Here is a 225,886-nt window from a genome sequence, read left to right on the forward strand (position 1 = left end):
CGGCGCTTGTGCTCGGCGTGTTCGACGTAGCCGGCAAGTACTACGTGCCCGACGTGGGCGCGTTCGTCATCTACGGGTTGATGGTCGTGCTGCTCGTCTTCTTCCCGAGCGGTTTGCTGGGGAGGCGCGCATGAGTGTGCAGCAGCAGTTGAGACGGTCAGCCCGGCCTGCTGAGGGCTCCGCCGCACATGGGTTGCCAGAAGCACGGTGGTCACCGTTCGAGATCGCGTTCTGGTGCGTGCCGATTGCGGTGTTCTTTCTTCTTCCCGATTACCTTGTCTTTGGCAGCCAGGTGCTGATCGTCGGGCTGTTTGCGTTGTCGCTCGATCTGGTGCTCGGCTATGCGGGCATCGTGTCGCTCGGGCATGCGGGCTTCTTCGGACTCGGTGCCTATACCGCCGGGCTGCTCGCGGCGCATGGCTGGGGTGAACCGCTCAGCGGCCTGGCTGCTGGCGCTGTCGTCGCGGCGCTGGCCGGCTTCTGTGTGAGTTTTCTCGTCGTGCGCGGCCAGGATCTGACGCGACTGATGGTCACGCTCGGCATCGGCCTGATGCTGTATGAAGCGGCCAACAAGATGGCGTTTCTCACGGGCGGTGTGGATGGCCTTTCCGGTGTGACGATGCGTAACCTGCTCGGCACGTTCGAATTCGATCTCGAAGGGCGCACGGCTTACGTGTATAGCCTGGTCGTGCTGTTTCTGGTGTTTGTAGGGTTGCGTCGCCTGGTGCGCTCCCCGTTCGGGTTGTCGCTGCGCGGCATTCAGCAGGGGCCGAAGCGCATGCCGGCCATCGGCGCGAATGTTCGTATGCGGCTGGTTGCGGCGTTTACCGTGAGTGCGGCGATTGCCGGTGTCGCAGGCGCCTTGCTCGCGCAGACCACGCAATTTGTCGGACTGGATTCGCTGGGCTTCTCGCGTTCGGCAGAGCTGCTGATCATGCTCGTGCTGGGCGGTGCCGGCCGGTTGTACGGCGCGCTGATCGGCGCGGCAGTGTTCATGATTGCGCAGGACGTGTTGGCCGGCATCAACCCCGTGTATTGGCAGTTCTGGATCGGCCTGCTGCTGATGGTGATCGTGTTGTTTGCGCGCGGCGGCATTCTCGGCGGTCTGAAGGCAGCCGTATCTGCGATCAAGGCACGCGGTGCCCGCAAGGGAGGTACATCATGACGGCGCCCACGATGCATCCTCCGCCCACATTGAGCACGCGCGGCCTGTCCAGGCGCTGGGGCGGCTTTCACGCCAATTCCGATATCTCGCTGTCTTTTGCGCCGGGCGCGCGCCACGCGTTGATCGGCCCGAACGGCGCGGGCAAGACGACCTTCATCAATCTGCTTACCGGCACGCTCGCACCCACGGCGGGCCGGGTGCTGCTGGACGATGAAGACATCACCCGGCTGCCCGCGCACCAGCGCGTCAAGCGCGGCATCACGCGCACCTTTCAGATCAACACGTTGTTTCCGGGGCTGACGGTGCTGGAATCGGTGATGCTCGCCATCTTCGAGCGCACGGGCGCGTCGTGGCATTGGCACCGTACCGTCGCGTCTTACAAGGATGCCCGGGACGAAGCGATGGCATTGCTCTGCCGCCTGCAACTCGGCGCAGACGCGCTGTCGCCCACGCATGCGTTGCCTTACGGCAAGCAGCGCCTGGTGGAGATTGCCCTGGCGTTGGCCACGCAGCCGCGCATCCTGCTCCTCGACGAGCCTGCCGCCGGCATCCCGAGCGGACAAAGTACCGAACTGTTCGAGGTCATCGCCAGCCTGCCACGCGACATCACGATCCTCTTCATCGAGCACGACATGAACCTCGTGTTCCGCTTCGCCGAGCGCATCAGCGTGTTGGTGGCCGGCCGCGTGCTCACCGAAGGCACACCGCAGGAGATTGCCGCCGACCCGCGTGTACGCGAGGTCTACCTTGGGGAGGCCGAGCATGCGTGAACTGTTGTCGCTCGAACATGTGACGGCAGGCTACGGCAACGCCGTCGTGCTGGACGATGTGTCGTTCGCGCTCGCTGCAGGCGGCAGCCTCGCGCTGCTGGGTCGCAACGGTGTCGGCAAGACCACGCTGCTCGCCACGCTGATGGGCTTTACGCGCCTGCACGGCGGGCGTATTCGCTGGCAGGGCGAGGACATCGCCAAGGTGCCGCCGCACCGGCGTGCCCGCGCGGGGCTCGGCTGGGTGCCGCAGGAGCGATGGATGTTTCCATCGCTGACGGTGGAAGAGCATCTGACCGCTGTGGCGCGACCCGGCGCCTGGGATGTGGCGCGCATCTACAAGACGTTTCCGCGTTTGCAGGAGCGGCGCCGCAATCTCGGCAATCAGCTCTCGGGCGGGGAGCAGCAGATGGTCGCCATCGCCCGCGCGCTGATGACGAATCCCGCGCTGCTGCTGTTGGATGAACCGATGGAAGGCCTCGCGCCGATCATCGTGCAGGAGCTTGGCCGCGCCATCCGCGCGCTCGTTGAGGAGGGCGGCATGGCGGTGATTCTGGTGGAGCAGCATGCGCGTCTGGCGCTGCAACTCACGCAGCGCGCGCTGGTGCTCGATCGAGGCCGGATCGTGCACGCATCAGCCAGCGCCGATCTGCTGGCCGATGCGCCGTTGCTGCAACGGCTCGTGGCGGTTGCGTAGGGCTTATTTGCCCGGGTCCTTCACGTCGGCAAACTTGTCGAACTCGACGTTGTACAGCTCGTTGCCGACTTTCTCCACTTTGCGGATGTAGACCGTCTGCACCACATCGCGCGTGGCCGGGTCGATGGTGATCGGCCCGCGCGGGCTGTCGATCTTCATGCCCTTGAAGGCGGCCATGGCCTTCTCGCCGTCGATCTTGCCTCCGAGCTTGTTGATCACGTTGTAGATCGCGCCGATGCCGTCATACGCGGCCACCGCCATGAAGTTCGGGCGGCCTGCACCTGGGTTGGCGTCGGCAAAGGCTTTCAGGAAGGTCTTGTTCTGTGCGGAGTCGTGCGCGGCCGAGTAGTGGAACGACGTGATGACACCCAGCGTTGAGTCGCCCATGGCTGGCAGCACGTGGTCGTCGGTCAGATCGCCTGTCGCGATGACCTTGATCCCGGCCTGCGCCAGCCCGCGCTCCCGGAAGCCCTTCATGAACGCCACACCTTGCTCGCCGGCCGGCAGGAAGACGAACACTGCTTGCGGCTTGGTGTCTTTCACACGCTGGATGAACGGTGCGAATTCAGGGTTGCGCAGCGGCACGCGTACGGCTTCCACGACTTGGCCGCCGCCGGCAGTGAACGTCTGCTTGAACGCGTTCTCCGCATCGACGCCAGGCGCGTAATCGGCTACCACGGTAGCCACCTGCTTGATGCCGTTCTTCAGGGCCCACGAGGCGATCGGCGTGGAGATCTGCGGCAACGTCATCGACACACGCGTCACATAGTCCGACTTGGTCGTAATGGACGACGATGCCGCATTGAAGATCACCATCGGCTTCTTCGCCTGCTGCGCGATGGGCGCCACGGCCAGCGCTTCCGGCGTGAGGCCGAAGCCCGCGAGGAAATCCACCTTGTCGCGCACCACGAGTTCTTGTGCGAGCCGCTTGGCAACGTCCGGCACGGGGCCGGTTGTGTCCTTTACGATGATCTGCACTTGCCGCCCGCCGGCGGTCGTGCCGTGCAGCTTCTGATACGCCTTGATGCCGTCTTCCATCTGCTTGCCATAGTCGGCAAAGGGGCCCGAGAAAGGCGCGATCAGCCCGATCTTGATGGGCTCGTCCGCAAAGGCGGGCAGGCCGATCATCAGCGTACCGGCAACGGCAGTCAGCAGCAGCACACGACGTTTCATGAAGGTCTCCAAAGGTTGATCGGCAGGCGTGAACCGAAAGACACTGCAACGGCGTCGCCTGCGCGTGCCAGCGATCCTAAAGGCTCCTTGTTCGCAATGCAATCGAGTGTTCGGATTGTGAACATTTGCCGCGGCGCGGCTATTTCGTGTTCTTGCGTTTGGCAGGTCGATGGCCGGGTTCGCGCCATTCGTCCGCCTCGTCGTTGAACAGCGATGACACCAGCGCCCGGAACCACTGGCTGCGCGTGTCGTTATGGAACTTGCGATGCCAATGCTGCTTGAGATCGAAGCTCGGCAGTTCCAGCGGGGGCTCCATCACGCTGATGTTGGCGTGCGATTGCATGAACGACAGCCCGACGGCGTGCGGCACCGTCGCAATCAGATCCGTGCGCGCGAGGATGAACGGAATGCTCATGAAATGCGGCGTGAGCAGAGCCGGCGTCCGTCGGATGCGTTTGCGCTCCAGAAAGCGTTCGTACAGTTCCTGGCTGCGGCCTTCTGCGCGCACCACGGCGTGGCCGTACTCCAGAAACTGCGCCATCGATAGCTTTGTGTTGCCGCCGCGCGTGACGGGATGATCGGCCCGCACGATGCACGTGAAGTAGTGCGTAAACAACCGCTGCTGGAAGAAGTTGTTCTTTTTCAGGTCGGGGAAGTAACCGACGGCCAGATCGAGCGAACCGGTCTCCAGCGCGCGTTCGAGCTGGGCCGGCGGCAGCGACACGGACTGCACCGACGCCCGAGGCGCCTGCCGCGCCATCGCCTCGACAATGCGCGGCAGGAAGACCATCTCCCCTACGTCCGACAACGAGATCGAGAACCTGTGCGTGGTGGTGGCCGGATCGAACGCGCCGGTTTCCAGGATGCCTTCCTGCACGCGGGCCAGCACGTCGCGCGCCGCAGGAATGAGCGCCAGCGCCCGTGGCGTCGGCTCCATGCCGCGCGAGGTGCGCACGAACAGCGGATCATCGAATGCAGCGCGCAGCTTGCCCAGCGCCGTGCTCACGCCCGGCTGGCTCATGCCGAGCTGTTGCGCGGCCATGCTCACGCTGCGCGCGTCGTACAGCGCCAGCAGGATCGGCAACAAGTTCAGATCGAAGTCGGGCAGGGTGGACATGGCAATCGCACTATCTGAATTAACGATAAAGTTTATCGCCAATATTGCATTGTGCGATATCAAGGTGCGCGCCAACAATGGTTGCCAGAACGATTCCAAATCCATCCGGAGACAACCATCATGCGCACCCAGGTCGCCATCATTGGCGCAGGTCCGGCAGGCCTTTTGCTCGGACAGCTTCTGCACCGCAACGGCATCGACGCCGTCATCCTCGAAACCAAGAGCCGCGCGTACGTTGAAGAGCGCATCCGCGCCGGCGTGCTGGAGCAAGGCACGGTCGACGTGCTCAACGAAGCGGGCGTGGGCGAGCGCATGCGGCGCGAGGGGCTCGTGCACCACGGTATCGACTTGCTGTTTGGCGGCAAGCGCCACCGTATCGACCTGACGGCGATGTCGGGCGGCCGCTCGATCACCGTGTATGGGCAGCACGAGGTGGTGAAGGATCTGATTGCCGCACGCGTGGAGCAAGGTGCGCCGCTGCTGTTCGATGTGAGCGATGTGTCGGTGCACGATATCGAGTCGGCCACGCCGTCGGTGCAGTTTGTCCACGACGGCGTGCCGCAGACATTGCAATGCGATTACATCGCCGGATGCGATGGCTTTCACGGCATCTGCCGGCAGGCGATTCCTGCACAGCGGCAAGCGGTGTTCGAACGCGTCTATCCCTTTGCGTGGCTTGGCATCCTGGCAGAAGCGGAGCCCGCGGCGGAAGAGTTGATCTACGCAAACCACGATCGCGGCTTTGCGCTGTTCAGCATGCGCTCACCCAAGATCACGCGGCTTTATCTGCAATGCAAGCCGGACGAGGACCTGGCTGAATGGTCGGATGCGCGCATCTGGGACGAGCTGCACACGCGCCTGGAAAACAACGACGGCTGGCGGTTGAAGGAGGGCCCGATCCTGCAGAAGAGCGTCACGCCGATGCGCAGCTTTGTCTGCGAGACCATGCAGTATGGGCGCCTGTTCCTGGCGGGCGATGCTGCGCACATCGTGCCGCCGACCGGCGCGAAAGGCATGAACCTCGCCGTCGCCGATGTGCGCGTCCTGGCCCAGGCGCTCACGGCACGCTACAAGCAGAACGACACCGCCCAGCTCGCAGGCTACGCCGAACGCTGCCTGCAACGCGTCTGGCGCGCCGAGCATTTCTCGTGGTGGATGACGTCGATGCTGCATCGCTTTGACGACCACACGCCGTTCATGCAGAAGCTGCAGCGCGCCGAACTGGACTACGTGACCAGCTCGGCTGCCGGCGCGCGCGTGCTGGCCGAAAACTACGTCGGCCTGCCGTTTGCCGATGCGCCTGCCGGTGCGTCGTTGAGCGTGATCAGTAGTTCCAAGGCGGCGTAGTCGTCGGCTTGGACAGCGCAATGCGCGAGACCAGCGGGCGGAAGCCTTGCGCGCGCGAAGCCGTGTAGACCTTCTGCGCGTTGGTGGTCTTCAGCGCGTAGTCGATCGTGAAGACGGGCACGTTGCCGGCGCAGTATTTCTGCAACTGCTCGATCGTCCATTGCGTGTCGACGGCGCTTGCAGCCTTGTCCCCACCGGAGGCGCTGCTCCATGCGGCGCCGGCGCTGCCGCCGAACCACGTGTCTTCCTGCGAGATGCCATCGATCGTCGCCAGCAACGTTGATCCACCGCCATCATCGATCAGCGAAGGCGCGTTTTGCTGGATCACCGCAAACTGCGGGTTGATGGCGCGCCCCGCCGCACGAATCTTGGCGATGAAGTCCACCATGGCCTGGGCCGGGTCGACGCCTGCCGCCTGGGCCGCGTCCGCTACCGAAGGCTCGGCATACGCCTCGACCCAATCCAGATAGACGCCATCGAACCCTTCGCGCGCCAGTTGTGCCACGGCGCCGTTCGGACCGAGCCAGAGCGCTTGCCAGCGCGGGTCCCAGAACGCGACGGGGTAGTCGCCCGCCCAGCCATCGGGGTCGGCCTTGATGATGAAGTCGGGCGTGCCGGGGCCGTCGGCTGTGGGCGCCTTCCAGCTCGATGTCCAGTAGGTGCGGAAGTCTTCAGCCTCGCCAATGTCGATGTAGGCGAGCACCTTGCGGGCGGAGCCGTCGGGCTTGGTGCGCAGGCGCGCCACCATGTCGACCGTGTTGAAGTTTTCGAGCCCCTTGATGGTGTTGTTGGCCTCGATCACCAGCATGTCGTACGGCTGCGCGTCGAGTGCGTCGATTTGCGCGCTCGTCGTCATGCCCTGCAACTGATACATCCACGTCTGCACGCCGGCCAACGGGGAAGTGCCGTTGATGCCGCAAGCGGGGGAGGCACTGGCGGCCGCCGCAGCGGGGGTTTTTGAGGCTGCGTTCTGCGCATTGGAAGCCGTGCTGGCTTGCGGGCTCAGTGACGAACCGCCGTCGCCGCCACCGCAGGCAGACAGCATCAGCCCGGCACACGCCAGGGCAATCGGAGAGATCAGGCGCATTGTCATTCTTCAGGGGGTTGAGAGTCGGTGCCTTGCTGTGGACGTCGGGCACCCATTTGAATGCCGTGGCAAGCACCAATTCAAGCTAGCACAATCGGATTGCGCCGCACCCTGCCGTGGAGGGGTGACGATGTGAAACTTCTTCAGACCAGCCTTCGCGGTGATGCCGAAGGCGTTGCCACGGCTGGCGGGCGTGTGCTTGTTGCGCTCTGCCCGCAGTCAAACGTTGCCGTCGCTTTCATCGCCATGCAAAACGCACGGGTGTATAGTCAGACAGCACTCGACGTTCAAGAAGGGGGCATTTCAGATGGACACTTCGCCGGCGGGCCAATACAAAGGCTTCGACATTTATCCGTTGGCTTTCCAACATGAACGCACGGCACGCTGGCCCGAGGCCAGGGAAGACCGCAGCTACAACGCGGCCGTGATGATCTGTCGGGCGGGGGAGTCGCCCGAACCCGGACAGACCCAGGTCTTCCGCCTATCGGGGGACCGGCAATTCAGCAATGTGGGCGCTGCGCGCATTGCCGCGCTGCGCTTCGCTGAGAGCATCATCGATGGCGACGTTCCTGAACTGTCGCTTCCTGCTGACGGCGCCTGAAACCGCGGAACCCGCCCGTGGTAGAATAGCGGGCGAATCCGGCTCGCCGCCGGGCCAGTCATGGCCGGCAGCAGCTGAGTCCAGCACCGGGGAATACCCCGCGCCGAGTCGGGCGGCGCGCATCTGCGACCGCCACCCATCCTCGCTCTCGCTTGCACGAAGCGGCGCACGCCATAGGCGGGCGCGATTTGTGTTTCGTGCAACTCGGTACCCCCCAAGCCCGCTGTCCGGGCAGATGATCGCAGCGTACCGCTGCATGCCGTTCCAGGCGTGTGGCGTGGTTCGGGTGGGTCATCACATCATTGCAACCATCGGCGCAGCCGCGTGCTGCATACAAAGGAACGAGTTTGGCCAAGGAAGAACTGATTGAATTTGAAGGGGTGGTGTCTGAAGCACTGCCCGACAATCGTTTTCGCGTGCAGTTGGAAAACGGCGTGGAAATCTGGGCTTACGCATCGGGCAAGATGCAGAAGCACCGCATCCGCATTCTCGCGGGCGACCGCGTGAAGCTGGAAATGTCGCCGTACGACCTCACCAAGGGTCGCATCAACTACCGGCACAAGTAAAAACGGCTGTGTCGCCAAGACGTCCGCCCAGCGGGCGTTTCAAAGAAACCGCGTGTCCTGCAGACCCGCGGTTTTTTTATTATTGTTGCGTAAGCAGCGTTAAATTTCGTTGATCTCCCGGCAACATCCGGTATCATCCCGCTTGGCTGTCGACGGGGGGAACACAGTTGGCAGCCAACTGAAGTGCAGGGCTTGTCATATTTTCAAGCCGCGAGCAGCCTCTGGGCGTGCCCGCGCCAGCTGTACCAGTCCATCAATAAGCGCACGGCCGTTGATCGATCCATCGACTCAGCAGGACCTCTAATCGCGCATCCATTCGCCGACCGGGGCGTCATCTGACGCTCGCACCCGTTCGGTGTTCAGTGTGTCAAAGGAGTCACACCACATCGGGATACCGCACAGGTAGGACGGCGCTTGTCCATCGAAGTACTGGGCGTAAGGTTTTGCGTCCGAGGGAATAGAAAATCACAATGTTGGAAACCAAGAAAGCAGCACAGAGGGCGGCGCGCATGAGCCTGCGCGCTTTGGTAGGTCTGACGGCGGCGGTTACGCTGACAGGCCTGGGAACACAAACCGCCTCGGCGCAGGCCACGCGCCCGAAGGCACCGATTTATGGCGTAACGCTGGATGACGTCAGCAGCATCAACGCGATCGTGGCCTCGCTCACCCACCTGCCGTACAAGCCGACCGTGCGCGTGGTCTTTGACCCGGGTACGTCGGCGGCCGACTACTACGCACCGCTGGTCAAGCTTCATCAAGTCGCCTACGTGATGGGCGAAGTGATGGACTCGTACTATTTCCCGGTCGACCCCACGACCTACAGCGCACGCACCAACGAGTTGGTGAGCACGCTGAAGAATGTGGTCGACGTATGGGAAATCGCCAATGAAATCAACGGCGAATGGCTGCGTGCCAACCCGAGCGGTCCGACTACGACGGCAACGTCGCAGGAGCAGCAGATCGGTCAGATGGTCGGCAACGCCTATGACATCGTGAAGGGCGCGGGTGGTCTTGTGTCGGTGACGATGTACTACAACGACGACGGCAAGGGCACGAACTGCTACGAGCTGCCGATGGACTCGTGGCGTACGTGGGCGACGAACTTCCTGCCGTCCCGTGTGCGTCAGGGCACGGATTACGCGTTGTTCAGCTACTACCCGTACCAGGACTGCCCGGGTTTGAATCCGACGTGGGCAAACGATTTCAAGTTACTTGAAAGCATCTTCCCGGTGGCAAAGGTGGGCTTCGGCGAGATCGGCACGTCCAGCACGTCGGCCCCGCTGTCCGTGCAGCAGAACCTGATCAAGTCGTACTACCCGATGGGGACCACCACGATGGCCGCGGACCCGCGCTTCATCGGTGGCTACTTCTGGTGGAACTACGCTGAACAGATGCTTCCGTACAGCACCAGCTCGTACTGGAGCCTGCTGAACAACACCATCAAGCCGCTGGCAGCACCGCAATAAGAAGAGGCTGCAGCCTCTCGTTGCAAAAGGGTGGGATTCCGCGCCGGACGGACGGGACACGATCCGGCAACAAAAAACCCGCGCAGCGTGAGCTGGCGCGGGTTTTTTCTATGGCGACGTGCGCGTTGGGCTCAGCCGCGTGCCGCCAGATACGCGCGGAATTCGTCAGCGACTTCCTTGTGCTTGAGCGCCAATTCCACCGTGGCCTTCAGGTAGCCCAGCTTGCTGCCGCAGTCGTAACGCACGCCCTTGTAGCGATACGCCAGCACCTGCTCGGCCGACAGCAGCGACTGAATGGCGTCCGTCAGCTGCAGCTCGCCGCCCGCGCCCGGCTTGAGGTTGCGGATGTGATCAAAAATGCGCGGCGTGAGGATGTAGCGGCCGACCACGCCGAGGTTGGACGGTGCATTTTCGGGCGCCGGCTTCTCGATGATGCCCGACATCTTGATCACGCTGCCGTCTTCTTCCCACGGGCGGCCATCGACCACGCCATACGAGCGGCTCTGCTCCGGGTCGATCTCTTCCACCCCGATCACTGAGCAGTTGTAGTGGTCATACAGGTCGACCATCTGCTTCATGACGGGCGGCTCGCCGTCCAGCAGGTCGTCGGCCAGGATGACGGCAAACGGCGCATCGCCGACGAGCTTTTCGGCGCATTGCACCGCATGGCCCAGGCCCAGCGCTTCCGGCTGGCGCACGTAGAAGCAATCCACATGCGACGGCTTGATCGAGCGCACGACTTCGAGCAGCGCGGTCTTCTGCTTCGCTTCGAGTTCGGCTTCCAGCTCGTAGGCCTTGTCGAAGTGATCTTCAATGGCGCGCTTGCTGCGGCCCGTCACGAAGATCATCTCGGTGATGCCGGCAGCCATGGCTTCTTCCACGGCGTACTGGATCAGCGGCTTGTCCACGACCGGCAGCATTTCCTTCGGGCTCGCCTTGGTGGCCGGCAGAAAGCGGGTTCCGAGCCCCGCGACGGGGAAAACGGCTTTGGTGACGCGTTGCATCGTGGTTTCCTTGGTATCGGATGATCGATTGTTCAGGGCGCTCAGGCCGCCTGCACCGGCAGCCGTGCAATCTGGGCTTCCAGCTTGGTCAGCGTGGCTTTGAAATCGGCTACACGCTTTTGTTCCTGTTCCACCACGGCGGCCGGTGCGCGGGCGACGAACGATTCGTTGCCGAGCTTGGCTTCGCACTTGGTGATCTCGCCGCGCAGGCGGTCGATTTCCTTCGACAGGCGCGCATGCTCGGCAGCCACGTCGATCTCGATCTTCAGCAGCAGCTTGTTCTCGCCGACGATCGCGACGGGTGCGCCGGCGCCGTCCTGTTCCATGGCAGCAGCGTCCGTGTAGACCTTCACCTCAGACAGCTTGCCCAGCGCTTGCACGTACGGCGCCGCCACCTGCAGGAATTCGGCGTCGCCATTGACGTACAGCGGCACACGTTGGGCGGGGGAGATGTTCATCTCGCCGCGCAGATTGCGGCAGGCATCGACCAGCGCCTTCAACTGGTGGACCCACTGCTCGGCCTGCTCGTCGATCTTTGCCAGCACCGCGCGCGGGTATTCCTGCAGCGCGAGGCTTTCGGTGCCGTCGCCCTTGGCGCGGCCGGCCATCGGCGCAACCTTCTGCCAAAGTTCTTCGGTAATGAACGGAATGATGGGATGCGCCAGGCGCAGCACCGTTTCGAGCACGCGCAACAGCGTGCGGCGCGTGGCGCGTTGCTGCGCCGGCGTGCCGGTCTGGATCTGCACCTTGGCCAGTTCCAGGTACCAGTCGCAGTATTCGTCCCAGACGAACTTGTAGATGGCGTTGGCGATGTTGTCGAAGCGGTAGTCGGCAAAGCCTTTTTCCACTTCGGTTTCCACGCGCTGCAGCAGCGAGACGATCCAGCGGTCGGCCTGCGAGAAGTCCAGATGGCCTTCGGGGCCGCAGTCACCGACGCATTCCTGCATGCCGCAGTCCTGGCCTTCGGTGTTCATCAGCACGAAGCGCGTGGCGTTCCAGAGCTTGTTGCAGAAGTTGCGATAGCCTTCGCAGCGGCTGGGGTCAAAGTTGATGCTGCGGCCCAGCGTGGCGAGCGAGGCGAACGTGAAGCGCAGCGCGTCGGCACCGAATGCCGGAATGCCGTCGGGGAACTCCTTGCGCGTGCGCTTCTCGACCTTCGGCGCGTCCTTCGGGCGGCGCAGGCCGGTCGTGCGCTTGGCCAGCAGCGGCTCCAGCGCGATACCGTCGATCAGGTCGACGGGGTCCAGCGTGTTGCCTTCGGACTTGCTCATCTTCTTGCCTTCCGAATCGCGCACCAGGCCGTGCACGTAGACGGTGTGGAAGGGCACCTCGCCGGTGAAGTGCAGGGTCATCATGACCATGCGCGCCACCCAGAAGAAGATGATGTCGTAGCCCGTGACCAGCACGGTCGAGGGCAGGAAGTGCTTCAGTTCCGGCGTATCGGCAGGCCAGCCCAGCGACGAGAACGGCACCAGCGCGGACGAGAACCACGTATCCAGCACGTCGTCGTCACGCGTGAGCGTGCCGGTGTAGCCTTTGGCCGCTGCCTGGGCCTTGGCTTCCTCTTCGGTGCGGCCAACATACACATTGCCGGCGTCGTCGTACCACGCCGGAATCTGGTGGCCCCACCACAGTTGGCGCGAGATGCACCAGTCCTGGATGTTGTTCAGCCACTGGTTGTACGTGTTGACCCACTGCTCCGGCACCAGCTTGATCTTGCCGCTCTGCACCGCGTCCAACGCCACTTCAGCGATGGAGCGGCCCGGGAAGCGCGTGCCTTCCGGCGCTGGCTTGCTCATGGCGACGAACCATTGGTCGGTCAGCATCGGCTCGATGACCACGCCGGTGCGGTCGCCGCGCGGCACCATCAGCGTGTGCTTCTTCACCTCGGCCAGCAGGCCCTGCGCTTCGAGATCCTCGACGATCTTCTTGCGCGCGTCGAAGCGATCCAGGCCAGCATAGGCGGCCGGGGCATCGGCAACGATCTTCGCGTCGAGCGTCAGGATCGACAACTGCGGCAGCTTGTGACGCTGGCCGACCGCGTAGTCGTTGAAGTCGTGGCCCGGGGTCACCTTGACCACGCCGGTGCCGAATTCGCGGTCGACGTATTCGTCGGCAATCACGGGAATCTTGCGATCGGTGAGCGGCAGGTGGACAAACTTGCCGATGAGGTGGGCGTAGCGCTCGTCCTCAGGGTGCACCATCACGGCCGTGTCGCCGAGCATCGTTTCCGGACGGGTGGTGGCCACCGTCAGGTGCGTCCGGCCATGCACGGCGTCCGGTTCGGCCAGCGGATAGCGGATGTGCCACAGAGAGCCTTCTTCTTCCTCGCTCACCACTTCCAGGTCGGACACGGCGGTGCCCAGCACCGGGTCCCAGTTGACGAGGCGCTTGCCGCGGTAGATCAGGCCCTGCTCATACAGGCGCACGAACACGTCGCTGACAGCGCGCGACATCTTCGGGTCCATCGTGAAGTATTCGCGCTCCCAGTCGATCGAAGCGCCCATGCGGCGCACCTGGCGGGTGATGGTCGAGCCCGATTGCTCCTTCCATTCCCACACCTTTTCGACGAACTTCTCGCGGCCCATGTCGTGGCGCGATACGCCCTGGGCATCCAGCTGGCGCTCGACGACGATCTGCGTGGCAATGCCCGCGTGGTCGGTGCCCGGTACCCACAGCGTGTTGGCGCCCGACATGCGCGCGTGGCGCGTCAGGCCATCCATGATGGTCTGGTTGAACGCGTGCCCCATGTGCAGCGTGCCCGTCACGTTCGGCGGCGGAAGCTGGATACAGAAGTCGGGCTTGCCGGCTTCGAGCGTCGCGCGGGAGACGCCCATCGCTTCCCACGCCGCGCTCCACTTCTGCTCGATGGTGGCGGGTTCGAAGCTCTTGGCGAGGGACTGGTTTTGATCGGTCATGCTGACAGGGCGCAGTGGGCGCAAAAAGACGTTTGGCCCAGGAAAATGGCGGGCGAAAGCTTGGAATTATACGGCGTGTCGATGTCCGGCACGGGCGAAGCGGCGAATGCGGCCGGTATAATTTGAGGATTCTGCCGAGGCTCCTCCCGCATGTCCGACCTGCTCGCCAATCTGAACCCCGAACAACGCGCTGCCATCACGCTTCCCGATGAATCGGCGCTGATCCTGGCGGGGGCGGGCAGCGGCAAGACGCGCGTGTTGACCACCCGCATCGCCTGGCTGATCCAGAGTGCGCGGGTGTCGCCGTCGGGTGTGCTGGCCGTCACGTTTACGAACAAGGCGGCCAAGGAAATGACGGCCCGGCTGCAGGCCATGCTGCCGATCAACACGCGCGCCATGTGGATCGGCACGTTCCACGGGTTGTGCAACCGGCTGCTGCGCGCGCATTTCCGCGATGCCGGTCTGCCGCAGACATTCCAGATTCTCGATACGCAAGACCAGCTGTCCGCCGTCAAGCGCCTGCTCAAGTCGCTGAACATCGACGACGAAAAATTCCCGCCCAAGAACGTCCAGTACTTCATCAACGGAGCCAAGGAGCAGGGACTGCGCGCGGGCGACCTGGAAATCGCCAACGAATACGACCGCCGCATGGCCGATCTCTACGCCGCCTACGACGCGCAATGCCAGCGCGAAGGCGTGGTCGATTTTGCCGAGCTGCTGCTGCGCTGCTACGAACTGCTGCGCTACAACGACGCCATCCGTGCGCACTATCAACGGCGCTTCAAGCACATCCTGGTGGACGAATTCCAGGATACGAACAAGCTGCAATACGCCTGGCTGAAGATCCTGGCCGGGCTGGGCGAGCCGGGTGTCACGCCCAACGCCATCTTTGCCGTGGGCGACGATGACCAGAGCATCTACGCGTTCCGTGGCGCGAACGTCGGCAACATGGTCGACTTCGAGCGCGAATTCCGCGTCGAGCACCGGATCAAGCTGGAGCAGAACTACCGCTCGCACGGCCACATCCTGGATACCGCCAACCACCTGATCTCGCACAACACGCGTCGTCTGGGCAAGAACCTGCGCACCGACGCCGGCCATGGCGAGCCGGTGCGCGTCTACCAGGCCGCGACGGATGGGCAAGAGGCGGGCTGGATTGTCGATGAGATCCGCGACCGGATTGCCACCGGCATGTCACGCTCGGAAATCGCCATCCTGTATCGCAGCAACGCGCAGTCCCGCGTGATCGAGCACGCCCTGTTCTCGGCCGGCATCCCGTACAAAGTGTACGGCGGCCTGCGCTTCTTCGAGCGTGCGGAAATCAAGCACGCGCTTGCGTATCTCCAACTGCTCGAGAATCCCGACAATGACGCGGCGTTTGGTCGTGTGGTGAATTTCCCCGCGCGCGGCGTCGGGGCGCGCTCGCTGGAGCAGTTGCAGGATGCGGCGCGGCTTTATGGCATTTCGCTCGCGGCCGCGGTGCCGTATCTGACGGGGGCCGCGGGCACCAAGTTGTCGGCGTTTGTGCGTCTGATCGAGCAGATGCGTGCCGACACGCGCCAGATGACGCTGCCCGAAATCGTCCAGCACGTCATTCACGCCAGCGGTTTGATCACGCATTACCAGGGCGAGAAGGAAGGCCAGGACCGCATCGAAAACTTGCAGGAACTGGTGACTGCCGCCCAGGCCTTCGTCGCTGAAGAAGGCTACGGCGTGGATGCGATTGCGACCGCGCTGCCCGTGCGCCACGACGCCATGCTTCGCATCGAAGGCGGCGAGATCGATACCGCTTCTGAACTCGTGACCGATGAAACGCCTGCAGAGATGACGCCGCTCGTCGCGTTTCTCACGCATGCTTCCCTGGAAGCGGGCGACAACCAGGCCCAGGCCGGCCAGGATGCCGTGCAGATGATGACCGTGCATGCGGCGAAGGGGCTGGAATTCCACGTCGTCTTCATCACCGGGCTGGAAGAGGGGTTGTTCCCGCACGAAAACAGCCAGATGGAGAAGGACGGCCTGGAGGAAGAGCGCCGCCTGATGTACGTGGCCATTACCCGGGCCCGCGAGCGCTTGTATCTGTCGTTCGCGCAAAGCCGTGTGCTGCACGGTCAGATCCGCTACCACATCCGCTCACGCTTCTTTGACGAACTGCCTGAAGAGACGTTGAAGTGGCTGACGCCGCAGCACGCCGGCTACCAGGCTACGCGCCGTGTGCAAGGCGATTCGGCCTGGGGCAAGGATTGGTTCAAGCGCCCCGAGCGCGGCGATGACGACGCCTACACCGGCCGCCCCACCGGCGGCATGGACACCGGCAAGAACTACGCCGACGCCAAGCGCGCAGAGGCCACGGGCTTCCGCGTGGGCCAATCGGTGTTCCACAACAAGTTCGGGGAAGGCGTCATCACGACGCTGGAAGGCGAGGGCGCGGAGGCGCGTGCCCAGATCAAATTCAACCGCCACGGGGTGAAGACGCTGGCGCTGGGTATCGCCAAGCTCGACCCGATCAACTGAGCGCTGATCGGGTCGTTGGGCTCGATCAGGCGGTCGTGTCAGTCGTCTGGCCGGCCGCTTGCGTCACGTTGAAGCAGCCGCGGTAGGTGGCGTAGAACGAGCAGTACAGCACGGCCATCACCAGAATCCGATACGGCGTGGCGATGATGGGGGCGATGTTGTTCGCACCGCTCGACGCGAACAACGCATCGATGAACAGCGGCACCGCGATCAGCAGGATTGCCACCAAGACGCCGTATGCGATGAATGCGGCGCGGTTGCGCCAGACGGCCATCCAGCTGAAGAACAGCGCCTTGCCCACGGGAATGCCGTGCCACGCCACCAGCAACGGCGCAAACCAGAACAGCACCGCCACCGGGATGTACAGCACCGACCCCATCACCATGGCGAGGTAGAACTCGCGGATGGCGTCCGTGGTGAGCGGCTTGTCAGTGACCACCGTCATCAGCGTGTCGACATCCACCATGGTCATCAGCACGCCGCTGACCACCAGCACCAGCACGCCGTAGATGCCGCCAAGCTTGAGCAGGGCGCGCATCGCATCCTTGCCGTACGCACGAAAGCCTGCGATGAGCGACGCGGGCCCGACGCGCTTGCCCGCCACCGTATCGCGGCAGGCCGACATGAAGCCGACGAAGATGGCTGGATTGACGAGCAGGATGACGAACACACCAATCGGTGGCACCAGCAGCATCAGCAGGTTGACCGCAAACAGGTAGATGAACAGCAGCAGCAAGAATCCGATCGGGTTCTTGCGAAACAGCCACGCACCCTGGCGTAGCCAGACGTAGCCTTGCTTGGCCGGTACTTCAATCAGTTGCATGGTTGGGGAAGATCCAGAGTCAGGCCACTCGCGCCAACCCGTTCGCGCAGCACGCGCTCGAAGTGGGTGGGGTCATGCGGCTTGAGCAGTTCGGCATCGCGCGGGAGATAGAAATCCCACAGGCGCGAGACCCAGAAGCGGTATGCCGCGGCACGCAGCATGTCTTGCCAGTGCCGCGCTTCCGTGTCGGTAAGCGGGCGCACAGCGTGATACGCGCCCAGCATCGCACGTGCCCGCTCGGCGTCCAACACGCCGGTGGCCAGGTCGATGCACCAGTCGTTGACGGTGACGGCCACGTCGAAGAGCCACTTGTCGACACCGGCAAAGTAAAAGTCGAAGAAGCCGCCGAGGCGCTCCGGCTGGCCGTTGGCGGCCGGCTCGAACAGCACGTTGTCGCGGAAGAGGTCGCAGTGGCACGGGCCTTCTGGCAGCGCAGCGTAGTCGGCGCTGGCGAAGAAGCGTTGCTGATGTGCGAGTTCGCTTTCGAGCAGCGCGCGCGTATCGCCGTGCACGAACGGTACGACATCAGGCACGACCTCGTTCCACCACGGGAGGCTGCGCAGATTTGGCTGATGGCGCGGATAGTCGCGTCCGGCCAGATGCATGCGCGCGAGCATGTCGCCGACGATGGCGCATTCCGACACCGTCGGCGCCAGGTTCGACCGGCCCGCCAGACGCGTCACGATGGTCGCGGGCTTGCCGTTGAGCGTGCGCAGGATCTCGCCGTCGCGGCCGGCAATCGGCGCCGGCACGCTGATGTCGTGCTGCGCCAGATGCTGCATCAGATAGAGGTAGAACGGCAGTTGCTCGAGCGTCAGCCGTTCGAACAGGGTGACGACGTATTCGTGCGTCTGCCCGTCTTTTTCCGTGGTCAGGAAGAAATTGGAGTTTTCGATCCCGGAGGGGATGCCGCGAAATGCGCGCACGGCGCCCACATCGTATTGATCCAGCCAGAGAGCGATCTCGGCGTCGGAAACCGGGGTGAAAACAGCCATGCTTCAGGAACGGGAAACGGGTGGAGGGAAATGCAGCCGGCCCACCGTGGAGCCGGCTTGCAGGCGCCGCGCTTGCGGCACGGGCTTAGAACTTCAGGACGTTGACCGAGGGCACCCGGTCGATATCGCCGCGCTCGCGGATACGCGGCGAGCTGTCTTCAGGCTTGCTGAGGTTGTAGGACGTGCCCATGCCGGACTTGACATGGATATCCGGCGCCTGGCCCTTCTGGAACCGGTATTCCTCGACCTGCGTACCGTCGTTGTCGCGGTAGTCGAAGCTCGGCTTGACGCGCTCGTTGTGGATCGCGCCGCGGGTCGGCTTGGAAATCGGCTGATTGTTGATCGCCTTGACGTCAGGCAGGTCCAGGCCGGCGCTGTCGGAAGTCACCTCGGCGTGCACGGGCAGGGCGAGGCAGAAAACGGCCCCTGCCAGCAGCCCAGCGTGGCGCATGAGGCGCGCGGCGCTGGCAAAGCCGGAGTGGGCAGGGGCGGACGGGTGAAGCAGCGAATCCATCATGGACTCCGGCGGGTGATCTGGGACCCTACATTCTAGCAGTCCGGCCTCCCGCCATCGTCCGTTCATGTGGCGCCGAATGTCACACCCGAGGTTACAGATAGAACATCTCTTCCTTGGGCGGAATCGGCGAGGTGCCTTCGCGCTTTTCGTAGAACTCGTAGACGGCGTCCAGCGCGTCTTTGGGTTCGTCGACGATGCGCATGATGTCGAGGTCGTGCTCTGCAATCAGGCCCATCGGCAGCAGGGTAAAGCGGAACCAGTCGAGCAGACCCTTCCAGAAATGGCTGCCGAACATGATCACCGGCACACTGCGCGATTTGCCCGTCTGGACGAGCGTCAGCACTTCAGCCAGCTCATCGAGCGTGCCGAAACCGCCCGGCATGACGATGAACGCGTCCGAATTCTTCACGAACGTGACCTTGCGCGTGAAGAAATGGCGGAAGCGCATCGAAATGTCCTGATATCGATTGCCTTGCTGTTCGTGCGGCAGTTCGATGTTCAGGCCGACGCTGGCCGACTTGCCGGCGTGCGCGCCTTTGTTGGCCGCTTCCATGATGCCGGGGCCACCACCCGAGATGACGGCGAAGCCCGCATCCGAGAACAGTCGGGCGATTTCGATGGTGCGTTCGTAGTACGGCGAATCCTCGCGCAGACGCGCGCTGCCGTAGATCGAGACGGCCGGACGGATCTCCGAGAGGTACTCCGTCGCCTCGATGAACTCTGCCATAATCGTGAACATCTGCCAGGAGGCGCGCGCTTTCTTTGCGGTAGCGCGTTCTTCGTCGGCGAGTGCCCGCAGGCTGGGGATCATCTTCCGATCGGTGCGGCCATGTGACACGTCTGCTTTGGGCTCATGTTCAACGCCCACTGTCACGTTGACGTCCATGTCGGCCATGGTGGCCTGGCGCGAGGGGCTCACTCCGGTCAGTTCAGCCGCCGACACCTCGGCCGAGGAAGCGCCAGCAGCCTGCTTTGCCACGCCGCCTTCAGCGGAAGCGCCATTATCGGAAACGCCTTTTGGCGTTCCAGTCACATTAGAGTCCATGGGAATGTCGGAAAGTCAAGAAACGCTGTTGCTCGTCGATGGCTCGAGTTATCTGTACCGTGCCTATCACGCACTGCCCGACTTGCGAAACGGAGAAGGGTTTCCTACGGGGGCCATCTACGGCATCGTGAACATGCTGCGCAAACTGCGCAACGACTACCCGGCCAAGTATAGCGCTTGCATTTTCGACGCCAAAGGCAAGACCTTTCGCGACGACCTCTATCCGGCCTACAAGGAGCACCGCGCGCCCATGCCCGACGACCTGCGCGCGCAGATCGAACCGATCCACGAAGCCGTGCGGGCATTGGGCTGGCCCATTCTGGTGATCGAAGGTGTCGAGGCCGACGATGTGATCGGCACCCTGGCTGAACGGGCAGCTCGCGAAGGTGTTCGGACCATCGTCTCAACGGGTGATAAGGACCTCGCCCAACTGGTGAATGACCACGTCACGCTGGTCAACACCATGACCAACGAAACGCTCGACCCGGCCGGCGTGCAAGCCAAGTTCGGCGTGCCGCCCGAGCGCATCGTCGACTATCTCTCGCTGATTGGCGACACCGTGGACAACGTGCCCGGCGTGCCGAAGGTGGGGCCGAAAACCGCGGTGAAATGGTTGACGGAGTTCGGCTCGCTCGACAACGTCATCGCGCGCGCGGGCGAGATCAAAGGCGTGGTGGGCGACAACCTGCGCAACACGCTCGAGTGGCTGCCCAAGGGCCGCGAACTGCTGACGGTGAAGCTCGACTGCGACCTCAGCAAGGAGGTGCCGACATTCGACGCGCTGATCGACGGCGGCGAAGATAAATCCAAGCTCGTCGATTTTTTCTCGCGCTACGGTTTCAAGACGTGGCTGCGCGAGGCTTCTGGCGATGCGCTGCCCGATACGCGCAGCGTGGGCGCGGCGCGCAAGGCCGCCACGCCCGTGAAGAATTACGCCGGCGAGGCTGCACAACTGCAAGCCCAGGCCAACCTGTTCGACGTTGAAGCGCCGCCCGACGAAATCCAGTATGAGACGGTGACGACCGAGGCGCAGCTCGAATCGTGGATGCAGCGCCTGGACGAAGTGGACCTCGTCTGCATCGACACCGAGACAACGTCCATCGACCCAATGCTCGCGCAATTGGTGGGTATTTCGCTGTCCGTCAAGCCGGGCGAGGCTTGCTACATTCCGGTGGCGCATCGCGGCCCGGATGTGGCGGGGCTCGATGCAGCGGCGCAACTTTCGCGCGATACGGTGCTTGCGCGCATGAAGCTGTGGCTCGAAGACGAATCGCGCAAGAAAGTCGGACAGCATCTGAAGTACGACGCGCATGTGTTTGCCAATCACGGCATCGCGCTGCGCGGCATCGAGCACGACACGATGCTCGAATCGTATGTGCTGGAATCCCACCGCAATCACGGCATGGATGCGCTGGCCGAGCGCGTGCTGCACTTGAAGACGATCACCTACGAAGCCGTGTGCGGCAAGGGCGCATCGCAGATCGGCTTTGACGAGGTGCCGCTCGATCGCGCGACCGAATATGCGGCGGAGGACGCCGATATCACGCTGCGTCTGCATCGCACGCTGTTCCCCAAGGTGTCCGAAGACGACAAGCTGCGCTACGTCTACGAGCAGATCGAAATGCCGACGTCCATCGTGCTGCAGAAGATGGAACGCAACGGCGTGCTGATCGACGCCGAGCGCCTGGCCAAGCAGAGCAACGAACTGGGCCTGCGCCTGATCGATCTGGAAGCCGAGGCGCACAAGCTTGCGGGGCAGCCGTTCAATCTCGGCTCACCCAAGCAGATTGGCGACATCTTCTTCAACCAGATGAGGTTGCCGATCATCAAGAAGACCGCGAGCGGCGCGCCGTCGACCGACGAAGAAGTGCTGCAGAAGCTGGCCGAAGACTACCCGCTGCCGAAGCTGCTGCTCGATTACCGGGGCCTGGCCAAGCTCAAGTCGACCTACACCGACAAGCTGCCGAAGATGGTCAACCCGCGCACTGGCCGCGTCCACACCACCTACGGTCAGGCGACGGCGGTGACGGGGCGTCTAGCCTCGACCGATCCGAACCTGCAGAACATTCCGGTGCGCACGGAAGAAGGGCGGCGCATCCGCGAAGCGTTCATCGCGCCGGAGGGCAGCGTCATCGTATCGGCCGACTACTCGCAGATTGAGCTGCGCATCATGGCGCATCTGTCGCAGGACGAAGGCCTGATGCGCGCATTCCGTGAGGGCCAGGACGTGCACCGCGCCACGGCCGCCGAAGTGTTCAACGTGACGCCGCTGGAAGTCACGCCCGACCAGCGCCGTGTGGCCAAGGTGATCAACTTCGGCCTGATCTACGGCATGAGCGCGTTCGGGCTGGCGAGCAACCTGGGCATTGGGCGCGATGCGGCCAAGCTATATATCGACCGCTACTTCGCCCGCTACCCCGGCGCCGCGAGCTACATGGACGAAACCCGGCAGAGCGCGCGCGAGCGCGGCTACGTGGAGACGGTCTTCGGCCGCCGCCTGTGGCTGCCCGACATCAACGGCGGCAACGGCCCGCGCCGCCAGGCTGCCGAACGCGCTGCCATTAACGCGCCGATGCAAGGCACGGCAGCTGACCTTATCAAGCTGTCGATGCTGGCCGTGCAAGGCTGGCTCGAAGCGGAAGCGATGCGCTCGCGCCTGGTCATGCAGGTGCACGATGAATTGGTGCTGGAAGTCCCGCAGGACGAGCTTGCTGTGGTGCGCGAGCGCCTGCCCGAATTGATGTGCAGCGTCGCAACGTTGCGCGTGCCGCTGGTTGCAGAAGTTGGCGTGGGCGCAAACTGGGAAGAAGCGCACTGACGCAATCGCTTGCTCCGTAAGCGCCACGCCGTAAACCAAGGCGTGGCGCAGGCTTGCCTGCCGAGGCAGGCTGCGGATCGCGCTGGCATGCGGTTGCCATGATTCGCCATATCCATGCGTCCGGGGTTGCGGCGGGTTTTGCGTTGCAGCAGACTGCACCTGACAGATCGAGTGATCGAAAAGATTCAATGGCTCCAGGAGAAGCACATGGCAGGGCAGACGGATGGCGCAGGCGGAACGAACGGGCCGCGCATTGTGGTGGTCGGCGGAGGTGCCGGCGGGTTGGAACTTGCCACGCGGCTCGGTGACAAGCTCGGCAAGCGCGGCGCGGCCCGGATCGTTCTTGTCGACCGCAACCCCACACACATCTGGAAACCGCTGCTGCATGAAGTTGCTGCCGGCAGCATGGATCCGAACACGCATCAGCTCGAATACGCTGCGCAGGCGCGGTGGCATGGCTTCGAATTCCAGCAGGGTGAACTGAAGGGCCTTGATCGCGTTGCCAAATCCATCATCGTGTCGGGATGCGTTGACGCCGACGGCACCGAGGTGCTGCCTGAGCGTGCCATTTCTTATGACACGCTCGTGTTGTCCATTGGCAGCGTCACGCATTTCTTTGGCGTGCCGGGCACAGCCGAGCACGCCATTGCGCTCGACACCGCATGGCAGGCAGAGCGCTTTCGCCGCAAGCTCATCGCGGCATGCATGCGCGCACAGAATGGCGTGGCCGATGCGCGCCCGCAGGTCGACATCGCCATCGTCGGTGCCGGTGCCACGGGCGTGGAACTGTCGGCGGAACTGCGCAACACCGCCCACGTGCTCGCGGCTTACGGCCTGCACAAGCTGGACCCGCGCCACGACATCCGCATCCACCTGATCGAAGGTGGTCCGCGCATTTTGCCGGTGCTCAAGGAGCGCATTTCGGCGGCCACCACGGAGCTGCTGCACAAGCTCGACGTGGACGTCATCACCAGCGAACGGGTGACGGAAGTCACCGCCAGCGCAGTCAACACGGCCAGCGGCAAGTCCATTCCGGCAGATCTGACCGTGTGGGCTGCAGGGATCCGCGCGCCGTCGGTGCTGGGCGAGCTGGGGCTGCCGGTGAACAAGCTGGGGCAGGTGATCGTTTCGCGCACGCTGCAGGTGGAGGGTGACGATTCGATCTACGCCTTTGGCGATTGCGCGAGCTGCCCCTGGCCCGAGGCGTCTTCCAGCGTGCCGCCGCGTGCCCAGGCCGCGCATCAGCAAGCCACGTATCTGTTCGATGCGCTGCGCAAGCGCATGGACGGCAAGCCGGTCCAGCCTTTCGCGTTCAAGGACCTCGGCTCGCTGGTGTCGCTCGGCCATTTCAGTGCGGTGGGCAGTCTGATGGGCGGGCTGATCGGCGGGTCGATGTTCATCGAGGGCCTGATGGCGCGGTTGATGTATACGTCGCTGTATCGCATGCACGTGCTGGCGCTCCATGGCTGGGTGCGCATGTCGGTCGATACGGTCATGCACTGGCTGCGCAGCAAAACGAATCCGCGCGTCAAGCTGCACTAGGCCGGTCCTGGTACTTGGGCCGGATGCCTGGCTCGGCAGCAATCCATCTGCTTCGGTAGACTAGCCGCTTCACCGTAACCGCCCGCGGGGCGCGAGGAGAGTGCGATGCAGCTTGATGCAGAAGTGGAGAGTCTGGTACCCGGCCGCAGCTTCGATCGTCGCGGCTTCATGAAGACGGCGCTGGGCTCCGCCTTTGCGGCGGCGGTGCTGCCGGTGTCGGCGCAGACGGTCCATACCGATTTCAATGGGCTGACGGCGGGCGAAGTGACCGTGCCCGTCGGTGATTTCAAGATGCCGGCCTACCGCGCCCAACCCGAAGGCAAGACGCAGCTGCCGGTGGTCATCGTCGTCAGCGAGATTTTCGGCGTGCACGAATACATCGCCGATATCTGCCGGCGCTTTGCCAAGCTCGGTTATCTGGCGATCGCGCCTGAGCTGTTTGTGCGACAGGGCGATCCCCAGTCAATCGGCACCATCGCTGAGCTGCAGGAAAAGATCATTTCGAAGGTGCCTGATGCGCAGGTCACGGGCGATCTGGACGCAACGGTGGCGTGGGCCAAGCAGAACGGCGGCGATGCGGCGCGCATCGGTATCACCGGGTTCTGTTGGGGCGGTCGCCAGACGTGGTTGTTTGCCGAGCACAGCCCGGATATCAGAGCCGCTGTCGTGTGGTACGGCCATGTAAAAGGCAATCCGACCGCGCTGCAGCCTGCTTTCCCGATCGATAAAGTGGACGATCTCAAGGCGCCGGTGCTGGGCATGTACGGTGCAAAGGACACTGGCATTACGCAGGATGCCGTCAATGCGATGAAGCAAACCTTGGAAAAATCCAAGAACCCCAAGGCGCACGCGTCGCGCATCATCGTCTACCCGAATTCCGGCCACGCATTTCATGCCGATTACCGCCCCAGCTATGTCAAGGCCGATGCGGAAGACGGCTGGAAGAAGTGCCTCGCCTGGTTCAAGGACCACGGCGTGGTGTAGCAGCGCGACGCGCTCAACGCGAAAGGCTCTGGGGAGTCGCCCCGGGGCCTTTTTCTTTTGTCTGCACTGGCAAAGGTTGATAAAGCGGCATACAATTCGCCCTTCTTGCAACTCTGTTGCGTTTATCGGCTTCCGCTGCGTTACGTCCGCATGACCTTCGATACCACCCTGTTAGGCATTCTCCTGGCCACCGCGCTGTCTGGCATCGGCAGCATGGCAGGCGCTGCCGTGCTGTCGCTGACGGTGTTGTCGCGCATGGTCGATCGGATGGTGAGTTTTTCGGTGGGCGTGCTGCTGGCCACGTCGCTGCTACATTCGTTGCCCGAGGCATTCGAAGCGCATCGCGGCATCGAACCCAATACGCATGCGCTGTTTGCCACGCTGCTGGCCGGGCTGCTGGGATTTTTCCTGCTGGAAAAAATTTCCCTGATTCGCCACTCACATCACCACGAGGGCGATGGACACGGCCATCACCACGGCCACGACCGGCAGGAAGCCGGGCGCAGCGGCCTGATGATCCTGGTGGGCGATGGACTGCATAACTTCTCGGACGGCATCGTGATTGCCGCGGCGTTCCTGGCGGACACCAAGGTCGGCATCGTCACCGCGCTGGCGATTGCTGCACACGAGATTCCGCAGGAAATCGGCGATTTCATGGTGCTGCTCAACGCCGGGTTCTCCAAGACGCGCGCCTTCGTCTACAACCTGATCTGCAGCGTCTGCGCGCTCGTGGGTGCGGTGCTGGGTTACTACCTGCTGGACCGTCTGACGTCGTGGATTCCGTACGTGCTCGTGGTGGCGTCGAGCAGCTTCATCTACATCGCCGTGTGCGATCTGATGCCGCAGATGAAACGCCGGCCGCGCTGGCAGGAATCGGCGGTTCAGGTCGCGTTGATTGCGGCAGGCATCGCAATGATCTTTTTGCTGACCGAAGGTTTGCACGGCCACGCGCACTGAGGCGCTGCATCGCTTTAAAAAAAGCCCGGTCGATGCCGGGCTTTTTGCTGCGCGCTGGATTCGCTGATTACGGGTTCGGCCCGGTCGCCACCGGGCGCGACGGATCGCTGCACCATTCGCTCCATGAGCCGGCGTAGAGCGCGGCGCCCGTGAGGCCAGCGATCTCCATGGCCAATGCGTTGTGGCAGGCAGTCACGCCCGAGCCGCATTGCAGCATCGCGTCTTGCGGCTGAGCCCCGGCCAGCACGGCCGTAAAGTCGGCGCGCAGTTGGTCTGCCGGCTTGAACGTGCCGTCGGCCTGTAGGTTGTCGCGGAAGAAGCGGTTGCGGGCGCCAGGGATGTGGCCGCCAACCGGATCGAGCGTTTCGTTTTCACCGCGATAGCGGTCGGGGGCGCGGGCGTCGACGACGGGCTTATCGGCGTGGCCGAGGTATTTCTGCACGATATCTGCCGTCACCATTTGCACGAGCGAGGGCTTGCGCGTGATGTTGCCGGGCGTGGCGTTGAGCTGCGGTTCTTCCGGCACGATCTGGTCGACGGGAAAGTGCGCGGCTTCCCAAGCCTGCAGCCCGCCATCGAGCACGGCCACATCGGCATGACCGACCCAACGCAGCAGCCACCACAGGCGCGCCGCGTACATGCTGCCCTGGCGGTCATACGCGACGACTTGCGTGTCGTCATTCACCCCCAGCGCCTGCAGGCGCGCGACGAGTGCCTCTGCATCGGGCAGCGGGTGCCTGCCATTGGTGCCGGTTTTGGGGCCCGACAGTTCGTTGTCGAGGTGCATGTAGAACGCGCCCGGCACGTGGCTGGCGTGATACGCATCGCGTCCCGCGGCGGGGTTGGCGAGGTCAAAGCTGCAATCGATGACGACGAGCGCCTCGGGCGCGCTTTGCTGCAGCGCGGCCAGTTGCGGCGCGGTGATGAGGGTGGCGTAGTGAGCGCGTTCGCTCATGGCGGCAATCTCCAGGGTCGATCAAACTTCCGGGTGGATCTCGGCTTCCGGGCCGGACACGGCGGTCTGCGGCGTCGGATGCTCGTTGCCCGACTGGCGGGCGCGCATGACGGTGGTCACGATGCCGCTGCCGATGATGAGCGCCATGCCCGCCCACGACAGCGCATTCAGGTGATCATTCCACAGCAACATACCCCAGCCGCTCGCAAAGACGATGCCGGTGTACTGCAGGTTCGCAGTCAGCAGCGTGTTGCCGCGCTTATAGGCGCGCGTCATGGCGGTCTGGCCCAGCGTCGCGAGAAGCCCGACCGCCACCAGCAGGCCGGCGCTATGCCACGTATGCGACTGGGCGCCGCCAATCAGCATCCACACGCCGCCGGCAATCGCGCTCACCAGTGAAAAGTAGAACACGATGCGTGCTTCGTTCTCGCCCAGGTCGCCCAGTTGGCGGACCTCCACATAGGCGAGCGCGGTGAACACGCCGGAGACCAGCCCGACCATGCCGCCGGCCAGTTGCGATGGCCCGCTGCCCACGCTCGGTTGCAGCAGGCACAGCACGCCGACGAACGACATCAGGATCGCGGCCACCATCTTTTTGTCGGCGCCCGCGGCCTTGCCGGCCATTGCGGCACCCGCGCCGATGATCAACGCGATCCACACCGGCGACATGTAGTTCAGCGTCATGGCGGTGGCCAACGGCAGCAGGCTGATCGACGTGAACCACAGCAGCAGCGACGTCACCCCGAACACGCTGCGCTTGATGTGCGCCGTGAGGTAGGGCGTGCGGATGCCCGCGCCCGTCTTGGCGAGGATGGCGCCCATCACGGTCATGCCGATCACGCTGCGGTAGAAGACGATCTCGCCCGTGCTGTAGTGCGCCGAGGCCAGTTTCACGCACACGCCCATCGCCGAGAAGGCGAACGCAGCGAGGATCATCCACAGCGATTGGCGGGAGGAGCTTTCAGCCGTCTGGGTGGCAGTCTGGGCAGCGGTTGCAGTGTCGGCGGGCATGGCGAGGGGGCGGGCGAAAAAAAACGGTGCGGCCCGTTGGGCTGCACCGTTCCTATTGTGACGCGGAAGGGGGCGGATGCCTACCTTCCGTTGTTGCTTAGTAGTGCATCACGCGTCGATACCACTCGTGGAAGTGCTGCATGCCGTCCTCCATGGGGGACTGGTACGGGCCGACCTCGCTTGTGCCGCGCTTGAGCAGCGCCAGGCGACCGGCGTCCATGCGCTCGGCGATCTCGTCGTCCTCGATGCACGTTTCCATATAGGCGGCGCGCTCGGCTTCAACGAATTCACGCTCGAACAGCACGATCTCTTCCGGGTAGTAGAACTCGACCACGTTGCGCGTCTTGGTCGGACTCAGCGGGTGCAGCGTCGAGACCACCAGCACGTTCGGATACCACTCGACCATCACGTTGGGGTAGTACGTGAGCCACACCGCGCCGTACTTCGGCATCTCGCCGTTGTTGAAGCGGAGCACGGCGTCGTGCCACTTCTGGTAGGCCGGTGTGCCGGGCTTGCGCAAATTGGCGTGGATGCCGACGGTCTGCACGCTGTGCCACTCGCCAAACTCCCATTCCAGGTCGTCACACGAGACGAACTGGCCGAGGCCCGGGTGGAACGGCACGACGTGGTAGTCCTCGAGGTACACCTCGATGAAGGTCTTCCAGTTGTAGTTGCAGTCATGCACCTCGACGTGATCCAGCATGTAGCCGGAAAAATCGAGGTCGCGCGCCACGCCCAGGCGGGCGAGGTCTTCGCGCACATCGCGCTTGCCTTCGAACAGCAGGCCGTTCCAGTTCTGCAGCGGCGAGCGCGACAGATGCACGCACGGCTGCCTTTCGAAGTGTGGCGCGCCCAGCAGGTCGCCCTTCAGGTCGTACGTCCAGCGATGCAGCGGGCAAACGATGTTCTGGGCATTGCCGCGCCCATTGAGCATGATGGCCTGCCGATGCCGGCACACGTTGGAAAGCAATTCGACGCCGTTCGGATTGCGCACCAGCACGCGGCCCTCGGCCTCGGCGGCAAGCGTGTGATAGTCGCCGACTTCCGGAACCATCAGCTCATGGCCGACGTAACCGGGGCCATGTTTGAACAGACGTTCGATTTCAGTTTGATACAGCGCCTCGTCGAAGTAAGCAGAGACGGGCAGCTGGGTTTCAGACGGCACCAGATTCAGTGCGGCGCTGAGATTGGACATTATCCCCACTCCCAATAACGGTGAAAGCAGTGAACAACCCAACCATCGACAAGATCGATTTGGGAAAGGACGCCATCGGCAGGTGGCCTAGGGTCTGTTGAGGTAGGAAACGAGCGTTTGCTGGCCCCCGCTTGGGCCAACGACCATACGTTCAATGGGCCAACAGACCCAAACCATCGTGCGGAGCGGCGTACGCCGGCCCGGCCTTTGGAGGAAAGGGGGGGATTGTACCCCAGGGAAATTGATAAGTCCCTGATTTTCGAACCCTTTCCGCCGCCAGCTATTCGGCCGTCAGATGGATGATGCTTCGCGTTGCGACCACGAATCGTCATCTCGCACCCTGTCTGATGTGCGCAGAACGCACGCGGAATTGCCGTAAAATGCCGGATTGTCCTTTTCTGATTCGCAACCGGCATGCCCCGTGCCTCAAACGACGCGTCCAGCAGCGCGTCCGCCACGCCCTCCGCTACGCCGGCTTCCTATGAAGCGGCCATGGCCGAACTCGAAACCCTTGTCGCCAGCATGGAATCCGGTGAATTGCCGCTGGAGGCCTCGCTTGCGGCGTATCGACGCGGGGCTGAGCTGGTCAAGTACTGCCAGCAGGTGCTGGAACGCGTCGAGCAGCAAGTGCGCGTGCTGGACGGCGATGCCCTGAAGCCGTTGGGCGACGACTCCGGCGCGAACGAGCAGGGCGACGCATGAGCGATTTCGCCCAATGGATGGCGTCCGTGGTCGCGCGGACGGAAAGCGCGCTCGAGCACACGTTGCCAGCCGAAACCGTCGCGCCGCAACGTCTGCATGCCGCCATGCGCTATGCCACGCTCGGGGCGGGAAAGCGCGTGCGTCCGCTGCTGGCCCATGCTGCCGGTGCGCTGGGCGATGCATCGCCCGCGGCGCTTGATGGTGTGAGCTGCGCGGTGGAAATGATCCACGCCTATTCGCTCGTCCACGACGACATGCCCTGCATGGACGACGACGACCTGCGCCGCGGCCGCCCCACCGTGCATCGCGCCTATGATGAAGCGACGGCTCTGCTGGTCGGCGACGCCTTGCAGACGCAGGCGTTCATCGTGCTGGCCGAGCTGGGTGCAGTCAGCCCGTCGACGCGGGCCGTGCTGGTCGGTGAATTGGCGCGTGCTTCCGGTTCGCTGGGGATGGCGGGCGGTCAGGCCATCGATCTGCAAAGCGTTGGCATCGCGCTGTCGCAGGACGAGCTGGAGGCGATGCACCGCATGAAGACCGGAGCGTTGCTGCGGGCGAGCCTGCGGATGGGCGCGCTGTGTGCTGGCGTGAATGCCGCTGCCTTGGAGTATGTCGATGCATATGCGGGTGCTGTCGGCCTCGCGTTCCAGGTGGTCGACGACATCCTCGACGTGACGGCCGATACTGCAACGCTGGGCAAGACCGCCGGCAAGGACGAGGCCAACGACAAGCCGACTTACGTGTCCATCCTCGGGTTGGACAAGGCCCGGGCGCTGGCCGATGAGCTGCATGCCGCAGCGGGTGCGGCGGTCGCAGAACTGGCCCGCGAACTGGGCAAGGCCCGTACCGTCCGATTGGCCGAGATGGCCGACCTGATCGTGCGGCGTGGCCACTGAACAACATTGCATCGACGTTAGAAGTCTTTGCCAAAACGCCTGAGCGGCGGTCCCACATGACGTACGAACTTCTGAACACCATCGACGATCCGGCCGACCTGCGCCGACTGGATCGCCGCCAACTCGGGCCGCTTGCCAACGAGTTGCGCGCCTTCGTGCTCGATTCCGTCTCGCAAACGGGCGGCCACCTGTCGTCGAACCTTGGCACGGTCGAACTGACGATTGCACTGCATTACGTCTTCAACACGCCGGAAGACCGCATCGTGTGGGACGTCGGCCACCAGAGCTATCCGCACAAGATCCTGACCGGGCGCCGCGACCAGATGGGCTCGCTGCGTCAGCTGGACGGCATTTCGGGTTTCCCGCGCCGCAGCGAAAGCCCGTATGACACGTTCGGCACTGCGCACTCGTCCACGTCGATTTCGGCCGCGCTGGGCATGGCCCTGGGCGCCAAGACCAACGGTGAAGACCGCGTCGCCATTGCCGTGATCGGCGACGGTGCGATGAGCGCCGGCATGGCTTTCGAGGCGATGAACAACGCGGGCGTCTATAAAGACCTGCCGCTGGTGGTGGTGCTGAACGACAACGACATGTCGATCTCGCCGCCGGTGGGAGCGCTGAACCGCTATCTGGCGCGGCTGATGAGCGGCCAGTTCTACGCGGCCACCAAGAAGGGCGTGGAAAAGCTGCTGTCGGTGGCGCCACCGGTGCTCGAGTTCGCCAAGCGCTTCGAGGAACACACCAAGGGCATGTTCGTGCCGGCCACGATGTTCGAGGAGTTCGGCTTCAACTACATCGGCCCGATCGATGGGCACGATCTGGAATCGCTGGTGCCGACGCTGCAGAACATCCGCCAGCGTGCGCGCGAAGGCGGCGGCCCCCAGTTCCTCCACGTCGTCACCAAGAAGGGCCAGGGCTACAAGCTGGCCGAGGCTGATCCGATCCTCTATCACGGCCCGGGCAAGTTCAATCCGCAGGAGGGCATCAAGCCTTCGGGGCGCCCCGCCAAGGTTACGTATACGCAGGTGTTCGGCCAGTGGCTGTGCGATATGGCGGCCGCCGACAAGCGCCTAGTGGGTATCACGCCCGCCATGCGCGAAGGCTCGGGGATGGTGGAGTTCGAGCAGCGCTTTCCCGATCGCTATTACGACGTGGGCATCGCCGAGCAGCACGCCGTCACCTTTGCCGGCGGCCTGGCATGCGAGGGGCTGAAACCGGTCGTCGCCATCTATTCGACGTTCCTGCAGCGCGGCTATGACCAGCTGATTCACGACGTGGCGCTGCAGAATCTGCCGGTGGTCTTCGCGCTGGACCGCGCAGGCCTGGTCGGTGCGGACGGTGCCACGCACGCAGGTGCGTACGACATCGCCTACCTGCGCTGCATCCCCAACATGATGGTGATGACGCCGGCCGACGAGAACGAATGCCGCCAACTCCTGAGCACGGCCTTCGCGCAGGATTGCCCCACCGCCGTGCGCTATCCCCGTGGTGCCGGCACGGGCGTGGCGGTGCAGCCGACGCTGGAGCCGCTGCCGTTGGGCAAGGCCGAAGTGCGCCGCGCTTCCACAGCGCCGGCCGGCCAACGTGTGGCGATTCTGGCATTTGGCTCGATGGTGGCCCCGGCGTCGGCAGCGGCCGAGCGTTTGGACGCGACCGTCGTCAACATGCGCTTCGTCAAGCCGCTCGACGTGGCCTGTGTGCTGGAAATGGCTCGCACGCACGATTATGTGGTCACGGTGGAAGAAGGCTGCGTGATGGGCGGGGCAGGTAGCGCCTGCCTGGAAGCGCTGGCCGCCGCCGGTGTCGCCACGCCGGTGCTGCAGCTGGGCTTGCCTGACCGCTTTATCGATCACGGCGATCATGCGGCGCTGCTGGCGCAATGTGGTCTGGACGCCAACGGCATCCTGGCCTCCATCCGCGAGCGTTTTGCCGTACAGCCGCGCGCTGCAACCCCGCGCGTCGCCTGAAGCATGAAGCACTTCTGGCGCTACCCCATAGGCAGAATCAATCACCCGTATTGCGGCTGCGGGTTTGAGTAGTTGACTGCAAAGGTAGGAAATTTCTTTTACACTCCGCCAGTCCTATTTCTGAATTTGTGTGCGCAGTCGCGGGATGGGCCGATTCGATCACTTGAGGGGTGGTCAGCATCAGCCAGGTTCCGCGGTTTCACACTCGTTGCGTGCCGGCCGACTGCGATGGCCGGACGACCGTAAAGGAAACCGATCATGAACGATATGAACCCGGCTTTCGCGATGCCGGACGTGCAGTCCAGCCACGATACCCGCCAGATTCCCATTCAGCGTGTTGGCGTGCGTGGCGTGCGTTACCCGATGTCGCTGCAGACGCCTTCGGGCGTGCAGAACACCGTCGGCACCTACAACCTCGACGTGCATCTGCCGGCCGACCAGAAGGGCACGCACATGTCGCGCTTCGTCGCGCTGCTTGAAGAAGAGCGCGAGCCGCTGAATCTGGCGCAGTTCCAGCTGCTGCTGGAAAAGATGCTGGAGAAGCTCGAAGCCGACGCCGGCCGTATCGAAGTCCACTTCCCGTATTTCGTCAGCAAGACGGCCCCGGTGTCGGGCGTGCAGTCGCTGATGGACTATGAAGTGACGATGATTGGCGAAGTGCGCGACGGCCACACCAAGGTCCGCGTCAAGGCGCTGGTGCCGGTGACGAGCCTCTGCCCGTGCTCGAAGAAGATCTCGCAGTACGGCGCGCACAACCAGCGCTCGCACATCACGATCGACGCCGAGCTGGCCGCCGATACGCCGGTCGAAGCGCTGATCCGCATGGCCGAAGAAGAGGCGTCGTGCGAACTGTGGGGCCTGCTCAAGCGTCCGGACGAGAAGTTCGTGACCGAGCGCGCGTACGAAAACCCGAAGTTCGTGGAAGACCTGGTGCGCGATATCGCCATGCGCCTGAACCAGGACGACCGCATCGTCGCCTACACGCTGGAAGCGGAAAACTTCGAGTCGATTCACAACCACAGCGCCTATGCGCTGATCGAGCGCGACAAGCGCACCGACAAGTAATCGACGCGCCGCCCCAAGAAAAAGCCGCTCAACCGAGCGGCTTTTTTCATGCCTGGTGGATGCGGATGTCTTCGAGGTCCCAGCGCGGCGTGACGCCGTAGCCGTAGCCGTCCTGCACCTGGGTGGGATCAGCCTGCAGCCGCATCGCGCCGGCAAAGGCGATCATCGCGCCGTTGTCGGTGCAGAACTGCAGGTCGGGGTAATAAACGCGCAGGCCGCGCTTTTTGCCCTCGGCGTTCAAGCCCTCGCGCAATTGGCGATTGGCGCCCACGCCGCCGGCCACGACGATGCGCTTGAGGCCATGCTCGCGTGCGGCGCGCAGCGTCTTCTTGACGAGCACTTCGACGATGGCGTCGACAAACGCCCGGGCAAGATCCGCGCGCGGCTGGTGGCAGGTCTCGCTGTCGGTCAGGTTGAGCTTGCGCACCTGGGTGAGCACCGCCGTCTTCAGCCCGGCGAACGAAAAATCGAAATTGCCCGAATGCAGCATCGGTCGGGGCAGGTCGAACACGCCCGGGTTGCCAAACTCGGCCAGCCGCGAAACGGCAGGGCCGCCCGGGTAGCCGAGGCCGAGCAGCTTGGCGGTCTTGTCGAAAGCTTCGCCGGCGGCATCGTCCAGTGTCTCGCCGAGCAGCGTGTATTGCCCGACGGCATCGACGCGCATCAACTGCGTATGCCCGCCCGAGACGAGCAGCGCCAGAAACGGAAACTCCGGCCGGTCCGCCTCCAGCAGCGGCGAGAGCAGGTGCCCCTCCAGGTGATGCACGCCTACGAGCGGTTTGCCGAGCGCAAACGCCAACGCATTGGCCACCGAAGCGCCGACGAGCAACGCGCCGGCCAGCCCCGGGCCTTTCGTGTAAGCGATCGCGTCGATGTTCGCGCGCGTCGCGCCCGCTTTGCCCAGCACCTCTTCCAGCAGCGGAATCACGCGCCGGATGTGATCGCGCGAGGCCAGCTCGGGCACCACACCGCCGTACTCGCGGTGCATGGCGATCTGCGAATACAGCGCATGCGCGCGCAGGCCGGCATGGGTGTCGTACAGGGCGACGCCGGTTTCGTCACAGGAGGATTCGATGCCGAGGACCAGCATGGCAAGCGGGGTGTGAGGAATGCAATGGGAAGGCCGCCGAAGATAGCACAAGTTAAAATGCGCGGTTTCTTCAAGAATAGGGCGGCGCAGCGATCATGATGCGATGCGATGTAGCGGTGATCGGCGCAGGCGCGGCCGGGATGATGTGCGCGGCCGTGGCCGGGCAGCGCGGCGCACGCGTAGTGCTGATCGACCACGCGACGAAGCTGGCCGAGAAGATTCGCATCTCCGGCGGCGGCCGCTGCAACTTCACCAACGTCAACGCGGGCCCTGCCAATTACCTGTCGAACAACCCGCATTTCAGCCGTTCGGCGCTGGCGCGGTACACGGCGCAGGACTTCATCGGCCTTGTCTCCAGCTACCGCATCCCGTATCACGAGAAACACAAGGGCCAGCTTTTCTGCGACGACAGCGCGGAAGACATCATCCGCATGCTGGAAACGGAATGCGAGCGCGGCAATGTGATCTGGCGCACCGGCTGCTCGATCGCTGAAGTCGGCAAGGATGGCGAGGCCTATCGACTATCGACCAGTGCGGGCGAGATCGTCGCCAGCAAGGTGGTGATCGCCACGGGCGGGCTGTCCATCCCCAAGATCGGTGCGACGGATTTCGGGTATCGCATTGCGCGGCAGTTCGGCTTGAAGATCGTCGAGACGCACCCGGCACTGGTGCCGCTCACCTTCAATGCCGAGCATTGGGCGCCGTTTTCGGCGTTGTCGGGCGTGTCGATGGAAGTGGACGTGACCGTTGCGCAGCCGCAGGGCAAGGGTGGTCGCAAGGGGAGCGCGACGACGTTCCGCGAAGACTTGCTGCTGACCCATCGCGGGCTGTCGGGTCCGGCGGTGCTGCAGATCTCGAGCTTCTGGAATGCCGGCCAGCCGCTTCTCATCGATCTGCTGCCGGACACCGACGCCGGGCAGTGGCTGTGCGACGAGAAATCCGGCTCACGCAAGCAGCTGGGTACGGTGCTGGCACAGCGCTTGCCGGAACGCGTCGCGCAGGCGTGGTGCGCCACGCACGGTGCCAACCCGCAGGCCCCGATTGCCGAGTTGCCCGACAAGGTGCTTCGCAACCTTGGCGCGGCGCTGAACCGATGGGAGCTGACGCCGTCGGGCAGCGAAGGGTACCGGAAAGCCGAAGTGACGCGCGGTGGGGTCGATACGCGCGCGCTGTCCTCCGCCACGATGGAGGCCCAATCGGCGCCCGGCCTGTACTTCATCGGCGAGGTGGTCGACGTGACGGGCTGGCTTGGCGGCTACAACTTCCAGTGGGCGTGGGCTTCGGCCGTCGCGGCGGGAGAGGCCGCTTCCGCTCGCTGACCCCCCACGGATCGGTCCTGGAACTGTTCGGGTTCTGTGCTACGATCAGTGATCCATTTTTCCAAGTTTGCAACCCGCTGGACCACCGTCCAAGCGGGTTTTGCCGTTTATCGGAGTTCGGAATGTCGCAGTTGTCCCTCAAGGCCCAGATCACGGAAGACATGAAGGCGGCCATGCGCGCCAAGGAAATGGATCGTCTCGGCACGATCCGCCTGTTGCAGGCCGCCATCAAGCAGCGTGAGGTGGACGAGCGCATCGAGCTGGATGACGCTGCCGTGCTGGCCGTGATCGACAAGATGCTCAAGCAGCGCAAGGATTCGATCACCGCGTTCGAGCAAGCCGGACGTGACGACCTTGTTGCCAAGGAAGCGGCAGAAGTGGCGGTGCTGCAGCTCTATATGCCCGCGCAGCTGTCGGAAGCCGAAGTCGACGCCGCGGTGCGTGACGCCGTGGCCAAGGTCGGTGCCTCGGGCCCGCAGGACATGGGCAAGGTGATGGGCGTCCTCAAGCCGGCCCTGGCCGGCCGTGCCGACATGACGCAAGTCTCGGCACGCGTGAAGGCCGCCCTGACCGGCGCCTGAATCCGCTCTACACTCGCCGCATCGAAGGGGCACACCCCGCGTGATCCCGCAGCCGTTCATTGACGACCTGCTCAACCGCGTCGATATCGTCGACGTGGTGGGCCGTTATGTGCAGTTGAAGAAGGGCGGCGCCAACTTCATGGGGCTGTGCCCGTTCCATAACGAGAAGTCGCCGTCGTTCTCGGTATCGCCCACGAAGCAGTTCTATCACTGCTTCGGGTGCGGCGCGCATGGCTCGGCGATCGGCTTCCTGATGGAGTTTTCCGGGCAATCCTACGTCGAGGCCATCAAGGACCTCGCACAGTCCGTCGGCATGGTGGTGCCCGAGGAGCGCGGTGGCTTGCCGCCCGCTGCGCGTGCCGAACAGCAAGCCAAGACCGTCGCGCTCGGCGACGTCATGGCCCGCGCCTGCGATCACTACCGCAAGCAGCTGCGCAGCGCCCCCAACGCCATCCAATACCTCAAGGGCCGCGGCCTGACCGGCGAGATTGCCGCGCACTTCGGTCTCGGCTACGCGCCGGACGACTGGCAATCGCTCGAAGCCGTGTTCGGTCCGTATCGCGAAGACGCCACTGCCGCCCCGCTCATCGAGGCCGGCCTTGTCATCGAAAGCGAGAAGACGGGCGCCGATGGCTCGCACCGCCGCTACGACCGCTTTCGCGATCGCATCATGTTCCCGATCCGCAATACCAAGGGCGTGGTGATCGGTTTTGGCGGCCGCGTGCTGGGGCAGGGCGAGCCGAAATATCTCAACTCCCCCGAAACGCCGCTGTTCAGCAAGGGCACCGAACTGTACGGCCTGTTCGAGGCGCGCAACGCCATCCGCGAGTTCGACTACGTGCTCGTCGTCGAAGGCTATATGGACGTCGTCGCGCTGGCGCAGCTGGGGTTTGCCAATGCGGTGGCCACGCTGGGCACGGCCTGTACGCCCGTCCACGTGCAGAAGCTGCTGCGGCAGGTCGACACCGTCATCTTTTCGTTTGACGGCGATAGCGCCGGGCGCCGTGCCGCCCGTCGAGCGCTCGAGGCCTGCCTGCCGCACGCTACCGACAACAAGACGATCAAGTTCCTCTTCCTGCCCTCCGAGCACGATCCCGACAGTTTTGTGCGCGAAGAGGGCACCGAGGCCTTCGCCCGTGAAGTGCACAACGCGATGCCGCTGTCGCGCTTCCTGCTGCAGGCTGTGACTGAAGACCTCGACCTGCGCCAACCGGAGGGCCGGGCGCGCGCCCAATATGAGGCCAAGCCGCTGCTGAATGCCATGCCGGCCGGGGGCCTGCGTCTGCAGATCGTGCGCGGTCTGGCCGAAATGACCGGCACCACACCCGCCGATATCGAAGCGCTGTGCGGTTTGCGCAGCGACCCAGCCCAAGCGGGCCGCATGACGCAGAAGCGGCCCCGCGTGGCGCGCACGGCACCTACGGCGCTTGAACAGAAGGTGCTGCGCCTCCTGATGCGCTATCCAGCGCTGGCCGCTCGGCTCGACGCCGATGCCCGTGCCCAGTTGACAGCGCCGCAATTGCCCCAAGGTGAGGTATTGGCCGCGCTGCTGGCCGAATGCGATGCTGCGGGGCCGGAAGTGCACTTCGGCGCCTTTGTTGAGCGCTTGGACCAGACGCCCTACGCCGAAGCCTTCGCCGGATTGCGTACGGCTGTGCTCCAGGACGACATCGAATTGGAGCCGGCCATGTCCGAATTCGACACCGCCGTACAAAAGATGCTCGCCGAGCCGCTGAAGCGCGAGCTGGAGATGTTGCAGCGCAAGATGGAAGCCGGTCATGCCGGCGACGACGACAAGGAGCGCATGCGCTGGCTGGTAGGCGAAATCAGCCGCCGTCGGCAGCTCGTGTAGCGCATGAGCCGCAGAGCCAAGCTCCAAGCGGGGCGGGCAATTGCGGGTAGCCCCTTGATTTTTCAGGCGAAAACCCGATTTTCGTTTAGACCGGCTGGGTCTGGCGTGCTAGAATAGCCGGTTTGGATTGCAAGTCCTTTTTCCCATTTTTGGGGGAGTGAGCGTGCCCATGGTGAAGGTGAAGACCTCCGCGAAGGCCGGTTCCAAGGCCAGTCCTGCTTCTGATTCTGCCAAGCGATCCTCATCGGCGCGCGGCTCGGGAGGAGGAAAGCCACCAGCGGGAACGGCGAAAGTCGCGAATGGTCGGACCCATGTAGGGCAGGCGGGATCGACAGGAGTGAAGGCCACTGCGCCGGCAAAGACGGGGAAAACCCAGCCGCGCCAGACCGCCGATATCACCGTCGCCGCCAAGACTGTCAAACCGACAGCGCGCACAAAGGGCGCGATCCAATCTTCAACCTCAGGCAAGGTCTCGACGTCGATGAGCACGAGCGCCAGACCTGGCGGCACAGCCGCTTCCGTCGCACTCAAGGGCAAGACAACCACCGTGGCGAAATCGAAAGTTACCGAAGTCGAGAGCAAGCAGACCACTGCCAGCGCAAGCGCAACCAAGACGGGTACCGCTCGTACCAGCACCGCAGCCAAGCCAGCCAAGGCAACCGCGGAAGACACCAAGCGCACCGCCCAGGCAGGGGCCACCCCCACAACTCCTCCCGCGCCCCGCGCCGAGGTCGCAGCCGAGCCCAAGAAGCGCGGCCGCAAGCCCAAGGCAGAGACGCAGGCAGACGATGACAGCAGCACGGACGTGACTGAAGAATTTGACACCCCCGCCGCTCCGGCACCGAAAACCGAAAAGCTGAAGGCCCGTGACCGCAAGGCCAAGGAAAAAGCCCTGCTCAAGGAATTCGCTGCTTCGCAGCAAGGCGGTTCGGAAGAAGAGCTTGAGGCCCGCCGCCAGAAGCTCAAGGCGCTGATCAAGCTGGGCAAATCGCGCGGCTACCTGACCTACGCTGAAATCAACGACCACCTCCCCGACGACATGGTCGACGTGGAGTCGATGGAAACGTTGGTTGCCACGCTCAACGACATCGGCGTTGCCGTGTACGAGCAGGCTCCGGACGCCGAAACGCTGCTCCTGAACGACAACGCGCCTTCCGTGACCACGGAAGAAGAGGCTGAAGAAGAAGCCGAAGCCGCGCTGTCGACGGTTGACTCCGAATTCGGCCGCACGACCGACCCGGTCCGCATGTACATGCGCGAAATGGGCACGGTCGAGCTGCTCACGCGCGAAGGCGAAATCGAAATCGCCAAGCGCATCGAAGCCGGCCTGAAAGACATGGTCATGGCCATCTCGGCCTGCCCGGTCACCATTTCAGAAATCCTCGCCATGGGCGAGCGCGTGGCCAACGATGAGTCCAAGATCGACGAATTCATCGACGGCCTGATCGACCCGAACGCTGAAGCCGAGGCCGCTGCCGCCGCCGAGGAAGAAGAGGAGTTCGAGGAAGAAGACGCCGAAGAAGAAGGTGACGAAGAGGAAGACGAGGACGATGAAGGTGCCGGCGCTGCCGCAGCTTCGGCCCGTCAACTCGAAGAACTCAAGCAGGCTGCACTGGTCAAGTTTGGCGTGATCGGCGAGCAGTTCGACAAGATGCGCCGTGCGTTCGAGAAGGAGGGCTACAAGTCCAAGCCTTACGTGAAGGCACAGGAAGCCATCCAGGCCGAACTGATGACGATCCGCTTTACGGCACGCAACGTCGAGCGTCTGTGCGACACGCTGCGCGGCCAGGTGGACGAAGTGCGCAAGCTTGAGCGTGCCATCCTGAACATCGTGGTCGACAAGTGCGGCATGCCGCGCGGCGATTTCGTTGCGCGCTTCCCGGGCAACGAGACGAACCTGAAGTGGATTGAAACCGTGGTGGCTGACGGCAAGCCGTACAGCACCATCGTCGAGCGTAACGTGCCGGCCGTGCACGAACTGCAGCAAAAGCTGATCGACCTGCAGGCGCGCGTGGTGCTGCCGCTGACCGAGCTGAAGGACGTCAATCGCAAGATGTCGGAAGGCGAGCGCCGTGCCCGTGAGGCCAAGCGTGAGATGACCGAGGCCAACCTGCGTCTGGTGATCTCGATCGCCAAGAAGTACACGAACCGCGGTCTGCAGTTCCTCGACCTGATCCAGGAAGGCAACATCGGCCTGATGAAGGCGGTGGACAAGTTCGAATACCGCCGTGGCTACAAGTTCTCGACGTACGCCACGTGGTGGATCCGTCAGGCCATTACGCGTTCGATCGCCGACCAGGCGCGCACCATCCGTATTCCGGTGCACATGATCGAGACGATCAACAAGATGAACCGCATCTCGCGTCAGATCCTGCAGGAAACCGGCAACGAACCGGATCCGGCAACGCTGGCCGAGAAGATGGAGATGCCGGAAGACAAGATCCGCAAGATCATGAAGATCGCGAAGGAGCCGATCTCCATGGAAACGCCGATCGGTGACGACGACGATTCCCATCTGGGCGATTTCATCGAGGATACGAACACGCTGGCCCCGGCCGAAGCAGCGCTGCATGGCTCCATGCGCGGTGTGGTGAAGGATGTGCTCGATTCGCTGACGCCGCGCGAAGCCAAGGTGCTGCGCATGCGTTTTGGTATCGAAATGAGCACCGACCACACGCTGGAAGAAGTCGGTAAGCAGTTCGACGTGACCCGCGAGCGTATCCGTCAGATCGAGGCGAAGGCACTGCGCAAGCTGCGCCATCCGAGCCGCTCCGACAAGCTGAAGAGCTTCCTCGAGGGCAGCTGATTCTAGCGAAGCAGGCGATTTTCCGAGTGGGCTTGCGCCCACTTTCGGGTAAAATCCCGCACCAGGCCCGGCCTAAGCGCCGGGTCTCTTTTTTTCCTGTTGGACAGGGCCGGACGCCGTGCTGGTTGCAGGCAGCGGACTCATAATCCGCCTCCGAAAGGACACCGTGGGTTCGAATCCCACCCGGCCCACCATCCTTCCCTCCCACTTTCTCGTCCCCCTTCATCCGCGTTTGCACGCCATGTTATGTGGCGGCTTTGTCTTGTCTTGCGTGCCTTATTGTTGCGGGACCGTATTTTGCTACCGGCTTTTCTTTCGGCGAAATATATTCATTTCGACATAATTGAATAACCCGCATTGCACCAACATTCCCCCCGATCGGAGGGGAGGGGTTTAAAACGCTTCAAACGAAACGGTTTCATTCCCTCGTTTGAAAAGTCGCCAAACCGCGCCGTGCCTGCTTGCGCGGGAGATTGCGGGCGTTGTTTTGAATGAAATCTCTATTTACTTCATACTCTGACCGGACCATAGTTTCGGCCATAACGATAAGTAAATAGCCAGTAGCGTACCCTTCGGAGACACAGGATGTTACGCATTCAAAACGGGCCCTTCCAGCATTCCGCTTTTGCGCGTGCCCACGCGCGTCATCGCCATCGTCATCACTGCAGCAGCGGTGGCGAGGTGCGTCCACGCTAGCAGCATTACCTCGATTGTTCTTGGGATCGGCACCGCGCCGATCTGCGTGATACCGGCCGACCGCCGGTAACGCGACCAAAGCACGCCCGTCGTTTTTGACGTATGCAAGTCGATCTGCCGACGGGGCAGATCGTGCGCTGCCGGCTGTCGTTTGCCGGCAGACGGGGTATTGACCGGCTGTTGCACACATTCGCCGGCCCAAAACACAACAAGTTCCAAAACGTGAGGAGACAACCATGGGTAGTCGACGTCATCTTTTTGTTGTCATGGCAACCAGTTGCATAGTGGCCATGCCGTTTATTGGCGGGTGCGGCGGGGCGGATGATCCCGGCTCGTCGGATGTTGCGCAGTGCTCGGGCAGTTCGTGTCCGCCGAGCGGAGCGGTCACCACACCGAGCACGCCGACCAGTCTGTGCCCAGCAGCGCTCGACTACACGACGACGTACACGGGCGGCTCGGGCAGCGGCGAGTACATCAAGGTCAAGTTCGACACGAGCAAGAACACGTACCAGATGCAGTTTCTGGAATCGTCGGTGCCGACCTCGGCGGGCCAGGTCAATACGACGCGCAAGGGGTTGACCATCAACGGCACGTTCGTCCATCCGACCAACTTGCCAACGCCTGAGCAGAACCGCTGCGCTTTCGTGCTGCAGTCGGGCAAGACGGCCGACAACAGCTACGCGATCACTGTCAATCCGCAAGACCCGCCGATGCTGTTCGTCGGGCAGGGCATTGTGGGGGGCGGCATTCCGGGGGCGACCATCCAGTTTGACGGCATTCAGCCGATTCCCGGCGTCGTGATTGGCGCGGTGCCGTCGCGCACGTTCGATTTCTATCCGTTCCTGGGCTTCTCCGAGACGGTGACAGATTTCTCGCAGGTAGCGGGGCGCTACAACCAGGTCGGTGTGCATGTCACGCCAACGGGTTCGGGCAGCCAGACCTCGGCGCCGCAAGGCTGGCAACCTGATGCCGTCAACTGGACGCAAACGTTGAATGCCGATGGCACGTGTACGGCGGAAGGGATCGACTATTCCTGCCACACGACGGGTACCCCGTGGACGCTGCGTCAGAACACAGACGGCTCGCAGGACAACGTGTTTGTCAGCAACCCGACCAGCAGCAGCGTGCCGTATCCGTATGTGGGCCAGGTCTCGCCGCTGGTGCTGCTGGCACCAAGTCAGGCCAAGGGCATTCTGATTGCCGGCAAGCTCAACGGGCAGGTGGTGCCGGTGGTGATCCGCGTCGGCTACTCGCATAGCGATCCGGCGAACCTTCTGGCTTCGGTGGCGGATGACCAGATCGGCATCTCGATCCTCTCGCCCGCAACCGCAATCCCGGCCAACGCACTCAAGGGTGGCTATGTCGGGGCGACCAGTGGCTCGGCATGTGGCGTAGTCACCAACAACGGCCCGAGCGGTGCGCCTGCCAGCGGCAATGGCTTGAACGCGACGATCGATCACCCGGAACTGTCAGGCTCCTATAGCGGTGGCTTCTTCCACGCCAACGCCGGCAACTGCAGCGACGGCACGGCTGTATCGACGCTGGCCGCCAACTACACCTCCACGCTGTTCCAGAACGGCACCGCCGCCTTCATCAACCCGCTCACGTCACGTGTGACGGCGCAGTTCGGGCTCGACTACACGCAAAGCTCGCCGGGCAAGTTGATCGTGACCGCGCAGAACGACTTCAACGCGCAGGGCGCCAGCGGCAACGTTGCGCTGTTCAAGGCCGGCGACACCGGGGTGGCCGTCAAGGTGGGCAACGTGTACGCAATGCTCATGAACAACAACAAGTACAACCCGTTCTTCACGGTCGGCGCATTCGTCCAGTGAGGCGCGCAGCAACGAAACCACATGCGGCGGCGTGCGTGACCTGTGCACGCTGCGCCGCCGCGACGGAACAACAACACGGAGGAAACGCAAATGCAATGGCGTAAATGGTTGGTCGTGCTCGCTTGCGCACCGATGGTGACAGCGTGCGGAGGCGGCGGTGATGATTCGCCCGCTCCGGTGATCCAGCGCCTGTGTCCGCAGGCCATCGACTACAACACCGTCTTCACTGGCGGATCGGGTTCGGGCGAACTCGTGAAGGTGCAGCTCGACACGACGAAGATGACGTACCAGATCACGTATCTGGCCTCGCCGATTCCGGTCAAGACGGGCACCGTGGCGCCCACCCGCGATACGGCGCCCAACAACGTGCAGACCGGCACGCTCACGCAAGAGACGGCGCTGCCGACCGAGAAACTGAACCAGTGCGCGTTCCGCCTGAATAATGCGAGCCTCGATCCGAGCCGTCCGGCGCGGTTCTTCCTGGGGCAGGGCGTGCTGGGCGGCACGATTCCGGGCGCGACGATCCAGTTCGACGGCATCGTTGGCGTGGGCAAGATTGCGCAAACCACGTTCCCGTATTACCCGTTCATCAGCTTCTCGAACACCGAGACCGATCTGACCAAGATTGCGGGCAACTACAACCAGCTCGGCTACCACCAGGTGCCGTCGCAGAGCTTCTCGCAGCAGGCGGTCGATGCGCGTTTCACCATCAACGTGGATGGCACCTACACCGAGTGCGACAACCTCGGCGTGAAGAACGGCGGGGCGTGCCTGACGTCTAGCGCGACGGTCAACCAGAAGCTGACGCTGCGTGGCGACGCCCCGGCCTTCACCACGCTGAACTATCAGCCGCAGGTGCCGGCAACGGTGTCGTCGCTCGACCCGGCCAAGGCGGGCAAGGGCGTGATGATCGTGGGCAAGCTGTATGGCCAACTCGTGCCGATCTTCATTCGCGTCGGTGCGGCCAATTCCGATCTGACGGCCGGCCCGCCGGTGGCAGATGACGAGTCCGGCATTTCGATCATGGCGCCAGTCGGCAACATCGCGCTGGGCTCGCAGGACGGCGAATACACAGGTGTGGACAGCACGTTCAACTACCGTGCCACGGCGCTGGTGGGCGCGCAGGCCACGATGCTCGATCCGTTCAACGCATCGCAGGCTGCGCTGGCGCGACCGCTGAACCTGGACTTCACGCAGAGCGTCCCGGGCGTGATCCGCACCACGCAGACCAGCGCACCGGCCGGCTCGGCCCCGACGGGCAAGCTGATCTTTACCGGCAAGACCTTCGGCTTCCTGGACATGAGCGATACGAAGAACCCGTACTTCACCGTGGGCGCCTTCGTGCAGTGACGTTTCCGGAATAACACGCCACGGGGCGCGGCACAGACCACCGCGCTCCGCTCAGAACAACAGGAGGAAGCATCATGAAGAAACTGACTGTCGCATTGATGGCGGCCTGCGCATCCGCAGGTGCCATGGCGCAGCAGGCCGGTGACAACGTGGCGACGGTGGGCTGGTTCCACATCATGCCGCAGGACTCGAGCAACAACCTGACCACGAGCGTGATCAACGCGCCGATCAATGATCCGCTGCGCTTGCCCGGCAGTTTCACGTCGCCCAACAGCGGGCTGCGTGTGGGCAACGCCAACACGCTGGGCCTGACGCTGACGCACTTCTTTACCGACAACATTGCGCTGACCACGATTGCCGGCGTGCCGCCCGAATTCAAACTGACCGGGCATGGCGTGATCCGCGCGCCCGGGCCCGCAGGGGCGCTCGGCCACGTCGACCTGGACGACCCGTCCAACCAGCCGGCCGTGCGCAAGGCGCGCCAATGGAGCCCTGGGGTCATCCTGCAGTGGTACTTCGGGCACGCGCAGTCGACGTTCCGTCCGTTCGTGGGCGTGGGTGTGGTCTACAGCTTCTTCACCAACATCGAGCTGAATCCGTACTTTGCGGCGGCGGTGAATCGCGAGCTGGGCAGCGTGCTGGCAGCGGGGGCGGGCAAGCCGGGGCCGACGTATGTCGAAGGGAAGTCGTCGTCCTCGTGGGCGCCGATCTTCAACCTCGGTGCGAGCTACGCGATCAACAAGCAATGGGCCTTGACGGCAACGGTGTCGTACCTGCCGCTCAAGACCGAAGCGGCGACCGTCATCAAGGCGTCGGACGGCACCACGCTGGCCACGACGAAGACCACGCTCAAGGCCAATCCGATCATCACATTCGTTGGGGTGTCGTACAAGTTTTAGCCGGGTGTCGGCTGTCTGCGCCTGGCTAATCGGCGCGGCGTGAATCGAGCGGGAACCGGTTTGCGCCGCATTCTTAAGGCGGTTTCTACCGTCAGTTCTAGTGAGGCAATAAATGAGCACACGTAAAGTCGTATCTCTTGCACTCGCACTTGCCACCGTAGCAGCCACACCCGCACTTGCCGTCACCGTCTCGCGTGTCGATGGTCAACCGATGAACCCGAATGGCGAGCCATTCTCGGTCACCGGCCAGACCACGCTGTCCAAAGGCTCCATCAGCGCCAATTGCACAGCGACCTTCACCGGCACGATCACGCCTTCGGGCATCGTCAACATCACGTCCACATCGTTTACCGGCGGCGGGACGTGCGGCCTCATCTCCGGCGCGACCCCGTGGACAGGCCAGGCCGACAGCACCACCCAGCTGTCGATCAACAATGCGGCGGTCAACGTGTTCCTGCTGGGCAGCTGCGGCCCCAGCAAGGTCGTGACGGCCTGGAACGATCCGAACTCGTCGCTCACGTTCACCAACGCACTGCTCACGCCGGACTGTACGGTGAGCGGCACGGTGGTGTCGACGCCGAAGTTCCACGTGCAATAAGCACGTACCCGGTTGACGGGCGGTTGCGCAGCCGCCGTCGATTGGTCTGAAGCATGGGCCCGGCATGTCGGGCCTTGTTTCTTTTGGGGCGCGTATTTCTCTCTGGGCAATACCCCTGTCGCCAATGGCGGCAATGCAATGTGCTGCGGCGATGGCATGATCCGGCTTTTGCCGCTGCACCGGGGCAGCGGCCTTTTACGGGAGCCAAGACATGCGTTTGCTTACTTCAGTCGCCGTGGCCGCAGCGATGGTGGCGTCCATCGGATCCGCCTATGCCCAGACGCCAGCATCTGCCGCCGCCGCGCCAACCCAACAACGCACGCAAGTGCCAGGCTATTACCGCATGGCGCTGGGCGACGACGTTGTGACCGCGCTCTACGACGGCTACACCGATCTGCCCGCCAAGACCCTGCTTGGCCTGAACGCGCAATCGGTGCAGAGCCTGCTGGCGCGGATGTTTGTATCGAACACGCCGGGCATGCAGACGGCGGTGAACGGCTTTCTGATCGACACGGGTGCCAAACGCATCCTCGTCGACACGGGTTCTGGCACGTGCTTTGGTCCGACGATGGGCGGCCTGGCCGGCAACGTTCGTGCATCGGGTTACCAGCCCGAGCAGATTGACGCCGTGCTGTTGACGCACCTGCATCCGGACCACGCATGCGGACTGCTGACGCCGCAAGGCCAGCCGGCCTTCCCGAATGCGCAGGTGTATGTGGCCGCGCCGGAAGCCGATTTCTGGCTGAGCGAAACGATCGCCGCTTCCAAGCCGAGCGACATGCAGCCGTTCTTCAAGATGGCGCGCGATTCCGTGGCGCCGTATGCAGCAGCGGGCAAGCTCAAGCAGTTCAAACCGGGCGATGAGGTGGTGCCGGGCGTGCGCTCGGTCGTCGCCAACGGGCATACGCCGGGGCACAGCGGCTATCTGTTCGCCTCGAAGGGACGCAGCCTGCTGGTCTGGGGCGATCTCGTGCATAGCCATGCCGTGCAGTTCCAGCACCCCGAGGTGGCGTTTGAATACGACGTCGACAAGAAGGCCGCCATCGCCTCGCGCCGCAAACTGTTTGCAGAAGCAGCGCGCGACAAGCTCTGGGTGGCCGGCGCACATCTGCCGTTCCCGGGCCTGGGCCACGTGCGCCGCGATGGCAACGCCTTCGCTTGGGTGCCCATCGAATACGGCCCGCTGCGCACGGACCGCGCTGATTGATTTTCGGCCCGACCGTTTAAGCGCCCGCCGGCCGCTTCATTTTGCAAGCGGTCGGCAGGTCCAAGTCTTTGGCTGCGGTTGTGCTCTCGGTCTTGTGGCCCCATTGGGTGCTGTCGTAGCCGACCTTGACGGTCTTTCCGTCCACTGGCGCGATGGTCGAGACCACCTGCGGGAGCAGCAACTGGTGGTCGACCTTGCGCATCGTGACGTCGCCGAGAAAGCTCGGCTTCTGCATGCCTTCCAGCGCCAGCGCAATCTTCAGCGGATCGGTCGAATTGGCTTTGCGGATGGCGTCCGTGACCAGCTCGACGGACAATACGGTGCGCGGCGCGAAGTGCTCGCCGGCGGGCGTCTGGCGCACGCGCGCATCCATCTGCATGAGTTGCGCGTTGCCGTTGCCCGGCGTCCATTCCGACACCCAAGTCACCTTGCCGATCTTGGCCTGCGAGACGGCGAGCACCGTACCCGGCGCGCCTGCGCCGCTGTGGTTCAGATAGCGCACGTCGTAGCTCATGTCGCCGGCAGCCTTGATGAGCAGGTTCAGGTCTTGCCCCCAGTTGCCCGTGAGGAGCGTGTCCGCGCCCGTCGCCTTGGCCTTCGAGACATAAGGCGCGAAATCCTTCACCTTGCCGATCGGGTGCAGCGTTTCTCCGGTGAACTGCACGTCGGGCCGCGCGGCCGAGATCATCTGCTTGCCCAACGCTGCCCACAGCCGGCCGTGCGCGTAGTCCTGGTTCAGCGAATAGACCTTCCGGATATCGGGCTGCGTCTTCACGAAGTTGGCCAGCGCGCGCATCTTCATTGCCGTGTTGGCCTCGGTGGCGAAATGCCAGAAGCTGCAATGCGCGCCCGTCAGGTCTGGGTCGATCGATGCGTAGTTGATGATCAGCACACGGTTGTTCGGATTGCGCTCGTTGTGCTTGGTGGCCGCATCCACCATGGCCGCCACCACAGAGGAGCCCGACCCGCCGGTGAAAACAATCTTCGCCCCCGCGTCGATGGCGCTCTGCAGCGCCGACAGACTGTCTTGCGCCGAGAGCTTGTTGTCGTAGGTCGACAGCTCGTAACGCGCACCGTTGAGCACGCCTTGCGGCTGCGCGTTGGCATCGTCGATACCGAGTTTCAGATTCGCTAGAAACTGCTCGCCCACATTCGAGAGCGGCCCGCTCAGCTGATCGATGAACGCCACCTTGATCGGCGCCGGGTCTGCGGCATGGGCCTGCGGTGCGAACAGCAACGCTGCCGCACAGGCCGATGCGGACAACGGACGGGCAAAGCGGATCGCTGCGGGCATGTCTCCTCCTTGTGTGTGTTCTCGGCTACCAGGTGTCGATGAAGCGGCGCGTGGCCGGGTCGCGTGTGTGCCTCGGCGGCGCGGGCGGCGCCGATTGCAACCCGCGCAGCAGCCAGCGGCGCGTATCGGCCGGGTCGATCACCGCGTCGATCTCCAGATAGCTGGCGATGTTGAGCGCGCGGCCTTCCTCGTAAGCCGCATCGACCATCTTGCGGAACAGGGCCTCGCGTTCTGCCGGGTCTTCCACGGCTTCCAGCTCTTTGCGGTAACCCAGGCGGATGGCACCTTCGATGCCCATGCCGCCAAACTCGCCGCTCGGCCACGAGGCGGTGAACAGCGGCGCGTGAAAACCGCCCGCTGCCATGGCCATCGCCCCAAGGCCGTAGCCTTTGCGCAGCACGACGGTGAAGAAAGGCACGCGCAAGTTGCCGGCCGTCACGAACATGCGGCTGACGTGGCGGACGGTGGCGGTCTTTTCCGCCTCGGGCCCGACCATGAAGCCCGGGGTGTCGCACAGCGAGACGATCGGTAGATCGAATGCGTTGCACAGCTGCATGAAGCGCGATGCCTTGTCTGCCGCTGCAGAGTCAATGGCGCCCCCCAGATGGCGTGGGTTGTTGGCAATGCAGCCGAAGGCGCGGCCCTCGATGCGGATCAGCGCGGTGATGATGCCCACGCCAAAGGCCTGACGCAGTTCCAGCACAGACCCTGTATCGGCCAATGCATCGATTACAGCGCGCATGTCATAGCTGCGCATGCGGTTTTCAGGAATTACGTGGCGCAAGTGGCGCACGTCGCCGGCTTCCCAATGGGCGAGCGGCCCCTGGAAATAGCTCAGGTAGCGGCGCGCGGCGTCCACGGCTTCGGCTTCGTCTTTGACGAGCACGTCGATCACGCCATTCGGCGCCTGCACGTTGACGGGGCCGACTTCCTCGGGCGCGTAGACGCCAAGCCCGCCGCCTTCGATCATGGCAGGGCCGCCCATGCCGATGGTTGCGTCGCGCGTGGCGATGATCACGTCGGCGCAGCCGAGCAGCGCAGCGTTGCCCGCAAAGCAGCGGCCCGAGACGATACCGACGGTCGGCACCAGCCCTGAAAGACGCGCGAAGTGGATGAAGGTCGGGCAGTCCAGGCCGCTGACGCCGCGCTTTTCAGTGTCGCCCGGCCGGCCGCCGCCGCCTTCGGCAAACAGCACAACGGGTAGCTTCCATTGCTGCGCCAGTTCCAGTGCACGGTCGGTCTTCTTGTGGTTGAAGGTGCCCTGGGTGCCCGCCAGCACGGTGTAGTCATACGCGAGCACCATGCAGCGCGCATCCTGATCGGGGAAGTGCGCGCCGTTGACGGTCCCGATGCCGGTGATGATGCCGTCGGCCGGCGTCGAGCGAATCAGGTCGTCGAGCGCGCGCCTTTGGCGTTGCGCTGCGATGGCCAGCGCGCCGTATTCGATGAACGAGTCGGGGTCGCACAGGTGCGCGATGTTCTCGCGTGCGGTGCGCTGGCCCGTCTTGCGGCGGCGGGCGACGGCCTCCGGACGGTTCGCGTCGAGGCCGAACGCATGGCGCTCGATAACGGCTTGCAGGTCGGGGCGAATGTGGTCGAGGTCGATCTCGGCATTGGCGGCTGCGGTGTCATGTTGTGCGTCGGCGGGCTGCAGCACGGCCAGCGGCTGGCCTTCGCGCACTGTTGCGCCCGACTGCGCGCAGACCTGCAGCACACGACCGGCTGCGGGCGCGGTGACGACGTGCTCCATTTTCATCGCTTCAATGACGGCCAGCATCTCGCCGCGCGCGACGGTGGCACCGGCTTGTGCATGCATCTGGATCAGCGCGCCATCCATCGGCGCGGTAAGCACTTCGGCCTCGTCAGGAAGCTCGTCGAGGAATGACGTAGCGGGCGTCAGGTCTGGGGTGGCGGCCGACGTGGCGTGCAGTGCAGGATGCGCTTCGCCGTTGCCGGCGGCCAGGTCGGCGAGCTTCGCATCGAGAAACTGCGTGTGCACGGCGTTGGCCTGCACGTCAGCATCGCGCAGCAGGTCTTGCAGCAACCGCTTGTTGGTGGCCAGCCCTTCGATGCGGAATTCGCACAGCGCGCGGTACGCCTGTGTCAGCGTCTGCGCATATGTGCCGTGCGGCGCGTGGACGATCAGTTTGGCCAGCAGCGAATCGAAGCGCGGGTTCGGGCGGTAGCCCGCATAGCCGCAGGTGTCGACGCGCACGCCGGGGCCGTTGGGCGGCTCGAAGGCGGTGAGCATGCCGGTGGACGGGTGCGGCTGACCGCTTGCATCGAGGGTCTCCGCATTGATGCGCACCTGCACGGCGTGCCCGCGCGGCGCGATCGGCTGAGCAAGCCCGACATCTGCGAGCGACGCACCCTGCGCCAGCGCCAGCTGGGTCACGACCAGGTCGATACCTGTCACCATTTCCGTGACCGTGTGTTCGACTTGCACGCGCGGGTTGGCCTCCATGAAGTAGAAGGTGGCGTGCGGCGTGCCCGCGCCTTCCACGAGGAATTCGAAGGTGCCGATGCCGCTGTAGCCTGCGGCCTTGGCGAGCGTGACGGCCGCATCGGCAATGCGCGCACGCAGCGCATCGTCCAATGCCGGGCTGGGCGCGATCTCGATCAGTTTCTGGTGACGGCGCTGCAGGCTGCATTCACGCTCGCCGAGGTGCGTAACGTGGCCGTGCGCGTCTGCGACGATCTGGATTTCGATATGGCGCGGCGCGGGTACCAGCGCTTCCACATAGACGTCGCTGCCACCACCTGCGGCGGTCGCTTCAGATACGCAACGCGCGTACGCATCGGCAATCGCCTGCGCATCGTGCACGGCGCGCATGCCGCGTCCGCCGCCGCCGGATACGGCCTTGATCATCATGCCGTGCGAGGGCGGCAGCGCGGCGAAGAAGGCGCGCGCCTCTTCCAGCGTGGTCGCACCTTGCGTGCCGCTGACGATGGGAATGCCGGCCTCGTGCGCAAGGGCCCGAGCGCGTGCCTTGTCGCCGAAGAGTTCGAGCACGCGCGCTGATGGTCCGATGAACTGCACGCCGGCCTCTGCGCACTGGCGCGCGAAGGCCGCGCTCTCGCTCAGGAAGCCGTAGCCCGGGTGAACAGCATCGGCACCGACTGCGCGTGCAGCGTCGAGGATGGCCGCACCGTCGAGATAGGCACGCGGGCCGGTTCCAGGCAAGGGCACGGCTTCATCGGCGCGTAGCGGATGCAGCGCGTCGCGATCGTCTTCGGAATAGAGGGCGACGGAGGGCAAGCCGATCGTGGCGGCTGCGCGGGCAATGCGAATGGCGATCTCGCCGCGATTGGCGATCAGCAGTTTGCGAAACGTCATGGAGCAGAGGTGGGTTAGAGCTGTTCAGCGAGCGGCGCGAGGTCCTGCTTGCGCACCTTGCCGGTGGCCGTGAGCGGCAGTGCATCGACAATGCGCACGATGGGCACCTTGTAGACGGCCATGTTTTCGCGGCACCAGCCGGTGAGCGTGGCACTGTCCAATGTGCCGACGGCCTCGGGGCGCAACATCACGAAGGCGACGGGCAGCTGGCCGCGTTGCGCGTCGGCGCGGCCGACCACGGCAGAACCGAGGATGGCGGGGTGCTTGCCGAGCATGGCCTCGATCTCCGCCGGGAATACGCTCATGCCATTGACCTTCAGCATCTCTTTGCGGCGGCCGAGATAGTGCACGTAGCCCTGTTCGTCGATGCAGCCGATGTCGCCGGTGTGGAACCAGCCGTTGCGCAGCGTCTGCGCGGTGGCGTCCGGCTTGTTCCAGTAGCCCTTCAGCAGCGTTGGCGTGCGCACGCAGAGTTCGCCTTCGGCGCCGATCGGCATGAGTTCGTGCGTGTCGAAATCGCAGATCTTGAAGTCGGTGCCGGGCACCGGCAGCCCCACGAAAATCGGCTGCGAGCGCAGATCGAAATCATCGTCCTGCATGCCGACCGTGAAGCTGTTGCAGGTCTGCGTTTCCGTCATGCCCCACGCGCTCTCGGCCATCATCGAGCCGGTCAGTTCGCGCCACGCGCGGCGGTATTCCGGGTTCAGTTTCTTCACGAATGACGACACGCCCGTGTGCCGCAGCGAACGCAGGTCGTGCGCATGCACACGCGGATGCGCCATCACCTCCGCCGCGCTGTCGACCAGCATCGAACCGTTGGTCACGCGGTAGCGCTGCACGCCAGCCATGAAGGCCTCGGCATCCCAGCGCGCGAGCAACACCAGCGGCACGCCAAGGAAGGCAGGGAAGATCAGCCCGGTGTTTTCGCCCGCGATCCAGAATTGCGGGTAAAAGCTGAGCAGGACGGTGTCGGCATCCGCGCGCAGCGACACGGCCGAGAACGCAGCCGCCATGTCGACCATGTCCCCTTGCGTGTGGATGCAGCCCTTCGGTAGCCCCGTCGTGCCGCCGGTGTAGTTGAGCGCGGCAACCGCATCGAGCGAGCCCGGCGGTAGGGGGATCGGCGTGGTCTGCGCCAGTGCCGGCAACAAGTCGATGGCGTCTTCGCAGGGCAGCACTGGCTCGGTCAGCATGGCCGGCAGCGGCAGCGTCGGCTCTGCGGGGAGCACATCTGCGTAACGTGTGACGAAGACGTGCTCGATCGATGTTTCGGCGCCCACGTCACGCACCAGCGGCATGAGGCGGTCCAGCGTGACGATGGCGCGCGGTGTCGCGTCGCTCAGCGCATGCATCAACTCGGCGCGCTGTGACAGCGGACTGATCGGAACGTACACGGCGCCCAGCTTGAGAATGCCGAAGAACACGGCATTGAACTGCGGGCAATTCGACAGGAAGACCGCCACCCGGTCGCCCGCGCCAATGCCGTGTTGCGCGAGCAGCGCGGCAAAGCGGTCCGACAGATCGTCAAGCTGGGCGAACGTTGTGTCGTGCCCGTAGAAGTGGATGGCCGGCTTGTCTGGCGTGGTGCGCGCCCAGTGCCGCAGATAGTCGGTGAGGGCAACGCGCCCGATCGGGTAATGCGGCTCACGCGGGGTATCGACCGGCCATGCGCGCGCCCAGAGCGCGCGAACGCGGCCGAGATACTCGGACTCGTCCATCGCCAAAGCTTGTCTCCGTTGGGTTGTGCAGTGCGTGCGCAGCGTGGCGCCGCACTATCTATACTGAAAAGTAATTTTTTATACCAACGGGTAAGAATATAGAAAGCGTTCTTTGATGCGTCAAGCATCGAAGCGAAGATGTCGCCAAGATGCGTGCATGCCACGGCGCATCTGCGGGCGACATGCGAAAATATGTGTCATGTCCACCGTCCGCAAATCTGCCGTTTCTGACGTGCAACCGTCTGCTGAAACCGAGGCCGCCGAGGCCCCCGGCGTCACACCGCCGGCCACGCGCCCGCACATCGCCGAGCGGCAGGAGGCCCGCCGCCGGCAGATTCTCGACACAGCCGCGCAGCTCTTCTTCACCAAAGGCTATGCCGGCATGACGATGAGCGACCTGTGCAACGCGCTCGGTGTGACCAAACCGGCGGTGTACTACTACTTCACCGACAAATACGAGATCTTCGACATCCTGTGCCGCGAGGCCGCGCAGATCTGCCTGTCGGCGATCCGGGAAACCGCCGATCCGGCCTTGCCCGTGCGAGAGCGCCTGCAGGCCTGTCTGCTCGAAATGGCGCGTCGGTGCATCGACTGCCACTACGCCGCGGCACTGACGTATCGCGATCGGCAATACCTGCGCCCGGAAACGGTGGAATGGCTGCACGGCATGTCGCGGGCGTATTACCGCGATCTCTATGCGCTGCTCGACGAGGGCAAGCGCGCCGGCGTGTTTGACTTTGGCGATGCGCGCGTCGCGGCGCACTCGATGGGCGGCGTGATGGGATTCATGTATACGTGGCACGACCCGTCGCGCATCGACGCCGGGGTGCTGGCGCACGAGCTGTCGAGCGCCATGATGAAGATCATTCTGCCGGCTGCCCCGGCTTCTGGCGCTACGCGCGCGTCTTGATCGTTGCGCCGGCTGGCGCCTTCGGCAGGGCGGGCAGGCGGAAGATCTCCGGCGTCATCAGGTCGATGCCGCAGTCGAGCGTTTCGACCCAATCGATGAACCGGTTGACCATGGCTTTGCCGCGAAACGCCTGGCCGTGCTGCGGCACGATCCATTCGATATCGAGCCCCCGCACCATCTGCGCCCACAGCCGGCATACCCGGTTGCCGCTCATGTAGCGACGGTGGAAGGGCGCCATCAGCGGCAGGTGCGCATCAAAATCGCCCACGGGCTTGGCTGCAACGTTGGCATGCACCATCGATGCACCCAGATCGCCCGAGAACAGGATCCGCGACACCGGATCGTAGAACTGGAAATTGCCTTCCGAATGCAGGAAATGCGCGGGCACGGCCAGCAGATGCGATTGCCCCAGCGGAATCGCCATGCCCGTATCCGGGATCGGCACGATGCGGCCTTCAGTCTTGCCGACGTTGCAGAAATGCGGCAGGAAGCGCTCCCACACGCGCGAGATCAGGATGTCGCAGCTGGAACTCGTGAGCCATCTTCCCGCCGAGGCGACGATGTCCGGGTCCGCATGCGAGGCCAGTACGTAGTCCAGCTGCTTGGGCGGAAAGTACCGGTTCATCGCCAGAAACAACGCGTTGTAGGTCATCTGGCCGCCCGGATCGATCAGCGCGCCGTGGCCGTGATCGACGATGAGGAACTGGTTGGTCTGCACGGGCAGGTCGTCGTGATCGTCGACCAGGTCGGAAAACATCAGGCAGACATGCTCGGGCGATTCATAGAGCGTGGTGACCATGGGAGAAGGCAGGGCGCAGGTTGGAATGCCTGGATGGTGGCGCAGCGCGTGCCCGGCCCACTTGATCCGTGTCAAGGCAGCTGTGGCGCTGCCGTCGGCTGGTGTGGGCGGATCATCCGTCCCGGGCCGGTTCTCACGTGATAAACTTTTGATTTTTAACGCTTTGCGCGAGCCGCACGCGGGTTTTCCGCCTGGGTTTGGCGCGCCGCCATGCCAACCGGCATGCCGCATCTCCCCCTATGAATACTGCAACGATGTCTGAAGCGTCAGAAGCACCGGCCAATGAATCGGTGACGTTCGACAGCTTCGGCCTGCATCCGGACGTCCTCCGCGCGCTGACCGAAAGCGGTTACACCAAGCCCACGCCCATCCAGGCCGCCGCCATTCCGGTGGTGACCGCCGGCCGCGACGTCATGGGCGCCGCACAAACCGGCACCGGCAAGACCGCCGGTTTCTCGCTGCCGATCATCCATAACCTGTTGCCCGATGCCAATACGAGCGCGTCGCCGGCGCGCCACCCGGTGCGGGCGCTGATCCTCACGCCCACGCGTGAACTGGCCGACCAGGTGTACGACAACGTTGCCAAGTACGCGAAGTACACGGCGTTGCGCAGCGCCGTCGTGTTCGGCGGCGTCGACATGAACCCGCAGACGGAGCAACTGCGCCGCGGCGTCGAAATCCTCGTGGCTACGCCGGGCCGCCTGCTCGACCACGTGCAGCAGCGCAGCGTGAACCTGTCGCAGGTGCGCATGCTGGTGCTGGACGAAGCCGACCGCATGCTCGACATGGGTTTCCTGCCCGACCTGCAGCGCATCATCAACCTGCTGCCGGCACACCGCCAGACCCTGTTGTTCTCGGCGACGTTCTCGCCGGAGATCAAGAAGCTGGCCGCCAGCTACCTGCGTCATCCGCAAACCATTGAAGTGGCCCGCAGCAACGCCACGGCAGAGAACGTCCGCCAGGTCATCTACACCGTGCCGGACAACCACAAGCAAGCCGCGCTCGTGCACCTGTTGAAGCAGCGTGCCGAGCAAGGCCTGCCGCGCCAGTGCATCGTGTTCTCCAACAGCAAGATCGGCTGCTCGCGGCTGGCGCGTGCGCTGGAGCGCGAAGGCATCAACGCCAACGCCATCCACGGCGACAAGACGCAGACCGAGCGCATGCAGACACTCGAAGCGTTCAAGCAAGGTACCGTCGATGTGCTGGTCGCCACCGACGTGGCAGCGCGCGGTCTCGACATTTCGCAGATGCCGTGCGTGATCAATTTCGACCTGCCGTTCAACGCAGAAGATTACGTGCACCGCATTGGCCGCACGGGCCGTGCCGGTGCTTCGGGTGATGCCCTGTCGCTGTTCGCCCCGGGCGATGAACGTCTGCTGGCCGATATCGAAAAGCTGATCAAACGCAATCTGCCGCGCGAGCAACTGGCCGATTTCGATCCGACCGGCGAACAGGCGCGTGACCGTGAGCGTCGCGAGCGTGACGAAAAGCGTGCTCGCAGCGAAGTTCGTCGCGCCCGTGAGCGCGATGAGCGTAACGGCGCCCGCGTGCTCGATCACACGATCGTGCGCCCGGCGTTCCGCCCATCGGACGATCCGTTCTTCAACCGCCCGTACGAATCGTCCGTGCCGGCAGAATCGGCGGAGGCCGCCAAGCCGGCACAGCCCGCCGGACACCCGCGCACCGCCAAGCGGCCTATTGCGGCCCTGCTCGGTGGCGTGCCGCGCAAGCGTTAAGTCAGTCGACGGAAAGCGGCAGCGCTCCTGCCGCCCGGGTCAATTGCATCAGGCCAGCTGCGCCAGGCGATTGGCCCATGCCGGGACGGCGTCCCGGTAGAACCCTTCCACATCCCTTGCACGAATTTCCAGCCCCAGGTGCTGCGCCGCCTCGGTGAGCGCGGCCAGCGGTTGGCTGCGGTTGATCGCGCGCGCGCCGGTCTGCTTGCTGAGCTTTTCGCCGTCTGCGTTCACGACCACCGGCACGTGCAGGTAGCGCAACGCCGGCAAGCCCAGCAGCTGTTGCAGATAGATCTGGCGGGGCGTCGAGTCGAGCAGGTCGGCACCGCGCACGACGTCCGTGATGCCTTGCGCGGCATCGTCCATCACCACCGCAATCTGGTACGCCCACATGCCGTCGGCGCGCTTGAGCACGAAATCGCCGACAGCCTCGGCCAGGTTCTGGCATTGCGTGCCTTGCCAGCGGTCGTCGAAGCAGACCGTGGCCGCGTCGGCGTCTGGCACACGCACGCGCCATGCGCGCGCGGGGCGGCCGTGCAGCCCGTTCCGGCACGTGCCGGGATAGATCAGCGTCTGGTGACGCACGTGCCCGTTCGCGTCGATGCTGGTGACGGAATCCGCAATTTCGCGGCGCGTGCAGCCGCACGGGTAGAGGCGGCCGACGGCCTGCAACTGCTCAAGCGCCTGTTCAAAGCGCGGAAGGTGTGTGCTCTGCCACTGCGGGGCTTCGTCGGGAGTGAGCCCGAGGGCTTCCAGCGTAGCAAGGATGTCGCGATCGGCGCCGGGCACATTGCGCTGGAAGTCGATGTCTTCGATGCGCACGAGCCACGTCCCGCCGTGGACGCGCGCATCCAGCCAGCTTGCCAATGCGGTGACCAGCGAGCCGATATGCAGCGGCCCCGTGGGCGAGGGCGCAAAACGGCCACGGTATTGGCCGCGCGACGAGTTGGCGGATTCCGGAAAATCGAGATTGGCTTGGGACAACGCAACGCTCCAGGCGCAGAGGTCGATTGCGCTATTGTGCGCGATTTGGCGGCCCCAGGCGCCTACTGCATCATCAAGGCCTGCCCCAGGCGCGGGTCTTCCAGCTTGTCGACCCACCATTGCAGTGCCTTGCCGCGCATGTTGTTGCGCCATGCCACCTGGAATGTGCCGGCGCGCTTGTCTTCGGTGGTTTCCTTGGCGATCAGCACGCCGGAATCGAGATACGGTTGCGCCAACGGCACCGGCAGCCAGCCGCAGCCCAGGCCGCGAATCTGCGCTTGCACCTTGTCCGCCATGGACGGCACCACGAGCGTGTCCTGTCCGGCCATCACGCCGATGGTGCGTGCAGGCAGGTTGCGCGACGTATCCCCCACGGCAACGATGCGATGCCGCGTAATGGCCGCGGCAGGCAAGGGCTCTTCCAGTTGCGCGAGCGGATGGTGTGCCGCCACCGCAAACACGAAAGGAATGTTGCCCACCGTGCGCGTCTGAATGCCCTGCACCTGCATCACTTGCGCTGGTCCGATCAGCAAATCCGCGCGGCCCGAGAGCAGCGCGTCCCACGTGCCGGCCAGCACCTCACGGCAGAAGCGCAGGCGCGTGGCCGTGTTCTCCGCGTAGAAATCCTGGATGACGGGCATCAGTGCGCGGAAGTGCACGAGATCGTCGACTACGATGGTCAACGTGGCTTCCCATCCGGTGGCGAGGCGTTTGACGCGGCGGGCGAGTTCATCCGCTGCCTGCAGCAGGTGGCGGCCTTCGTCGAGCAGTGCGCGGCCGGCGGGCGTGAGTTCAGCCCGGTGGCGGCGTCGGTCGAACAGCAGGACGTCGAGATCGTCTTCGAGCTTGCGCACCACATAGGTGAGCGCGGACGGCACTTTGCCGAGTTCATGTGCCGCGGCGGCAAAGCTGCCCTTGCGTTCGATCGCGTCCAGCACTTCCAAAGATTCCAGCGAGAGCGCCATATTCAGAATTTTTGATGTATTGAATCAAAGCTATACCGCGCAACTATAGCCAATCTGCGTACCATTCACACATCGACGCAGTAATTTGGATAGGAGATTCATCAAAATGATTGAAATCCGCCCCTCTCAAGATCGCGGGTACGCAGACCACGGCTGGCTGAAGTCGTATCACAGCTTCTCGTTCGCCGATTACATGGACCCGGAGCACGTTCAATTCGGGCCGTTGCGCGTCATCAACGAAGACCGCGTCGCCGCCGGCATGGGCTTTGGCACCCATGGCCACCGCGACATGGAAATCATCAGTTACGTGCTGGACGGTGAGTTGGCGCACAAGGACAGCATGGGCAACGGCAGCGTGCTGCGCCGGGGCGACGTGCAGCGCATGACGGCTGGGACAGGCGTGCGTCACTCCGAGTTCAACCACGCGCAGGACCAGACCACGCATTTTCTGCAGATCTGGGTGCTGCCGGCGCAGTTGAACCTGACGCCGGGCTACGAAGAACGCCATTTCGACGAGGCGGCCAAGCGCGGCAAGCTGGCCCTGATCGCCAGCGCCGACGGCCGTGACGGATCGGTGAAAGTGCACCAGGACATGGCGCTCTACGCCGGCAAGTTCGATGGCGCAGAAACTGCGTCCCTGCCGATCGCCGCAGGCCGCCGCGCTTATGTGCACGTCGTGCGCGGCAAGGTGAGCGTCAACGGCCGCACGCTGGTGGTCGGCGACGCCGCCAAGCTGACGCAAGAGGAAGCGGTAACGCTCTCCGGCGGCGAAGACAGCGAAGTGCTGGTGTTCGATCTGCCGTAATGTGGGTGGCGCACGCTCTGTGCGCCATTTTTCTTTTCCGTTGTTCCCCGCCGTACCCCTAACCCCAAGAGGATTCCCATGGCACGAGTTGCAGTCGTTTATCACAGCGGTTATGGCCACACCAAGAAGCAGGCCGAGGCCGTATTTGCAGGCATTCAAGGCGCCGGCGCCGAAGCACACCTGATCTCCGTCACGGACGTCAACGACGACACCTGGGCGCTGCTTGCCGGCGTCGACACGATCGTCTTTGGCGCGCCGACCTACATGGGCGGCGTGTCGGGCGACTTCAAGAAATTTGCCGATGCATCGTCCAAGGCGTGGTTTACCGGTGCGTGGAAGGACAAGATCGCTGCGGGGTTCACGAATTCCGCATCGATGAACGGTGACAAGTACGCGTCGATCCAGTATCTGTGGACGCTGTCGCAGCAGCACGGAATGATCTGGGTCGGCACGGGCATGATGCCGGCCAACAGCAAGGCGGCCACGCGCAACGACGTGAACTACCTGGCTGGCTTTGGCGGCGCGCTGGCGCAATCGCCGTCGGATGCGAGCCCGGAAGAAGGTCCGCTGCCCGGCGACCTGGAGACCGCCAAGCTGTTCGGCGAACGTATTGTTGCCATCACGAACCAGTTCGTGCGTGGTCGCCAGTAAAGCGGATCGCCGAAAGAAAAACGCCGGCATGTCCGGCGTTTTTTTTTGCTGGCGCGCTGCGAAGGGTCAGAAGCGCATGCCGGCTCCGCAGAAGACGCCGCGGTTCGATCCGCCCTCGCAACTCGCCGCGCAACCGCCCAATGCCGCAAGGCACAGCGCGGTGACGAGGAGGCCGGCGGCGAGGCGCTTCATGCGGCGGCGCGCGTTTGGTTGCCGGCGCAATGCGGGCAACGCTGGCCGGGGATGTAGTCCGGGGACTGCTGCTCTTCCGGCGTCACCACGGCGCGGCAGGCAAAGCATTGCTTCGGCCCTGCCGGCAGCAGTTCGGCATTGAGCGCTGTGCGGTGATCGAACACAAAGCAATCGCCGTCGTAATGGGCGCCGCCGACTTCCTCGAAATATTTGAGGATGCCGCCTTCGAGCTGATAGACGCGCTCGATACCGATCTCCTGCATGTGGATCGCCGCCTTTTCGCAGCGGATGCCGCCGGTGCAGAACGACACGACGGTCTTGCCGGCAAAGTCCTCCTTGTGCGCGGCAATGGCGGGCGGGAATTCAGTGAACTTCTTGAGGTTGTATTCGACGACGTTCTTGAACGTGCCCACGGCGACTTCATAGTCATTGCGCGTGTCGAGCATCACCACGGGGCGGCCTTCGTCGTCGTGGCCCTGGTCGAGCCAGCGCTTGAGGTCGGGCGGCGCGACCGACGGCGCGCGGCCTTCTTCCGGGCGGATCAGCGGGTGGCGCATGGTGATGATTTCTTTTTTCAGGCGCACCAGCAGGCGGCGGAACGGCTGGTGATCGGACAGGCTTTCCTTCGGTGCCAAGTCAGCAAAACGGGGGTCGGCGCGCAGCCAGCCGACGATGCCGTCAATGGCCTCACGCGAGCCGGCCAGGAAGATGTTGATGCCCTCGGGCGCCAGCAGCACGGTGCCCTTCAGCTCGCGCGCCTGGCACTCGGCCAGCAGGGCGGGGCGCAGGGTCTCGCGGTCATCGAGGGTGACGAATTTGTAAGCGGAAATATTGACGATCTGCATGTGCTGCCGCGCCGTTTTCCGGCGCCTTGGGTAACCCGTTGATTCGTAAGCCGAAATTATAGCCGCCCGCGCAGCCGTGCGGGGTTGCTGCAGGTCAATCGGGCATGCCCGGAATGCTTTGCGGAAGGTGTCACCCGTTACAATACGCGGATGAATTCGCCGCGCTTCGTCCACCTCCGTCTCCACTCCGAATATTCCGTCGTCGATGGCAACGTCCGTCTCGACGATGCCGTCAAGGCTGCCGCCAAAGATGGCATGGGCGCCTTGGCGCTGACCGATCTCGCCAACGCCTTCGGGCTGGTGCGTTTCTACAAGGAAGCGCGTGGCAAGGGCGTGAAGCCCATCGTCGGGGCCGACGTGTGGATCACTAATCACGACGAGCGCGACAAGCCGACGCGCCTGCTGTTGCTGGTGCGTGACAAGCAGGGTTACCTGAACCTGTGCCAGTTGCTGGCCCGGGCGTGGCTTTCCAATCAACATCGCGGCCGCGCGGAAATCGCCCCCGAATGGTTCGACGAGCCGGGTGTTGAAAACGCGCCGCTGGCCACCGGTCTGCTGGCGCTCTCGGGCGCGATGGCGGGCGATATCGGCATGGCGCTGGCCAACGGAAACGATGCGCTGGCGCGCAAGCTCGCGACGCATTGGTCGCGCGTGTTTCCGGGCGCTTTCTACATCGAGCTGCAGCGCGCCGGGCACGCCGGCACCGAAGCCTACATTCAGCAGGCCGTGAAGCTGGCCTCGGCCATGCAGTTGCCGGTGGTGGCCACGCATCCGGTGCAGTTCATGACGCCGGACGATTTCACGGCCCACGAAGCGCGCACGTGCATCGCCGAGGGCGAACTGCTCGCCAATCCGCGCCGCGCCCGTCGTTTCACGACCGAACAGTATTTCAAGACGCAGGACGAGATGTGCGCGCTGTTTGCCGACATCCCGTCTGCGCTGGCCAACGCGGTGCAGATCGCGCAGCGCTGCAACCTCAAGCTGGAACTGGGCAAGCCCAAGCTGCCGCTGTTCCCGACGCCCGATGGCATGTCGCTGGATGACTACCTCGTCCAGCTCGCCAAGGAAGGGCTGGAAAAGCGCATGGAAGTGCTGTTCCCCGACGAGGCCGTGCGCGAATCCAAACGCGCCGAGTACTACGCCCGCCTGGAATTCGAGACCGGCACCATCATCAAGATGGGCTTCCCCGGCTACTTCCTGATCGTTGCAGACTTCATCAACTGGGCCAAGAACAACGGCGTGCCGGTGGGGCCGGGCCGGGGCTCGGGCGCAGGTTCGCTGGTGGCGTATGCGCTGGGCATTACCGATCTGGACCCGCTCAAATACAACCTGCTGTTCGAGCGTTTCCTGAATCCGGAACGTGTGTCGATGCCCGACTTCGACATCGACTTCTGCCAGCACGGCCGTGACCGCGTCATCCAATACGTGAAGGAAAAGTACGGCAAGGACGCCGTCTCGCAGATCGCCACGTTCGGCACCATGGCCGCCAAGGCCGCGGTGCGCGACGTGGGCCGCGTGCTCGATCTCGGCTACAACTTTGTTGACGGCGTGGCCAAGCTGATCCCGTTCAAGCCGGGCAAGCTCGTCACGCTGGAAGAAGCGAAGAAGGAAGAGCCGCTGCTGGCTGAGCGCGAGGCCAACGAAGAAGAGGTCAAACAGCTGCTGGAACTTGCACAGCGCGTGGAAGGCATGACGCGTAACGTCGGCATGCATGCGGGCGGTGTGCTGATCGCCCCGGGCAAGTTGACCGATTTCTGCCCGCTCTACACCCAAGGCGGTGAAGACGCCGGCGTCGTCAGTCAGTACGACAAGGACGACGTGGAAGCCGTCGGCCTGGTCAAGTTCGACTTCTTGGGCCTGACCACGCTGACGATCCTCGACTGGGCCGAGCGCTACATCCGCATGCTCGATCCGTCCAAGGCGGATTGGAATTGCAGCCACATTCCGCTGACGGACAAGAAGGCGTTCGACATCCTGAAGACGGCCAACACGGTCGCTGTGTTCCAGCTGGAAAGCCGCGGCATGCAGGGCATGCTGAAGGACGCCAAGCCTGACCGCTTTGAGGACATCATCGCCCTCGTGGCGCTGTATCGCCCGGGCCCGATGGACCTGATCCCCAGCTTCTGCGCACGTAAGCACGGCCGCGAGAAGGTGGAGTACCCGGACCCGCGCGTCGAGCCGGTGCTCAAGGAGACCTACGGCATCATGGTCTACCAGGAGCAGGTGATGCAGATGGCGCAGATCGTGGGCGGTTACTCGCTCGGCGGCGCTGACTTGCTGCGCCGCGCGATGGGTAAGAAGAAGGCCGAAGAAATGGCCGAGCATCGCGCGTTGTTCCGTGCGGGCGCAGCCAAGGACGGGCTCTCCACCGAAAAGGCCGATGAAATCTTCGACCTGATGGAGAAGTTTGCAGGCTACGGCTTCAACAAGTCGCACGCGGCCGCATATGCCTTGCTGGCGTACTACACGGCGTGGCTCAAGGCGCATCACCCGGCCGAATTCATGGCAGCCAACATGTCGCTCGCCATGGACGACACCGACAAGGTCAAGATCCTCTACGACGATGCCCGTGGCAAGAACGGCCTGACCATCCTGCCGCCGGATATCAACGCCAGCCAGTATCGTTTTGCACCGACCGACGCCAAGACCATCCGCTACGGACTGGGCGGCGTGAAGGGCAGCGGCCAGGGCGCAATCGAAGACATCCTGCGTGCACGCGAAGACGGCCCGTTCAAGGACTTGTTCGACTTCTGCGAACGCGTCGACCGCCGCCAGGTCAATCGCCGCACGATCGAAGCGCTGGTGCGCGCCGGCGCCTTCGACAGCCTCAACGCCAACCGTGCGCAGCTCCTCGCTTCGATCGGCCTGGCCATGGAAGCCGCCGAGCAGAAGGCGGCGGCCGCCAACCAGGTGTCGCTGTTCGACCTGATGAGCGGTGACGATGCAGAGCAGCATCGCCCCGAACTCGTCGACGAACCGGCCTGGACGACCAAGCGCAAGCTGCAGGAAGAAAAGCAGGCGCTGGGTTTCTACCTTTCTGGGCACCTGTTTGATGAATACCGCGACGAGGTGCGCCGCTTTGCACGCACGACGCTGGCCGATCTGGCCCGCGAAGTGACCGACAAGGGCAACGGCGGCGGCTACGGCAACCGCGACGCACGTAACAAGACGGTGGCCGGCGTGATTGTCGGGCAGCGCACGCAGATGACGCAGCGCGGCAAGATGCTGATCGTCATGCTCGACGACGGCTCCGCCAGCGAAGCCACCGAAGTGACGGTCTTCAACGAAGTCTTCGAGGCCAATCGCGCGCTGTTCAAGGAAGACGAAGTGCTGATCGTGCAGGGCAGCGCCCGCCATGACATGTTCACTGGCGGTGTGCGTGTGACCGCCGAATCCGTCATGGACATGACCCAGGCGCGCGCCAAGTTTGCGCGGGCGATTCGGCTGTCGATGAACGGCGATTCGACAGCGGCCAAGCTGCGCGATCTGCTTTCGCCGCACGTGGCGGCAGATGGCAATGGCGTCTCGGTACGCATCAACTACGTTTGCGAGCAGGCCCGCTGCGAAGCCGTGCTTGGCGACGCGTGGCGCATTGTTCCGAGCGAAGCGGCAATCGCCGCGCTGCGTCAGGCGCTGGACGCCGAGAACGTGGCAACGGTGTACGAGTAGTTCGAAGATGGCGCGGGGGGCGCCATTGCCGGGCGGGTGCTCGGCACGACTGCAGTCTCAATACGATTATTACTAGAGCATCCATGAACGTCGGAATCTCGTGCAACGCGCTGGGCTACAGCGGCGGCAGCGAGCGCTACGCGATGGACCTGGTGCGCGGTCTGCATGAGCGCGCCATCCGTCCTGTGTTCTTCGCCAAGATGGTAGACAAGGCGCTTCCCGAATACCGCCAGGTCAAGGCCGTTGCATTGCCCACGCGCAAGCTGCCCGGCAAATTGAATGACCACGCGTTCGGCTGGCTTGTGCGCTATCTGGCCAAGCGCGAGCGCATCGATCTGATGATCGGCTGCAATCGCACGGGCGCTTCGGATATCGCGATTTGCGGCGGTACCCACGTCGGCTATCTGAAGAGCTTTTCAAAAGAGCCCGCCTTCTGGGATCGCCAGCAGATTGCCCTGGAGCGCCGGGACTATGTGCGCTCGCACGTTGTCGTCGCACACTCGCGGCTGATGGCGCAGGAAGTGCTCGACTACTACGACATTCCCGCTGACAAGGTAAAGACGGTGTACCCCCCCGTGAGTGAGACGAAGTTCTCGCCGGTGGATGAAGCGGAGCGTCAGCGCCTGCGCGATGAGCTTGGCTTCGCGAAGGACCGCGTCACGTTTGTGTTCCCGTCGTCGAGTCACAAGCGCAAGGGCTATCCGCTGCTGGAGGCGTTTTTCTCGAAAACGGATTTGCCTGTGCAGCTGGCGGTGATCGGGCGGCCGGTGTCGTCGTCCTCGCCCAACATCCGCTACCTGGGATACCGCAAGGACATCGAGAACGTCTACCGCGCGGCGGATTACACGATCCTCGCTTCGCACTACGAGCCGTTCGGGCTGATCGGAGTGGAGTCGGTGCTGTGCGGCACGCCCGCCGTGCTCGCAGCCAATATTGCCTGCACCGAGGTGATCTCGGAAGACGGGGCGCCTACCTTCGACCTGGATGATCCGGCCACGCTCGGGCGCACGATTGAGGCGGCTGTTGCGCGTGTGCACGCGGGGCAAGCGCGCCTGTCAAATCCGCGTGAGCACCTTCGCTATGACCCGGGCATCACGGCGCACATCGACGCGCTCCTGGCGCTTGCCCCTGGCGCGGGGACATTGCGATGAGCGGCTTGATGCAACGTGGCCGGACGCTGATAGCGAGCGCGCCGGCGGCGCTGGCCGTGTTCGGAATCTCCATCCTCCCGGCCTTCATGCTGTCGGTCCGTGGCGCAGCGTTCCTGTCGTTCTTGCTGCTGCTGGTGGCCGCGTTCTGGTCGATGCTCGCCGCGCCTGCAGAGGTGTTGAGCCAACTGCGGACGATGTGGCGCGAACATCGCTGGCTGATTCTCGCCATGGCCGCCATGCCGACCGCCATGCTGATCAGTGCTCAGTTGAACCCCGCGGCGCCGCGCAGCGTGCCATTTGCCTATGGCCGGCTCTGGCTGTTCGGGCTGGCGCTGTTTGCGCTGTTGCAATTGCGGCCTAAACAGCTGGAGAGCGTGCAGTGGGGATGTGTGGCGGGTTCCCTTGCCTCTGCAGTGTGGGCGTATTTCGAATTGCGGGCCGGACGCGTTGGCACCGTTGGCGCGTTTTCCAATGCCATTCCATTTGGCAACCTTTCGCTGCTGATGGGATTGTTCGCACTCATATCGATTGGTTGGGCGAAAGGTGACGGCTGGGCCCTGATCGGGCTGCGTCTGTTAGCGGGCGGCGCCGGGCTCTATGCGTCGTATCTGTCGCAGGCGCGTGGTGGGTGGATTGCAATCCCTGTGCTCTTGCTGATTGCCGTGGCGACGCTCCGGCATGTCGACTGGAGGAAGCGGGTGGCCACCTTGCTGGGATTCTTTGCGTTGCTGGCGGCTGTTTGCATTTCTTCAAGCGTCGTCCAAACCCGCTTCGATCAAGCGATCGGTGATGTGCGCGCCTATCAAGCTGGCCAGACCAACACTTCGGTCGGTATTCGCTTCCAGCTGTGGAAAGCCGCCACGCTAATGTTGACGCGTCACCCGCTGGCCGGGGTGGGAAGAGGCCAATTCGGGCCCGCTCTCAAGGCAATTCACGCTGAAGGCCTCATCACGGAGGAAGCGACTGCCTTCGAGCATGCCCACAACGAGTTTCTATACAATGGCGCCACGCTTGGCGTGCTGGGCATCGGCGCATTGCTGGCGCTGTACCTGGTGCCCGCCGCCTACTTTCTGCGCGCCGCGCTGTGTGACGACCGCATCTTGCGCACGACGGGCGCGATGGGCCTCACGTTGTGTGTCGGCTTTCTACTGTTCGGGCTGACCGAAGTGATGCTGATCATCGCGCAGACGGTCGTGTTCTACAGCGTGATGGTGGCCGTGTTCACCGCGCATATTCACCGGCGCCGGCAGCAGCTTGGTGCCGCTCCTGTTTTCTGAGATTGTTTTCGCATGCCTGCATCCAATCGAGCCACGCTCGCCGTCATCATCGTCGCCAAGAATGAAGCCGCTGATATCGGCGATTGCATCCGCTCGGTACGTGACTGGGCGGACGATGTCATCGTCTTCGACTCGGGCAGCACGGACGGCACGCAGGACATCTGCCGCCAGCTCGGTGCGCGCGTGTTCGAAACCGACTGGCCCGGCTACGGGGAGCAGTCCAACCGTGCCTTGCGCGAGGCGCGCACCGACTGGGTGCTTTCGCTGGACGCCGACGAGCGCATCAGCCCCGAATTACGGGCCGAGATGATCGCCGTACTGGAATCGGGCAGCCCGCACACTGTCTACTCCATGCCGCGCAGCTCCAGTTTTTGCGGCCGCTTCATGAAGCACTCGGGCTGGTGGCCTGACCGCATTCGTCGCTTTTTCAAGCGCGAACAAGTGACGTTCTTCGATGCGCCGGTGCACTCGCACCTGGTCTTCGAGGGTACGGTGGGCGACTTCCGCGCGCCCATCATTCATTACTCCATTCCTGACCTGAAGGCCGCGCTCGACAAGGCCAACGATTATTCGACCGCCGGTGCGGCCGCAGCTTATGCCAAGGGCAAGCGCGCGTCGTTGGGCAGCGCCATCGGTCACGGGCTGTGGGCGTTCATCCGTACGTACATCATCCAGCGGGGCTTCCTCGATGGTGCGGAGGGCTTCATGCTGGCCGTGTCGAACGCCGAGGGCACGTATTACCGCTACGTCAAGCTGATGATGCTGCATCGTCATGGCAAGCGCTGAGCCGCCGCGTCGCATCGCCCTCATCGTTACGACGTATAACCGCCCGGATGCGCTGATTCGCGTACTGGCTGGCTGTGGCGCACAGACGGATCGCGCATTCGACGTCATCGTCGCCGACGATGGTTCGCGCGATGACACACGCGTGGCGGTCGAAGCCGCTGCCAAGACCGCGCCGTATCCGCTGCGCCATGTCTGGCATCCCGACGACGGCTTTCGCGCTGGTGAGATCCGCAACCGCGGCGTGCTGGCGACGGACGCCGACTACCTCGTTTTTCTCGATGGCGATTGCGTGCCACGTCCGGATTTTGTGGCGCGACATCGCGCGCTCGCCGAGCGGGGGCGTTTGCTGTCCGGCAGCCGCATCCTGCTGAATGAGGCGATGACGCGTGAGGTCGTCGCCGAGCAGATCGACATCCACCTGAAGGACCGCGCGTATTGGTTTGCCGCCTGGCGTGCGGGCCGCATCAACAAGTTCCTGCCGCTATTGGTGCCGGGTCTGCCGGTGCCGCGCACTTTCAAGGACACCAGCCTGCGCGGCATCAAGAGCTGCAACCTCGGCGTGTGGCGCAGCGATTTCGAGCGCGTAAACGGCTTCGATCAGAGCTTCGTCGGGTGGGGTCATGAAGACGCCGATCTGGCGGTGCGCCTGTACAACGCCGGTGTGCGGCGCAAGCGCGGCTTCTGCGCGACCGAAGTCTTCCATCTATGGCATCGCGAGCAATCGCGCGAGCAGGAAAGCCCCAACTATCAACGCATGATGGCTCGGCGCAATACCGACATCATCCGCGCAGACGTTGGGCTTGCAGAGCTGCGAGAGCAGGGCGCCTGAGCGCGCGCCGTCTGCTCACCAAGTCTTCTTCTGCTTAACGATGCCGAGAAACGGCCGCACGAAAATCTGATAGAGGAACTTGCGCACGAAGATCTGGCGCAGATGATGGCCGAGCCCCAGGCGGTCGTCGGCTTCGCGGCTTTTGATGGCGCGATCGGCTTCCAGGTTCGAGCCGCTATCGAAGTTCTGCACGCCAATCACATAAGGCACGACGGCACGCATCTGCACGATGCCTTCGCGCTCGAACTTGTACCAGTAGTCTGCGGCCAGCCACACGGGATAGAGCTGCTCGACCATGCGCTTGGCCGCGGCGCGCGTGACGAAATAGCCGTGCGCGAGCCACTGGTAGTTGGCAAGTTTGACCGTGCGGTGGTTCGCTGTCAGCGGCCGGGCGCTGCGCTTGTAGTAACGGTCGATGTGCGTGAGCAGCGTGACGACGGGCTCGTCGGGTGACACGCTCTTTGCCAGGGCGTCGAGTACGGCAGGCACCTCCGGCCCCAGTTTGGCGTCGTCTTCCAGAATGAGCGCGTAGGGCAGGTCCTGCTCGATCATTGCGCGGTAGACGCCAAGGTGGCTCAGCGCGCAGCCGACTTCGCCGACGGTCAATTCGCGGCTTTGGCTTGTGGCGCGTGCGTGGTCATAGTGGCGCGCAAGTTCGTCGGCGGGAAGTGTCTTGCCGTACACACCGGGGAAGCGGCGATGCGGCAGGCCCAACGCATCGAGTTGTTGCTTCAGGGCCTCGCGGCGGCCGGCGTCGTGGTCGAGATTGATGAAAAACGTGGGAACGCGCGAACTCATTGCGGAAGCGTCAGGTGATCCGCCGGCCAGTCTGGACCGGGCATTGCGCAGCAGGATGGGCCGGGTGGTGGATTGCCGCTAAAATGCCGGGTCGCCCGTCTGTCGGATGACAGTCGCTGCAACGCACTTCATGGCGGCCATGCGATCGCCATGCGACGCAAGCTGCCCACCCTCATTTGAAAACGCCGTGAGTATACAAGCAAAGTCTGACCACCCAGCGCCCGCCAAGCCGATGCTCAAGCGGTTGTGGGGCTACCTTCGCCCCGAATTGACCGCCTTCATCCTGGCAATGGTCGCCATGGGTGTGGTGGCGGCCACGGAGGGGATCATCCCCAAGGTCGTGAAGGATTTGCTGGATCAGGGCTTCGGCGGTGAATACGCCGGCAAGCTGTGGCAGGTGCCGGCCATGCTGGTGGGGATAGCCGTGGTGCGCGGCATTGCGCAATTTGCGTCGACGTATCTGCTGAGCCTCGTCTCGAACAAGGTGCTGCTGAATCTGCGGATGAAGATGTTCGAACGGTTGCTGCAGGCGCCGGCTTCGTACTATCAGCGCAATACGGCAGCGTCGATCATCAACGCGGTCATCTTTGAAGTGAACCAGGTGCTGCAGGTGCTGACCGGTGTGTTCATCACGCTGGTGCGCGACTCGATGACGGTGCTGGCGCTGCTGGTCTTCCTCTTCTATACCAATTGGCGTTTGACGCTGGTAGTGGCGGTGATCCTGCCGATCATCGGGCTGCTGATGTCGCGCATCAACCGTCGCCTGCGCTCGCTCAACCGCGAGAGCCAGAACCTGACCAACCAGGCAGCCTATGTGGTGGAAGAGGCCGTGGGCGGCTACAAGGTCGTCAAGCTGCACGGCGGCGAGGCGTACGAATCGCTGCGCTTCAATGCCATGACGAATCGCCTGCGTGGTTACGCCATGCGCGTGGCCGTGGCGGGCGGCCTGAACCAGCCGGTGACGCAGTTCCTGGCTGCGCTGGCGCTGTCGGTCATCCTGGCCATTGCCATGTTGCAGGCGCAGGCCAACCAGACCACGGTCGGCGGTTTTACCGGCTTTGTGATGGCAATGCTGCTGCTGATCTCGCCGCTCAAGCACCTGACTGACGTGAACCAGCCGCTGCAGCGCGGTCTGACCGCCGCCGAATTCATCTTCGGCCTGATCGACACGCCGATCGAACCGCAAGAGGGCGGCAAGAAGATCGATCGCGCCCGCGGCGATGTCCGCTTCGACAACGTCACGTTCCGCTATGGCGAAGATGGCCGGGCAGCGCTCGACAACGTCAATCTGCACGTCAAGCCGGGCGAGGTCGTTGCGCTGGTCGGGCCATCGGGCAGCGGCAAGACCACGCTGGTGAACCTGCTGCCGCGCTTCTTCGATCCGACCTCGGGCACGATTTCGCTCGACGGCGATGCGCTGGCGGATCTGGCCCTGCACGACCTGCGTCGCCAGATCGCCTTCGTGAGCCAGGATGTGGTGCTGTTCAACGACACCATCGCAGCTAACGTGGCCTATGGCGCGCGGGACGCCTCCGAGATCGACATGGCGCGCGTGCGCCGCGCGCTCGAAGCGGCCTACCTGACCGATGTGGTCGACAACCTGCCCGAGGGCATCGATACCAATATCGGCGACAACGGCTCGAAGCTGTCCGGCGGACAGCGCCAGCGCTTGGCGATCGCCCGCGCAATCTACAAGGATGCGCCGATCCTGATCCTGGACGAAGCCACGTCCGCACTGGATTCGGAGTCCGAGCGCCAAGTACAGGCCGCGCTCGAACGCCTGATGGAAGGCCGTACGACGCTGGTGATCGCGCACCGCCTGTCGACCATCGAAAATGCCGACCGGATCGTCGTGTTGGAGCACGGCAAGATTGCCGAAGCCGGCACGCACCGCGAACTCATCGAGCGCGATGGGTTGTATGCTGGACTCCATCGCATCCAGTTCGCCACCCAGTAAGCCCTTCCTCGCGGGCGGCGTGCTCAGGATGCTCAAATCAAAGGAGACATCGTGACGACCACCACGCCGCCCATCAGCCGGTTCCCCGTCCCTGAACTGGCCGACATTCCCGAAGACATTCGCGCGCGCATCCTCGAGGTGCAGGAGAAGAGTGGCTTTGTGCCGAACGTCTTCCTGGCGCTGTCGCATCGGCCCGACGAGTGCCGCGCCTTCTTCACATACCACGACGCGCTGATGCTGCGCGAAGGCAGCAGCCTCACCAAGGGCGAGCGCGAGATGATCGTCGTCGCCACCTCCGCTGCCAACCAGTGCCTGTATTGCGTGGTCGCGCACGGCGCCATCCTGCGCATTTACGAGAAGAATCCGCTGGTGGCCGACCAGGTGGCCGTCAATTACCGAAAAGCCGACATCACGCCGCGCCAGCGCGCCATGCTCGACTTTGCGATGAAGGTCTGCACCGCATCGCACACCGTCAACGACGCCGACTATGAAGCGCTGCGCGCGCACGGTTTCGATGATGAGGACATCTGGGACATCACCGGCATCACCGCCTTTTTCGGTCTGTCGAACCGCATGGCGAATGTGATTTCGATGCGGCCGAATGACGAGTTTTTCCTGCTCGGCCGCGTGCCGCGCGAAAAGAAGTAGGGTGCAGGCGATGGCTACGCCGTCAGCTCGCGCAACGCTTCAAGCAACTTGACGGCGGGGCCAGGGAGGATCCCATGACGCCGCCGGAACGCAGTGAGCGTGCGGCGCGCCACCAAGCCCGGAATCGGCAGGGGTTCGATCACGCCGGCGCGACGCTCGGCGTCGATCATCGGTTCGGCCATCCAGCTCAGGAAACCCGAGCGCGCCACCAGGCTCTTGAGTGCCGTCACCGAGCGCGTTTCCACCACGATGTTCGGCAGACCCAGCCCGGCAGCCTCGAAGACCTGTCGCATATGCTCGTACGGGCCGGTGCCGCGCGGTGGAACGGCCCACGGCGCCTCCAGCGTATCGGCCAACATCAGGCCGCGTCGGTGGCGCAGCGGGTGCTCCGGTGATGCGACCACGAAACTCGCATCCTCCCACCGGCAATCCGCGATGGCGATGATGTCCTCGGTATCCGGCATCGCCATGGACAGCGCGAGGTCAATCTCGTGCTTGACGAGTCCCTCTGCCAGCCGGTCCCACACGCCCTCCAATATCTCCACGCGCAGGTTCGGCCAGCGCGCCACCACGTTGCCCACGGCCAGCGGAAGGACGTAGCTTGCGATGCTGCCGACTGCACCAACGCGAATGGTGCCCTTGGCGAGCCCGCGCATGGCGTCGATCTCTTCCCGTGCGTAGTCCGCCTCGCGCTGCAGCAATGAGGCATGCGGCAGCAACGCCTGCCCGATGGCGGTCAGCTGCATGCCCTTGGAGTGCCGCTCGAACAGCGGCGCACCGACTTCGTCTTCCAGCCGCTTGATGATGCGGCTCAGTGCAGGCTGGGTGACGTGCAAGACGTCCGCGGCACGCCCGAGGCTGCCGGCGGAAACGATGGTGGTGAAGGCGCGCAGTTGGCGCAGATCGAAGGCCATGCAAAAAGGTAATGACTTTGGCGGAATAATTCAATATCGCGTTAAGAACTACGGATTCCATACTGGCAGCCTGTTCCAAGGAGATGGCCCGTATGACCCGCACCTCGCTCGCGCTGACCACCGTGCGCGACGCCACCATCGAGCTGCTGCGCCGGCTCGGCATGACGCACGTATTCGGCAATCCCGGCTCGACCGAGCTGCCGATGTTTCGCGATTTCCCGGAGGATTTCCGCTACATCCTGGGCTTGCAGGAAGCCGTGGTGGTGGGCATGGCAGACGGCTTTGCGCAGGCAACCGGCAACGCGGCGCTGGTGAACCTGCACTCGGCGGCGGGCGTGGGCAACGCCATGGGCAACATCTTTACGGCCTTCAAGAACCGCACGCCGCTGCTGATTACGGCGGGGCAGCAGGCGCGGTCCATCCTGCCATTCGATCCGTTCCTCGCATCCATCCAGGCGACGGAGCTGCCCAAGCCGTACGTCAAATGGAGCATCGAGCCGGCGCGCGCCCAAGACGTGCCGCTGGCGCTGGCCCGCGCCTATCACGTCGCGATGCAGGAGCCGCGCGGACCGGTGCTGGTGTCGATTCCCGTGGATGACTGGGATCAGCCGACGGAGCCTGTCGCCGTGCATGAAGTGGCGTGCGAAGTGCGGCCCGATCCAGTCACGCTGGGGCGCATCGGCGACCTGCTCGATGCGGCACAGCGGCCGGCGTTCGTGGTGGGCGCAGCGGTCGATCGGGCTGGCGCGTGGGATGCCGTCGTGCAACTCGCCGAGGCCCACAACGCGCGTGTGTTCACCGCCCCGATGGCCGGGCGCGGCGCGTTTCCCGAAGACCACCGCCTGTTCGCCGGTTTCCTGCCCGCGATGCGCGAGAAGATCGTCAGCCTGCTGCAGGGACACGACGTGGTGTTCGCGCTCGGCGCACCGGCGTTTACGTATCACGTGGAAGGGCACGGGCCGCATGTCCCGATTGGCGCAAAGCTCGTGCAGTTGATCGATGACCCGGCGACGGCTGCGTGGACGCCACAGGGCATTTCCGCCGTTGGCAACATCCGCCTGGGCGTGCTCGATTTGCTCGACCGCCCCGCACCGCCAGCGCGACCGCTGCCGCCGCTACGCGCCAAAGCGCCGCGCGCCGAGCCAGGTTGGCCCATGTCGGCCGCCTTCGTGTTGCAGACGCTCGACGCCGTACGCGGCGCGACAGACATCATCGTCGAAGAAGCGCCGAGCGCGCGGCCGGTCATGCAGGCCTATCTGCCGATGCGGCGCCCCGGCGGGTTCTACACGATGGATAGCGGCGGCTTGGGCTACGGCATGCCCGCTGCAGTCGGTGTTGCCTTGGCGACGCCTGGTACGCGCGTGATCGGTTTGATTGGCGATGGGTCGAGCATGTATTCGATCCAGGCGCTGCGGAGCGCGTCGCTGCTTGGGCTTCCCATGACATTCGTCATTCTCAACAATCGCCGCTACGCGGCGCTGCAGGAATTTGCGCCGGTATTCGGCTTTGCCGCCACCGACGTGGTGCAGGGGACCGACCTAAACGGTATCGACTTCGTCGGTCTGGCGCGTGCCATGGGCTGCACTGGCGAACGCGTGAGCGACCCGCATGCGCTGGAAGCCGTGCTGCGCACCGCATTGCAATCCGCAGGACCAACCGTGATTGAAGTGGAGATTGCCTGATGACCAATACGAACATTGCCCCGCTGGACGCGGCGCAGAACATCTCGATGCTGATCAACGGCGCGCGCGTGCAAGCGGCCAATGGTGCGGTGTTCGAGCGGCGCAATCCGCTTGACGGTACCGTCGCCACGCGCGCGCCGGCGGCGACTGTGGACGATGCCCGTCGCGCGGTCGACGCCGCAGCTGCAGCCTTCCCCGCCTGGGCCGCAATGGGACCGACGGAGCGCCGCGCGCTGCTGATGCGCGCCGCACAAGCGCTTGAAGCCAAGGGCGAGGCATTTGCGGCGGCGATGGCTGCCGAAACGGGCGCCTCCGCACTGTGGGCCGGCTTCAACGTGCATCTGGCCGCGAGCGGCTTGCAGGAAGCGGCCGCCATGGTCACGCAGATTGCCGGCGAGATCATTCCGTCCGACGTGCCCGGCAGCCTCGCCATGGGCGTGCGTCAACCGGCCGGCGTCGTGCTGGGCATCGCGCCGTGGAATGCGCCGGTCATCCTCGCCGTGCGCGCCATTGCGTTGCCGCTGGCGTGCGGTAACACGGTCGTGCTCAAGGGCTCGGAAGTCTCGCCCGCCACGCACGGGCTCATCATTGAAGCCTTGCAAGAGGCGGGCTTGCCAAACGGCGTGGTCAATTTCGTGACGAACGCCCCGGCCGACGCAGGCGCGGTCGTGGAGGCGATGATCGCCCACCCGGCCGTGCGGCGCGTCAACTTTACGGGCTCCACGCGCGTGGGCCGCATCATCGCGCAGACGTGCGCGACGTATCTGAAGCCTGCTGTGCTGGAGCTTGGCGGCAAGGCACCCTTGCTGGTATTGGCGGATGCGGATATCGACGCCGCTGTCGATGGCGCGGCCTTCGGCGCGTTCGCCAATTCGGGCCAGATCTGCATGTCCACCGAGCGCATCGTCGTCGACGAATCCATCGCGGATGCATTCGTCGCCAAGCTGGCTGCCAAGGCGGCAGCGCTGCCGTTGGGCGATCCGCGCAAGGGCCCGGCGGTGCTCGGCTCGGTGGTCGACATGAGCACGGTCGAACGCTGCAATCACCTCGTCGACGACGCGCTCGCCAAGGGCGCGAAGCTGCTGTGCGGCGGCAAGGCCACCAGCACGCTGATGCCCGCCACGCTGCTCGACCACGTCACGCCCGACATGCTGATCTACGCGGAAGAATCATTCGGCCCGGTCAAGGGCATCGTGCGCGTGAGCGGTGACGATGCCGCCGTCGCCTGCGCGAATGACAACGCGTACGGCTTGTCGTCCGCCGTGTTCAGCCGCGACGTGGCCCGCGCCATGAACGTCGCGCGCCGCATCGAATCGGGCATCTGCCACATCAACGGGCCAACCGTGCATGACGAAGCGCAGATGCCGTTCGGCGGCGTCAAGGCGAGCGGCTTTGGGCGTTTCGGCGGCCGCGCTGGCGTGGCGGAATTCACGGAGCTGCGCTGGATGACGGTGCAGACCACGCCGCGCCATTACCCGTTCTGAGCCGCGATGCCGACGAAGATCGCAATCCTCGGTGCGGGCGCGATGGGCTCGCTGTTTGGCGGGCTGCTGGCTGAAGCCGACCAGCACGTCACGCTGCTCGACATCAACGACGCGCACTTGCACGCCATCGCTGCGCAGGGTTTGCGGTTGGAAACCGATCGTGGCGATCGCCAGGTGCGCAACCTGCAGGCGCTGCGCCCGGGCGATGCGACAGAGGTGCCCGATTTGCTGATCGTCTTTACGAAGGCGATGCACACGCGAGCCGCATTGGCTAGCGTGCGTCATCTCATCGGTGAGTCAACGCATGTCCTGACGCTGCAGAATGGGCTGGGCAATGTGGAGGCGCTGGCTTCGGTCGTGCCGGCAGAGCGGATCTTCGTTGGCGTGACGACGTGGCCAGCGGATCTTGCCGGCCCCGGCCACGTGCGCTCCCACGGTGCGGGCGTGATCCGGTTGATGACCGCAGACGGCGCGCCGCGTCCGATGCTGGCACGCTTGGTCGATACGCTCTGCGCCGCCGGTCTGAACTGCCAGGCCGATGCCAATGTGTGGGGCGCGGTGTGGGAGAAAGTGGCCTTTAACGCCGCGCTGAATCCGCTGTGCACCGTGCTGAATCAGCCCGTCGACGCGCTGGGTGCGGTGGAAGACGGCCCCGCCTTGGCCTTGACCATCGTGGGCGAAGTGCTGGCCGTGGCGCGCGCCAGCGGCATTACGGTCGACGCCGCCAAGGTGAACGACAACGTGCGGCACGCCATCGTCGCGCATCGCGGGCACAAGCCGTCGATGCTGCAGGATGTGCTGGCCGGTCGGCCGACCGAGATCGAATCCATCAACGGCGCAGTGGTGGCGGCAGCGCGCCGGCATGGCGTGCCGGTGCCGCACACCGAGACGTTGATGCAGCTTGTACGGTTGGTGCAGGCGCAGGCGCAGGCCCCACGCCAGCAGGGGCGTTAGCAGACCGAGCAGCCCAAGCTTTCATTCGATGGCGCGCAGACGCCACCTCAACGGAGACAAACCATGATCAGCTGTTCCAGATTGGTAAGCGCGACGCTGGTATTGCGTCGCGCTTTCGCATGTTCGGCGTCCCAGCGGAGGCCAGCATGAGGCAGAACCCCACCACGGTCGATATCGGCACCGTCCTCGATGACGGGCCGTTTTCTCTCGCGCAAAAGATGGCAGTCCTGCTGGCCGCCTTCGCCATCGTCATGGACGGCTTTGATGGCCAGTTGATCGGCTTCGCCATCCCCGTACTCATCAAGGAGTGGGGCATCACGCGTAACGCGTTTGCGCCGGCGGTGGCCGCGGGCCTGATTGGCATGGGGCTGGGCAGCGCGCTGGCGGGCCTGTTTGCCGATCGCTTCGGGCGACGCTGGGCGCTGATCGGCAGCGTGTTCCTGTTCGGCGTGGCGACGTGCTCGATCGGTTTTGCGCCTAACGTTGCGACGATTGCCGCGCTGCGGTTTATCGCAGGCCTTGGCATTGGTGGCGCGCTGCCCAGCTCCACCACGATGACGGCGGAATTCACGCCTGCGCGTCGTCGCACGCTGGCCGTGACGGCCACCATTGTTTGCGTGCCGCTGGGCGGGATGCTGGCGGGCCTGTTTGCGGGCCACGTGCTGCCGCTCTACGGCTGGCGGGGCCTGTTCTGGATCGGCGGCGCACTGCCGCTGGTGCTCGGGTTCGTGCTGGTGGCGGCGCTGCCCGAATCGCCGCGCTTCCTGGCGCGCCGCCAATCGCGCTGGCCGCAACTGGCGCAGCTGCTGTCGAAAATGGAGCGCGATGTGCCCGGCAATGCCGTATTTGCCGATGTGGCTGGCCAGAAGGTCATTCAACACGCGAGTTTCCGCTCGCTCTTCGCGCCTGGGCAGGCTCGCGACACGATGGCGCTCTGGGCAGCGTTCTTCATGTGCCTGCTGGCCGTGTACGCAGCGTTCAGCTGGCTGCCGACGATGCTGACTTCAGAAGGTTTGAGCGTCAGCGTGGCGGGCTCGGGGCTGACGGCGTACAACCTGGGCGGCGTGATCGGTGCGCTGGTCTGCGCGGTGACGATTGCGCGATGGGGTTCACGTTGGCCGATGGCGCTGTGTTGCGTGGGCGCCGCCGCGAGCGCCTTTGCGCTGCAGGGTGTCGACGCCAAGCTCAACACGAACCTGCTGATCGTCGGCCTGGGGCTGCATGGGCTGTTCGTCAACGCCGTGCAATCGACGATGTACGCGCTGTGCGCCTATGTCTATCCGACGGCGGTGCGCGCCACGGGTACGGCGTTGGCGGTGGCATTCGGGCGGCTCGGCGCCATCCTCAGTGCGTTTGCCGGCGCGCTGGTCATCACCGCTGGCGGCTCGGTGGCCTATCTGGCCATGCTCGGGATCGTGATGCTGGTGGTACTGGCAGCGCTGCTCGCCATGCGCGAGCAGATTCCGCGTCTCGCGGAGCGTGCGCAAGCCCCCATGGCTGCCGTGCCGGTTTCGCACGGCAGCCCGGTCAAGCCGTAGCTGACGGCCAGGGGGAGCAGCACTACATCAGGATGATGTCGTACTGCTCCTGGCTGGCCGCCGACGATTCCACCTGCAGCGAAATCGGCTTGCCGATGAAGTCGCCCAGCATCGCAAGGTGCTGGCTTTCTTCTTCCAGGAACAGGTCGATCACCGACTGCGACGCAAGGATGCGGAATTCGCGGGGATTGAACTGCCGCGACTCGCGCATGATCTCGCGCAGGATGTCGTAGCACACCGTGCGCGGCGTCTTCACCTGGCCCTTGCCCTGGCATACCGGGCACTGCTCGCACAGCACATGCGCGAGCGATTCGCGCGTGCGTTTGCGCGTCATCTCCACCAGCCCCAGCTGCGAGAAGCTGTTGACCGTGATGCGCGTGCGGTCGCGCGACAGCGCCTTGCGCAGTTCCGCCAGCACCGCATCGCGATGCTCGGCCGACTCCATGTCGATGAAGTCGATGATGATGATGCCGCCCAGGTTGCGCAGCCGAAGTTGCCGCGCGATGGTGTGCGCCGCTTCCAGGTTCGTCTTGAAAATCGTGTCGTCGAAGTTGCGCGCGCCCACGTAACCGCCGGTGTTGACGTCGATCGTCGTCATCGCCTCGGTCTGGTCGATCATCAGGTAGCCGCCCGATTTCAGGTCGACCCGGCGCGACAGCGCGCGCTCGACTTCCGCCTCGATGTTGTACAAGTCAAAAATGGGCCGCTCGCCGGTGTAGTGCGTCAGGCGCTCGACCACGGCCGGCGTGTATTCCTGCGCAAACTCGATGAGCTTCTGGTGGTTCTCGCGCGAATCGACCTGGATGCTGCGGGTTTCGTCTGTCACGAAATCGCGCAGCACGCGCTGGGCGAGGTTCAGGTCCTGATACAGGATCGACGGCGCGGGCAGGGTCGTCGCGTTGTGACGGATGGTCGCCCAGATCTTGCGCAGGTAAGCGACGTCGTTGGCGAGTTCTTCGTCGGTCGACTCCTCGGCGATCGTGCGCACGATGAAGCCGCCGCGCTCTTCGACGGGCACCATGGCTGTCACGCGCGCACGCAGCGCTTCGCGCTCGGCCTCGTTGCCGATTTTCTGCGAGATGCCGATGTGCGGGTCTTGCGGCAGATACACCAGCGTGCGGCCGGCAATGCTGACCTGCGTGGATAGGCGCGCCCCCTTGGTGCCGATCGGATCCTTGATGACCTGCACCATCAGCGCCTGGCCTTCGAACAGCGTCTTTTCGATGGCGACCTGCGGGGTGGGCGGCGCGTCCTTGGCGTCGCGCGGGTGCCAGATGTCGGCAACGTGCAAGAACGCTGCGCGCTCCAGCCCGATATCGATAAAGGCCGACTGCATGCCGGGCAGCACGCGCACCACCTTGCCAAGGTAAATGTTGCCGACCAGGCCGCGCGTCAGCGTACGCTCGATATGAAGCTCTTGAACGGCGGCTTGCTGGACGATGGCCACGCGCGTTTCTTGCGGCGTGATATTGACGAGGATGTCTTCGGACATGGAGAGGTACCAGGAGAGCGGGTTTCAGCACCCGCCTCAAGGCTTGATCGCATGCGCCCGAAGCGTGTCTTGAAACCGGCCCTCGCACGCTGTCCGGTGCGTGCTACAGCGGCCGGTCAGGGGCGAGTTACAGCGTGATGCCCGCCTGTGCGAGCAGTGCTGCGGTCTCGAACAAGGGTAGACCCATGATACCCGAATAGCTTCCCGAGATATGGGCCACAAAGGCGGCTGCGCGGCCCTGGATACCGTACGCGCCGGCCTTGCCGAAGGGCTCGCCGCTGCCGATGTAGCGGGCGATGTCGTTGTCTGTCAGCACGGCAAAGCGCACGTCGGAAATGGACAGCGCATGCATCGGCGTGCCGCTGGCGGTGACGACCGTTACGGCGGTCAGCACACGGTGCTCGCGGCCGGACATCGCGCGCAGCATGCGGTGGGCATCGGCGGCGTCAGACGGTTTCCCGAGGATCTCGCCGCCCAGGCATACCGTGGTGTCCGACGTGAGGATCGGCAGGGCGTGCAGGCTGCGTGCGAGGCGGCGGCGCACCGCAGCCTGTGCCTTCAGTGCGCAGACTCGCTGGACGTAGTCGTCGGGCGTCTCGCCGGGGAGCACGGCTTCCAGCGCTTCGGCATCTTCATCGTCGCCGGCCAGCAGCAGCGCGAAGCGCGCGCCGATCTGGCGCAGCAGTTCCTGCCGGCGCGGGCTCTGTGAGGCGAGATAGAGGTGCGGCGCGCCGGGTGCATCCATGGTCATACGCGATGGTACGGGTGGTTCTGCGTGATGCTCCACGCGCGATAGAGCTGCTCGGCCAGCAGCACGCGCACCATGCCATGCGGCAGCGTCAGGCTCGACAGGCGGATCAGCGTACGGGCTTTCGCCTTGAGCGCCGGGTCCAGCCCGTCCGCGCCGCCGATGACGAAGGCGATGTCACCGCCTTCCTGTTGCCATCCGGTAAGCGATTCAGCCAGCGCGACGGTGGTGAGGTCCTTGCCTCGCTCGTCCAGCGCGATCATGCGGCAGCCCTTGGGCAGCGCGGCTTCAATGCGCGCGGCTTCGAGCTGCATGACGGTGGCGGCGGTGCGGCTGCCCGAGCGCTGCTCGGGCTTGATCTCGCGTAGTTCGATGCGCAGTTCGGGCGGCATGCGCTTGGCATACTCGGAGAAACCGTCCTCGATCCAGGACGGCATCTTGTGCCCGACGGCGACGATCAGCAACTGCATGGCGAGACAGCCTGCCCGACGTTACGCCGCGCGCTTCTTTGCCGGCGCGCGCTTGGCTGCCGTCTTGGTAGCCGTTTTTGCGGCGGTTTTGGTGGCCGTCTTCGTGGCGGTCTTGCCCGTACCAGCCGCGCGCTTGGTGGCGGGCTTCTTGGCAGCCGTCTTGGCAGGCGCCTTCTTGGCCGGCGCTGCAGCCTTGGTCGGGCGCTCGCCTGCCAGCTTCGGCTTGGTGGTCCGGCGCTTGGCGGGCGTGGCCTCTTCGGTCTCGTCTTCCTCGTCGTCGTAACCTTCGCTGGCCTTGGGCAGGCCACGCTTGCCCGTGCCGCCGAGTTCGATGCGCACAGGCTTGTCACCCCAGATTTCTTCGAGGTTGTAGTACTGGCGCAGTTGCGGCTGCATGATGTGGACCACAGCGTCGCCGCAGTCGACCAGCACCCATTCGCCCACGTCTTCGCCTTCCACGGCGATGATGTGGCCGCCGGCTTCCTTCACGGCGTCACGCACCGATGCGGCGAGGGCCTTCGTCTGGCGATTGGACGTGCCGCTGGCGATGACCGTGCGGTCGAACAGCTCGGTCAGGTGCGTCGTATTGAAGACCTTGATGTCTTGCGCCTTGACGTCTTCGAGCGCGTCGACGATCACGCGTTGTAGTTTGCGAATATCCATACTGAGTGAGAAGAACGTTTAAAGGGCGAGAAAAAAGGTCAAAAAAGCGCGTGAATGCGGTCAATCACGCGGTCAAGCACTGACTGTGCCATTGGCACGGCGGTACAGCGAATGCGATTGGATCAGGTCGGCCACGCCGGCGGGCAGGTCGGCGTCGCAGCGCGCGCCGGTGGCCAGCTGCTGGCGCAGGCGCGTGGATGACAGGTCGACGGCCAGGGTCTGGTCGATCCACATGTGGCCGGCGGGTGCGCATTGTATCAATGCCGTGTCGCCGCGGCGCACATCGAGTTCGCGCTGCACCGGCACATGCAGTGCCTGGAGGTCGAAACCCGGGCGTGTAGCGACGCACAGGTGGACGTATTCGAACAGGTCCTGCCAGCCGTGCCAGGTGTCCAGGCCGACGAGCTGGTCGGCGCCCATCAGCCACGCCATGGAGGTATCCGGGCCGTAGACGCCGCGCAATTCGCGCACGGTGTCGATGGTGTAGCTGGGGCCGTGGCGGTCGACTTCCATGCTGCTCACGTGGACCCGCGCGCGGCCACCGCGTACCGCTTTGGCGGCCAGTTCGGTCATGGCGAAGCGCAGCGGTGCTGGCGTGATGTCGGCGGCCTTTTGCCACGACACGCCGGTGGGAATCCACAGCAGCTCATCCAGGTCGAGGCGCGCGATGCACAGCTCGGCCAGGGCGATGTGGCCGACATGCGGCGGATCGAACGTGCCGCCCAGCAAACCAAGCCGGTAGGGGCGATCGAGATCGGGGCGCACGAATGTGGGAAGCGTCATACCCAATCGCGCGCCGGCAGGAAATCGGTGTACAGGGCGGCTTCTGGCGAACCCGGTTCCGGCTGCCAGTCGTAGCGCCAATTGGCGACCGGCGGCATCGACATCAGGATCGATTCCGCGCGGCCGCCGCTTTGCAGGCCGAACAGCGTGCCGCGGTCGAATACCAGGTTGAACTCGACATAGCGGCCACGACGATAGGCCTGGAAGGCGCGTTCGCGCTCACCGTAGGGCGTGGCGTGGCGTCGCTCGGCGATGGGCAGCCAGGCCGGCAGGAAGGCGTCGCCCACCGAGCGCATCATCTCGAAGCTGCGCTCGAAGCCCAGCTCAGCAAAGTCGTCAAAGAAGATGCCGCCGACGCCGCGCGCTTCCTTGCGGTGCTTCAGATAGAAATAGTCGTCGCACCATTGCTTGAAGCGGGGGTACAGCTCATCGCCGTAAGGGGCCAGGGCGCCTTGGCAGGTGCGGTGGAAATGCGAGGCGTCTTCGGTGAAGCCGTAGTAGGGCGTGAGGTCCATGCCGCCACCGAACCACCAGACGGGCTCGGCGTCCGGGCGCACGGCGACGAAGCAGCGCACATTCATGTGCACCGTGGGCACGTACGGGTTGCGCGGATGGAAGACCAGCGACACGCCCATCGCCTCGAAACCGCGCCCGGCCAATTCGGGCCGGTTGGCGGTTGCCGACGGGGGCAGGGTGTCGCCCATCACGTGCGAGAAGCCGACGCCCCCGCGCTCGAGCAGCGTGCCGCCTTCCAGGATGCGGGTGCGACCGCTGCCGCGCAGGCGCTCGGTGGGCAGCTTCTCCCATGCGTCGGTGATGAACGTGCCGCCGTCCAGCGCGCTGGCGGCAGTGGTGATGCGGTCCTGCAGGTCCAGCAGGTAGGCGCGGACGGCTTGGGTATCCATGCGATCAGAAGGAGGCCGCTCGTAGGGGCGAGTCGGGCCGAGTCATACGGTTGTCACCATTGTAGCGGGCGGGCTGCGCGGGCAAGTTGGGGATCACCCGGGGTGACGGATGCCGCGCCTGCCCCATCGTGGGGCATGGGCGCGGCGGGCGGTCGCTCAATGGCGGATGGCGCGATGTCCGATATCGGTACGGTACTGGGCGCCGTCAAAGTGGATCTGCTCGATGGCGTTGTACGCCGCACGCTGCGCCGCCTTGACGGTGTCGGCCAGGCCGACCACGCATAGCACCCGGCCGCCGTTGGTGGTCAGCACGCCGTCCTTGAGCGTGGTGCCGGCGTGGAACGTGACGCTGTCTTCGGTTTCCTTCGGGATGCCTGTGATGACGTCGCCCTTGCGCGGCGTGTCCGGGTAATTGTGGGCGGCCATGACCACGCCCAGTGCGGTGCGGCGGTCCCAGTCCAGCTCCATGCCGTCGAGCTTGCCGTCGATGGCGCGGTCGAGCACGTCGTACAGGTCGGTCTTCATGCGCGCCATGATGGGCTGCGTTTCCGGGTCGCCCATGCGGCAGTTGAATTCGAGCGTCTTGGGATTGCCTTCTGCATCGATCATCAGGCCGGCATACAGGAAGCCGGTGTACGGGATGCCGTCCTTCTCCATGCCTCGGATGGTCGGCATGATGATCTCGCGCAGCGCGCGGGCGTGCAGTGTGGGCGTAACGACTGGCGCAGGCGAGTAGGCGCCCATGCCGCCCGTGTTGGGGCCGGCATCGCCGTCGAGCAGGCGCTTGTGGTCCTGGCTGGTGGCCAGCGCCACGACGTTCTTGCCGTCGCACACGACGATGAAGCTGGCTTCTTCGCCGGCCAGGAATTCTTCGATCACCACGCGCGCGCCGGCGTCGCCCAGACGGTTGTCGGCCAGCATCATGTCGATGGCGCTGTGCGCTTCTTCGACCGTCATCGCCACGACAACGCCCTTGCCGGCGGCCAGGCCATCGGCCTTGATGACGATCGGTGCGCCTTCCTGGTCAACGTACGCATGTGCCTGCGCAGCATCGCCAAAGGTCTGGTACTTGGCGGTCGGAATGCCGTGGCGGTGCATGAACGCCTTGGCGAAATCCTTCGACGATTCGAGCTGCGCGGCGGCCTTGGTCGGCCCGAAGATGCGCAGGCCCTTGGCGCGGAACAGGTCGACGATGCCGGCCGCCAGCGGCGCTTCCGGGCCCACCACCGTGAAGTGGATACCTTCGCGCTCGGCAAAGGCGGCCAGCACTTCCGGATCCGTGATCGGGAGGTTCTGCAGGCGCTTGTCGAGCGCCGTGCCGCCGTTGCCGGGGGCCACGTACACCACCTGTACCTTGGGCGAGCGTGCCAGCTTCCATGCCAGGGCGTGCTCTCGACCGCCCGAACCGACCACCATCACTTTCATGCTGTACCTACCTGAAATTGCAAATCCGATTCGAAATCTGGAAAACAAAAACGGCGATCGTGAGGTCGATCGCCGTTATGCGCGCGTCCGGGGCTTACTCCCCGATGACCGCGTTGGTGAAGACTTCCTGCACGTCGTCCAGATTTTCCAGAACGTCGAGCAGCTTCTGCATCTTGACCGCGTCTTCGCCGGTGAACACGACTTCGGTCTGCGGCTTCATGATGACTTCGGCCAGTTCGGCCTTGAAGCCGGCGGCTTCCAGCGCGGTCTTGACCTTGGCGAAATCGTGCGGCGGGCAGATGACTTCGAGCGAGCCGTCTTCGTGCGTGATGACGTCGTCTGCGCCGGCCTCGAGCGCGGCGTCCATCAGCTTGTCTTCGGGCGTGCCCGGGGCAAAGATGAACTGGCCGATGTGGTCGAACAGGAACGCGACGGAGCCCGACGTGCCCATGTTGCCGCCGTACTTGTCGAACCCGTGACGGACTTCGGCCACGGTGCGCGTGCGGTTGTCGGTCAGGCAGTCGACGATCACGGCTGCGCCGTTGATGCCGTAGCCTTCGTAGCGGATTTCTTCGTAGTTCGCGCCTTCCAGGCCGCCCACGCCGCGCTGGATGGCGCGGTTGATGTTGTCCTTGGGCATGTTCGCGTCGGTGGCCTTGTCCATGGCCAGTCGCAGGCGCGGGTTGGAGTCGGCATCGCCGCCGCCCAGACGGGCCGCCACGGTGATTTCCTTGATCAGGCGCGTCCAAATCTTGCCGCGCTTGGCGTCGGCAGCGGCTTTTTTATGCTTGATATTGGCCCATTTGGAATGACCGGCCATGAAACTCTCCGAGCGGAATGCAGTGGAATCTGGCGCTCAGATGGCGGTTTGACGCCACCTGCACGCTCTATAATCGGTCGCGGATTTTAGCATGCTGCACACGCCTGCCGCCCCGTCCATCCGGTCGATTTGGCGGTGTGTCGTCCCCCCAGATTGATCCTCGTCCAAACGCCATGACCGATCCCATCCTGATTGCCAAGAACGCCAAAGCCGAGTTGGTGCTGCTGCCCCAGCTCGCCAACCGGCATGGCCTGATCACCGGCGCCACCGGCACCGGCAAGACCGTCACCCTCCAAACCATCGCCCAGGGCCTGTCAAAGATTGGCGTACCGGTTTTCCTGGCCGACGTGAAAGGTGATCTGACCGGCATTTCGCAGCCCGGCCAGCCAAACGACAAGCTCAAGGCCCGCCTGCAGGAGCGCGGGCTGGAAGAGCCGCAATGGGCCGGTTGCCCCGTCACGTTGTGGGATGTGTACGGCGAGCGTGGCCACCCCGTGCGCGCCACCGTGTCCGACATGGGCCCGCTGATGCTTTCGCGCATGCTCGACCTGAACGACATCCAGACCGGCGTGCTGAACCTCGTCTTCAAGATTGCGGACGACGCGGGCCTCGCGCTGCTCGACATGAAAGACCTGCGCGCGATGCTCCAGCACGTTGGCGAGCATTCGTCGGACTACACGAACAAGTACGGGAATATCTCGTCGGCCAGCATCGGGGCCATTCAGCGCAACCTGATCGCGCTCGAAGAGCAGGGCGCCGACCAGTTCTTCGGCGAGCCGATGCTCGACATCAACGATCTGATGCAGACCGTGCGTGGCCAGGGCGTGATCAACGTCCTGGCGGCCGACAAGCTGCTCAACGCGCCCAAGCTGTACGCGACGTTCCTGCTGTGGATGCTCTCCGAGCTGTTCGAGCATCTGCCCGAGGTGGGCGACGTGGACAAGCCCAAACTCGCTTTCTTCTTTGATGAAGCGCACTTGCTGTTCAACGATGCGCCGCCGTCGCTGCTGCAGAAGGTGGAGCAGGTCGTGCGGCTGATCCGCTCCAAGGGCGTGGGCGTGTACTTTGTGACGCAAAACCCCGCCGACGTGCCGGACACGGTGCTCGGCCAGCTCGGCAACCGCGTGCAGCACGCGCTGCGGGCCTTCACCCCGCGTGACCAGAAGGCCGTGAAGGCTGCGGCCACCACGATGCGCGCGAACCCCGAGTTCAGCATCGAAGAGGCCATCGGCGAACTGGCCGTGGGCGAGGCGCTGATCTCCATGCTGGACGAGGGCGGCCGCCCGGAGATCACGCAGCGTGCGTTTGTCGTCCCGCCCGCGTCGCGCATCGGCCCGATCTCGGACGACGAGCGTCGCGCGCTGATGGCCAATTCGCTGGTGGCGGGCCGTTACGACACGGCGATCGACCGTGAATCGGCGTACGAAATCCTGAGCGGCCGCGTGGCGAACGGCGGGGCGGCATCGGCGCCGGCTCCGGGTTCCATCGGCACGGACTTCGGGGCATCGACAGGCTCAGCTCCTGCGCCTGCACCGGCGCCGGCGCAACAGGAGAGCGGCGGCGGGTGGCTCGGCGATGTCGGCTCGATCCTCACGAAGGGCACGGGCCGCAGCGGCCGTGGCGATTCGATTGTCGAAACGTTGGCCAAGTCGACGATGCGCACCATTGGCTCCACCGTCGGGCGCGAAATCGTGCGCGGCGTGCTGGGCAGTATTCTCGGCGGGTCGAAGAAGCGCTGAGCGCATCCGAGGCACCAAAGACAACAGCCGGCATTGCCGGCTGTTTTTGTTTGCGCTGAGACCGCGCGCGATCAGTTTTTCGTGCCGAACAAACGATCGCCCGCGTCGCCCAGGCCCGGGATGATGTAGGCGTTTTCATCCAGGTGCGAATCGAGCGATGCGACAAACAGCTTCACGCCCGGATGCGCCTGCTGGAACACCTCCACGCCTTCGGGCGCCGCCACGAGCGCCAGGAAGAGGATGTTTTCGTCGGGCACGCCGCGCTTCTTCATCACGTCGACCGCGTGGACGGCGGAGTAACCGGTGGCGACCATCGGATCGCACAGGATGAAGGTGCGGTCTTCCAGGTCGGGCAGCCGCACGAGGTATTCCACCGGACGGTGTTGGTCATCGCGGTACACGCCGATATGGCCGATACGCGCCGACGGAATCAGCTCCACCAGCCCGTCGCTCATGCCCACGCCCGCGCGCAGCACCGGCACCACGGCCAGCTTGCGGCCCGCGATGACGGGCGCTTCCATCGGGCCCATCGGCGTGTCGATGTGGCGGCTGGTCAGCGGCAGGTTGCGCGTGATCTCGTAGCCCATCAGCAGCGTGATCTCACGCAGCAGCTCGCGGAACGTGCGCGTGGACGTGTCCTTGTCGCGCATGTGCGTGAGCTTGTGCTGGATCAGCGGGTGATTGAGGATGAACAGGTTCGGAAAGCGCGGATCTTGTTTCATGGCGAAGACGAATGCGGTAGTGGGGCGCATTGTACGGTGCGCCCCGTATGAAGGATTGGACGGCTTATCGGCGGCCGCGCATCAGGATGACGTACACCACGGCGGAGATCGCGAGGCCCACGAACCACGCATACGTGTACAGCGCTTCGAACACGCCCGGGACGCTGGCGACAAACCCGGCCTGCTTGAAGAAGCCCGGCAGATTGGGCAGCACGCCGATGATGAGCGCGACGATGGCACGGCCGTTCCAGCCGTTGCCGTAACCGTACGGGCCATCTACGCGGAACAGTTCTCCCGTCTTGAGGACCGTGCGGCGCACCAGGAAGTAGTCGACCATCATGATGCCGGCCACCGGGCCCAGCAGCGCGCCGTATCCGACCAGCCACGTGAAGATGTAGCCCTTGGTGGTTTCCAGGATCTTCCACGGCATCATCGCCAGGCCGATGCCCGCCGTGATGTAGCCGCCGATGCGGAACGAGATGCGGTGCGGCGCCAGGTTCGAGAAGTCATACGCCGGCGACACCACGTTGGCGGCGATGTTCGTCATGAGCGTGGCGGTGATCAGCGCCAGCAGCGCGACGATGACCGACGGGCCGGTCATCTTGCCGGCCAGCGTGACCGGATCCCAGATGGCCTGGCCGTAGATGACCACCGTGGACGACGTGACCAGCACGGCCACCAGCGCCAGCAGCCCCATCGGCAGCGGCAGGCCGATCGCCTGCCCGACCAGCTGATCGCGCTGGCTGCGCGCGAAGCGGGTGAAGTCGGGAATGTTCAGCGCCAGCGTGGCCCAGTAGCCCACCATGGCGGTAAGCGACGGCCAGAAGAAGCCCCAGAACTCGCCGGCGCGCTTGCCGCCTGCAGAAAACGCCGACGGCGCCGACAGCATCGGGCCAAAACCGCCCGCATGGACATACGCCCACCAGACCAGGCCCAGCGCGGCCAGGATCAGCAGCGGGGTGGCCAGCGCCTGGAAGCGCTTGATCGATTCGAGCCCTTTGGTGATCAGCCAGATGTGCAGCGCCCAGAACAGCAGGAAGCAGAATCCCTGGCCGGGGTTGATGCCCAGGCCCGGAATGTTGCTGCCGACCAGCATGTTGTCGGTGACGACGTTGAGGATCGTATAGATCGCCTGGCTGCCGAGCCACGTCTGAATGCCGAACCAGCCGCACGCCACGATGGCTCGCAGAATGGCCGGCAGCTGCGCGCCGCGCACGCCGAACGACGCCCGCACCAGCACAGGAAAGGGAATGCCGTACTTGGTGCCAGCGTGGCCCACCAGCACCATCGGCACCAGCACGATCAGGTTGCCGAGGAACACCGTCAGCACCGCCTGCCACCAGTTCATGCCCTCGCTCATCAGCCCCGAAGCCAGCATGTAGGCCGGCACCGACACCACCATCGACACCCACAGCGCGGCGTAATTGGTCGCCGTCCAGGTGCGGGCCGCGGGCGGGGTGGGGTTGAGGTCTTCGTTCCAGAGGGTCGGGTCGGGTGCCCCGGCGGCATCCGCGGAGAAGGCGGAAGAGGTGGTTTGGCTCATGTCGATGTGGGATCCGTTGTCGTTGTAGATATTCGGAATGCAGGCGCGATTGTACGGCGCTCCCCGGCGTGCTCAAGCGAAAGCTGTGCCAAGTGCAGCGCACCCCGCGCCGGAACGTTTTGTTGAATTCCAATACAATCGACGACGCTCTCCAACACCGCCCGCGGTTCTTCCGCGTTCCGCTGTGAACACCGCGTCCTCTGCGTCCACCACTCCCGCAAGAACCACCGACACCGGCGGGCTGCTGCTTGCCTCCGCGGGCGCGGTGCTGTTTTCCGCCAAGGCCATCGTCGCCAAGCTGATGTACCGCTACCAGGTGGACGCCGTCATGGTCATCACCCTGCGCATGCTGCTGGCCGCGCCGCTGTTCATGGCGATGGGGTGGTGGCAGTCGCGCCGCGCGGAGCCCCTGACCGGAGCCGACCGCTGGCGTATCGTCGGCTTGGGGCTGATCGGCTATTACCTCTCCAGCTTTCTCGACTTCCTCGGCCTGCAGTACATCACGGCCGGGCTGGAGCGGCTGATCCTGTTTTTGACGCCGTCGTTCGTGCTGCTGATCACGTCGACGGTATTCAAGCGGCGCATTACCGGCTTGCAGTGGGTGTCGTTGGCGCTGGCCTATGCCGGGATCGTGCTGGTGTTCGCGCACGACCTGAACCTGGGCGGCAACAACGTCTGGCTGGGCGGCGGGTTGGTGCTTGCCAGCGCCGTCAGCTACGGTATCTATCTGCTGGCCAGCGGTGAGCTGGTCAAGCGCGTGGGTTCGATGCGGCTCGTCGCCTACGCGATGTGCGTGTCGACTGCGGCCTGTATCGTCCAGTTTCTGGTGCTGCGGCCGGTGTCGGCGCTGGTGTTGCCCTGGCAGGTGTATGGGCTGTCGGCCATCAACTCGGTGTTCTGTACGGTGGCGCCGGTCACGATGACGATGATGGCGGTGGCGCGTGTAGGTGCACCGGTGGCGTCGCAGGCGGGCATGATCGGGCCGGTGTCGACGCTGCTGTTGGGCTGGTGGCTGCTGGGCGAGCCGATCACGATTTGGCAGATTGCCGGCAGCGCGCTGGTGCTTGCCGGTATGGCGCTGCTGTCACGCCGTCGCGGCTGACGGGCGGCCGATCGAAATAATCCAAACAACAATCACAAGGAGTCAGACAGATGGACTTGGGCCTGAAAGGCAAGCGTGCGCTGGTGTGCGGCGCAAGCAAGGGCTTGGGCTTTGCGTGCGCCGACGCGCTGGCTGCCGAAGGCGTGGACGTGGTGATCGTCGCGCGCGGTGCCGAAGCGTTGTCGGCAGCCGCTGAGCGCATCCGCACGGCGCATGGCGTGCGCGTGGAAGCCGTGGCGACCGACATCACCACGCCGGAAGGCCGCGCCGAAGCGCTGCTCGCGTGCGAGCGCCTGGGCGGCTCGCCCGACATCCTCATCAACAACGCAGGCGGCCCGCCGCCGGGCAACTTCCGCGATTGGGACCGCGACGCATGGAATGCCGCGCTCAACGCCAACATGCTCACGCCCATCGACCTCATCAAAGCCACCGTCGACAAGATGATCGAGCGCCGCTGGGGCCGCATCGTCAACATCACCAGCGGTGCCGTCAAGGCGCCGATCGACGTGCTGGGCTTGTCCAACGGCGCGCGCTCCGGCCTGACCGGCTTCGTGGCCGGCCTGGCCCGTGAAGTCGCCAAGCACGGCGTGACCATCAACAATCTGCTACCCGGTCAGTTCGAGACCGATCGCCTGACCAAGACGCTGGAAGCGGGCGCCAAGGCTGCCGGCATCAGCGCAGAAGAGAATTTCGACCGCAAGCGCCAGGGCAATCCGATGCGACGCTTTGGCCAGCCGGCCGAATTTGGCGCCGTGTGTGCCTTCCTGTGCAGCCAGCACGCCGGCTACCTGAACGCGCAAAACATCCTGCTGGATGGCGGCAGCTTCCCTGGCACCTTTTAAGCCAATCGACATGACCACCCTTACGCCAATTACGCCCGAAAGCGCAGTTCGCAAACGCCGCGTCGCCCTGATCGCACACGACCACAAGAAAGACGACATGGTCGCTTTCGCACAAACGCACCAGGCCTTCCTGTCGCAATGCGACCTGCTGGCGACGGGCACCACCGGCGGCCGCCTGGAGAAGGAAGTCGGCCTGACCGTGCAGCGCATGCTGTCTGGCCCGTGGGGCGGCGACCTGCAGATTGGCGCGCAATTGGCCGAAGGCCGCGTCGACGCCGTCATCTTTTTGCGCGACCCGATGACGCCGCAACCGCATGAACCCGACATCAATGCGCTGGTCCGTGCGTGCGACGTCCACAACATCCCCTGTGCCACCAACCTGGCGACCGCCGACCTGGTGATGTCTGCCCTGCAGCTGGTGCAGCCCGACCCGAAGGAGATCCACGCATGACACAAGCGAAAGCCATCCGCATCTTCGAGACCGGCGGTCCGGAAGTGATGCAGTACGTCGATGTCGACGTGCCTGCACCCGGCCCCGGCGAGGCCACCATCAAGCAGCACGCCATCGGCCTGAACTACATCGACGTCTATTTCCGCACCGGGCTGTATCCGCAGCCGCTGCCGGGCGGCATCGGTATGGAAGCCTCAGGGGTGGTGGAAGCGGTGGGCGATGGCGTCACCCACGTCAAGCCGGGCGACCGCGTCGCCTATGCCGGCCGCCCGACCGGCGCCTACGCTGCGGTGCGCACGATGCCGGCCGACATTCTCGTGCGCTTGCCGGATGCGATCGACTTTGAAACCGGCGCGGCGATGATGTTGCAGGGCATGACCGCTCAGTACCTGCTTCGCGACAGCTATCGCGTGCAGCCCGGCGATACGGTGCTGTTTCATGCGGCCGCTGGCGGGGTCGGGTTGATTGCGTGCCAGTGGCTGAAGGCGCTCGGTGCCACGGTGATTGGCACCGTCGGCAGCGATGCCAAGGCCGAACTTGCTCGCGCGCACGGCTGCGATCACACCATCGTCTACACGCGTGAGAACTTTACCGAACGCGTGCGTGAAATCACGGGCGGCAGGGGCGTGCCGGTTGTCTACGACGGTATTGGCAAGGACACGTTCACGGGCTCGCTGGATTGCCTGGCGCCGCGCGGGATGATGGTCACGTACGGCAACGCATCGGGGCCGGTGCCGCCGGTTGACCTCAGCGTGCTGAGCGCAAAAGGGTCGCTCAAGATCACGCGACCGACGCTGATGACGTACACGGCGCGGCGCGAGCTGCTGGAACCGATGGCGGCAGAGTTGTTTGATGTGGTGAGCAGCGGCAAGGTGAAGATCGAGATTCACCAGCGCTACGAACTGCAGAACGCGGCGCAGGCGCACCGCGATCTGGAAGCGCGCAAGACGACCGGGTCGACGATCCTCCTGCCGTAAGTTGAGACGTTACCGCCCGGAGGGCTTCACCCGCCGGGCGGCGGCAAAGCGCGCATCCTCGCGCACGCGGTGGGGCAGGCCGCGCAGCAGCATGTGCAGCGCGAACGGCACCAGCACAATGTCGTCCACCCAGCCGATTACCGGGATGACATCCGGGATCAGGTCGACCGGCGATACCACATATCCCACCAGCAGCAGCGCAGCCGGCGCGAGCCACCACGGCTTGTCGGGATGGCGCAGCGCAAACCACAGCAGGCGCACGTCGTTGCGCACCACGCTCCACAGGCGGAAAAGTCGTCCGAACATCGTGGGCTCCTTGATGAAAAGCCGGCGTCACATGAGAGCGTTTGGCCAGCAAACCATCGTATCAGCTTGGGGAAACGGCCCGGTTTTCAAGGTGGGGCTGCATCGTCCATGAAAAAAGCCGACCCCCTTGCGAGGTGCCGGCTTTTTGCCGCGACGGACCTGTTCAAGGTCCGTAGCGCGCAGCAGGACCGTGGGCAGGTTAGCCCGGAATCTTGCCTTCCACGCCTTCCACGTAGAACTTGATGCCGTGCAGGAAGCCGTCGTCGGCGACCTTGTCGGCGGGCAGGACTTCCTTGCCGGTGTTGTCCTTGAGCGGACCCTTCCAGATCGGTGCCGAGCCGTCGATGATGCCCTTCTTGCGGGTTTCGATCAGCGTCTTCACGTCTTCCGGCACCACAGCGTTGTAGGCGCCCAGGTCGATGGCGCCTTCCTTCAGGCCCCACCACACGGTTTCCGGCTTCCACTTGTTTTCGAGCACGTCGCCGACGACCTTGGTGTAGTACACGCCCCACTTGTTCATCGAGGCGGCCAGGTGGGCCTTCTCGCCGAACTTGGTCATGTCGCTGTCCCAGCCGATGGCGTAGACGCCTTTTTCCTGGGCCGTTTGCACGACGGCGGCGGAGTCGGTGTTCTGCATCAGCACGTCGACGCCCTGGCCGATGAGCGTGGTGGCCGCTTCGCGCTCCTTGCCCGGGTCAAACCACTTGTTGACCCACACCACGCGGGTGGTGGCCTTGGGGTTGACGCTGCGCGCGCCCAGCGTGAACGAATCGATGTTGCGGATCACCTCGGGGATGGGCACCGAACCCACCACGCCCAGCTTGCCCGACTTGCTCATCTTGCCGGCCACCACGCCCGCGAGGTACGCGCCTTCATACGTGCGCACGTCGTACTGGCCGAGGTTGTCGGCGGTCTTGAAACCGGTGGCGTGCTCGAACTTCACGTCCGGGAATTCCTTGGCGACCTTGAGCATCGATTCCATGAAGCCGAAGCTCGTGCCAAAGATGACCTTGTTGCCTTGCGTGGCGAGATCGCGGAACACGCGCTCGGCGTCCGCAGCGCTTTCGGGGACGCTCTCGACGAAGCTGGTCTTGACCTTGTCGCCGAACTTGGCTTCGACCTCCTTGCGGCCGGCGTCGTGGGCGTACGTCCAGCCTGCGTCGCCCACCGGGCCGACGTAGACGAACGCAACCTTCAGCGGCTCATTGGCCGGCGCCGGTGCGGCAGCGGCGGGGGCCGACGACGCTGCGGGCGCGGCATTGCCGCCGGCGTTGTCGTTGGACTTGCCGCAACCCCAGAGGGTCAGGGCAGCGCCGGCGGCCAGGGCGGCCAGCGTGATCCTGCGAGTGACGTTCATCGATTTCTCCTGTTGTGTGGCTCGTTGACTGTGTTGAAGCAAATAAAAGCGGAATGCAGAAGCTGAGGCTGCATGCAGTTTAGGCAGCCCCGGGGCGGAACGGCTTGCCAAGCGATGCGGGCATGTTCAGGCGAATCCAGTCCGGATTGCGCGAGATGATGGCCAGCACGACGATGGTGGCCGCAAACGGCGCCATCGACAGAATCTGCGACGGCACCGACACGCCCATCCCTTGCAGGTGGAATTGCAGGATCGTCACCCCGCCGAACAGCAGCGCACCGAACAGGATGCGCAGCGGGCGCCAGGTGGCAAACGTGGTGAGCGCCAGGGCAATCCAGCCGCGGCCGGCGACCATGTTCTCGACCCACATCGGCGTGTAGACCAGCGACAGGTACGCGCCTGCCAGCCCGCAGCATGCGCCGCCAAACAACAGCGCGCCAAAGCGGACGGTGCGCACCGGATAGCCGAGCGCATGCGCCGACTCCGGCGATTCACCGATCGCGCGCAGCGTGAGACCAGCCCGCGTCTTGAACAGGAACCACGCAATCGCGCCGCACAGCAGCAGGCTGAAATAGACCATCCAGTGGTGCGCGAAGAGGGCGGGGCCGACAAACGGGATCGACTCCAGCCCGGGGATGCCGTGCGCCTGCGCCGGCAGCGACATGCCGACAAAGCGCTGGCCCATGAAGGCCGACAGGCCGGTGCCGAAAATCGACAGCGCGAGGCCCGTGGCGACCTGGTTGGTGACGAGCACCAGCGCGAGCCATGCAAACAGGGACGCCATCACCATGCCGGCAATCGCGCCGGCAGCAAAACCCAGCAGCGGAATCTGCGTCTGGTAGCCGACCATGAAACCGACCACGGCCGCCACCAGCATCATCCCTTCGGCGCCGAGGTTGAGCACGCCGGAGCGCTCGTTCATCAAGAGGCCCAGGGCGGCCAGCAGCAGCGGGGTGCCGGCGTTGATCGACGCGGCGATCAGGGGAGCGAGACTTTCCATATCAGTGGTGCGCGCGCCAGCGCAGGCGGTATTCGATGAGCGTGTCGCAGGCGAGCAGGAAGAACAGCAGCATCCCCTGGAACACTCCGGTAATGGCCGACGGCAGCCCCAGGCGCGATTGCGCAAGCTCGCCGCCGATATAGAAGAGCGACATCACGATCGCGCCCAGCACGGTGCCGACCGGATTCAGACGCCCGACGAACGCCACCACGATGGCGGCAAAGCCGTAGCCGGGGGAAATGGATGGCAGCAGTTGCCCGATCGGCCCGGTGACTTCGAAGGCGCCGGCAACGCCTGCCAGGCCGCCCGACACCAGCAGCGCCGTCCACAGCGCCGCCCGCGACGAGAAACCTGCATAGCGCGCGGCTTGCGGCGCCAGGCCACCGACTTGAAGGCGATAGCCCGCAAAGCTGCGGAAGACGAACAACGTCATCGCCGCCGTCATCACGAGCATGAACAGGAAGCCGACGTGCAGGCGCGTGCCGGCCACGAGCGTCGGCAGAACGAATGCGCTGTCGAACACGATCGACTGCGGGAAGTTCATGCCGTTCGGGTCTTTCAACGGCCCGTTGACCACGTACAGCAGCAGCAACTGCGCGATGTACGTGAGCATCAGCGAGACGAGGATTTCGTTGGCATGAAAGCGATCGCGCAGCAGCGCGGTGATCGCCGCCCACAGTGCGCCGCCGACGAGGCCGGCAACGATGGCTAGCACCAGCGCAAAGCCGCCGGGGATGGCGGGCGTCGGCGTATCGAAGTAGATGATGGTGGCCGCTGCAAAGATGCCGCCCACGATGAGCTGCCCCTCCGCGCCGATGTTCCACACGTTGGCGCGATAGCACACCGACAAGCCCAGCGCGCACAGCACCAGCGGCACGGTCTTGAGCAGCACTTCACCGATCGCCCGCTTGCTGACCAGCGGTTCGACCAGGAACACGCGCAGGCCCGCGACCGGGTCCTTGCCGAGCAGCGCGAACAGCAGCAAGCCGAACACCATCGTCAGCACCAGCGCGATGAGCGGCGAGGCATAGGCCATGGTGCGCGACGGAATGGCGCGCAGTTCCAGCGAAACCGGCAGCGCCAGGCGGCTGCCATGCATGACGTCAGCCATGGGCCACCTCCGAGCTGGCGGCGGCCGGCGCCGACGCTTTGTCCCACATGCCGCTCATCCACAGGCCGATCTGTTCGCGGTCGGTGGCGTGCGTGGGCGTGGAGGGGGAGAGGCGCCCGTTGGCGATCACGTGCAGGCGATCGCACAGCGCAAAGAGTTCGTCGAGTTCTTCCGACACGATAAGGATGGCGCAGCCCCCCGCCTTGAGCGCGAGGATTTCGTTGTGGATCTGGGCAGCGGCGCCCACGTCGACGCCCCAGGTGGGTTGCGCGACGATGAGCACGCGCGGCGCGCATTCGATTTCGCGGCCGACGATGAATTTCTGCAGGTTGCCGCCCGACAGGCTCTTGGCCAGCGCGTCGGGGCCGCCCGCCTTCACGCCAAACCGGCTGATGATGGCCGTAGCCAGCTTGGCGGCGGCTTTCTTGTCGATGAGCCCGCCGCGCACCTGGGGTGCACGCTGATGCGTCAGCAGCGTATTGGCGGCCAGCGACAGCGAGGGCACGGCGCCGCGCCCCAGGCGCTCTTCCGGCACGAACGACAGCCCGCGCTTGCGGCGCGCACGCGGGTCCAGCTTGGCGACCGGCTCGTTGCCGATGCTGATGGTCTGTGCCGATGCGCGGGTGTCTTCGCCGGACAGGGCTGCCAGCAGTTCCTGCTGCCCGTTGCCCGATACGCCTGCAATGCCGACGATCTCGCCGCTGCGCAACTGCAGGGCGATGTCCCGCAGCTCCGTCGCAAAGGCGTGGGCCTTGGGCAGCGACAGGCCGGCCACCTCCATGCGCACCTCGCCGGGTGTGGTCTGGGGGCGCAATTCGCGCGGAGGCTCGCCGCCGATCATCATGCGCGACAGCGACGCCGCCGTTTCCTGGCGCGGATCGCACACGCCCGTGACCTTGCCCATGCGCATCACCGTGGCGGTGTGGCAGAGGGCCTGGATCTCGTCGAGCTTGTGGCTGATGTAGAGGATGCTCGTGCCTTCTGCCGCCAACTGGCGCAGTGTCACGAACAGCTTTTCGACGGCCTGCGGCGTCAGCACCGAGGTTGGCTCGTCAAGGATCAGCAGACGCGGCTTGGTGAGCAGGGCGCGCACGATTTCCACGCGCTGGCGCTCGCCCACGGAAAGCGTATGCACATGGCGATGCGGCTCCAGCGGCAGGCCGTATTTCTCGCCCGTGCTGCGCACCTGGTCAGCCACGTCGCGCAAATCGGTGCCTGCGGGCAGGCCGAGCAGGATGTTCTCCGCCACCGTGAGCGTGTCGAACAGCGAGAAGTGCTGGAACACCATGGCGATGCCCAGGGCGCGCGCCTGGTGCGGATTGGCGATCTCGACGCGCTGTCCGTCGAGCAGCATCTCGCCGGCGTCAGGCTGCACCGCGCCGAAGATGATCTTCATCAGCGTCGACTTGCCGGCGCCGTTTTCGCCCAGCACGGCGTGGATCTCGCCCGGCGCGACAGTCAGGCTGACGCCGTCGTTGGCGACCACGCTCGGATAGCGCTTGGTCATGCCCGTCAGCGACAGGCGTGGTGGGAGTGGTGTCACAACAGTTGGCTCGTGGTTTCCGTGCCGCTCACCGTGCGGATACGCATCGGAGGCGGTCTCTTTTTGGGTGTTGACGACACTTCACAACAGGCAACGCCGACGCAGATTCGCGCCGACGCATCGCAGCAAACATCATGACAAGGTGATGCTTTCCATCAGCCGAGAATTATATCGTTCGGCACCGCGCCGAACGGCGATTTCGGCCCGCTTGCGCCTGCCTCGTACGAGGGGTGGCGGAGTGCAAATCCCGTGCCGGGCGCATTGAGGCCATTTGTCGCTTCCAGCTTGTCATGCCGACGTATGCAGGTGGCACGCGCAGCCCTCGGGTGGGGCGCGCAGGCCGTCTTGCACCTGCCCGGTGCGCGCACGTGGCGCGACGCTTTGCGCTACAGTTCTCGGTTTGCTTCGGCGCGGGCCTCCCGCCCGCCGCGTCCCGCTCTGCCTTCATGACTGCTCCCGCTCCCGCACGATCCCGCATGCCCGGCCCGATTCCCGGCTGGCTCCTGCTGCTTGGCGCGCTCACGGCCATCGGCCCGCTGTCGGTCGACATGTACCTGCCCAGCCTGCCGACCATCGCGCGCGACCTGAATACATCGTCGGCTGCGGCGGGGCTCACGCTGACGGTCTTCCTGATCAGCCTGGCGATCGGCCAACTGATCTACGGCCCGGCCAGCGATCGCTTCGGCCGCAAACCGCCGCTCTACATCGGCCTGGCGATGTACGTCGCGGCGTCCATCGGCTGCGCTTTCGCCACGGATGCCACGATGTTGGCCGTGCTGCGCGGCGTGCAGGGGTTTGGCGGCTGCGCGGGCATGGTCATCGCGCGTGCAGCCGTGCGCGATCGCATGGACCCGGCCGGCGCCGCACAAGCGTATTCGACGCTGATGCTGGTCATGGGCGTGGCGCCCATCTTGGCGCCGATGATTGGCGGCGCAGTGCTGCAGTTCACAACGTGGCGGGTCATCTTTGCCTTGCTGACGGCGTTTGGCGTGTTGTCGCTGGTGGCGGTGCATTACCTGATGCGCGAGTCGCTGGCGCCTGAGCAGGCGCGCAAGCTGGCAGTCGGCCATGTGCTGCGCGACTACTGGGAACTGCTGCGCGATCATCACTACGCCGCCTATATGGGGTGCGGGGCGGTGTTTCTGTCGGGCATGTTTGCGTACATCACCGTGTCGTCGTTCGTGCTGATCGACGGTTATGGGCTGACGCCGTCGCAGTACGCCTGGGTGTTCGGCAGCAACGCAGCGGGGATGATCGCCGCCTCGCGCGTGAATGTGCGGCTGGTGCGCAAGTACTCGCCGGCGCGCGTGCTGCGCCGGGCGCTGTGGGTGCCGGCCATCACCAGCGCGCTGGCAGCTGCCGCCGCGGCGGCTGGCTTTACGCCGCTGCCGCTCGTGCTGGTGGCGCTGTTCTGCTACGTCGCGTCGATCGGCTGCATCTCGCCCAACACCGGCGCGCTTGCAATGGCGGGGCAGGGCGCGCGTGCGGGTACGGGCTCGGCGCTCATGGGCGCCATGCAGTTTGGCCTCGGCATGGTGACCGGCACGGTGGTCGCCGCCATCGGCCAAACCGCGCTGCCGCTGCTGGGCATGATGGCTGTGTGCGCCATCGTCGCGCTCCTTCTGGGCCTGCGCATCACGCGCGAAGCGCCCGCCGCCTGACCCCCACTTCCGGCTTCGATCTACGCCTCTTGTTCTAGGGGCGTATTCATCCTTTCATATGACTTTGGCATAACATGCCCGTCACGCTGATCGTGTTCGGCACCTATGATGGGTGCAGCCGGACCGCGTTCAGCAGCGACTTGGCCCTGAATGACTAAGGGTTACTTCTTATACAGAATTTATCGACAATTTATTAACGTATCGCTTTCGTTTTCAAACACGCGCCGTTTTGCCGGGATCTTCCCGCCAACGGCGCAGACGAGACGGGGGTTAAGTTGCAGTGCACGATTCACCGGCTGGGCGAACTCGCGCTGTTGTGCGAAGTGCCGCCACCGGCCACCCTGAATTGCCAGCAGCGCATCTGGGCCATGGCGTCGCGCGCGTCCAACTGGGCGGGCGTGGTCGACGTGGTGCCCGGCATGAACAACCTCACGCTCGTGTTCGGCCCACTGGCCGATGCTCAGCGATTGATCACCCAACTGCGCGAAGCCTGGGAAGAAAGCCAGGCGCTGGTGGCCGACGGCAAACTCGTCGATATCGAAGTCGCCTATGGCGGTGACGAAGGCCCCGACCTGCGCGAAGTCGCCAAGCACACCGGCCTGAGCACGGCCGAAGTCGTGCGCCGTCACACTGCGCCGGAATACATCGTCTATTTCCTGGGCTTCCAGCCCGGCTTTGCCTACATGGGCGGGCTCGACAAGTCGCTCGCCACGCCGCGTCGCGCCGAGCCGCGCATGGCCGTGCCGGCCGGTTCGGTCGGCATCGGCGGCGAGCAGACCGGCATCTACCCGGCCGCATCCCCCGGTGGCTGGCAACTGCTGGGCCGCACAGACGCGGCGCTCTTCATGCCGCAGCGTAATCCCCCCACGCTGCTGGCGCCCGGAGACCGCATCCGCTTTGTTGCCTCGAAGGTGCGCGCATGAGTTCGAAACCCCAACCCATGATCGAGATCGTGCGGGCCGGCGTGCTGGCGTCTGTGCAGGACCTGGGCCGCACCGGCTATCGCCGCTTTGGCGTCTGCACGTCGGGCGCACTGGATCCGCTGTCGCTGTATGTGGGCAACCGGCTGGTCGGCAACCGCAGTGACGCCGCGGGCATCGAGTTCACGCTGGGCAACGCCACGCTGCGCTTCCACGCCAATGGCCTGATCGCGCTGACGGGCGCCGATTGCCGCGCCACGCTCGATGGCGCGCCGGTGCATGCGTGGCGCGCCATCCCTGTGCAACGCGGGCAGATGCTGACCTTGCGGGTGGCGCAGGGCGGCGTGCGCGCGTATCTCTGCGTGGCCGGCGGCATCGATGTGCCGGAGATGATGGGCTCGCGCAGCACCGATCTGAAAGCCGGCTTCGGCGGCTTCGAAGGGCGCCCGCTCAAGGACGGCGACAGGCTGCCCGTGCTGCCCGCCGATACGACGTACGCTCCCGACATCAGCGGCGACACCGTTGCCGTGAAGGCAGCCCGCTGGACGTTCGACCGCGCGCAGAAGGACACGCCCGTCATGCGCGTGCTGCCCGGTCCTGAATACGACGATTTCGTTGCCGGCGCGCAAGCCGCATTCTGGGAATCGGACTGGACGCTCACGCCCAACAGCAACCGGATGGGCTTTCGCCTCCAGGGCCCGGAACTCCAACGCAAGAAGCAGCGCAGCGGCGATCTGCTCTCGCACGGCGTGGTGCCGGGCGTCATCCAGGTGCCGCCGTCCGGGCAGCCCATTGTGCTGATGGCCGATGCGCAAACCACCGGCGGCTATCCGAAGATCGGCTCCGTCATCCTGGCCGACCAATGGCGCCTGGCGCAGATTCCGCTCGGCACGCGCGTGCGCTTCGAGCGTGTGACGCTGGAAGAAGCCGAAGCCGCCCGCGCCGACGTGGCACGGTATCTGCAGCAAATCGAAACCGCGCTGGACTGGCAGCGCCAGGGCATTCTGTCGAGCGCGCATCGCACCGCAAAGACGCGACTGAACGCCTGATGCACCGGAAGACAACATCATGACTGCAATTGATCTGAACGCCGATCTCGGCGAAGGCTGCGATACCGATGAGGCGCTCCTCACCCTGGTGAGTTCCGCCAACATCGCGTGCGGCTGGCACGCCGGCGACGTCAACACGATGCGCCAGACGGTGAGCTGGGCGCTGCGCCAGGGCGTGTCGATCGGCGCGCATCCGAGCTTTCCCGATCGCGAAAACTTTGGCCGTACTGAAATGCACCTCCCGCCGGATGAAATCTACGCGGGCGTGCTGTTCCAGATCGGTGGCCTTTCGGCGATCGTGCGTGCGCAGGGCGGCAAGCTGGCGCACGTGAAGGCGCACGGCGCGCTGTACAACCAGGCTTCGCGCGATCGGCCGCTGGCCATGGCGATCGTGCGCGCGATCCGTGATTTCGATCCGTCGCTGGTGGTGTTTGGCCTGGCGGGCGGTGAGCTGGTCAAGGCCGCGCGTGAACTTGGCCTGCAGGCCAAGGAAGAGGTGTTTGCCGATCGCGGTTACAACCCGGACGGCTCGCTCGTCAAACGCGGCACGCCCGGCGCCCTCATCGACAGCGAAGATGCCGCGCTGGACCAGACGCTGACGATGGTGCGCGAGCAGCGCGTGAAGGCCATCGACGGCACGTGGGTTCCGATCCGCGCGGAAACGGTTTGTCTGCACGGCGACGGCGCGCATGCGCTGGCGTTCGCGCGACGCATTCGGGAACGGCTTGGCAGCGAAGGCATCGCTGTCCGTGCCGGCGCCTGAGCCACGGCCCCGTCCTTCCAGCGGGGCTTTTTATTAACTTGGGGGGAAGCACCACATGGGTACGGCAGTGAATCTATGGCCGCTGATCGGGGTGGTCGTCATCATCGCGGGGTTCATCCTGCGATTCAATCCGATGCTGGTGGTGGCCGTGGCCGCCATCGCCACCGGCTTTGCGGCATCGATGTCCATCGAACAAATCCTGACGGCGATCGGGACGGGCATCATCAAGACGCGGACGTTGCCGCTGATCATCCTGCTGCCGCTCGCGGTGGTGGGCCTGCTCGAGCGCCACGGCTTGCGTGAACACGCGCAGAACTGGATCGCGCGCATTCAATCGGCCACGGTTGGCCGTCTGCTGATCGTCTACCTCGCCGTGCGCGAGCTGACGGCAGCTGCCGGTCTGACGAGCCTCGGTGGTCATCCGCAGATGGTGCGTCCGCTGCTGGCACCGATGGCAGAAGGCGCTGCCGAGAACCGTTTCGGCAAGCTGCCGGCGCCGGTGCGTGAACGCCTGCTGGCCTTCTGCGCCGCCACCGACAACGTCGGCCTGTTCTTCGGCGAAGACATCTTCGTGGCCTTCGGCGCCATCGCGCTGATGCACACGTTCCTGCTCGGCTCGGGCATCGACGTGGAACCGCTGCATATCGCCGTATGGGGCATCCCGACTGCGGTCTGTGCGTTCCTGATCCACTCGGTGCGCCTCAAGCGCCTGGACGGCTGGCTTGCCCGGGAAATGGGTAACCAGCGGGGCGCCGCCGGCAATACCAACACGGCTGCGGCCAAGCAGGGGTAAGCCATGATTCTGTCGATCAACTATCTGTACTGGCTGGCCGGGATCATCCTGACGATCACCGCGCTGATGACCTTTGCCGACAAGGACCACCCGCGCCGCTGGACCACGGGCCTGTTCTGGGCGATCTTCGCCGTCATCTTCCTCGTTGGCGACAAGCTCCCGCCGATCGTGGTGGGCGTGGGTGCCGTGGTGATGGCACTGCTGGCCGGCACGGGCGGCGTGACGCTGGGCAAGCACGGTGAACTGCCGGCGGAAGAGCGCCGCGCATCCGCCAAGCGCCTGGGCAACCGCCTCTTCATTCCGGCGCTGACCATTCCCCTGGTCACCGTCATCGGCAGCGTGTTCCTGAAGGACGTGAAGATCGGCGGCGATTTGCTGCTCGATCCGAAGAACCAGACCTTCGTCTCGCTGGGCCTGGGCTGCATCATCTCGCTGGCGCTGGCGTGCTGGTTGACGCGTGACACGCCGGTGCAGGCCATGCGTGAGTCGCGTCGGCTGACGGAGTCGCTCGGCTGGGCGCTGGTGCTGCCGCAGATGCTGGCCATGCTGGGTCTCGTCTTTGCCGATGCCGGCGTGGGCAAGGCCGTGGCGCACCTGACCACCGCCTACATCAACATGGACTATCGCCTCGTCGCGGTCATCGTCTATTGCGTGGGCATGGCGTTGTTCACCGTCATCATGGGCAACGGCTTTGCGGCGTTCCCGGTCATGACGGGCGGGGTGGGGGTGCCCATTCTGGTGGGCGTGTTCCATGCCAACCCCGCCGTGATGGCGGCGATCGGCATGTTCTCGGGCTACTGCGGCACGCTGATGACCCCGATGGCGGCGAACTTCAATATCGTGCCCGCCGCGCTGTTGGAGTTGTCCGATAAGAACGCTGTGATCAAAGCGCAAGTCCCGACCGCGCTACTGTTGCTTGCAGCCAATATCGTGCTCTTGTACTTCCTGATGCTTCACTAATCGTGTTTAATGCGACGCGTGCGGTGCGCGTCACGCTGGCGGTTCTCAGCCGGCAGACGCCACCGAGCGCGGTCGCTGCCCGCGAGACAAGGGCACGCGGTCGTAGACCTCGCATCGTGCTCTTCTCCGGGGGGATTCATGAGCAGCCAGATGACGAGCGGCCGTTCCATGTCGGGACGCCGCTTTTTTTGTGTTCTCGCAGCCAGCGCGCTGTCGTTGATTTCCGCCGCGCAAGCCCGTGCGGAAACGCTCCGAGTGGCCACGCCGTATCCGGCCCTCAATTTCCATACGCAAAACCTGCAGGCCTTCGCAAGTGCCGTCAGCAGCGCCACCAATGGCGGGCTCAAGCTTGAGGTCTATCCGAACGGCACGCTGCTCAAGCCGGCCGCCATCTTTGACGGCGTCAAGGAAGGCAAGGCCGAGGCGGGCGAAGTGATGTTGTCGACGCTGGCGCAGCGCGATCCGCTGTTCGGTGTGGATTCGATTCCCTTCGTGGTATCGGGCTACAACGATGCGCGCCTGCTGTGGGATGCCTCGCGCAGCCACATCGAAGCGTTGATGAAGGCCAACGGATTGCGTCTGCTGTACGCCGTGCCCTGGCCGCCACAGAACCTGTATTCCGAAACACCGATTGCCCGTTTGTCTGACCTGAAGGGACATCGTTTGCGCACGTATAACGCGGCGCAAAAGCGCATTGCCGAGTTGTATGGCGCGCAGGCCGTGCAGGTGGAAGCCGCCGATCTGACCGCCGCGATTGCCGGTGGCCGCATCGACACCATGGTCACCTCGCCGTCCACCGGTCTGGAGACGAAGGCCGGCCAGCGCATGACCTACTACTACAAGGTCAATGCGTGGATTCCCAAGAACGCCGTGTTCGTGAACGAAGCGCGCTTTGCCAAGCTCCCGCCCGCAATGCAGCAGACGGTGCTGAAGCTCGCCAAGGATTACGAAACGCGCGGTTGGGATTCCAGCCGCCAGACCTACGAGCGCGATGAAGCCGAACTCGCCAAGACCGGCGTGCGCGTGCTCAATCCCGACGTGACCCTGCAAGGCGACATGCGCCGCCTGGGGGAGCGTCTGACGCGTGAATGGCTGCACACCGCGGGCACGGAAGAAGTCGACATCCTGTTGAACTTCGAGAACAAGCGCAGCAAGGCAAACTGACGCCGCAACGCGCTTGGGCATGATGTTCGACGGACGTTTATCATCGTTTTTGTCTTACGCAGCAAGCAGGAGAACGTCATGCCTACCGTCCTCGTCACCGGTTTCGATCCGTTCGAGAACGAACCCATCAATCCGTCGTGGGAAGCCGTACGCACCCTCGATGGCCAGGGAATCGCAGGGGCCGACATCGTCGCGCGCCAGTTGCCGACCATCTTTGGCGAGTCCAACAAAGTGCTTGGCAAGTTGCTGCAAACGCTGCAGCCGGATGTGGTGATCGCCGTGGGGCAGGCCGGTGGCCGTGCCGAGATGGCTGTCGAGCGCATCGCCATCAATGTCGACGATGCGCGCATTGCCGATAACGCCGGCAAGCAACCGATCGATATCGCCATCGCGAGTGATGGGCCGGCAGCGTATTTTTCAACGCTGCCGATCAAGACCATCGTGCGCGAACTGCGTGCGGGCGGCGTTCCCGCGTCCGTCTCGCAGACGGCGGGCACCTTTGTCTGCAATCACGTCTTCTATGGGTTGATGCACGCCATCGCCCGCCACAAGCTGCCCACGCGCGGCGGCTTCATCCACATTCCGTATCTGCCGTCGCAGGCCGCCAAGCACCCGGGGCAACCGAGCATGGCGCACGACACCATCGTCGCCGGGCTGCGCATCGCCATCGAGACAACGCTGCGCACGCTGCACGACGTACGCGAAACGGGCGGCCAGCTGCACTGAGCCGGCGTGGCGGCACGCGCTCCGGTCAGTCCGTGAAGCGCGTATGCCGTTGCAGTTCGATGCGCACTGGCGTGCCCGGCTCTGCATAGGCCGAGGTGATCGGCGCCGTCTCGGCCGTTGCCCACTCGACTTCGATGGCCGCTGGCGCTTCGTCGTGCAATACGCGCGAGCGCTGCCACTTCGGCGGCGTCGACGCGGCCACGGCGGCCTGCACCACGGGGCGCGGTCGCCTCGGTTTCGCCGGCAATTGCGTTACGGCCGGCGGTGCTGCGACGATGACCGGCGTGGCGACTTCCGTTTCGTCGAACACCACGTCGGGCGCCTGGACCACGTTGGCTACCGTTGTGGCAACGACCTCGGATTCCGTGGCTTCCTTGGTTTCCGTCGACGCCGCCGGTGATGCCGGAGCATGTTCGAGCGAAAGGGGCGGTACGGTCTGCTGGGCGATTGCGGCCACGGTTGGGTGATCAATCTGGGCGGCGGGCTGCCGATGCTGCCCGGTCTGCCAGCCAAGCAACGCGGCCGCCAACGTGCATGCCATGCCAATCGACAGCGCAGTCATGCGTTGACGCCACTGCCCATGGCGGGCTGTACCGGCGTCACCGCACGTGTGAGCGACCGGATCGGACGATGCGCTCACCTGTGTCGCGGCGCTGGGTTGCGCGCTGTCGAGTGCAGGCCCGAAGGGCGGCGGCATACGCACCAAGCCCGGTAGGCGCAGGTGTCCGTCGATGATGAAGTTGGGGGATTCCAAGTCCGTCTCCGCTGATGGCCGCAGCGCGCATCCAGGCTGGCTGCGCGAGCAGGCGCCATGCTAAGCGGCAGATGGACGGTGGTCGATCAGATTGGTCTTAAGTCGATGCGTGCTGCATCAAAGGCGGAGAGGTCGCTGGCCCGCCGCAGCTGCGCCAGGCCAGGAAGGTGAATGCCGCAGACCTTTACGGCGCCGGCGACCAGTGCGGATCGTTGAGCTGTTTTTCCAGCAAGCGGATCTGCTGCTGCAGCGATTCGACCTGGGTCTGGTACGCGCGCCGCTCGATGTCCAGCGCCTTCGTTTCCTGACGCATGGTTTGCTGTTCGGTCAGCATTTTCTGGCGCTGCGCCTGCATGATGCGCACTTCCTGGCTCAGCGATGCGGCGCGCTGCTGGGCCGCCTGGGCTTCGCGCTCCAGTTGCGCCTTCTGGCCCGCCGTGACGGCGCGGCGCAGATCGTCTTCGGCCCAGGTACGGGTCTGGCCGGCCAGCGTTTCGTACGCGCCCTCGGCCGGAGCGACCGACGCAAATTTGTACACACGCCACAGTTCTTTGCGATACGACAAGGCGACGTAGGCCGTGGTGTCTTCGTTGACCAGCAGCAGGCTCGTGCCGTAGTCGCCGTTGTAGGTCGTGCGCAGTTCGGTCAGGCGCTTCTGCGCCAGCAATTGCTGCAGTTCAGCGACGGTGCCGCCCGACGCAGCCGTGGACACTGCCGGCGCTTGTGGTGCACTGGCTTGCGCGTGGACGAGGCCGGCGGCCGCAACCGAGGCTGCGGCAACGAACGTGAGGACGGTTCGGCGGAGTACGAGAGACATCGCAAAGTTCAGAAATCGGAGGCGACGCGACTATATCAGCTTTGTGCGCCCGGCCCCGCAGCGAGCGTACCGATTTGACCTTCCGTCGCCTTTGAATCATGGCGGCGTCGCGCCTCGGCCACGATGCACTGCCATTCGCTGAATGAGACGCGCTCGCGGAACATCTCGATCAGGAAGTCGCCGACGTCCTGATGCCGCTTCGACGTGCCAAGGGCGGCTTTCAAGCGCCGCAATTCTCTCTGCAAACGCGTGACGCGGGCCCGTGCGTTGGCCTGTTGCAATGAGCCGATGGGGAATGTTCTTACGGATGCTTCGGCCGCTGCCAACGCTCGTACAAGCTCGGCTCGTTGCTGTTGAAGCGGCTCAGTCCCGTCGCTGCGTTTGCTGCGCGTATCTGGGAAAGGGGAGTGCGTGTCCTCTCGGCAAGCAAGGGCGTGGCGCATTTCGATGCTCCTGTATCGGGTCTAGGTACCCGAACCCCGACGCCAATCGGGGTGGCCGGGCACAAGGCAAGGTTGGCGTACCGGCGATACAGGAAACCGGCGAGCGCAAGCGCTCCCTCACCAAGGCCCGGCCATAGGAGGCGCTTGATGAACGGGCGTAAAAAAACCGCCAGCCGGCGGTTACCCGCCTGTATCTGCTCTCGGACGCCAATCCGAGGTCACGTTGTGTGCGTGACGGGCGGCAGTATAGCGCAGGGGGCACGCGCTATTTGTGCCAGATGGTGATGCAACGATGCTGTGATATCGAGCGGGGTGGCCGGGCACAAGGCAGAGTTGGCGTGCCGGTGTCGTAGGTAACCGGTGAGCGCAAGCGCTCCTCTACCAAAGCCCGACCATGAGTAAAGCGAGGATCAGCGGTTCTGCATCTCTTTGAGCCACAGGCTCATCAGCCCCGCGCGGCCACGCACACCGAACTTGCGATAGACGCTCGTGATGTAAGAGTGCGTGGTCGATGTGGCTAGACCGAGCTGTTCTGCAATCTGTTTTTCCGCGGCCTCCGTCAACAACAGCTGCAATACCCGGGATTCGTGAGGCGCAAGACGCGCCTGCAGTTGCGCCAACGGACTGGGCTCCGCAAGCGTCCTCGCCGCGGTGACGTTACGCGCCACACCGATGCGCAGTCGATGCTCCACGTTCCACTGTGCGGACCACGACAAATGAACATCGGCGCCCGACTGGTGCCGATAGCGATTCTCAAATCCGGTGCACTTGACGCCAGCCTGAACACGACCCGCTTGCCTTTGCGTTCTGTCGCGATCGTCAGGCGCCACGAGTTCCAGCATGGTTTGCCCAAGCAGGTCGGAGGGGCGGTAACCAAGAATGTCTTCCCACGCAGCATTGGCGTGACGGATCCGCCCTCGCTCGTCGACCAGAAAGACGCCATCCGGAAGACTATTGGCCAAAGCAATTGCGCTTACATCCTTGAGGGCTTCCATGGTCGTCAGCGGTGGGTTGCAATACAAAGAACCGATGGGAAGGCGCCGGTGAGCATTACAGGGTTTGGTCGCCATCTTCAGACGGCGACAAGCGGTTGCACTAGGTTGCGATTACCGCGACTCTGCCCCATTTGCCCGCACTCTGGCTCGCATAAACGGCGTCTGCCGGCACGTTCCTACCCTCTAATTAGCAGGGTGCCAGCCAGAATAGCGTCTGTTATCGTTTCCGACAATATTCGGCATCGGCATCACGCCTGATAAAAAAGTTCAGCGCCCGCGCGGTTCCATGGAGCCGACGCAGGGCGGGCAACGGGGAAAGCAGCAAGTCGCTTGGCCTATCAACAGGTCAGGCCAGCTTCGGAGGAACAGGGTGAGCTAATTCACCCTGTTTTTTCGAGCTGGCATTCCGGCGATATTGCTTGGCGTTGATGCGCAGGTGATCACCAATCAGATGATTGGTGAAGGCCATATAAAAACGAGTCATACCTACTTCGAAGAACGGGGAGTGTCTTTACGCGCTCGGCCTGCCTCAAGCCCCTCGGGGCTTGGGGTAGTGCTCGTGTCCGGGCGTTGCCAACGGGGCATGACAGCGCGCCGCCGGGTTATTTCATTCCACAAAAGAATAAGAAATAGAACTATTTTGTTTTAACGCTCGAAACATATGGACTTGATTTGCAAGGTCAGGTTGTACCAAGATCGCGGCAATTATTTTGCGGTGTTGGTGGCGCCGGACGCGATGTGCTCCAGCACCGGGCGAAACGTAGCCGAAGCGTTAGCAAATCTGGGCCGCTCCATGGCCGAGAATCCTCTCCCTCAATCGGTCGATCTCCCCATCAAGCCGAAAGAGCGCAAGAAGAGAAACCCGGCAGGGGGACTGCCGTCTGATCCTCGTGAAGCTTCTCGCGCTGTTTCACTCGTTAAACGTCTCCTTGAAGAGCGCTTCGGGAAGACAACGCTGCGTGGGCTCTCGGAAAAACTGGGTTTGGACGACGTCACGCCGCAATTGCTGTCGTCTTCTATCGCGGGCAATGGAGCGAAGCGCGTTCGCCTTGCCATTGCCAAGGCGCTCGGAGAAGACGCCGATGTGCTGTGGCCCACGGCGCGGCACTGACAAAGCGGCGCGGGCTGGAAAAGAGTGGGGAGAAATCTGGAGCGCCTTGGAACCAAGGGCTGGCGGAAGCGGTGGGGGACAAACACGTCGGGCCAACCCTTGCTGGGTTTGGGTCTCGCATAGTAAGTCAACCTCGACCCCTGTTTTCACCCCAGTTGCAATGAGTGCCTCCGGGACGGCGCAGCACGTACGCATTCTTGTGTCGAAACGAAAAAGCTTGCGAATGCGGGCTTTTTCTCGGGCGTGGTGGTGACAACCTTCAATGAACTATCTCTTCGCGGGGCCTAGCTGTATCTGGCTTGGATCGGTCCCGTGCTTCTCTGCTCGCGTCTCAGGAGTCGGTGGCGAGCAGCTTGTCGATCTGTTCAATGGGAATCCGGCCGCATTTGTTGAGGCGGAGTTTGCCTGTCTCAACCATCTTGGCGACCGTCCAGCGGCTGATACCGAGCATCTCGGCGGCCTGTCCTTGGGTCACTTGGGGCGGCCGCGGGTGTGTTTCTGCATACAGACGCACAGCATAGAATGCAATTTCAAGAGCGTTTCCTTCCACGTTCTGCCTCCAGTTGTGGCTCTTATCGCACCAAGGCGCGCGTCCAATAGAACTCAAGCCGTCCTACTTCGGGAATTTCTCAAGCCCCAGGCGATGAACGAGTCGGGGGCCCCGTTCGTACTCGCTTATGTGCACAGCGTCGTCGGCAACGTAGTACGTCCTGCCGACCTTCAGCGGTGGTGGATAGATCTTTCCATCGCGGGCCCATGCTCGTAGCGTGCTGATATGTGGCGGCGAATCGAAGTTCCGTTCCGCCCACTTCGCCAGAGTGATCTTCATCGGATTCTTGGGGCGGCCGCGCCATCGGAGCGGCCGACTTCCTTCCCTATGCTGTAGTTAGCCGCAATGGTCCGATCTGTGTGCCGGCCACATGGATGTCTGCACCGCCGACTGGCGACTTGCCATGCAGAACGAACGCGGATGCTTGATAGGATCCAGTGAGGTTCAACTCAAACTGGCGGCCATGCGTATTGAACACAGAGATGGCATTGGGCGCGTACGCTGCGACAATGATCTTCGCAGAAATTTGGTCACCTGAAAGCTTGTAACTGCCTTCATACAGATACTGATCGTCGGCACCAGCAATGTCTCCATTACGCAGCCTGATGATTCCTCCTGCGCCACGTAGCGCAGCTCCGAATTGGACTTTGTACCATCCATCGATGCTCATATCTCCCTCCCTTAAGCCAGCGGATTGCTGGCCGAAGCAGAATAGTGCAGCGACCATCCAACGGGAAACCAGCGGAGGCAAATAGACAAAGGCCCGCGTACGGGCCTTTGCGTTAGATCAAGTGTGAACATGGCACAGAGCGCCAAGGTTGCAGGGCTGTCTACTAATCTCCCGATGTGATGCCGCGCGATGCGGCAATCTGCTCGTCGATCCAGGCTTGGACTTCGGACTCAATCCAACCGACGTTGATGCCGATCTGGTCACGTAGCGCACCATGGCTGGCTCTGGAATTACTGCTTTGTGATCGAGCGAAGTCGAGAGGGGAGGGGATCGAGAGAGTCGGCGACGCCTTGTGCCCAGTTCAACCATTCATCGGTGGCCATAGAATTCTGACGGCTTATGTCGCTGCACTTCACCGCGGCAACATAGTCTCTGATTTGTTGAGCCTGAACCCAACGACCGGCTTCCTGCGCCAGTTGTTCTCGTCGCTCTCGTTCCCGAGCTGCCTCCTCCGCAGCCATGCGTCTTTGCTCCTGCCGATCTTCCTCGACTTGCCTCTGTTCTTCCCAGCGTCGGCGATTCTCTTCCTCTCGCTGCAAACGAGCCTCGCGTCGTTCTTTCATGCCAGCAAGCGCCTTGACGATCTTGGTGATCAGGCTGTGCAACTGCTCTTCTAGGGGGTTGCCCTTTTCGTCGGTGACCTTGATCGCGGGGCAATCTGTCCCGTCGCAGACAATTCGGAGGGTGCCAGTCAAGACATTGTCTCGGAAGAACTGTTCAGGCTTACGGTCGGCCTTCGTGACTATTTCATACAGGCCGAGTGTTGCTGAGCCCCCGTAGCCTTCTACGGTGGTTCGGTCTGCAACCTTGAATGAAAGTCCGCACGCCTCTCCTGTGCGAATGATACTTTCCCATATCAGCAGTGCTCGCTCGCGTAAGGGCGGCGAGACCAAGCATTCCAGCGCTTTTCCATCGGGAACACGTCTACCGCGGTCATCTAGACGCATCACCTCAATGCCCCCAAAATTGGGCTCCCATGGTTTCCGAACGGCACGTGTCTTTTGATCGCGAATACGCTTGTCCGCTCGTTCCAATGCCGCTTGTGTGGACTTCACCAAAGAATGGGCGCTTTCGAGCGATGACGCCTGTACGACAACGATGCTTTCAAGGGTCGGCTTAATCTTGGTGATGTCAGGCCTGGGGCCGAGCACCACGCCGGAGGGGGCGACGCGAATGCTCTCTTCCTTGCTAGGTTGTGGCAGACGAGTACGCTTCACAGGCTTCCCCGCTTCCAGCCTGGCCCAGTATCCCCGCGGGGGGTAGGGCACGTTGTACCGCTTGCAGATTTTCCTTAGCCCGTTGTCGGACAGACCGAAGTCGGCCGCCACCTTCGTCATCGCCTTGGACCAGACCGCCTCGTAGAGTTGGGGGCGCGTGAGGGTTTGGGATTCGATCATGGGGAGCGTTCCTGAACGATAGCTGAGAGGATGGCGACGTTATGAGTTTTCCGGCGGCCAGGGCTTACCCGCTTTCTCAGCGAGCCACGTATCGATGTCCTCCTCCAGCCACCTCTTCTGATTGCCGCCAATGTCGAATGGCTTAGGGAATTTTCGTTCGTTGATCCACCGGTAGATGGTGGATTGGCCCAGCGAAACGTTCTCAGCAACACGTTTGATCTTGATGGCGTTCATGGGCAATTCGTTGACAGCTACTCTTCTAGGGGCGTCGCTCGCCCCTGGGTGTGCTAAAGGGCGTGGACCAGCTCCGCGATAGCGCTCGCTTTCCACACGCGACCAATATCCGATTGCTCGTTGATGCGGCCGCTGTAAATTCCAATGAAGCGGGCAACTGGTCCATTGAAGACGTTCGTATTTCCATCGGCCATTCTGATCATGCCCCCAGGTCGGTAAGCCAGTACGGGAGAGCCGGATTGTCCAGGCCGACTTCTGCAATCAATCAACACGAGGGGAAAATTGTCGTAATCCACATCGGGCTCGGACGCGAGCGTGCCGGTAACCCATATCGGAAATGCGCCCCCTGCTGACAAGCCAAAAGGAAACCCGATGACGCTAACGGGATCAGCGGGCCCGACTTTGATATTTTGCCCAGGGTTGCCCGGGTCGTACGGGAAAAACGAGACGCCTTGGGTTTGAGTGAGTGGTAGCGCGACAAAGTCAGCGCGCGCCCCGAGGGTTGGATGCTCTATCCATCTAGGAGAGCCGTGCTGGTCGTGGAGATCCTCTGTCTTCTCAATCCATTCGCCCAGCCGGGCAAGGCGGTTGTGGACAATGACGATGTTATTTGGAATCCCACCTGTTGATGACAGCGGCGCCCCAGTATCTTGATGGCGGCCAGTAACGTTGTGTCGGTTCGTGATTAGGTGCCATCGGCCGGTCCTGCCCATTACGACAAAGGCTGTGCCGGTCGACAACTGCTGATCGTTGAACCGCATTCTGATCAGCAGCGATTGAACGGAAGGCTGTTCGATACTTGGCATGGTGCGGTTGAGCAAAAAGGTAGGTGGAAGCTTGTGAAGTGGTGTGCCACACTGGCCAGTCACTTTTCCGAGGCAAAAGGTATGCGCGCACGAATTTGGGTAATGCTGTTTCTATTAGGGTTCACACCATTCGCTCACGCTGCCATGAACGCGGGCGAACTGGCGCAGCGCTGCCGCAATGGGGGGCCTCTGACCACGGTGAACAGTAGCAGCTTCGACTGGGCAGTATGCGGGATGATGTTGGGCGCATACCGCGACGGTTTTGTCGAAGGCACGTACCAAGGACTAATGCGTGTCTATCTGGACGACAAGCAGGTGATGATGCTCGTCGAAGGCGGCAAAGACATGCAGCGTAGAGCGGGCGCCATCCTGCCTCGCGCGCGCTGTTCCGTCGACGACAGCTTTGAAGCGCCCGAGCGACTGCGCCAAGCCTACCTTTCGTATATTGCCGCCCACCCAGAAGCCAGCGGCAAAGCATATCCGGAAGCTCTCCGGGCTGCCATTGAGACGGTGCTTTGCCAGCGCTAGCCGAGGTTCGACTGCGCTTTGGCGGGCAGGGGAATGACCGTCGCGCTCTCACCAGCACAGAAGCGTGCCCAGTCGCTCATCAACTTGCGGCGGATGCATTCCAGACATCCGCGCAGCCTGAACGCTGTTTCGCGCTTTGCGATCCAGATCGGTTGCAGCACCCGCACGATCATGGCCGTGTCGATGTCGCGCACGTCCTGGGCGTCAAGAATGGGGCCCGCATAGGTGGAAAGCGTGTTTTCCCACTGCTGGGCATGTTTGGCGTTCTTCCAGCCGGCGCGATGCTTGGTGATGTAGTCCGAGACTGCCGCCTTGAAGACTCGTGGCCCGTAGGTTTCCAAGGCCCGTTTCCTGTGCTCGGCTTTTCGGGCTTCAATCGGATCGATTCCATCCCGAAGGAGATCTCGGCACTGTGCAGCCTCGGCGCGCGCAGCAGCCAACGAGACTGCGGACAGGGGTCCCAACCCCATTTCGCGAGACTTCCCGCGGAGCGTGAATTTGAAGATCCAGGAACGGGAACCCGTCTGTGAAATCTGAAAATAGAGGTTGCCGCCGTCGGGGTACTGACCCGGAGCATCCAACTTGCTGATTTTGAGCGCTGTCAGCCTATGAAGCTGTCGTGCCGCCATTTCCAACCCCCATTCTCACCCCTGTTTGATAGGCGGATTGTGTCGGAGGCGGTCAGACGCCGCAAGAAGAGAAATACCCCCAAAACGGCGTGGTTGCGCGGTTCTTTCGGTCTTTTTCGGAATCTGTCGGACGCCTGCGGATGGCTAGATGGCGGAAGCGGTGAGATTCGAACTCACGGATGGGTCACCCCATCGGCAGTTTTCAAGACTGCTGCCTTAAACCACTCGGCCACGCTTCCTTCGTACTGCGCTGCTCGTTGCGAGCAAGGGCGCCATTGTAACGGTACCTGGCGAAACTTGGCACCGGGTACCGTCAGTTTTCGTCGTCGGCCAAGAACAATGACTGCAAATCGTTGAGGAATCGCTGCCCCAGCTCGGTCGGGCGGATGGCGACATGGTCGCGCGTGAGCAAACCGCGCTGCTCTGCGGCATCGAGCTGCCGCTCGATCGAGCGCAGCGGCAGGCCCGTGCGTTCCTGGAACAGCGTGACGGGGAAGCCGTCGGTCAGGCGCAGCGCATTGAGCATGAATTCGAACGGCAGGTCGGCAGCGTCGACTTCGCGCTGCTCCTGCATGACGGCCGCACCCCCGGCAGTCTCGGTCTGACGTAGATAGGTGTCCGGATGCTTGTGCCGCATCTCGCGGATGACCCGGTGCGGAAAGCTGAGCTTGCCGTGCGCACCGGGGCCGATGCCGAGGTAATCGCCGAATTGCCAGTAGTTCAGATTGTGCTTGCAGCGCTTGCCGGCCTTGGCGTATGCCGACACCTCGTAGTGCTCGTAGCCTGCCGCCGCCAACCGCGCGTGGATCCAGTCCTGCATTGCAAACGCCGCGTCGTCATCCGGCAGCGCGGGCGGGTACTTGGCGAAGTACGTGTTTGGCTCCAGCGTCAGGTGGTACAGCGACACGTGGTTCGTATCGAATGACAACGCGGCCTCCACGTCGGCCTCGCACTCGGCCAGCGTCTGGCCGGGCAGGGCAAACATCAGGTCGAGGTTGATGTTGTCGAAGTGCGCGCGGGCGATGTCGATGGCGGCGCGCGCTTCAGCGGCGCTGTGGATGCGGCCCAGCGCCTGCAGGTGCGCGTCGTTGAAGCTCTGGATGCCGATCGACAGGCGGTTCACGCCGCTGGCGCGATAGCTGCGGAAGCGTTCGGCCTCGAAGGTGCCGGGGTTGGCCTCCATCGTGATCTCGGCGTCGGCGTCAACAGGCAGCAGCATGCGGATGTCCGACAGCAGTCGGTCCAGCCCCTGCGCTGACAACAAGCTCGGCGTGCCGCCCCCAATGAAGATCGTGTGTACATGCCGGCCCCACACCATCGGCAGCGCGGCTTCCAGGTCTTGCCGCACGGCGGCCAGAAAACGCTCCTCCGGGATGCCCTGTTCCGGCTCCGCATGCGAGTTGAAATCGCAGTACGGACACTTGCGTACGCACCACGGCACGTGCACGTACAACGACAGCGGCGGCGAGGCCGGTAGGCTGATCTTGCCCGGCTGCAGGAAGGCGGAGGTGACCTTGTCACCGGTTTCAGCGGCGGTCGCGGAGGGCGTCTTGGCTGCGCCGGCGGGGTGAATCGGAATCATCGGAACGTCACGCGTTTTCAAAGGTGCGCAGCCGTTCGACGAGCTGCGCGAGGGCTTGTGCACGATGGCTCACGCTGTTCTTCTCGGCCTTGGTCAGCTCGGCGGCGGTTTTGCCGAGGTCGGGCAGCAGGAAGTACGGGTCGTAGCCGAAGCCGCCGTCGCCGCGCGGTGTGTCGATCACCTCGCCAAACCAGTTGCCTTCGGCAATGATCGGCTGCGGGTCATCGGCGTGGCGCACGTAGACGAGCACGCAAACATAATGCGCGCCGCGGTCGGCCTTGCCGGCCAGTTCGCGGACGAGGCGGGCGTTGTTGGCGGCATCCGATTTGGGCTCGCCCGCCAGTTGTGCGTAGCGCGCGGAATACACGCCCGGCGCGCCGCCCAGGGCATGCACGCAGATGCCGGAGTCGTCTGCCAGCGCGGGCAGGCCGGACGCACGGCTCGCGTGGCGTGCCTTGGTGAGCGCGTTTTCAACGAAGGTCGCATAGGGCTCCTCCGCCTCGGGAATGCCGAGCGCGCCTTGCGGCGTCACGTCGAACCCGAGGGTGCCCAGCAGCGCGTTGAATTCGGCCAGCTTCCCGGCGTTGTTCGATGCGAGGACGATCTTGCGCATGGCCGTGTCGCTCAGAGGCCCAGCGCCTGCTTCTGCAGGCCGATCAGCGTGCGGATGCCTTGGTCGGCCAGGCCCAGCAATGCATCCATTTCAGCGCGCGAGAACGGCGTGCCTTCTGCGGTGCCTTGCACTTCCACAAAGCCGCCGCTGCCCGTCATGACGACGTTCATATCGGTATCGCACGCCGAGTCTTCGGGGTAGTCCAGGTCGAGCACCGGTACGCCGTCGACCACGCCCACCGATACGGCGGCCACGAAATCCCGGATCGGGTTGCCGACCAACTGACCCTTTTCGCGCATGACCGAGACTGCGTCATATGCCGCGACGAACGCGCCGGTAATGCTGGCCGTGCGCGTGCCGCCGTCGGCTTGCAGCACGTCGCAGTCGAGGTGCAGCGTGTGCTCGCCGAGCGCGCGCAGATCGAACACCGAGCGCATCGCCCGGCCGATCAGGCGCTGGATCTCCTGCGTGCGGCCGGTCTGCTTGCCGCGTGCGGCCTCGCGGTCGGAGCGCGTGTGGGTCGAGCGCGGCAGCATGCCGTATTCGGCTGTCACCCAGCCCTCGCCGCTGCCTTTCTTGTGGGGCGGCACCTTGGGCAGCACGCTGGCCGTGCAGAGCACTTGCGTGTCGCCAAAGCACACCAGCACCGAGCCTTCGGCGTGGCGCGTGAAGTTGCGGGTGAGGGTGACAGGGCGGAGTTGATCGGGCTGGCGGCCGCTGGGTCGCATGTGGGGTCTCGCTTAAGAAAACGGATAGCCCGACATGATACCGGCCCGCGCTGCGCTTGGCAGGGCGGGCCGGAGGAGGGTCTGCGAGGACTGAGCGACGGCGCTTAGCGCGTCAGATTGCTCGTCTTGTCGATGGCGGCGCGGATTTCCGCGATGGAGCGCTCGATTTCCTCCTCCGACATCAACCCCGATTCACTTTGCGGCGCGTCCAGGATCGACGTCGTGAAGGCGTTCAGGGGCAGGGTGTCGGTCTGCACCGAATCCTGCGTGGTGGTCACGGCATCCAGCTCCCACATCATGGAGATGGCAGTCGTGTTGTCGGCCGTGTCGCCGGCATTGCGCAGCGCGCGGGCGATCAGCTCAGGAATCGCCTGCGTGACCGAGAAGCTGGTGCAGGTGTCGATGAGTTCGTCTTCCTGCACGCTGCCCCACAGGCCGTCGGAGCACAGCATGGCCACGTCGCCCGGCTCCAGGTTCACCGGCCCGCCGATGTCGATCAGCGGCAGATTGGGCGAGCCCAGGCAGTTGTAGATCTTGTTGCGCTCGGGGTGGTGCGCGACCTGCATCGGCAGCACACGGTCTTGTTGCAGCAGGTTCTCGATCTTGGAGTGATCGCGCGTGCGCGTCACCAGTTCGCCCTTGCGCATCAGGTACATGCGCGAATCGCCGGCGTGCGCCCAGTGCAGCGAGCCGCGCTGGGCCAGCGCGCAGACGATGGTCGTGCGCGGCGCATCGGGCAGGCCGTTCGTCTCCGCATAGCGATGGATGTCGCGGTGCGCGAGCATGATGCTCTCGTGCAGGAAATCACGCGGATTGCGAATCGACGGACGCGCGTGGCGTTGGAACTGGCGCGCCATGGTCTGCAGCGCCTGCTGGGCCGCGACTTCGCCCAGCGAGTGCCCGCCCAGGCCGTCGCACAGCACCATCAGCATGGCGTCACGCGTAAAGCAGTAGCCCATGCGGTCCTGGTTGACGCGTCGCGCGCCTTTTTTGCTTTCTTGATAAACCGAGAATCGCATTGCGGCTAGATGAATATTCGGTGAGGGAGGCGGTGCAGCGGCAAGTCCCGCCTAGTGTTGCACCATTCTGGAATCATACTCCGCCTGTCAGCGGCAATCGGGCGCTCAACTGTCCCGGCGGCGCAACAGACGGCTCATGAAACGCGTCGTCAACGCCTCTTTTTCTTCTGGCACGGGGCCGCCTTGGGTGACAGCGGTCAGCGCCTGCAATTCGGTCAGCGCGTTGCTTTCTTCGCGCAGCACCTTTTGCAGACGGAACACGCTCTGCGGGCGTTCTTCGGGCTTCATCTTCAGGCACCAGCCGACGAGGTCGATGAGGCTGGCCGTGTAGACCTTGCGCAGGCGCTCCAGGCCTTCTTCCAGCTTGTCGTCTTTCTCGCGCTGCGTGGCTTCCTGGGGCGGCGTGCCGGCCATGCAGGCATAGATCGTGGCGCCGATGCTGTAAATGTCCGTCCACGGGCCCAGCTCGTTGTGCTTGCGGTACAGCTCCGGCGCGGCAAAGCCCGGCGTGTACATCGGCTGGAAGCGCGAGGCCTCGGCGGTGAGCGTCTGCCGCGCGGCGCCGAAGTCGAGCAGGATCGGCGAAAAGTCTTCGCGCAGGTAAATGTTGCCGGGCTTGATGTCGAGGTGCAGCAGCTTGTGGATGTGGACTTCGCGCAGCCCGCTCATCAGGTCATGGAACACCTGGCGGATGAAGCGCTCGCGCAGCATCTTCAGCTTGCCTTGCTGGCGCGCGGTGAGGATGTGTTCCTGCAGCGTTTTACCCTGCTCATACGTCATCACCATGTAGACCGTGCCATTTTCCCGGAAGAAATTGAGCACGCGCACGATAGCGGGGTGCGAAATCTTGGCCAGCGACCGGCCTTCTTCAAAGAAGTATTTGAGCCCGAGGCGGAACGCACTCGCGCTTTCTTCAGGCACGACGGGAATCAATTCGCCCGGCGCGCGACGGGCCAGCGAAGAAGGCAGATATTCCTTTACGGCCACCGGCGTCCCATGCTCGTCGGTCGCAAGATAGACGAAGCTGAACCCCCCGCTGGCCAACTTCTTTACAATACGATAATTGGACAGCAAGGTGCCGACCGGCAACGGGGCACTGCGCGGCTGTCCTGAGCCTTTTGACTCTGTCATGGGTTTGTGTGGCGAAATGGCTGTCGGATTCTCCCTGACCAGTCCACACGTTGTAAAGCGACAAAAGGTGGGGGATTCCCCGCCAATTCCGGGCGTTAAATACCGCCACCGGATTTCCCGATTCGACCAAGAACAACACACCACGATTCCATGATCCACAGCATGACCGGCTACGGCGTTGCCACACGCCAGGCAGCCTTTACCGATGCCCATGGCGCCCCCAGCGGCAGCGTCGCTACCGTCTCGGTCGAATTCCGCACCGTCAACTCCCGCTTCCTCGATCTGCTGTTCCGTGCTCCGGAAGAGTGCCGCGCCTTTGAGCCGGCCCTGCGCGAAATGCTGATGAGCGCACTGTCGCGCGGCAAGCTGGAATGCCGGATCAACCTGCAGCGGCAGGAAGCCGCCAGCGATGTTGCGGCGCTCAATGTGGAACTGCTGCAACAACTGGCCAAGCTGGAGCAGGCGGTCACGCGCTACCTGCCGGCATCGGGTTCGCTGCGCATGGGTGAAATCCTGCGTTGGCCCGGCGTGCTCGCCGAGCCGCAGCTGACACAAGACGCGCTGCGCGACGCCGTGATCGAGGCGGCCAAAGAGGCGCTCAAGCAACTTCTGGAGTCGCGCCGTCGCGAAGGCGATGCACTGAAGGCCGTGTTGCTGGACCGCGCTGACGGGATGCTGGCCATCGTCGACAAGCTCACGCCGATGGTGCCCGTCCTGATCCAGCAGCATCAGGACAAGCTGACCGAACGCCTGCGCGAGGCGTTTGGCCTGGCAGCGCCCGACGGCACGCCGGCACTGACGCGCGACGAGCTTTCCGAGCGCATCCGCCAGGAAGCCACCGTCTACGGCATTCGCATCGACATCGCCGAAGAACTCTCGCGCCTCCAGGCGCATCTGCGCGAAACGCGCCACATCCTGGAAAAGGGCGGCCAGATCGGCAAGCGCCTGGACTTCATGATGCAGGAGCTGAACCGCGAGGCGAACACGCTGGGTTCGAAGGCGGCCGCCAAGGAACTGGCCGATGCATCGATGGAACTCAAGCTGCTCATCGAGCAGATGCGCGAGCAGGTCCAGAACCTCGAATAACTTGAAACGCTAGAACGACAACATGCCATCCTCTCAAGCGCACTCTGCCGTCGATACCCCCATCGAGAATCACTTCCCGGGCAGCCTGTTCATGGTCGTGGCACCGTCCGGCGCCGGTAAGTCGACGCTGGTGAATGCGCTGCTGGCGCACGATTCGTCGATTCGCCTGTCGGTTTCGGCCACCACGCGCAAGCCGCGTCCGGGCGAACAGCACGGCCGCGAATACAACTTCATGACCGTCGAGGAATTCAAGGCTTGCCGTGATCGCGGCGAGTTTCTCGAATGGGCCGAGGTGCACGGCAACTACTACGCCACTTCGCGCGTGTGGATCGAAGAACAGATGCGCGCCGGCACCGATGTGCTGCTCGAGATCGACTGGCAGGGCGCGCAGCAGGTACACCAGCGTTTCGCCAATGCCGTAGAGATCTTCATCCTGCCGCCGTCGCTTACGGCGCTGGAGGATCGTCTGAAGAAGCGCGGTCAGGACGAACCCAACGTGATCGTGCGCCGCCTGCTCGCGGCGGGCTCCGAGATGGCGCACGCTCCCGAGGCCGACTACGTGATCATCAACGAAGTGTTCGATACGGCATTGGCCGAGCTGCGTACCGTGGTGCAGGCCACGCGCCTGCGCTTCGGTGCCCAGAAGGCGCGCCACGGCGAGCTGTTCGTCGAGCTGGGCATTCACTGAGCCAGCAGCGCAATCGCGTTTTTCAGCGCGGTTGTGAAAGTGTGGTAGCGCCTGTGCCCAAGTGCAGTCGGAAGGGAGTGCTGCGCTGCTGCTAAAATATCGAGATCAACTAGATTTGCCACCAGGTGGAGTTTTCATGGCGCGTATTACCGTCGAAGATTGCTTGAAACAGATTCCGAATCGCTTCGAACTGGCATTGGCCGCAACGTACCGCGCCCGTCAGTTGGTGCAGGGCCACACGCCCAAGGTCGATGCCAAGGACAAGCCGACCGTGACCGCATTGCGCGAAATCGCATCGGGCCAGGTCGGTATCGAGATGCTCAAGAAGGTTCCGTCCTGAGCTGACACGCGTTACTTGGCATTACCTGGCGTGGTACGCTGCCTCGGTCACTGATCGTTCTTGCGATCTTTCGTGGATGTGAAAGCCGCGAACGCACTAGACCCCGGCATGCCTACCTCGCCCGCTTCTTCTTCGCCCAGGACCCAACATTCCGCCGCGCACGAACACAACGTGCCGTCGGTGGAATCGTCCGCGAGGTCGTCCGGTCCTGAGTCGGGCACTTCCACGGTCCCCTCCGGGTCCTCCACTGCTTCCGTCGTTCCCATGCCGTCATCCGCTTCCGGCTCCGGCCCCGCGTCGCCCCGTACGGGCGCGCCGAACTTGCCTGATCCGCGTGGTGCCGACTTGGTGGGGGAGCGGGCAGCCCTGCCGCCCAAATCGCATAAAGGTGCAAGCGCCGACGCGCCCGCGCCGGCCGCCAAGCCGGAGAGCGGCGACACGCTGTTCATCGATGCGGTGCTGGAGCAGACCTATCGGCATTTGTTCGGCCCGACCTCGCAGCCAGCGGCACCACCGCGCCAGCAGGTCGTTTCCATTTCGGGGCTGACCGAAAAGCTGTCGTATCTGAAGCCGGCAGACCTGAAGCTGGTGAAGGAAGCCTTCCACTTTTCCGACGAGGCGCATCTCGGGCAGTACCGCCAGAGCGGCGAGCCGTACATCACGCATCCCGTGGCCGTGGCAGAGATCTGCGCGGGCTGGAAGCTGGATGTGCAATCGATCATGGCAGCGCTGCTGCACGACGTGATCGAAGACCAGGGCGTGACGAAGAGCGAGTTGGCCGAAAAGTTCGGCCCCAAGGTCGCGGAACTGGTCGACGGCCTGACCAAGTTGGACAAGCTCGAATTCCAGAGCCGCGAGCAGGCGCAAGCCGAGAGCTTCCGCAAGATGCTGCTCGCGATGGCGCGCGATGTGCGCGTGATTCTCGTCAAGCTCGCCGATCGTACGCACAACATGCGCACGCTCGACCACGTGCCGCCGGAAAAGCGGCGCCGCATTGCGGGCGAAACGATGGAGATTTACGCGCCGATCGCGCACCGCCTTGGCCTGAATACGACATATCGGGAGCTGCAGGAATTGAGCTTCCGCATCGGCTCGCCGTTCCGGTATGCCACGCTCGAGAAGGCGGTGAAGGCCGCGCGCGGCAATCGGCGCGAAGTCGTAAGCCGCATTCTTGAAACGGCGCAGCGTGCGCTGACCGACGCGGGCATCCCGGCCGAAATGACTGGCCGCGAGAAAACGCTGTACAGCATTTACCGCAAGATGCACGACAAGCAACTGTCGTTCTCGCAGGTGCTGGATGTGTATGGCTTCCGTGTGGTGGTCGACACGCAGATGCAGTGCTACATGACGATGGGCGCGCTGCACAGCTTGTACAAGCCGATGCCCGGCAAGTTCAAGGATTACATCGCCATCCCCAAGATCAACGGTTATCAGTCGCTGCACACGACGCTGGTAGGGCCGTTCGGCACGCCGGTCGAGTTCCAGATCCGCACGCGCGAGATGAACCAGATTGCGGAAGCCGGCGTGGCCGCGCACTGGATGTACAAGCAGCACCACGACGAGCCGGACCGCGCGCAGCAACAAGCGCATCAGTGGCTGCAGTCGCTGCTCGACATCCAGAGCCAGACGGGCGACTCGCAGGAGTTTCTCGAGCACGTCAAGATCGACCTGTTCCCCGATGCGGTCTACGTGTTCACGCCGAAAGGCGAGATCCGCGCGCTGCCGCGCGGCGCCACGGCGCTGGACTTTGCGTACGCAGTGCACAGCGATCTGGGCAACCAGTGCGTGGCAGTCAAGATCAACAACGAGCTGCTGCCGCTGCGCACGGAGCTGAAAAACGGCGACATCGTCGAGGTGGTGACGGCGCCGTACTCGAAGCCGAACCCGGCGTGGCTCACGTTCGTGCGCACGGGCAAGGCGCGCGCGGCGATCCGGCATTTCCTCAAGACGGCCAAGCTGGACGAGGCGATTCAACTGGGCGAGCGGCTGCTCGAACAGGCGCTGCGGCAGATCGGCATCGACATGAAGGCCGTGTCCGCCCAGGTGTGGGAGCGCGTCGTGCAGTGGACAGGCAACAAGGCGCGCGAAGACGTTTTTGCGGATCTCGCGCTCGGCCGCCGCGTAGCCGCGGTGGTGGCGCGCCGTCTGGAAATCCTCCTGCAGGAAGGCGGGCACGAGGGCGACGAAGCCTTGATGGCCGCTGTACACACCTTCGCTGGCGACGAGGCGCCCGCCGTTACCGTGAGTGGCGACGAAGGCATGGCGATGGTGTTCTCGTCGTGCTGCCGCCCGATTCCCGGCGACCCGATCGTCGGCTATATCGGCAAGGGTGAAGGCTTGCAGATCCACGTGCAGGAATGTCGCGTGGCCAAGCGCCTGCATGGCAAGGATCCGGAGCATTGGATCGACGTCATGTGGGCTGAGCACACGACACGCGCCTTCGATGTGTCGATCAAAGTGCTGGTGCGCAATACGAAGGGCATTCTGGCGCGCGTCGCCGCCGACTTGACGTCGGCTGATGCCAACGTGGCACACGTGTCGATGGAGCAGGAGGGCGATCAGGAGGCGACGTACATGACGTTCCTGATCCAGGTGCATGACCGCGTGCACCTGGCCGATGTGATGCGCGCGCTGCGACGCAACCCGGATGTGATTCGTATTGCGCGAGATCGCGGCCTGGATTAAGGCTTCTGGGGCGAAAGCAAAAAAGGCGAGGCCGCGGGGCTTCGCCTTTTTTGTTCATGGTCCGCTTGCCGCACACACAACAGCGCTTCGACGTAGCGCTGCATGCGAGTCCGAAGTGGACAAAAGAAAAGGGCTTCCATTTCTGGAAGCCCTTCTCATTCTCGTATTAGGTTGGCGCGGCTGGCAGGATTCGAACCCACGACCCCTTGGTTCGTAGCCAAGTACTCTATCCAACTGAGCTACAGCCGCAACCGAGAAATGAGATTATACAGAGATTTTCCGTCTTGTGAACCCCCTTCTTCACTTTTTCTTCGAGAGGGGTCAACTTTCTATAATGGAGCCTTGATCCACCGTGGCTTCCATCATGAACAAGGCTTTCGTCCGGGAAGATTCCGGCGATGACGAAGACGATCTGCCCGAAGGCGCCGCGCCCTTGCCGCCGGGTTCCAAGAACTACATCACACCGGCGGGCTACGAGCGCTTGCGCACTGAGCTGATGCACCTGATCGACACCGAGCGGCCCGAAGTGGTCGGCATCGTGTCGTGGGCCGCATCCAACGGCGATCGCTCTGAAAACGGCGACTACCTTTACGGCAAGAAGCGTCTGCGCGAGATCGATCGCCGCATCCGCTTTCTCACGCGCCGTATCGAGAAGGCCGAGGTTGTCGACGCCAGCTTGCAGGGCGACAACGATCAAATCTTCTTTGGTGCGACCGTCACCTACGCGAACCAGCGCGGTGAAGAGACGACCATCACCATCGTCGGCATGGACGAGGTCGATCTGGACATCGGGCACGTGAGCTGGATCTCGCCGATTGCGCGCGCGCTCATCAAGGCGCGCGAAGGCGATACGGTGCCGCTGCGCACGCCCACGGGTGTCGAGCAGATCGACATCCTTGAAGTCAAATATCCGCCGCGCTCGGCGTGAGTTTTCTACTCAGGCCGGGTGGCCGAGGCAGTAGGCACCGAAGGCGATGACGGAGCAGGCCGACAGGCGCCGCGCGGTGAGCGACTCCTTCAGGAACAGTCGGCCGAGCAGCGCTGCGAATACCACCGACGTTTCGCGCAGGGCCGACACAGGCCCCATCGGGGCGAGCGTTACAGCCCAGATGACGATGCCGTAGGCGATGAGCGAGACCACGCCGCCGCCAAACGTCTTGAGTGTGTTGGCGTCGCGCAGGTCGATGTTCAACGGGCCTTTCCACACGCGATAGAGCAGCACCATCGGCAGGCCGTCGAGCATGAACAACCATGCCGAGTACGCGTTCGCATTGCCGGCGGCTCGCGCGCCGATGCCGTCGCACACCGTGTAACACGCGATGAATACGCCCGTGCTGAGCGCCGCCAGTGTCGAGCCCAGATCAGCCTTGCGGCCGCGCGCGAGACTGAGAATGCCGCCGCTGACCAGCACCACGCCTGCGAGTGCAATCACGCCGGGCATTTCACCCGCGAAGAGCGACGCGCCCACCGTGACGAGCAGCGGTGATGAGCCGCGCGCGATCGGGTACACCTGCCCGAACTCGCCAAACCGATATGCGCGTGCGAGAAACACGTTGTAGCCGACATGCAGCACCGCGGACAGTGCCACATAGGGCCATGCAGCCGGTGCCGGCAACGGCAGTGCAATCGCCATCGGTATTGCGGCCACGCCCGAGGCCAGCGTCATCAGCGTGATGGCGCGCAGTCGGTCGGAGCCGCTTTTCAGCAGCGCGTTCCACGAGGCATGAAGCAGGGCGGCGCAGAGAACGAGGGCGATGACGGCGGGGGTCACGGTGACGATATGCGCGGAGTGGGGAAGTGAAAATCGGGTCGATTTTTCTCACTCGATGCTGGATCGGCGAGAGCGGGAAGGCCATAGCGTAGCGCCGTATAGTGTGCTCAACAATCGATATATACTGACTCGATCTGTGCAAAAAACTCACGCGATATGCGCAAGCTGCCTCCTCTGAATGCCGTGCGCGCTTTTGAATCGGCGGCGCGCCATCTGAGTTTTACGCGCGCAGGCGAAGAGCTGAGCGTCACGCATGGCGCGATCAGCCGTCAGATCCAGGCGCTGGAGGCGTGGCTGGGTGTCCCGCTGTTTCGTCGGCTGAATCGGCGTGTGGAACTGACCGATGCGGGGCAGCGCTATCTATCGGAGATTGGCGTGGCGCTCGACCGGATCAGCACGGCCAGCCAAGCGCTGCGTGACCGCGATGCGGTGCGCATCCTGCGCGTAAACAGCATCCCGACGTTCACGATGCGCTGGCTGATTCCGCGGCTCTCCACGTTCCAGATGCGCTTTCCGCGTGTGGAGGTGCGGTTGACCACGTCCATCGAAGAGATCGCGGACCTGCCCGATCATTTCGACGTCATCATCCGGGGCGGGCCGGAGATTCATGCGGGCTTTCAGTCGGGGCGCTTTCTGGACGAGAGCCGTTTTCCGGTGTGCAGCCCGAGGTTGCTGGAGCGCTTGCCGCTCGCGGCCCCGTCGGACTTGCGGCATCACACGCTGCTCCATTCGGACACGTTGCCTTCGGTATGGCCCAGCTGGCTGGTGCTGGCTGGCGTGCCGAACCTGCGGCCCGCGCATGCGCTGACGTTCGAGCATTTCTATCTGTCGATTCAGGCCGCCATCGATGGATTGGGCGTCGCGATGGGCCCCTCCGCGCTGATCACGGAGGACCTGGAGGAGGGGCGTCTCGTAGCGCCGTTTCCCGATCTCGCGTTAGTGGCGCGCAGCTATTACTGGTACAGCCCGGCGCGCAATCTCGGTGACGACGTGGTGCAGGCATTTTGTACGTGGCTGGGCGAGGAACGCCCCAAACGTCACGCAAACGTGAACACATTTCCGGCCTTCGGTAACGGAGGTAACGCCGCGTAACACCCTAGAGGCGGCGGCGAAACCCGGTGCTACGATCCACTCAAGTTCGATGGGTTTGAAAAGGAGGTCCCCAATATGAAGAAGAATGCATGGATTCTCGCTGCAAGCTTGGCCGCTGCCGGTGTGGCGAGTGTGATCGCCTTGCCCGCGCAGGCGCAGGTGTCGATCGGTGTGCAGATCGGCCCGACCTACGCGCCGCCGCCGCCTCAATATGAGCCTGTGCCGGTCCTGCAGCCGGGCTACGTGTGGGTGCCGGGTTACTGGCAATGGCGTGACGGCCGCTATGTCTGGCGTCGCGGCTATCGTGAACATGGCCGACCGGGTTACCACTGGCGCGAGCCGCGTTGGGAGCAAGGTCCGCGCGGCTGGCAAATGCGTGACGGTGGTTGGGACCGCGGCGACGATGGCCATTGGCACGGCCGTGATCGGGATCGCGATGATCGCCGCTATCACTGCCCTCCGGGCCACGCCAAGAAGGGCGAATGCTGATGCTGTAATAACAGGCCGGTCACGCACCGGCCTGTTTTTTGCGGGCAAGTCTTTCGACGCCGCGATGGCTGCATGAGAGATTGCGGCGCCTTCCGGGAGGCAACATGACAACGGAATCGAACTGGCGCACCGAGCTGTACAAGGACTTCGACGTCTACGTCCTGGCCATTCCTCGGGCCGAGCGCAAATCGGATAAAAGCGGGCAGGGCCCCGCACAGTGGGATTTTGTCGTGCGCATCTGCGAGTCCGGCGCGGACCCGACGGCCGTCGAAACGCTCGTCGCCCATTCGCATGACGAGCGTCCGCTACCCACGCGTGAAGCTGCCGAAGACGCCGGGCTCACGCGCGGCTATGGCTTGATCGACGAATTGCTTGGGCGCAACGCCGTGCAGCAGTCGATCGATCTCTAACGTCTGCTTACGCCGCGAGCGCTGTATCGCGAATGTGCCTGCGCGCGAATTGCCACCACAGCCACGTCGCGTCGGGCCCAGGCGCGTGGAACGCGTAGCGCGGGTCGCCGCCGCTCCACGCGTGGCCCATGGCGGTGAGTTGGCACAAGCTGACGATGCATTCGCCGTCGCGCATGTCGTTGCGCAGCACATAGCCGTCGCCGCGCGTGGTGTCGCGCGAGACATGGCCGCCATCGCCCAGATGATTCAGTGCGCGGAATTGCGCCGCCAGCTGCGCCTGATTGGCCGGGTTGACGGCCTCGTCACGCAACCCGTGTAGAAGCATCGTCGGCATGCCGGGGTAGGTCGCCACGTCGACCACGCTGGAGAGCGCCTCGACAGCATCGACCCGTGCCCCGCGTCGCATTAGATTCAATGCAGATGCCGGCGAGCGCGCCACGCCCAGCGCCGGGCCCGAATGCAACGCCAGCGCGGCGAACAGCTTCGGATGACGCAGCGCCATCAGGCCAGCCAATCCCGCGCCGGCAGACAGCCCCGCCAGATACACACGCGACGGGTCAGCCCCGGTTTGTTCCAGGGTTTGTTCGATCAGTTGAGCAATGCCGTCGGCCTCGCGCGCGCCGGCGTGCTCCGGGTCATACCAGTGCCAGCAGCATTGCGGATGCGCGCGGCGCGGCTGCTCCGGATACAGCACGATAAAGCCCTCGCGATCTGCCAGCGCGTTCATGCGCGTGCCATGCGCCAGCACTTCGGCCGATTGCTTGCAACCATGCAGCATCACCATCAGCGCGGGGGGCTTGCTGCCCCGGAGGGGCGGGGTATACAGCCAGTATTCCGGCCGGCGCGCTACGACGACGGGCGACTCGGGTTGGTAGATGAATTGCTCGCGGACGAAGGTGCCTTCGGTGGGCGTAGGGCGCGCGCGGCGCGGGCTGTCGCGGCGCGCCGTCGGCTTGAGCGGCTTCACCGGTTTCGGTGGCCATGACTGGCGGCCGAAGCCTGGCGTGGTCAGGGCATCGACGAGTCGGGTGATCGATTTCATCCACGAACGGTGCATGGCGGCGGGAGGGAACTCCGATGAGGGCGATGGTGCCAGTTGGTAAGACAGTGTGCCAGTGATTTTGTTGCGTTGCAGCATTGAAAGTGGGCGAAGCGCCGCATCAGGGGCCAAGTGGCGCGCAAAGTTTGCAATTGAGCGCGACTGTCATGGAGACACCGTTGGTGAGCGGCTACACTGCCGCGACGGGCGCGCCCTGCAATGGCACGCCTTTCCGCTTTCCCGTTCCCCGTTGTGTACTTATGGAGGTCGTTATGGGTTTTTTTGACTTCATCAAAGAGGCTGGCGAGAAGCTGTTCCATGGCGCCGCAGCAGCCGCGCCGGCCGATGCGTCAGCAGATGCCGACGCCGCCAAGGCCGCCGACGATGCCAAGGGCCAAGCCATTCAGGACTACATCGCGCAACAGGGCCTGAGTGCCACGGCGCTGTCGGTGCAGGTGGAAGGCGATGCCGCCAAGGTGTTTGGCGTCGCGCCCGATCAAGCTACGCGCGAGAAGATCATCCTGTGCTGCGGCAACGTCGAAGGCATCAAGTCGGTCGATGACCAGATGTCGGTCAACACCGAGTCGCAAGAATCGCAATGGCACACGGTGGAGCGCGGCGATACGCTGTCGGCCATCGCCAAGAAGTTCTACGGCGATGCCAACAAGTACCCGACGATTTTCGAGGCCAACAAGCCGATGCTGTCGAATCCGGACAAGATCTATCCGGGGCAGAAGCTGCGTATTCCGGCGGCGTGAACTGGCGGCGGTTGCATCAAGACAAAGGGCCTTCGGGCCCTTTTTCTTTTGCCAGCGCAGGACGGTTGAGTGAGACACCTGTCGCATTCGCTGCGACGTCTGTCTCGCCGCGCAGGGCTCTAATGAGACGACTTCAGGTGCACCCCAAGCGCGGGTTGCCTCACCGCAATCCCTTGCCAACAAAGGCTTCGTGGGTGTTCTCCATGTACGCGAGCCGCTTGCGCTTGCAGCTGGCACCCCTCTTGCAATTCCCGGTCAGCCGGCCCAGCAGCCGGACACCGATACGAGAGCAAGAGGAGACTTTGCATGGACCCCACACCGCAACATCTTCTGTGGATGTACGAGAAGATGATCGAGATTCGCCAGTACGAAGAGGCCATGGCGAAGGTCTATCTGGAAGGCAAGTTGCCGCCGAAAATCCAGAAGGGCCTGGCCTTTGATATTGGCGCCGGGCCAGTGCCTGGCGAGATGCATCTGTCGGCGGGGCAGGAACCGGTCGCGGTGGGCGTGTGTGCGCATCTGCGGCCCGAAGACACCGTGGTCGGCCCGCACCGCGCCCACCATTTCGCCATCTCCAAGGGCGTGCCCCTGAATGAAATGACCGCCGAGATCTTCGGTAAGGCAACGGGCCTCGGCCGCGGCAAGGGCGGCCACATGCACCTGTTTCACCCGGAGACCAAGTTCTCGTGCAGCGGCATCGTCGGCGCGAGCATGCCGCAAGCCTGTGGCGCCGCGCTCGCCGCGCGCAAGCTGAACAAGGACTGGGTGGCCATTGCGGTGTTTGGCGAGGGCGCGGCCAATCAGGGCGCGTTCCATGAGTCGCTGAATCTGGCGGCGCTGTGGAAGCTGCCTGTCGTCTTCATCTGCGAAGACAACAAGTACGGCATCTCGGTCGAGAAGGCCGATTCGACCTCCGTGCCTTCCAACGATGTACGTGCTGCCGGCTATGGCATGCCCGGCGTGCTGGTGGACCGCAACGACGCCGTGGCCGTGTACCGCGCGGCCGGCGAGGCGATCGCCCGCGCGCGACGCGGCGAGGGGCCGACGCTCATCGAGGTCAAGACCGATCGCTACCTCGGCCACTTCCAGGGCGACCCGGAAACCTACCGTCCGAAGGACGAGGCGAAGCACCTGCGCGAGTCCGATCCCATCAACCTGCTGGGCAACAGTCTGCGGGCTTCGGGGCTGCTGGACGACAAGGCGGACAGCGCGTTGCGGGCCGCCATCTCGGCACGCATTGACGCGGCCTACGACTTTGGCCGCAACAGCCCGTACCCGGAACCGGGCGAAGCGCTGGATCACGTTTTCGTTCATTAAGCAGCCCCTGCGGCCATCACAGGAGATTCACCATGCAAGCCTCACAAGGCGCGGCGCAGGGCGCGCGCACCCTCACCATGGCGCAGGCCATTTCCGAAGCCATCGGCCAGGAAATGGAACGCGACCCGCGTGTCTTCGTCATGGGCGAAGACATCGGCAAGTACGGCGGCATTTTCAGCGCCACCACCGGGCTGCTCGACCGCTTCGGGCCGGATCGCATCATGGACACGCCGATTTCGGAGACGGCCTTCATCGGCGCGTCACTCGGCGCAGCAGCAGAAGGGTTGCGTCCCATCGCCGAGCTGATGTTCGTGGATTTCTTCGGAGTGTGCTTCGACCAGATCTACAACCACCTGGCCAAGAACACCTACATGTCCGGCGGCCGTGTCGCGCTGCCGGCCGTCATCACGACCGGCATCGGCGGCGGCTACAACGATGCGGCCCAGCACTCGCAATGCCTGTACGCCAGCTTTGCCCACATGCCGGGCATGAAGGTGGTCGTACCGTCCAACGCGTACGACGCCAAGGGCCTGATGACCCAGGCCATCCGCGACGACAACCCGGTCATCTTCTGCTACCACAAGGGCATCATGGGCCTGTCGTGGATGTCCTATTTCGAGGGCAGCACGAACGCGGTGCCCGAAGAGGCCTACACGATCCCGTTCGGACAGGCCCGTGTCGCGCGCGAAGGCCGCGACGTGACCATCGTCACGCTGTCGCAGATGGTGCAGAAGTCGCTGCTTGCAGCAGAGCAACTCGCCGCCGAGGGCATCGATGTCGAGGTGATCGACCTGCGCACCATCGTGCCGCTCGACCGCCAGGCCGTGCTGCGCTCGGTGGCCAAGACGGGCCGTCTGCTGGTGGCCGACGAGGACTACCTCAGCTTCGGCCTGTCAGGCGAGATTGCCGCCATCGTGGCGGAGAACCTCGACACCGTGGCATTGCGCGCGCCCGTGCGGCGGCTGGCGGTGCCCGACGTGCCCATTCCTTACTCGCGACCGCTCGAGCAGTTCGTCATTCCGCAGGTCGACAGCATCGTCACCCAGGTGCGCGCACTCGTGCAGCACCAACCGGCTTTCCATTCACTCAAGCGAGAAGCAGCATGATCGACGTACTGATGTCTGACGCCGCCTGGCAGGACGTGGAAGAGGGCACCGAGGCCCTGTTGCAGGATTGGCTCGTCAAGCCCGGTGATGCGGTGAGCGCGGGGCAGGCGCTGGCGGTGGTCGAGCTGGTCAAGACCACGCACGAGGTGGCTGCCCCGGCCGATGGCGTTGTCGCTGCGCTGGAGGTCGCGGCCCAGGACACCTTCGGGCGCGGCGCGGTGCTGGCGCGGCTGGAGCCAAAAGCATGAACCAGGCCGTCGCTTTCGTGCCCGATGCCGGCGAGCGTCGTGTCGTGCCGCTCGCCGGCATGCGCGGTGCCATCGCCCGCACCATGAGCGCTGCCTGGCAGGTGCCGCGCGTGGCGCAGTCGATCGAGGTGGAGGCCACCCGGTTGGAAGCCGCCGTGCAGGCACTGCAGCAGCAGGTCGGGCAGCAGTGCAAGGTCACGCTGACGGCCTTCGTGCTGCGTGCGGTGGCATTGACGCTGCGCGAGCATCCACGCCTGAATGCCCGCGCGCTCGAGAAAGAAATCGAGTTGATGCCCGACATCAACATCGGTTTGGCCGTCAGCCTGGATGAAGGGCTGATGGTGCCGGTGCTGCGCAATGTCGACACGCAGTCAGTGGCCGACATTGCCGCGGAAAGCCGCCGCCTGGCTGCTGGAGCCCGCGCCGGTACCTTGTCCGCCGGCAGCTATCAACACGGCACCTTCACCGTGACCAACCTCGGCATGACGGGCATCGACAGTTTCACGCCCATCATCAACGTGCCGCAGGTGGCCATCCTCGGTGTGACGCGCGTTGCCAAGCGGGCGGTGGTCAAGGGCGACAGTATCGTGATCGCGCCAATGATGGGCCTGCATCTGATCTTCGATCACCGCGCTGTGGACGGTTACCCGGCCGCACGCTTCCTGACCGATCTGAAGGTGCGGCTGGAAACCGTTGAAGGTCTGTGATGCTGACCGCCGCTTTCCTCTCCGATGGAATTCATTGCGCGGACGAGCAGGACTGGAACCGCGCGCAACTTGCGCAGCCGGTCCTGCGGCCCGCGGTGCGGCTGTGGACGTATGCGGGCCCCGGTGTCGTGCTCGGTCGTGCGCAGGCGGCCTTGCATCCGGGCATGGCAGGCGGCGCCACGCCGGTGGTCGTGCGCGACGCTGGCGGCGGTGCGGTGCTGGCCGGGCCCTGGATGTTGTCAGCGTCGATCGTGCTGCCGGCGGACCACCCCCTCGTCGCGGGGACAGGCACGGTGTCGAGCTACCGGTGGCTGGGCGTGCTGCACGCAGGGCTGTTGCGAGACCTCGGCATTCCGGCCTATGCAGTGCCGCCGGAAGAAGTGCGGTTGGCATCGCCCTCCCCGTCACTCAAGTGGGCCTGCTTCGGCTCGCTATCGCCGTGGGAGGTGGTGGTTGGGCATCGCAAGATCGTGGGTCTCGCGCAGGTACGGCGGCGCACGGGTGTGCTGCTGACGTGCGGCACGCTCGTCTCGCCGCCGGACTGGCCGCTGCTGTGCGCGGCTTTGGGAGCGAATCCGGCGCAGGCAGAGCGCCTGCAGGCGTGTACGACGTCCTGTACCGAGCAGTTGGGAGCGCCGCTCTTGGCCACCGTACTGGCCGAGGGTCTGCACCACATGCTGGTCGATGTGCTCGGCGAGCGCGATCTCACAAATGAACCCAGTCATTCCCACGGCGCGCCACATGCGTCGCAGGTGTCCCGGACCGCCGCGGCGGGACCGTGAGCCGCCGGGCAACGTAGTGCATTTCAACAAGATAAGGCGCGCACTGTGCACGCCCGATAACGGAGGCAACCAACATGAAACCCACGCCAACCGCTGGCTCGGCCATGCGCGTTCTGGACAAGCAACCGAAGGTGTCGCGACGCGGCTTCCTGCGCTGTGGCGGCCTGGCCGCCATCAGTGTCACGGTCGTACCGGCGGCCATGGCGGTCACCAAGGACGTCGTGGTCGAGCACAGCTTTCCCCTGCTGGGCGCCGTCACCGGTAAGACCCTGGTGCGCATGGCGCGCGACATCTATCCGCACGACAAGCTGGCCGAGAAGTTCTACGTGGAGGCCGTGGCGCCCTATGACGCCGCTGCAGGCAAGGATTCGACAGTGAAGACGCTGCTGATCAACGGCGTGCACGACCTGGACCAACGCGCCAGGCAGCGTTATGGCGTGCCGTACATCCAGGTGAAGACCGAGAACGAACGTGTGGCGCTGCTCAAGGACATCGAGTCCACGCCCTTCTTCAAGAAGGTCCAGGGCGATCTGGTCACCGGCCTCTACAACAACAAGAAGCTATGGCCGCTGTTCGGCTACGAGGGCTCCTCGTGGCAGAAGGGCGGCTATCTGCACCGCGGCTTCGACGACATCGACTGGCTCTGAGCGCCAGCGCATAAAAAAACGGAGACAACCATCATGACGGATCAGGCAAAGTTTTCCCTCGACGACGACAGCGTCGTTGTGATCGTCGGTTCGGGCGCGGGCGGCGGCACGCTCGCCAACGAGCTGGCGCAGCGCGGTGTCAAATGTGTGGTGCTGGAAGCCGGGAAGCACTACACGCAGGCCGATTTCGAGAACGACGAATGGGCCATGTTCAACAAGATCTCGTGGCTGGACAAACGCATCTCGGCGGGCGGTTGGCATCACACCAAGACGTATCCAAACCTGCCTGCCTGGATCGTGAAGGGCGTGGGCGGGTCTACGGTGCACTGGTCCGGCGTGGCATTGCGCTTTCAGGAACACGACTTCCACACCAAAACGACGTACGGCGCCATCGACGGGGCCAATGTACTGGATTGGCCGATCACGCTGTCCGAGCTTGAACCGTATTACGAACTGGCCGAGAAGAAGATGGGCGTGTGCGGCACCAAGGCCAGTGGCCTGCCGCCCATGCCGCCAAATAACCACTACAAGGTGATCGAAGCGGGCGCAAGAAAGGTCGGCTACAAGCACATCGTGCGTCCGGCGGCGTCGAACTCCGAACCGTATGACGGCCGCCCCGGTTGCATGCAGATCGGCTTTTGCATGCAGGGCTGCAAGATCGGCGCGAAATGGTCCACGCTCTACACCGAAGTGCCGCGTGCCCAGGCCACCGGCAATGTCGAACTGCGACCCGAATCGATGGTGCTGCAGATCCAGCATGACAAGCAGGGCCGCGCCAATGGTGTGCTCTATGTCGACAACAAGGGCCGCAAGCAGCTGCAGAAGGCACGGGTGGTCTGTGTGGCGGGCAATTCCATCGAGTCGCCGCGGCTCTTGTTGAACTCCGCGTCGAGCATGTTCCCCAACGGGCTCGCCAATTCGTCGGGGCAGGTGGGCAAGAACTATATGAACCACGCCACGGCAGCGGCGGTGTCCATCCACAAGAAGCCGGTCTACATGTATCGCGGCTTCGACATCGCGGCGGTGGTGGCCGATGAGGTGCCGCTCAATACCAAGCGCGGGTTTGTCGGCGGCTATTACCTCGAAGGTCTGGCCATTCACCTGCCGTATACGGCCGCGTTCATGAAGCCGGGCGGCTGGGGGCGCGATTTCACATCGGCCATGGAAATGTACGACCACATGAGCTGCGTCTGGGTGTGCGGGGAAGACCTTGCGCGCGAGCAGAACAGCATCACGCTGCATCCCACCGAGAAAGACCAGTACGGTCTGCCGATTCCCATCGTCACCAAGACCTATCACGAGAATGACGAAAAAATCACCGCGCATGGTTTGGTGCAGTGGCGCAAGGTGTCCGAGGCGGTGGGCGCGACGCGTGTGATCGACATGCCCGCCTATCCCGCCAGCCACAACATGGGCACCAACCGCATGAGCGCGAAGGCCAGCGACGGCGTGGTCAACCGCTGGGGCCAGGCACACGATGTGAAGAACCTGTTCATCTCCGACGGCAGCCAGTTCACGTCGAGTTCAGCGGCCAACCCCACGCTCACCATCGTGGCCCTGGCGATCCGGCAGGCCGAATACATTGCCGGGGCATTGAATCGGAAGGAGATCTAAGCCGGTCTGCCCGGTTGCCTGTGCAGGGCCGCTACGTTGCGGCAACCGGGTAAATCGATTAGCGTAGAACCGCATCTGCCCTCGCTCCAAAGGCCGGCAAAGACCGGCGGCGCGGGCATCGCACCCTTCAAATGCGGCGGCTAAGGAGACAGTCGTGCAGCAAAAAGCACACCGCGCACATATCGAGCGGCTGCTCGCCTTCTCGCAGCAGACGAGCGAGGCGCAAGGCGTCATCGAGCGCTCATGGCGGCGTTGCCTGGACGACTACGGTCGCGACCCCAGCCGACCGACACCCGCCTACATCGTCGAGGCGCAGCGCCTGCGCGAACATAAGGACCAGATCGAAGACTTCCTGAGCGTCGCGCGTACCGGCATGGAGCAGCTCTATAAGCGCGTCTCCGGCCTCGACTACGTGCTGCTGCTGACCGACGCCTACGGCGTCACAGTGGACTTCATCGGCAACGACAACCTCGACCGCGAACTCAAACGTTCTGGCCTGTACCTAGGCGCCGATTGGAGCGAATCGCGCGCCGGCACCTGTGCGGTCGGCACCTGCATCGTCGAGCAGGCCCCGGTGACGTGCCATCAGACCGATCATTTCGACGCATGCCATATCACGCTCACCTGCAACAGCGCGCCGTTGTTTGATCCGACGGGCAACTTCCTGGGCGTGCTCGATGTGTCTGCGCTGAGTGCGCCGGCCCCGCGCGAAGGGCAGCACCTCGCGCTGCAGATGACCGCCATGTACGCGCAGAAGATCGAAGACGCGAACTTCCTGCGCTATTTCCGCGATCAATGGATTCTGCGGTTGGGGTCAACATGGTCGCTGGTGGATGTGGACAGCGAAATCATGGTCGCTTTCGACGCCGACGGCGTGATTCGCGGCATCAACAGCGGCGGCCGGCGCAAGCTGCGGCTTGAGGGCGATCCGCACGCCGATGTGCGTGGCCACCTCCTGACCGAAGTGTTTCGCGAAAACATGAGCGAGCTGTGGCGCATCGCCCGGGCTGGCACGTCATCCGAACGCACGGCGATTCGGATGTTCGATCACGGGCTGTATTACGCGACGGGAATTCCGCCGCGCGGCGCGCCCAGCAAGCCGTCTATGCCGTCTGCGGCGGCAGCTCAGCCGGCGTTGCCCAGCCCCGAGGCCAGTGCCGCCCTGGAGGCGCTCGGCGCCGACGATCCGCAGATGCAGCGGCTGATTCTGCAGGCCAAGCGTCTGGCCAACAAGCCGCTCAACATCCTGGTACAAGGCGAGACCGGCACCGGAAAGGAAGTCCTGGCCAAGGCGCTGCACACCGCGAGCGAGCGTCGCAGCAAAGCGTTTGTTGCGGTCAATTGCGCAGCCATTCCTGAGTCGCTCATCGAGAGCGAACTGTTCGGCTACACGCCAGGCACTTTCACCGGCGCCCGCAGCAAGGGTATGCGCGGTCTGATCGCCCAATCGGACGGCGGCACGCTGTTTCTCGACGAAATCGGCGACATGCCGCTGCATCTGCAGAGCCGTCTGTTGCGTGTGTTGTCCGAGCGCGAGGTGATGCCGCTGGGCTCGGAAAAGCCGACGCCGGTCGACCTGCGCGTGATTGCCGCCTCCCACCGTGACTTGCGGCAGCTGATTGCCGAGCAGCGGTTTCGTGAGGATCTCTACTACCGGCTGTGCGGCGCAACGCTGCACCTGCCCACGCTGCGCGAGCGCTGTGACAAGGACTACCTGATCGCCCGCATCGTCGAAGAAGAGGCGCGCCAGCTCGGCATGCACGCGCAGCTCGCGCCGGCTGCGCTGGCGGTGCTGCGCAGCTACCCGTGGCAGGGCAATGTCCGGCAGTTGCGCAACGTGCTGCGCTTTGCGCTGGCCATGAGCGACGACGGCCTGATCGATGTCGACGCGTTGCCGCCGGAGGTGCTCGAAAGTTCGACGGACGGCACGGCCGCCGCAGTTTCAATCGCGGCCGATGCTGCGCCGGACAACGAGCGGGAAATCCTGCTCGCTGCGTTGCGCCGGAACAAATGGCGCATCACCCACGTTGCGCACGAGCTTGGCATCGCGCGCGCGACAGTCTATCGACAGATGGAACGGTTCGGGATTGTTTCGCCGAATCAGCAATAGGCTGGTCGTGCTGGATGGCTGACGGGCGCCTGTTGCCTTGGGCGGGGCGAATTGGATTCGTTGCGGGAAAGGTGCCGGAAGGCAGAAATGCAAAAAGGGTTACAGGCAGAACCTGTAACCCTTTTTTTATTCTGGTGCCGCTGACCGGAATCGAACTGGTGACCTTCGCATTACGAATGCGCTGCTCTACCGACTGAGCTACAGCGGCGTCGGAAACAGCGATTCTAACAGAACTTTTTGTCGCTCTGCAAGAACCGCTGGAACAACAGCCTTACATGGCGTCGTTACGCCGTTTTCTTGGCCTCGAGGTGATATTGCGTGACGCGATCCACTTCGTTTTTCGACCCCAGGACGACCGCCACGCGCTGGTGCAGCTTTTCGGGCTGGATATCCAGAATGCGTTGCTCGCCGTTGGTGGCCGCGCCGCCAGCCTGTTCCACCAGGAAGGCCATCGGATTGGCCTCGTACATCAGGCGCAGCTTGCCGGCCTTGCCCGGCTCGCGCTTGTCCCACGGATACATGAAGATGCCGCCGCGCGTGAGGATGCGATGCACGTCCGCCACCATCGAGGCGATCCAGCGCATGTTGAAATCCTTGCCGCGGGGGCCTTCGGTGCCGGCCAGGCATTCGTCGATGTAGCGGCGCACGGGCGGGGCCCAGTGGCGCATGTTCGACATGTTGATGGCGAATTCCTTCGTGTCGGCCGGAATCTTCACGTCGCGGCTGGTCAGCACGAAGCTGCCGACTTCGCGGTCGAGCGTGAACATGTGCACGCCGTTGCCAACCGTCAGCACCAGCGTGGTTTGCGGGCCGTACACGGCGTAACCGGCGGCCACCTGCTTTGCACCGGGCTGCATGAAGTCGGCCTCGGTCACGGCTTGGCCGGGCTTGGGCATGTGCAGCACCGAGAAGATCGTGCCGATCGACACGTTCACGTCGATGTTGGACGAGCCGTCGAGCGGATCGAACAGCAGCAGGTATTCGCCCTTCGGATAGCGGTGCGGAATCTCGTAGAACGATTCCATTTCTTCCGAGGCCATGGCGGCCAGGTTGCCGCCGTATTCGTTGGCTTCGAGCAGGACTTCGTTGGCGATCACGTCCAGCTTCTGCTGGGTTTCGCCTTGCACGTTGCCGGTGCCGGCCGAGCCGAGCACGCCGGCAAGGGCCCCCTTGTTGACGCTGTGCGAGATCGCCTTGCAGGCGCGCGCCACGACTTCGAGCAGCAGACGCAGCTCGGCCGGGATGGTGTTGTGCTCGCGCTGCTCTTCGATCAGGTAGCGGGTGAGGTTGATGCGCTTCATGGGTTCTCCTGAGACGGGCGCGATTTTACGATACAAGCGGTGACATTCAGGCCAGCGCCTTACCGACGATCTCCCGCACATCGCGCGAGAGGCTCGGATGTGCCGCTACGCGCTTGAGCGCGTCCTGCATGGCGTCGCGCAGCGTGGGCACGTACTTGCGCCAGCGGTCCAGCGCGCGTGCCAGGCGGGCAGAGACTTGCGGGTTGATGGCGTCGAGCGCCAGCACCTGTTCGGCCCAGAACGCATAGCCGGAGCCATCGGCGGCGTGGAACTGCGCGAGGTTGCCCGAGCAGAAGCTGAAGATGAGCGAACGCGCCCGGTTCGGGTTGCGCAGCGTGAAGGCCGGATGTGCCATCAGCGCGCGCACGGTGGCCAGCGTCGGCTTGCCGGCAGCACCCGGTTGCATGGCCTGCAGCGAGAACCACTTGTCGATGACGAGCGCGTCGTCGGCAAAGCGCGTGTAGAAATCGGCCAGCGCTGCCTCGCGGCCGGGGGCATAGCTGTTGACCATCGCGGAGAGGGCGCCCATGCGGTCGGTCATGTTGGTGGCGCCGGCATATTGCTGTTCGGCCAGGGCCAGCGCCTCAGGGGCTTCGGTTTCCACCAGATAGCCGAGGGCGATGTTCTTGAGGGCGCGCTTGCCTGCAGACACCGCGTCGGGCGAGTAGGGCCCCTCGGTCTGGTTGTCCTGATAGGCGCGCAGCAACTCTGCGTTGAGCTTCTCCGCCAGCGTGCGGCGCAGCGTGCGGCGTGCGGTGTGGATGGCGGCCGGGTCGGCCACGTCCATGCGCTCAGCCAGATAGCTTTCGGCCGGCAGGATCAGCATCTGCTCGCGGAAGGCCGGATCGAGCGAGGTGTCGGCGACCACGGCGCGCAGGGCATCGACCAGCGCCGGATCAACCACCGGCGCGCGGCCGTGCTGGATGTCCGTCACCATGCGCAGCAGGGTGTCGGTGGCCAGGCGCTGGCCGGCTTCCCAGCGGTTGAACGGGTCGGAATCGTGCGCGAGCTGGAATGTGAGCTGCTCCGTCGTATAACCGTATTCGACGATCACCGGCGCCGAGAAATTGCGCAGCAACGAGGGCAACGGCGCTTCGGCTACATCTTCGAAGACGAAGGTCTGCTTGGTTTCGGTGAAGTCCAGCACGCGCGTGGTCACGGGCGAGGGCGATGCGGCCTCGCCACGCAAACGCAGCGGCAAGTCGCGGCCGTTCTTGTCGATCAGGCCGATCGCAAACGGAATGTGGAACGGTTGCTTCTGGATGCCGCTGTTCACTTCGATACCGACCGGCTCGCAGCGCTGGCGCAGCGTGAGCGTGTAGGTGTGCGTGGCGGCATCGTGGTGGCCTTCGACTGCCACGACGGGCGTGCCGGCCTGGCTATACCAGCGGCCGAATTGCGTGAGGTCGCGGCCGTTGGCATCAGCCATGGCGGCGCGGAAATCGTCGCAGGTGACGGCATGGCCATCGTGGCGCTGGAAGTACAGGTCCATGCCCTTGCGGAAGCCGTCGCGGCCGAGCAGCGTCTGGTACATGCGGACGACTTCGGCGCCTTTTTCATACACCGTCACGGTGTAGAAGTTGTTGATTTCTTCGTAGCTATCGGGCCGCACCGGGTGGGCCATCGGGCCTGCATCTTCGGGAAACTGCGCCTGGCGCAGCAGGCGCACGTCTTCGATGCGCTTGACGGCGCGAGCGCTGGCAGCGGCGGCTTCATTGCCGGCTTGCGCGGCCGCTTGTGCCGCCATGTCGGCGGAAAACTCCTGATCGCGGAACACCGTCAGGCCTTCCTTCAGGCTCAACTGGAACCAGTCGCGGCAGGTAACGCGGTTGCCCGTCCAGTTGTGGAAGTATTCGTGGCCGACCACCGATTCGATGTTGGCGAAGTCAACGTCGGTGGCGGTCTCTGCATTGGCCAGCACGTACTTCGTGTTGAAGATGTTCAGGCCCTTGTTCTCCATCGCGCCCATGTTGAAGTCGCCCACGGCGACGATCATGAAACGGTCGAGATCCAGCTCCAGGCCGAAGCGGCGTTCGTCCCAGTGGATGGAGTGGATGAGCGAATCCATCGCGTGGCGCGTCTTGCCGAGGTCTTGCGCTTCTACCCAGACCTGCAGCAGCTTCTCCTTGCCCGAGGCGGACTGGATGCGTTCTTCAATGCACTCGAGCTTGCCTGCGACCAGCGCGAACAGGTACGACGGCTTCTTGAACGGGTCGTGCCATACGGCTTCGTGGCGGCCGTCCGGCAGGTCGCGCTCCGACACGAGGTTGCCGTTGGACAGGAGTACCGGGTAATCCGCCTGCGACGCACGCAACGTGACGGTGTAGACCGTCATCACGTCCGGGCGGTCGAGGAAGTAGGTGATCTTGCGGAAGCCCTCTGCCTCGCACTGCGTGAAGAAGTTGCCGTTGGAAACGTACAGACCCATCAGCGACGAGTTGGCGGCGGGATTGCAGTACGTGGTGAGTTCCAGCGTGAAGCTGGCGCCAACATCGGCCGGCACGGCATCGATGGTGAGCGTGTCGCCGGAGACCTGCAGGCCGGACAGCGCCTTGCCGTCGACCGTTGCGCCCGCCAGCTCGAGCCCTTCACCCGCCAGCACGAGCGGCTTGCCGGCATCCGTGCGCGTCAGGCGCATGCGGTTGACGACACGGGTGCGCTCGGGCACGAGATCGATCTCCAGGGCCACTTCGTCAATGCGGAACGCGGGCGCGGTGTAGTCCTTGCGGTAAATCGTGACGGCGGTATCGGTGCGCAACATCGGTAACATCCTCGTAGAGGTACGCAAAAGGCCATTGTACTCAGCCGCTCGGCGGGAATCTTCCGCGCTCGGCGTCACTCTGAGTAACAGACCGCGCGCAGCCTGTTTCCCGGGCCCGCGGCCATCTGTCTGATTGAGAGTAGGGGGATTTTTATGTGGAAATGGATCAAGTCATCGGGCGTCTGGCCGATGGCCGGCGCGTTGATGGCGGCCAGCCTCCTGGCGGGCTGTGCGAGCACGGTCACCAGTCAGGTGACGGCGTTCCGGCAACCCGGCTGGACCGACACCCCGCCGCGCACCTATGCCTTCGAACGCACCGCAGCGCAGCAAAATGACCTGGAGCGCCAGACTTACGAGGCCTGGACATCGGACCAACTGGCCGCCCACGGTTTTACCAGCGTACCCCGCGCCAGCGCCCGCTATGTGGTCCGCCTGGACTATTCGACCGCCACGCGGCTCGTGCAGGTGCGCCAGCCCGTGTATCCGGATCCGTACTGGGGCCCCGGGCCTTGGGGGCCGTGGCGTAGTCCCTGGGGACCCTGGGGCCCGTGGGGTCCGCAATACGTCGACACGAACGTCCAGGTGCCGTTCTACGCCTATCACGTGGAAATTGACGAGGCAGCTACCGGCAAGCGTGTTTACCAGGTGACGGCGCAAACGCAGGGTGGGGATGGCTCGCTGACGGCTGTGATGCCGTATCTGGTGCGCAGCGCTTTTGCCAATTTCCCGGCGCCGAATGCGCAGCCGATCCTCGTGGAACTGCCGGTTGATCCATCGGTGAAACCCGCCGCGAAACCCGCATCCGGGCCGGCACCTAAGTAGTGCGCCCGGGTGGGTTTTGGCCGGCGGTCTACGTTAGAATGCGGGACCTAATCTGTAGGCCGCCAGCCGTACCCCGCTTGAGCGTTGTCACTTCATCCCGTCTCGCGCCGACCGCCACCCTTGGCCGGCGCTGCGTCCGCTCCGTCGCTACCCTCCTGACGGTGCCCCAGAACGCGTGCGGCCTCGCCCCCGGTTTCTCTCTGTTCCCACTGGTTTTTGCCACTTTGTCTCAGGGAGTTTCTGCCTGAGCGCCTGTGCGCCTCATCCGCGGAACTCCCCATCAGGATGCATTGCTATGAACGACAAGCTTCACGACGCCTCGCCGGATTCCCAAGACCAAGGCGCCGAGGCCGAACTGCGCCGCGCGGCGTTTGAATATCACCGCGCACCCACGCGCGGCAAGATCGAGGTTCGCCCGACCAAGGCGCTGATCAATCAGCGCGACCTCTCGCTGGCGTATTCGCCGGGCGTGGCGTATCCGTGTACCGCGATCGAGCAAGATCCGTCGCTGGCGGCGGAATACACCTCGCGCGGCAACCTCGTCGGCGTGATTACCAACGGCACCGCGGTGCTGGGCCTGGGCGACATCGGCCCGCTGGCCAGCAAGCCCGTGATGGAAGGCAAGGGCTGCCTGTTCAAGAAATTTGCCGGCGTGGACGTATTCGATATTGAACTGGCCGAGCGCGACCCGGACAAGCTGGTCGACATCATCGCCTCGCTGGAGCCGACGCTGGGCGGGATCAACCTTGAAGACATCAAGGCCCCGGAGTGCTTCTACATCGAGCAGAAGCTGCGTGACCGCCTGAACATTCCTGTCTTCCACGATGACCAGCACGGCACGGCGATCATCTCGTCGGCGGCGCTGCTCAACGGCCTGAAGGTTGTCGGCAAGGACATCGGCAACGTGAAGGTGGCCGTGTCCGGTGCCGGCGCTGCGGCCATTGCCTGCCTGGACGTGATGGTGGGCCTGGGCGTCAAGCGCGAGAACGTCTACGTGGTCGACTCCAAGGGCGTGATCTACGCCGGCCGCGACGCCAAGATGGAGCCGAACAAGGCGCGCTATGCGCAAGACACGTCGGCCCGTACGCTGGCCGACATCGTGCGCGATGCCGACGTGTTCCTGGGTTGCTCGGCGGCCGGCGTGCTGACCGCCGACATGGTCAAGACCATGGCCCCGAAGCCGATCATCCTGGCGCTGGCCAACCCCGAGCCGGAAATCCGTCCGGAAATCGCCAAGGCCGCGCGCCCGGACTGCATCATCGCCACGGGCCGTTCGGACTACCCGAACCAGGTCAACAACGTGCTGTGCTTCCCGTACATCTTCCGCGGTGCGCTCGATTGCGGCGCCACGAAGATCACGGAAGAGATGAAGCTGGCCTGCGTGAAGGCCATTGCCGAGCTGGCAGAAGCCGAAACGAACGACGCCGTGGCGCAGGCTTACGCCGGCCAGGACCTGACCTTCGGCCCGGATTACATCATCCCGAAGCCGTTCGATTCGCGCCTGATCGAGAAGATCGCGCCGGCCGTTGCCAAGGCCGCAGAAGAGTCCGGCGTGGCCACGCGCCCGATCAAGGATCTGGACGCCTATCGCGCCCAGCTGAGCGACTTCGTGTACCACACGGGCCTGACCATGCGGCCGGTGTTCTCGGCCGCCAAGGCCAACCCGAAGCGCGTCGTGTACGCCGAAGGTGAGGAAGAGCGCGTGCTGCGCGCGGTGCAGACGGTGGTCGACGAAGGCCTCGCCAAGCCGATCCTGATCGGCCGTCCGCACGTGATCGAAATGCGCATTCAGAAGGCCGGCCTGCGCCTGAAGCCGGGCGTGCATTTCGAGCTGGTCGACCCGGAAGACGACCGCCGCTATCACCAGTACCACACCGCTTACCACGAGCTGATGGGCCGCAACGGCGTGACGCCGGACATGGCGAAGTCGGCGCTGCGCCGTTCGAACACGCTGATCGGTGCATTGCTTGTGCGCTTGGGCGATGCCGATGCGCTGCTGTGCGGCACGGTTGGCCGCTTCGACGCGCACCTGGAACACGTGCGCGACGTGATCGGCCTGGCCCCGAACGCCAAGGTGTTCGCCGCCATGAACGGCCTGATGCTGGAGAAGCACACGCTGTTCATCACCGATACGTTCGTCAACGAAATGCCGAGCGCAGAAGAGCTGGCCGATATCACCAAGCTGGCGGCAGAAGAAGTGCGCCGTTTCGGCCAGGAGCCGAAGGTCGCGATGCTGTCGCACTCGATGTTCGGCTCGTCGAAAAATGCATCGGCCCGCCGCATGCGCGCTGCGTATGACCTGCTGAAGGCGGAAGCGCCGGACCTGCAGGTGGAAGGCGAGATCCAGGGTGATGCGGCGCTGTCGGAAGACATCCGCCACCACTTCCTGCCGAAGAGCGCGTTCTCGGGCAGCGCAAACCTGCTGGTGATGCCGTCGCTCGACGCCGCCAACATCGCGTTCAACCTGCTCAAGATCACGGGTGGGCAGGGCGTGACGGTGGGCCCGATCCTGCTGGGGGCAGCCAAGCCGGTGCACATCCTGAACCCGTCGGCCACATCGCGCCGCATCGTCAACATGACGGCGCTGGCGGTGGCAGACGTGTCGGCTACGCGTTGATCGGTTGATCCGACGCTTGGGCCGCAGAAGGTGGGCGGCCCAAAAGAAAACGGCGCCTGGGGAGAGTCCAGGCGCCGTTTTTCTTTGCTGCCGACTGCTTAGAACTTCGCGCGGATGCCCACGCCGAAGGTGTCGGCCGAGCTGAGGTTTGTCACCTTGTCGCGCATGTACGCGGCGTACACGTCGGTGCGCTTGGACAGCGAGTAGTCGTAACCGACGGCCCACGTGTTGCGCTTCACGTCGGCCGCGCCCGACGTTTTCGTGTACGCGTACGACGCCAGGATGCTGCCAGGGCCGACCGGCACCGATACGCCCAGCTGGCCGCCGTTGCTCTTCGCATCGCCGGAGTTGATGGCGTTCTTGATGTACTGGTACTGGCCGTAGACCTTGGCCACGCCAAAGTCGTACGTGGCACCCAGCTGCGCCGCGGTCTGGCGCGAGAAGCCTGCCACCAGTGCGTTCAGGTCGCCCGGGGCGGAGTCGAAGCGCACTTGCTGGAAGGCCGCCGTGGCCGCGAAGTTGCCACGGAAGTACAGGAAGTTGCCGCCCCACTTGTTCTGGCCGTTGTGACCGGCCTGCTCGCCCGCGCCGTAGATGAAGTTGGCGGTCAGACCGTTGAAGTCCGGCGTGGAGTACATGATCGAGTTGTTCCAGCCCGAATCGCCGACGAGGCCGGAGATGCCGCCGGGGCCGCTCAGGCCGTTGCCGAGGTACGTGTGGAACACCATCGGCGAGAACGTGTACGAATCGATGAACGGGTTGAACAGGATCGTCGATACGAAATACGGCGGCGTCAGGCGGCCGAGCTTGATCGAGCCCCAGGTGCTTGATTGCAGGCCGACGAACGAGTTGCGAGCGAAGAACGTGTCGCCGTCAAAGCGGCCGTACTTGCCGGTGTCGGGGCGGAAGAACGCTTCCAGCGTGAAGATCGCCTTCAGGCCGTTGCCGAGGTCTTCGCTGCCCTTCATGCCCCAGTACGACGTGGACATCCCGCCCGAGTTGACGCCCCAGGCGCGATCCGATGCGCCCAGGCTCTTGGTGGCGCCCGCCCAGGCGTCCACCTGGCCGTACAGCGTGACGGACGATTGCGCCTGTGCACCGGCACTTGCTGCCCCCAGTGCCGATGCCACTGCCAGCGCGGCCATGCCACGCTTGAATTTCGACTGCATTGCTACCTCCTTTGTTGTTGAAGATCACTGCAGGTTGCGCCGCATTCTTCGATGCGGTCACAGGCCGGCTGGTCAGGCTCCATGCCGGACGGTGTCCCATGCCCCATGACACCGTGCCCACAGCGTTGTTTTTTGCTGATGAACCTGAAAAATCAGTTTGCTGAAATCAAATCGGCCAGGCGGAAACCTGCAATGCGATGAATCTGTTCGAGCGACGCACGCAGCTCGGTATCGCGGTCGTTTTCCACGCGCTTGCTGAAGTTGTCGATGATGCCGTGGCGGTCATAGCCGCGCACCGCCAGGATGAACGGGAAGCCGAACTTCTCGTTGTACTGCGCGTTGAGTGCCTGCAGGCGTGCAAACTCTTCCGGCGTGCACTGGTTCAGGCCCGCACCGCTTTGCTCGCGCGTCGACTCGGCGGTCAGTTCACCGCGCACGGCCGCCTTGCCCGCCAGCTCGGGGTGAGCGCGCACGAGCTTGAGCTGCGGCTCAATGCCGGCGGTGTCCACGGCATTGCGCATGGCAGCCGCGAGCGCCTCGGCCGAAGCGAACGGGCGCTGCGTGGCGGCCTGTTCGGCAACCCACGGCGAGTGCTCGTAGACGCCCCCGAGGACTTGCACGAACTGCGATGCGTCCATGCCGTTGAGTTGCGAGAGGGTGTAGGTGGTCTGGCTCATGCTGCGGTGCTCAAAACGGGTTGCTTGGCATACGGATGGTTCTGGATCCAGTGCTGCGCGATGTCGATACGGCGGCAGATCCAGACCTTGTCGTGCGATTGCACGTAGTCGAGGAAGCGCTGCAGCGCACGGAAGCGCGCCGGGCGGCCCAGCAGGCGGCAGTGCATGCCGATCGACAGCATCTTCGGCTGCGCGAGGCCATTGGGATCGCCTTCCTCGTACAGCACATCGAAGGCGTCCTTCAGGTACTGGTAGAAGTGGTCTGCCGTGTTGAAACCTTGCGGGCTGGCAAAGCGCATGTCGTTGGTGTCGAGCGTGTACGGCACCACCAGGTGCGGTTTGTGCTCGCCGGACGAGGTTTCGACTTCGGTCCAGAAGGGCAGGTCGTCGCCGTAGTAATCGGCGTCGTAGGCAAAGCCGCCGTGCTCGACCACCAGTCGGCGCGTGTTGGGGCTGTCGCGGCCGGTGTACCAGCCCAGCGGTGCGTTGCCGGTCAGCTCGCGAATGATCTCGACGCCAATGCGCATGTGCTCGCGCTCGGTCGCTTCGTCGATGTTCTGGTAATGGATCCAGCGCCAGCCGTGGCAGGCGATTTCGTGGCCCAGGTCAACGAAAGCCTGCGTCACGTCCGGATGGCGCTGCAGGGCCATCGACACACCGAAGATCGTCAGCGGCAGGCCGCGCTTCTCAAACTCGCGCAGGATGCGCCACACGCCTGCGCGCGAGCCGTATTCGTAAATCCCCTCCATGCTCATGTGGCGCGCAGGGTAAGCCGCAGCGCCGATGATTTCAGACAGGAACTGCTCGGAGCCGGCATCGCCGTGCAACACGCAGTTTTCACCGCCTTCCTCGTAGTTGAGGACGAACTGCAGTGCCACGCGCGCGCCGCCCGGCCAGTTGGCGTTCGGCGGGTTCTTGCCGTAACCGATGAGATCGCGCGGATAGTTATTGTTTGTCATGGTTTTTTCATATCGAGGAGACTTCATACAACACCGGTCGGACAGTGGAATGCGGCTTTCCAAATTCACGACATCACAGTGGCGTCATGAAGAAGGCCAGGCGCCATCGCGTCAGGCCGGGACTGCCCGGGCAGCCTGCGCCAGTTCCAGCGCGAGCTTCCGGTGAACCGTGAGATGGGCATCGAGTTCAAGCGTGGTCAGGCGGCCGTCTTCGACGACCACGCGCCCGTTGATCACGCTGTGCGCCACGTTGGACGGGGCGCAGAACACCAGCGCCGCGACGGGGTCGTGGTCGGCGCCGGCAAAACCGACCTGGTGACGATCGAAACTGACAAAGTCGGCCGACATGCCGGGTGCGAGCGCGCCGATGTCGTCGCGGTTGAGCACGCGCGCGCCGCCGAGTGTGGCGATCTCCAGTGCCTCGCGCGCGCTCATCGCCGCAGGGCCAAAGCCGACGCGTGCGAGCAGCATGGCTTGGCGCGTTTCGCCGAGCATGTGCGCGCCATCGTTCGATGCACTGCCATCCACGCCCAGGCCGACCGGGACGCCGGCATCGCGCATGGTGCGGATGGGCGCAATGCCCGACGCCAAGCGCATGTTCGAGCACGGGCAATGCGCAACGCCCGTGCCGGTGCGCGCAAACACGTCGATGCCGTGCGCGTCGAGCTTCACGCAGTGCGCATGCCAGACGTCGCGGCCGACCCAGCCGAGGTCTTCCGCGTACTCGGCCGGCGTCATGCCGAACTTCTCGCGCGAGTAAGCGATGTCGTTGTCGTTCTCGGCCAGGTGCGTATGCATCGACACGCCGTAGCTGCGCGCGAGCTTCGCCGATTCGCGCATCAGGTCGCGCGAGACGGAGAAGGGCGAGCACGGCGCCACCACCACGCGCAGCATCGAATGGCGATCGGCGTTGTGCCAGGTTTCGATCAGGCGCTGCGTCTCCTTCAGGATGGCCTCTTCGCCTTCGACCACGCGGTCCGGCGGCAAACCGCCCTGGCTGCGGCCGACGCTCATGCTGCCGCGCGCCGCGTGAAAACGCATGCCGATCTGCTGCGCGGCTTCGATCGAATCATCGAGCCGGCTACCGTTCGGATAGAGATACAGGTGATCGCTGGACGTCGTGCAGCCGGAGAGCAGCAGTTCCGCCATCGCAGTGAGCGTAGAAACACGAACCATCTCGGGCGTGAGACCCGCCCACACCGGATACAGGTTGGTCAGCCAGCCGAACAGTTCGGCATCCTGCGCGGCGGGCAGGGCGCGCGTCAGGCTCTGATACATGTGATGGTGCGTGTTGACGAAGCCCGGCGTGACCACGTGGTCGCGAAGTTCCATCACGCGCACGTTGGGCTGGCCGATGGTGTCGCGATACTGCGACGGCAGGTCGGCTGTGGCGCCGACCCATTCGACCACGCCACCGCGCGCCACCAAAGCGCCGTCGGGGATCTCGCGGCGTTGCGCATCCATGGTAACCAGCACGTCGGCATGACGGGCGATCAGAAGCGGGTCGTTGTGCGCGACAGTGGCGTTCATGCAATTACTCCGTGCCGTGGGTGTTGGCGGCAGCGTCGCGCATTGCGTGCTCGGCCGACTGCATGCCGTTGTAGTAGAGGTTCAGGATGACCGCGACCAGCGTGCCCAGCACGATGCCGCTGTGCGTGACGGGCTCCAGCCAACGCGGCAGGTACTGGAAGAAGGTCGGTGCCAGCGTGGGGATCATGCCGAAGCCGATCGAGATGGCGACGATGAACAGGTTGTGGCGGTACTTGTTGAAATCGATCGAGCCGAGAATGCGTACGCCGGTGGCGGCCACCATGCCGAACATCACAATGCCCGCACCGCCCAGCACGAACGAAGGAACCGACGCCACGATGTGCGCCATCTTCGGGAACAGGCCCAGTGCGATCAGGATCACGCCGCCCATGGCTGCCACGAAGCGCGAACGCACGCCCGTGACCGTCACCAACCCAACGTTCTGCGAGAACGAGGTGTACGGGAACGTGTTGAACACGCCGCCGATCACGGTACCCAGGCCGTCGGCGCGCAGGCCGCGTGTGAGGTCATCGGTGGACAGCTTCTTGCCGGTGATTTCCGCCAGCGCCAGGAACATGCCGGTCGATTCGACGAGCGTGATCAACATCACGATGCACATCGAAGCGATGGCGCCGAAGTGGAACGTCGGCATGCCGAAGTGCAGCGGCGTGATGACGGCCACCCAGTCAGCTTCGGTAATGCCTGCAAAGCTGACCTTGCCGAATGCCATGGCGATGAACGTTCCGATCACGATGCCCAGCAGCACGGCAATGTTGCCGATCAGGCCGCGACCGTACTTTGTCAGCAGCAGGATGATGACGAGCACGGCCAGCGCGATGCCAAGGCCGCTCAGGTCGCCGTAGGCCGGGTTGGGCACGGTCTTGAGTACGCCGTCCACCATCGTCTTCATGGTCGGCTGGCCGCCCGCTGCCCAGTTGATGCCAACGCCCATCAGCGACATGCCGATCAGCGTGATGACGGTGCCCGTCACGACCGGCGGGAAGAGCCCGAGCACGCGACCCATGAGCGGCGCGACGATGATGCCGAACAACCCCGCCGCGATCACGGCGCCGTAGATGCCGAGCAGGCCGATGCTCGGGTCGGTGCCGATGGCAATCATCGGGCCCACCGAGGCGAAGGTCACGCCCATCATGACCGGCATACGAATGCCGAACTTCCAAATGCCGAAGGCCTGGATGAGGGTGGCAAGGCCAGCGGCAAACAAGTCCGCGTTGATCAGGAAAGCGAGCTGTTCCTTGGGCAGATGCAGTGCACCGCCCACAATCAGAGGCACTGCCACGGTGCCTGCATACATCACCAATACATGTTGCAGACCCAATGCGAGCAGGCGTCCGTACGCCACGCGCTCATTGGTCAGATCCGCCGTGGGGGCGGCGATGGTGCTGCTTGCCATAAAGGTCTCCTTTGGGTGGTAAGCCGGACGGCGTCCGGCTTGGAGCCTGTCCACATTCCTGCTGCGAGCCCCGGTTCTGGCCTTGTGACACGTGCCGTCCTGATGTCGGGCGGTGTCTCTCGGGCCAACCTTCGGCGGGTCGCTACGGATCGTGGACAGGTTCTTGGGCGGCCGGCCTCTGTCGTGCCAGCTCGCCCCGTACAGCTAAACCGGTCCTAGACTTTGTCCTTCCCGCCGCGCGGGCCCAATACCGAACGCAGATCGAAATCAGCGGGCGCTTCGGGGCGCACGCGATCGGCGCAGCATTGCAAGTGCTGGGCCATGTGGGCCTGGGCAGCGCTGGCGTCGCCACGCTCCAGGGCATTGAGGATGTCGAGGTGTTCGTCGAACGAGCACGCGTTGTTGCCGGGAGCCTCAACGCTGGCGATCATCAGCGTGGTGCGCGACACCAGCCGGCGCATCATCTCGACCACCAGCGGATTGCCGGATTGCTCGGCCAGCGCCACGTGAAATTCCGCAGACAGGCGAATCCAGCGCGGACGATCCTGCGTGACAAACGCCTGGCGTTCCTGTTTGACGAGTTCGAGCAGCGGGGCGACGGCCGCCTTGGGATTGCTGCTGCGGCCGACCTTGTCGAGCACCGCACGCTCCAGGATCTGACGCAGCTCGAACATGGCGTGGGCTTCGTCGATGGAGGGCGCGGCGATGAACGCGCCGCGATTCGGTTCCAGGTCGACCAGGCCGTCCGCGGCGAGTTGGGAGAAGACCTTGCGCACCGTATGACGCGCGGTGGCATAGATTTCGCACAGCGCATGCTCCGTCAGCTTGGTGCGCGGGGGCAGGCGGTGCTCCATGATCGCGTCGTAGATCTCGTGATACATCCGTTCTTCGACCGACATGCGTGTTGCTCCCGATGCCTTGACGCCCGACTTCGACGTCGCTTCCGTGGAGACCAGCTTGAGATTCTTGGACATGGCAGATCCGCCTTTGAGTAACGCGCCGCAGCATAAGCAACTGCGAAAATCTGTTGACAATTATTCGTGGCGGCCTTCAATATTGTCAACAAAATGCGTTCGGGAATCCGACAAACTAGGGAAATCCCTGCTTCAAGCCGAGTCCAGCGACACGGCGGAAGCAAGGCGTCGGACCCAGAACGAGCGACGGCTTTGCCGGTTTGGCATGCACCCTCCCAACATGGGCGGCAGGCGTAAACCGGCTGGACGCGCGCCGGGATGCGTGCACAGCACGTACCGAGCGGGCCCCGACGCCAGCCCTTGTCACACAAGGGTTTGGCGCGAGGTGCAAGTGGAGGCAGCGGCGCTTCTGAAAATTCGAACTACAGAGGAAGACAAATGGGACGCTTGACCACCCATGTGCTCGACACCGCTGCAGGCACGCCGGGCCAAAACCTGGCGATCGCACTGTTTAAAATTGTCGACAATCAGCGGCAACCGATCAAGTCGGTCCGCACCAATCACGATGGCCGTTGCGATGCGCCGCTGCTTGAAGGCGACGCGCTGCAAACCGGCGTGTACGAGCTGGACTTCGGCGTGGGCGAGTACTACCGCGCCGCCGGCGTCAAACTCCCCGAGCCCGCGTTCCTGGACGTGGTGACGCTGCGCTTTGGCGTGGCCGACACCAGTGCGCACTACCACGTGCCGCTGCTGGTGTCGCCGTGGTCGTATTCGACCTATCGCGGTAGCTAACAGGGCAGGGAGTCATCATGGAAGGCTATATCCTCGACTGGGCCAACTTGCTCTTGCGTTGGCTGCACGTGATCGTCGCGATCGCGTGGATCGGGTCGTCGTTCTACTTCGTCTGGCTCGATAACAGCCTGACCAAGCCGACCGCGCCGGACCTGAAGGACAAGGGCGTCGACGGCGAGCTGTGGGCCGTGCACGGCGGCGGGTTCTACAACCCGCAGAAGTATCTGCTGGCGCCGAAGCAGCTGCCGGACCATCTGCACTGGTTCTACTGGGAGTCGTATTCGACGTGGATGTCGGGCTTCGCCCTGCTGACGGTGGTGTACCTGTTCAACGCCAACGTCTACATGATCGATCGCAGCGTGTTCGACATGACGGCGACGACGGCGGTGTTGCTAGCGCTGGGCTTCCTGGTGGTCGGCTGGCTCGTGTACGACACGATCTGCCGCGTGTTCGGCAAGAACGACCGCGTGGTGGGCATTCTCGTGGCGATCTACGTGGTGATTGCGGCGTTTGCGGCGTGCCACCTGTTCTCGGGCCGCGCAGCGTTCCTGCTGATCGGCGCAATGATCGCAACGATCATGAGCGCTAACGTGTTCTTCTGGATCATCCCGGGGCAACGCAAGGTGGTCGCCTCGCTCAAGGCCGGCGAAAAGCCGGACCCGATCCACGGCAAGCGCGGCAAACAGCGCAGCGTGCACAACACGTATTTCACGCTGCCGGTGCTGTTCGCGATGCTGTCGAACCACTACAGCATGACGTACGCCGCCAAGTACAACTGGGTTGTGCTGGTGCTGATCATGCTGGCCGGCGTGCTGATCCGCCAGTTCTTCATCCTGAAGCACAAGGGCGTCGTGAACTGGGGCTATCCGGCAGCGGGCGTGGCTGTGCTGTTGGGTGTGGCGGTGTGGCTGGCTCCGGTGTCGCGTCCGGCAGCCCCGGTGGCAGAAGCCCCGGCGGCGACGGCGCCTGCAGCAGCGGCAGAAGGCAGCGCTTCAACACCGGCTGCAGCAGACCAGGCCACTGCGGCAGCTGCCGGCGGTTCGGACTTCGCCAAAGTACAGGCAGTCGTTACCGCACGGTGCTACCAATGTCACTCGGCGCATCCTACCCTGATGCCTTCACCGGCCAAGGGCGTGTTGCTCGATACGCCGGAAGAACTGGGCAAGCATGCACAGCTCGTCTACCAGCAGGTCGTGCAGCAAAAGCTGATGCCGCTGGGCAACGTGACGCAAATCACCGACGACGAGCGCACGATCATCGCCAAGTGGTTTGAAGGCGGCGCCAAGACGAACTGAGGCGCACGCTGAGCAACAACAGAACGGTTTATCGGAGCATGCCATTCGTTCCCTAGCGGGTGGCATGACCGGTGAGGGTTGAACGGGGCTGCGGCCCCGTTTTTTTTTTCGCCTGAAGCGTCTGCAGAGATGTGTCCGTGGCTGGGCTGAATTTGCCTCTGCGTCATCGGCCGCAAGGGGCGCAGGCAGGGCGGCCCCCAGCCCCTCGGATTGGCGACTTACTTCCCGACGCCGAGCAACGCCAGTACGCCCAGCACCAGGAAGATCAGCGCCGCAATCCGATGCACCAGTGTGATCGGCATGCGCGCAGCGAACTTGTTGCCCATCAGTACTGCCGGCACGTTGGCGAGCAGCATGCCGACGGTTGTGCCGGCCACGACAGAAAACACGTCGTTAAAACGGGCCGCCAGTGCCACGGTCGCGATCTGCGTCTTGTCGCCCATCTCGGCAAAGAAGAACGCAACGATGGTGGTCCCGAGGATGCCCAGACCGCGCTGCGTCGTCGAGGGTGCTTCGTCGTCGTCGAGCTTGTCCGGAATCAGCATCCAGCCGGCCATGGCGATAAAGCCCACGCCCAGGATCCACCGCAGCACGTTTTCGCCCAGCACGTGCGTGATCCAGCCACCGACGGCGCCGGCCAGTGCGTGGTTGACGAGGGTGGAGATGAAGATGCCGAGAATGATCGGTACCGGCTTGCGAAAACGCGCGGCCAGCAGGATCGACAGCAGCTGCGTCTTGTCGCCGATTTCTGCGAGCGCGACGATGCCGGTGGAGACGAGAAAGGCTTCCATGTTGTTGTGGTGTCCGGGCCGTATGCGAACCAATGACGCGCCACTGCCGGCCCTGTCCGCAGTGGGTTGTCATCGGTCTCGCCAGGCGCGTCACCGGTGCACGGATGGCACCCTGAGTGCGGCTGACCACGCCATAACCACCTGTCGTTGCGACGGCGGTCAAGTCTGTTGACGTGGCCCTCGAAGTGACGACTTCGAGCGGCTACTCCCCAATGGAAGCCGCGATTATAAGTGCATCAAGCGTTGGCGCCAACCGCAAATTTCGCCGGTTCACCCTGCACGTATGTGGCGGATACCGCACGGTCCTCGCCCAGCAGCGCCAACGAGAACAGCAGCTCTTCCAGTGTTTCCGAGCGAGCGTTGCGGCGAGCCAGCAGCGGCGTGGCGGCGGGGTCCAGCACGATGAAGTCGGCTTCGGCGCCCGGCACGAAGCTACCGATGCGGTCTTCCCAGCCCAGCGCTTCGGCGGCGCCGCGCGTGGCCAGGTAGAACATCCGCAACGCCGTCAGGTGATATCCGCCCATGCGCGCGACCTTATGCGCCGTGCCCATCGTGCGCAGCATCGAGAACGAGCTGCCGCCGCCCACGTCGGTCGCCAGCGTGAGCGCCAGGCGGTACGCGTCGTTCTTGTGGAAGTTGTAGAGGCCGCTGCCCAGGAACAGGTTCGACGTAGGGCAGTGCGCAACGGCTGCGCCGGATTCGGCCATGCGTTGGCGGTCACCGTCGTCCAGCCAGATGGCGTGGCCGTAGAAGGCGCCTTTGCGCAGCAGCCCGTAGCGGTCGTAGACGTCCAGATAGCTGCGTGCGTTGGGGAACAGGTCGGCAACCCATTTCACTTCGTCGGGGTTTTCTGCGACGTGCGTCTGGATGAAGACGTCCTTGTATTGCTTGGCGAGTTCTGCGCAGGCCTGCAGCTGCGCTTCGCTCGAGGTTGGCGCGAATCGCGGCGTGATGGCGTAGGCCAGCCGGTCCTTGCCGTGCCAGCGCGAGATGAGGTCGGCGGTGTCGCGCGCGCCGGATTCGGCCGTGTCGCGCAGGTATTCCGGGCAATTGCGATCCATCATCACCTTGCCGGTGATCATGCGCATGCCGCGTTGCTGTGCTTGGGTGAACAGCGTCTCGGCGGAGCCGCGATGCACGGTGCTCCACACCATCGCGCTGGTCGTGCCGTTGCGCAGCAGTTCGTCGAGGAAGAACGAGGCGACACCGGCGGCGTACTGCTCGCTTTCGAAGCGGCGCTCTTCCGGGAAGGTGTACGTCTCCAGCCAGTGCAGCAGGCCCGGCGACGGCGACGCGATCATGTCCGTCTGCGGGAAGTGGATATGCGTGTCGATGAAGCCCGGAACGATGAGCTTGCCGCTGTAGTCGTGCAGTTGCGTGCCGAGGGGCAGGTCTTCGCGCAGCGCGGCATAGTCGCCGGCCTTGACCACCTTGCCGTCCGAAACTACGAGCAGGCCGTCTTCCCAGTATTCATAGGCATCGCGCTCGCGATACTGCGGGTCGTGCAGGAAATGCAGCACACGGCCGCGGTAAGCGTGAACGGAATTGGAAGTCGGAGGCATCGTGGTCATCGTCGTCTCGTGGATTTTTAGTGTGCGGCTTTCCAGTGGTCGTCGACCTTGGCAAGCCACAGGGCTTTGTCCTGTTCGGGCAGGAAGGACGCCTCGAAGCTGTTGCGTGCGAGCGCGTGGGCATCAGCCGCAGACAGGTCAAGGGCGTTGAACGTGGCGAGCCAGTTGGTGTTCATGTAGCCGCCAAAGTAGGCCGGATCGTCGGAATGCAGCGTCACAGCGCAGCCGGCGTCCAGCAGTTGCTTGAGCGAGTGGTCGCGCAAGTCGGGGTAGACCTTCAGTTTTTCGTTCGACAGCGGGCAGACCGTCAGCGCGATGCGTTCGGCCGCGAGGCGCTTGACGAGCGCGGCATCGTCGATGGCGCGTACGCCGTGATCGATGCGCTCCACCTTCAGGATGTCGAGCGCGTCGATCACGTATTGCGCCGGGCCTTCTTCACCGGCGTGGGCGACGAGGTGCAGGCCGAGTTCCTTGCAGCGTGCGAATACGCGTGCGAATTTTTCCGGCGGGTTGCCGCGCTCGGACGAATCCAGCCCCACACCGATGATGCGGTTGGCCGGGTCCTGGATGTAGGGCAGGGCTGCTTCGAGCGTGTCGAAAGCGTCTTCTTCGCTCAGATGGCGCAGGAAGCAGAGGATCAGCGCGCTGGAGAAACCGTGCTCGCGCTCGGCGTCATCCAACGCGCGGACGATGCCGTGAATGACCACATGCATGGGCACGTTGCGGGCGGTGTGCGTCTGCGGGTCGAAGAAGATTTCGGCGTGGTGGACGTTGTCGGCAAGCGCGCGTGCCACGTACGCGGCGGTCATGTCGTAGAAATCCTGCTCGGTGAGCAGCACGCTGGCGCCGGCGTAGTACAGGTCGAGGAACGATTGCAGATCGTCGAAGGCGTAGGCGGCGCGTACTTCTTCAACGGATGCATACGGCAGCTTCACGCCGTTGCGCTCGGCCAGCGCGAACATCAGTTCAGGTTCGAGCGAGCCTTCGATGTGGATATGCAGTTCAGCTTTCGGGCTGGTGGCAATGCGTTCTGCAAGCGCGGAAGAAATCGGCATGATCAGACAGGCGTGGGGACTCGGTAAGGGACCGCCGCGCCGCTGCTGGCGCTGGTGAGCGCTTGTTGTTGCAGCTCTCGCACCTGCAGCAGTTGCGCGACGACGGATACCGCAATGATATCCGGCGCCTTGTCCACAATGCCCGCCACGCCGATCGGGCACACCATTTCCGGCAGGCGCGCCGGGTCCACGCCGTGTTCGACCATGCGATGCTCGAAGCGCGCGCGCTTGGTCTTGGAGCCGATCAGGCCGAAGTAGGCAAAGTCCGTGCGGCGCATGATGCGTTCGCACAGGGCGAGGTCCAACGCGTGGTTGTGCGTCATGACCAGGAAGTAGCTGCCGGCGGGCGCCTGATCGATCACGGCTTCCGGCGTGTCGGTGGATTCGATGACGACATTCGGCGGCACTTCCGTGGGAAACGGGAACATCGCATCGCGCTCGTCCACCCACGTCACGCGGCACGGCAGATGGGCCAGCGCACGCACGATGGCGTGGCCGACATGCCCCGCGCCGCACAGCACGATTGACATGTCGGGCGGCAGCACGGTTTGGGTGAATCCGCGGGCGTCGAGCGTTACGCCGGCTGCGGCGGCATCTCCGATGCTCGCTTCGACAGGCGCTTCCACATCGGCCGGCACAAACCGGCGCAGGCTGCGGCGTTGGCGCATGGCGTCATCCGCAAGCCGGATCCATTCCACATCGCGCGCATCGAGGCGCTCCAACGACAGGCGGACCACGCCGCCGCAGCATTGGCCGAGCGCCGGCCCCAGCGGAATACGCACGAACTGGCGGCGCGCTTCGCCGGTGGCCTCGGGCGCGGCCATCATCGTCTGGGCGATTTCCATCGCGCGCCACTCGAGATGGCCGCCGCCGATGGTGCCGTAGAAACCGTCGGTGCCCACCAGCATGAGCGTGCCCGGTTCGCGCGGCGCCGAGCCCTGGACGTCTGTCACCGTGACCAGCACGCACGGCTGCCCGGCCTGCACGGTGGCAAGCACATCGGCGAAGCGGAATGGGCGCAGTTGCGTGTGGTCCATGGTGTCTCCCAACTCAGGCAGTCAGCGGGGCGCTGCGGATGGCATCCACGGCCTTGAGGATTTCCTCGCTGGTGGCCGGCGCATTCAGCGGCGGGTTCGTGCGGCCATCGCCAACCGCAGCCACCGCATCGCGAATGGCGAAGAAGACCGAGAACGGCAGCAGCAGCGGCGGCTCACCCAGCGCCTTGGAACGATGGATGCTGTCTTCCACGTTGGCGTTGTTGAACAGGTTCACACGGAAATCCGGCGGGCAGTCGTTGACCGTCGGGATCTTGTAGGTGGACGGCGCATGCGTCATCAGCTTGCCGTTCTTGTTCCACCACAGCTCTTCGGTCGTCAGCCAGCCCATGCCCTGGATGAACGCGCCTTCGACCTGGCCGATGTCGATGGCCGGGTTGATCGAGCGGCCGGCGTCGTGCAGCACGTCGGCGCGCAGCAGGCGCCATTCGCCGGTCAGCGTATCGACGACCACTTCCGACACGGCTGCGCCATAGGCGTAGTAGTAGAACGGACGGCCTTTGAGCTTGGATTGATCCCAGTGCAGCTTGGGCGTGGCATAGAAGCCGTCGGACCACAATTGCACGCGGGCAACATAGGCCTTGCCGATCAGCTCGTCGAACGGCACGCGGCGCGTACCGATTTTGAGATGGTCGCCCACGATCGCCACCGTCTCGATGGGCGCTTCGTAATGCTCGGCTGCAAACGCGATCAGGCGCTGGCGGATCTGGCGTGCGGCGTCTTGCGCAGCCTTGCCGTTCAGGTCGCTGCCGGTGGATGCCGCCGTGGCGGACGTGTTGGCCACCTTGCTGGTGTCGGTGGCCGTTACGCGGATGCGCGAGAACGACACGCCCAGTTCGTGCGCCACGACCTGCGCGACCTTCGTGTTCAGGCCCTGGCCCATTTCGGTGCCGCCGTGGTTCACGAGGATCGAGCCGTCGTTGTAGACGTGCACCAGCGCGCCAGCCTGGTTGAAGTGCTTCACGTTGAACGAGATGCCGAACTTCACCGGCGTCAGCGCCAGGCCGCGCTTGAGCACCGGACTGGTCGCGTTGAATGCGCGAATGGCTTCGCGGCGGGCGCGGTAGTCGGACGTCGCTTCCAGTTCGTCGAGCAGTTCATGAATGACGTTGTCCTCCACGGTCTGCCCGTACGGCGTGACGTTGTTCTTGTCCTTGCCGTAAACATTGGCGCGGCGCACATCGAGCGCATCCTTGCCGACCGAGCGCGCGATGTTGTCCATGATGTATTCGATGGCGAACGCGCCTTGCGGGCCGCCGAAGCCGCGGAATGCGGTGTTCGACTGCGTGTTGGTGCGCGCGCAGAAGCCGTCGATCTCCACCTCGGGCAGCCAGTAGGCGTTGTCGAAGTGGCAGATGGCGCGCGTCATCACCGGGCCTGACAGGTCGGCCGAGAAACCGGCGCGCGAGGTCATGTCGACCTTGACGCCCTGGATGCGCCCGTCGTCGTCGTAGCCGGCTTCGTAGGCGAAGCGGAAGTCATGCCGCTTGCCGGTGATCATCATGTCGTCGTCGCGGTCCGGACGCAGCTTGACGGGGCAGGCGAGCTTCCACGCCGCCAGCGAGGCACAGCACGCAAACAGGCCCGACTGCGATTCCTTCCCGCCGAAACCACCGCCCATGCGGCGGCATTCGACCAGCACCTGGTTGGCGTGCCAGCCCAGCATGTGCGACACCATGTGCTGCATCTCGGTCGGATGCTGCGTCGAGCACCACACATGCATGCCGTTGTCTTCTTTCGGCACCGCGTACGAGATCTGGCTTTCGAGGTAGAACTGCTCCTGCCCGCCCAACGACATCTTGCCGGCTTCGGAGTGCGGCGCGGCAGCGATGCGCTCAGCCGGTTCGCCGCGCTTGAGGTGCATCGGCGGCAGCACGGACTTGCCGGCGGCGCGCGCTTCTTCGGGCGTCAGCAGCGGGGGCAGCACTTCGTATTCGATATTGCCCAGACGCGCTGCGCGTCGCGCCGCATCGTGCGACGTGGCCACCACGATGAACATCGGCTGGCCGATGAAGTGCACCGTGTCGGTCGCCAGGATCGGGTCGTCGTGAATGATCGGGCCGCAATCGTTCGTGCCCGGAATGTCGGCCGACGTGAATACCGCCACCACGCCAGGCGCGGCCTTCACGCGATCCAGATCCATGTTCACGATGCGCGCATGCGCTTGCGTGCTCATGCCCAGCGCCGCGTGCAGCGTGCCGGCCAGCTCCGGAATGTCGTCGGTGTATGTGGCGGTGCCCGCAACATGCAGGTGCGCAGATTCGTGCGGGCGCGAAATGCCCACCACAGCGCCGCGCTGGCCGGGCATGGCGGCAGCAATATCGGCTTCCGCCAGCAGGAAGGCTTCGGTTTGCTTGTTCATGTTCTTAGGCTGCCGTGAGGGTATTCAATTCGACCGCGCGCACATTGATCTGTTCGGGCGCGAGCGGCGCATCGACGCGGGTTTCCAGCCAGAAGCGATACACCGTGTTGGCGGCCGATATGCGACGGTAGTTGTCAGTCGCGCGCATGTCGGTCAGCGGGGTGTAGTCGCGCGACATGGCTGCCATGGCAGCACGCACGGTCGCTTCGTTCCAGGGTTGACCGGTGATGGCATTTTCCGTCTCCGTCGCACGCTTGGAGGTTGCCGCCATGCCGCCGTAAGCGATACGTGCGCTGCGCACCATGTCACCGTCCAGCTCGATAGCAAGCGCCGCGCACACGGCGGAAATGTCCTCGTCAAAGCGCTTCGAGAGCTTGTATGTACGGAAGCGCAGGGCATCGCGGCCCTCACGTGCGGGGATGCGCAGGCCCGCAACGAATTCGCCTTCTTCCATCGCGTTCTTCTGGTAGGCGAGGTAGAGGTCTTCAAGCGCCAGCTCGCGGCGGACGTCGCCACGCTGCAGCACGACGCGCGTGCCGATGGCGATGAGCGCGGGTGCCGAGTCACCGATCGGCGAGCCGTTGGCGATGTTGCCGCCCAGCGTGCCGGCATTGCGGATCGGCAGCGAGGCAAAGCGCTTCCACAATTCGGTCACTTCGGGGTAGTCCGCAGCCAGGAATGCGTAGGCCTTTTCCAGCGAGACGGCGGCGCCGATCTCGATCCAGCCATCGCGCTTTTCCAGGGCGTAGAGATCGGCCACCTGGCCGATGTACAGGATGTCGCCCAGGTCGCGGAACTGCTTCGTGACCCACAGGCCGACGTCGGTGCTGCCGGCCAGGATGCGGATGTTCGGATGCGCGGCCTTGATGGCGGCAAAGGCGGATGCGGTACGCGGTGCGTAGAAGCGTGGCGCATTCTCGGTGCCGGCGGGGGCGTAGCTGAAGGTGTCGTTGCGCTGCAGCTTGCGCAGCGTTTCAGCCAACTGCGTGCGGTCGATGCCTGCCGGCGCGGGCAGCTCGAACATGCGTTCGCCGGCGTCGATGATGGGACGGTATCCGGTGCAGCGGCACAGGTTGCCGGTCAGTGAATCGCAGATGGTCTGGCGCGACGGGATCGGCGCCTGGTTGCCGGTGTTTTCGTACAGGGCGTACAGCGACATCACAAAGCCAGGCGTGCAAAAGCCGCACTGGGATCCGTGGCACTCCACCATGGCCTCTTGCACCGGGTGCAGCGTGCCGTCCTTGCCGCGCACGTCTTCCACGGTGAACAGCGCCTTGCCGTCCAGTGTGGGCAGGAACTGGATACACGCGTTGACGGCCTTCAGGCCGACGCTGCCGTCTTCCTGCAGTTCGCCGAGCACAACGGTACACGCACCGCAATCGCCCTCGGCGCACCCTTCCTTGGTGCCTGTGCAGTGTGCGTCTTCACGCAGGTATTGAAGCACCGTTCGGGTGATCGGGGCATCCGTAACGGTGCGGACCTGACCGCGGTGGAAGAAGCGGATGGGCTGAGTCTCCATGGGGGGTTCTACGCCTGTTTGTGTGTGTAACGGAACCATAGCACCGGCCTAGGAATGCAATATTTGGCCCATGTGATAACCCGCATCGGAAAGCCAAAATCCGGGGTATACCCGCCGGTAGCGGTCTGGCGGCGCGGCGTGCAACTGACATACACTGACAGCGTCCCCAAGCACGTTTTTTTAGAAGGGTCGGCGCAGCCGTTACCCGCCTCCAGATGCACGGCAAAGATCACCTCGATACCTACCTCCTGCGCGTTCTCTACACGCTGCTCACCGAGCAGAGCGTGACCCGTACGGCGGTCAAGCTCGGCCAGTCGCAACCGGCCATCAGCAACACGCTCAAGCGCCTGCGGGAGATCACCGGCGACGCCATCCTGGTCCGTGGCAAGAACGGCATGGTGCCGACCGAGCGCGGCCATGATCTGCTGACGCTGGCCCAGCAGAGCCTGGAGGCAATGGAACGTATCGCCCGCCCGTCTCAGGAGTTCGACCCCGGCAACACCACGCGCACGTTCCACCTGGGGGCACCGGACTACCTTGACGCCTTCTTCCTGCCCAACATCGTCGAGCGTCTGCGCAAGCAGGCGCCGCAAGCCAAGCTGGTGGTGCATCCGCTCAATGCCGGGGTGGATTACCTGGCCGCGCTCGAGCAGGGCGGTATGGACCTGGTGATCGGCAATTGGCTTTCGCCGCCGGAACACCTGCATATCTCGCCGTTGTTCGACGATGAAGTCGTTTGCATGCTGGGTGCGCAGCACCCGTTGGCGCGCAAGGGCATCTCGCTCAAGCACTATGTGGAGATGCCGCATCTTGCGCCGGCCCCGTATGCCGTCATGCAGCGCAGCATGATCGATCAGGCACTTGCCGAGCAGGGGCTGAAACGGCAGATCCAGGTATCGCTGCCGTACTTCGGGCTGGTGCCGTATGTCCTGATGCGCACCGATCTGGTCTTCACCACCGGCCGCCAGTTCGCCGCGCATTGCGCGCAGTATCTGCCGATCCGCATCCTGCCGCCGCCCATGGCGTTTCCGAAGATGCGCTTTTACCAGCTCTGGCACGAGCGCAGCCATGCCGCGCCCGACGTGATGTGGCTACGTCGCATGATCGGCGAAGTGGCGGCCGAGTTGCCGCAGCATTCGCAGCTGGAATCGGCGGTGGCCTGAACCTGCGCCGGGCCGGGCTCACTTTCCGCTTGCGACGGCCTTCCCGTAGTTGGGGAAAAACACCTGCTCCCCGTTGACCTTGAAGTCGGCAATGACCTGCTGGCCCGCCGGTGACGTGATCCATTCGATCAGCTTGGTGGCATCGGCGTAGTTGATGCCCGGATGTTTCTTCGGGTTGACCGCGATGATGCCGTAGGGGTTGAACATGCGCGGGTCTCCGGCCAGCACGATGTCCAGGCCCGTCTTGGCGCGGTAGGCGCCGTAGGTTGCGCGGTCCGAGAGCGTGTAGGCATTCATCTGCGCGGCCATGTTCAGCACTTCGCCCATGCCGAGTCCTGCGCTCACGTACCACGGCTTGCCCTTCGGGTCGATGTTGGCGGTCTTCCAGTAGGCTTTTTCCATGACATCGGTGCCGGAGTTGTCTCCGCGCGAGATGAACTTGGCGCCGGCTTTTTCGCCCGCCGCAGCGATCGTCTCCATCCCCTGAATGACGTTCTTCTGGCCGCGCACGTGGGCCGGGTCCGTGTCTGGGCCGACGAGGATGAAGTCGTTGTACATCACGTCGCGGCGGTCGATGCCGCCCCCTGACGCGACGAAGGCGTCTTCCAGTTGGCGGGCGTGCACCAGCACCACATCCACATCCCCCGATTCGCCCAGCTTGACCGCCTTGCCCGTGCCAACGGCAATCACCTGCACATGAACGCCGGTGGCCGCCTCAAATTTGGGCAACAGGACCTTCAGCAGACCGGAGTTTTCGGTGCTGGTGGTGGTGGCCATGCGGAGATCGCCAGCATATGCGGCAATGGCAACCGCGAACGTCAGACAAATGAGGGCAGGTAGCCGAAGGGCTTTGGACAATCCGGGCATGTTGTGGGGGTTAGCGCGAAGGCGTGGACGCTTTATGTCGGATGCTGCATGATGGCGGCAACGTCGGGGGCAGCCAGCGACCACGAGATGCCCGCCCCGGAATGGGCAGGATTGTTCTCCCGGGCCACGGCGGAAGTAAATAGGAAACCATAAACATAATGACATTCCAGTTCGAGGTATTTCCGGTGGTGGGGCCGGACGACAACCCGCGTGCGAACGGCAAGGTGTTTCAGTTGCTGCGGGCTGTTCGAGAGACGGGGTCGCTGCATCGCGCGGCGAAACAGGTGGGGCTGTCGTACCGGCACGCCTGGGGGGTGATGCGGTCGTGGGAAGAGATGCTCGGCCGCTCCCTGCTGGACATGGAGCGGGGCCGGGGCGCCTCGCTCACGCTTTTCGGTGAGCGCATGCTGCGCGCAGAGATGCGCCTGCGCGAGCAGCTCGATCCGGCACTGCATCAGGCCATGAGCCAATTCCTGTCCGAGCTGGACGACGCCTCGCAGTCGCAGGCGCGCATCCGCTTCTCGGGCAGCCATGACCCGGCCGTGGAACTGCTGGCCGAGACGTTTACGCGGCAAAGCCACGGGGCCCATATCGACACCGTGTTCTGCAGCGCCGTCGAGGGGCTGATCTGCCTGCAGGAAAAGCAATGCGAGGTGGCCGGTTTCTACGTGGCGCCGCAGCAAGGTGCGGGATCGATCGCGCACCAGACCCTGCGCAAGTGGCTGCGGCCCACCGCCGTGCGCCTGATCGCCCTGGCCGATCGCGAGCAGGGGCTGATGATGTCGGCGGAATGGGCGGGGCGGGTGCAGTCGCTGGGGGACCTGGCGCGCACGCAAGCGCGCTTCATCAACCGTCAGCGCAGTTCGGGCACGCGCTTGTTGTTCGATCAGTTGCTGGTGGCGGCCGGGCTGTATCCCGACCAGATCAATGGGTATGACGAGCAGGAGTTCTCCAGCGACAAGATCGCCGTGGCCGTCCAGGAAGGGCGGGCGGACGTCGGCTTCGGCCTGCGCCCCGGCGCCGAAGCCCACGGCCTGCATTTTGTGCCGCTGACGCGCGAAACGTACTACCTAGCGGTGCGCCGCAACGACGCGCTGTCGCCTTGGGTGCGCGCGCTGATCGAGCGCATCGGGCAGCCGGCCTTCCGCGAAGGTCTGGGCCATCTCGCCGGCTACCGGCCGACCGAGCACGTTTCGCTGCTCACCGCGGAGCAGGCGCTGCCTTGGCACGCTGACGAGGCTCGCGCGCTGGCCCGCTGAAGTCGTGCGAACATGGCGGGGTTTGCGCCATTGCGCGCCTCGTCCATGTTCCGCCCATGTCACGTTTCTCCGTCTGGACCCAAGCCCTGCGCATGCTGCGCCGCGACTGGCGCGCCGGTGAACTGAACCTGTTGCTCGTCGCGCTGGTGCTGGCGGTGGCCGCGCTGGCGTCCGTCAGTTTCCTCGCCGATCGCATGCACGCCGGTCTGGAGCGCGACGCGCGTCAGCTGATCGGCGCGGATGTGCTTGTCGTGTCCGACCAACCGCTGCCGCCCGACATCGAAGCGCATGCGCGCGCGAGCGGCCTGCAGGTCACGCACACCGCCACGTTCCCCAGCATGGCGAGCACGTTGACCAAGGGCGCGTCGGGCGAACCTGCTTCGCAACTCGCCGCCATCAAGGCCGTCGATGTGGGCTACCCGTTGCGCGGCACGCTGAAGGTCAGTGATGACGGTCGGGATACCGCCGGTGCGCCCATTCGGGGCATTCCCGCCGCCGGCACAGTGTGGGTGGATGCGCCGCTGCTCGAAGCGCTGGGCCTTCGTGTGGGCGATGCGATACGCCTCGGCACGCGCACCTTCAAGATCGCGCATGTCATCACGCAGGAACTCGATCGCGGCGCGGGTTTCATGAATTTCGCGCCTCGGGTGATGCTGCCGATGTCGGACCTCGGTTCGACGGGCCTTGTCACCTACGGCAGCCGGGTCACGTATCGCCTGCTGGTGGCGGGCCCGGATGCCGCTGTGAGCGCGTTCCACACCTGGGCCGAGAACGAAGCGAAGACGCGCCAGTTGCGTGGCGTGCGCGTGGAATCGTTGCAGAACGGTCAGCCGCAGATGCGCGAAACGCTGGACCGTGCGGAGCGCTTCCTTTCGCTGGTCGCCTTGCTGGCGGCCATGATTGCCGCGGTGGCGATCACCATGGCCGCGCGCCGCTACACCGCGCGGCATACCGATGCGGTGGCCGTCATCAAATGCCTGGGCCTCAAGCAAGGGCAGATTCTCGGCACGTTCGCGCTGGAGTTTTTGCTCATCGGCGTGATCGGTTCGGCGGTGGGCGTGGCGCTGGGTTACGGCGCGCATTGGCTGTTGCTGGCGTCGCTTGGCGACCTTGTCACGGTGACATTGCCCTCGCCATCCATCTGGCCTGCGGTCGTGGGCGTGACGGCAGGACTGGTACTGCTGATCGGCTTTGCCGTGCCGCCGTTGCTGAGCCTCGTGCGCGTGGCGCCGCTGCGCGTGCTGCGGCGCGATGTGGCCGAGCGCGCCGTTGCCGCATGGATTGGCTATGCGCTGGGTGCGGCGGCGTTCTTTGCGCTGCTGGTCGTGTCTGCGCGTGACGTGAAGCTTGGCGCGCTGACCGCCGCCGGGTTTGCCGGCGCTATCGTCGTGTTTGCGCTGCTGGCAGCAGGCGGGTTGCGTGCGCTGGCGGTGTCGCTGGGCCGAGGCCGTGCGCTGAGCGTGGGCTGGCGCTTTGCGCTCGCCGTGCTGGAGCGCCGTCGCGGCGTGAGCGTGCTGCAGACCGTGGCGCTTGCGGTTGGCCTGATGGCGCTGCTGCTGCTCGCCATGACGCGCAACGACCTGATCCGCTCGTGGCATAACGCCACGCCGGCCGATGCGCCCAACCGGTTCATCATCAACATCCAGCCTGACCAGATGCAGGCGGTGGCGCAGGCCCTCGCGCAGGCCGGCGTGGCCGATCCGAAACTCTATCCAATGGTGCGCGGGCGCCTGACGCAGGTGAATGGCCAGGTGATCGATCGCCAGACTTATGCCGAATCGCGCGCCCGCAATCTGGTCGAGCGCGAATTCAACCTGTCGTACGCCACCGCGCAGCCGCCCGAAAATCGCATCGTTTCCGGCCAATGGTTCAGTGGACAAAAGCCTGAGGCGTCGGTGGAAGAGGGCATTGCCAAGACGCTCAACCTTCACCTGGGCGATGTGCTGCGCTTCGACGTCGCCGGGCAGACGGTGGATGCGCCCATCACGTCATTGCGCAAGCTCGACTGGAGTTCGATGCGCGTGAATTTCTTCGTCATCCTGCCGCCCGTGGCGCTGCGCGACATGCCGCAGACCTACGTGACTGCGTTCCGCATTCCCGCCGGGCAGGCCGATCTGCCGGCCAAGCTTGTGCGCGAGTTTCCGAACCTGACGGTGGTGGATACCGAACTGATCCTGCAGCAGGTGCAGGGCGTGCTGGACCAGGTAACGGCGGCGGTGGAATTCCTCTTCGTTTTTACGCTGGCGGCGGGTGTGCTGGTGTTGTATGCAGCGCTCTCCGGCTCGCGCGACGAGCGCCTGCGTGATGCAGGCGTGCTGCGTGCGCTTGGCGCAGGCTCCGGCGTGGTACGTCAGACGCAGTACGCAGAAGTGCTGATCGTGGGTGGCCTCGCCGGGTTGATGGCCGGCCTGGGCGCGATCGCCATCGGCTGGGTGCTGTCGGCGTACGTCTTCGATTTTCCGTATCGTTTCAACCCGGCGATCTTGCCGGTGGGCATCGTGAGCGGCATGGCGTGCGCCTTTATTGGCGGCTGGCTGGGCTTGCGCGACGTGCTGCGTCGCCCCGCCATGGCGACGCTCCGTGACGCATGATGGCGCCCGAATTTTCAGAAGTGACCAACGCTGTATGACTGATGCAACTTCCGGCCAGGAAACCCTGGCGTTCGACCTCATCGGCGGCGAGGCGCGCGTGCGCGAACTCGTTGACCGCTTCTACGACCTGATGGATCTGGAGCCCGAGTTTGCCGTGCTGCGCGCGCTGCATCCGCAAAGCCTCGATGGATCGCGCGACAAGCTGTTCTGGTTTTTGTGCGGCTGGCTTGGCGGCCCGAATCATTTCATCGAGCGCTTTGGCCACCCGCGCCTGCGGGCGCGCCATATGCCGTTCGAGATCGGCACGCAGGAGCGTGATCAATGGATGCGCTGCATGGCCCTCGCCATGCAAGACATCGGACTGGACGAAGCCCTGCAGATGCGGTTGATGCAGGCCTTCTGGCAGACCGCCGACTGGATGCGGAACGTGCAGCGCTAAGGTGCCGCGCGAAAGCGCACCCTACAAGAACATATTCGAGGAGACCCTGATGATCGGTTTGCCTACCGCAGACGACGTGCTCGCGTTCTGGTTCGGCACTGCGCCGCTGATTGACGCCCGCCCGGAGTGGTTCACCAAGTCCGATGCGTTCGATGCCGAGATCCGCGCGCGTTTCCTGCCGCTGTGGGAAGCGCTTTCCACGGGCGACGCCGACACCTGGATGGACACGCCGCTCGAGGCCATCGCGCGCATCGTCGTGCTCGACCAGTTCTCGCGCAACATGTTTCGTGGCACCGCGCGCGCCTTTGCCAGCGACGCCGCTGCGTTGCATACCGCGCAGATTGTCGTGGCCGCAGGATGGGATGCGCAATTGCCAACGCGCCATCACCGTGTGTTCTGCTACCTGCCGTTCGAGCACAGCGAGGCGCTGTCGGCGCAGGATGAGTCGATTCGCCTTTACACGCGCCTGCGCGACCAGGAAGGTGATGCGGACCCGCTTATCTGGGCGGAGAAACACCGCGAGATCGTCGCGCGCTTCGGGCGCTTTCCGCATCGCAACGAAGCGCTCGGGCGCGTTTCCACGCCCGAGGAAGTCGAGTTTCTGAAACAGCCAGGGTCGTCGTTTTAGCCCTGGCGGGGCTTACGTGCGCTCGCGGCGCTCCGACCATTTGTCGACCGTCTCGCGCGGCGCACGGGCCAGCATGTCGATCAGGGCGGCGGGGTCGTCGCTCACGTGCAGCAGGTCAGCGTGGTGACGCTTGAGGAAGCCTTCCTGCACCGCATGGTCGATGAAGGCGAGCAGCTTGTCGTAGAAACCCGCCACGTTCAGCAGGCCGATCGGCTTGTTGTGATAGCCGAGCTGCAGCCACGTGAAGGTCTCGAACAGTTCTTCGTAGGTGCCGACGCCGCCGGGCATGGCGATGAAGGCATCGGCGCGATCGGCCATCATCTGCTTGCGCTGATGCATGCTGTCGACGATGTGCAGTTCGGTCAGCTCCTTATGCCCGACCTCCTTGCGCACCAGCGATTTCGGGATGATGCCGATGACCGGACTGCCGCCGTGCAGCACTGCGTCGGCCACCACGCCCATCAGGCCGACGTTGCCGCCGCCGTAGACGAGCGTGAGGCCGCGCTTGACCATTTCGTTGCCCAGCGCGATGGCGTTGGCTTTGTATTCCGGGCGCTCGCCCGGGCTGGAACCGCAATAGACGCAGATCGATTTCATTGAGCAGGGGTGTTGTTGCTGGAGGTGCCCGGGGTGCCGATAGGCGGATCGTTGCTGCGGCTCACGGCCAGCAGATCAAACGCCCGCCGCGGCTTGCCGCGCAGGTAAGGCGCGAGGATCGACAGGATGTGGTAGCTCGCGCCGTGCAGGTGGTCACGGATCGCGTTCTGGTCGTTGTACTGCCGCGGGTGCTGCACGAACTGGAACGACAGCCAGTAGGTCGCAATCACCACGATATTGGTGCAAATGACGTCGACCTGCTCGGCCGTGGCTTCCATCTCGCCGTCTTCGATGAACTGGTGGCAGATGTCCATGGCGAAGTGGCGCTTCTGCTCGACGATGCGCTTGAAGTTCAGTTCAAGCATGCGGTTGCGCGCGAGCAGATCGTTGATGTCGCGGTACAGGAAGCGGTAGTTCCAGAGAAACTCCGACATGTACTGCAGGTAGCCCCAGGTTTCGTCCAGCGTGGCTTTGTGGTCATCCGGCAGCTTCAGGCGACGCGCGATCTCCTGCTCGAACTGCACGAAGATCGAGTTGATGATGTCGTCCTTGTTGCGGAAGTGGTAGTACAGGTTGCCCGGGCTGATCTCCAGCTCTTCGGCGATCGTCGTGGTCGTGACGTTGGGCTCGCCCAGTTCGTTGAACAGGCGCAGCGACACTTCGAGAATGCGATCGCGCGTCCGGCGCGGGCCGGTGGAATGCTGCTTGGTTTCCATTGAACTGCCAAGGCCGGTGGCCCTGTCTCCGTGGCGTATTGGTGCCCGGATTATAAGAGATCGTGCTTGTGCAACGATCCCCACATGCTGCGGGGAATACAGTGCCAAACGTTGTCGCCGGCTTTTCGCGGGTGTTCCTAGCGCAACAGCGATGCCGCCCACGGCCACGCGATCGCCACCCACGTCCCCACACACAGCAGCAGGGCCAGCATGACGGCCGCGCTGCCGAAATCCTTGGCACGCTTGGACAGCCCGTGCTGCTCCAGAGAGATGCGGTCGACCGCCGCTTCCACGCTCGAATTGAGCAGTTCCACGATCAGCACCAGCACCAGCGTGCCGAGCATCAGAATGCGCTCGACCACCGTGGCGGGAATGACGAACGCACACGGCAGCAGGATCGCGCACAGCGTCAGCTCCTGGCGGAACGCGCTTTCCTCGTCGATGGCGAAGCGGATGCCGCTGATGGAGTTCTTGAGCGCAAACCACGCCCGCGTGATGCCGCGATTGCCTTTATGCGGGTTGTCGGCCGGCGAGTACGCGCCTGGCGCCGGCGGTGCGGGGGGATTGTCCAATCGCCGATCCGGCGGGGTGGTGGGCTTCATGGAACGCAAGACTCAGGCACCCGCAGCGGTGGACGGCTCGGCAGCCTTGGTGTTGCCGGCGGGGGCCGCGGGCATCGGACGCAGGTGCGCGAGGAACTGCTCCGAGGCGGCGCGCCACGAGAACTTCTCGGCATGCGCCCGTGCCGTGGCACGGTCGATACGCAGCGCTTCCAGGCAGGCCTCGCGCAGGTCTTCGCGCAGCGCGCCGGCCGGGGAATCGCCCAGCACGTCGATCGGGCCCGTCACCGGATACGCGGCAACCGGCAGGCCGCTCGCAAGTGCCTCTAGCAATACCAGGCCGAACGTGTCGGTGCGGCTCGGGAAGACGAACACATCGGCCGAGGCATATACCTTGGCCAGCTCCGGTTGCTTGAGCACGCCGAGGTAGCTGGCGTTCGGGTACTTCGCCTTCAACCCGGCCAGCGCGGGGCCTTCACCCACCACCCACTTGGAGCCCGGTAGGTCCAGCTCCAGGAAGGCTTCAACGTTCTTTTCCACGGCCACACGGCCGACGTACAGGAAGATCGGGTGCGCGGTGTTGAGCACGTTGCTGCGCTGGGCGGTGAAGATGTCCAGATCGACGCCGCGCGTCCACAGCACGCCGTTGGTGATGCCGTAGTCGGCAAGGTCTTTCAGCACCACGGGCGTGGGCGCCATCACGGCTTGGGCGGGGCTGTGGAACCAGCGCAGGAAGCGATACGTCCAGGCCAGCGGAATGCCGAAGCGCGCCTGCACGTACTCCGGAAAACGCGTGTGATACGCCGTCGTGTAGGGCAGCTTGTGACGCAGCGCATAGGCGCGTGCGGCGAGGCCCAGCGGGCCTTCGGTCGCGATGTGCAGGGCTTGCGGGGCGAACTGTTCGATGCGCTCCCGCACGCGCTTGGACGGCAGGATCGACAGGCGGATTTCCGGATACGTCGGGCACGGCACCGTCTTGAATTCCAGCGGCGTGATCATGTCGACGATATGCCCCATGGCCTCCAGCTCGCGACGCGTCTGGGTGAGGGTGCGGACGACGCCGTTGACCTGCGGTTCCCAGGCATCGGTGACGATCATGACTTTCACGGGCTCTCCTTGGGGGGTAGGGTGGGCGGCAGCGGGCTGCACGAGGTCGATGCTGGTGTGGGTCATAGAGGCTTCCATCAGGCGGCGGCCGCAGCGGCACGGCGTGCGCGGCGGGAGGTGCGCGGCGCATCGAGCAGATGCGTCCAGTAGACGATCTGCAGTTCGCCTTCCATGGTTTCGACCAGGGCAGAGAGGCTCTCCACCCAGTCGCCGTCGTTGCAGTAAAGCTGGCCGTCGATCTCGCGGATTTCGGCCTTGTGGATATGCCCGCAGACCACGCCGTCGCAGCCGCGGCGGCGCGCTTCGTCCGTCATCACACGCTCGAACGAATTGATGAAGTTCACCGCGTTCTTGACCTGGTGCTTCAGGTATTGCGACAGCGACCAGTACGGAAAACCCAGCCGCACGCGGATGCGGTTGAAGTGCCGGTTCATCGCCAGGATGAACGTGTAGAGCGAGTCGCCGACGTAGGCCAGCCAGCGCGCATGCTGCATCACGCCGTCGAACAGGTCGCCGTGCACGACCCACAGGCGCTTGCCCGTGGCGGTCACGTGCACAGCATCTTCAGCGACTTCGATATCGCCAAAGTTCAGGCCGTGGAACTGGCGAGCCATCTCGTCGTGGTTGCCCGGGATGAAGACGACGCGTGTGCCTTTGCGCGCGCGGCGCAGCACCTTCTGCACCACATCGTTGTGGGCCTGCGGCCAGTACCAGCCCTTGCGCAGTTGCCAGCCGTCGACGATGTCGCCTACCAGGTACAGCGTGTCCGATTCGTGGTGCTTGAGGAAGTCGAGCAGATAGTCGGCCTGACAGCCCGGCGTGCCGAGATGGATATCCGACAGCCAGATCGTGCGGTAGCGCTGGATTTTTTCGGCAGGCGGATCAGTGTCGGTGTCGGCCGATCGATCGGGCGCCAGCGTCGAAGCCGGCGTGGCCACCGGTGCTTCGTGCTCGCGCACATCGCCCCGACCTGCCGGTACAGCCGAGCCCAGCGCACCTGCGGCGGCGAGTCCGGCGGCCATTTGCATCAGCGGCGGTGGAGCGTTCCAGTCGGAACCGGTGAGGGGAGCAGCGCGAAAGCGTTGCGCGAGGCGGCGGAGAAATCCAGGGCGCGATGGCAGATTTGGCAGGACCATGTCGGCAACAGAGGCTGCGTTGGACGGATTTCGCCATCGCCGCATGAAGAAGCCGTGTCAGAAACATGACCGTCACATGACGCAGTTGCCGAGAAAGAGAGGGCGTGCGCCGAAGAACTGCGCCCCGTGCGCGTTTCAAGCAGACGCTGTCGCAGAGATGCCCTCAATCCGTGCGAGTTCTGCCAGCACCGCATCGCGCACGTGTGCGTCGCATAGCAGCGACACATGGCCAACGCCCGCGAATGGAACGTGCCGCGCGCCTTCCAGCCAAGACGCACCGGGCGGCCCAACGATGGAGTCGTGCCAAGAAAAAATGGAGGTGATGCGCGCCCGAACGGCCGGCGTTTCAGACGCCGCAAGTTGGCGCAGCCATGGGCTCGCCCACGCCATCTGACGGACGTTGCGGCCACGTCCTGTACGCGCCATTGCCGTGCCCCGATGTGGCGTGCCCAGCGTGATGACATGTGCGACGGGGCAAGGCTGCACTTGGCGCAGCAGCGCTCGGGCAGCGAGCCCGCCCATGCTGTGGCAGAGCAAGACGGGCGCGCGGCCGTGCGTGCGCGTCAGGCGCGCGACGGCAGCAGCAATGTCCCGGGCGTATTCGTCGATGTCGCCCAGCAACGGCATGAGATCGATGGCGTCGGTCGGGTGTCCGGCGGCGGCCACATGACGCTGCATCGGTAGCCACACCGCGCGATTGCAGCCATAGCCGTGAATCATCAGCACAGGCACGCGCTTGCCCTCATCGGCGGGGGCCTCGAACGCGGCATGCGCCTGGAACGGTTGCAGCACGTTGAACATCCACGCGACGGAGACGCACTCGCGCAACCAACACGCGATAAAGCCCGCGATGCCGATGCGCTGTTCGCGCGGCACGGGCATGCGGTCCCACATGGGGTCGTCCGGTACCGCGGTGCCCAGGCTCTTCAGCGACACGAGGAACGCCCACCCGATGGAAACGAGATACCCGAGCACCAACGCCACGCCCGCGAGCACACCTGCGGCCGGCCAACTCCATCCGCCCCACCGATGTGCCGCCCAGCCGACCGCCAGCGTCGCCGCGCACTGCAGCGCCACCGCAATGCGACGCGCGGTGGCTGCGGTCAGGAAGGCGAAGGGAACCGGGGAAGTAGGCAGATCGGCGCGCGTCATGGTGGAGGTCGCCGCCGTGTGTGAAGCCAATCAGTCGCGCACCAGCCGCGTGCCGGCCAGGCGATCATGCAGGAACTGGCGCTGCGGATCGAGCCACGCCAACGCGCCCCAGGCCAGCAGGCATGCGAGAGCGACACCGGCACCGGCCCAGCGCGACGCGCCGCTCAGGTGAATGACGCCAACTGCTGCGGCCACCCACACCCAGGCCAGCAGATAGCGCACAACGGCACGGCCCAGCGAAATACGCGACCCATCGGCGTTGACCACGCGCATGCGCCATGTCTGCATCGCGAGCGTTTGGCCGCGCTTGCGCCAGAACCACACGAAGTACAGGCCCAGCGCCAGAAAGCCCCACACCTGCAGTCCAACATCTCCGGTCCGGGCAAGGGGTGGGACGATCAGGCGCAGCAGCAAGAAGACAGCCGTTGCGCCAAACATCACGCCAAACAGCAGCAGGCCTTCGTACAGCATCGCGGCAAGACGGCGACGCAGCGTGGGTGCCGCGAGCGGATCAGGCGTCGCGACCGGTGAAGTCGAAGAAGCGGAGGTGGCCATCGAACAGAGTGTGAGCGCCGGGAGCGCAGTCCATCGTGTGCCCGCGCGGAGGTCGCACGGCACGTGGTTCGGATTATGCCAAAGGGTGTGCGGGTTTCAGCCGCCCAGCACCGTCGAGGGTGGCGGGTTACCGGAGTCTCCACCCGTGGTCGCAGGCGGTGCCGCGGGGTGTGCCGGCACCGTCGGCGTGCTTGCCGGTGCAGGTGCCACCGCGGCAGCGGCAGGTGGTGCCGCGGGTGTTGCAGCCGGCGCGGATGCCGTGGCGGTCGCCTTGTTCGTCGGCACCGATTTCGTGGTGCCAGGCTTGGTGCGCGCACCGTGGTGGAGCGACTTGGCAGCGTCCTTCGCCAGGCCTGTGCCGCCCGGAAGCGCTGTGACGGCAGACGGGTGCTTTTGCGCCTTTGCCGCAGCAGCCAGTGCTTTTTTCTGCTCTTCCGTCAACTGCTGATAGCTTTGCCACGCCTCGCTCTTCTTCTGCACCGGAAGCGACTTGGTGGTCTGGAAATTTTCACGCGCGCGGTGGCGCTGTTCCGGAGTGAGCTTGACCCAATCCGCCATGCGCGTTTGCAGGCGCTGCTGCTGGGCGGGCGTGTATTTCGGATACGCCTGGGCAATCTGCAGCCACTTCTTGCGGGCCAATTCCGGCAGACCGTTCCACTCCGGCGCCAGAGGCGCGAAGATGCGCTGCTGGACGATGGTCAGCTCGCCCCAGTTCGGGTGAACGGCGGGCAGGGGATTGGTGGCAGGCGGCGTCGGCAGATCGACCGGCGCGTTGACTGTCACGCCGGGTGCTACGGCAGGCGCCGAAGCGGCCGGAACCTGCGCGATCGCAAGCCCCGCCGTCAGCCCGATCGCGCCGATCAAGGCAACGGTGCCGGCGTGCAGGCGCAGTGTCCGTTCGCCTCGCGGTGGTTGGCCGTGGGTGTGCTCGAAGTTGCTCATCGATCAGCCTTTCACTGATCGTGCTTGAGGTACTGATGGAAGCCTTGATCGGCGTAAGCGGCCAGCGGCAAATCGTCGAGCAGCATGGCGGCATCGACCTCCGCGAGTTCGTCGACGCGTTGCTGCTGCTGCCACTGATAGATGCCCGCGAGCCCAGCCACCAGCGCGATGGTCGGCCACAGCAGGCCGAGGCGGCGCAGGACTGCGGCGGCGCGCTGCAGCGGCGATGGTGCTTCGCCTTCCGTGTCGAAGGACACCGAGCCGAGGCCCGGCATTGCCAAGGCAGGCGAGCGCACCGTGCTCGGCACTTCCGCTTTCTTGTGCGCAAGCGCCGTCCGGCGCGCCGCTGCGAGGCGGTCGCGCACGTCGGGCGGCAACTGTCCTGCCGACTCGTTCAGAGCGGTTCGGACGGCATGCACAAAACGGCGTTCTCGAAGTTCTACCTTGTTCATAGTCGGATCCCTCGCGCCCGCAGCGCTTGGGCCAGGGCGTGTGTCGCCCGCGAGCAGTGCGTCTTTACACTGCCCTCGGAACAGCCCATCGCCTGGGCTGTCTCGGCAACATCCATGTCCTCCCAGTAACGCATCAGGAAGGCCTCCCGTTGACGCGTGGGGAGTTTCTCGATTTCGCGTTCCAGGATTTCCAGCATTTGCGAGCGCTCGACCTTGTCGGCGCTGCTTTCCGCCGCAGTGGTGCCGGCTTCGCTTTCGATCAGTTCCAGCGGGTCGGTGTCGTCGCCCTCGGCGTCCGTGCGGAAGCTGGAGAACAGGCTCACCCACGTGTTGCGCACCTTGGAGCGGCGAAACCAGTCGTGAATCGTGTTCTGCAGAATGCGCTGAAACAGCAGGGGGAGTTCGGCCCCCGGCTTGTCGCCGTATTTCTCGGCCAGCTTGATCATGGCGTCCTGCACGATATCGAGCGCGGCGTCGTCGTCGCGCACCGCGAAGACCGCCTGCTTGAAGGCGCGTTTCTCGACGCTTAGGAGAAAGGCCGACAGTTCCTGTTCAGAGGCCATACAACGGCGGGTGCGAATCCTGTGAGGCAGCCGCGCGAAAATTCACATTCTCAAGATGTGACGATCACGCCGCGTGGCGTCAACGGCCTTGGCCGTGAAAAATGTTGCGATGCTAGCAAAAATGCGGCTCCGCGGACAGTCCGACTGTCTGGCGGACCGCTTGCTGGCGAGAATCGCGCCGGCGCTGGACCGCTATGCGGCATTGCAGTATCATCCCCGGTTCACAACATCTGTGGTTTGTCTCATCTGGACGCCCATCAGGCGGACCATCCATGCAGACGCGCACCGCTCAAATCCGCGCCACAAGCCCGGTAGAGAGCATCCAAACAATTTTTTGCCGAAAATTGCAAAGGACTGACATGAATATGCCAAGCGCGGAATTTTCCCACGCCAATAGCGGTTCATCTGCCGACATGATGGGGGCTGACATCCTCGTCAATGCGCTCGCGGCAGAGGGCGTCGAGTTCGTCTGGGGTTACCCCGGCGGCGCGGTGCTCTATATCTACGACGCGTTCTACAAGCAAAACAAGATCGAACACATCCTGGTGCGCCATGAACAGGCGGCAGTCCATGCGGCTGACGGCTATGCGCGCGCCACGGGCAAGGTCGGTGTCGCCCTCGTGACGTCCGGCCCGGGCGTGACCAATGCCGTGACCGGCATCGCCACCGCCTATCTGGATTCGATCCCGATGGTGATCATCACGGGTAACGTGCCGACGCACGCCATCGGCCAGGACGCCTTCCAGGAGTGCGACACTGTCGGCATTACCCGCCCGATCGTCAAGCACAACTTCCTGGTCAAGGACGTCCGCAACCTCGCCTCGACCATCAAGAAGGCGTTCTACATCGCCGCAACGGGCCGTCCGGGTCCGGTCGTGGTGGATATCCCCAAGGATGTCTCGCGCGAACTCTGCAAGTACGAGTACCCGAAGACCATCGAGATGCGCTCGTACAGCCCGGTCAACAAGGGCCATTCGGGGCAGATCCGGAAGGCAGTGAGCCTGCTGCTGCAGGCCGAGCGTCCGTATATCTATTCGGGCGGCGGCGTGGTGCTCGCCGAGGCGAGCGAAGAGCTGCGCCAGCTGGCTGCGCTGACCGGTTACCCCGTGACGAACACGCTGATGGGCCTGGGTGCATTCCCGGGCACCAGCAAGCAGTTCGTGGGCATGCTCGGCATGCACGGCACGTACGAAGCCAACATGGCGATGCAGAACTGCGACGTTCTCATTGCCATCGGCGCGCGATTCGATGATCGCGTGATCGGCAGCCCGGCGCACTTCACCTCGCAGCCGCGCAAGATCATCCACATCGACATCGATCCGTCTTCCATTTCGAAGCGGGTGAAGGTCGACATCCCCATCGTCGGCAACGTCAAGGACGTGCTGCAGGAGATGATCGCCCAGATCCAGTCTGGCGAAGCCAAGCCGAACAAGACGGCGCTGGCCAAGTGGTGGGAACAGATCGAACAGTGGCGCAGCGTCGACTGCCTGAAGTACGACCGCTCCTCCGAGATCATCAAGCCGCAATACGTGGTGGAGAAGATCTGGGAACTGACCAATGGCGACGCTTTCATCTGCTCCGACGTCGGTCAGCATCAAATGTGGGCCGCGCAGTTCTACAAGTTCAACGAGCCGCGCCGCTGGATCAACTCCGGCGGTCTGGGCACGATGGGTGTCGGCCTGCCGTACGCGATGGGTATCAAGAAGGCGTTCCCGGACAAGGAAGTCGTCACCATTACGGGTGAGGGCTCGATCCAGATGTGCATCCAGGAACTGTCGACCTGCCTGCAGTACGACACGCCCGTGAAGATCTGCTCGCTCAACAACGGTTACCTCGGCATGGTCCGCCAGTGGCAGGAAATCGAGTACGACAACCGCTACTCGCATTCCTACATGCAGGCGTTGCCCGACTTCGTGAAGCTGGCCGAATCGTATGGCCACGTCGGCATGCGCATCGAGAAGACGTCTGACGTCGAGCCCGCACTGCGCGAGGCTTTCCGACTCAAGGATCGCACCGTGTTCCTCGACTTCCAGACCGACCCGACTGAAAACGTCTGGCCGATGGTCCAGGCGGGCAAGGGGATTTCCGAAATGCTGCTCGGCGCGGAGGATCTGTAATGCGCCACATCATTTCTGTCCTGCTTGAAAACGAACCGGGCGCGCTGTCGCGCGTGGTGGGCCTGTTCTCGGCGCGTGGCTACAACATCGAGACGCTGACGGTCGCCCCGACCGAAGACCCCTCGCTGTCACGCATGACGATCGTCACGACCGGTTCGGACGACATCATCGAACAGATCACCAAGCACCTGAACCGCCTGGTGGAAGTCGTCAAGGTCGTCGACCTGACCGAAGGTGCGCACATCGAGCGCGAGTTGATGCTCGTGAAGGTGCGCGCGGTCGGCAAGGAGCGCGAGGAGATGAAACGCACCGCGGATATCTTCCGCGGCCGCATCATCGACGTGACCGAGAAGACCTACACGATCGAGCTGACCGGCAACGGCAGCAAGCTCGACGCGTTTCTCGATGCCATCGATCGCACTGCCATTCTCGAGACCGTTCGCACAGGCGGCTCGGGCATCGGCCGCGGCGAGCGCATTCTGAAGGTTTGAACCGGCGCGTGCACCAGCGTGCAACTGCGGCCGGACCCCATCGATATCGAAGTATTTGAAAATTAGGACATCAACATGAAAGTGTTTTACGACAAGGACGCCGACCTCTCCCTGATCAAGGGCAAGAACGTCACCATCGTTGGCTATGGCTCGCAAGGCCACGCCCACGCCCTGAACCTGAACGACTCGGGCGTGAAGGTGACGGTCGGTCTGCGCAAGAACGGCGCGTCGTGGAACAAGGCCGTCAACGCCGGCCTGCAGGTCAAGGAAGTGGCCGAAGCGGTGAAGGAAGCCGACGTTGTCATGATCCTGCTGCCGGACGAGCAGATCGCCGACGTGTACAAGAACGAAGTGCACAACAACATCAAGCAGGGCGCCGCACTGGCATTCGCCCACGGCTTCAACGTGCACTACGGTGCCGTAATCCCGCGTGCGGATCTGGACGTCATCATGATCGCCCCGAAAGCACCGGGTCACACCGTGCGCGGCACGTACACGCAAGGTGGCGGCGTGCCGCACCTGATCGCCGTGCACCAGGACAAGTCGGGCGCCGCACGTGATATCGCTCTGTCGTACGCCACCGCCAACGGCGGCGGCCGTGCCGGCATCATCGAGACGAACTTCCGCGAAGAAACCGAAACCGACCTGTTCGGCGAACAAGCCGTCCTGTGCGGCGGTACCGTCGAACTGATCAAGGCTGGTTTCGAGACGCTGGTGGAAGCCGGTTACGCTCCGGAAATGGCTTACTTCGAGTGCCTGCACGAGCTGAAGCTGATCGTCGACCTGATCTATGAAGGCGGCATCGCCAACATGAACTACTCGATCTCGAACAACGCCGAATACGGCGAGTACGTCACCGGCCCGCGCGTCGTGACGGACGAGACCAAGAAGGCCATGAAGCAATGCCTGAAGGACATCCAGACCGGCGAATACGCCAAGAGCTTCCTGCTGGAGTACAAGGCAGGCCAGCCGACACTGATCTCGCGCCGCCGCCTGACCGAAGAGCACCAGATCGAGCAAGTTGGCGCCAAGCTGCGTGCGATGATGCCGTGGATCGCCAAGAACAAGCTGGTCGACCAGTCGAAGAACTGATCGGACGCATCTTGTGCCAGAAAGCCAGCCTTCGGGCTGGCTTTTTTTTATGCTGATTCCAGGGCGCCGGATATTGTTTCAAGTGCTGGCGCGGCCCCGTGTCGGCTAGAATGCCGCATTTCCTTCAAGACGCTGTCGAGGTCTGATTTGAACAACACGTATCCGCATCCCATCATCGCCCGCGAGGGTTGGCCGTACCTGGGCGGGATTTTCATCGTCACGCTCATTGTGCAGGCTGCCGCCGGCTTCGGCTGGGCCTGGCCGTTCTGGGTGCTGACGCTGTTTGTCCTGCAGTTTTTCCGCGATCCGGCGCGCGCTGTGCCGACGCAGGCCAACGCCATTCTTTCGCCGGCCGACGGTCGCATCGTCGCAGTCGAGCAGGTGCGTGACCCGTATGCGGATCGCGACTCGCTGAAGATCAGCGTGTTCATGAACGTGTTCAACGTGCACTCGAACCGCGCGCCGGTGGATGGCACGGTGCAGCAGGTGCAGTACTTCCCGGGCAAGTTCGTCAATGCCGACCTGGACAAGGCGTCGCTCGAAAACGAGCGCAACGCCATCGTGCTGCGCCGTGCTGATGGCCAGCTCGTCACTTCGGTGCAGGTGGCCGGATTGATCGCGCGGCGCATCCTTTGCTATACCAAGGCAGGGGAAGTACTCACGCGGGGCCAGCGCTATGGCTTCATCCGCTTTGGCTCGCGCGTTGACGTGTATCTGCCGCTGACGGCACGCCCTCGCGTGACCATTGGCGAGAAGGTGTCCGCCACGCTCACGGTGCTTGCTGAGCTGGACTGATCCGGAGGCCGCCATGCCCGCGTTCAACCGACGCAAGAAGCGTTTTACCGCCGGCAACGTGACGCATCTGCGTCCGCTTCGGCACAACCAGCCGAGGCCGGATGACGACGATCTTGAGATCGTGCGCCCGCGCCGCCGCGGCATCTATCTGCTGCCCAACGCGTTTACGACGGCTGCGCTGTTCGCCGGCTTCTTCGCCATTGTGCAGGCGATGAACCTGAACTTCGAGACGGCTGCCATCGCCATTTTCGCGGCGATGGTGCTCGATGGCATGGACGGCCGCGTCGCCCGCATCACGAACACGCAAAGTGCGTTCGGCGAGCAGTACGATTCGCTGTCGGACATGGTGTCGTTTGGCGTGGCGCCGGCATTGGTGATGTACGAATGGATCCTGCGCGACCTGGGCAAGTGGGGCTGGCTCGCGGCGTTCGTGTATTGCGCTGGTGCTGCACTGCGTCTTGCGCGTTTCAACACGAACATCGGGTCGGTCGACAAGCGCTTCTTCCAGGGCATGCCGAGCCCAGCCGCCGCCGCGCTCATCGCCGGATTTGTCTGGCTGGCGATCGACAACAAGTTGCCCGTCAAAGAGCTGTGGATGCCGTGGGTCGCCTTCGGGCTGACGTTGTATGCCGGGCTGTCGATGGTGTCGAACGCGCCGTTCTACAGCGGCAAAGCGCTGGATGTTCGCCACCGTGTGCCATTCGGTGTGATGGTGCTCGTGCTTGTGTTGTTCGTCGTGATATCGAGCGATCCGCCGGTGGCGTTGTTCGGACTGTTTGTTGGCTACGCAGTCTCGGGCTACGTGCTTTGGGGCTGGCGCGCGCTGCATGGGCAGCAGGGTAGCCCGCGCTTGCCGAAGCAGGCGGCAGACGACACCCATGAGTGACCCATGCGCTTCATCAGTGTGCGCTTGCGTCAATTTTTGAATTCGTCTATAGTCGTTCGCATGCTTTCGCGCCCGATTTCCATTCTGATTACGCTAGTCTCGATTGATGGCCTACTAGGTCGTCAGGTCGGGACACGTGCATAGGAAATCGCAAGACAAGGCAAGCAGAAACCGCCAAGTTTTCGCGAACCAGAATTCACAGCGCCCCGGCCTGCAACCATGCACGCCGGGGCGTTTTGCATTCTGCGCCGCAAGAAACCATTCAAAACACCACTAAGACCGACGCCAAAAACGTCACCCCACCAAGGAGCCGCCATGAGCGACAAACTCATCATTTTCGATACCACCTTGCGCGACGGCGAGCAGTCCCCCGGGGCGTCGATGACCAAGGAAGAGAAGATCCGCATCGCCAAGCAGCTCGAGCGGCTCAAGGTGGACGTGATCGAAGCCGGCTTCGCGGCCAGCTCCAATGGTGACTTTGAAGCGATCCGCGCGATTGCCCAGTCGGTCAAGGATTCACGGATTTGCTCGCTGGCCCGTGCGAATGACCGCGACATTTCGCGCGCTGCCGAGGCGCTCAAGCCGGCGGGGCAGTTCCGCATCCACACGTTCATCGCCACATCGGCGCTGCACATGGAAAAGAAGCTGCGCATGTCGCCGGACCAGGTGTACGAGCAGGCGCGCCTGGCGGTGCGCTTCGCGCGCCAGTTCACCGACGACATCGAGTTCTCGCCGGAAGACGGCAGCCGCTCTGATATGGACTTCCTCTGCCGCGTGCTGGAAGGTGTGATCGCCGAAGGCGCGACCACCATCAATCTGCCGGATACGGTGGGCTATGCGGTGCCGGAAGGCTACGCCGCGCTGATCCGCTCGGTGCGTGAGCGCATTCCCAATTCCGATAAGGCGATCTGGTCGGTGCATTGCCATGACGATCTGGGCATGGCGGTTGCCAACTCGCTGACCGCTGTCCAGTTGGGCGGCGCACGCCAGATCGAGTGCACGATCAACGGCCTGGGCGAGCGCGCCGGCAACACCAGCCTGGAAGAGGTGGTGATGGCCGTGAAGACCCGTCGCGACTACTTCAACCTCGATGTCGGTGTCGACACCTCGCAGATCGTGCCGGCGTCCAAGCTGGTCTCGCAGATCACCGGTTTCGTCGTGCAGCCGAACAAGGCGGTCGTTGGTGCCAACGCTTTCGCACATGCTTCCGGCATTCACCAGGATGGCGTGCTGAAGGCGCGCGACACGTACGAAATCATGCGAGCTGAAGACGTGGGCTGGACGGCCAACAAGATCGTCCTCGGCAAACTCTCGGGCCGCAACGCGTTCAAGCAGCGTCTGCAGGAGCTGGGCATCGAGCTGGATTCCGAGGCCGAACTGAACGCCGCCTTCACGCGCTTCAAGGAGCTGGCCGATCAGAAGGCCGAGATCTTCGACGAAGACATTGTCGCCATCGTTTCCAACGAGGCGCAGCACAGCGAGGGCGAGCACTTCCGTTTCGTGTCGCTGGCCCAGCGCTCGGAAACCGGCGAGCGGCCGCATGCCCGCATCGTCTTCGTGGCAGACGGCAAGGAAGTGACGGGCGAAGCGGAGGGCAACGGCCCGGTCGACGCCACGCTGAATGCGATTGAGAGCAAGGTCGCCAGCGGCGCAGAGCAACTGCTGTATTCCGTCAACGCGATCACCACCGGCACGCAGGCGCAGGGCGAGGTGACGGTGCGGCTGTCCAAGTCGGGCCGCATCGTCAACGGCGTGGGCACCGATCCGGACATCGTTGCGGCTTCGGCCAAGGCCTACCTTGCCGCGCTGAACAAGCTCCAGGACAAGAGCAGCGAAAAACTTAACCCGCAGATCTGATCGCAGGTTCCATCAACACACGCAGGAGTCAGCCCAGACCCCAACACGATCACCACTGAGCGCGCACCCGGTTATCCACCGGAACGCGAAGCGGGTGCGGCGGCACCGGACACGTCAGGAGCGTGCGCCATGCCAGCCGTCTTTGAGCGCGATGTCTGTGCGATCCACGACATGGCCGACCCGAACGTCCACGCCAGGCGATGCGCCTCGCGTGGATGTTGCCGTTCTGGCTTTTGACGCGGGCTCAGCGGCTGGAATCGTGATCGTGGTCGTACATCGGGTCGGGGCTGACCTGCGTGAGCCGCACGATGCCGTCGCGGTCGAAATAGAAGTGCATCAGCGAGGGCCACACGCCTTCATGCTTGAAACGGTAGGACCAAACCTGCCGATCCATCAGCCGGAAATACGCGGTTTCTTCGGGCTTGCCGAACGTCTGCAGCACATCGTTTTGCGTCGCCGTGCCGACGCGGACCTGTGCAAAATCCATCGTGGTCAGAATCTGCCGGAACGAGACGAGCTTGCCGCTCGCATCGAAATCGGCGGCATAAGTGAATTGCCCGTAGGGCTGCGTCGGATAGAGCCAGCGCGTGCCGCCACCGGCGTGCGGATACCGTTCCGACGGTGTGCCAAATCGTGCTTCCACGGCAGAAGCGGGTTGGCCGACCAGTGCTTCGCCCGTTTGTACGGGCGCCAACACGGTACACGCGCTTGTTGACGCCAGCGCTGCGGCGAGCAGCGCCGCGCACTGCCATGTCGATCGAATCTTCACAATGGGTCCTCCCGATGGCTTCAGTGTAGGCGGGCGTGCGATTTACGCTGGCTTGTGTCGATACGCAGCGGCGCTTTACCATCCGCGCTTCACGGAGATTTGCCATGATGTTTCGTTGGTTTGTGGCCGCGCTGGCGGCCTTGGGGTTGTGTGGGGCGGCGGGTGCCCAGCCCGAAGCCGCGCCGATCCGGTTGGCGCTGATTGAAGGTCTTTCGGGCCCGTTTGCCAACGCGGGCGAAGCAGTCGAGCGCAATCTGCGCATGGCCATCGAAGGTGTGAATGCGCGCGGTGGTGTGAAGTTGCCCGATGGCAACCATCCGCTTGCGCTCGTGCGCTTTGATAGCAAGAACACGGTTGATGAGTCGTTGCTGCAGTTGCAAGCCGCCACGGATGTCGGTATCCGCTTTGTGCTGCAGGGCAACAGTTCGGCGGCAGCGGCAGCGTTGTCGACGTCGATCTCGCGCTACAACGAACGTCATCCGGACGCGCGCGTGCTCTTCCTGAACTACGCCGCCGTCGATCCTGCGCTGACCAACGAAGCATGCAGCTTCTGGCATTTCCGCTTTGACGCATCGGCCGACATGCGCATGCACGCGCTCACGGAAGTGATTCGCGCGGAAAAGGCCGTCAAAAGGGTCTACCTGATCGGGCAGGACTACACATTCGGCCGCCAGGTGGCGCAACTGGCGCGGCAGCAGTTGAGCGAGAAGCGGCCGGACGTCGCAATCGTTGGTGAGGTGTTGCACCCCATCGGCAAGGTGAAGGATTTTGCACCGTACGTGGCGCGCATTGCTGCGTCCGGTGCGGATACGGTCGTCACCGGCAACTGGGGGAATGATCTGACGCTGCTCGTCAAGGCCGCGCGGGATGCCGGACTGAAGGCGCGGTTCTTTACGTTCTATGGCAACTCCCTGGGGGCGCCAGGTGCGATGGGCGACGCAGGGGTTGGCCGTGTGGTGGCGGTTGCGGAATGGCATCCGAATTTGGGCGGCGCCAAGTCCGACGCGTTCTATAAGGCCTTCCGTGCCCGCTATCCCGCCCCCACCGACGACTACCCGCTGCTGCGTGACCAGATGATGGTCGACATGCTGGCGGCGGCCATCAAGAAAGCGGGAACCACGGAAGCTGCCGCCGTCGCACGTGCGCTGGAAGGCGCTTCTCTGGACATCGGTTTCCACCGCATCACGCTGCGGCCCGAGGATCATCAAGCCATCCAGCCCCTTGTTGTCACGCAGATGGAGCGTGCGGGCACGCCCGGTGCGCCTTTCGATATCGAGGGCTCCGGCTACGGGTTTCGTACGTTGAAAGTGATTCCGGAAGCTCAAGCGGCCCTCCCAACGACGTGCAAGATGGCGCGCCATTGAGGGAAACGAGGTGGGGCTGTCGCTGGAGTGGGGTTCTAGGCTATAATCGCGGTCTTGCTGTCTAGGTCCAGACTCGGACGGGGCGGCAAGATCATTGTTCAACACGGCACCAACGGCGGCTATTCAGGCGCTGCAGTGTCCGCAAGTCAAAGGAATCAAAATGTCCGTCGCTGACATCAAAAAGCAAGACATCGTCAAAGATAACGGCCGCAGCGCCAACGATACGGGTAGCCCGGAAGTGCAAGTTGCACTGCTGACCGCTCGCATCAACGAACTGCAGCCGCACTTCAAGGCGCACATGAAGGATCACCACAGCCGTCGCGGCCTGCTCCGCATGGTGAGCCGTCGTCGCCGTCTGCTGGACTACCTCAAGAGCAAGGACGCTGACCGTTACACCGCCCTGGTTGCGAAGCTGGGTCTGCGTAAGTAATGGTGGGTATCACGCACTGCGCGTGATGAAAAGTGCCTGCGTCAGCGTGCTGATGCAGGCATTTTGTTTTTGGCGGCTGCGTTTGTGGCCGCGCCGGGCAACCGGTGAGTGATGGCAGTCGGCCAGTTCAAGATGAAGCGGCTGCCATGGACCGGGGGCGGCAGGAAGCAGGGCCTTGTGTCATTCCAACGCGGCATTGATGCCAGCGCTGCGCTGGAATGGCATAAAACACACCTCTGCAACCGCACCGTCTTACGGAACGTGTTTGTCGCGGTGAAGCGCAATGAAGCGCGCCGCGAATACCGAACAGGAGATGCTATGACCATGTTCAATAAGGTCGTCAAAGAATTCCAATGGGGCGGCCATAAGGTCCGCATGGAGACGGGTGAGATCGCCCGTCAGGCGAGCGGCGCTGTGCTGCTCGACATGGACGACACCGTCGTGCTCGCCACCGTGGTGGGCGCCAAGAACCCGAAGCCGGGCCAGGACTTCTTCCCGCTGACCGTCGATTACCTCGAGAAGACCTACGCCGCCGGCAAGATCCCGGGTGGCTTCTTCAAGCGCGAAGGCCGTCCGTCGGAAAACGAAACGCTGACCTCGCGTTTGATCGATCGTCCGCTGCGTCCGCTGTTCCCGGAAGGCTTCTACAACGAAGTCCAGGTCGTGATCCACGTGCTGTCGATGAACCCGGAAGTGCCGGCTGACATTCCGGCGCTGGTGGCGGCTTCGGCTGCGCTGGCTGTGTCGGGCCTGCCGTTCAACGGCCCGGTGGGCGCTGCCCGCGTGGGTTACAAGGATGGCCAATACCTGCTGAACCCGAATCGTGCCCAACTCGCGCATTCGGATCTGGACCTGGTTGTGGCCGGTACCGAGCGTGCCGTGCTGATGGTCGAGTCCGAAGCGCAGCAGCTCTCGGAAGAAGTCATGCTGGGCGCCGTGGTGTACGGCCACGAGCAGATGCAGATTGCCATCAACGCGATCCACGAGCTGGTGCGCGACGGCGGTAAGCCCGAGTGGGATTGGCAAGCTGCTCCGAAGAACGAAGCGCTGGTCGCCAAGGTGTCCGAGCTGGGCCTGGCCGATCTGCAAGCCGCTTACCAACTGCGCCAGAAGTCGGCCCGCAGCCAGAAGCTGAAGGAAGTCTACAAGTCGGTTGCGACCAAGCTGGCCGAAGCCGGCGTGGAAGCCGACGGCGTGGAAGTCGACAACATCCTGTTCGAACTCGAATCGAAGATCGTGCGCGGTCAGATCCTGAACGGCGAACCCCGTATCGACGGCCGCGACACCCGCACGGTGCGCCCGATCGAGATCCGTTCGTCGGTGCTGCCCCGCGCCCACGGCTCGGCTCTGTTCACGCGCGGTGAAACGCAAGCGCTGGTGGTGGCCACGCTCGGCACCAAGAGCGACGAGCAGATCATCGACGCGCTGCAAGGCGAGTACCGTGACCGCTTCATGCTCCACTACAACATGCCGCCGTTCGCCACGGGCGAAACCGGTCGCGTGGGCAGCCCGAAGCGCCGCGAAGTCGGCCACGGCCGTCTGGCCAAGCGCGCGCTGATTCCGGTGCTGCCGAAGGACGACGAATTCGCTTACACGATCCGTCTGGTGTCGGAAATCACCGAGTCGAACGGCTCGTCGTCGATGGCTTCGGTGTGCGGCGGTTCGCTGGCACTGATGGATGCTGGCGTGCCCCTCAAGGCGCACGTGGCCGGCGTGGCCATGGGCCTGATCCTGGAAGACAACAAGTTCGCCGTGCTGACCGATATTCTGGGTGACGAAGATCATCTGGGCGACATGGACTTCAAGGTGGCGGGTACCGACGCAGGTATCACCGCGCTGCAGATGGACATCAAGGTGCAGGGCATCACCAAGGAAATCATGCAGGTGGCGCTGGCGCAAGCCAAGGAAGGCCGCTTGCACATCCTGGGCAAGATGCAGGCTGCCATGGGCGGCGCTCGCACCGAGCTGTCGGAGCACGCCCCGCGCATGATCACCGTCAAGATCAATCCGGAGAAGATCCGCGACGTGATCGGCAAGGGCGGTTCTACCATCCAGGCGCTGACCAAGGAAACCGGTTGCACGATCGACATCCAGGAAGACGGCACGATCACTATCGCGTCGACTTCGTCGGAAGGCATGGCAGAAGCCAAGCGTCGCATCGAAGGCATCACGGCCGAGGCCGAAGTGGGCAAGATCTACAACGGCACGGTTCTGAAGCTGCTGGACTTCGGCGCGATCGTGAACATCCTGCCGGGCAAGGACGGTCTGCTGCACATCTCGGAAATCGCCAACGAGCGCGTGAACCAGGTTTCCGACTATGTGAAGGAAGGCCAGGCCGTGCGCGTGAAGCTGCTGAGCACCGACGAGAAGGGCCGCATGCGTCTGTCGATCAAGGCTGCCAAGGCTGAAGAAGGCGACGTGCCTGCCGCTGCACCGCAAGCCCCGGGTGCTGGCGACGCTGCCTCGCAGCAACAGCAGCAACAACAGCAGTAAGCAAGCGGTTTTCGCCAAGAAAAACGGCTGGACGATGTCCAGCCGTTTTTTTTGTTTACACTGCGTCGCGAGTTCCCTCCCGTTGTCTCTTCGCGCCCCATCATGAGCCGTCTGTTCGAGCAAAACCGCATCGCCATCGTCTGGGATTTCGACAAGACGCTGATCCCGCGCTACATGCAAGTGCCGTTGTTCGACCGTTTCAATATCGCCGAACAGGGTTTCTGGGACGAAGTGGCCGCGGGCGCGCGCGAAATCGAATCGCGCGGTCAGAAGGTCAACCAGGAGACGTTCTACCTCAACGTGCTGCTGCGTCATGTGCGCGACGGACGCATGGGCGGCCTCGACAATGCCACGCTGCGCGAGCTGGGCGCTGAACTCGAATTCTTTCCCGGCGTAACCGATTTTTTCGAGCGCAGCAAAGCGTGGGTGCGCGACAACGCGGCCTACCAGGCGTTCGACATCAAGCTCGAGCACTACATTGTCAGCACAGGCCTGACAGAGATGATCAAGGGTTCGCCCATTGCCCCATACATCGACGGCGTATGGGGCTGCGAATTCCTGGAGGCGCCCGATTCGAACGCAAACGGGCGGCCGGTCATCTCGGAAGTCATCTACGCCATCGACAACACCACCAAGACGCGGGCGCTGTTCGAGATCAACAAGGGCGTCAACAAGCACCCGGAAGCGGTGAGCGTGAATTCGTCGATTGCCGAGGACGAGCGCCGCGTGCCCTTCGCCAACATGATCTACGTGGCGGATGGGCCGAGCGATATTCCGGCGTTTTCGGTTGCCCGCAAGGGCGGTGGCCGCACCTATGCGGTCTACAACCCTGAGAGCCCTCGCTCATTCGAACAGGCCGACAACTTGCGTGCGGATGATCGCGTCGACATGCTCGGCCCGGCCGACTATCGCGCCGGCTCGCCGACGGAGATGTGGCTCAAATTGCATATCGGCAAGATCGCCGACGGCATCGTCCACGGCAAACAAGAAATCATGCGCGAGACGACGCGCGGCATTCCGCAGCACTTTGTCGAGCCCAAGCGTAGCGTCTCGTAACTCACGCCCTGCGTCTCAACCTCATTGATCCGATTCCCATGAAAGCGATTGAAATTACGCAATACGGTGGCCCCGAAGTCTTGCAGCTTGGCGAGCGGCCGATGCCGGAAGCCAAGGCCGGCGAGGTGCTGATCCGCGTGCGCGCTGCCGGCGTGAACCGGCCGGATGTATTTCAGCGCACGGGCAACTACCCGGTGCCGCCCGGCGCCTCGGATATTCCGGGGCTGGAAGTTGCCGGCGAGATCGTCAGTGGCGATCTGGCGCATGCTGACAATCGCTACGGCTTGAAGGTGGGCGATCGCGTCTGCGCGCTGGTGCAAGGCGGCGGCTACGCGGAGTTCTGCACCGCGCCTCTGGGTCAAGTGCTGCCCGTGCCGGCTGGCCTGTCCGATGTCGAAGCGGCTGCGTTGCCGGAGAACTACTTCACCGTTTGGTCGAACGTGTTCGATCGCGGCTTGCTGGGGCAGGGCGCGCACGGTGCCGATGAAACACTGCTCGTGCAGGGCGGCTCGAGCGGCATCGGCACGACGGCCATTCAGATCGCCTCCGCATTGGGCCACCGCGTTTTCGCGACGGCGGGGAGCGCCGACAAGTGCGCTGCCTGCGTCGAACTCGGCGCCACGCGCGCCATCAATTACAAGACCGAAGATTTCGTCGAAATCGTCAAGGCCGAAACGGGACGCGGCGCCGACGTGGTGCTCGACATGGTCGGCGGGAGCTATGTCGCGCGCGAAATCGCCTGCACCGACGACGACGGCCGCATCGTGTTGATTGCGCTGTTGGGCGGTGCCAAGGCCGAGGTGCCGCTCGGCGACATCCTGCGTCGGCGCATCACGCTGACGGGCTCGACGCTGCGCCCGCGTCCGGTTGCATTCAAGGCGGCCATCGCCGCCAATCTGTATGAAACCGTCTGGCCGTTGCTGTCGTCGGGGCGTATCAAGCCGGTCGTGCACGAGGTCATGCCGGCCGCACAGGCGGCGCAGGCGCATGCCTTGATGGAATCGAGCGCGCATATCGGCAAGATCATGTTGGTTTGGGATTGACGCCAAGACGCCAAAATTGACCCTGTTTTTGCCGCCGCGGTAGAATGCCGGGTTTATTTGACAGTCGACCGGGCAAAACGTGAACGCAAGACCGAAGCTGGTGGTGGGCAACTGGAAGCTGCATGGCAGTCTGAGCACGAACGCCGCGCTGCTTGAGCAGATCAAGGCCGCAGGCAAAACCGGCGCCGCGCTGGCGGTGTGTGCGCCGTTCCCGTACCTGGCGCAGTGCCAGTCGCTGCTCGCTGGTTCTGCGGTGGCCTGGGGCGCGCAGGATGTGTCCGCTGAAGCGCGCGGCGCCTTTACGGGCGAAGTGGCGGCGTCGATGCTGTCGGAATTTGGTTGCGGCTACGTGATCGTTGGCCACTCGGAGCGCCGCTCGTACCACGGCGAAACCGATGCGCAAGTGGCGACCAAGGCCCTGCGTGCGTTGGAACACGGCATCACCCCGATCGTCTGCGTAGGCGAAACGCTGGCGCAACGCGAAGCGGGTGAGACCGAGCAAGTGGTCGGTCGGCAGCTGGATGCGGTGCTGGAGGCGCTGTCGGTGGAGCAGCTGGGCCGTATCGTCGTGGCCTACGAGCCGGTCTGGGCCATCGGCACCGGCAAAACCGCCACGAGCGAGCAGGCGCAAGCTGTGCATGCGTTCCTGCGGGCGCGCGTTGCTGCCCGTGACGCTGGTGTGGCGCAGCGGCTGGCGATTTTGTATGGCGGCAGCGTCAAGCCGGACAATGCCGGCGAGTTGTTTGCTATGGCGGACATCGATGGCGGCCTGATCGGCGGCGCATCGCTGAAGGCGGAAGATTTCCTGGCGATCGGTCGCGCATAAACGACGAATCGGGTCGCCATGTCCCCATGTGCGGCTGCAACATAATATTGAGAGAAACGAAATGGCAATTCTGAAGACTCTGCTGCTGGTGGCGCAAATTCTGAGCGCACTCGGCGTGATTGGTTTGGTGCTGCTGCAGCACGGCAAGGGCGCCGACGTCGGGGCGGCGTTTGGCTCGGGCGCGTCGGGTAGCTTGTTTGGTGCCACGGGCTCGGCCAACTTCCTGTCGCGTACGACGGCCGTGCTGGCTACGGTGTTCTTCATTGCTACGCTGGCGCTGACGCTGATCGGCACCAGCAAGGGCAGCGTGTCTGCGGGTGTGATGGGTTCGGTCGCACCTGTTACGTCGACGGCATCGGCGCCGGCAGCCTCGGCTCCTGCCGCTGCTCCGGGTGCGGCTTCCTCGCCGGCTGTGCCCAAGTAATTTGATGTAACGATCGCGGCGTACTGTCTGGGTTTTTCAGCGCGCCGCGAAGCATAAGATTTTTCTTTGTGCATTGAACAAAAGCTTCGCTTTGCGGTAGAATGCAAGGCTTGAAACAATACGGAAAACGGGCAGGGGCACTCAGTCTCAACCGGGTTCCTGATAGAGTTTCTTCCCCCAGCCGACGTGGTGAAATTGGTAGACACGCTATCTTGAGGGGGTAGTGGCGAAAGCTGTGCGAGTTCGAGTCTCGCCGTCGGCACCAATCAAATTCGGGGTCTGTTCCACGGGATGTTCCGCGCAGGCCCCTCCGCAAGACGACGCGCAGTCGAGGCGTCGTAAGGCTGCGGACCCGGCGCCTTCGATGGGGCGACAAGGCGCCGCCTGCGGGCAGTGCTGTTGCAACCATTCAAAAAGGCGGGCGTCCCTTGAACCTCGAAGCCTATTTCCCCGTACTGTTGTTCATCGTTGTCGGTGTTGGCCTCGGCCTTGCTCTGATGACCATCGGCCGAGTCCTCGGTCCGAACAATCCCGATCCTGACAAGCTCTCGCCGTACGAGTGCGGCTTCGAAGCATTCGAAGACGCGCGCATGAAGTTCGACGTGCGCTATTACCTCATCGCCATCCTGTTCATCCTGTTCGATCTGGAGACCGCGTTCCTCTTCCCTTGGGGCGTGGCGCTGCGTGAGATCGGCTGGCCGGGGTTCTTCGCGATGGGCGTGTTTCTTCTCGAGTTTCTCGTGGGCTTCGTCTACATCTGGAAAAAAGGCGCGCTCGATTGGGAGTGATGTGAAATGGCGATCGAAGGCGTACTTAACGAAGGCTTTGTCACGACAACCGCTGACAAGCTGATCAACTGGACCCGTACTGGGTCCCTGTGGCCGATGACGTTCGGTCTGGCATGCTGTGCCGTGGAAATGATGCACGCTGGCGCGTCGCGTTACGACCTGGACCGTTTCGGCGTGGTGTTTCGCCCGTCACCGCGTCAGTCTGACGTGATGATTGTGGCCGGCACGCTGTGCAACAAGATGGCGCCGGCGCTGCGCAAGGTGTACGACCAGATGGCCGAGCCTCGCTGGGTCATCTCGATGGGCTCGTGCGCAAACGGCGGCGGCTATTACCACTACTCGTATTCTGTCGTTCGCGGCTGTGATCGCATCGTGCCGGTCGACGTGTACGTGCCCGGCTGCCCGCCGACGGCCGAAGCGCTGATCTACGGCATCATCCAGTTGCAGGCCAAGATCCGCCGCACCAACACCATTGCGCGCAAGGCCTGACATGACCGAGAAGCTTGCCACCCTGAAGGCCGCGCTGGAAAAGGCGCTGGGTAATCGCGTTCAAAGCCTGACCGAGTCGATCGGCGAACTCACTCTCGTAGTGAAGGCTGCCGATTACTACGACGTCATGCACACCCTGCGCGATGATGCCTCGCTCAAATTCGAGCAACTGATCGACCTGTGTGGCGTCGATTATGCCGACTACGGCGACGGTGCCTGGAACGGCCCGCGTTTTGCTGCTGTGGTGCATCTGCTGTCGATCACGCACAACTGGCGTGTCCGCGTGCGCGTGTTCGCGCCGGACGATGATCTGCCCGTGGTGCCGTCCGTGACCACGGTCTGGAATTCCGCTGACTGGTATGAGCGTGAAGCGTTTGACCTCTATGGCTTGGTGTTCGAAGGCCATCCGGACTTGCGCCGCATCCTGACCGACTACGGCTTCATTGGCCATCCGTTCCGCAAGGACTTCCCCGTGTCGGGTTACGTTGAAATGCGTTACGACCCGGTGCAGCGCCGCGTGGTCTACCAGCCGGTAACCATCGAGCCGCGCGAGATTACGCCGCGTGTGATCCGTGAAGATCAATACGGTGGTCTGAAGCACTGAAGGGCGCCCGATCATGGCAGATATCAAGAACTACACCCTGAACTTCGGTCCGCAACACCCGGCCGCACACGGCGTGCTGCGCCTTGTGCTTGAGCTGGACGGCGAAGTCATTCAACGTGCCGACCCGCACATCGGTCTGCTGCATCGCGCGACGGAAAAGCTCGCCGAACAAAAGACCTGGATTCAAAGCGTGCCGTACATGGACCGTCTCGACTACGTGTCGATGATGGTCAACGAGCACGCCTACGTGATGGCAATCGAGCGCCTGCTGGGTCTTGAGGTGCCGCTGCGCGCCCAGTACATCCGCGTCATGTTCGACGAGATCACGCGGATCATGAACCACCTGATGTGGATCGGTTCGCACGCGCTGGACGTGGGCGCCATGGCGGTGTTCCTGTACGCCTTCCGCGAGCGCGAAGATCTGTTCGATATGTACGAGGCGGTGTCAGGCGCGCGCATGCACGCGGCCTACTACCGTCCGGGCGGCGTGTATCGCGACCTGCCCGACACGATGCCGCAATACAAGGCATCCAAGGTGCGCAACGAGAAGGCCTTGGCCGCCCTGAACGAAACACGTTCGGGCTCGCTGCTGGACTTCATTGAAGACTTCACCAACCGCTTCCCGAAGTACGTTGACGAATACGAAACGCTGCTGACGGACAACCGGATTTGGAAGCAGCGCCTGGTTGGCATCGGCGTGGTGAGTCCGGAGCGCGCACTGAACAAGGGCTTCTCCGGTGCGATGCTGCGTGGTTCGGGCATCGAATGGGATGTGCGTAAGAAGCAGCCGTACGAGGTGTACGACCGCATCGATTTCGATATCCCAGTCGGCGTGAACGGTGATTGCTACGACCGTTATCTGGTGCGCGTGGAAGAAATGCGCCAGAGCAATCGCATCATCCGTCAGTGCATTGAGTGGCTGCGTAAGAACCCGGGTCCGGTGATCACCGATAACCACAAGGTGGCGCCGCCGTCGCGCGTGGACATGAAGACCAACATGGAAGAGCTGATTCACCACTTCAAGCTCTTCACCGAAGGTATGCATGTGCCAGAAGGCGAGGCGTATGCCGCCGTTGAGCACCCGAAGGGCGAGTTCGGCATCTATGCCATCTCCGACGGCGCCAACAAGCCGTACCGTCTGAAGATCCGCGCACCGGGCTTCGTTCATCTGGCCGCGCTCGACGAAATGGCGAAGGGTCACATGATTGCCGATGCCGTCACGATCATCGGTACGCAGGACATCGTGTTTGGCGAGATCGATCGCTGAACACGCAGGAAACAACGGTTTGACGCGCAGGCAAGCGCGGCTGTGAAACGAGGACGCACGCCGGGGTAAGGCAGTCAGGTAATACGCCCCGCGTCCCGCACCAATCGCAACGAACATGCTATCAGCAGAAGCTCTCAAGGAAATCGACCGGGCGGTCGCGAAATATCCCGCCGACCAGAAGCAGTCCGCCGTGATGGCGGCGCTGGCGGTCGCGCAGAGCGAGAAAGGCTGGGTCTCGCCCGAAGTCATGCAGTTCGTGGCCGAGTACCTCGAAATGCCGCCGGTGTGGGTCGAGGAAGTGGCGACGTTCTACAACATGTACGACACCAAGCCGGTTGGCCGATTCAAGCTGTCGGTGTGCACGAACTTGCCGTGCGCGCTGTCGGGCGGCGAACGTGCTGCCGACTACCTGAAGAAGAAGCTGGGCATCGGTTTCAACGAGACCACCGCCGACGGCAACTTCACGCTGAAGGAAGGCGAGTGCATGGGCGCGTGCGGTGATGCACCGGTCATGATCGTCAACAACACCCACATGTGCAGCTTCATGAGCAACGAGAAGCTCGACGCGCTGATCGCCGACCTCCAGTCGAAGGCGCCGACCAACGGAGCAGGCAAGTAAATGACCTCCCTGCACGATCGACATATCCAGCCGTTGATTCTGGCCGGTCTGAACGGCGACAACTGGCACCTCGAAGATTACGTCAAGCGTGGCGGCTATCAGCAGCTCAAACGCATCCTCACCGAGAAGATCACCCCCGAGCAGGTCATTGCCGACGTGAAGGCCTCTGGCCTCCGCGGCCGTGGCGGTGCAGGCTTCCCGACGGGCCTGAAGTGGAGCTTCATGCCGCGTCAATTCCCGGGCCAGAAGTATCTCGTCTGCAACACGGACGAAGGTGAGCCGGGCACGTTCAAGGATCGCGACATCATCCGGTACAACCCGCACGCGCTGATCGAAGGCATGGCCATCGGCGGCTACGCGATGGGCATCACCGTGGGCTACAACTACATCCACGGCGAGATCTGGAACGAATACAAGATCTTCGAACAGGCACTGGAAGAGGCGCGCGCTGCGGGCTTCCTCGGTGACAACATCCTGGGGTCCGGCTTCAACTTCCAGCTGCATGCGCACCATGGTTATGGCGCGTACATCTGCGGTGAAGAGACCGCACTGCTCGAGTCGCTGGAAGGCAAGAAGGGCCAGCCGCGCTTCAAGCCGCCGTTCCCGGCGAGCTTTGGCCTGTACGGCAAGCCGACGACCATCAACAACACCGAAACCTTTGCCGCGGTGCCGTTCCTGCTGGCCATCGGTCCGGATAACTACCTGAAGATGGGCAAGCCGAACAACGGCGGCTCGAAGATCTTCTCTGTGTCCGGCGACGTGGAGCGTCCGGGCAACTACGAGATTCCGCTGGGCACCCCGTTCTCCAAGCTGCTGGAGCTTGCGGGCGGCATGCGCGGTGGCAAGAAGCTCAAGGCGGTCATCCCGGGCGGATCGTCGGCGCCGGTGGTGCCGGCTGATCTGATGATGGCCTCCGACATGGATTACGACTCGATCGCCAAGGCCGGCTCGATGCTGGGCTCGGGCGCTGTCATCGTGATGGACGAAACGCGCTGCATGGTGAAGTCGCTGCTGCGCCTGTCGTATTTCTATTACGAAGAGTCGTGCGGCCAGTGCACGCCGTGCCGTGAGGGCACCGGCTGGCTGTACCGCGTCGTCGATCGCATCGAGCACGGCAAGGGCCGCCAGGAAGACCTGGACCTGCTGAACAACGTGGCCGAAAACATCATGGGCCGGACCATCTGCGCACTCGGCGATGCCGCTGCGATGCCGGTCCGCGGCATGCTCAAGCACTACTGGGATGAGTTCGCGTATCACGTCGAACACAAGCAGTGCATGGTGCCCACCTACCTTTAAGCGTGGCAGAACATGGTTGAAATCGAAATTGATGGCAAGAAGGTCGAGGTTGCCGAAGGCAGCCTGGTGATGGAGGCGGCCCGCCAGACGGGCACCTACATTCCTCACTTTTGCTATCACCGCAAACTGTCGGTCGCGGCCAACTGCCGGATGTGCCTGGTCGAGGTCGAGAAGGCGCCCAAGGCGCTGCCGGCCTGCGCCACGCCCGTCACCGCGGGCATGAAGGTCTTCACAAATTCCGAGAAGGCAGTGAAGGCGCAGAAGTCCGTGATGGAGTTCCTGCTGATCAACCACCCGCTGGATTGCCCGATCTGTGACCAGGGCGGCGAGTGTCAGTTGCAGGACTTGGCCGTGGGCTACGGCAAGTCTGAATCGCGCTACCAGGAAGAGAAGCGTGTGGTGTTCCACAAGAATGTGGGCCCGCTGATCTCCATGGAAGAAATGACGCGCTGCATTCACTGCACGCGCTGCGTCCGTTTCGGCCAGGAAATTGCCGGCGTGATGGAACTGGGCATGCTCAACCGCGGCGAGCATTCCGAGATCACGACGTTCGTCGGTCAGACTGTTGACTCCGAGTTGTCGGGCAACATGATCGACCTGTGCCCCGTTGGCGCGCTGACCAGCAAGCCGTTCCGCTATTCGGCCCGTACGTGGGAACTGGCACGCCGCAAGTCGGTGTCGCCGCACGATGGCCTGGGCGCCAACGTGATCGTCCAGACGAAGAATCAGCGCGTGATGCGCGTTCTGCCGCTGGACAACGAAGCCATCAACGAATGCTGGCTGTCCGATAAGGACCGTTTCGCCTATGAAGGCGTGAACAGCGACGACCGCCTGACCCAGCCGATGCTCAAGCAAGGCGGACAGTGGAAGGCGGTCGACTGGACCACTGCGCTGGAATACGTGGCCAACGGCCTTAACGAAATCAAGCGTGATCACGGCGCTGAGCAGATTGGTGCATTGGCGAGCCCGCACAGCACGCTGGAAGAGCTGTTCCTGTTGCAAAAACTGGTGCGCGGCATTGGCAGCGACAACGTCGACTTCCGTCTGCGTCAGTCTGATTTCTCGGCCAAGCCGACGGGCGCTCCGTGGCTCGGCATGCCGATCGCCGACGTGTCGCTGCTGCAGCGTACGCTGGTTGTTGGCTCGTTCCTGCGCAAGGATCACCCGCTGCTGGCCGCGCGTCTGCGTCAGGCAGGCAAGAAGGGTGCGCAACTGAGCGTGATCGGCGCAGGTGGCGAAGATTTGCTGATGCCTGCCACGCAGTTGCTGGGCGCGCCGTCGCAATGGCTGTCGCTGCTGTCGCAAGTTGCCGTGGCGGTGGCAGCTGCCAACAACGTTGCCCGCCCGGGTGGCACCGATAGCATCGAAGCCGGTGACGTTGCCAAGCGCATCGCTGCGAGCCTTGCGTCGGGAGAGCGTAAGGCTGTGTTCCTCGGTAACGCTGCTGTGGCGCATCCGCAGTTCTCGCAACTGCATGCGCTGGCCCAGTGGGTGGCGCAGCAGACCGGCGCGACGCTGGGTTTCCTGACGGAAGCGGCCAACACCGTGGGCGGCTACATTGCCGGTGCGTTGCCGCAAGGCAATGGTCTGGACGCCGCCGCCATGCTGGCGCAACCGCGTCGCGCTTACGTGCTGCTGGGCGCTGAGCCGGAATTCGATACTGCGAACCCCGTGCAAGCCCGTGCCGCGCTGGACCAGGCTGACACCGTGATCGTGCTCGCCCCGTTCGCTTCCCGCGCCGCCCTTGAGTACGCGGACGTGCTGCTGCCGACGGCTCCGTTCACGGAAACGTCGGGCACGTTCATCAACTGCGAAGGTTTGCCGCAAAGCTTCAACGGCGTTGTGCGCGGCCTGGGCGATTCGCGTCCGGCGTGGAAGGTTCTGCGCGTGCTGGGCAACCTGCTGAACGTCTCGGGCTTTGAATACGACAGCTCGGAAGTGGTGCGCGACGAAGTGCTGGCCAAGCCGGTCAGCGAGCGTTTGTCGAACGCGACGACCGCGCAGACCGCCGCGCCTGCTGCCGCTGCGGCAGGCATCGAACGTCTGGCCGATGTGCCGATCTACCACGCCGACCCGATCGTGCGTCGTGCGGGCTCCCTGCAACTGACGGCTGCAGCACGCGCCGCGGTGCGCGCTGGCGTGCCGGCAGATCTCTATGCACAGCTGGGCCTGGTCGATGGTGATGCCGTGCGCGTGACGCAAGGGCAGACCAGTGTGGTGCTGCCGGCAGTGCTGGACAAGTCGCTGGCTTCCGGCGTGATCCGTGTGCCCGCGGCGACCGAGGCGTCGGCGCAGCTGGGTGCCATGTTCGGTGCGGTGAGCGTTGAGAAGGTTGAATCGTCCGCGCTGGCGGCTACGGTGTAAGGGTCAACATGATCGAGTCGATTACTTCTTTCGGTACCGCCACCTTCGGTGGGTGGTGGCCGCTGATCTGGACGCTGGTCCGTGCGGTCTGCATCATTCTGCCGTTGCTGCTGTGCGTGGCTTACCTGATCCTGTGGGAGCGCAAGCTCATCGGCTGGATGCACGTGCGTCTGGGCCCGAACCGCGTGGGCCCGATGGGCCTGCTGCAGCCGATTGCCGACGTGCTGAAGCTGCTCCTCAAGGAAGTCATGGTGCCGAGCGCGGTCAGCCGTGGCATGTACATCATCGCGCCGCTGATGGTGCTGATGCCCGCCGTGGCGATCTGGGCGGTGATTCCGTTCCAGGCCGAGGCGATGGTGTCGAACATCAACGCCGGCCTGCTGTACGTGATGGCGATCAGCTCTGTCGGCGTGTATGGCGTGATTCTGGCGGGCTGGGCTTCCAACTCGAAATACGCGTTCCTCGGTGCGATGCGCGCCTCGGCACAGATGATTTCGTACGAAATCGCGATGGGCTTCGCGCTCGTGACGGTGCTGATGGTGACGGGTAGCCTGAACCTGTCGGACATCGTCAACTCGCAGAACCGCGGTTTCTTTGCAGGTCACGGTATCAACATCCTGTCGTGGAACTGGCTGCCGCTGCTGCCGATGTTCGGCGTCTACTTCATCTCGGGTGTGGCTGAAACGAACCGCCACCCGTTCGATGTGGTGGAAGGCGAATCCGAGATCGTAGCCGGCCACATGATCGAGTACTCGGGCATGGCGTTCGCGCTGTTCTTCCTGGCCGAGTACATCAACATGATCGTGATCTCGGCGCTGACGGCGACGCTGTTCCTGGGCGGCTGGGCTTCGCCGATCGACGCACCGGTCCTCAACTGGATTCCGGGCTTCTTCTGGCTGCTGATCAAGGTTTTCCTGCTGCTGTCGGTCTTCATCTGGCTGCGTGCATCGTTCCCGCGTTATCGCTATGACCAGATCATGCGTCTGGGCTGGAAGATCTTCATTCCGCTCACTGTGGGCTGGCTTGTCGTCGTCGCCATCTGGTTGGTGTCGCCGTGGAACATCTGGAAGTAACGGGACAATAGGAAGGCACCATGTTGCTTGCCATCAAGGAATTCTTTAACAGCCTGCTCCTGAAGGAACTCTTCAAGGGCCTGGCGCTGACCGGGCGCTATCTGTTCGCGCGCAAGATCACTGTTCTCTTTCCGGAAGAGAAGACGCCGCTGTCGCCGCGCTTTCGCGGCCTGCATGCACTGCGTCGCTATCCGAACGGGGAAGAGCGCTGCATTGCATGCAAGCTGTGCGAAGCCGTTTGCCCGGCCCTGGCCATTACGATCGAGTCGGATCAGCGCGACGACGGCACCCGCCGCACCACGCGCTATGACATCGACCTGACCAAGTGCATTTTCTGCGGCTTCTGTGAAGAGGCTTGCCCGGTGGACGCCATCGTCGAGACGCACATCCTGGAATACCACGGTGAAAAGCGCGGCGACCTGTATTTCACCAAGGACATGCTGCTGGCCGTGGGTGATCGCTTCGAGCCGGAAATTGCGGCCAACAAGGCGGCCGACGCTAAGTACCGCTGATTCAAGACGTCCGCCGTGCAGCTGGAGTTGGCGGGCGTTGCAGTTGACATCCCGGTTGGACAACGGCTCTTCGAGAGCCAACCAGTTGCGGTGGCGTCATGCCACCGCGGCTTTGGACAAGCGCGTGCCGCAAAACGGCCCGTGCCAGGATCATGGAAATCACGACGATCATCTTCTACTGTTTCGCGCTCGTGCTGGTGCTCGCAGCGCTGAAGGTCATCACCGCGAAGAACCCGGTGCACGCGGCGCTGTTCCTCGTGCTCTCGTTCTTCACTGCGGCGGCGATCTGGATGCTGCTCAAGGCGGAATTCCTCGCCATCACGCTGGTGCTGGTCTACGTTGGGGCAGTGATGGTGCTGTTCCTGTTCGTGGTGATGATGATCGATATCGACATCGAACACCTGCGACGCGATTTCTGGACCTACGTGCCGATGGCTGCCTTCGTGGGCGTCGTCATCATCCTGGAAATGGCTGTTGTGCTGACCAAGACCTTCATGGGCCGCGTGCAGCCCGTGCAGGAGTTGCCGAAGGGCTTTACCGGCCCGAACACGCAGGCGCTCGGGAAGCTGATCTACACCGATTACATCTATGCCTTTGAAGTGGCCGGCGCGGTTCTGCTGCTCGCGATTGTCGCGGCCGTGGCGCTGACCGCACGCCGTCGCAAGGACACCAAGGCACAGAACGTGTCCGAGCAAATCCGCGTGAAGCGCAAGGACCGCGTGCGACTGGTCTCGATGCCGGCGGAAAAGTCGGCTGGCGCAGCTTCGGCTGAATCCAAGAGCTGAGCCCCGGGAGAACCCATATGTCTTCGCTATCCCTTGCCCATTACCTCGTGCTCGGCGCGGTGCTGTTTGCCATCAGCATCGTCGGCATCTTCCTGAACCGCAAGAACGTCATCGTGCTGCTGATGGCGATCGAACTGATGCTGCTGGCGGTCAACCTGAACTTCGTCGCGTTCTCCCACTACCTGGGGGATCTGGCGGGGCAGGTGTTCGTGTTTTTCATCCTGACGGTGGCCGCGGCGGAATCCGCGATCGGTCTCGCCATCCTGGTGGTGCTGTTCCGTAACCTGGACACCATCAACGTCGACGATCTGGACAGCCTCAAGGGCTGACCTCCGCATCCACCTATAAGAAGCGTTCCATGGCTACCACGCTCAATCCCAACCTGCTGCTGGCGATCCCGCTCGCGCCGCTGGCCGGCGCGGCGATCGCCGGGCTGTTCGGCACCAAGTTCTTTGGCGAGAAGATCGGCCGCACGGCATCCCACAGCGTCACCATCCTCGGTGTTGCGATCGCCTTCATTCTGTCGGCGCTGACGCTGTCCGACGTCATCAACGGCACCGGTTACAACGGCACCGTCTACGAATGGATGACGGTGGGTTCGCTGAAGATGGAAGTCGGCTTCCTCATCGATTCGCTCACGGCGATGATGATGTGCGTGGTGACCTTCGTCTCGTTGATGGTGCACATCTACACCATCGGCTATATGGCGGAAGACGACGGCTACAACCGTTTCTTCGCGTACATCTCGCTGTTCACCTTCTCGATGTTGATGCTCGTGATGAGCAACAACTTCCTGCAGCTGTTCTTCGGCTGGGAAGCGGTGGGTCTGGTGTCTTACCTGCTGATCGGCTTCTGGTTCAAGCGTCCGACGGCCATCTACGCCAACATGAAGGCGTTCCTGGTCAACCGTGTGGGTGACTTCGGCTTCGTGCTCGGTATCGGCCTGCTGCTTGCATACAGCGGTAGCCTGAGCTACGCCGACGTGTTCGCCGCCCGCGACAACCTGGCCACGATCGGCTTCCCGGGTACCGACTGGCACATGCTGACGGTCGCGTGCATCTGCCTGTTCATCGGCGCGATGGGTAAGTCCGCACAGTTCCCGCTGCATGTGTGGCTGCCGGACTCGATGGAAGGCCCGACCCCGATTTCCGCGCTGATTCACGCGGCCACCATGGTGACGGCCGGTATCTTCATGGTCGCACGCATGTCGCCGCTGTTCGAGCTGTCGGATTCCGCGCTGTCGTTCGTGCTGATCATCGGCGCTATCACCGCGCTGTTCATGGGGTTCCTGGGCATCATCCAGACCGACATCAAGCGCGTGGTGGCGTACTCCACGCTGTCCCAGCTCGGCTACATGACCGTCGCGCTGGGCGCATCGGCCTACCAAGTGGCCGTGTTCCACCTGATGACACACGCCTTCTTTAAGGCACTGCTGTTCCTGGGTGCCGGCTCGGTCATCATCGGCATGCACCACGATCAGGACATGCGCAACATGGGCGGCCTGCGCAAGTACATGCCGATTACGTGGCTGACGTCTCTGGTGGGTTCGCTGGCGCTGATCGGTACGCCGTTCTTCTCGGGCTTTTATTCGAAGGACTCGATCATCGAAGCGGTGCGTGAATCGCATCTGCCCGGCGCGGGCTTTGCCTACTGGGCCGTGCTGGCGGGCGTGTTCGTGACCGCGTTCTACTCGTTCCGCATGTACTTCCTGGTGTTCCACGGTGAAGAGCGTTTCGGCAAGGCCCACGCCCACCACGACGACCACCATGAAGAGGAAGAGGGCGACCACGACCATCATCATGGTCTGGCCCCCGGCCAGAAGCCGCATGAGTCGCCCTGGGTGGTGACGGTCCCGCTGGTGCTGTTGGCGATCCCGTCGGTCATCATCGGTGCAATGGCGATCCAGCCGATGCTGTTCGGCGAGTTCTTCAAGCACGGTGTGGTGTTCTCGGAAGTCATCTTCAACAGCGAAAACCATGAAGCCATGAAGGTGCTGGCCGAAGACTTCCACGGCTGGGTGGCGATGGCGCTGCATGGTTTCACGTCGGCCCCGTTCATTCTGCTGGTGCTGGGTGTCGTGTTGTCGTGGTTCTTCTATTTGAAGCGCCCGGATATTCCGGCGGCGATCGCCAAGCGCTTCTCCGGCGTCTACAAGCTGCTGGACAACAAGTACTACATGGACAAGATCAACGAGATCGTCTTTGCCAACGGTGCGGTCAAGTTCGGCCGAGGCCTGTGGAAGGGCGGCGATCAAGGTGTGATCGACGGTGTTGTCGTGAACGGCAGCGCGCGTCTGGTGGGCTGGTTCGCGACGGTCGTGCGCCTGCTCCAGTCCGGCTTCATCTATGACTATGCGTTCGCGATGATCATCGGCACGGTTGGGCTGCTGACGTATTTCGTGTTCCTGGCAGGCAAATAAGGGATTACAAAAATGGTTCTGTCTTTTGCGATCTGGCTGCCGATCTTCTTCGGCGTGCTGGTGCTGGCCTCGGGCTCAGACCGCAATCCCGGTTATGTCCGCTGGATGTCGCTGATCGGCTCGCTGATCAGCTTTGTGATGACGTTGCCGCTGATCACGCGTTTCGACAAGACGACGGCTGCCATGCAGTTCGTCGAGAAGTCGTCGTGGATCGAGCGTTTCCACATCAGCTACTACCTGGGTGTCGACGGCATTTCAATGTGGTTCGTGGTGCTGACCGCGTTCATCACCGTCATCGTCGTCATCGCCGCCTGGGAAGTGATTACCGAGCGCGTGGCGCAGTACATGGCCGCGTTCCTGATCCTGTCGGGTCTGATGATCGGCGTGTTTGCGTCGCTCGACGGTCTGCTGTTCTACGTGTTCTTCGAAGCCACGCTGATCCCGATGTACATCATCATCGGCGTGTGGGGCGGCCCGAACCGCGTCTACGCAGCATTCAAGTTCTTCCTCTACACGCTGCTGGGCTCTTTGCTGACGCTGGTTGCGCTGCTGTACCTGTACTTCCACAGCGGCACGTTTGAAATCCTGCAGTGGCATCAGGTCAAGCTGTCGATGAACGAGCAGATCCTGATCTTCCTCGCGTTCTTCATGGCCTTTGCCGTGAAGGTGCCGATGTGGCCGGTGCACACCTGGCTGCCGGATGCGCACGTGGAAGCGCCGACTGGTGGTTCGGTGGTGCTGGCTGCCATCATGCTGAAGCTGGGCGCCTACGGCTTCCTGCGGTTCTCGCTGCCGATCGCGCCGGATGCCAGCCACAGCCTGTCCGCATTCATCATCGCGATCTCGCTGGTTGCCGTGATCTACATCGGTCTGGTGGCGCTGGTGCAGGCCGACATGAAGAAGCTGGTCGCGTATTCGTCGATCGCGCACATGGGCTTCGTCACGCTGGGCTTCTTCATCTTCAACGAGATCGGTGTGGAGGGCGGTATCGTCCAGATGATCTCGCACGGCTTCATCTCGGGCGCAATGTTCCTGTGCATTGGCGTGTTGTATGACCGCGTGCACTCGCGTCAGATTGCCGATTACGGCGGTGTGGTGAACACGATGCCGAAGTTTGCGGCGCTGTCGGTCTTCTTTGCGATGGCCAACTGCGGCCTGCCGGCAACCTCTGGTTTCGTCGGCGAGTTCATGGTGATCCTGGGTTCCGTGAAGTTCAACTTCTGGATTGGCCTCCTGGCCGCCACGGCGCTGATCTTTGGCGCAGCGTATTCGCTGTGGATGGTCAAGCGCGTGATCTTCGGTGATGTGACGCACAAGCATGTGGCCGAGCTGAAGGACCTGAATTGCCGCGAGTTCTTCATGCTGGGCGTGCTCGCGATCGCCACCCTGTACATGGGCCTGTATCCGAAGCCCTTCACCGATGTCATGCATGCGTCCGTGGTCAATCTGCTGACCCACGTGGCTCAGTCGAAGCTGTAAGCAGCGAGAAGAAACTATGCAATCGTCCTCCTCTATTGCGGCTTTTGCCCCAATCGTTTTTCTCGCGCTGGGCATTGGTGCCGTCAACTGGATTGACTTGGCACGCGGCCAGAAACGAAGCAGCGTGGCGTATCCGGTTTCGCTGGTGATTACGCTGGTGCTGGCGGTGTGGTTCGCGCTGAATGCTGCGAACGGTGAGACGCACTACGTGTTCGGCAACATGGCCGTGATCGACCCGATGGCTAACGTGCTGGCGTCGTTCTGTGCGCTGACGCTGTTTGCCACGCTGGTATACACGCGCCGCTATCTGGCCGACCGTGACATGTACGCGGGCGAGTTCTATATGTTCGCCCTGTTCACACTGGGCGGCCAGGTGGTGATGATCACCGGCAATAACTTCCTCGTGCTCTATCTGGGCCTGGAACTGCTGTCGCTTGCGTCCTACACGCTGGTAGCGCTGCGTCGCCGTTCGAACGTGTCGTCCGAATCGGCCATGAAGTATTTCATCCTGGGCGCGCTGGCATCTGGCCTGCTGCTGTACGGCATGTCGATGCTGTACGGTGCAACCGGCTCGTTGGAGCTGGGCAAGGTGTTTGACGCCATCAAGAACGGTGAGATCAACAAGACGATCCTCGTGTTCGGCGTGGTGTTCATTGTTGCTGGCCTGGGCTTCAAGCTTGGTGTGGCGCCGTTCCACATGTGGGTGCCGGATGTGTACCAGGGCTCGCCGACGGCCGTGACGCTGCTGATTGCCGGTGCGCCGAAAGTGGCCGCCTTCGCAATGACGCTGCGTATTCTGGTGGAAGGCCTGCTGCCGCTGGCATTCGACTGGCAGAACATGCTGATCGTGCTGGCTGTCGTGTCGTTGGCTATCGGCAATATCACAGGCGTTGTGCAGACCAACTTCAAGCGTCTACTGGGTTATTCGACCGTCTCGCACATGGGCTTCCTGCTGCTGGGCCTGGTATCGGGCGTCAGCTCCGGCAAGCCGGATTTGACGGCACAGGCCTACAGCGCGTCGATGTTCTATGCCATCACCTACGTGCTGACCGCACTGGGCGCGTTCGGCGTCATCCTGCTGCTGTCGCGCAAGGGGTACGAGGCGGAAGACATCGCCGACCTGAAAGGCCTGTCGAAGAAGAGCCCGTGGTTCGCGCTGCTGATGCTGTTCATCATGATGTCGTTGGCGGGCCTGCCGCCGACGGTCGGTTTCTACGCCAAGCTGTCGGTCCTGGGCGCAGTCGTCGATGCGGGCATGTCGTGGCTGGCCGTTGTGGCGGTGCTGTTCTCGCTGGTGGGCGCGTTCTACTACCTGCGCGTCATCAAGGTCATGTACTTTGACGTGCCGGCTGACGAAGGCCCTGTGGAAGCCACCTTCGGCCTGCGCTCGCTGCTGTCGATCAATGGCTTGCTGGTGTTGTTGCTCGGTATCTTTCCGGCCGGCCTGATGGCCGTGTGCTATCAGGCGATCCGCCTGACGCTGGCTTCGTAATACGCCGAGCGTCATGAGCACGTCGACGGGCGGCCTGTTTGTCATCGTGTTGGCACTGATCTGTGCCAACCTGCCGTTCGTCAACCAACGCGTGCTGGCACTGGTGCCGGCACGCTGGCCGCGCAAGCCGTTCTGGCTGCGCGGCACCGAGCTGATTGCCATGTATGTTGTGGTTGGGCTGATCGGCTTCAGTATTGAATCGAGCCAGGGCAATGCGTTTGCGCAAGGCTGGCAGTTCTACGCGATCACCGCATGCCTGATGCTGGTGTTCGCGTTTCCGGGCTTTACGTGGCAATACCTGGTTCGCCATCCCCGCGATTCCCGTTAATTCCCGCCGGGCAGGTTCCCGCTGTCTCGGCATGAGAGAGCGCCATGTCCGATCACACCCCGCCGAACGAAACCTCTGAGACTGCGCAGGACTCGGACGCCGGCCTGCGCGAGACGCAGGTGGCCTCTGCGCTGATGCACCAGGGTAAATTCCTCACGCTCAAGCAGGACATCGTCCGTCTGCCGGACGGCCGAAATGCCAGCCGCGAATACCTGGTTCATCCCGGTGCAGTGATGATGATTCCGCTGTTCGACGATGGCACCGTGCTCATGGAGCGCCAGTTTCGCTATCCAGTCGACAGGGTGATGATCGAGTTTCCCGCCGGCAAGCTCGACCCGCAAGAAGGCGCGCTGGCATGCGGCAAGCGCGAACTGCGGGAGGAAACCGGCTACACGGCCGAGCGCTGGGACTACCTCACACGCATCCATCCGGTCATTTCGTATTCCACCGAATTCATCGACATTTATCTTGCCCGGGATCTGAAGCAAGGCGAGGCAATGCTCGATGAAGGCGAATTTCTCGAGACTTTTGTCACCTCGGCTGGTCAGCTCATCGATTGGGTGCGCGATGGCAAAATTTCGGACGTGAAGACCATCATCGGCACGTTCTGGCTTGAGAAGATCCTGTCCGGAGCCTGGACCCCAGGTGCAGCCTGAGCCGCTTGCTGCCGTCGCTTGATCGCACGATTTTGCTGTCTTCGCTACCATGGCGAACGGTCGTGCGAAAAAATTAGCACGACCGTTCACAAATTTTTGAATCGGGGATACACTCATCCCCATGCGCTGGACCGATCATGAAAGTGCTGGACCTCCGCTGTGCCAATGACCACCGCTTCGAAGGCTGGTTCGGCTCTGATGCCGACCTGCAATCGCAGCAAGAACGCGGGCTGTTGACGTGTCCTGTCTGCGGTCACAACGAGGTTGAGCGCTTGCCGAGTGCGCCGCGCCTGAATCTGTCGTCGTCACGAACGGAGGCCGCCCAGAAGGGCGCTGCCGCCAAGACAGCCGAAGGCGAGGGCGGTGTATCCGCAACCCTGCAACAGCTCTACCTGAAAGCCGTGCGCCATGTCCTTGCCAATACCGAGGACGTCGGCGAGCGGTTTGCAGAAGAGGCGCGCCGCATGCACTACAACGAGGCGCCGGAGCGGGGCATTCGCGGAACGACGTCTCGGGAGGAAGCGCAGGAACTGGCCGAGGAAGGCATCGACGTGATGCCGCTGCTGGTGCCCGACGCGCTGAAGCAGCCCGTGCACTAGCAGCCCCGATTCAGGTCCGCGCCGGTCCGACAGAACGTTCTTCGCCGATTTGCCACGGTGGGGAGCCAACCACAGGAGACAGGCATGGATCTGAACTACTCGGCGGCCGACGATGCGTTCCGCCAGGAAGTCCGCGGCTGGCTGGAAGCCAATCTGCCCAAGGACATCCAGGACAAGGTGTTGAACCACCGCCGCCTGAGCCGCGACGATTTCGTCCGCTGGCACAAGGCGCTCGCAGCGAAGGGCTGGTCGGTACCGCACTGGCCGGTCGAGTGGGGCGGCACCGGCTGGTCCCCCATCCAAAAACACATCTGGGACGAAGAGTGCGCGCAGGTCGGCGCACCTGGCGTGCTGCCGTTCGGCGTCAGCATGGTCGCGCCCGTGATCATGAAGTACGGCAATGAAGCGCAGAAGCGCTACTTCCTGCCGCGCATCGTTGATTGCACCGACTGGTGGTGCCAGGGCTATTCGGAGCCGGGGTCCGGGTCCGATCTGGCCTCCGTCAAGACGCGTGCTGTGCGCGAAGGCGATCACTACATCGTCAATGGCCAGAAGACCTGGACGACGCTCGGCCAACACGCCGACATGATCTTCTGTCTCGTCCGCACCGACCCCGATGCGAAGAAGCAAGAAGGCATCTCGTTCCTGCTGATCGACATGAAGACGCCGGGCATTACCGTGCGCCCGATCATCATGCTGGACGAAGAGCACGAGGTGAACGAGGTCTTCTTCGACAACGTCAAGGTGCCCGTCCAGAACCTGATCGGTGATGAGAACCGCGGATGGACGTACGCCAAATACCTGCTCGGCCACGAGCGCACCGGCATTGCACGTGTGGGCAATTCCAAGCGCGAACTGGCGTTCCTCAAGCGCGTTGCCAAGCAACACCAGAAGAACGGCAAGCCGCTGCTGCAGGACCCGGTATTCGGTGCCAAGGTGGCGTCGCTGGAGATCGAACTGCTGGCGCTGGAGATGACGGTGCTGCGCGTGGTGTCGAGCGAGAACGCAGGCAAGGGCCCGGGGCCCGAGGCGTCGCTGCTCAAGATCAAGGGCACGCAGATCCAGCAGATGCTGACCGAGCTGATGGTGGAGGCCGTGGGGCCATACGCCCAGCCGTTCGACCCGAGCTACCTTGAAGGCGAGACCTCGCAGGCCGCGACGGGCGACAACGATGCCGCGCCGCTTGCGCCGTACTACTTCAACTATCGCAAGACCTCGATCTACGGCGGGTCGAACGAAATCCAGCGCAACATCATCTCGCAGATGATCCTTGGCGTCTGAGCAGAACGGCGACAGAACACATAGCGGAGACAAACATGGATTTCTCGTTCACCGACGAACAGAAGCAACTGGCCGACGCGGTGCGCCGCTTCATCGAGAAGGACTACAGCTTTGAGGCGCGCAACAAGGTCGTGTATTCGCCGGAAGGTGTGTCGCAGGGCCACTGGGATGCACTGGCCGAACTGGGCCTGACCGCACTGCCTGTGCCTGAAGCACAAGGCGGTTTTGACGGCCGCGCGATGGACTTGCTGGTGGTGATGCAGGAACTGGGTCGCGGCCTGGTCGTGGAACCGTATCAGGCCACCGTGCTCGGCGCCCAGGCGCTGAAGCTGGCGGGCGGCCAAGAGGCATTGCTGGAAGAAGTTGCTGGCGGCGCTGTGAAGCTGGCTATTGCATTCGGCGAGCGCCAATCGCGTTACGAGCTGTTCAACGTCACCACGCGCGCCACACAGCAGGGCGCCGGTTGGACGCTGACCGGCGAGAAGGCGGTTGTGGTGCATGGCGCGCAGGCAGACAAGCTGATCGTCTCGGCGCGCACCGGTGGCGAAGCGCGTGATACGTCGGGCCTGTCGCTCTTCGTGGTCGAGCGCGATGCCGCTGGCGTGACGGTCAAGGACTACCGCACGATCGACAACCTGCACGCTGCGGACATCCGCTTCGACAACGCGCCGGCAACGCTGCTGGGCAAGGCCGGCGAAGCGTGGGAGACCATCGATGCCGTCGCCGATCTCGGCTGCGTGCTGTTGTGTGCTGAAGCGATCGGTTTGATCGATGCGCTGAACGCCGCAACGCTGGAGTACACCAAGACCCGCCAGCAGTTTGGCGTGCCCATCGCGCGCTTCCAGGCGCTGCAGCACCGCATGGTCGACATGTTCATCCATGGCGAGCAGGCGCGTTCGATCACGTATCTGGCGGCTGCGCACTTTGAAGATGGCGATGTCGAGGCGCGCCGCCGCTATGTGTCGGCGGCCAAGGCGCGTGTCGGCCAGGCTGCGCGTGATGTTGGGCAGGAAGCGGTGCAGTTGCACGGCGGCATGGGCGTGACGAACGAACTGCCGGCCGCACACATGTTCAAGCGGCTGACGATGATCAACACGACGTTGGGTGACGTGGATCATCACTTGGCACGCTTCGCATCGCTGCCCGGCTTCCAGCAGGCGGCGTAACGGCAAACCTGAACGCCCCGCATTCGTGCGGGGCGTTGTCATTTGGAGGAGACGACATGGCGGAAAACGAAAACGCAGCAGCGACACGATCGTACGAGTTCTACTTCGACGATTTCGAGGTCGGCCGCACGCTGCAGATGGGTACCTACACCGTCACCGAAGAAGAGATCCTGAGCTTCGCGCGGCAGTACGATCCGCAGCCGTTCCACATCGATGCAGAGGCCGCCAAGCACAGCATCTACGGCGGCATTATTTCGAGCGGCTGGATGACCTGTTCGATCATGATGCGGCTGATGGTGACCGGCTTCCTGGGCAAGGCAGCCAGCATGGGTTCCCCGGGCGTGGATGAAATCCGCTGGATGAAGCCGGTGTATCCGGGCGACACGCTGTCGGTGTCGAGCACGTGCATGGAGGTGCGTCCCTCGCAGTCGAAGCCGGACCGCGGTGTGGCGGTCAACCGCTGGGAAGCGCGCAACCAGCGCGGCGAACTCGTCTGCACGGTCACGGGCATGGGCTTGTTTGGCCGACGCCCGAAGACTTGAGGACACCTCATCGCATCACAACAAGGAGACAACCCAGATGCGCATCATCGAATCGCTCGACGAGCTGAAAGGTTTGATCGGTCAGGAAGTTGCCGTGAGTGACTGGACCGAGATCACGCAGCAGCAGGTCAACCTCTTTGCCGAGGCCACGGGCGATCACCAGTGGATTCACGTGGATGTGGAGCGTGCCAAGCGCGAGTCGCCGTTTGGCGCACCGGTGGCGCACGGTTTTCTGACGCTGTCGCTGCTGCCGATGCTGATGGCCAATGCGATCGAGATGTCCGACGTGAAGATGGGCGTGAACTACGGCCTGAACAAGGTTCGCTTTACGGCGCCGGTGCCGGTCGGCAGCCGCGTGCGTGCGCGCGTGAAGCTGGTCGAAATGGAAGCGCTGCCGCCGCTGCCCAATGCCCCCGCGTTGACCGGCGCACAGATGACCTGGGCCGTGACCATCGAGCGTGAGGGGCAGGAGCGCCCCGTGTGCGTGGCCGAATCGATTTCGCGCCGCTATTCCTGAGTTCTGTTCTCGCAAGGCTCCGAGGCCGGCGCAATGCCGGCCTTTCTTTTTGCATCGGTTTGCCCTTGCACCCCGCTTGTTTTGTGCTTGTCTTCTTGCGCCCCAAGCAGGCGCATTCCAACGGACAAATGCGCTGACTTGGCGCCGCTTTGGCACCGTTTTGGCGCGAATTTCCCTTCGAATGAGCCGAATGCGATGGCACGGTAGTTGCACTTTTGGGCCCCGGGGAGTCGTTCTCGCCACCAATAAACCCAAGGAGCCGCAATGAAACGTCGTGAGCTGTTGAAGCTGTCTGCCGTCGCCGCCGCAACGCTGTTGTCCGTGTCGAGCCTCGCGTTTGCTCAGGCAAAAGAACCGATCAAGGTCGGCGTCCTGCATTCGCTGTCGGGCACGATGGCCATCTCCGAGACGTCGCTGAAAGACGTTGCGCTGATGACGATCGACGAGATCAACAAGAGTGGTGGCGTGCTGGGCCGCAAGCTGGAGCCGGTGGTGGTGGACCCGGCATCGAACTGGCCGCTGTTTGCCGAGAAGGCGCGCGGGCTGCTGACGCAGGACAAGGTGGCGGTGACATTCGGCTGCTGGACGTCGGTGTCGCGCAAGTCGGTGCTGCCGGTCTATGAAGAGCTGAACGGCCTGCTGTTCTACCCGGTGCAGTACGAAGGCGAAGAGATGTCAAAGAACGTCTTCTACACCGGCGCGGCGCCCAACCAGCAGGCCATTCCGGCCGTGGAATACCTGATGAGCAAGGAAGGCGGGGGCGCCAAGCGCTTCTTCCTGCTCGGTACCGACTACGTCTATCCGCGCACGACCAACAAGATCCTGCGCGCGTTCCTGCACAGCAAGGGCGTGAAGGACAGCGACATCGAAGAGGTCTACACCCCCTTCGGTCACTCCGACTATCAGACCATCGTTGCCAACATCAAGAAGTTCTCGCAGGGCGGCAAGACGGCCGTGGTGTCGACCATCAATGGTGATTCAAACGTGCCGTTCTACAAGGAACTCGGCAACGCCGGCCTGAAGGCCAAGGACGTGCCGGTGGTGGCCTTCTCAGTGGGTGAAGAAGAACTGCGCGGCATCGACACCAAGCCGCTGGTGGGCCATCTGGCTGCATGGAACTACTTCATGTCGGTCAAGAACCCGGTCAACGACGACTTCAAGAAGAAGTGGGCTGCATGGGTCAAGGCCAACAACCTGCCCGGCGGCGACAAGCGCGTCACCAACGACCCGATGGAAGCCACCTACGTCGGCATCATGATGTGGAAGCAGGCCGTCGAGAAGGCCGGCTCCACCGACGTGGACAAGGTCCGCAAGGCGATGTACGGCCAGCAGTTCAAGGCACCGTCGGGCTTCACGCTGGTGATGAACAACAACCATCACCTGAGCAAGCCCGTGATGATTGGCGAAGTGCGTGGCGACGGCCAGTTCAACGTCGTGTGGAAGACGCCGACGGTGATCCGCGCCAAGCCGTGGAGCCCGTACATCCCGGGCAACGAGGGCAAGCCTGACGAAGTGAAGTAATCAGGCGGACCGGCGGCGCATGCAGCGCGGCCGGTCCTTTGAACGACGCTGCACGACGTGGCGGACGGCCCAATACCGGCCGCCACGCATCGGATCGCCATGATGCGCTTGTCCCGCTGGTTGTTTCATTCCCTTGCCGCACTGCTGTGCGCTTTCTGTCTGGCTGCGACGCCCCAGGGCTCTGCGTGGGCCGCCGGACAACCCCTGACCCAGGCCGATCTCAAGCCGCTGGCCGAAGACGACTTCGATGCCAAGGTCAAGGCGCTCAACGCGCTGACCGCTGCGCCCGCCGAACAAGCCGGGCCGATCCTGCAAGCCTTGCAGAATGACGCGCTGTTCTTCGCGCCCGCCGCCGGCATGGTGCGTCAGGACGGCGAGAAGTATCTGGACGCGATCACTGGCCAACCCGTCACCGTCAAGGCCGACGATCTGCAGTCGCTCACACTGAACAATGCCCTGCGTGCGCAAGTGGACAGCGCGGCGAGCGGCTTCGTGCTGCAATCGCCCGATCGTGCCGTGCGCGCACAGGCCGTCGATACGTTGCTTGCGCATCCCGAGACGGCGTCGCGCCCCATTGTCGACGCGGCGCGCAAGCATGAAACCGATCCGGAGTTGCGCAGCAAGTTGCATGTGCTCTGGGCCAATCTCGCGCTTGACGACGGCACGCATGCCGAGAAACTCGAAGCGCTCAAGCTGCTTGCGGGCGATACCAACCCGCAGACGCGCCAGCGCATCGCCCCGTTGCTCGCCAAGGACAGCGGCGCCGACGATGAACTGCGCGCCGCAGCCCAGCAGGCGCTCGACGGCCTCGCTGCGCAGCAACGCAAGGCCGAGCTGGTCGGCAACCTGTTTGCGGGGCTGAGCCTCGGCTCGGTGCTGCTGCTGGCGGCGCTTGGGCTGGCCATCACGTATGGACTGATCGGCGTCATCAACATGGCGCACGGTGAGTTCCTGATGATCGGTGCGTACGCCACCTACGTGGTGCAGACGATTTTCCGCAACTACTTTCCGAACGCGTTCGACTGGTATCTGCCCGCGGCGCTGCCTGCTGCGTTCCTGGCGGCGGCCATCGTCGGCTTTGCGCTGGAGCGACTGGTGCTGCGTCACCTGTATGGCCGTCCGCTCGAAACGCTGCTCGCCACGTTCGGGATCAGCCTGCTGTTGATGCAGGCGGTGCGCTCGATTTTCGGTGCGCAGAACGTGGAGGTGGCGAACCCGAGCTGGATGAGCGGCGGCATTGCGCTGTATCCGGGCCTCGTACTGCCTTACAACCGGCTCGTCATCCTGCTGTTTGCGCTGGCTGTGGTGGCGATTGCGTGGGCGGTGCTCAACCGTACGCGCCTGGGCCTGTTCGTGCGGGCCACCACGCAGAACCGCACGATGGCGGCCTGCGTTGGCGTGCGCACGTGGAAGGTCGACAGCTATGCGTTTGCATTCGGCGCCGGTATTGCCGGCCTGGGGGGCTGCGCACTCTCGCAGATCGGCAACGTCGGGCCGGACCTCGGCCAGAGCTACATCATCGATTCGTTCATGGCCGTGGTGCTGGGCGGGGTGGGGCAACTGGCCGGCACGATCATCGGTGCGTTCGGGCTGGGCCTCATCAACAAATTCATCGAGCCGTTCTACGGCGCGGTGCTGGCAAAGATCATCGTGCTGGTGCTGATCGTGCTGTTCATCCAGAAGCGTCCGCAGGGCCTGTTCGCCCTCAAGGGCCGCAGCGCCGAGGCCTGATATGACGACGACCAAGTTCTCTCTCGATATTCCGGCGCGCATGCCGTTGCTGTCGCGGCGCGGGTGGTCTGCGCTGGTACTCGTGTCGCTCATCGTGTGCATTGGCGCGCCGGTGTGCGCGCTGCTGGTGCCGGAGGGCAGCCCGCTGCATCTGTCGGCGTATGCGCTCACGCTCATCGGCAAGATCATGTGCTACGCGCTCGCGGCGCTGGCGCTCGATCTGGTGTGGGGCTATTGCGGCATCCTGAGCCTCGGCCACGGGCTGTTCTTCGCGCTCGGCGGCTATGGCATGGGCATGTACCTGATGCGCTCCATCGGCCGCGAAGGCGTGTACAAGAGCGATCTGCCGGACTTCATGGTCTTCCTCGACTGGAAGGAGCTGCCGTGGTTCTGGCACGGCACCGAGCATTTCGCCTGGGCCATGCTGCTGGTGATTCTGGTGCCTGGTGTGCTGGCGTGGCTGTTCGGCTTCTTTGCCTTCCGATCGCGCGTCAAAGGCGTGTACCTGTCGATCATCACGCAAGCGATGACGTATGCGGCCATGCTGCTGTTCTTCCGCAACGAAACGGGCTTTGGCGGCAACAACGGCTTTACGGACTTCAAACGCATCCTCGGCTTCCCGATCTCCGCATTGCCGACGCGCACCGTGCTGTTTGTAGCGACGTTCGTGGCGCTCGTGCTGGCGTTCATCGCCTGCCGCGCCATCGTCACGTCCAAGTTCGGCCGCGTGGTCACCGCCATCCGCGATGCCGAAGCGCGCGTGATGTTCTCCGGCTACAACCCGCTCGGCTACAAGCTGTTCGTGTGGACGTTCTCGGCGGTGCTGTGCGGCATTGCGGGCGCGCTCTACGTGCCGCAGGTCGGCATCATCAACCCGGGCGAGATGTCGCCGGGCAACTCCATCGAGATGGCCGTGTGGGTGGCCGTGGGCGGGCGCGGCACGTTGATCGGCCCGATCATCGGCGCGTTCCTCGTCAACGGCGCCAAGACGTTGCTCACCGCATGGGTGCCGGAGTACTGGCTGTTTGTGCTGGGCGCGATCTTCGTGCTGGTGACGCTGTATCTGCCGAACGGCGTGCTGGGGCTGCTGGGCAAGCTCCGCATGAAAAAGCGGGCACCCACGCCAGCCGAGACGCATGAAGCCGCGACCGTCACCGGAGACCACGCATGAGCACGTTCACCGAACTCCCCGACCGTGCGGAGACCGGCACCGCCACCGGCATGGGCCACCTGGTCGAGCCGGACACGATCGACGTCTCGCACGGCGCCATCCTGTATCTCGAAGACGTGACCGTGCGCTTCGGCGGCTTTCGCGCACTGAACGCGCTCACGCTGTCGATCGACCACGGCGAACTGCGCTGCATCATCGGCCCCAACGGCGCGGGCAAGACCACGATGATGGACGTGATTACCGGCAAGACCGGGCCGCGCAATGCAGACGTCACCGGCCGCGTCTTCCTTGGCCAGACCATCGACCTTCTGCGCCTGACCGAGCCGCGCATCGCGCAGATCGGCATCGGCCGCAAGTTCCAGAAGCCGACCGTGTTCGAGCAGCACACCGTGTGGGAAAACCTGGAACTGGCCATGAAGGCCGACAAGCGCTGGTGGGTCTCGCTGCGCGCGCGCCTGCTGCACGACGGCCGCCAGCGCATCGAAGAAACGCTCGGCCGCATCCATCTGGAAGCGGAGGCCTATCGGCCTGCCGGGCTGCTCTCACACGGGCAGAAGCAGCGGCTGGAGATCGGCATGCTGCTGATGCAGCAACCGCAACTGTTGCTGCTCGACGAACCGGTCGCCGGCATGACGGATGAAGAGACGATGCAGCTTGCAACGTTGCTCAACGGCCTGCGTGGCTCGTGCTCGATCATGGTCGTGGAGCACGACATGGAGTTTGTCGCCGCGCTGGCAGGGGCGGAAGGGCGCGTGACCGTGCTGGCTGAGGGCAGCGTCCTGGCCGAAGGCACGCTCGACGCCGTCAAGCGCGATGAGCGAGTGATCGAATCCTATCTGGGGCGTTAGAAGGCTCCGCAAAACTACTGCGCGTCCCGATCTTGCCCCTGTGATGCTGGCCGTACCCGTGTACGGCTGCGCTTCTCGGGCCAACATCGGACCGCTCGCTACGTTTTTCAGAGCCTTCTCAAGGCAAAAGGAAAGAACGCGATGTTGCAGGTCCAACAACTGAACCAGTACTACGGCGGCAGCCACATCCTGCGCAACGTCAGCTTTGACGTCCCTACGGGCAAGCTGACCACGCTGCTTGGCCGTAACGGCGTGGGCAAGACGACGCTGCTCAAATGCCTGATGGGCGTGGTGCCCACAGCGAGCGGCGCGATCGATTGGGAAGGGCGCACCATCCAGAAGTTGCCTGCGTATGAGCGTGTCTCGCAGGGGCTCGCCTATGTGCCGCAGGGGCGCGAGATCTTCCCGCGCCTGACGGTGGAAGAGAACCTGCTGATTGGTGCCGCCGCCAAGCGCGCGCCGTCCAAGGTGCCCGATTCCATCTACGAGCTGTTTCCGGTGCTCAAGGAGATGAAGGGCCGGCGCGGCGGCGATCTGTCTGGCGGCCAGCAGCAGCAACTTGCCATCGGCCGCGCGCTGATGAGCGAGCCGCGCCTGCTGATCCTGGACGAGCCGACCGAAGGCATCCAGCCGTCGATCATCCAGGAGATCGGCCGCACGCTGCGGCGCCTCGTGGATGAGTTCGGCATGTCGGTGCTGCTGGTCGAGCAGTACTACGACTTTGCGCGCAGCATTGCCGACCGCTACGTCGTCATGAGCCGTGGCGAGGTGATCGCCCAGGGCGACGGCGCCAATATGGAAGCCGATGGCGTGCGTGATCTGGTCGCCGTCTGATGCCCCGGCTGATGCCCTGGCATTCGAGGGAAAAAGTCGAATGCCAAATCTGTGGCATCTGGCTATGATGAGAAAATTCCTAGCCGCCGTGCTGCCTTCCTGATGCGCCATCCCGATTTTCCTGTCCCGCCGCAGACCGATTCGTTCGCGTCCTGGGAAGCCTCGCTGCGCCTGGCGTTTGCACGGCGCGGTGAGCGCACCGTGCTGGCCACGTGCCGGCATCAGGGGCCGCTGCGGGTGCAGAAGGCGCTGTATCCGGAAGGCGAGGGCGTCTGCCATGCCGTCATGCTGCATCCGCCTGCAGGCATTGCCGGCGGTGATGTACTCGATATCGACATCGAAGTCGGTGCCGATGCGCATGCCGTGCTGACCACGCCCGGCGCCACCAAGTGGTACAAGTCGCTCGGCCGCACGGCCACGCAGCGCGTTGCCATCCGGGCGGAGGCAGGAGCGCGGCTGGACTGGCTGCCGCAGGAAAACATCGTCTTCAACCAGGCCCGCCCGATCATCGACCTGACGCTGGACCTGGCGCCAGGCGCCACCGCCATCGGCTGGGATACCACCATGCTCGGCCGCCACGCCGCCGGTGAATCATGGGCCGAAGGCCGCATCGCCATGCGCACCGCTTTGCGTTGCAACGGTCAGCCGCTGTGGATCGAGTCGGCGGCGTTCGACGCGCAATCGCCCGTGCTGAATGCGGCGACGGGCATGGCCGGCTTCCACGTCGTCGGCACGCTGTGGGCCGTGGGCGAGGGCGCCACCGAAGCCCTCGCCGAATCGATGGCCGAGCACCTGCCGTACAACGCCGACCTGCGCGCGGGTGTCACGTGTCTCACGCAAGATGCGCCCGGCCTGCCAAACGTTTTGTTGCTGCGCGTGCTCGCACGCCGGCCCGAAGATGCGCGCGCGTTGCTGTCACAGACTTGGCTCGCGCTGCGCGAACCGATGCATGGCGTGGCGGGCCGTCCGCTGCGCCTGTGGGCGACATGACGGCCACATGATGGCGACCCGACCTCGTATCACCCGATCTGCACTGAACTGAATTGACCCTCACCGAAGAGAGCCCCTCGTGGAACTGACCCCGCGCGAAAAAGACAAGCTGCTGATCTTCACCGCCGCCTTGCTGGCCGAGCGCCGCAAGGGCCGCGGCCTCAAGCTCAACTACCCGGAAGCCGTCGCCTTCATCAGCGCCGCCATCATGGAAGGCGCACGCGACGGCAAGACGGTGGCCGACCTCATGCACTACGGCACCACGCTCCTCACCCGCAACGACGTGATGGACGGCGTGGCCGAGATGATTCCCGACATCCAGGTCGAAGCCACGTTCCCGGACGGCACGAAGCTCGTCACCGTCCACCACCCGATCGTCTGAATTTTGATTTTCAAGTTTGAAGTCCGCACGCCACTCATCACTACGAGTCCTGCCATGACGCCTACCCTGTCTCGCTTCGTCCGGCCCGCTGCGGCCATCGCGCTTACGTTCGGCGCCTCCATCGCGTTTGCCCACCCGGGGCATCCGGGCCATACCGCTGAGGGCAGCCTGCTCGCCGGGTTCCTGCATCCGCTCACGGGCGCAGACCACTTGCTGGCGATGGTGGCCGTGGGCGTGTGGAGCGCACTGGCCTCGCGCTCGGTACGCGATGCGCTGTGGGCGCCCGTCGCCTTTGTCGCGTTGATGATCCTGGGCGCGCTGCTCGGCGCCGGTGGCGTGGCGGTGCCGATGGCCGAGCCGATGATCGCCGCATCGCTGCTGGTGTTCGGCCTGCTGATTGCAGCGCGCGCGCAATTGCCGACGTGGGGCGGCGCGCTGCTGTGCGGCGCGTTCGCGCTGTTCCACGGCTATGCGCACGGCACGGAATTCCCCGCAGGGGCGCAAGCCATGTTCCCGTATTTCGTCGGCGGCTTTGCCGTGGCGACGGCGCTGCTGCACACCGCGGGCATTGGCGCGGGCTTTGCGCTGAAGCCGCGTCTGGCATGGCTGGCGCGTCTGTCGGGCGTGGGCGTAGCGCTGTACGGCGCAGGCCTGCTCGTCACGGCCATCTGAGGGGGCTTGCACCATGATCCCCGGCGAACTCCTGCCGCAAGACGGCGATCTCGAACTCAATGCAGGCCGCGCGACAGTGACGGTCACGGTGGCCAATACCGGTGATCGCCCCGTGCAGATCGGCTCGCATTACCACTTCTATGAAGTGAATGACGCGCTGCGCTTTGACCGCGAAGCCGCGCGCGGGTATCGGCTCAATATCGCCGCCGGCACCGCCGTGCGCTTCGAGCCGGGGCAGGAGCGCACGGTCGAACTCGTGGCGCTGGCCGGTGACCGCGTGGTCTACGGCTTTGCCGGCCGCGTGATGGGCAAGCTTTGAGCGAGACACGGACATGACATTGAAGATCAATCGCCGCGCGTATGCGGAAATGTTCGGCCCCACGACCGGCGATCGCGTCCGCCTGGCCGACACTGAACTCATCGTCGAAGTCGAACGCGACTTCACCCTCTACGGCGAGGAAGTGAAATTCGGCGGCGGCAAGGTCATCCGCGACGGCATGGGCCAGAGCCAGCGCGAATCGAAAGACTGCGCCGACACCGTCATCACGAACGCGCTGATCATCGACCACTGGGGCATCGTCAAGGCCGACATCGGCCTGAAGCACGGCCGCATCTCGGCGATCGGCAAGGCGGGCAATCCGGACATCCAGCCCGGCGTGACCATCGTCATCGGCCCCGGCACCGAGATCATCGCGGGCGAGGGCATGATCGTCACCGCCGGCGGCGTCGACTCGCACATCCACTTCATCTGCCCGCAGCAGATCGACGAAGCGCTGAACAGCGGCGTGACGACGATGATCGGCGGCGGCACCGGCCCCGCCACTGGCACCTACGCCACCACCTGCACGCCGGGCCCGTGGTACATGCAGCGCATGCTGCAGGCCGCGGATGCGTACCCCATGAACATCGGCTTCCTGGGCAAGGGCAACGGCAGCCTGCCGGGCGCGCTGCGCGAGCAGATCGACGCAGGCGCCATCGGCCTGAAGCTGCACGAAGACTGGGGCTCCACGCCCGCCGCCATCGACTGCTGCCTGGGCGTGGCGGACGACACCGACACGCAGGTCGCCATCCACACCGATACGTTGAACGAATCGGGCTTTGTTGAAGCGACCGTCGCGGCATTCAAGGGTCGCACGATCCACACGTATCACACCGAAGGCGCGGGCGGCGGACATGCGCCCGACATCATCCGCGTGTGCGGTGAATCGAACGTACTGCCGTCGTCGACCAACCCGACGCGGCCGTTCACCGTCAACACGCTGGACGAACACCTCGACATGTTGATGGTGTGTCATCACCTCGATGCGTCGATCGCCGAAGACATCGCCTTTGCCGAGAGCCGCATCCGCCGCGAGACGATTGCCGCCGAAGACATCCTGCACGACCTGGGCGCGTTCTCGATGATCTCCAGCGATTCGCAAGCCATGGGCCGCGTCGGCGAAGTCGTGTTGC

The 225,886-nt window shown here is 63.9% G+C and carries 211 protein-coding genes, 5 tRNA genes and 1 riboswitch (2 of these 217 only partly in view); of the genes, 128 read left to right on the top strand and 88 right to left on the bottom strand.

The window, feature by feature from the left end; all coding sequences use genetic code 11:
* The 4 genes in view from ABIC76_RS15505 to ABIC76_RS15520 are tightly spaced (each overlapping or abutting the next) and all read left to right on the top strand, a layout consistent with a single transcriptional unit that may run on beyond the window.
* Positions 1-134 carry the final stretch of a branched-chain amino acid ABC transporter permease gene (locus ABIC76_RS15505; RefSeq protein ID WP_316884114.1) on the top strand. 736 nt of this gene lie to the left of the window's left edge, so only the last 134 of its 870 coding nucleotides appear in the window; its start codon lies beyond the left edge, outside the window; the stop codon is at positions 132-134.
* Positions 131-1,165 (top strand): branched-chain amino acid ABC transporter permease, encoded by a 1,035-nt coding sequence (locus ABIC76_RS15510; RefSeq protein WP_102066533.1) that lies wholly within the window; start codon positions 131-133, stop codon positions 1,163-1,165. The genes ABIC76_RS15505 and ABIC76_RS15510 overlap by 4 nt, the downstream gene beginning before the upstream one ends.
* On the top strand, positions 1,162-1,935 hold the full coding sequence (locus tag ABIC76_RS15515; protein WP_102066532.1) for an ABC transporter ATP-binding protein: 774 nt from the start codon (positions 1,162-1,164) through the stop codon (positions 1,933-1,935). Before ABIC76_RS15510 ends, ABIC76_RS15515 begins: the two co-directional genes overlap by 4 nt.
* Positions 1,928-2,629 (top strand): ABC transporter ATP-binding protein, encoded by a 702-nt coding sequence (locus tag ABIC76_RS15520; RefSeq protein WP_102066531.1) that lies wholly within the window; start codon positions 1,928-1,930, stop codon positions 2,627-2,629. The genes ABIC76_RS15515 and ABIC76_RS15520 overlap by 8 nt, the downstream gene beginning before the upstream one ends.
* A 3-nt stretch (positions 2,630-2,632) precedes the next feature.
* Here ABIC76_RS15520 and ABIC76_RS15525 read toward each other — a convergent pair whose 3' ends face one another.
* Together ABIC76_RS15525 and ABIC76_RS15530 are read right to left on the bottom strand one after the other, a co-directional pair.
* Positions 2,633-3,802 carry an ABC transporter substrate-binding protein gene (locus ABIC76_RS15525; RefSeq protein ID WP_102066530.1) on the bottom strand — a complete coding sequence of 390 codons (1,170 nt, stop codon included), beginning with the start codon at positions 3,800-3,802 and terminating at the stop codon, positions 2,633-2,635.
* Positions 3,803-3,941: 139 nt separating this feature from the next.
* Positions 3,942-4,919 (bottom strand): LysR family transcriptional regulator, encoded by a 978-nt coding sequence (locus tag ABIC76_RS15530; protein WP_354534508.1) that lies wholly within the window; start codon positions 4,917-4,919, stop codon positions 3,942-3,944.
* Between the two features lie 120 nt (positions 4,920-5,039).
* On the opposite strand from ABIC76_RS15530, the gene pobA reads away from it, so the two are divergent.
* The gene (gene pobA / locus ABIC76_RS15535) at positions 5,040-6,266 is read left to right on the top strand and encodes a 4-hydroxybenzoate 3-monooxygenase (protein WP_102066529.1); all 1,227 of its coding nucleotides are present in this window, start codon (positions 5,040-5,042) and stop codon (positions 6,264-6,266) included.
* Here pobA and ABIC76_RS15540 read toward each other — a convergent pair.
* Positions 6,244-7,353, bottom strand: coding sequence for a glycoside hydrolase family 191 protein (locus ABIC76_RS15540; RefSeq protein WP_354534509.1), 1,110 nt, complete (start codon positions 7,351-7,353; stop codon positions 6,244-6,246). The genes pobA and ABIC76_RS15540 overlap by 23 nt on opposite strands.
* Positions 7,354-7,660: 307 nt before the next feature.
* On the opposite strand from ABIC76_RS15540, the gene ABIC76_RS15545 reads away from it, so the two are divergent.
* From ABIC76_RS15545 to ABIC76_RS15555, 3 genes are all read left to right on the top strand, one after another.
* Entirely contained in the window at positions 7,661-7,954 is a 294-nt protein-coding gene (locus tag ABIC76_RS15545) for a hypothetical protein (protein ID WP_004631110.1), read from the top strand.
* Between the two features lie 347 nt (positions 7,955-8,301).
* The gene (gene infA, locus ABIC76_RS15550) at positions 8,302-8,520 is read left to right on the top strand and encodes a translation initiation factor IF-1 (RefSeq protein WP_004631109.1); all 219 of its coding nucleotides are present in this window, start codon (positions 8,302-8,304) and stop codon (positions 8,518-8,520) included.
* A 470-nt stretch (positions 8,521-8,990) separates the two neighbouring features.
* On the top strand, positions 8,991-9,986 hold the full coding sequence (locus ABIC76_RS15555) for a hypothetical protein (protein WP_354534510.1): 996 nt from the start codon (positions 8,991-8,993) through the stop codon (positions 9,984-9,986).
* A gap of 131 nt (positions 9,987-10,117) precedes the next feature.
* On the opposite strand, the gene galU is transcribed toward ABIC76_RS15555, so the two are convergent.
* Entirely contained in the window at positions 10,118-10,990 is an 873-nt protein-coding gene (galU, locus tag ABIC76_RS15560; protein WP_027680889.1) for a UTP--glucose-1-phosphate uridylyltransferase GalU, read from the bottom strand.
* A 41-nt stretch (positions 10,991-11,031) separates the two neighbouring features.
* Positions 11,032-13,908, bottom strand: coding sequence for a valine--tRNA ligase (locus ABIC76_RS15565; protein WP_354534511.1), 2,877 nt, complete (start codon positions 13,906-13,908; stop codon positions 11,032-11,034).
* Between the two features lie 150 nt (positions 13,909-14,058).
* On the opposite strand from ABIC76_RS15565, the gene ABIC76_RS15570 reads away from it, so the two are divergent.
* The gene (locus tag ABIC76_RS15570) at positions 14,059-16,419 is read left to right on the top strand and encodes a UvrD-helicase domain-containing protein (protein WP_354534512.1); all 2,361 of its coding nucleotides are present in this window, start codon (positions 14,059-14,061) and stop codon (positions 16,417-16,419) included.
* 25 nt (positions 16,420-16,444) lie between these two features.
* On the opposite strand, the gene ABIC76_RS15575 is transcribed toward ABIC76_RS15570, so the two are convergent.
* From ABIC76_RS15575 to ABIC76_RS15590, 4 genes are all read right to left on the bottom strand, one after another.
* Positions 16,445-17,242 carry a BPSS1780 family membrane protein gene (locus ABIC76_RS15575; protein ID WP_354534513.1) on the bottom strand — a complete coding sequence of 266 codons (798 nt, stop codon included), beginning with the start codon at positions 17,240-17,242 and terminating at the stop codon, positions 16,445-16,447.
* Complete coding sequence (locus ABIC76_RS15580) at positions 17,233-18,237, bottom strand: homoserine kinase (protein ID WP_354534514.1); 1,005 nt, start codon at positions 18,235-18,237, stop codon at positions 17,233-17,235. The genes ABIC76_RS15575 and ABIC76_RS15580 overlap by 10 nt, the downstream gene beginning before the upstream one ends.
* An 85-nt stretch (positions 18,238-18,322) precedes the next feature.
* Complete coding sequence (locus ABIC76_RS15585; RefSeq protein WP_343548242.1) at positions 18,323-18,751, bottom strand: hypothetical protein; 429 nt, start codon at positions 18,749-18,751, stop codon at positions 18,323-18,325.
* A 94-nt stretch (positions 18,752-18,845) separates the two neighbouring features.
* Positions 18,846-19,799, bottom strand: a complete 954-nt coding sequence (locus ABIC76_RS15590) for an LOG family protein (RefSeq protein WP_354534515.1) — start codon at positions 19,797-19,799, stop codon at positions 18,846-18,848.
* Between the two features lie 4 nt (positions 19,800-19,803).
* Here ABIC76_RS15590 and polA point away from each other — a divergent pair, with 4 nt between their 5' ends.
* The 4 genes from polA to ABIC76_RS15610 all read left to right on the top strand — a co-directional run bounded on the left by polA (position 19,804) and on the right by ABIC76_RS15610 (position 26,100).
* A complete protein-coding gene (gene polA, locus ABIC76_RS15595) occupies positions 19,804-22,617 on the top strand; it encodes a DNA polymerase I (RefSeq protein ID WP_354534516.1) in 2,814 nt (937 codons plus the stop codon).
* Positions 22,618-22,824: 207 nt separating this feature from the next.
* Positions 22,825-24,159 (top strand): NAD(P)/FAD-dependent oxidoreductase, encoded by a 1,335-nt coding sequence (locus ABIC76_RS15600; RefSeq protein WP_027680897.1) that lies wholly within the window; start codon positions 22,825-22,827, stop codon positions 24,157-24,159.
* A gap of 105 nt (positions 24,160-24,264) precedes the next feature.
* Positions 24,265-25,143 (top strand): dienelactone hydrolase family protein, encoded by an 879-nt coding sequence (locus ABIC76_RS15605; RefSeq protein WP_316884099.1) that lies wholly within the window; start codon positions 24,265-24,267, stop codon positions 25,141-25,143.
* 150 nt (positions 25,144-25,293) lie between these two features.
* Entirely contained in the window at positions 25,294-26,100 is an 807-nt protein-coding gene (locus ABIC76_RS15610) for a ZIP family metal transporter (RefSeq protein ID WP_027680899.1), read from the top strand.
* 67 nt (positions 26,101-26,167) lie between these two features.
* Here the strand turns inward: ABIC76_RS15610 and ABIC76_RS15615 are convergent, their stop codons facing one another.
* The 3 genes from ABIC76_RS15615 to ABIC76_RS15625 form a co-directional block, all read right to left on the bottom strand.
* On the bottom strand, positions 26,168-27,055 hold the full coding sequence (locus ABIC76_RS15615; RefSeq protein ID WP_354534517.1) for a sulfurtransferase: 888 nt from the start codon (positions 27,053-27,055) through the stop codon (positions 26,168-26,170).
* Positions 27,056-27,076: 21 nt separating this feature from the next.
* On the bottom strand, positions 27,077-28,066 hold the full coding sequence (locus ABIC76_RS15620) for a DMT family transporter (RefSeq protein ID WP_354534518.1): 990 nt from the start codon (positions 28,064-28,066) through the stop codon (positions 27,077-27,079).
* Positions 28,067-28,163: 97 nt separating this feature from the next.
* Positions 28,164-29,261 carry an aromatic ring-hydroxylating oxygenase subunit alpha gene (locus ABIC76_RS15625; protein WP_354534519.1) on the bottom strand — a complete coding sequence of 366 codons (1,098 nt, stop codon included), beginning with the start codon at positions 29,259-29,261 and terminating at the stop codon, positions 28,164-28,166.
* Positions 29,262-29,675: 414 nt separating this feature from the next.
* On the opposite strand from ABIC76_RS15625, the gene ABIC76_RS15630 reads away from it, so the two are divergent.
* The 4 genes from ABIC76_RS15630 (at position 29,676) to folE2 (ending at position 33,891) form a co-directional block, all read left to right on the top strand.
* Positions 29,676-29,963, top strand: coding sequence for an exodeoxyribonuclease VII small subunit (locus tag ABIC76_RS15630; protein ID WP_102066515.1), 288 nt, complete (start codon positions 29,676-29,678; stop codon positions 29,961-29,963).
* Positions 29,960-30,859 (top strand): polyprenyl synthetase family protein, encoded by a 900-nt coding sequence (locus ABIC76_RS15635; protein ID WP_354534520.1) that lies wholly within the window; start codon positions 29,960-29,962, stop codon positions 30,857-30,859. The genes ABIC76_RS15630 and ABIC76_RS15635 overlap by 4 nt, the downstream gene beginning before the upstream one ends.
* 56 nt (positions 30,860-30,915) lie before the next feature.
* On the top strand, positions 30,916-32,826 hold the full coding sequence (gene dxs, locus ABIC76_RS15640; protein WP_354534521.1) for a 1-deoxy-D-xylulose-5-phosphate synthase: 1,911 nt from the start codon (positions 30,916-30,918) through the stop codon (positions 32,824-32,826).
* 258 nt (positions 32,827-33,084) lie between these two features.
* A complete protein-coding gene (gene folE2, locus ABIC76_RS15645) occupies positions 33,085-33,891 on the top strand; it encodes a GTP cyclohydrolase FolE2 (RefSeq protein WP_102066512.1) in 807 nt (268 codons plus the stop codon).
* Positions 33,892-33,937: 46 nt separating this feature from the next.
* Here folE2 and tsaD read toward each other — a convergent pair whose 3' ends face one another.
* Positions 33,938-34,981, bottom strand: a complete 1,044-nt coding sequence (tsaD, locus tag ABIC76_RS15650; RefSeq protein ID WP_354534522.1) for a tRNA (adenosine(37)-N6)-threonylcarbamoyltransferase complex transferase subunit TsaD — start codon at positions 34,979-34,981, stop codon at positions 33,938-33,940.
* Between the two features lie 95 nt (positions 34,982-35,076).
* Between tsaD and ABIC76_RS15655 the strand changes: the two genes are divergently transcribed.
* From ABIC76_RS15655 to dnaG, 3 genes are all read left to right on the top strand, one after another.
* Positions 35,077-36,300 carry a BaiN/RdsA family NAD(P)/FAD-dependent oxidoreductase gene (locus ABIC76_RS15655; protein ID WP_354534523.1) on the top strand — a complete coding sequence of 408 codons (1,224 nt, stop codon included), beginning with the start codon at positions 35,077-35,079 and terminating at the stop codon, positions 36,298-36,300.
* Positions 36,301-36,431: 131 nt separating this feature from the next.
* Positions 36,432-36,881: a GatB/YqeY domain-containing protein gene (locus ABIC76_RS15660; RefSeq protein WP_354534725.1), complete on the top strand. Its 450-nt coding sequence runs from the start codon at positions 36,432-36,434 to the stop codon at positions 36,879-36,881.
* Positions 36,882-36,921: 40 nt separating this feature from the next.
* Complete coding sequence (gene dnaG, locus ABIC76_RS15665; RefSeq protein WP_354534524.1) at positions 36,922-38,733, top strand: DNA primase; 1,812 nt, start codon at positions 36,922-36,924, stop codon at positions 38,731-38,733.
* Positions 38,734-38,841: 108 nt separating this feature from the next.
* On the opposite strand, the gene ABIC76_RS15670 is transcribed toward dnaG, so the two are convergent.
* Positions 38,842-39,222: a hypothetical protein gene (locus tag ABIC76_RS15670; protein ID WP_257878182.1), complete on the bottom strand. Its 381-nt coding sequence runs from the start codon at positions 39,220-39,222 to the stop codon at positions 38,842-38,844.
* On the opposite strand from ABIC76_RS15670, the gene rpoD reads away from it, so the two are divergent.
* Both rpoD and ABIC76_RS15680 read left to right on the top strand, forming a co-directional pair.
* Entirely contained in the window at positions 39,215-41,539 is a 2,325-nt protein-coding gene (rpoD, locus tag ABIC76_RS15675; protein WP_231479650.1) for an RNA polymerase sigma factor RpoD, read from the top strand. The genes ABIC76_RS15670 and rpoD overlap by 8 nt on opposite strands.
* Before the next feature lie 106 nt (positions 41,540-41,645).
* Positions 41,646-41,733, top strand: a tRNA-Ile gene (locus ABIC76_RS15680).
* Positions 41,734-42,127: 394 nt separating this feature from the next.
* Here ABIC76_RS15680 and ABIC76_RS15685 read toward each other — a convergent pair.
* The gene (locus tag ABIC76_RS15685) at positions 42,128-42,421 is read right to left on the bottom strand and encodes a hypothetical protein (RefSeq protein WP_354534525.1); all 294 of its coding nucleotides are present in this window, start codon (positions 42,419-42,421) and stop codon (positions 42,128-42,130) included.
* Positions 42,422-42,471: 50 nt separating this feature from the next.
* On the opposite strand from ABIC76_RS15685, the gene ABIC76_RS15690 reads away from it, so the two are divergent.
* The 5 genes from ABIC76_RS15690 (at position 42,472) to ABIC76_RS15710 (ending at position 48,121) form a co-directional block, all read left to right on the top strand.
* Positions 42,472-44,067: a DUF2957 domain-containing protein gene (locus tag ABIC76_RS15690; protein ID WP_343548214.1), complete on the top strand. Its 1,596-nt coding sequence runs from the start codon at positions 42,472-42,474 to the stop codon at positions 44,065-44,067.
* A 90-nt stretch (positions 44,068-44,157) separates the two neighbouring features.
* The gene (locus ABIC76_RS15695) at positions 44,158-45,417 is read left to right on the top strand and encodes a DUF2957 domain-containing protein (RefSeq protein WP_354534526.1); all 1,260 of its coding nucleotides are present in this window, start codon (positions 44,158-44,160) and stop codon (positions 45,415-45,417) included.
* Between the two features lie 74 nt (positions 45,418-45,491).
* A complete protein-coding gene (locus tag ABIC76_RS15700; RefSeq protein WP_102066504.1) occupies positions 45,492-46,316 on the top strand; it encodes an OmpW/AlkL family protein in 825 nt (274 codons plus the stop codon).
* A 112-nt stretch (positions 46,317-46,428) separates the two neighbouring features.
* Positions 46,429-46,914 carry a PraA/PraB family alkane oxidation protein activator gene (locus ABIC76_RS15705; protein ID WP_354534527.1) on the top strand — a complete coding sequence of 162 codons (486 nt, stop codon included), beginning with the start codon at positions 46,429-46,431 and terminating at the stop codon, positions 46,912-46,914.
* A 211-nt stretch (positions 46,915-47,125) separates the two neighbouring features.
* Positions 47,126-48,121: an MBL fold metallo-hydrolase gene (locus tag ABIC76_RS15710; RefSeq protein ID WP_102066503.1), complete on the top strand. Its 996-nt coding sequence runs from the start codon at positions 47,126-47,128 to the stop codon at positions 48,119-48,121.
* Between the two features lie 16 nt (positions 48,122-48,137).
* On the opposite strand, the gene ABIC76_RS15715 is transcribed toward ABIC76_RS15710, so the two are convergent.
* Genes ABIC76_RS15715 through ABIC76_RS15725 form a run of 3 tightly spaced genes read right to left on the bottom strand, consistent with a single transcriptional unit; the run spans position 48,138 to position 54,470 of the window.
* Positions 48,138-49,415 (bottom strand): branched-chain amino acid ABC transporter substrate-binding protein, encoded by a 1,278-nt coding sequence (locus ABIC76_RS15715; RefSeq protein ID WP_354534528.1) that lies wholly within the window; start codon positions 49,413-49,415, stop codon positions 48,138-48,140.
* A 25-nt stretch (positions 49,416-49,440) separates the two neighbouring features.
* Positions 49,441-52,752, bottom strand: a complete 3,312-nt coding sequence (locus tag ABIC76_RS15720; protein ID WP_354534529.1) for a carboxyl transferase domain-containing protein — start codon at positions 52,750-52,752, stop codon at positions 49,441-49,443.
* 14 nt (positions 52,753-52,766) lie between these two features.
* Positions 52,767-54,470, bottom strand: a complete 1,704-nt coding sequence (locus tag ABIC76_RS15725; RefSeq protein WP_354534530.1) for an AMP-binding protein — start codon at positions 54,468-54,470, stop codon at positions 52,767-52,769.
* Between the two features lie 199 nt (positions 54,471-54,669).
* Here ABIC76_RS15725 and ABIC76_RS15730 point away from each other — a divergent pair, with 199 nt between their 5' ends.
* On the top strand, positions 54,670-55,380 hold the full coding sequence (locus ABIC76_RS15730; RefSeq protein WP_354534531.1) for a TetR family transcriptional regulator: 711 nt from the start codon (positions 54,670-54,672) through the stop codon (positions 55,378-55,380).
* Here ABIC76_RS15730 and ABIC76_RS15735 read toward each other — a convergent pair.
* Positions 55,364-56,179 (bottom strand): oxygen-binding di-iron domain-containing protein, encoded by an 816-nt coding sequence (locus ABIC76_RS15735; protein ID WP_354534532.1) that lies wholly within the window; start codon positions 56,177-56,179, stop codon positions 55,364-55,366. The two genes, ABIC76_RS15730 and ABIC76_RS15735, sit on opposite strands and share 17 nt — an antisense overlap.
* Before the next feature lie 254 nt (positions 56,180-56,433).
* Here ABIC76_RS15735 and ABIC76_RS15740 point away from each other — a divergent pair, with 254 nt between their 5' ends.
* Entirely contained in the window at positions 56,434-57,915 is a 1,482-nt protein-coding gene (locus ABIC76_RS15740; RefSeq protein WP_410003873.1) for a DEAD/DEAH box helicase, read from the top strand.
* Positions 57,916-57,963: 48 nt separating this feature from the next.
* Here ABIC76_RS15740 and gluQRS read toward each other — a convergent pair whose 3' ends face one another.
* Positions 57,964-58,899 carry a tRNA glutamyl-Q(34) synthetase GluQRS gene (gene gluQRS / locus ABIC76_RS15745; RefSeq protein WP_354534533.1) on the bottom strand — a complete coding sequence of 312 codons (936 nt, stop codon included), beginning with the start codon at positions 58,897-58,899 and terminating at the stop codon, positions 57,964-57,966.
* 62 nt (positions 58,900-58,961) lie between these two features.
* Entirely contained in the window at positions 58,962-59,864 is a 903-nt protein-coding gene (locus tag ABIC76_RS15750) for a LysR family transcriptional regulator (RefSeq protein ID WP_102066496.1), read from the bottom strand.
* Between the two features lie 106 nt (positions 59,865-59,970).
* Here ABIC76_RS15750 and ABIC76_RS15755 point away from each other — a divergent pair, with 106 nt between their 5' ends.
* Both ABIC76_RS15755 and ABIC76_RS15760 read left to right on the top strand, forming a co-directional pair.
* The gene (locus tag ABIC76_RS15755; RefSeq protein WP_102066495.1) at positions 59,971-60,669 is read left to right on the top strand and encodes a pirin family protein; all 699 of its coding nucleotides are present in this window, start codon (positions 59,971-59,973) and stop codon (positions 60,667-60,669) included.
* A gap of 78 nt (positions 60,670-60,747) precedes the next feature.
* The gene (locus ABIC76_RS15760) at positions 60,748-61,320 is read left to right on the top strand and encodes a flavodoxin family protein (RefSeq protein ID WP_027680925.1); all 573 of its coding nucleotides are present in this window, start codon (positions 60,748-60,750) and stop codon (positions 61,318-61,320) included.
* 66 nt (positions 61,321-61,386) lie between these two features.
* Here ABIC76_RS15760 and ABIC76_RS15765 read toward each other — a convergent pair whose 3' ends face one another.
* Both ABIC76_RS15765 and ABIC76_RS15770 read right to left on the bottom strand, forming a co-directional pair.
* Positions 61,387-61,512: a hypothetical protein gene (locus ABIC76_RS15765; RefSeq protein WP_257878181.1), complete on the bottom strand. Its 126-nt coding sequence runs from the start codon at positions 61,510-61,512 to the stop codon at positions 61,387-61,389.
* The gene (locus ABIC76_RS15770) at positions 61,509-62,357 is read right to left on the bottom strand and encodes a sulfurtransferase (RefSeq protein WP_354534534.1); all 849 of its coding nucleotides are present in this window, start codon (positions 62,355-62,357) and stop codon (positions 61,509-61,511) included. Before ABIC76_RS15770 ends, ABIC76_RS15765 begins: the two co-directional genes overlap by 4 nt.
* A gap of 150 nt (positions 62,358-62,507) precedes the next feature.
* Between ABIC76_RS15770 and dnaE the strand changes: the two genes are divergently transcribed.
* The 5 genes from dnaE to ABIC76_RS15795 all read left to right on the top strand — a co-directional run bounded on the left by dnaE (position 62,508) and on the right by ABIC76_RS15795 (position 70,069).
* Positions 62,508-66,026, top strand: coding sequence for a DNA polymerase III subunit alpha (dnaE, locus tag ABIC76_RS15775; RefSeq protein WP_102066493.1), 3,519 nt, complete (start codon positions 62,508-62,510; stop codon positions 66,024-66,026).
* A gap of 83 nt (positions 66,027-66,109) precedes the next feature.
* Positions 66,110-67,177 (top strand): glycosyltransferase, encoded by a 1,068-nt coding sequence (locus ABIC76_RS15780; protein WP_354534535.1) that lies wholly within the window; start codon positions 66,110-66,112, stop codon positions 67,175-67,177.
* The gene (locus tag ABIC76_RS15785; protein WP_354534536.1) at positions 67,174-68,454 is read left to right on the top strand and encodes an O-antigen ligase family protein; all 1,281 of its coding nucleotides are present in this window, start codon (positions 67,174-67,176) and stop codon (positions 68,452-68,454) included. Before ABIC76_RS15780 ends, ABIC76_RS15785 begins: the two co-directional genes overlap by 4 nt.
* A 12-nt stretch (positions 68,455-68,466) precedes the next feature.
* Positions 68,467-69,240 carry a glycosyltransferase family 2 protein gene (locus ABIC76_RS15790; RefSeq protein ID WP_012762406.1) on the top strand — a complete coding sequence of 258 codons (774 nt, stop codon included), beginning with the start codon at positions 68,467-68,469 and terminating at the stop codon, positions 69,238-69,240.
* Entirely contained in the window at positions 69,227-70,069 is an 843-nt protein-coding gene (locus tag ABIC76_RS15795) for a glycosyltransferase family 2 protein (protein WP_102066490.1), read from the top strand. The genes ABIC76_RS15790 and ABIC76_RS15795 overlap by 14 nt, the downstream gene beginning before the upstream one ends.
* A gap of 15 nt (positions 70,070-70,084) precedes the next feature.
* Here the strand turns inward: ABIC76_RS15795 and ABIC76_RS15800 are convergent, their stop codons facing one another.
* Positions 70,085-70,867: a glycosyltransferase family 25 protein gene (locus tag ABIC76_RS15800; protein ID WP_354534537.1), complete on the bottom strand. Its 783-nt coding sequence runs from the start codon at positions 70,865-70,867 to the stop codon at positions 70,085-70,087.
* A gap of 232 nt (positions 70,868-71,099) precedes the next feature.
* On the opposite strand from ABIC76_RS15800, the gene msbA reads away from it, so the two are divergent.
* Positions 71,100-72,824, top strand: coding sequence for a lipid A export permease/ATP-binding protein MsbA (gene msbA, locus ABIC76_RS15805; protein WP_354534726.1), 1,725 nt, complete (start codon positions 71,100-71,102; stop codon positions 72,822-72,824).
* A 51-nt stretch (positions 72,825-72,875) separates the two neighbouring features.
* Entirely contained in the window at positions 72,876-73,472 is a 597-nt protein-coding gene (locus tag ABIC76_RS15810) for a peroxidase-related enzyme (RefSeq protein ID WP_354534538.1), read from the top strand.
* 14 nt (positions 73,473-73,486) lie between these two features.
* On the opposite strand, the gene ABIC76_RS15815 is transcribed toward ABIC76_RS15810, so the two are convergent.
* Positions 73,487-74,386, bottom strand: coding sequence for a LysR family transcriptional regulator (locus ABIC76_RS15815; RefSeq protein WP_343548196.1), 900 nt, complete (start codon positions 74,384-74,386; stop codon positions 73,487-73,489).
* Positions 74,387-74,478: 92 nt separating this feature from the next.
* On the opposite strand from ABIC76_RS15815, the gene mdlC reads away from it, so the two are divergent.
* The 4 genes from mdlC to ABIC76_RS15835 all read left to right on the top strand — a co-directional run bounded on the left by mdlC (position 74,479) and on the right by ABIC76_RS15835 (position 80,044).
* The gene (mdlC, locus tag ABIC76_RS15820; RefSeq protein WP_354534539.1) at positions 74,479-76,068 is read left to right on the top strand and encodes a benzoylformate decarboxylase; all 1,590 of its coding nucleotides are present in this window, start codon (positions 74,479-74,481) and stop codon (positions 76,066-76,068) included.
* Positions 76,068-77,552, top strand: a complete 1,485-nt coding sequence (locus tag ABIC76_RS15825; protein ID WP_354534540.1) for an aldehyde dehydrogenase — start codon at positions 76,068-76,070, stop codon at positions 77,550-77,552. The genes mdlC and ABIC76_RS15825 overlap by 1 nt, the downstream gene beginning before the upstream one ends.
* Positions 77,553-77,558: 6 nt before the next feature.
* Positions 77,559-78,506 (top strand): ketopantoate reductase family protein, encoded by a 948-nt coding sequence (locus ABIC76_RS15830; RefSeq protein WP_354534541.1) that lies wholly within the window; start codon positions 77,559-77,561, stop codon positions 78,504-78,506.
* A gap of 146 nt (positions 78,507-78,652) precedes the next feature.
* Positions 78,653-80,044: an MFS transporter gene (locus ABIC76_RS15835; protein ID WP_316856713.1), complete on the top strand. Its 1,392-nt coding sequence runs from the start codon at positions 78,653-78,655 to the stop codon at positions 80,042-80,044.
* A 22-nt stretch (positions 80,045-80,066) separates the two neighbouring features.
* Here ABIC76_RS15835 and rng read toward each other — a convergent pair whose 3' ends face one another.
* The 8 genes from rng to ABIC76_RS15875 all read right to left on the bottom strand — a co-directional run bounded on the left by rng (position 80,067) and on the right by ABIC76_RS15875 (position 87,350).
* A complete protein-coding gene (rng, locus tag ABIC76_RS15840) occupies positions 80,067-81,536 on the bottom strand; it encodes a ribonuclease G (protein ID WP_027680939.1) in 1,470 nt (489 codons plus the stop codon).
* Between the two features lie 127 nt (positions 81,537-81,663).
* A complete protein-coding gene (locus tag ABIC76_RS15845; protein ID WP_102066482.1) occupies positions 81,664-82,287 on the bottom strand; it encodes a Maf family protein in 624 nt (207 codons plus the stop codon).
* The gene (rlmH, locus tag ABIC76_RS15850; RefSeq protein WP_027680941.1) at positions 82,284-82,754 is read right to left on the bottom strand and encodes a 23S rRNA (pseudouridine(1915)-N(3))-methyltransferase RlmH; all 471 of its coding nucleotides are present in this window, start codon (positions 82,752-82,754) and stop codon (positions 82,284-82,286) included. The genes ABIC76_RS15845 and rlmH overlap by 4 nt, the downstream gene beginning before the upstream one ends.
* A 21-nt stretch (positions 82,755-82,775) precedes the next feature.
* Positions 82,776-83,417, bottom strand: a complete 642-nt coding sequence (rsfS, locus tag ABIC76_RS15855; protein ID WP_354534542.1) for a ribosome silencing factor — start codon at positions 83,415-83,417, stop codon at positions 82,776-82,778.
* 72 nt (positions 83,418-83,489) lie between these two features.
* The gene (locus ABIC76_RS15860) at positions 83,490-84,200 is read right to left on the bottom strand and encodes a nicotinate-nucleotide adenylyltransferase (protein WP_316873184.1); all 711 of its coding nucleotides are present in this window, start codon (positions 84,198-84,200) and stop codon (positions 83,490-83,492) included.
* Complete coding sequence (hemF, locus tag ABIC76_RS15865; RefSeq protein ID WP_354534543.1) at positions 84,197-85,105, bottom strand: oxygen-dependent coproporphyrinogen oxidase; 909 nt, start codon at positions 85,103-85,105, stop codon at positions 84,197-84,199. Before hemF ends, ABIC76_RS15860 begins: the two co-directional genes overlap by 4 nt.
* Before the next feature lie 156 nt (positions 85,106-85,261).
* The gene (purD, locus tag ABIC76_RS15870) at positions 85,262-86,530 is read right to left on the bottom strand and encodes a phosphoribosylamine--glycine ligase (RefSeq protein WP_147214639.1); all 1,269 of its coding nucleotides are present in this window, start codon (positions 86,528-86,530) and stop codon (positions 85,262-85,264) included.
* A 94-nt stretch (positions 86,531-86,624) separates the two neighbouring features.
* Positions 86,625-87,350 carry a YebC/PmpR family DNA-binding transcriptional regulator gene (locus tag ABIC76_RS15875; RefSeq protein WP_147214640.1) on the bottom strand — a complete coding sequence of 242 codons (726 nt, stop codon included), beginning with the start codon at positions 87,348-87,350 and terminating at the stop codon, positions 86,625-86,627.
* Between the two features lie 173 nt (positions 87,351-87,523).
* Between ABIC76_RS15875 and ABIC76_RS15880 the strand changes: the two genes are divergently transcribed.
* On the top strand, positions 87,524-89,089 hold the full coding sequence (locus tag ABIC76_RS15880) for a helicase HerA-like C-terminal domain-containing protein (RefSeq protein ID WP_354534544.1): 1,566 nt from the start codon (positions 87,524-87,526) through the stop codon (positions 89,087-89,089).
* Positions 89,090-89,160: 71 nt separating this feature from the next.
* Here the strand turns inward: ABIC76_RS15880 and upp are convergent, their stop codons facing one another.
* Both upp and ABIC76_RS15890 read right to left on the bottom strand, forming a co-directional pair.
* The gene (gene upp, locus ABIC76_RS15885; protein WP_027680948.1) at positions 89,161-89,811 is read right to left on the bottom strand and encodes a uracil phosphoribosyltransferase; all 651 of its coding nucleotides are present in this window, start codon (positions 89,809-89,811) and stop codon (positions 89,161-89,163) included.
* 64 nt (positions 89,812-89,875) lie between these two features.
* Complete coding sequence (locus ABIC76_RS15890) at positions 89,876-91,354, bottom strand: NCS1 family nucleobase:cation symporter-1 (RefSeq protein ID WP_354534545.1); 1,479 nt, start codon at positions 91,352-91,354, stop codon at positions 89,876-89,878.
* Positions 91,355-91,538: 184 nt separating this feature from the next.
* Here ABIC76_RS15890 and ABIC76_RS15895 point away from each other — a divergent pair, with 184 nt between their 5' ends.
* The 4 genes from ABIC76_RS15895 to ABIC76_RS15910 are packed head-to-tail and all read left to right on the top strand — an operon-like array spanning position 91,539 to position 94,726.
* Complete coding sequence (locus ABIC76_RS15895) at positions 91,539-92,456, top strand: DMT family transporter (RefSeq protein ID WP_354534546.1); 918 nt, start codon at positions 91,539-91,541, stop codon at positions 92,454-92,456.
* Between the two features lie 50 nt (positions 92,457-92,506).
* The gene (locus ABIC76_RS15900; RefSeq protein ID WP_354534547.1) at positions 92,507-93,298 is read left to right on the top strand and encodes an SDR family oxidoreductase; all 792 of its coding nucleotides are present in this window, start codon (positions 92,507-92,509) and stop codon (positions 93,296-93,298) included.
* 10 nt (positions 93,299-93,308) lie between these two features.
* Entirely contained in the window at positions 93,309-93,749 is a 441-nt protein-coding gene (locus ABIC76_RS15905; protein ID WP_354534548.1) for a methylglyoxal synthase, read from the top strand.
* Positions 93,746-94,726, top strand: coding sequence for a quinone oxidoreductase family protein (locus ABIC76_RS15910; protein ID WP_354534549.1), 981 nt, complete (start codon positions 93,746-93,748; stop codon positions 94,724-94,726). Before ABIC76_RS15905 ends, ABIC76_RS15910 begins: the two co-directional genes overlap by 4 nt.
* Positions 94,727-94,735: 9 nt before the next feature.
* Here the strand turns inward: ABIC76_RS15910 and ABIC76_RS15915 are convergent, their stop codons facing one another.
* From ABIC76_RS15915 to ABIC76_RS15935, 5 genes are all read right to left on the bottom strand, one after another.
* Entirely contained in the window at positions 94,736-95,032 is a 297-nt protein-coding gene (locus tag ABIC76_RS15915; RefSeq protein ID WP_102066472.1) for a YkvA family protein, read from the bottom strand.
* Between the two features lie 199 nt (positions 95,033-95,231).
* A complete protein-coding gene (locus ABIC76_RS15920; protein WP_027680954.1) occupies positions 95,232-96,389 on the bottom strand; it encodes a BMP family ABC transporter substrate-binding protein in 1,158 nt (385 codons plus the stop codon).
* Positions 96,390-96,468: 79 nt separating this feature from the next.
* Positions 96,469-97,389: an ABC transporter permease gene (locus ABIC76_RS15925; RefSeq protein WP_102066471.1), complete on the bottom strand. Its 921-nt coding sequence runs from the start codon at positions 97,387-97,389 to the stop codon at positions 96,469-96,471.
* Between the two features lies 1 nt (position 97,390).
* Positions 97,391-98,500 carry an ABC transporter permease gene (locus ABIC76_RS15930; RefSeq protein WP_354534550.1) on the bottom strand — a complete coding sequence of 370 codons (1,110 nt, stop codon included), beginning with the start codon at positions 98,498-98,500 and terminating at the stop codon, positions 97,391-97,393.
* Positions 98,493-100,007 carry an ABC transporter ATP-binding protein gene (locus tag ABIC76_RS15935; protein WP_354534727.1) on the bottom strand — a complete coding sequence of 505 codons (1,515 nt, stop codon included), beginning with the start codon at positions 100,005-100,007 and terminating at the stop codon, positions 98,493-98,495. Before ABIC76_RS15935 ends, ABIC76_RS15930 begins: the two co-directional genes overlap by 8 nt.
* A 482-nt stretch (positions 100,008-100,489) precedes the next feature.
* Here ABIC76_RS15935 and ABIC76_RS15940 point away from each other — a divergent pair, with 482 nt between their 5' ends.
* The 8 genes from ABIC76_RS15940 (at position 100,490) to pcp (ending at position 108,079) form a co-directional block, all read left to right on the top strand.
* Positions 100,490-101,704 carry a multidrug effflux MFS transporter gene (locus tag ABIC76_RS15940; RefSeq protein ID WP_354534551.1) on the top strand — a complete coding sequence of 405 codons (1,215 nt, stop codon included), beginning with the start codon at positions 100,490-100,492 and terminating at the stop codon, positions 101,702-101,704.
* A gap of 275 nt (positions 101,705-101,979) precedes the next feature.
* The gene (pxpB, locus tag ABIC76_RS15945; protein WP_354534552.1) at positions 101,980-102,627 is read left to right on the top strand and encodes a 5-oxoprolinase subunit PxpB; all 648 of its coding nucleotides are present in this window, start codon (positions 101,980-101,982) and stop codon (positions 102,625-102,627) included.
* Positions 102,624-103,673: a 5-oxoprolinase subunit C family protein gene (locus ABIC76_RS15950; protein ID WP_354534553.1), complete on the top strand. Its 1,050-nt coding sequence runs from the start codon at positions 102,624-102,626 to the stop codon at positions 103,671-103,673. The genes pxpB and ABIC76_RS15950 overlap by 4 nt, the downstream gene beginning before the upstream one ends.
* Positions 103,674-103,692: 19 nt before the next feature.
* On the top strand, positions 103,693-104,436 hold the full coding sequence (gene pxpA, locus ABIC76_RS15955) for a 5-oxoprolinase subunit PxpA (protein ID WP_316899498.1): 744 nt from the start codon (positions 103,693-103,695) through the stop codon (positions 104,434-104,436).
* Positions 104,437-104,491: 55 nt separating this feature from the next.
* Entirely contained in the window at positions 104,492-105,229 is a 738-nt protein-coding gene (locus ABIC76_RS15960) for a DUF969 domain-containing protein (protein WP_027680962.1), read from the top strand.
* Between the two features lie 3 nt (positions 105,230-105,232).
* A complete protein-coding gene (locus ABIC76_RS15965) occupies positions 105,233-106,189 on the top strand; it encodes a DUF979 domain-containing protein (RefSeq protein WP_102066467.1) in 957 nt (318 codons plus the stop codon).
* Positions 106,190-106,327: 138 nt separating this feature from the next.
* Positions 106,328-107,353: a TRAP transporter substrate-binding protein gene (locus ABIC76_RS15970; protein ID WP_354534554.1), complete on the top strand. Its 1,026-nt coding sequence runs from the start codon at positions 106,328-106,330 to the stop codon at positions 107,351-107,353.
* 78 nt (positions 107,354-107,431) lie between these two features.
* Positions 107,432-108,079, top strand: a complete 648-nt coding sequence (gene pcp / locus ABIC76_RS15975; protein ID WP_045787284.1) for a pyroglutamyl-peptidase I — start codon at positions 107,432-107,434, stop codon at positions 108,077-108,079.
* A 25-nt stretch (positions 108,080-108,104) separates the two neighbouring features.
* On the opposite strand, the gene ABIC76_RS15980 is transcribed toward pcp, so the two are convergent.
* From ABIC76_RS15980 to ABIC76_RS16000, 5 genes are all read right to left on the bottom strand, one after another.
* Positions 108,105-108,833 carry a ribonuclease E gene (locus ABIC76_RS15980; protein ID WP_354534555.1) on the bottom strand — a complete coding sequence of 243 codons (729 nt, stop codon included), beginning with the start codon at positions 108,831-108,833 and terminating at the stop codon, positions 108,105-108,107.
* 184 nt (positions 108,834-109,017) lie between these two features.
* A complete protein-coding gene (locus ABIC76_RS15985; protein ID WP_354534556.1) occupies positions 109,018-109,650 on the bottom strand; it encodes a DUF2968 domain-containing protein in 633 nt (210 codons plus the stop codon).
* 35 nt (positions 109,651-109,685) lie between these two features.
* Positions 109,686-110,093, bottom strand: coding sequence for a hypothetical protein (locus ABIC76_RS15990; RefSeq protein WP_354534557.1), 408 nt, complete (start codon positions 110,091-110,093; stop codon positions 109,686-109,688).
* A 410-nt stretch (positions 110,094-110,503) separates the two neighbouring features.
* On the bottom strand, positions 110,504-111,088 hold the full coding sequence (locus ABIC76_RS15995; RefSeq protein WP_102066461.1) for a PAS domain S-box protein: 585 nt from the start codon (positions 111,086-111,088) through the stop codon (positions 110,504-110,506).
* Positions 111,089-111,434: 346 nt separating this feature from the next.
* Entirely contained in the window at positions 111,435-111,572 is a 138-nt protein-coding gene (locus tag ABIC76_RS16000; RefSeq protein ID WP_354534558.1) for a hypothetical protein, read from the bottom strand.
* Positions 111,573-111,749: 177 nt separating this feature from the next.
* Between ABIC76_RS16000 and ABIC76_RS16005 the strand changes: the two genes are divergently transcribed.
* Positions 111,750-112,199: a helix-turn-helix domain-containing protein gene (locus ABIC76_RS16005; RefSeq protein WP_354534559.1), complete on the top strand. Its 450-nt coding sequence runs from the start codon at positions 111,750-111,752 to the stop codon at positions 112,197-112,199.
* A gap of 331 nt (positions 112,200-112,530) precedes the next feature.
* Here ABIC76_RS16005 and ABIC76_RS16010 read toward each other — a convergent pair whose 3' ends face one another.
* The 6 genes from ABIC76_RS16010 to ABIC76_RS16035 all read right to left on the bottom strand — a co-directional run bounded on the left by ABIC76_RS16010 (position 112,531) and on the right by ABIC76_RS16035 (position 115,916).
* On the bottom strand, positions 112,531-112,749 hold the full coding sequence (locus ABIC76_RS16010; protein ID WP_354534560.1) for a MerR family transcriptional regulator: 219 nt from the start codon (positions 112,747-112,749) through the stop codon (positions 112,531-112,533).
* 63 nt (positions 112,750-112,812) lie between these two features.
* On the bottom strand, positions 112,813-113,028 hold the full coding sequence (locus ABIC76_RS16015; protein WP_354534561.1) for an excisionase: 216 nt from the start codon (positions 113,026-113,028) through the stop codon (positions 112,813-112,815).
* 46 nt (positions 113,029-113,074) lie between these two features.
* Entirely contained in the window at positions 113,075-113,419 is a 345-nt protein-coding gene (locus ABIC76_RS16020; protein WP_354534562.1) for a GrlR family regulatory protein, read from the bottom strand.
* Between the two features lie 290 nt (positions 113,420-113,709).
* Entirely contained in the window at positions 113,710-114,876 is a 1,167-nt protein-coding gene (locus tag ABIC76_RS16025; RefSeq protein ID WP_354534563.1) for a hypothetical protein, read from the bottom strand.
* A 39-nt stretch (positions 114,877-114,915) separates the two neighbouring features.
* Positions 114,916-115,110 (bottom strand): helix-turn-helix transcriptional regulator, encoded by a 195-nt coding sequence (locus ABIC76_RS16030; protein WP_354534564.1) that lies wholly within the window; start codon positions 115,108-115,110, stop codon positions 114,916-114,918.
* Between the two features lie 53 nt (positions 115,111-115,163).
* Complete coding sequence (locus ABIC76_RS16035; protein WP_354534565.1) at positions 115,164-115,916, bottom strand: trypsin-like peptidase domain-containing protein; 753 nt, start codon at positions 115,914-115,916, stop codon at positions 115,164-115,166.
* Positions 115,917-115,997: 81 nt separating this feature from the next.
* Here ABIC76_RS16035 and ABIC76_RS16040 point away from each other — a divergent pair, with 81 nt between their 5' ends.
* Positions 115,998-116,444, top strand: a complete 447-nt coding sequence (locus tag ABIC76_RS16040; protein WP_354534566.1) for a hypothetical protein — start codon at positions 115,998-116,000, stop codon at positions 116,442-116,444.
* Here the strand turns inward: ABIC76_RS16040 and ABIC76_RS16045 are convergent.
* From ABIC76_RS16045 to ABIC76_RS16075, 7 genes are all read right to left on the bottom strand, one after another.
* A complete protein-coding gene (locus ABIC76_RS16045; RefSeq protein ID WP_354534567.1) occupies positions 116,441-117,073 on the bottom strand; it encodes a tyrosine-type recombinase/integrase in 633 nt (210 codons plus the stop codon). The genes ABIC76_RS16040 and ABIC76_RS16045 overlap by 4 nt on opposite strands.
* A gap of 149 nt (positions 117,074-117,222) precedes the next feature.
* Positions 117,223-117,312, bottom strand: a tRNA-Ser gene (locus ABIC76_RS16050).
* Between the two features lie 74 nt (positions 117,313-117,386).
* The gene (gene hemW, locus ABIC76_RS16055) at positions 117,387-118,655 is read right to left on the bottom strand and encodes a radical SAM family heme chaperone HemW (protein ID WP_354534568.1); all 1,269 of its coding nucleotides are present in this window, start codon (positions 118,653-118,655) and stop codon (positions 117,387-117,389) included.
* 7 nt (positions 118,656-118,662) lie between these two features.
* A complete protein-coding gene (gene rdgB, locus ABIC76_RS16060; RefSeq protein ID WP_354534569.1) occupies positions 118,663-119,268 on the bottom strand; it encodes an RdgB/HAM1 family non-canonical purine NTP pyrophosphatase in 606 nt (201 codons plus the stop codon).
* A gap of 11 nt (positions 119,269-119,279) precedes the next feature.
* A complete protein-coding gene (rph, locus tag ABIC76_RS16065; protein ID WP_012762362.1) occupies positions 119,280-119,996 on the bottom strand; it encodes a ribonuclease PH in 717 nt (238 codons plus the stop codon).
* A gap of 104 nt (positions 119,997-120,100) precedes the next feature.
* Positions 120,101-121,015 carry a PP2C family protein-serine/threonine phosphatase gene (locus ABIC76_RS16070; RefSeq protein WP_027680973.1) on the bottom strand — a complete coding sequence of 305 codons (915 nt, stop codon included), beginning with the start codon at positions 121,013-121,015 and terminating at the stop codon, positions 120,101-120,103.
* Between the two features lie 105 nt (positions 121,016-121,120).
* A complete protein-coding gene (locus ABIC76_RS16075) occupies positions 121,121-122,146 on the bottom strand; it encodes a serine/threonine-protein kinase (RefSeq protein ID WP_147214659.1) in 1,026 nt (341 codons plus the stop codon).
* Positions 122,147-122,296: 150 nt separating this feature from the next.
* Here ABIC76_RS16075 and ABIC76_RS16080 point away from each other — a divergent pair, with 150 nt between their 5' ends.
* The 4 genes from ABIC76_RS16080 (at position 122,297) to ABIC76_RS16095 (ending at position 126,945) form a co-directional block, all read left to right on the top strand.
* Positions 122,297-123,232, top strand: a complete 936-nt coding sequence (locus ABIC76_RS16080) for a YicC/YloC family endoribonuclease (RefSeq protein ID WP_354534570.1) — start codon at positions 122,297-122,299, stop codon at positions 123,230-123,232.
* Positions 123,233-123,254: 22 nt separating this feature from the next.
* Entirely contained in the window at positions 123,255-123,920 is a 666-nt protein-coding gene (gene gmk / locus ABIC76_RS16085; RefSeq protein ID WP_027680976.1) for a guanylate kinase, read from the top strand.
* A gap of 136 nt (positions 123,921-124,056) precedes the next feature.
* Entirely contained in the window at positions 124,057-124,260 is a 204-nt protein-coding gene (rpoZ, locus tag ABIC76_RS16090; protein WP_004630929.1) for a DNA-directed RNA polymerase subunit omega, read from the top strand.
* Positions 124,261-124,524: 264 nt separating this feature from the next.
* On the top strand, positions 124,525-126,945 hold the full coding sequence (locus ABIC76_RS16095; RefSeq protein WP_102066454.1) for a RelA/SpoT family protein: 2,421 nt from the start codon (positions 124,525-124,527) through the stop codon (positions 126,943-126,945).
* Between the two features lie 172 nt (positions 126,946-127,117).
* On the opposite strand, the gene ABIC76_RS16100 is transcribed toward ABIC76_RS16095, so the two are convergent.
* A tRNA-Arg gene (locus ABIC76_RS16100) sits at positions 127,118-127,194 on the bottom strand.
* A 115-nt stretch (positions 127,195-127,309) separates the two neighbouring features.
* Here ABIC76_RS16100 and greB point away from each other — a divergent pair.
* A complete protein-coding gene (greB, locus tag ABIC76_RS16105) occupies positions 127,310-127,873 on the top strand; it encodes a transcription elongation factor GreB (RefSeq protein WP_027680979.1) in 564 nt (187 codons plus the stop codon).
* Positions 127,874-127,882: 9 nt separating this feature from the next.
* Here greB and ABIC76_RS16110 read toward each other — a convergent pair whose 3' ends face one another.
* Positions 127,883-128,716 carry an EamA family transporter gene (locus ABIC76_RS16110; protein WP_354534571.1) on the bottom strand — a complete coding sequence of 278 codons (834 nt, stop codon included), beginning with the start codon at positions 128,714-128,716 and terminating at the stop codon, positions 127,883-127,885.
* Between the two features lie 156 nt (positions 128,717-128,872).
* Between ABIC76_RS16110 and gcvA the strand changes: the two genes are divergently transcribed.
* The 3 genes from gcvA (at position 128,873) to ABIC76_RS16125 (ending at position 130,707) form a co-directional block, all read left to right on the top strand.
* Positions 128,873-129,808, top strand: a complete 936-nt coding sequence (gene gcvA / locus ABIC76_RS16115) for a transcriptional regulator GcvA (protein ID WP_354534572.1) — start codon at positions 128,873-128,875, stop codon at positions 129,806-129,808.
* 75 nt (positions 129,809-129,883) lie between these two features.
* Positions 129,884-130,297, top strand: a complete 414-nt coding sequence (locus tag ABIC76_RS16120; protein ID WP_354534573.1) for a hypothetical protein — start codon at positions 129,884-129,886, stop codon at positions 130,295-130,297.
* A gap of 104 nt (positions 130,298-130,401) precedes the next feature.
* Positions 130,402-130,707, top strand: a complete 306-nt coding sequence (locus ABIC76_RS16125; protein ID WP_027680982.1) for a hypothetical protein — start codon at positions 130,402-130,404, stop codon at positions 130,705-130,707.
* A gap of 7 nt (positions 130,708-130,714) precedes the next feature.
* Here the strand turns inward: ABIC76_RS16125 and ABIC76_RS16130 are convergent, their stop codons facing one another.
* Positions 130,715-131,749: an extracellular catalytic domain type 1 short-chain-length polyhydroxyalkanoate depolymerase gene (locus tag ABIC76_RS16130; protein ID WP_102066902.1), complete on the bottom strand. Its 1,035-nt coding sequence runs from the start codon at positions 131,747-131,749 to the stop codon at positions 130,715-130,717.
* A gap of 269 nt (positions 131,750-132,018) precedes the next feature.
* Here ABIC76_RS16130 and lysM point away from each other — a divergent pair, with 269 nt between their 5' ends.
* From lysM to ABIC76_RS16175, 9 genes are all read left to right on the top strand, one after another.
* A complete protein-coding gene (gene lysM, locus ABIC76_RS16135) occupies positions 132,019-132,504 on the top strand; it encodes a peptidoglycan-binding protein LysM (protein WP_102066449.1) in 486 nt (161 codons plus the stop codon).
* A gap of 306 nt (positions 132,505-132,810) precedes the next feature.
* The gene (locus ABIC76_RS16140) at positions 132,811-133,821 is read left to right on the top strand and encodes a thiamine pyrophosphate-dependent dehydrogenase E1 component subunit alpha (protein ID WP_316889587.1); all 1,011 of its coding nucleotides are present in this window, start codon (positions 132,811-132,813) and stop codon (positions 133,819-133,821) included.
* A gap of 32 nt (positions 133,822-133,853) precedes the next feature.
* The gene (locus ABIC76_RS16145; RefSeq protein WP_354534574.1) at positions 133,854-134,927 is read left to right on the top strand and encodes an alpha-ketoacid dehydrogenase subunit beta; all 1,074 of its coding nucleotides are present in this window, start codon (positions 133,854-133,856) and stop codon (positions 134,925-134,927) included.
* 11 nt (positions 134,928-134,938) lie between these two features.
* The gene (locus ABIC76_RS16150; RefSeq protein WP_257878177.1) at positions 134,939-135,175 is read left to right on the top strand and encodes a lipoyl domain-containing protein; all 237 of its coding nucleotides are present in this window, start codon (positions 134,939-134,941) and stop codon (positions 135,173-135,175) included.
* Complete coding sequence (locus tag ABIC76_RS16155) at positions 135,172-135,882, top strand: dihydrolipoamide acetyltransferase family protein (protein ID WP_354534575.1); 711 nt, start codon at positions 135,172-135,174, stop codon at positions 135,880-135,882. The genes ABIC76_RS16150 and ABIC76_RS16155 overlap by 4 nt, the downstream gene beginning before the upstream one ends.
* Positions 135,882-136,664 (top strand): lipoate--protein ligase family protein, encoded by a 783-nt coding sequence (locus ABIC76_RS16160; protein ID WP_354534576.1) that lies wholly within the window; start codon positions 135,882-135,884, stop codon positions 136,662-136,664. Before ABIC76_RS16155 ends, ABIC76_RS16160 begins: the two co-directional genes overlap by 1 nt.
* Positions 136,665-136,738: 74 nt before the next feature.
* Positions 136,739-137,311, top strand: a complete 573-nt coding sequence (locus tag ABIC76_RS16165; protein ID WP_354534577.1) for a gluconate 2-dehydrogenase subunit 3 family protein — start codon at positions 136,739-136,741, stop codon at positions 137,309-137,311.
* Positions 137,312-137,344: 33 nt separating this feature from the next.
* Positions 137,345-138,925: a GMC family oxidoreductase gene (locus tag ABIC76_RS16170; protein WP_354534578.1), complete on the top strand. Its 1,581-nt coding sequence runs from the start codon at positions 137,345-137,347 to the stop codon at positions 138,923-138,925.
* Between the two features lie 154 nt (positions 138,926-139,079).
* Complete coding sequence (locus tag ABIC76_RS16175) at positions 139,080-141,035, top strand: sigma-54-dependent Fis family transcriptional regulator (RefSeq protein ID WP_354534579.1); 1,956 nt, start codon at positions 139,080-139,082, stop codon at positions 141,033-141,035.
* A 132-nt stretch (positions 141,036-141,167) separates the two neighbouring features.
* Here ABIC76_RS16175 and ABIC76_RS16180 read toward each other — a convergent pair.
* From ABIC76_RS16180 to pepN, 3 genes are all read right to left on the bottom strand, one after another.
* A tRNA-Thr gene (locus tag ABIC76_RS16180) sits at positions 141,168-141,243 on the bottom strand.
* Between the two features lie 76 nt (positions 141,244-141,319).
* On the bottom strand, positions 141,320-142,336 hold the full coding sequence (locus ABIC76_RS16185; RefSeq protein ID WP_027680990.1) for a class 1 fructose-bisphosphatase: 1,017 nt from the start codon (positions 142,334-142,336) through the stop codon (positions 141,320-141,322).
* Between the two features lie 46 nt (positions 142,337-142,382).
* Positions 142,383-145,097: an aminopeptidase N gene (gene pepN / locus ABIC76_RS16190; protein ID WP_354534580.1), complete on the bottom strand. Its 2,715-nt coding sequence runs from the start codon at positions 145,095-145,097 to the stop codon at positions 142,383-142,385.
* 153 nt (positions 145,098-145,250) lie between these two features.
* Here pepN and ABIC76_RS16195 point away from each other — a divergent pair, with 153 nt between their 5' ends.
* Positions 145,251-145,919: a DUF4136 domain-containing protein gene (locus tag ABIC76_RS16195; RefSeq protein ID WP_354534581.1), complete on the top strand. Its 669-nt coding sequence runs from the start codon at positions 145,251-145,253 to the stop codon at positions 145,917-145,919.
* A 295-nt stretch (positions 145,920-146,214) separates the two neighbouring features.
* Entirely contained in the window at positions 146,215-148,536 is a 2,322-nt protein-coding gene (locus tag ABIC76_RS16200) for an NADP-dependent malic enzyme (protein ID WP_354534582.1), read from the top strand.
* Between the two features lie 98 nt (positions 148,537-148,634).
* Here ABIC76_RS16200 and ABIC76_RS16205 read toward each other — a convergent pair whose 3' ends face one another.
* The 6 genes from ABIC76_RS16205 to ABIC76_RS16230 form a co-directional block, all read right to left on the bottom strand.
* Positions 148,635-149,705: a porin gene (locus ABIC76_RS16205; protein WP_102066436.1), complete on the bottom strand. Its 1,071-nt coding sequence runs from the start codon at positions 149,703-149,705 to the stop codon at positions 148,635-148,637.
* A gap of 152 nt (positions 149,706-149,857) precedes the next feature.
* A complete protein-coding gene (gene uraD / locus ABIC76_RS16210) occupies positions 149,858-150,382 on the bottom strand; it encodes a 2-oxo-4-hydroxy-4-carboxy-5-ureidoimidazoline decarboxylase (RefSeq protein ID WP_343548300.1) in 525 nt (174 codons plus the stop codon).
* On the bottom strand, positions 150,379-151,341 hold the full coding sequence (gene puuE, locus ABIC76_RS16215; RefSeq protein ID WP_102066434.1) for an allantoinase PuuE: 963 nt from the start codon (positions 151,339-151,341) through the stop codon (positions 150,379-150,381). The genes uraD and puuE overlap by 4 nt, the downstream gene beginning before the upstream one ends.
* A 111-nt stretch (positions 151,342-151,452) precedes the next feature.
* Complete coding sequence (locus ABIC76_RS16220) at positions 151,453-152,871, bottom strand: 8-oxoguanine deaminase (RefSeq protein ID WP_102066433.1); 1,419 nt, start codon at positions 152,869-152,871, stop codon at positions 151,453-151,455.
* A gap of 4 nt (positions 152,872-152,875) precedes the next feature.
* Complete coding sequence (locus ABIC76_RS16225) at positions 152,876-154,285, bottom strand: nucleobase:cation symporter-2 family protein (RefSeq protein ID WP_102066432.1); 1,410 nt, start codon at positions 154,283-154,285, stop codon at positions 152,876-152,878.
* Positions 154,286-154,500: 215 nt separating this feature from the next.
* Complete coding sequence (locus tag ABIC76_RS16230) at positions 154,501-155,259, bottom strand: GntR family transcriptional regulator (protein ID WP_027680999.1); 759 nt, start codon at positions 155,257-155,259, stop codon at positions 154,501-154,503.
* Between the two features lie 378 nt (positions 155,260-155,637).
* Here ABIC76_RS16230 and uraH point away from each other — a divergent pair, with 378 nt between their 5' ends.
* Both uraH and ABIC76_RS16240 read left to right on the top strand, forming a co-directional pair.
* The gene (gene uraH / locus ABIC76_RS16235; RefSeq protein ID WP_027681000.1) at positions 155,638-155,991 is read left to right on the top strand and encodes a hydroxyisourate hydrolase; all 354 of its coding nucleotides are present in this window, start codon (positions 155,638-155,640) and stop codon (positions 155,989-155,991) included.
* Positions 155,992-156,008: 17 nt separating this feature from the next.
* Positions 156,009-157,286 (top strand): urate hydroxylase PuuD, encoded by a 1,278-nt coding sequence (locus ABIC76_RS16240; protein WP_102066431.1) that lies wholly within the window; start codon positions 156,009-156,011, stop codon positions 157,284-157,286.
* A gap of 218 nt (positions 157,287-157,504) precedes the next feature.
* Here the strand turns inward: ABIC76_RS16240 and ABIC76_RS16245 are convergent, their stop codons facing one another.
* The 6 genes from ABIC76_RS16245 to xdhA all read right to left on the bottom strand — a co-directional run bounded on the left by ABIC76_RS16245 (position 157,505) and on the right by xdhA (position 165,639).
* The gene (locus tag ABIC76_RS16245) at positions 157,505-158,077 is read right to left on the bottom strand and encodes a TMEM165/GDT1 family protein (RefSeq protein WP_354534583.1); all 573 of its coding nucleotides are present in this window, start codon (positions 158,075-158,077) and stop codon (positions 157,505-157,507) included.
* A gap of 54 nt (positions 158,078-158,131) precedes the next feature.
* Positions 158,132-158,300, bottom strand: a riboswitch (yybP-ykoY riboswitch).
* Positions 158,301-158,313: 13 nt separating this feature from the next.
* Positions 158,314-159,648: a guanine deaminase gene (guaD, locus tag ABIC76_RS16250; RefSeq protein WP_102066429.1), complete on the bottom strand. Its 1,335-nt coding sequence runs from the start codon at positions 159,646-159,648 to the stop codon at positions 158,314-158,316.
* Positions 159,649-159,665: 17 nt separating this feature from the next.
* The gene (locus ABIC76_RS16255; protein WP_102066428.1) at positions 159,666-160,703 is read right to left on the bottom strand and encodes an adenosine deaminase; all 1,038 of its coding nucleotides are present in this window, start codon (positions 160,701-160,703) and stop codon (positions 159,666-159,668) included.
* Positions 160,704-160,705: 2 nt separating this feature from the next.
* Entirely contained in the window at positions 160,706-161,740 is a 1,035-nt protein-coding gene (xdhC, locus tag ABIC76_RS16260; RefSeq protein ID WP_354534584.1) for a xanthine dehydrogenase accessory protein XdhC, read from the bottom strand.
* A 13-nt stretch (positions 161,741-161,753) separates the two neighbouring features.
* Positions 161,754-164,120, bottom strand: coding sequence for a xanthine dehydrogenase molybdopterin binding subunit (xdhB, locus tag ABIC76_RS16265; protein ID WP_354534585.1), 2,367 nt, complete (start codon positions 164,118-164,120; stop codon positions 161,754-161,756).
* A gap of 4 nt (positions 164,121-164,124) precedes the next feature.
* Positions 164,125-165,639 (bottom strand): xanthine dehydrogenase small subunit, encoded by a 1,515-nt coding sequence (xdhA, locus tag ABIC76_RS16270; RefSeq protein ID WP_354534586.1) that lies wholly within the window; start codon positions 165,637-165,639, stop codon positions 164,125-164,127.
* A gap of 215 nt (positions 165,640-165,854) precedes the next feature.
* Here xdhA and ABIC76_RS16275 point away from each other — a divergent pair, with 215 nt between their 5' ends.
* Positions 165,855-166,802 (top strand): LysR substrate-binding domain-containing protein, encoded by a 948-nt coding sequence (locus tag ABIC76_RS16275; RefSeq protein ID WP_027681007.1) that lies wholly within the window; start codon positions 165,855-165,857, stop codon positions 166,800-166,802.
* A gap of 18 nt (positions 166,803-166,820) precedes the next feature.
* Here ABIC76_RS16275 and ABIC76_RS16280 read toward each other — a convergent pair whose 3' ends face one another.
* On the bottom strand, positions 166,821-167,669 hold the full coding sequence (locus tag ABIC76_RS16280; protein WP_354534587.1) for an ABC transporter substrate-binding protein: 849 nt from the start codon (positions 167,667-167,669) through the stop codon (positions 166,821-166,823).
* 158 nt (positions 167,670-167,827) lie between these two features.
* Here ABIC76_RS16280 and ABIC76_RS16285 point away from each other — a divergent pair, with 158 nt between their 5' ends.
* From ABIC76_RS16285 to ABIC76_RS16300, 4 genes are read left to right on the top strand one after another with little or no spacing between them, the layout of a single operon-like run.
* Positions 167,828-168,928, top strand: a complete 1,101-nt coding sequence (locus ABIC76_RS16285) for a substrate-binding domain-containing protein (protein ID WP_354534588.1) — start codon at positions 167,828-167,830, stop codon at positions 168,926-168,928.
* 56 nt (positions 168,929-168,984) lie between these two features.
* Positions 168,985-171,519: an ABC transporter permease gene (locus tag ABIC76_RS16290; RefSeq protein WP_354534589.1), complete on the top strand. Its 2,535-nt coding sequence runs from the start codon at positions 168,985-168,987 to the stop codon at positions 171,517-171,519.
* A 34-nt stretch (positions 171,520-171,553) separates the two neighbouring features.
* Positions 171,554-171,958 carry a group II truncated hemoglobin gene (locus ABIC76_RS16295; protein WP_027681011.1) on the top strand — a complete coding sequence of 135 codons (405 nt, stop codon included), beginning with the start codon at positions 171,554-171,556 and terminating at the stop codon, positions 171,956-171,958.
* Between the two features lie 49 nt (positions 171,959-172,007).
* Positions 172,008-172,586: a DUF924 family protein gene (locus ABIC76_RS16300; protein ID WP_027681012.1), complete on the top strand. Its 579-nt coding sequence runs from the start codon at positions 172,008-172,010 to the stop codon at positions 172,584-172,586.
* Between the two features lie 12 nt (positions 172,587-172,598).
* Here the strand turns inward: ABIC76_RS16300 and ABIC76_RS16305 are convergent, their stop codons facing one another.
* The 10 genes from ABIC76_RS16305 to ABIC76_RS16350 form a co-directional block, all read right to left on the bottom strand.
* Positions 172,599-173,183, bottom strand: a complete 585-nt coding sequence (locus ABIC76_RS16305; protein ID WP_102066419.1) for an LOG family protein — start codon at positions 173,181-173,183, stop codon at positions 172,599-172,601.
* Positions 173,180-173,899 carry a TetR/AcrR family transcriptional regulator gene (locus tag ABIC76_RS16310; protein ID WP_102066418.1) on the bottom strand — a complete coding sequence of 240 codons (720 nt, stop codon included), beginning with the start codon at positions 173,897-173,899 and terminating at the stop codon, positions 173,180-173,182. Before ABIC76_RS16310 ends, ABIC76_RS16305 begins: the two co-directional genes overlap by 4 nt.
* Before the next feature lie 137 nt (positions 173,900-174,036).
* The gene (locus ABIC76_RS16315; protein WP_354534590.1) at positions 174,037-174,501 is read right to left on the bottom strand and encodes a diacylglycerol kinase; all 465 of its coding nucleotides are present in this window, start codon (positions 174,499-174,501) and stop codon (positions 174,037-174,039) included.
* Between the two features lie 12 nt (positions 174,502-174,513).
* Complete coding sequence (locus tag ABIC76_RS16320; protein WP_354534728.1) at positions 174,514-175,557, bottom strand: glycosyltransferase family 4 protein; 1,044 nt, start codon at positions 175,555-175,557, stop codon at positions 174,514-174,516.
* Between the two features lie 86 nt (positions 175,558-175,643).
* Positions 175,644-176,594, bottom strand: a complete 951-nt coding sequence (locus ABIC76_RS16325) for a UDP-2,3-diacylglucosamine diphosphatase (RefSeq protein ID WP_027681016.1) — start codon at positions 176,592-176,594, stop codon at positions 175,644-175,646.
* A gap of 243 nt (positions 176,595-176,837) precedes the next feature.
* Positions 176,838-177,854 carry an alpha/beta fold hydrolase gene (locus ABIC76_RS16330; protein ID WP_354534591.1) on the bottom strand — a complete coding sequence of 339 codons (1,017 nt, stop codon included), beginning with the start codon at positions 177,852-177,854 and terminating at the stop codon, positions 176,838-176,840.
* Positions 177,855-177,884: 30 nt separating this feature from the next.
* Positions 177,885-178,409, bottom strand: a complete 525-nt coding sequence (locus ABIC76_RS16335; RefSeq protein WP_102066416.1) for an RDD family protein — start codon at positions 178,407-178,409, stop codon at positions 177,885-177,887.
* Positions 178,410-178,505: 96 nt separating this feature from the next.
* A complete protein-coding gene (locus ABIC76_RS16340) occupies positions 178,506-179,351 on the bottom strand; it encodes a DUF3106 domain-containing protein (RefSeq protein WP_354534592.1) in 846 nt (281 codons plus the stop codon).
* 11 nt (positions 179,352-179,362) lie between these two features.
* Complete coding sequence (locus ABIC76_RS16345) at positions 179,363-179,803, bottom strand: DUF3619 family protein (RefSeq protein ID WP_027681020.1); 441 nt, start codon at positions 179,801-179,803, stop codon at positions 179,363-179,365.
* Positions 179,800-180,366 (bottom strand): RNA polymerase sigma factor, encoded by a 567-nt coding sequence (locus ABIC76_RS16350; RefSeq protein ID WP_012762315.1) that lies wholly within the window; start codon positions 180,364-180,366, stop codon positions 179,800-179,802. The genes ABIC76_RS16345 and ABIC76_RS16350 overlap by 4 nt, the downstream gene beginning before the upstream one ends.
* 359 nt (positions 180,367-180,725) lie before the next feature.
* Here ABIC76_RS16350 and ABIC76_RS16355 point away from each other — a divergent pair, with 359 nt between their 5' ends.
* The 6 genes from ABIC76_RS16355 to ABIC76_RS16380 all read left to right on the top strand — a co-directional run bounded on the left by ABIC76_RS16355 (position 180,726) and on the right by ABIC76_RS16380 (position 187,604).
* Complete coding sequence (locus ABIC76_RS16355) at positions 180,726-182,483, top strand: acetolactate synthase 3 catalytic subunit (RefSeq protein ID WP_354534593.1); 1,758 nt, start codon at positions 180,726-180,728, stop codon at positions 182,481-182,483.
* The gene (ilvN, locus tag ABIC76_RS16360; protein ID WP_027681022.1) at positions 182,483-182,974 is read left to right on the top strand and encodes an acetolactate synthase small subunit; all 492 of its coding nucleotides are present in this window, start codon (positions 182,483-182,485) and stop codon (positions 182,972-182,974) included. The genes ABIC76_RS16355 and ilvN overlap by 1 nt, the downstream gene beginning before the upstream one ends.
* Before the next feature lie 75 nt (positions 182,975-183,049).
* Positions 183,050-184,066: a ketol-acid reductoisomerase gene (ilvC, locus tag ABIC76_RS16365; protein WP_012762314.1), complete on the top strand. Its 1,017-nt coding sequence runs from the start codon at positions 183,050-183,052 to the stop codon at positions 184,064-184,066.
* Between the two features lie 147 nt (positions 184,067-184,213).
* Positions 184,214-184,861, top strand: a complete 648-nt coding sequence (locus ABIC76_RS16370) for a phosphatidylserine decarboxylase (protein WP_004630830.1) — start codon at positions 184,214-184,216, stop codon at positions 184,859-184,861.
* Between the two features lie 13 nt (positions 184,862-184,874).
* Entirely contained in the window at positions 184,875-185,747 is an 873-nt protein-coding gene (pssA, locus tag ABIC76_RS16375) for a CDP-diacylglycerol--serine O-phosphatidyltransferase (RefSeq protein ID WP_354534594.1), read from the top strand.
* A 315-nt stretch (positions 185,748-186,062) separates the two neighbouring features.
* Complete coding sequence (locus tag ABIC76_RS16380; RefSeq protein ID WP_027681024.1) at positions 186,063-187,604, top strand: 2-isopropylmalate synthase; 1,542 nt, start codon at positions 186,063-186,065, stop codon at positions 187,602-187,604.
* A 244-nt stretch (positions 187,605-187,848) separates the two neighbouring features.
* On the opposite strand, the gene ABIC76_RS16385 is transcribed toward ABIC76_RS16380, so the two are convergent.
* A complete protein-coding gene (locus ABIC76_RS16385; RefSeq protein WP_502947865.1) occupies positions 187,849-188,301 on the bottom strand; it encodes a hypothetical protein in 453 nt (150 codons plus the stop codon).
* Between the two features lie 179 nt (positions 188,302-188,480).
* On the opposite strand from ABIC76_RS16385, the gene ABIC76_RS16390 reads away from it, so the two are divergent.
* The 39 genes from ABIC76_RS16390 to ureC all read left to right on the top strand — a co-directional run.
* Positions 188,481-189,737 (top strand): branched-chain amino acid ABC transporter substrate-binding protein, encoded by a 1,257-nt coding sequence (locus ABIC76_RS16390; RefSeq protein WP_354534729.1) that lies wholly within the window; start codon positions 188,481-188,483, stop codon positions 189,735-189,737.
* 160 nt (positions 189,738-189,897) lie between these two features.
* Positions 189,898-190,167, top strand: a complete 270-nt coding sequence (gene rpsO / locus ABIC76_RS16395; protein WP_012436069.1) for a 30S ribosomal protein S15 — start codon at positions 189,898-189,900, stop codon at positions 190,165-190,167.
* Between the two features lie 318 nt (positions 190,168-190,485).
* On the top strand, positions 190,486-192,660 hold the full coding sequence (gene pnp / locus ABIC76_RS16400; protein WP_037027177.1) for a polyribonucleotide nucleotidyltransferase: 2,175 nt from the start codon (positions 190,486-190,488) through the stop codon (positions 192,658-192,660).
* A gap of 102 nt (positions 192,661-192,762) precedes the next feature.
* A complete protein-coding gene (locus ABIC76_RS16405; protein ID WP_147217682.1) occupies positions 192,763-193,716 on the top strand; it encodes an HAD family hydrolase in 954 nt (317 codons plus the stop codon).
* A 38-nt stretch (positions 193,717-193,754) separates the two neighbouring features.
* Positions 193,755-194,759 (top strand): NAD(P)H-quinone oxidoreductase, encoded by a 1,005-nt coding sequence (locus tag ABIC76_RS16410; protein WP_354534596.1) that lies wholly within the window; start codon positions 193,755-193,757, stop codon positions 194,757-194,759.
* A 79-nt stretch (positions 194,760-194,838) separates the two neighbouring features.
* Positions 194,839-195,585 carry a triose-phosphate isomerase gene (gene tpiA, locus ABIC76_RS16415; RefSeq protein WP_102066410.1) on the top strand — a complete coding sequence of 249 codons (747 nt, stop codon included), beginning with the start codon at positions 194,839-194,841 and terminating at the stop codon, positions 195,583-195,585.
* Positions 195,586-195,646: 61 nt separating this feature from the next.
* Positions 195,647-196,009: a preprotein translocase subunit SecG gene (gene secG, locus ABIC76_RS16420; RefSeq protein ID WP_102066409.1), complete on the top strand. Its 363-nt coding sequence runs from the start codon at positions 195,647-195,649 to the stop codon at positions 196,007-196,009.
* Positions 196,010-196,189: 180 nt separating this feature from the next.
* A tRNA-Leu gene (locus ABIC76_RS16425) sits at positions 196,190-196,274 on the top strand.
* Positions 196,275-196,437: 163 nt separating this feature from the next.
* Positions 196,438-196,797: an NADH-quinone oxidoreductase subunit A gene (locus ABIC76_RS16430; RefSeq protein ID WP_004630810.1), complete on the top strand. Its 360-nt coding sequence runs from the start codon at positions 196,438-196,440 to the stop codon at positions 196,795-196,797.
* Positions 196,798-196,803: 6 nt separating this feature from the next.
* A complete protein-coding gene (locus tag ABIC76_RS16435; protein ID WP_004630808.1) occupies positions 196,804-197,286 on the top strand; it encodes a NuoB/complex I 20 kDa subunit family protein in 483 nt (160 codons plus the stop codon).
* A gap of 1 nt (position 197,287) precedes the next feature.
* Complete coding sequence (locus ABIC76_RS16440; protein WP_354534597.1) at positions 197,288-197,890, top strand: NADH-quinone oxidoreductase subunit C; 603 nt, start codon at positions 197,288-197,290, stop codon at positions 197,888-197,890.
* A gap of 13 nt (positions 197,891-197,903) precedes the next feature.
* The gene (locus ABIC76_RS16445) at positions 197,904-199,157 is read left to right on the top strand and encodes an NADH-quinone oxidoreductase subunit D (protein ID WP_009241062.1); all 1,254 of its coding nucleotides are present in this window, start codon (positions 197,904-197,906) and stop codon (positions 199,155-199,157) included.
* A 115-nt stretch (positions 199,158-199,272) separates the two neighbouring features.
* Entirely contained in the window at positions 199,273-199,776 is a 504-nt protein-coding gene (nuoE, locus tag ABIC76_RS16450; RefSeq protein WP_004630801.1) for an NADH-quinone oxidoreductase subunit NuoE, read from the top strand.
* Positions 199,777-201,072 carry an NADH-quinone oxidoreductase subunit NuoF gene (gene nuoF, locus ABIC76_RS16455; protein WP_009241061.1) on the top strand — a complete coding sequence of 432 codons (1,296 nt, stop codon included), beginning with the start codon at positions 199,777-199,779 and terminating at the stop codon, positions 201,070-201,072.
* Positions 201,073-201,084: 12 nt separating this feature from the next.
* Positions 201,085-203,436 (top strand): NADH-quinone oxidoreductase subunit NuoG, encoded by a 2,352-nt coding sequence (gene nuoG / locus ABIC76_RS16460; RefSeq protein WP_354534598.1) that lies wholly within the window; start codon positions 201,085-201,087, stop codon positions 203,434-203,436.
* An 8-nt stretch (positions 203,437-203,444) separates the two neighbouring features.
* Positions 203,445-204,509 (top strand): NADH-quinone oxidoreductase subunit NuoH, encoded by a 1,065-nt coding sequence (nuoH, locus tag ABIC76_RS16465; protein WP_009241059.1) that lies wholly within the window; start codon positions 203,445-203,447, stop codon positions 204,507-204,509.
* 20 nt (positions 204,510-204,529) lie between these two features.
* A complete protein-coding gene (nuoI, locus tag ABIC76_RS16470) occupies positions 204,530-205,021 on the top strand; it encodes an NADH-quinone oxidoreductase subunit NuoI (RefSeq protein WP_003261939.1) in 492 nt (163 codons plus the stop codon).
* Positions 205,022-205,173: 152 nt separating this feature from the next.
* The gene (locus ABIC76_RS16475) at positions 205,174-205,806 is read left to right on the top strand and encodes an NADH-quinone oxidoreductase subunit J (RefSeq protein WP_102066406.1); all 633 of its coding nucleotides are present in this window, start codon (positions 205,174-205,176) and stop codon (positions 205,804-205,806) included.
* Between the two features lie 17 nt (positions 205,807-205,823).
* Positions 205,824-206,135: an NADH-quinone oxidoreductase subunit NuoK gene (gene nuoK, locus ABIC76_RS16480; protein ID WP_004630788.1), complete on the top strand. Its 312-nt coding sequence runs from the start codon at positions 205,824-205,826 to the stop codon at positions 206,133-206,135.
* Positions 206,136-206,164: 29 nt separating this feature from the next.
* On the top strand, positions 206,165-208,225 hold the full coding sequence (gene nuoL / locus ABIC76_RS16485) for an NADH-quinone oxidoreductase subunit L (RefSeq protein WP_354534599.1): 2,061 nt from the start codon (positions 206,165-206,167) through the stop codon (positions 208,223-208,225).
* Between the two features lie 12 nt (positions 208,226-208,237).
* Positions 208,238-209,704, top strand: a complete 1,467-nt coding sequence (locus tag ABIC76_RS16490; RefSeq protein ID WP_024975298.1) for an NADH-quinone oxidoreductase subunit M — start codon at positions 208,238-208,240, stop codon at positions 209,702-209,704.
* A gap of 16 nt (positions 209,705-209,720) precedes the next feature.
* Positions 209,721-211,196: an NADH-quinone oxidoreductase subunit NuoN gene (gene nuoN / locus ABIC76_RS16495; RefSeq protein WP_102066404.1), complete on the top strand. Its 1,476-nt coding sequence runs from the start codon at positions 209,721-209,723 to the stop codon at positions 211,194-211,196.
* A 13-nt stretch (positions 211,197-211,209) separates the two neighbouring features.
* On the top strand, positions 211,210-211,524 hold the full coding sequence (locus ABIC76_RS16500) for a DUF2818 family protein (protein ID WP_354534600.1): 315 nt from the start codon (positions 211,210-211,212) through the stop codon (positions 211,522-211,524).
* Positions 211,525-211,568: 44 nt separating this feature from the next.
* Positions 211,569-212,180: an NUDIX domain-containing protein gene (locus ABIC76_RS16505; RefSeq protein ID WP_102066403.1), complete on the top strand. Its 612-nt coding sequence runs from the start codon at positions 211,569-211,571 to the stop codon at positions 212,178-212,180.
* A 137-nt stretch (positions 212,181-212,317) separates the two neighbouring features.
* Positions 212,318-212,779: a DUF1178 family protein gene (locus tag ABIC76_RS16510; protein WP_102066402.1), complete on the top strand. Its 462-nt coding sequence runs from the start codon at positions 212,318-212,320 to the stop codon at positions 212,777-212,779.
* Positions 212,780-212,863: 84 nt separating this feature from the next.
* On the top strand, positions 212,864-214,060 hold the full coding sequence (locus ABIC76_RS16515; RefSeq protein WP_102066401.1) for an acyl-CoA dehydrogenase family protein: 1,197 nt from the start codon (positions 212,864-212,866) through the stop codon (positions 214,058-214,060).
* Positions 214,061-214,095: 35 nt separating this feature from the next.
* Entirely contained in the window at positions 214,096-215,226 is a 1,131-nt protein-coding gene (locus ABIC76_RS16520) for an acyl-CoA dehydrogenase family protein (RefSeq protein WP_354534601.1), read from the top strand.
* 56 nt (positions 215,227-215,282) lie between these two features.
* Positions 215,283-215,768 (top strand): MaoC family dehydratase, encoded by a 486-nt coding sequence (locus ABIC76_RS16525; RefSeq protein ID WP_354534602.1) that lies wholly within the window; start codon positions 215,283-215,285, stop codon positions 215,766-215,768.
* Positions 215,769-215,805: 37 nt separating this feature from the next.
* A complete protein-coding gene (locus tag ABIC76_RS16530; RefSeq protein ID WP_092969588.1) occupies positions 215,806-216,285 on the top strand; it encodes a MaoC family dehydratase in 480 nt (159 codons plus the stop codon).
* A gap of 264 nt (positions 216,286-216,549) precedes the next feature.
* Complete coding sequence (gene urtA / locus ABIC76_RS16535; RefSeq protein WP_027681046.1) at positions 216,550-217,806, top strand: urea ABC transporter substrate-binding protein; 1,257 nt, start codon at positions 216,550-216,552, stop codon at positions 217,804-217,806.
* 99 nt (positions 217,807-217,905) lie between these two features.
* On the top strand, positions 217,906-219,537 hold the full coding sequence (urtB, locus tag ABIC76_RS16540) for an urea ABC transporter permease subunit UrtB (protein ID WP_206275174.1): 1,632 nt from the start codon (positions 217,906-217,908) through the stop codon (positions 219,535-219,537).
* A 1-nt stretch (position 219,538) separates the two neighbouring features.
* Positions 219,539-220,708 (top strand): urea ABC transporter permease subunit UrtC, encoded by a 1,170-nt coding sequence (urtC, locus tag ABIC76_RS16545; RefSeq protein WP_354534603.1) that lies wholly within the window; start codon positions 219,539-219,541, stop codon positions 220,706-220,708.
* Positions 220,705-221,556, top strand: a complete 852-nt coding sequence (gene urtD / locus ABIC76_RS16550; protein ID WP_354534604.1) for an urea ABC transporter ATP-binding protein UrtD — start codon at positions 220,705-220,707, stop codon at positions 221,554-221,556. Before urtC ends, urtD begins: the two co-directional genes overlap by 4 nt.
* A gap of 141 nt (positions 221,557-221,697) precedes the next feature.
* The gene (urtE, locus tag ABIC76_RS16555; RefSeq protein WP_004630761.1) at positions 221,698-222,390 is read left to right on the top strand and encodes an urea ABC transporter ATP-binding subunit UrtE; all 693 of its coding nucleotides are present in this window, start codon (positions 221,698-221,700) and stop codon (positions 222,388-222,390) included.
* 102 nt (positions 222,391-222,492) lie between these two features.
* Positions 222,493-223,380 (top strand): urease accessory protein UreD, encoded by an 888-nt coding sequence (locus ABIC76_RS16560; protein WP_354534605.1) that lies wholly within the window; start codon positions 222,493-222,495, stop codon positions 223,378-223,380.
* A 79-nt stretch (positions 223,381-223,459) separates the two neighbouring features.
* Positions 223,460-223,762, top strand: coding sequence for an urease subunit gamma (locus ABIC76_RS16565; RefSeq protein WP_004630759.1), 303 nt, complete (start codon positions 223,460-223,462; stop codon positions 223,760-223,762).
* 54 nt (positions 223,763-223,816) lie between these two features.
* Positions 223,817-224,434, top strand: a complete 618-nt coding sequence (locus ABIC76_RS16570; protein WP_027681050.1) for a HupE/UreJ family protein — start codon at positions 223,817-223,819, stop codon at positions 224,432-224,434.
* A 13-nt stretch (positions 224,435-224,447) separates the two neighbouring features.
* Positions 224,448-224,753, top strand: coding sequence for an urease subunit beta (locus ABIC76_RS16575; RefSeq protein WP_012762288.1), 306 nt, complete (start codon positions 224,448-224,450; stop codon positions 224,751-224,753).
* A 13-nt stretch (positions 224,754-224,766) separates the two neighbouring features.
* Positions 224,767-225,886 carry the 5' portion of an urease subunit alpha gene (ureC, locus tag ABIC76_RS16580; protein ID WP_354534606.1) on the top strand. The gene runs 599 nt beyond the window's last position, so only the first 1,120 of its 1,719 coding nucleotides appear in the window; the start codon lies at positions 224,767-224,769; its stop codon lies off the right edge, out of view.

This window comes from Ralstonia sp. 1138, assembly GCF_040544795.1.
GTDB classification, from domain to species: domain Bacteria; phylum Pseudomonadota; class Gammaproteobacteria; order Burkholderiales; family Burkholderiaceae; genus Ralstonia; species Ralstonia flatus.

Coding starts and splice junctions, on each gene's coding strand:
- rpoD (WP_231479650.1), top strand. CDS start 39,215: ATGAGCACGAGCGCCAGACCTGGCGGCACAGCCGCTTCCGTCGCACTC.
- ABIC76_RS16380 (WP_027681024.1), top strand. CDS start 186,063: ATGAGCGACAAACTCATCATTTTCGATACCACCTTGCGCGACGGCGAG.
- ABIC76_RS16440 (WP_354534597.1), top strand. CDS start 197,288: ATGACCGAGAAGCTTGCCACCCTGAAGGCCGCGCTGGAAAAGGCGCTG.
- nuoI (WP_003261939.1), top strand. CDS start 204,530: ATGTTGCTTGCCATCAAGGAATTCTTTAACAGCCTGCTCCTGAAGGAA.
- ABIC76_RS16320 (WP_354534728.1), bottom strand. CDS start 175,557: ATGATCGTCACCGATGCCTGGGAACCGCAGGTCAACGGCGTCGTCCGC.
- ABIC76_RS15920 (WP_027680954.1), bottom strand. CDS start 96,389: ATGAACGTCACTCGCAGGATCACGCTGGCCGCCCTGGCCGCCGGCGCT.
- pnp (WP_037027177.1), top strand. CDS start 190,486: ATGACCATGTTCAATAAGGTCGTCAAAGAATTCCAATGGGGCGGCCAT.
- galU (WP_027680889.1), bottom strand. CDS start 10,990: ATGCAACGCGTCACCAAAGCCGTTTTCCCCGTCGCGGGGCTCGGAACC.
- rlmH (WP_027680941.1), bottom strand. CDS start 82,754: ATGCAGTTGCTGATCGTCGCCGTCGGGCACAAGATGCCGTCCTGGATC.
- ABIC76_RS16315 (WP_354534590.1), bottom strand. CDS start 174,501: ATGAAGCCCACCACCCCGCCGGATCGGCGATTGGACAATCCCCCCGCA.
- upp (WP_027680948.1), bottom strand. CDS start 89,811: ATGAAACAAGATCCGCGCTTTCCGAACCTGTTCATCCTCAATCACCCG.
- ABIC76_RS15940 (WP_354534551.1), top strand. CDS start 100,490: ATGACTGCTCCCGCTCCCGCACGATCCCGCATGCCCGGCCCGATTCCC.
- ilvN (WP_027681022.1), top strand. CDS start 182,483: ATGCGCCACATCATTTCTGTCCTGCTTGAAAACGAACCGGGCGCGCTG.
- ABIC76_RS16280 (WP_354534587.1), bottom strand. CDS start 167,669: ATGCCCGGATTGTCCAAAGCCCTTCGGCTACCTGCCCTCATTTGTCTG.
- gcvA (WP_354534572.1), top strand. CDS start 128,873: ATGCGCAAGCTGCCTCCTCTGAATGCCGTGCGCGCTTTTGAATCGGCG.
- ABIC76_RS16025 (WP_354534563.1), bottom strand. CDS start 114,876: ATGATCGAATCCCAAACCCTCACGCGCCCCCAACTCTACGAGGCGGTC.
- ABIC76_RS15520 (WP_102066531.1), top strand. CDS start 1,928: ATGCGTGAACTGTTGTCGCTCGAACATGTGACGGCAGGCTACGGCAAC.
- urtA (WP_027681046.1), top strand. CDS start 216,550: ATGAAACGTCGTGAGCTGTTGAAGCTGTCTGCCGTCGCCGCCGCAACG.
- ABIC76_RS15705 (WP_354534527.1), top strand. CDS start 46,429: ATGAGCACACGTAAAGTCGTATCTCTTGCACTCGCACTTGCCACCGTA.
- ABIC76_RS15715 (WP_354534528.1), bottom strand. CDS start 49,415: ATGCCCGCAGCGATCCGCTTTGCCCGTCCGTTGTCCGCATCGGCCTGT.
- ABIC76_RS15510 (WP_102066533.1), top strand. CDS start 131: ATGAGTGTGCAGCAGCAGTTGAGACGGTCAGCCCGGCCTGCTGAGGGC.
- ABIC76_RS16285 (WP_354534588.1), top strand. CDS start 167,828: ATGACATTCCAGTTCGAGGTATTTCCGGTGGTGGGGCCGGACGACAAC.
- ABIC76_RS16490 (WP_024975298.1), top strand. CDS start 208,238: ATGGTTCTGTCTTTTGCGATCTGGCTGCCGATCTTCTTCGGCGTGCTG.
- ABIC76_RS16195 (WP_354534581.1), top strand. CDS start 145,251: ATGTGGAAATGGATCAAGTCATCGGGCGTCTGGCCGATGGCCGGCGCG.
- hemF (WP_354534543.1), bottom strand. CDS start 85,105: ATGGATACCCAAGCCGTCCGCGCCTACCTGCTGGACCTGCAGGACCGC.
- ABIC76_RS15605 (WP_316884099.1), top strand. CDS start 24,265: ATGCAGCTTGATGCAGAAGTGGAGAGTCTGGTACCCGGCCGCAGCTTC.
- ABIC76_RS16310 (WP_102066418.1), bottom strand. CDS start 173,899: ATGGAAACCAAGCAGCATTCCACCGGCCCGCGCCGGACGCGCGATCGC.
- ABIC76_RS15700 (WP_102066504.1), top strand. CDS start 45,492: ATGAAGAAACTGACTGTCGCATTGATGGCGGCCTGCGCATCCGCAGGT.
- ABIC76_RS16350 (WP_012762315.1), bottom strand. CDS start 180,366: ATGGCCTCTGAACAGGAACTGTCGGCCTTTCTCCTAAGCGTCGAGAAA.
- urtC (WP_354534603.1), top strand. CDS start 219,539: ATGACGACGACCAAGTTCTCTCTCGATATTCCGGCGCGCATGCCGTTG.
- ABIC76_RS15600 (WP_027680897.1), top strand. CDS start 22,825: ATGGCAGGGCAGACGGATGGCGCAGGCGGAACGAACGGGCCGCGCATT.
- rpsO (WP_012436069.1), top strand. CDS start 189,898: ATGTCCGTCGCTGACATCAAAAAGCAAGACATCGTCAAAGATAACGGC.
- ABIC76_RS15620 (WP_354534518.1), bottom strand. CDS start 28,066: ATGCCCGCCGACACTGCAACCGCTGCCCAGACTGCCACCCAGACGGCT.
- ABIC76_RS16390 (WP_354534729.1), top strand. CDS start 188,481: ATGTTTCGTTGGTTTGTGGCCGCGCTGGCGGCCTTGGGGTTGTGTGGG.
- ABIC76_RS16150 (WP_257878177.1), top strand. CDS start 134,939: ATGTCTGACGCCGCCTGGCAGGACGTGGAAGAGGGCACCGAGGCCCTG.
- ABIC76_RS16220 (WP_102066433.1), bottom strand. CDS start 152,871: ATGAACGCCACTGTCGCGCACAACGACCCGCTTCTGATCGCCCGTCAT.
- tsaD (WP_354534522.1), bottom strand. CDS start 34,981: ATGCTGGTCCTCGGCATCGAATCCTCCTGTGACGAAACCGGCGTCGCC.
- hemW (WP_354534568.1), bottom strand. CDS start 118,655: ATGATTCCGATTCACCCCGCCGGCGCAGCCAAGACGCCCTCCGCGACC.
- ABIC76_RS15905 (WP_354534548.1), top strand. CDS start 93,309: ATGACCACCCTTACGCCAATTACGCCCGAAAGCGCAGTTCGCAAACGC.
- ABIC76_RS15815 (WP_343548196.1), bottom strand. CDS start 74,386: ATGGCCTTCGATCTGCGCCAACTGCGCGCCTTCACCACCATCGTTTCC.
- ABIC76_RS16075 (WP_147214659.1), bottom strand. CDS start 122,146: ATGACAGAGTCAAAAGGCTCAGGACAGCCGCGCAGTGCCCCGTTGCCG.
- ABIC76_RS15545 (WP_004631110.1), top strand. CDS start 7,661: ATGGACACTTCGCCGGCGGGCCAATACAAAGGCTTCGACATTTATCCG.
- ABIC76_RS16005 (WP_354534559.1), top strand. CDS start 111,750: ATGGACTTGATTTGCAAGGTCAGGTTGTACCAAGATCGCGGCAATTAT.
- ABIC76_RS16130 (WP_102066902.1), bottom strand. CDS start 131,749: ATGAAATCGATCACCCGACTCGTCGATGCCCTGACCACGCCAGGCTTC.
- ABIC76_RS16165 (WP_354534577.1), top strand. CDS start 136,739: ATGAAACCCACGCCAACCGCTGGCTCGGCCATGCGCGTTCTGGACAAG.
- msbA (WP_354534726.1), top strand. CDS start 71,100: ATGCTCAAGCGGTTGTGGGGCTACCTTCGCCCCGAATTGACCGCCTTC.
- ABIC76_RS15635 (WP_354534520.1), top strand. CDS start 29,960: ATGAGCGATTTCGCCCAATGGATGGCGTCCGTGGTCGCGCGGACGGAA.
- ABIC76_RS16225 (WP_102066432.1), bottom strand. CDS start 154,285: ATGGCAAGCAGCACCATCGCCGCCCCCACGGCGGATCTGACCAATGAG.
- ABIC76_RS16015 (WP_354534561.1), bottom strand. CDS start 113,028: ATGAAGATCACTCTGGCGAAGTGGGCGGAACGGAACTTCGATTCGCCG.
- ABIC76_RS16095 (WP_102066454.1), top strand. CDS start 124,525: ATGCCGTCATCCGCTTCCGGCTCCGGCCCCGCGTCGCCCCGTACGGGC.
- greB (WP_027680979.1), top strand. CDS start 127,310: ATGAACAAGGCTTTCGTCCGGGAAGATTCCGGCGATGACGAAGACGAT.
- ABIC76_RS15540 (WP_354534509.1), bottom strand. CDS start 7,353: ATGCGCCTGATCTCTCCGATTGCCCTGGCGTGTGCCGGGCTGATGCTG.
- ABIC76_RS15800 (WP_354534537.1), bottom strand. CDS start 70,867: ATGAGTTCGCGCGTTCCCACGTTTTTCATCAATCTCGACCACGACGCC.
- ABIC76_RS15765 (WP_257878181.1), bottom strand. CDS start 61,512: ATGAAGCGCCTCGCCGCCGGCCTCCTCGTCACCGCGCTGTGCCTTGCG.
- ABIC76_RS15755 (WP_102066495.1), top strand. CDS start 59,971: ATGATTGAAATCCGCCCCTCTCAAGATCGCGGGTACGCAGACCACGGC.
- ABIC76_RS16275 (WP_027681007.1), top strand. CDS start 165,855: ATGCACGGCAAAGATCACCTCGATACCTACCTCCTGCGCGTTCTCTAC.
- purD (WP_147214639.1), bottom strand. CDS start 86,530: ATGAAAGTGATGGTGGTCGGTTCGGGCGGTCGAGAGCACGCCCTGGCA.
- ABIC76_RS15580 (WP_354534514.1), bottom strand. CDS start 18,237: ATGGCTGTTTTCACCCCGGTTTCCGACGCCGAGATCGCTCTCTGGCTG.
- ABIC76_RS15960 (WP_027680962.1), top strand. CDS start 104,492: ATGGGTACGGCAGTGAATCTATGGCCGCTGATCGGGGTGGTCGTCATC.
- rph (WP_012762362.1), bottom strand. CDS start 119,996: ATGCGACCCAGCGGCCGCCAGCCCGATCAACTCCGCCCTGTCACCCTC.
- ABIC76_RS15515 (WP_102066532.1), top strand. CDS start 1,162: ATGACGGCGCCCACGATGCATCCTCCGCCCACATTGAGCACGCGCGGC.
- ABIC76_RS16445 (WP_009241062.1), top strand. CDS start 197,904: ATGGCAGATATCAAGAACTACACCCTGAACTTCGGTCCGCAACACCCG.
- xdhA (WP_354534586.1), bottom strand. CDS start 165,639: ATGGAGACTCAGCCCATCCGCTTCTTCCACCGCGGTCAGGTCCGCACC.
- ABIC76_RS15525 (WP_102066530.1), bottom strand. CDS start 3,802: ATGAAACGTCGTGTGCTGCTGCTGACTGCCGTTGCCGGTACGCTGATG.
- nuoH (WP_009241059.1), top strand. CDS start 203,445: ATGATCGAGTCGATTACTTCTTTCGGTACCGCCACCTTCGGTGGGTGG.
- nuoE (WP_004630801.1), top strand. CDS start 199,273: ATGCTATCAGCAGAAGCTCTCAAGGAAATCGACCGGGCGGTCGCGAAA.
- ABIC76_RS15735 (WP_354534532.1), bottom strand. CDS start 56,179: ATGGTCACCACGCTCTATGAATCGCCCGAGCATGTCTGCCTGATGTTT.
- ABIC76_RS16505 (WP_102066403.1), top strand. CDS start 211,569: ATGTCCGATCACACCCCGCCGAACGAAACCTCTGAGACTGCGCAGGAC.
- ABIC76_RS16080 (WP_354534570.1), top strand. CDS start 122,297: ATGATCCACAGCATGACCGGCTACGGCGTTGCCACACGCCAGGCAGCC.
- guaD (WP_102066429.1), bottom strand. CDS start 159,648: ATGACCACGATGCCTCCGACTTCCAATTCCGTTCACGCTTACCGCGGC.
- ABIC76_RS15750 (WP_102066496.1), bottom strand. CDS start 59,864: ATGGCGCTCTCGCTGGAATCTTTGGAAGTGCTGGACGCGATCGAACGC.
- ABIC76_RS15615 (WP_354534517.1), bottom strand. CDS start 27,055: ATGAGCGAACGCGCTCACTACGCCACCCTCATCACCGCGCCGCAACTG.
- nuoG (WP_354534598.1), top strand. CDS start 201,085: ATGGTTGAAATCGAAATTGATGGCAAGAAGGTCGAGGTTGCCGAAGGC.
- ABIC76_RS16200 (WP_354534582.1), top strand. CDS start 146,215: ATGAACGACAAGCTTCACGACGCCTCGCCGGATTCCCAAGACCAAGGC.
- ABIC76_RS16020 (WP_354534562.1), bottom strand. CDS start 113,419: ATGAGCATCGATGGATGGTACAAAGTCCAATTCGGAGCTGCGCTACGT.
- ABIC76_RS16510 (WP_102066402.1), top strand. CDS start 212,318: ATGAAAGTGCTGGACCTCCGCTGTGCCAATGACCACCGCTTCGAAGGC.
- ABIC76_RS15625 (WP_354534519.1), bottom strand. CDS start 29,261: ATGTCCAATCTCAGCGCCGCACTGAATCTGGTGCCGTCTGAAACCCAG.
- ABIC76_RS16475 (WP_102066406.1), top strand. CDS start 205,174: ATGGAAATCACGACGATCATCTTCTACTGTTTCGCGCTCGTGCTGGTG.
- ABIC76_RS16000 (WP_354534558.1), bottom strand. CDS start 111,572: ATGACTCGTTTTTATATGGCCTTCACCAATCATCTGATTGGTGATCAC.
- polA (WP_354534516.1), top strand. CDS start 19,804: ATGTCGGAAAGTCAAGAAACGCTGTTGCTCGTCGATGGCTCGAGTTAT.
- ABIC76_RS16245 (WP_354534583.1), bottom strand. CDS start 158,077: ATGGAAGCCTTTCTCGTCTCCACCGGCATCGTCGCGCTCGCAGAAATC.
- ABIC76_RS16030 (WP_354534564.1), bottom strand. CDS start 115,110: ATGAACGCCATCAAGATCAAACGTGTTGCTGAGAACGTTTCGCTGGGC.
- nuoN (WP_102066404.1), top strand. CDS start 209,721: ATGCAATCGTCCTCCTCTATTGCGGCTTTTGCCCCAATCGTTTTTCTC.
- ABIC76_RS15585 (WP_343548242.1), bottom strand. CDS start 18,751: ATGGATTCGCTGCTTCACCCGTCCGCCCCTGCCCACTCCGGCTTTGCC.
- secG (WP_102066409.1), top strand. CDS start 195,647: ATGGCAATTCTGAAGACTCTGCTGCTGGTGGCGCAAATTCTGAGCGCA.
- ABIC76_RS15950 (WP_354534553.1), top strand. CDS start 102,624: ATGAGTTCGAAACCCCAACCCATGATCGAGATCGTGCGGGCCGGCGTG.
- ABIC76_RS15900 (WP_354534547.1), top strand. CDS start 92,507: ATGGACTTGGGCCTGAAAGGCAAGCGTGCGCTGGTGTGCGGCGCAAGC.
- nuoL (WP_354534599.1), top strand. CDS start 206,165: ATGGCTACCACGCTCAATCCCAACCTGCTGCTGGCGATCCCGCTCGCG.
- ABIC76_RS15695 (WP_354534526.1), top strand. CDS start 44,158: ATGCAATGGCGTAAATGGTTGGTCGTGCTCGCTTGCGCACCGATGGTG.
- nuoK (WP_004630788.1), top strand. CDS start 205,824: ATGTCTTCGCTATCCCTTGCCCATTACCTCGTGCTCGGCGCGGTGCTG.
- ABIC76_RS15725 (WP_354534530.1), bottom strand. CDS start 54,470: ATGGACGAGTCCGAGTATCTCGGCCGCGTTCGCGCGCTCTGGGCGCGC.
- urtB (WP_206275174.1), top strand. CDS start 217,906: ATGATGCGCTTGTCCCGCTGGTTGTTTCATTCCCTTGCCGCACTGCTG.
- rsfS (WP_354534542.1), bottom strand. CDS start 83,417: ATGGATATTCGCAAACTACAACGCGTGATCGTCGACGCGCTCGAAGAC.
- ABIC76_RS15860 (WP_316873184.1), bottom strand. CDS start 84,200: ATGACGCTTCCCACATTCGTGCGCCCCGATCTCGATCGCCCCTACCGG.
- urtD (WP_354534604.1), top strand. CDS start 220,705: ATGAGCACGTTCACCGAACTCCCCGACCGTGCGGAGACCGGCACCGCC.
- ABIC76_RS16040 (WP_354534566.1), top strand. CDS start 115,998: ATGCGCGCACGAATTTGGGTAATGCTGTTTCTATTAGGGTTCACACCA.
- ABIC76_RS15590 (WP_354534515.1), bottom strand. CDS start 19,799: ATGGACTCTAATGTGACTGGAACGCCAAAAGGCGTTTCCGATAATGGC.
- ABIC76_RS15530 (WP_354534508.1), bottom strand. CDS start 4,919: ATGTCCACCCTGCCCGACTTCGATCTGAACTTGTTGCCGATCCTGCTG.
- ABIC76_RS15995 (WP_102066461.1), bottom strand. CDS start 111,088: ATGGAAGCCCTCAAGGATGTAAGCGCAATTGCTTTGGCCAATAGTCTT.
- ABIC76_RS16340 (WP_354534592.1), bottom strand. CDS start 179,351: ATGAGCAACTTCGAGCACACCCACGGCCAACCACCGCGAGGCGAACGG.
- ABIC76_RS16240 (WP_102066431.1), top strand. CDS start 156,009: ATGGAAGGCTATATCCTCGACTGGGCCAACTTGCTCTTGCGTTGGCTG.
- ABIC76_RS16335 (WP_102066416.1), bottom strand. CDS start 178,409: ATGGCCACCTCCGCTTCTTCGACTTCACCGGTCGCGACGCCTGATCCG.
- ABIC76_RS15835 (WP_316856713.1), top strand. CDS start 78,653: ATGAGGCAGAACCCCACCACGGTCGATATCGGCACCGTCCTCGATGAC.
- ABIC76_RS15760 (WP_027680925.1), top strand. CDS start 60,748: ATGGCACGAGTTGCAGTCGTTTATCACAGCGGTTATGGCCACACCAAG.
- ABIC76_RS15610 (WP_027680899.1), top strand. CDS start 25,294: ATGACCTTCGATACCACCCTGTTAGGCATTCTCCTGGCCACCGCGCTG.
- ABIC76_RS16355 (WP_354534593.1), top strand. CDS start 180,726: ATGAATATGCCAAGCGCGGAATTTTCCCACGCCAATAGCGGTTCATCT.
- ABIC76_RS16035 (WP_354534565.1), bottom strand. CDS start 115,916: ATGCCAAGTATCGAACAGCCTTCCGTTCAATCGCTGCTGATCAGAATG.
- urtE (WP_004630761.1), top strand. CDS start 221,698: ATGTTGCAGGTCCAACAACTGAACCAGTACTACGGCGGCAGCCACATC.
- ABIC76_RS15780 (WP_354534535.1), top strand. CDS start 66,110: ATGAACGTCGGAATCTCGTGCAACGCGCTGGGCTACAGCGGCGGCAGC.
- ABIC76_RS15915 (WP_102066472.1), bottom strand. CDS start 95,032: ATGTTCGGACGACTTTTCCGCCTGTGGAGCGTGGTGCGCAACGACGTG.
- ABIC76_RS16170 (WP_354534578.1), top strand. CDS start 137,345: ATGACGGATCAGGCAAAGTTTTCCCTCGACGACGACAGCGTCGTTGTG.
- ABIC76_RS15825 (WP_354534540.1), top strand. CDS start 76,068: ATGACCAATACGAACATTGCCCCGCTGGACGCGGCGCAGAACATCTCG.
- ABIC76_RS16230 (WP_027680999.1), bottom strand. CDS start 155,259: ATGTCCAAGAATCTCAAGCTGGTCTCCACGGAAGCGACGTCGAAGTCG.
- ABIC76_RS16120 (WP_354534573.1), top strand. CDS start 129,884: ATGAAGAAGAATGCATGGATTCTCGCTGCAAGCTTGGCCGCTGCCGGT.
- ABIC76_RS16300 (WP_027681012.1), top strand. CDS start 172,008: ATGATCGGTTTGCCTACCGCAGACGACGTGCTCGCGTTCTGGTTCGGC.
- ABIC76_RS16160 (WP_354534576.1), top strand. CDS start 135,882: ATGCTGACCGCCGCTTTCCTCTCCGATGGAATTCATTGCGCGGACGAG.
- ABIC76_RS15740 (WP_410003873.1), top strand. CDS start 56,434: ATGTCTGAAGCGTCAGAAGCACCGGCCAATGAATCGGTGACGTTCGAC.
- ABIC76_RS16295 (WP_027681011.1), top strand. CDS start 171,554: ATGACTGATGCAACTTCCGGCCAGGAAACCCTGGCGTTCGACCTCATC.
- ABIC76_RS15845 (WP_102066482.1), bottom strand. CDS start 82,287: ATGACCATGGATGCACCCGGCGCGCCGCACCTCTATCTCGCCTCACAG.
- ABIC76_RS16125 (WP_027680982.1), top strand. CDS start 130,402: ATGACAACGGAATCGAACTGGCGCACCGAGCTGTACAAGGACTTCGAC.
- ABIC76_RS15690 (WP_343548214.1), top strand. CDS start 42,472: ATGGGTAGTCGACGTCATCTTTTTGTTGTCATGGCAACCAGTTGCATA.
- ABIC76_RS15990 (WP_354534557.1), bottom strand. CDS start 110,093: ATGCGCCACGCCCTTGCTTGCCGAGAGGACACGCACTCCCCTTTCCCA.
- ABIC76_RS16560 (WP_354534605.1), top strand. CDS start 222,493: ATGCGCCATCCCGATTTTCCTGTCCCGCCGCAGACCGATTCGTTCGCG.
- ABIC76_RS16155 (WP_354534575.1), top strand. CDS start 135,172: ATGAACCAGGCCGTCGCTTTCGTGCCCGATGCCGGCGAGCGTCGTGTC.
- puuE (WP_102066434.1), bottom strand. CDS start 151,341: ATGACAAACAATAACTATCCGCGCGATCTCATCGGTTACGGCAAGAAC.
- ABIC76_RS15790 (WP_012762406.1), top strand. CDS start 68,467: ATGCCTGCATCCAATCGAGCCACGCTCGCCGTCATCATCGTCGCCAAG.
- ABIC76_RS15785 (WP_354534536.1), top strand. CDS start 67,174: ATGAGCGGCTTGATGCAACGTGGCCGGACGCTGATAGCGAGCGCGCCG.
- ABIC76_RS16530 (WP_092969588.1), top strand. CDS start 215,806: ATGCGCATCATCGAATCGCTCGACGAGCTGAAAGGTTTGATCGGTCAG.
- ABIC76_RS15565 (WP_354534511.1), bottom strand. CDS start 13,908: ATGACCGATCAAAACCAGTCCCTCGCCAAGAGCTTCGAACCCGCCACC.
- ABIC76_RS15985 (WP_354534556.1), bottom strand. CDS start 109,650: ATGTCTCTCGTACTCCGCCGAACCGTCCTCACGTTCGTTGCCGCAGCC.
- ABIC76_RS16325 (WP_027681016.1), bottom strand. CDS start 176,594: ATGCAAATGGCCGCCGGACTCGCCGCCGCAGGTGCGCTGGGCTCGGCT.
- gmk (WP_027680976.1), top strand. CDS start 123,255: ATGCCATCCTCTCAAGCGCACTCTGCCGTCGATACCCCCATCGAGAAT.
- ABIC76_RS16515 (WP_102066401.1), top strand. CDS start 212,864: ATGGATCTGAACTACTCGGCGGCCGACGATGCGTTCCGCCAGGAAGTC.
- pobA (WP_102066529.1), top strand. CDS start 5,040: ATGCGCACCCAGGTCGCCATCATTGGCGCAGGTCCGGCAGGCCTTTTG.
- pxpA (WP_316899498.1), top strand. CDS start 103,693: ATGACTGCAATTGATCTGAACGCCGATCTCGGCGAAGGCTGCGATACC.
- ABIC76_RS16520 (WP_354534601.1), top strand. CDS start 214,096: ATGGATTTCTCGTTCACCGACGAACAGAAGCAACTGGCCGACGCGGTG.
- ABIC76_RS15875 (WP_147214640.1), bottom strand. CDS start 87,350: ATGGCCGGTCATTCCAAATGGGCCAATATCAAGCATAAAAAAGCCGCT.
- ABIC76_RS16290 (WP_354534589.1), top strand. CDS start 168,985: ATGTCACGTTTCTCCGTCTGGACCCAAGCCCTGCGCATGCTGCGCCGC.
- ABIC76_RS16410 (WP_354534596.1), top strand. CDS start 193,755: ATGAAAGCGATTGAAATTACGCAATACGGTGGCCCCGAAGTCTTGCAG.
- pepN (WP_354534580.1), bottom strand. CDS start 145,097: ATGTTGCGCACCGATACCGCCGTCACGATTTACCGCAAGGACTACACC.
- ABIC76_RS15720 (WP_354534529.1), bottom strand. CDS start 52,752: ATGACGTTTCGCAAACTGCTGATCGCCAATCGCGGCGAGATCGCCATT.
- ABIC76_RS16140 (WP_316889587.1), top strand. CDS start 132,811: ATGGACCCCACACCGCAACATCTTCTGTGGATGTACGAGAAGATGATC.
- ABIC76_RS16570 (WP_027681050.1), top strand. CDS start 223,817: ATGACGCCTACCCTGTCTCGCTTCGTCCGGCCCGCTGCGGCCATCGCG.
- ABIC76_RS15935 (WP_354534727.1), bottom strand. CDS start 100,007: ATGACCAAGCGCTATCCGAGCGTGGTCGCCAACGACGGCGTCAGCCTG.
- ABIC76_RS15890 (WP_354534545.1), bottom strand. CDS start 91,354: ATGAGCCAAACCACCTCTTCCGCCTTCTCCGCGGATGCCGCCGGGGCA.
- ABIC76_RS15910 (WP_354534549.1), top strand. CDS start 93,746: ATGACACAAGCGAAAGCCATCCGCATCTTCGAGACCGGCGGTCCGGAA.
- uraH (WP_027681000.1), top strand. CDS start 155,638: ATGGGACGCTTGACCACCCATGTGCTCGACACCGCTGCAGGCACGCCG.
- ABIC76_RS15830 (WP_354534541.1), top strand. CDS start 77,559: ATGCCGACGAAGATCGCAATCCTCGGTGCGGGCGCGATGGGCTCGCTG.
- ilvC (WP_012762314.1), top strand. CDS start 183,050: ATGAAAGTGTTTTACGACAAGGACGCCGACCTCTCCCTGATCAAGGGC.
- ABIC76_RS16435 (WP_004630808.1), top strand. CDS start 196,804: ATGGCGATCGAAGGCGTACTTAACGAAGGCTTTGTCACGACAACCGCT.
- ABIC76_RS16330 (WP_354534591.1), bottom strand. CDS start 177,854: ATGACGCGCGCCGATCTGCCTACTTCCCCGGTTCCCTTCGCCTTCCTG.
- ABIC76_RS15925 (WP_102066471.1), bottom strand. CDS start 97,389: ATGGAAAGTCTCGCTCCCCTGATCGCCGCGTCGATCAACGCCGGCACC.
- pcp (WP_045787284.1), top strand. CDS start 107,432: ATGCCTACCGTCCTCGTCACCGGTTTCGATCCGTTCGAGAACGAACCC.
- ABIC76_RS15630 (WP_102066515.1), top strand. CDS start 29,676: ATGCCCCGTGCCTCAAACGACGCGTCCAGCAGCGCGTCCGCCACGCCC.
- ABIC76_RS16345 (WP_027681020.1), bottom strand. CDS start 179,803: ATGAACAAGGTAGAACTTCGAGAACGCCGTTTTGTGCATGCCGTCCGA.
- pssA (WP_354534594.1), top strand. CDS start 184,875: ATGCCCGCGTTCAACCGACGCAAGAAGCGTTTTACCGCCGGCAACGTG.
- ABIC76_RS15570 (WP_354534512.1), top strand. CDS start 14,059: ATGTCCGACCTGCTCGCCAATCTGAACCCCGAACAACGCGCTGCCATC.
- ABIC76_RS16405 (WP_147217682.1), top strand. CDS start 192,763: ATGAGCCGTCTGTTCGAGCAAAACCGCATCGCCATCGTCTGGGATTTC.
- rng (WP_027680939.1), bottom strand. CDS start 81,536: ATGTCCGAAGACATCCTCGTCAATATCACGCCGCAAGAAACGCGCGTG.
- xdhC (WP_354534584.1), bottom strand. CDS start 161,740: ATGGACCACACGCAACTGCGCCCATTCCGCTTCGCCGATGTGCTTGCC.
- ABIC76_RS16525 (WP_354534602.1), top strand. CDS start 215,283: ATGGCGGAAAACGAAAACGCAGCAGCGACACGATCGTACGAGTTCTAC.
- ABIC76_RS16305 (WP_102066419.1), bottom strand. CDS start 173,183: ATGAAATCGATCTGCGTCTATTGCGGTTCCAGCCCGGGCGAGCGCCCG.
- ABIC76_RS15880 (WP_354534544.1), top strand. CDS start 87,524: ATGACCGATCCCATCCTGATTGCCAAGAACGCCAAAGCCGAGTTGGTG.
- dnaE (WP_102066493.1), top strand. CDS start 62,508: ATGAATTCGCCGCGCTTCGTCCACCTCCGTCTCCACTCCGAATATTCC.
- mdlC (WP_354534539.1), top strand. CDS start 74,479: ATGACCCGCACCTCGCTCGCGCTGACCACCGTGCGCGACGCCACCATC.
- ABIC76_RS16070 (WP_027680973.1), bottom strand. CDS start 121,015: ATGCGATTCTCGGTTTATCAAGAAAGCAAAAAAGGCGCGCGACGCGTC.
- dxs (WP_354534521.1), top strand. CDS start 30,916: ATGACGTACGAACTTCTGAACACCATCGACGATCCGGCCGACCTGCGC.
- ABIC76_RS16575 (WP_012762288.1), top strand. CDS start 224,448: ATGATCCCCGGCGAACTCCTGCCGCAAGACGGCGATCTCGAACTCAAT.
- ABIC76_RS15555 (WP_354534510.1), top strand. CDS start 8,991: ATGTTGGAAACCAAGAAAGCAGCACAGAGGGCGGCGCGCATGAGCCTG.
- xdhB (WP_354534585.1), bottom strand. CDS start 164,120: ATGAACAAGCAAACCGAAGCCTTCCTGCTGGCGGAAGCCGATATTGCT.
- ABIC76_RS15575 (WP_354534513.1), bottom strand. CDS start 17,242: ATGCAACTGATTGAAGTACCGGCCAAGCAAGGCTACGTCTGGCTACGC.
- uraD (WP_343548300.1), bottom strand. CDS start 150,382: ATGAGCCAGACCACCTACACCCTCTCGCAACTCAACGGCATGGACGCA.
- ABIC76_RS15655 (WP_354534523.1), top strand. CDS start 35,077: ATGATGCGATGCGATGTAGCGGTGATCGGCGCAGGCGCGGCCGGGATG.
- nuoF (WP_009241061.1), top strand. CDS start 199,777: ATGACCTCCCTGCACGATCGACATATCCAGCCGTTGATTCTGGCCGGT.
- ABIC76_RS16500 (WP_354534600.1), top strand. CDS start 211,210: ATGAGCACGTCGACGGGCGGCCTGTTTGTCATCGTGTTGGCACTGATC.
- rdgB (WP_354534569.1), bottom strand. CDS start 119,268: ATGCGCAAGATCGTCCTCGCATCGAACAACGCCGGGAAGCTGGCCGAA.
- ABIC76_RS15795 (WP_102066490.1), top strand. CDS start 69,227: ATGGCAAGCGCTGAGCCGCCGCGTCGCATCGCCCTCATCGTTACGACG.
- ABIC76_RS15770 (WP_354534534.1), bottom strand. CDS start 62,357: ATGCAGATCGTCAATATTTCCGCTTACAAATTCGTCACCCTCGATGAC.
- ABIC76_RS15710 (WP_102066503.1), top strand. CDS start 47,126: ATGCGTTTGCTTACTTCAGTCGCCGTGGCCGCAGCGATGGTGGCGTCC.
- lysM (WP_102066449.1), top strand. CDS start 132,019: ATGGGTTTTTTTGACTTCATCAAAGAGGCTGGCGAGAAGCTGTTCCAT.
- ABIC76_RS15930 (WP_354534550.1), bottom strand. CDS start 98,500: ATGGCTGACGTCATGCATGGCAGCCGCCTGGCGCTGCCGGTTTCGCTG.
- ABIC76_RS16185 (WP_027680990.1), bottom strand. CDS start 142,336: ATGAAGCGCATCAACCTCACCCGCTACCTGATCGAAGAGCAGCGCGAG.
- ABIC76_RS15965 (WP_102066467.1), top strand. CDS start 105,233: ATGATTCTGTCGATCAACTATCTGTACTGGCTGGCCGGGATCATCCTG.
- folE2 (WP_102066512.1), top strand. CDS start 33,085: ATGAACGATATGAACCCGGCTTTCGCGATGCCGGACGTGCAGTCCAGC.
- ABIC76_RS16045 (WP_354534567.1), bottom strand. CDS start 117,073: ATGGCGGCACGACAGCTTCATAGGCTGACAGCGCTCAAAATCAGCAAG.
- ABIC76_RS16255 (WP_102066428.1), bottom strand. CDS start 160,703: ATGCCGATTTCTTCCGCGCTTGCAGAACGCATTGCCACCAGCCCGAAA.
- ABIC76_RS15970 (WP_354534554.1), top strand. CDS start 106,328: ATGAGCAGCCAGATGACGAGCGGCCGTTCCATGTCGGGACGCCGCTTT.
- ABIC76_RS15730 (WP_354534531.1), top strand. CDS start 54,670: ATGTCCACCGTCCGCAAATCTGCCGTTTCTGACGTGCAACCGTCTGCT.
- ABIC76_RS16205 (WP_102066436.1), bottom strand. CDS start 149,705: ATGCAGTCGAAATTCAAGCGTGGCATGGCCGCGCTGGCAGTGGCATCG.
- ABIC76_RS16145 (WP_354534574.1), top strand. CDS start 133,854: ATGCAAGCCTCACAAGGCGCGGCGCAGGGCGCGCGCACCCTCACCATG.
- rpoZ (WP_004630929.1), top strand. CDS start 124,057: ATGGCGCGTATTACCGTCGAAGATTGCTTGAAACAGATTCCGAATCGC.